Below are 206485 nucleotides of genomic sequence, written 5' to 3' on the forward strand. Positions count from 1 at the left end.
CCCCCTAACGGGTTTAGGTAGATGCTTTTTTATGAATTAGTGGTATTTGGGCTGCTGATCGTCATTTTTGCCTTTGCTGCCTTCAATCACTTGGAAAGGATAGCTTTTACGTTTGTTCGTGGATGTTTGTGTGCGCTTGCCAGCATTCACTTTTTCCATAGTCCGAACAGACGGTTTTATTTTTATTTTGTTACGCTGCCCTTGCTTGCGAAAGCGGTTAGGAAGATATCTGTAGAGAAGCAGTACTACCACGAATACGAGAACAGGTATCATCAAGTTCCGAAGTAGGCTGCCTCTGGAGAAGAGCAGATCAGTCAAAACGCCAGCTAGAGCAAGTATGATGATAATCCAAAAGAACCAAGGCCGCTTTTTCATCTCATTCTCATCCTTTCAGTGGATCAAGAACTCCGTTTCTAACAGGTTCATCTGTTATTGAAGCCTTCGCCTTTTCCATTTCAGCGTCCAATTCAAGCATGCGTTTAAAAGAAGCAATAGATACTTCAACCTGATCATCTTTAGGTTCCTTCGTAGTTAGAAGCTGTAACCAAAGTCCAGGGTAACCTAAGTAACGAAGCACAGGAACTTCACGAAGAGCGTTTGTCCCTTTGAGAAATTCAAACGAAAGTGCAATAACGACAGGAAGTAAGTATAAACGTTGTACAATTCGATCAACCATATTATCCCAGGAAATAAAAGAATAAATAATAACACCAAGAATAATGGTAAGCATCATAAAGCTACTTCCGCAGCGATAATGAAGTCGGCTATGCTTCTGAACATTGGCTACTGTAAGTTCTTCGCCAGCTTCATAACAGGTGATAACCTTATGTTCCGCCCCATGGTACTGGAACAATCGTTTGATAACAGGTGTTTTAGAAATTGCCCATAAATAAAGAAGGAGCAATAAAAGTTTAATGACACCTTCAATTATATTATGCAGAGTGTGACTCTCGAACATATTACCAAATAAGAATTTTTCAATAAATACAGGTACTAATGTTAGGACGACCTTGCCAAAAACAAAAGAGAGTACGCCGACGGCGGCTACGCCAAGCATCATGGTCAGACTCATGCCTGACTCTTCTTTTTTCTTTTGCTTCTCACGTTCTTCTGGTTCTACCTCATCATCTGCATATGCCTCGGCTGAGTAATTCAAATGCTTCGAGCCTTTAGCGCTGGAATCTATAATACTGACAATGCCGCGCAGTAAAGGGATTTTACGCAGTTTGCGAACCCAAGTCTTATCCTCACGAGGCACTTCTAAGAATGTAATTTCCTGATTTTTGCGCCGCACTGCTGTGACATTTACGTGTTTACCACCGAACATCACGCCTTCGATTACGGCTTGACCACCATAAATAGCCTTATTAGATTGTTGGGACAACCACTTCACCTTCCCTGATTGTTAATGTAATAATCCCATTGTATCTAATTTTAGGACTAATATCTAGAATGAAAGAGATACAGGTTTTTTCTCTGTATCTCTTTCATTCGGGAATGGAGCACATTAAAGGGAAATAACCTAAATTCTGTTCATTCTAGAATGAAAGGATTTAAGAAGAGAAACTTAAATTCTCTTCATTCAGGAATGAAAGAATTTAAGCATAGATAACCTTAAATTCTGTTCATGCAATATGGTTTAGCCCTGCATGAAATGAACATACTAAGACAAGCCAAATTTGTAAGTAATACATCATTTCAGGGGGCAAAAGTAATGGGACGAAGTCAGAGTCAGCATCAAAACAACGGGCACCGCACAAACCCATGGGGCTATGCACTTGAACTAGGGATATTTGCTGGCATCATATGGGGGGCAATTCACTGGGTCTTTTACTCGTTACACTTCACTGTCATTGTTCCGGGATTTTTAGGAGAGCCTTATTTTAAGCATGCATTTTTGAAAAGCGGTCTAGGTCAGTTCGTAGGCTGGTTGTTTTTTATAGTCCTATCGATTATTGCTTCATATATGTACATTTTTTTATTTCGCAAAATGAAAGGCCCTTGGCCAGGCATAGCATATGGAATTGTTTGGTGGATTCTTATCTTCGTTGCAATTGGTCCCTATGTGCATATGGTTAAGCCTATAAATAAACTGACATGGGATACGCTTGTTAGCGAATTTTGTATTTTTCTACTTTGGGGTCTGTTCATTGGCTATACGATCGCCGTTGAATACACCGATGAACGGAAGCGCGAACCCCAACATGCGGGAGGCTGAGCGGAAAAAACTTCTCAAGGAGACGTCCCCTATGTTAAAATAGCAGATGGTTATTTGACGATAAGGGTGGGAATACCATTTTGAGAACCATTTGGGTGATCAACGGACCAAACTTAAATTTACTCGGCCTTCGGGAGCCGGGAATATACGGCTCTCAAAGCTTGAAATCCATTGAAGAAGCTTTGCTTCTGAAAGCGGAAGCTTTGGGTGTGTCCATCACATGTTATCAGTCTAATCATGAAGGGTATATCATTGACCGCATTCATGAGGCAGTAGGGAATGCTGATGGAATTATTTTGAATCCAGGCGCATTGACCCATTACAGCTACGCTGTTCGAGATGCCATCAGTTCGGTACGCATTCCTACAGTTGAAGTGCATTTGTCCAACATTCATGCCAGAGAAGCTTTTCGGCATACCTCAGTTATAGCCCCTGTGGCCATTGGCCAGATTGCAGGTTTCGGAGAAGTCAGCTATGAACTAGGTCTGATGGCTTTACTGCGTCATTTGGAGAGTCAGGGCAACTGACTCCTCAGAACGGCAGTGGAAGTTGTGTTAGAGAGGAGAACAGACGATGAGCAACAAACGTGTATTGAAGCTTCGCGAAGCAATGCAGAACAAAAGTGTTAAAGCTTTGTTTGTAACAAGCAGTATCAATCGTCGTTATTTAACGGGTTTTACTGGTTCCTCAGGCTACGTCTTGATCACGATGGATGCAGCCTATCTATTAACGGATTTCCGTTACATGACGCAAGCGCCACAGCAGGCACAAGGATTTACTGTTGTAGAGCATGGGCAGAGAGTTACAGATACCATTAAAGAATTACTATCTTCATCTAACATTACGGAGCTAGCTTTTGAACAAGAGGATGTCTCATTCTCAGCGTATACAACGTTTGCGCAGCAATTGAAACCAGTTGAGCTTCTTCCGGTAGCTGGCTTGGTAGAGCAACTTCGTATGTTCAAGGATGAAGAAGAATTAAAGGTTATGCAGCGTGCCGCTGATTTGGCTGATGAAACGTTCCAGCATATCTTGGGTTTTGTGAAGAAAGGTATGACTGAGCGGGAAGTAGATCTAGAGATGGAGTTCTTCATGCGTCGTAAAGGAGCTACTTCATCGTCCTTTGATACCATTGTTGCATCGGGTGAACGTTCTTCCATGCCTCATGGTGTGGCGAGTGAACGAGTGATTCAGGGGAATGAACTGATTACGTTTGATTTCGGAGCTCTTCTGGATGGATACTGCTCGGACTTAACTCGCACGATTGCTCTTGGTCAGCCAGATCCAAAGTTGAAAGAAATATACGACATCGTACTTGAAGCTCAGCTTCATACGTTGGAACATATTAAACCAGGTATGACCGGACGAGAAGCTGACGCGCTTGCTCGGGATATTATTACGAAATATGGCTATGGTGAGCACTTCGGTCACAGCACAGGACATGGCCTTGGCATGGAAGTTCATGAGATGCCAAGATTGTCCAAGCTAAGTGATGATGTTCTGAAGCCAGGCATGGTCGTAACTGTAGAACCAGGTATTTATTTACCAGGTCTTGGCGGCGTTCGTATTGAAGACGATATTGTAATCACGGATACGGGCATTGCAATCTTGACGCATTCGTCGAAAGATTTCACCGTATTACCGGTCTGATTAACGCAATATATATATTTTTAATTACTTAGGAGGCATTTTTGTGATTTCAGTAAATGATTTTAAAACAGGTTTGACCGTTGAGGTAGAGGGCGATATTTTTACAGTAATCGATTTCCAACACGTTAAACCGGGTAAAGGTGCAGCGTTCGTTCGCTCGAAGCTGAAAAACTTGCGCAACGGTAACACAGTTGAACGTACTTTCCGTGCTGGTGAAACGATTGGCCGTGCGATTATCGAGAACCGTGCTGTACAGTATCTGTATTCGAGTGCACAAGAATACACATTCATGGATAATGAAACGTATGACCAATTCGAATTGAGCGCTAAGCAATTGGAATGGGAATTGAACTTCCTGAAAGAAAACATGAACGTGAACATCATCAGCTACAAAGGTGAAATCCTAGGAATCAACCTGCCTACGAGCGTTGAGCTAAAAGTTATTGAAACTGAGCCAGGCATTAAAGGTAACACGGCTACAGGCGCGACGAAGAATGCAAAAGTTGAAACAGGTCTGAATGTTCAGGTTCCATTGTTCATCAACGAAGATGATTCGCTTCTAATTGATACTCGCGAAGGTAAATACATCTCCCGCGCATAGTTTTGTCATGTGTTTAGTAGTATTTCTAGTTCGTCCAGAAACCCCTTTCTTTTGTGGAAGGGGTTTTTTGTTTATTTTCTAACATAATATTGAATATATAGGCTTGAAAAAACTTTAACTGTCCGTTACACTTTCGTAATATACTCATTTAAAGCGTGAAAATCAGACAGATGTATAAAGAGTGGGGAGTGAATCGAAGTTGTCACTGTACGTCATGAAATTCGGGGGCAGTTCCGTAGGTGATACGGAGCGAATGAAACGCGTCGCTAGACGCATCGTTGAAAAGCAAGACGAAGGACATCAATGTGTAGTTGTTGTCTCTGCTATGGGGGATACGACAGACGATTTGATCGATCAGGCTAAACTTCTAAATCCGGAGCCGCCTGCACGGGAAATGGATATGCTTATGACTACTGGAGAGCAGATATCGATGGCTCTATTGTCGATGGCTATTCATCAGCTGGGCCGTAGTTGCACTTCTTTTACAGGCTGGCAGGCGGGTTTCCGTACGGAATCGGTCCATGGTAAAGCGAGAATCACCGATATCTTACCGAAGCGAGTGATTCAAGCACTGAATAACAATCAAATTGTCGTTGTTGCAGGCTTCCAAGGTATGACCGATGATGGGGAGATTACGACGTTTGGTCGCGGAGGTTCCGATACCACTGCTGTAGCCCTTGCGGCGGCAATTAAAGCAGATGTATGTGAAATTTATACAGATGTTGATGGTATTTATTCCACAGATCCTCGCATTGTCAAATGTGCACGCAAGCTAGAAGAGATTTCTTACGACGAAATGCTGGAGCTAGCTAACTTGGGCGCAGCGGTACTTCATCCACGTGCGGTAGAGTATGCGAAGCACCACAAGGTTCGACTAGTTGTACGCTCTAGCTTTAACTATAACGAAGGCACAGTTGTGAAGGAGGAAACGAGCATGGAACAGGGAGTCGTTGTTAGTGGAATTGCATATGACAAGAACGTAGCAAGAATTAGTATTTTGGGAGTTGCAGATATTCCCGGCGTATTGGCCGATGTTTTTGGTGCTTTAGCAAAAGCAGGAATTAACGTTGATATCATTGTTCAAAGTGGAGTTCAGAACGGCGAAGCGGACTTCTCGTTTACCGTCTCTCTCTCAGAGAGTGAACATGCTTTGAAGGTTATAGAGAATCTTCGTGACCATGTTCCATACCGTGAAGTGAACTCCGAGCATAATCTGGTAAAAGTATCCATCGTTGGCGCTGGCATGATCAGTCACCCAGGCGTAGCCGCTCAGATGTTTGATGTAATCTCGAAGCAAGGCGTCAGCATTAAGATGGTTAGCACATCAGAAATCAAGACGTCCTGCGTAATCGAGGGTGGTAACCTAGAGCAAGTAGTGAAGGCACTGCACACGGCTTATAACCTAGATACCGATGCTCAAGTATTTGTCGGTGGACCACAAGACCGCCGCTAGAAATAGCTATCGATGATGGCGAACTGGCATAGAGCGTGAATAAGAGTTTTAAATCAAGAGACCCGAAGCGAATGTAGCTTCAGGTCTCTTTTTTTGCGTCTAAGAAATCTTGTAAAACATCTCTAAAAGAGAGATTGCTGCATATATATATGAACGTATGATTCTAATTGCTGAGGAGGTTCATTCTATTGGACAAGTTCGTCGCCAGTATGGCATCACTACGAGTCATTTCGGGAAGCATAGAGATCGCCGCGGCTTTGTATATGTTGAAATTGGCTCAAGTGGATAAAGCGCTAGCGGTCAATTCATTACTAGCTTTTGTAGGTCCGACAGTTCTGATATTGACTACGACCATTGGTCTGATTGGCATCGCTGATAAGTTGTCGTGGGGAAAGATAGCCTGGATATTCTTTGGAGTTTCCTGCCTCTTAATTGGTATTTTGAAAAAATGATAGATTCCATCGTCATAAAAATGAAGTACAAGCATACACATGAAGTAAGAAAACTGTTAATAGTTTTTGAAGACTAGTAAACACATGTGAAGAAATTGCTGGATATTGAATGGACATGGAGGTGGGCCTCCGATGAACTTGAGTTGGCTCGAATGGTTACCGGAAACGATTAAGAGTTTGCTTCTGCAAATATCGCCTGACATTCTCATTCAAATGGAAGAAGTTCGCATTCGAGAAGGAAGGCCGCTTGAAATTAATGGGCCAGAGGGGCATCGGTTCGTTACTCTGCAGGGGACGCTTACCTTGGATGCGAAGACAGCTTATTTTCCAAAAAGGGATGACAGTCGTAGGATGCTAGATCTGATAAGCAATCACTCCCTGTACACAATGGAAGAAGAACTACGCAAGGGTTTTGTAACTGTGCCCGGTGGACATCGAGTTGGACTTGCTGGTCGCACCGTCCTTAGTGGAGGACATGTGGAATTGATTCGAGACATTAGCGGATTCAACATGCGGATCGCAAGGGAAATAAGAGGTGTAGCCGATCCTATACTTCCATACCTCATAGATCTGAGAGCTAGAAGGATAAGGCATACGTTGATCCTTTCTCCTCCTCAACACGGGAAGACGACGCTTATGCGCGATCTGGCTAGGCAGATCAGCAGTGGTGGTTATGGACAATCTGAAATGTCACTTCAAGGGATAAAGGTTGGGATCGTGGATGAACGTTCGGAAATTGCGGGGAGTTTGCGTGGTGTTCCAAGTTTTGATGTCGGACCTCGAACCGATGTGATGGATGCTTGTCCCAAAGCTGAAGGCATGATGATGATGATCCGTTCCATGTCACCTGAAGTTCTAATGGTCGATGAAATTGGCAGGATGGAGGACGCGAATGCAGTCACAGAAGGTTTGCATGCAGGTATTACGGTGATTGCGACGGCGCATGGAGCTGGAACAGACGAGCTTAAACAACGGCCAGCACTCGCATTACTCTTGGAGAATCAAATGTTCGAGCGATATGTGGTGTTAAATCGCACGAGTCAGGGACTTGGCTTCCGTATACTAGACCAACAGCAACGAACTTTGCAGCTAAGAGATACGCAAGGTCGCGTTCAAGGAGGCGGTTCGCTTGTTTAAGATGATTGGAATCATATTGATTCTGCTCTCCGGTACGCTAGCTGGTTTTCATAAGGCAAGGCAGTTTGCGGCAAGACCTAGACAGATTAGGGAAATGATACTTGCCTTGCAGCGTCTAGAGACAGAAATCACGTATGGCCTTACACCGCTTCCAGATGCTATGGCGAAGATGGCAGAGCAGGCTAAAGAACCGCTTCGTACGGTATGGAGTAGTGCATCGAGATGGATGAGCCCACTCATGAGATTGAGCGCACAGGAAAGCATCCAGCGCGCTCTGAACGACAACTGGAAACGAACTGCAATGAGATCGTCAGAGAAGGAAATATTGCACCAGCTGAGCTATACGCTCGGAACAAGCGACCGTCAGGATCAGATCAAGCATATTGCCCTAGCGGCCCAGCAGCTGAAGCATGAAGAAGCCTCTGCACGAGAGGATCAAATCAAATATGAAAAAATAAGCAAAAGTCTGGGGCTCTTGATCGGAGCATTGATCGTCATTTTGATCTTTTAGCGAGGTGCCAAGGAATGAACATAGATGTCAACGCAATCTTTCAAATTGCGGGAATCGGGATCATCATAGCCATGATTCATACGGTGCTCAAGCAGATGGGGAAAGAGGATATGGCTCATTGGGTGACGGTCATCGGCTTTGTCGTGGTACTGTTCATGGTCGTCCGGCTGCTTGACACCCTGTTGCAAGAAATAAAAACGATCTTTTTATTCCAGTAGAGGTTTCTGCTATGGAAATTATACAAGTGGTAGGTTTAGGTCTTATCTCAACCATTCTGATATTAATCATCAAAGAACAGAAGCCAATGTTTGCGTTCTTACTGACTGCTTGCACAGGAATATTAATTTTCATGTTTCTTATGGGCCGAATTGGTGCAGTGTTCATCGAGCTTGAGCGCATGGCTGAATCAGCAGGTGTGAAGATGATTTACCTCAAGACGATTCTTAAAATTATCGGAATCGCTTATATCGCAGAATTCGGAGCACAGATCGTCAGGGACGCCGGTCAGGAGAGCGTTGCTACTAAGATTGAACTGGCAGGCAAGGTGCTTATTATGGTACTGGCCATTCCAATTATTGGAATCATTATTGAAACCGTCCTGAAGCTGCTGCCGGCCTGAGAAAGTAGGGATGACCATGTTGGGACAACAACAAATGATCCAATCGAAACATCTCTTTATTTTCCTAGTTATGTTTCTCATTGTTGGGTGCAGTCGTGTATTTGCAGCTTCGCCAGCAGATGAATGGGTCAAGCAACAGGTGCAGGAACTACCTAAGGGACAAGTGGAGAACTATTGGGATCAACTGATGAAGGATTATGGGGGATTCTTCCCCGATCAAAAGACACCTACGTTCGTGGATATGCTCATTCCAGGTGGAGACGGCTTCAGTATTAAGAATGTATTCTCCGCATTGATGAAGTTCATGTGGCATGAAGTGCTATACAACGGCAAGCTTCTGGTTACAATCGTCATGCTGAGCATCATGAGTATGATTCTTGAAACACTACAATCAGCATTTGAACGAAAATCGGTCAGTAAAATTGCCTACTCTCTCTGTTACATGGTCATTATCGTGCTTGCCATAAACAGCTTTAATGTAGCGATTGGTTACGCAAAGGAAGCGATTGATCGCATGATCGATTTCATGATGGCGATGATGCCACTACTATTCGCTTTACTGGCTTCAATGGGTAATATCGTTACTGTTTCCGTAACCCATCCACTGATTGTCTTCATGATTAACACGGTGGGTACACTGATTTACACCATTGTATTTCCACTACTCTTTTTCTCCGCGATTTTACATCTTGTTAGCTCACTCTCAGATAAGTACAAATTAACGCAACTAGCCAATCTGCTTCGCAACATCAGTGTAGGATTTCTTGGAGCACTGCTTACCGTATTTCTTGGTGTGATCTCAGTACAAGGTATTACAAGCTCTGTTACCGACGGTGTTACGATTCGTGCAGCTAAATACGTCTCAGGGAGTTTTATTCCAGTCGTCGGTAAAATGTTCGCAGATGCCACAGATACGGTAATTTCAGCTTCGCTACTAGTCAAAAATTCAATAGGTCTTGCGGGCGTAATCATTATTCTCTTCTTATGTGCCTTCCCAGCACTCAAAATATTGACTCTTGCCCTTATCTACAATGTGGCTGCTGCAGTCATGCAGCCACTTGGGGAATCACCTATCACGACATGTCTTGAGACGATTGGTAAGAGCATGATCTATGTGTTCGCAGCACTCGCAGCGGTAGGCTTAATGTTCTTCCTAGCCATTACGATCATGCTGACGGCGGGCAATGTGACCGTCATGATGAGGTGAAGAAAAGGAGGCGATAATTCATGACATGGCTAAGCGGATGGCTGCGCGAAGTGATCATGATTGTGATTTTGGCATCCTTTATTGATTTACTTCTCCCAAGTCGTTCAATGGAACGCTACGTAAAGCTAGTCATGAGCCTACTCATCCTGCTCACGCTCCTTGGTCCACTCATCAAGCTTCTAACCGATTCACCAGCTTCTCAACTGAGTGCAGCGATCAGTAAACAGGATCAGGAATCGATCTGGACTGCAAAAGGAGCGAAAGGGAATCTCAATCAGATTTTGGTTGAGGCAAGCAAAATCAAACTTCAACAGCAGGCGCAGACATTAAAGTTTGCAGGTGAAGAGGTAGCGCAGCGAATGAAAGAACAGATCCAACAGCAAACCGGTCAGAAGGTGGAGGAGGTAAAAGTTGCTCTAAGTCTTCAACCCGTTAATCAGACTTCCTCCGATCAAGAAAGTCCAGTTATATCTGCGGTTATCGTTATTTTACCAGGAGCTCAAGCCTCTGGTTCAACTGGAAATCAACAGCAAGGATTAGGTCAATCCATTGCTATTGAAGCTATACAGCCAGTTCAGGTGGATGTACAAGTACAACCTGAAGAAGGTAGCTCGGTCGCGGCATCAACATCGCAGCCTGACAATTCACAATCTCAATCTGAAGCAGCTCAAACGGAAGGAACAGACATAGTAGAGAAGAGTAATACCATCCGAGACATGCTTGTCACCATGTGGGATCTGAAGCCGGAAAGCGTTACGGTTCAGAGAAAGGCCGAATGAAGTGCGAACGCTGAACAGAAGGTGGAGGTGAGAATATGGGGAAATGGTTTAAAAAGCTGGAGCAGTGGCTCGGCGGGGGAGCAGGTGGAACGCAAAAAATACATACATTTCGCTGGCTCATTATTGTGGGGCTGGTAGGGGTTGCCATCGTGCTATTCAATTCCTTCGTCAATGTAAAGAAAATAAATAACGAAAATATAGGCAGGGAGCCGCCAGCCGGGGCGCAAACCCAAGAGACCTTTCAGAATACGGCAACACAGGGAAGTGCTTTTGAGAGTATTGAAGAGGCTTCTGAGAGCAAGATGAAAGACATTTTGGAGAAAATAGTGGGCGTAGGAACGGTAGATATCATGGTCACGGTGGATTCCACAGATGAAATTATTTATCAGCGTAATGTGAAGGACTCTCAGCAACAGACGGATGAGAATGACGCAAATGGGGGAAAACGCCATTCCACACAATATACGAGGGATGGAGAAGTTGTCACTTATGAACAATCCGGCGCACAGACTCCGATTATCACCAAGAGAGTCAAGCCGCAGATCAGGGGTGTACTGATTGTAGCGAAAGGAGCAGAAAATGAAGTGGTCCACAAGCTGATTGTGGATGCGGTAGAAAAAGGACTTAATGTTCCAAGTTACCGAATTTCTGTCGTGCCTCGTAAGCAGGGGTGAAGCCGCATGTTCCATATTCATCTAATATTGAGGAGGATTTAAATAATGAATAACAAGAGACAAACGATTTGGTTGGTATCTATGCTCAGTTTAATGGTGATTTTGTCGGCATATTATTTATTTACGGAAGATACTGGTCCATACAAAACACCTATTGCAGACAGTACGCAGGTAGATGCTAAGAACAAGACAGTCAAGGAAACAACAGTATCAAAAACAGATGAAGGCGTTGTTGTTACTGAAGTTGTAACGGATGGTAAAGTGAATGAAACACCAACAACAGACACAGCAGCAAAGGATACTACCACTAAAACTGCAACGGATGACACGGCAAAAATAACAGACAAAACAACTGACAAAACTACGGATAAAACGACAGTATCTACGGATAAGAAAAGCACGACGGATTCGGCGAAAACGACGACTGGCAGCACGGCAAAGAAAGATACTCCAAAGTCGGATACGGAAGTATTGAAAGAAGTGGCGCTGCAAACAACTTCAGGTAGTACATTAATTGATTCCTACTTAATGCAGCGTTCGCAGGAAAATGTGAAGAAAAATAGTGATCTAATGGCAAAAATGAATGATATGACTAGCAACTCAGAAGCTCAAGCCAAGGCTTCAGAAGAGCTGACTGCGCTTGAGGATAAAGAGTCGAAAATTCAAGGGATTGAGCAGGAATTGGAACAAAAGTATTCTTTCCCTAGCGCATTTGTAAAAGAAGAAGCAGATAAGTACAAAGTGCTTGTACTCAGTAATAAAATGGATGTGAAGCAGGCGGTAAGTATTGTTCAACTCGTTATGAAAGAGCTCGAAGTTGGTCAAGATAAAGTTAGCGTACAGTTCGTAGCTCAATAAGAAATATTGAAAACAATGGGAAAATAGAAAGAGTCCGGAAATTCCCGGGCTCTTTCTATTTATAGAGTTTGTGATATAATACATATCGGTATGTGCATGAATGTCCGAAGCAATAGCTTCCCCTTATAGCTGAAGGAGTGAATAGTGAATGTTCAAGTTAAACGAAATTAAAGAATTAATTAAATTGGTCGATCAGACCTCTGTACATGAACTGGATATTGAAATTGAAGGCACAAAGTTGTCTATACGTAAGCCAGGTAAGACGGAAGTTATCAATTTCCAGCCAACCTTGCCACAAACACTGATGCAAGCTCCTCAGGGCCAAGTTGTACAACAATATAACCAGGCACCGGTTGCTAGCGAACCTGAAGTGGATCTTGCCGCGTCCTCACTACATAAAATTGTTTCCCCGATGGTTGGTACATTCTACAGAGCATCTTCACCAGATAAGGCACCTTTTATTAGTGTGGGTGACAGAGTAGATGAGAAATCTACAGTCTGCATTATTGAAGCTATGAAACTAATGAATGAACTTGAAGCAGAAATCAAAGGGGAAATTGTTGAAGTCCTCGCCGAAAACGGGCAACTGGTAGAATTCGGGCAGCCTCTATTTCTGGTGAAAGCAGACTAAGGCCAGTACGAATGAGGAGGTAACTTGCATGAAATTTCATAAAATACTTATAGCAAACCGCGGTGAAATTGCCGTACGCATTATTCGTGCTTGTCGTGAACTCGGTATTTCAACCGTTGCCGTTTATTCGGAAGCTGATAAAGAGTCACTTCATGTACGTTTGGCAGATGAGGCCTATTGCATAGGTCCGGTTTTATCTAAAGATAGCTACTTAAATATTACTAATATTATGAGTGTAGCCTCTCTAACAGACTGTGATGCTATTCACCCTGGATACGGTTTTCTAGCGGAGAATGCTGATTTTGCAGAGATTTGTGAATCTTGCAATATTACGTTTATCGGTCCTTCCGCAGATGCGATTACGAAGATGGGGGATAAAGCGGTAGCCAAGCAGACGATGATGGCTGCAGGGGTACCCGTTATTCCTGGCTCTGAAGGATTAATTGAGGACTTGGATGCTGCCATAATGATCGGCCGTGATATCGGATATCCGCTCATTATTAAAGCAACAGCTGGCGGTGGAGGTAAAGGAATTCGTATTGCTGACGATGAGCCTTCACTGATAAAGCAGATTACTGCGGCCCAGCAGGAAGCTCAGAAAGCTTTTGGTAATGCTGGCGTATACCTGGAGAAATATCTCACAGGTATGAAGCATGTCGAAATTCAGATCATTGCAGATAAACATGGTCATGCGGTCCATTTAGGAGAGCGAGATTGTTCTGTGCAACGTCGTAGACAGAAGCTGGTAGAAGAAGCTCCTTGTTCGATTCTCTCTGAAGAAATCCGTAGTCGCATGGGTGAGGCTGCTGTACGTGCTGCACTAGCGGTTAATTATTCCGGTGCAGGCACGCTTGAATTTCTGCTCGGAACAGATGGACAATTTTACTTTATGGAAATGAATACTCGGATTCAAGTTGAACATCCAGTCACTGAAATGGTAACAGGTATTGACCTGATTAAAGAAATGATATCTGTAGCAGAAGGTAATGAGCTGTCCTTTACTCAAGATGAAGTTGTGATTAACGGTTGGTCTATGGAATGCCGTGTGAATGCGGAAGATCCTGCTCGTAATTTCATGCCTTCTCCTGGTAAAATCCAGTTTTATCTGCCTCCAGGAGGACCTGGTGTTCGTGTAGATAGTGCAGCTTATCAGGGTTATAGCATCCCTCCTTATTATGATTCTATGATTGCCAAACTGATTGTCTGGGCACCAACACGTCAGGAAGCGATCGCGAAAATGAAGCGGGCATTGTCTGAATTTGCTGTGGAAGGTATTCAAACTACTATTCCTTTCCATCAGAAACTTATGGACCATCCGACCTTTAATAAAGGTGATTTTGATATTAAATTCTTAGAAGAGAATGAAATTTAGAATCGCTACAAGAACGTTTGTCATCATGCCCACGAGATGGTATAGTATGAATGATTCATTGCGTTCGCCTGATCCGTCTACAACGAATATCTATAATATCCGAAAGGTGTGTTGAGGGCATAATGAGCACATTACCGAGTGACATTGAACGTACGGAAATTGGCGAGATTCAAATTGCTCCAGAAGTTATTGAAGTCATTGCAGGTTTGGCAACCGTTGAGGTAAGCGGAGTTGCTGGAATGAGCGGTGGTTTTGCAGGTGGTATTGCTGAACTTCTGGGACGTAAGAATCTTTCCAAAGGTGTTAAAGTTGAGGTTGGACAGCGAGAAGCGGCTGTCGATGTTTCAGTTATCGTTGAATACGGCTTCCGTTTGCCAGAAGTGGCCTCGGAAATTCAGCGCAATGTGAAACGTTCAATAGAAAATATGACCGGTCTGAACGTCGTTGAAGTTAACGTACATATTCATGATGTACATTTCAAGACAACTGAGCGGGTTGATGATGTTGAATTCAGCCACCGGGTGAAATAATTCGATAAAGCTAAACCCCCGATAGAACTATCGAGGGTTTACTCTAATTAAGGAGCTGTGCTGTTCGTGGCCAAGATACTGGACAGACTTTTGCTGTTTATATACAGCTTGAGTATTGGTGTAATTTGTGTATTTGCCATCCTCCTCTTGAGTGGTGTGGTTCCTGATCCGCTTAGCGGTTTCAATCCAGAGATTGTCCTAATCACAGCGATTGTCGTCTCTGTGGTGTTATTCCTACTAAGTATACGATTCTTTTATATTTCAATTCGCCGTGATCGTTCTCATGTTCCTTCGATTGATCAGCGGACAGAATACGGAGATATTCAAATTTCCGTTGAAACAATTGAGAATCTATGTCTTAAAGCAGCCTCTAAGGTGCGAGGAGTTAAAGATCTGAAAGCACGGATTCGTGTAGGTCAATCGGGTCTGGAAATTATGATCCGAGCAGTAGTCGATGGAGATGTATCTATTCCTACGTTAACCGCTGAAGTTCAGAAGCAGGTTCATGACTATTTGCAGGACACGACAGGGATACCAGTGGCTAATGTAGCAGTCTATATCGCTAATGTTGCCCAGTCGCCTAGTTTTAAGAGTAGAGTGGAATAGAGGTGAATTTCCCGATGCTTTGGAAGGAAATATGGGAGAGTCACAGAGGCCGAGTTGTCGGCATCGCGGGTGGAATTCTATACGGAATTATATATTTAATGTTTGGATTTTGGGATATGTTGTTCTTTGCACTGGTTGTGTTCATAGGATATACCGCTGGCAGAAGGAAGGACCAGAATGAGGGTCCTTTCTTCCGCTGGAAGGTAATGGGACAGTGGCTTTCTGAGCGCTGGCGCCTTTTCAAATGATCACCGTGATATGCTTTCTCCGGAAAAGAACCACTGCTTCAACACGCCTTTTTTCCCGGAGGCAGCATATCACGGTTTTTTTGTGGTACAAACCATGTTTATGAATCATTTAATCCATAATAATAATAAGAGAAAACCAAGATAGGTTCAGGAGGAACATAATGAAAAGACGGTTAGCAAGAGAAATTGTAGTACAAAGCCTCTATCAAATGGAAATGAATCAGGTAACTAGCGAAGAAGCGGTGGCTATGTTGCTGTCTGAAGCTGGTGAAGAGAATGATACCGAGCGTGTAATTACCGACGAGCCACAGCTTACAAGCTATGTTTTGGAACTAGTGGATGGAACTTGGAGTCATAAAGTAGCGATTGATGATCTTCTAGCTCAATATCTTAAAGGATGGCAAATGAGCCGCCTGTCAAAAGTTGACCGAGAAGTGCTGCGATTAGCTGCTTATGAAATGCTCTATCGTGAGGATGTTCCCGCTAAAGTTGTTATTAACGAAGCGATTGAATTGTCTAAGCATTTCGGCACGGATGAATCAGGTAAATTCGTCAATGGTGTATTAGGAAATATGATTCGTGAATTGGAAAAGTTAAGATCAAAAAAGTAATAGAATAGTTACTTCTTTCATTATCATTCAAATTAGGGGAGAGATCATAACATGACAGCATCTATTATTAGCGGTAAAAAAGTATCTGACGAAATTCGTGGCAGTATTAGCGATGAAGTGAAAGAACTTGTAAGCAAAAACGTTGTGCCTGGGTTAGCGGTAGTATTAGTGGGTGAAGACGCTGCCTCTCAAGTCTACGTCCGCAATAAAGAAAAAGCCTGCCATGATCTCGGCTTCTATTCTGAAGTACATCGTTTACCTGCTGAGACATCTGAGCAACAACTATTAGCATTGGTAGATACATTGAATCAACAGGATACCATTGATGGGATCTTGGTGCAGTTGCCGCTACCTTCTCATATTAATGAAAAATCAGTTATTAATGCGATTTCTGTTCATAAAGATGTGGATGGTTTTCATCCAGTAAATGTGGGTAATCTGGTTATTGGTGATGATAGTCTTCTACCTTGTACACCAGCAGGTGTGATCGAGTTAATTAAACGCGCTGGCGTTGAGTTATCTGGCAAGCATGCTGTGGTCATTGGTCGTAGCAATATTGTAGGAAAACCGGTCTCACTGCTTTTACAACGGGAGAACGCAACAGTAACGATGTGCCATTCACGGACATCTAACATGGCAGAACTTGCAAGGCAAGCTGATGTGCTCGTTGTTGCCATCGGACGTGCTAATTTTATTGATTCAAGTTATGTTAAGCCTGGTGCTGTTGTCATTGACGTAGGTATGAACCGTTTAGAGAATGGGAAATTAGCAGGTGACGTTGATTTCGAGAGCGTTAAAGAGGTTTCAGGTCCAATTACACCAGTTCCTGGTGGCGTTGGTCCCATGACCATTACAATGCTTATGAAGAACACATTAACAGCCGCTAAACGCAATCACGGGCTGGTATAAGGATAAATTGAGATGAAACCGCAGAATATTTATTCGATTAAGGATCTGAGCCGGTATATCCGGATGAAACTGGATTCGGATAATGTACTCTCCGATGTATGGATTCGTGGTGAAATCTCCAATTTCACACACCATTCCAGTGGACATATGTATTTCACGTTAAAAGATGAAGCCAGTCGTATTAAGGCAATTATGTTTGCCTCTCACAATCAGAGGCTTCCCTTTGTGCCTAAAGAAGGCGCTAAAGTGATTGCTAGAGGTAATGTAACGGTCTATGAGCGAGATGGTCAATATCAATTTTACGCTACACAAATGCAGCCAGATGGCATTGGTAGTCTTTACCTTGCATACGAGCAGCTGAAGAAAAAGCTTGACGATGAAGGCTTGTTCTCGGCGGATCGGAAGCGGCGTATCCCTGCTTTTCCTCAAACGATTGGTGTGATTACTTCACCAACCGGTGCAGCGGTACGTGATATCATCATCACGCTTGAGCGTAGGTATCCTCAAGCCCGAGTCATTCTCCATCCAGTCCTTGTACAAGGAGCTGGAGCAGCTCCCGCTATTGTGCGTGCTATAAACAATATGAACCGGATGGAAGAAGCTGACATACTTATTGTCGGTCGAGGTGGAGGGTCGCTTGAAGAGCTGTGGGCATTTAATGAAGAGTCAGTGGCAAGAGCCATACGATCTTCTGAGATTCCTGTTATTTCGGCTGTCGGTCATGAGACCGACTTTACGATTGCGGATTTTGCCGCTGATCTACGTGCGGCGACTCCAACTGCAGCTGCGGAGCTTGCTGTTCCCAATACTGCTGAATTAAAGGGCCAAATCAGGCAACAACAAAGGTTGCTACGGCAGTCATTACAACAACGCGTCCTAAGAAGCAGGCAGCGTTTGTCAGCTTTACAGCGTTCTTCCGTGCTAGTTCATCCGCGCCGCTATATGCTGCAACATGCGGAGCGACTAGATATGCTGAGGCAGCGTCTTACTGGCACGTTGCAGAATCGCTCGAAGCTGCAACGTGAACGTCAGGCACGTATCCATCATGCTTTGATGAGATATAATCCTAAGGAGCAGATGATATCGGCGAGACAACGGACAGAAGTGAATAGAAAACAGCTCCTTCAGTCGATGCAAGCTATTATTAAAGATAATCAGTCTCGTATGAGAACCAGTATACGTCAGCTGGACGCACTGAGCCCACTCAAAGTAATGTCCCGTGGCTACAGCTTGGTTTATGATGAGCAGCAGGATCGTTTAATTAAATCACTTGGGGATGTACAGCTTGGTGATCAGATTCAAATAAAAGTAAGTGACGGGCAAATATCCGCCCAAGTATGGGCTAAGAAGGAGGATGCACAGAATCATGGCGAAGGATAAAGAACTTAATTTTGAAGATGCAATGATTCAGCTTGAGGACATTGTAGGTGAGCTCGAGCATGGAGATGTTCCTCTTGAAAAAGCGATCGAATTATTTCAATCAGGCATGAAACTTTCTCAACTGTGCAGCCAAAAGCTTGAACAAGTGGAACGTCGGATCGAAATGATCGTAGAAGAAGATGGAGAGTTACGTAAGAAGCCTTTTGGTAACCAATTGGATTTGGACGGGAGTGACCTCGCTTGAGTAATCGGCTCCCCTTTCCGAAGTATATGTCACTAATGTCTGATCAAGTGACAAGTCATTTGGCAGATTTGATGCCTTCGGAATGGCTAGTACCTACTTCGCTATCTGAATCTATGAATTATTCACTAATGGCGGGCGGGAAGAGGCTACGTCCATTACTTGTATTGTCCGCATGCGAATCACTGGGCGGTAATCAAGAGGCAGCTCTTGAAGCCGCATGCGCTGTTGAGATGGTACATACGTATTCGCTGATCCATGATGATTTACCAGCTATGGATAATGATGACTATCGTCGCGGAAAGCTGACGAATCATAAAGTTTATGGAGAAGCGACTGCAATTCTTGCAGGGGATGCTCTTTTGACCCATGCCTTTTATAACATTTCACAAATGCATCGTAAGTATGGGGTGAATGCAGAATCAGTGCTTTCGATCATTGAGGAATTATCCGAAATGGCGGGACCTCGCGGTATGGTTGGTGGGCAGATTGCTGATATGGAGGGAGAGCAGGGTTTAACAGACTTAGCTCATCTCCAATATATCCATATTCACAAAACTAGTGATCTTATTGTCTTCTCACTTCTCGCGGGGGGACGTATTGCTGGTGCGAACGAGTACCAGCTTCAAGCTTTACGTACATTTGGCCTTAAAATTGGGCTTGCTTTTCAAATTCAAGATGACATCTTAGATCTGATTGGTGATGAAAATAAACTTGGTAAGAAAACACAGAGTGATGTGGAACAACAAAAAGTGACTTACCCTTATTTTATCGGACTAGATGCCTCCCGTACTGAAGTGGAGAAGTTAACTCGTGAAGGTAAGGAAGCCTTGCTGAGTGCAGATTTGAATGATCCTAGCCGATTATTAGAAATTGCAGATTATTTACTAAACAGGGACCATTAGTAAGCGTTCTTAGGAAAGCTAAATGATTTGTGATATAATGGCGAAAAGAATCGAAGCATATAATAGATAAATGATGATTCATAAATAATAAATTGAAGGAAAGCGGGGAGATTGACGTGCTGCTTCCACAAATTAAACAGCCAGGACAATTGAAATCACTATCGGTTGAAGAACTCTCTTCTGTGGCGGCCGAAATCCGCCAATTCTTGATTGAGAAACTATCTGTTACTGGTGGGCATCTTGCATCAAACTTGGGAGTAGTTGAACTCACGCTAGCCATGCATTACTGCTATAACAGCCCAGAAGATAAATTTATATTTGACGTAGGTCACCAAGCATATGTTCATAAAATACTTACTGGCCGAATGGATCGGTTCGATTCATTACGTAAAGCTAACGGTCTGTGTGGTTTTGTGAAGCGCAATGAAAGCGATCATGATGTTTGGGAAGCTGGACATAGTAGTACTTCGTTATCGGCAGCAATGGGCATGGCTTTGGCTCGCGATTTGAAGGGTGAGCATAACAAAGTTATTGCATGATTGGCGATGGAGCTCTAACAGGCGGAATGGCTTTTGAAGCATTAAATCATATCGGTCATGAACAGAAAGACCTAATGGTCATTCTTAACGATAATGAAATGTCCATTGCACCTAATGTAGGAGCTATGCATAATTACTTAAGCAAAATCCGCTCAGATCGGTACTATTTACGTGCCAAAGACGAAGTGGAAATGCTATTGAAGAAAATTCCAGCTATCGGAGGCAAGCTTGCGAAGACCGCGGAGCGCGTAAAAGATAGTTTGAAATACATGATGGTACCAGGTGTGTTATTCGAGGAACTTGGTCTGACTTATCTGGGGCCTGTAGATGGCCATGATATGCACAAGCTGATCGAAACCTTTAAACAGGCCGACAACGTTCGTGGACCTGTATTTGTCCATGTATTAACTACTAAAGGTAAAGGCTATAAGCCTGCAGAAGCAGATTCTTATAAATGGCATGGCATTTCTCCATATAAAATTGAATCGGGTCAAGTTTTAAAATCGGTCGGTAATCCAATGTACACAGATGTGTTTGCTAAAACCCTAATTGAACTTGGTGAACAGGATAAGCGACTTGTTGCAGTTACGCCTGCTATGCCAAGTGGTTCTGGTTTAATTCCTTTCAGCGAGCGATTTCCTGACCGGATGATTGATGTAGGTATTGCTGAGCAACATGCTGCAACCATGTGTGCAGCACTAGCTATGGAAGGGATGAAGCCGGTATTTGCGGTATATTCCACTTTTATGCAGCGCGCTTATGATCAAATTGTGCATGATATTTGCAGACATAATGCGAATGTTATGTTTGCGATTGACCGGGCTGGATTTGTTGGTGCTGATGGCGAAACCCATCAGGGTGTATTTGATGTAGCGTTTATGCGTCATATCCCGAATATGGTGATGATGATGCCGAAGGACGAGAATGAGCTAAGACACATGATGAAAACAGCGTTAGAGTATAACGATGGTCCTATTGCTTACCGTTATCCAAGGGTTAACGGTCTTGGAGTTACGCTTGACGAGACATTGATACCTATACCAATTGGTAAATGGGAGACAGTTCGTGAAGGTGAAGGCTATGCTGTACTCGCGGCTGGACCTATGGTTCAGGTTGCACTTGAAGCAGCTGAAATCCTTAAGCGTGAAGGCGTGCAGCTTCGTGTTATTAATGCGAGATTCTTTAAACCATTGGATCATGAAATGCTGCTCGAACTCGCGAATAGCCATACGAATATGATCGTATTGGAAGAAGCGAGCGAAGCAGGAAGCTTGGGTTCTGCAATATTGGAATTTTATGCGGAGAATCGCATTTTTGATACTAGGGTGTCGCTCATGGGGGTTCCAGATCGATTTATCGAGCACGGAAGTGTGAAGGAACAACGTGAAGAGACAGGATTAACAGCTGAAGCAGTATGTACGGAGATGAAGCAGTTCATGTCCAACCATCCATATGGCATTGGCAAAACAGGATTCTCATCCTAAATGTTAAGGCAGATCAGGAGATCACAATGAATGTACCGAAAGAACGGATTGACATCTTGCTTGTAGAGCAAGGATTTTACGATAGCCGTGAAAAGGCAAAGGCTTCCATTATGGCTGGGCTTGTGTATGCCGCTGGAGACCGTATCGAGAAAGCAGGAATGAAAATTCCGCGCGATTCTGAACTCAAAGTGAAGGGTTCGATTCACCCTTATGTCAGCAGAGGCGGCTTGAAGCTGGAGAAGGCATTAAAAACCTTTGGCATCCAGATGACGGATCGAACCATGCTTGACATTGGGTCTTCTACTGGAGGATTTACGGATTGCGCACTTCAGAATGGCGCATCATACGTTTATGCGATTGATGTTGGTTATAACCAGCTTGATTGGTCGCTGCGTAATGATGAGCGTGTGAATGTGATGGAAAGAACAAATTTTCGTTATATGACACCGGATGATTTGAAGGGACCTACACCTAATTTTGCAAGTATTGACGTTTCGTTTATTTCTCTTCGAATTATTTTGCCACCACTTAAGGCTTTGCTTCAGAGACCTGCAGATATCGCCGCACTTATCAAGCCACAATTTGAGGCTGGGCGAGAGAAGGTTGGTAAGTCAGGCGTGGTGCGTGATCCGGCTGTTCATAAGGAAGTCTTACAGCATGTGCTGTCTTTTGCTCAAGAGCAGGGATTTCAATTGCAGGACTTAACTTTTTCCCCAATTACGGGCGGCGAAGGTAATATTGAATTTCTTGTCCATTGGCGGTTAATGCCGGAGAATGATGTGATGGAAGACACAACGGATACAACAAAAGATTCTGAATCATTAGAATCCATAATCAAAGAGGTAGTTAATCAGGCTACTCAGACCTTTACAGGAAACTCATCTAAGTGATGAGTTTCTTTTAATTCAGAACTGACTGTGTATAAATGAACCATTTCATCGTTTATATTTGATGAGAACGTTTGTTTGGATTATAATGGTGTTAAAAAAAGGATTTTTTTCATGATCTCTCGAATAGGTTCACGAGAGGTGATGGGAATGAAGGGACATTCTGACGAGCTTCTTATGCTCTTGATCGGGTTGCTCATTGTTGTATTGATTGTTTTCAAACTTAAAAGCTGGATGTTTAATACACAATCGCGGTTACCTAAGAGTGTACCTTTGAATGATTGGATTCCCGAGCATCCGGCATTGGATCTACTGGAAAAAGTCGGGTATGAGGTAATGGGTGGTCGAATTAAAATCCCTTTGTATTTTGAAGTTAACCAGCAGCAGGAATATCACAGCCGGTTATTTATTGATTATGTAGTTAAAGATCGTAAAGATATATACTACTTGGTGAAAATATCCCGTAAACGGCTTCCGATGGATTGGACGGGTAGTGGAATCAGAGATCAGCTGCTTCCTTATTTTTTGCTTTATCCAGAGTGTGGTGGTCTAATTTATATAGATATGGAATTAGGTAAGAACGGAATACGACGCATCCATTTTGATTGGGATGAAGAGGAATGGATTGGATATGATGATTAAATATACATGTAATTACAGGAGGCCTTTATGAAAGGACAACGACATATTAAAATCAGAGAAATAATCACACATGGAGAAATTGAAACGCAGGATGACTTGGTGGAAGCGTTAAGACAAGCAGGCTTTCAAGTAACCCAGGCTACCGTGTCACGTGATATTAAAGAACTGTTACTGATTAAGGTACCTATGGATGATGGGAGATATAAATATTCACTTCCTACAGAACAACGCTATAATCCAATCCAGAAATTAAAACGTGCGCTTATTGATAACTTTGTTCACATTGATTACACCAATAATTTGGTTGTCATGAAATGCTTACCAGGGACAGCCAATGCAGTTGCGGTCTTGCTTGATAACATGGAATGGAATCAGATTATGGGTACGATTTGCGGCGATGACACGATTCTAATGATTTGCAGAACCAATGAGGATAGCGAAAGCTTAGTCAAGCAAGTCATGGCATTCATTTCGTAATACCTAATCTAAGCATTGAATTTAGGCGGAGGTGGGCTATTCTGTGTTACAAACATTAAGTATCCGGAATTTAGCGGTTGTTGAAAGCGTAGATGTACACTTTTACCCTGGCTTTCATGTTCTTACTGGTGAGACGGGTGCGGGTAAATCGATTATTATAGATGCTCTTGGTTTGGTCGCTGGGGGTAGGGGATCTGCTGATTTGATTCGTTATGGCTGTGATAAAGCGGAGATTGAGGCTCTTTTCGAGCTTCAATTAAGCCATCCTGTTTGGGCTGCCCTTGAAAATATAGGCGTTTCAGCGAATGATGAAGAGCATTTGGTCATTAGAAGAGAACTAACCGCACAAGGGAAAAGTACTTCCCGAATTAACGGTCAGCTCGTTAATTTGAGCATGTTGCGTGAGATTGGTGACTTGCTGGTGAACATACATGGACAACATGAACACCAAAGCCTTTTGCGCCCAGATCGACATTTGCATCTACTCGATACATACGGTGAAGCCGTGATTGGTCCGATCAAGAAGGCTTATCAAGAGCAATACAGTGCTTTTGTGAAGGTGGAGAAAGAACTAAGGGAGTTGCAGGATTCCAGTAAAAAAGCTTATCAAATGCTCGATTTATACCGTTTTCAATTAGAAGAAATTTCAGCAGCATCATTAAAATCGGGTGAGGATGAATGGCTTTCGGAAGAAAGGGTCAAGCTATCCCATAGTGAGAAAATGATGGATTCTGTGTCAGATTCATACGATATACTATACGGCAACCAGGGGCTAGGAGCTGTAAGCTCAGCCGTTTCACGTCTCCAAGATGTCGTCAAGTATGATGAAAAAGGCTTAAAGCCTGTGCTCGAACAGTTACAGTCTGCTTATTATCAGCTTGAAGATGCAGCATTTCAGCTAAGGGATTATAGAGACCAAGTGGAGTTCAATCCTGAGCGGCTTCAAGAAGTAGAAGAACGTCTAGATCTCATTGCGACACTGCGCCGTAAATATGGTGAGAGTGTGGATCAGATCATGTCTTATTACGATAGTATTCTTAAAGAAAGTAGTGTCCTCGAAAATAAAGATGAGCGTCTTGAACAGCTTTTACAGCAACGGGATGGTATGTTGCAGGGATTATCGGTAGCTGCGATCGCGCTAAGTGAAGTTAGAAAGAAATGTGCTGGAGATTTAGCTTCACAGGTGGAAAGTGAACTGAAGGATCTCCATATGGAACGTACGTCGCTTGAGGTTCGTCTGGAGCTGCTTGAGGATGCCAGAGGCTTCGAAATTGGTGGACATAAGGTGAGGCTCACGAAGCAGGGTATGGATAATGCTGAGTTTATGATATCGCCGAATCCAGGTGAGCCGTTGCGGCCGCTTAGTAAGATTGCTTCTGGTGGCGAATTGTCCAGAATGATGCTAGCCATCAAAAGTATTTTTGCACGGCATGATCGGATTCCTGTACTTATCTTTGATGAAGTGGATACAGGTGTGAGTGGTAGAGCTGCGCAATCTATAGCTGAGAAACTCTATAAATTGTCTTCAAGCTGTCAAGTGTTCTCCATCACTCATTTACCGCAGGTTGCATGTATGGCAGACCATCAGTATTTAATTGAGAAGAACATTGAAGAGGGACGTACCATGACTCGCGTAGAGTCGTTAAATCATCAAGGCCGCACGGAAGAATTGGCTCGAATGTTAGGCGGGGTTGAAATCACCGATAAAACCCTCCATCATGCCCAAGATATGCTGAAGTTGGCTGAAGAGCGAAAGGCTGTCAAATCCGCGCCAGCGTAATGATTGACAGTTATAAAAGGCTGGGGGCAAGGTAATCTTATAGGTACGCAATTGGCGACCACCTTTCGTCAAGCGAAACACAAAGGGAGCGTGACAGCCATTGAACTCCAGCCTCAGGAATAAAATGCTCGCTTTTACTACGGTCTTTTTATTATGTTTCCTTGGTACTACCGTCCCTGTCCAGAGTTATGCTGCTTTACCTAATGAACTTCGTCTGTTCTCAGGTGAAACAAACAAGTTGGAGCTTGCGATGCCTGTATATGCTCAAGCGTCTGTTGATCGGCCGGATGTATTGCAACTAAATCATAATTCAGCACAAACCACTTCTCATGTCTCTCCAGCTCATCCTCTTCAACTGCACCCCCGGCAAAGTGGTGTAGCGAAAGTGACATTGAAATTATTCGGTGCGATCCCGATTAAAACAGTGCAAATCCAAGTTGTACCCGGACTTAAGGTTATTCCAGGCGGACAGACTATTGGTGTTAAAGTTAAATCAGCCGGAATATTAGTTGTAGGACATCACTTGGTGAACATTAATCAACAAACACGAATATCTCCTGGGGAAAATGCTGGAATTCAATTGGGCGACTTAATGACCCATATGAATGCTGTCCCATTGCAAGATGTGAGCAAGGTGGCTCAGATTGTTGAAGAAGCAGGTAAAGGAAAGCAAAATTTAGAAATTACGTTTAAACGCGGCGACAAAGTGATGACTACCAAGTTATCACCTGCATACGACGCTGAGGATCGTGTTTGGAGGCTTGGTTTGTATATACGTGATTCTGCAGCAGGGGTCGGCACATTGACCTTCTACGCACCAGACCAAGGCGTATATGGAGCATTAGGACATGTGATCACAGATATGAACACGCAAACGCCCATAGTTGTGGGAAGCGGAGAAGTTCTGCAATCGAACGTTACTTCAATATCTAAAAGTTCTGAGGGCGAACCAGGTGAGAAAAGAGCAAGCTTCATAAGAGAAAGTAAAATCTTAGGAAATATTGAGCGCAATACTCATTTCGGTATATTTGGGAAAATGAACAAGAATCCGGATCACAGCTTGTATAGTGAAGGAATACCTGTTGCTTTTGCCAGTGAAGTGAAGGAAGGACCTGCTGAAATTTTGACCGTTGTCGATGGGCAGCAGGTTGAGCGCTTTAAAGTCAATATCGTTCATGTAGCTAAACAAGATGAACCCGCTACCAAAGGATTAGTTATTCGCATAACCGACCCCAAACTGATCGAGAAAACTGGGGGGATTGTACAAGGGATGAGCGGAAGCCCCATTGTTCAGAACGGCAAGTTAATCGGGGCTGTAACTCATGTGTTTGTAAACGATCCTAAATCAGGGTATGGATGTTTTATCGAATGGATGCTTCAAGATTCAGGCGTTATGCCGCAAGCGAACAGGGAACAACAAAATCTTAAGGCTAGTTAAACGCCTTAAGATTTTTTGTCGTATTTAAACGAATAAAAACGAACGATGTATAAAATAAATAATTATAAATCAATATTACAAAAAAATAAACAAAAATAATTTTCGACAGAAGGAATTCAAAGTCCGATGTCGAAAACTATTCTTTGCACAAATAAAATGAAAATTAACGAAGAGATTCTAAGGAGGAAGTAGCCAGTGCAAAAAATTGAGGTTTTGTTGGCAGACGATAATCGGGAATTTACGAACTTACTCGCAGAATACATTACAGACCAAGAAGATATGGTGGTAACAGGAATCGCCTATAATGGCGAGGAAGTGCTTAATATGATTAATGAATCCCGGAAAGCTCCCGATGTGCTGATATTAGATATCATCATGCCTCATTTGGATGGCCTTGGTGTTCTAGAGCGACTGCGTGAAATGAATTTATCTCCGCAGCCCAAAATCATTATGCTGACCGCTTTTGGTCAGGAGAATATCACCCAAAGAGCGGTGCAGCTCGGGGCTTCTTATTATATTCTTAAGCCATTTGATATGGAGGTTCTCGCGAGCAGAATTCGTCAATTGGTTGGTCAGCAAAGCGTGACTACAGGCTCTTCATCTTTCTCCTTTAGTAAATCAAATGTAGTCCCAATGGCAAAAGGTAAAAATTTAGATGCAAATATCACGTCCATCATACATGAAATTGGTGTACCCGCACATATTAAAGGATACCAGTACTTAAGAGAAGCCATTACAATGGTGTATAACAATATCGAAATCCTGGGAGCGATTACCAAAACGCTTTATCCAGCAATCGCTGAAAAATTCAAAACTACGCCTTCCCGCGTGGAACGCGCCATCCGCCATGCCATAGAAGTAGCATGGACTCGTGGTAACATCGACAGCATCAGCCATTTGTTTGGCTATACAATAAACATCAGCAAATCTAAGCCCACGAACTCTGAGTTCATAGCGATGGTTGCTGACAAGCTTAGAATTGAGCATAAGGTTTCGTAAACCGCCTAGTGACGGGGAATTTTTACGATAGGTTGAAGGCTTGTTCGCAATAACTTATTAATGATTCTCCTTATCGCTTCGATAAACTAAAGCGTTACCATTACGATATATTTAAACTTGTATACATCATGCCAAGAATACCGCACTTTATTGGATTTATCATAAATCCAATAAAGTGCGGTATTTTTTGTTATGCTTTGTAAAAATTATTTTCCTAAGTTTGTATACATATCATCAAAAGTTTTCGTTATGCAAGTGTGGAAAGGAGCGGACAATGAACAATGATGAATTCATTAAACAATTAATGCAGAGGGGAAAAATAATTAAGCATTATTTAGTTCGAATCGGGGCAAACCCAGCAGATGCAGAAGAAATTGTACAAGATACCTTGTTGAAAGGGCTGTCTAATATTGATTCGATTGAACCGGCGAAATTCATGGCTTGGCTGTTTAAGGTGGCAACGAATAAATATTATGATCTTTACAGGAAAGAAGTTAAACGAGGAAAGAGCGTGCCCATTGATTTAGTATCGATTATAGATGACCATTCACCTGAAAGTAGCTATTTACAAAGGGAAAAGAGTCAAGAGGTGCGTGGATTGCTAAATCAGATCCCACTTAAGTACAAGCAGGTACTCATCCTTAAATACGAAATGGGTCTGACCTATGATGAAATCGGCAGATTGATGAATTTAAAATCAGAACGGATAAAAACGGATTTATACCGAGCGAGAAATCTATTTAAAAAAATATATGAGGGAGATCCGAATGATGAACAATGAGTTTTCTGATGCACTTGGTGAAGATAACGAGAAACAGTTTCATAAACTGCTACAAAAGACTAGAAGAAAAACGATTTTGCGGAATATTATCATTTCTGTCCTATGTACATTTGTCATCTTAATCGGATTAATGATTGTGAATCGGTTGCTGCTTTCGCGTAGTTTTGATGAAGCTCATTCCGATATTTCTTATTATAAGCAGATTAGTGATCCGAACGTCAGTCTAGGTGAATTTCAATCACTTGATGGTTTTGGGAGTGGAACAGCAGAGTATAAGACCTATAAAGTCATTGAAGGAATCCCTCTTCCATGGGCGGAAATGAAGATTCATTATAATGTTCTGAGTCAGTTTTCGCAGTTTGATGGGGGATATTCTCCTATTAGCATTGTTGATCCCGATATGGTTAAGCAAGGAATGAACTTCACCAGATCCTATAATGTGCTTAATGGGCAGAGAGAATTGTTATTTTATCACCCTGAAGTCAAGTATACTAAGATGATGAATGAGCTAAGTGAATTAAGTAAAATGAATGCGGAAAAAAGAGTGGAGATGGCAATCTCATTCGATAAGGGCTATACCCTAGAGGAAATCCGCAACATGCTTCCTTCCGGTATTCATGCCAGATGGTACTGGGTAGATACGTATACACCTCAATACATTACATTTTTAGGTGAGACCATGCTTCCTATTTCGAACAACAACGTATTTGGATATGCTGCTTATATCGATAACGAAGAATATTTTGAAAATAACGAGGAAAAGTTCATCACATATGTAAAGGATGGGTTAGCCCTAAAAGGTAATTATCATTGGCAATATCAACAGATTTTCGATAAATTAAGAGGCAATAAAACAGAGCCAACCAAGGATCAGGTGCATAACATAGGTGTTGTAGTTACAGGTAGTGCAAAGACATTAAATGCTTTGCAAAATAAGAGCTATGTCCGCGGAGCTGTGTTGGGCGCTATAGTTGATAAGTATTAAAATTAACATGTTAACCAGTAAACCGTTTTGGTTTATTGGTTTTTTATATTAATTACATATTTATGAGACGAATAGGAGTAGAATGAAAGCGAATACCAACTATTTTTGATACAAATCCCCTCTCTTCGTATATTTGTATATAATTCAATTTATGGGTAATCATGTGCGAATAACTTCGCTTATCAATAGGTTACAATTTTTTGGCTGGATATGATCTTAGAAAAAATTTAGTATAAAGATATTACCATTACGGTAAATAAGAAGTAGGGCTTAAATGAGGAAGGAGTATCGCGTTGTTATCGAAAAAATGGGTTATCGTTTCTGTTGCTGCAGTGGTACTATCCGGAACGTCAATCATGGCTTTTGCTAAAGCCAATCCTATAAAAGTAATGTTAAATGGAACAGAATTTGTTACGGAGATAGCTCCTCAGAAAATGAATGATCAAATCATGCTGTCTGTGCAGGATCTAGCTCATATATTTGGTAAGCGTGTAAGTTTTGATAATAAACAAAACGCTGTACATGTAAATAACAAATCACAAATGCTTGTAGCGGAAACTGAAGATCATACGGTTCAGATCACAGGTGATCAGGGAGAAATGGGAATTGTGGAACATTTGGAGCTGAAAACGCCTGAATTCAGCCGTGCGATTCCTGGAATCAATGTTGATAATCCTACGTACGCGCCTGTTATTATTTCCGCAGATGTTGATGGAGATGGACAGAAGGAATGGATCATTATTCTCACAACCGGATACGGAACCGGCGTTTACGAGTCTAAAGTGTTTGTTGTTAATGCAATAACAGGGAAAGAAATACCTGTCGAAGATGCGAAAACATTATTTTTAAAACAATTCAATGGTCAATTTTCGGAAAAGGGTGCCTCACTGAATATTAGTGACAAGGATTTTGTCATTCCTCCTACTAAAATACAAACAGACGCAAGCAATCGATTCACCCATCCAAGCGTAGGCAGCATCATACAATATGACGTTGAAGGAGACCTTCTGAAGGCGACAACTGCTGTGCAGCTCTCTCCAACTGAGTTTGTGGGTGATGTAACTATTGAATATTCATTTAAAAATGGAGTTTTACAAGGTAATACCGTTGATTTTACGTTATATCCTGAATATAAGTCCTGAAGGGAAAGATTATGAAGACATCGAAGATACATACATTATTTCTGCTATTGCTATTAGCGCATCATTATTAACAGGATGTAACATGGGTACCTCGGAGGACACAAAGCCAGTTGTAACAAATAACCGAGACTTGCGAGTGATATTTTTAGATGTAGGACAAGGTGCGTCACAGCTCATTATAACTCCTTCTGGGAAAACAATGCTGATCGATGCAGGGAACAATGACAAAGAGCAAACGATGATTAATTATTTACATTCGTACGGAGTCAGTAGACTTGATGTTGTTATCGGCAGTCATCCAGATGCTGATCATATCGGTGGCTTGGATCGTGTCATTAAAGAGCTTCCTATTGGGAAAATATATATGCCTAAGATTATGTCTAGTACCAAGACATTTGAATCCGTTCTGGACGCAGTAGCGAGTAAAAATTTGAAGGTTAAGACAGCGGTAACGGATATAGACATTGATTTGGATAATCAAGTTAAGGTGCAACTGCTTGCACCTGTTAAGACTTACGATGATACGAATAATATGTGCGCGGTTGTGAAAATTACGTATAAAAATACATCATTCTTATTGACAGCTGACGCAGAGTCCAAAAGTGAACAAGATATGATAACTTCACATGGCTCCGATCTTAAATCGGATGTGATGCTAGTCGGGCATCATGGTTCTAAGTCTTCAACAACTGCTCGTTTCTTAAATGCTGTGAAACCCAAGATCGCTGTGATTCAAGTAGGAGAGAACAAATATGGACATCCAACTAAACCAGTCTTAAGTCGGTTGAATAAGCAGGGAATAGAAGTATATCGAAATGATTTGAATGGCACCGTGGAAATTGATTCCGATGGGTCTACATTAAATGTTCAAAAGGAAAGGTGATCTATATATGAAGGGAATTGTGGAAGGTTTTGAAGGTTCATTTTGCAGAATAGAAATCCAGGGCGATGTTAAAGACGTTCCCAGAGAACAGGTAGAGGGTCATGTGAGAGCGGGGGATGTCGTAGAATTTAGACAAGGTAAATGGACAGCTAACCCTAAGCTTACTCAGGAGCGAACGGATACGATAAAGAAGAAAATGGATAATGTTTGGGAATAAACAAACCAAATAAAAACTCTCCTACGCATGTTGGAGAGTTTTTGTTTCTTCTATTTAGAGTCATAACATTATTCTACAATTAATTGACCAACCATATTTTCATGACCAGCCCCGCACATTACTGAACAGTTGAAGTCATACGTTCCAGCTTTATCAGCTGTGAATTCAGCAGTACCGTCTTTTTTAAGATCCACGTTAAAGTCGGGAATAGCAAGACCGTGAGCGCCTTCTGTATTTTTAAGCGTTAGTTTTACTTTATCGCCTTTTTTCACTTTAATTTCTTTTGGAGTAAATTCGAAGCTCTTCGCATTTACTGTGATTTCTTGTGTTCCACTACCACTACCTGAAGCGGAATTATCTGTCGCAGTATCTTTGGAATCGCTGCTACCACAAGCTGATAATACAGTCGCTGAAAGTGCTGCAACGGCAATTAAAGAAAATACTTTATTCATTCTATGGTGCCTCCCCTTTTTGTGTAAGCATTGTATTCTTATGAACATGCAGTTCATAATTAACCTCTGTTTAACCTTTTTGAATCACAAGAACTAATGATTATTATGACCAGGCTCAAAATAAGATATACTAATGCCGAAAATTAGCATTCATTTGTGTGCTATGCGATCCGTTTTTCTTATGATCATATTAATCCAATTCATATCCAAGCCATAATAAAAAGCTCTTCATATATGAAGGGCTTATTGTGACATTTTATTTTTTTGTTGGTGAGCTGTTATACAACTTTATGTGGAGGTACGAAGCAGCATCTGCATCGAGGTTCGTAATCATCTGAATCACCGATAAGTATAATGGAGCCGAGTGGAGCGGGCTTACCGTTCACGATCCTTTGAGTAAATATGGCATCAGGACTTCCACATACAGCGCAGAATGCGGTGAGTTGCTGGATATCATCTGCCATCGTAAGTAGTCCACCGATATACCCAAATTCTTTACCTCGGTAATCCAAATTTAGTCCATCGACAATGACATGCTTGCCACAATAGGCGAGTTCATCTACGATACCAAGAATGGGGCGGTTAAAGAATTGTACTTCATCAAAGGCAACGACATCTGCATCTTTTGTTTCCAGAATCATCCTTTCTACCAATTCATCGGTTAGATGTTTCGGGATAGAGATAGCGGGAAGTCGATATCCAATGCGGCTTACAATCTCATCTTTAGCGTACCGCTGATCCTCAGCCGGTTTATAGGCAATTACTTTTTTTCTACCATACTGCATTAGCTTCTGACACCGACGGATGAGCTCGCCCGATTTTTCACTAAACATGGGTCCGGTTATGACGGTTATGCGACCTTTATTCACTAGTGTAACCCCTTTCCAACATGAAACCTTATGCTGTATAAACCATGTGCGCTGACCCCTAATGACAACTCACGTAAAAATGCGGCCTTTATAGATTAACACATCGGATGTGAAGAGGCTATACTTGAAAACACGTTGGATATATGCGTTTAGGCGTGGTAAGGTAAAAAGGAAGGTTCAGCTTAGAACGGAGGGAATTAGACCATGATTGAACAAATAGCAGAGTATGAGCAGCGAATAGCTTATTATGAGAAGAAACTGAAAGCTTTGGCGCAGGACCAAGCTGTGAACGAGGATGTCATTACATTTATACGCGATATGCTAGACGATGTGCAGAAATGTCATCAGCAAAATGTAACGCTGCGTAAATTGGTATTGAAATCATCCGCTCAGCAAAACAAAATGTCCACAAAACTACGTGATGCTCTATACGAATAGGTTTTTTTATGTTGCACCAAATCCAGGGCTCCGCTATATGCTATAGAAGGCTCACTTCTGTTGAAAAGCGGGTGATGTTATAAGCACGCCTAAGAAAAAGTCAAAACGTAAAAAACAGCCTTCAGTCTATAAAAAGTCAGTACGGAATGCCGGGGTACCGGCGCGTCTTAGCCCACCACAAATCGCGGTAACTGCCGGGCTATTATCCGGATTTTTTGACGTGGAAACGATTTTGTTTAATCGCGATAACGAATTTAAAGTGATTCTTACAAGCCGGGTACTTACACAGTTACCAATACTAAGTAATCCTGAATTTAATACTCAGGATGAAGATGCGGTTGATTTTTTAGCAACCACGTTTGTGCCAAAGACATTATAAACCCCCCGGCTTCATAAGCATCGGGGGGTTATATTGTCGTTAAAGATTATGAGGATTGAAGGGGTGGTTTTGGTTTGCGCTTCTCTTTAAAGCGAGGTCCCACATAATTTTTTTTGCGATCGCGGAATAGAATCCAACCCCCAAGAAAACTCATTCCGATTAGAAATAGTACGAGCCCTTCACTGAAGTGGAGCCATTCAAATTTAGGTGAGACAATACTTGTGTCTCCGTGAGCTGAGATATATGCAAATACAGCGTCTTTGATCATTAGAAATCCGGTCATAGCGAGTAATCCGAATACGACCAGAATAATAATGGCTATAAAGCGGGAAATTAAAAGTTTCATATCTTTACCTCTCTGTCCGATCATTTTTAATCCTAATTATCATACCTTCTTCTCAGGTCGATGTCCATGTCTATCCAAATGGCTTAGACTTTGTAAAGGTGGAAAAAGAGAGTACAATGAAAAGGAATGACTAGGTGCAAGCATGATCACTCATAATCAAAATGAAGGATTAAAACGATATCTAAACGAATTTTTTTGTGGGGGTTTAACATGACAATTACATGTGACGTTGCCGTTCTCGGCGGAGGTACCGGAGGTTATGTCGCGGCAATTCGCGCGGCGCAGCTTGGTAAGCAGGTCGTTATTATTGAATCAGACAAGCTAGGTGGAACTTGTTTACACCGTGGCTGTATTCCAAGTAAGTCTTTACTTCGCAGCGCTGAAGTATACGCTGAGATTAAAGAAAGCGAAAGCTATGGTATCGAGACTGCAGGAGCCAAAGTTGTTTTCCCAAAGGTGCAAGCTCGTAAATCGGCCATTGTTGAGCAGCTACACGGTGGCGTTCAATACCTGATGGGTAAGAATAAAATTCAGGTTATTCATGGCAGAGGCCGTGTAATTGGTCCTTCGATTTTTTCACCTAAGAGCGGTGCTGTTGCAGTAGAACTGGCTGATGGTGAAATGGAGACGATTATTCCAACGAATCTAATCATTGCTACGGGATCTCGTCCTCGGATTTTATCTGGACTTGAGCCTGATGGAATGTATATTCTGAGCAGCGATGAAGCGCTCCTTATGGAGGAATTGCCTAAATCGATCATTATTGTAGGCGGCGGCGTTATCGGTGTTGAATGGGCTTCGATGCTGAATGATTTTGGGGTTGAAGTTACAGTGGTTGAGACTGCATCACATATTCTTTCTGCTGAAGATGAGGATGTAGCGCGTGAACTCAGTCAGTTGCTGAAGCGTCGTGGGGTTCGCATCATTACGGGATGTGAATTAATAACAGATACATACCAAGTTCAAGATCAGCAGGTTCATATCGAAGTTAAGAACGGTGAACAACATGAACAACTCGTAGCTGACAAGATCCTAGTATCTATTGGTCGTCAAGCCAATGTAGAGAATATCGGTCTTGAGAATACGGATGTCCGGGTCGAGCGCGGCGTTATTGCTGTTAATCCTTTCATGCAAACAGGTGAAGCACATATCTATGCAATTGGAGATGTCATCGGCGGTTTACAATTGGCACATGCAGCGAGTCATGAAGGTATTATGGCCGTTAATCATTTGGCCGAAGAGAAAGTGCATCTATATAAGAAGCATTTAGTACCTCGCTGTGTGTACACGCGTCCTGAGGTAGCTAGTGTGGGCTATACGGAACAAGAAGCCAAGGCGCAGGGTTTTAATATTAAAGTTGGGAAGTTCCCTTTTCAAGCCATAGGTAAGGCATTGGTACAAGGGAATAAAGAAGGCTTTGTAAAAGTTATTGCGGATGCTTCCACAAATGATATATTAGGCGTGCATATGATCGGCGTTCATGTTACCGATTTAATCAGTGAAGCTGCGCTAGCACAGGTGCTCGATGCAACTCCTTGGGAAGTAAGTCAGAATATTTACCCACATCCGACGCTATCTGAAATACTTGGCGAAGCAATGCTTGCTGTAGATGGTAAATCGATTGGTATGTGATCCTAAAATTAATATAAGAATTTAGCATATGGTCTTTTCTTTTTGGATGAAAAGAGATTATAATAGGGTTAAGCCAAGTCTTAGTACCTGGTTTTAAGATCAGATCAGGATCAAGACTTAATAGCTCTATAAATAAGGAGGCACCTCCATGAACGACAAAGGTACTGTGAATGCAGTGAACAACCATGAACCTCTCGGACTCAGTGACGGACAGGTAATTGATATGTATAGATGTATGCTTCAGGCGCGTAAGTTCGATGAGCGTAACTTACTTCTCCAGCGAGCAGGAAAGATCAATTTCCATGTGTCCGGAGTTGGGCAGGAAGCAGCACAGGTTGCTGCAGCTTTTGCTTTAGACCGACAGAAGGATTATTTTCTTCCATACTATCGTGATTATGGACTCGTCCTTGCCGCAGGTATGACACTACGTGAGCTTATGCTATCTGCATTTGCGAAGGCAGAAGATCCGAATAGTGGCGGGCGGCAAATGCCAGGTCATTTTGGAAGTAAACGGCTTCGTATTGTGACAGGATCAAGTCCCGTAACGACTCAAGTGCCCCATGCTGTTGGTGTAGCTTTGGCAGCGAAGATGAGAAAACAGGAGCTTGTTACCTTTGTAACGTTTGGGGAAGGTTCCAGTAACCAAGGTGATTTCCATGAAGGCTGCAATTTTGCAGGCGTTCATAAACTTCCTGTTATTTTAATGTGTGAGAATAATCAATATGCGATATCGGTTCCGATTCATAAGCAGTTGAGCGGAAGGGTCTCTGATCGAGCTCTAGGCTATGGATTTCCGGGAATACGAGTGGATGGCAATGACGTTCTTGAAGTATATCGTGTGGTTAAAGAAGCACGTGAACGGGCAATTCGTGGTGAAGGACCAACCTTGATTGAAGCGATGATGTATCGTTTGTCGCCTCATTCCACTTCGGATAATGATTTAGCTTATCGTACTCAAGATGAAGTTGATGAGAATTGGAAAAAAGACGGCGTAGCCCGTTTTAAACAATATTTAATTGACCTTGGTATTTGGGACGAAGCGAAAGATGTCGATCTTATTGCTCAGCTCAATTTAGAAATTAAAGAAGCAATCGAGTATGCGGACAATGCACCGTTCCCTAAACCAGAAGATACACTTCTGCACGTATACGCGGATCGTGAAGAGGAGGCAAACTGATGGCAGTTATGGAATACATCGACGCAATCCGTCTAGCCATGAAGGAAGAGATGGAGAAGGATGAGAATGTGTTTATACTGGGCGAGGATGTCGGAGTAAAGGGTGGCGTGTTTACAACGACAAAAGGTTTGCAGGCTCAGTTTGGAGAAGATCGGGTGATGGATACTCCACTTGCAGAGTCAGCTATTGCTGGTGTAGCGATTGGGGCAGCGATGGTAGGGATGAAACCTATTGCTGAGATGCAGTATTGTGATTTCATGCTGCCAGCAACAAACCAAATCATTAGCGAAGCCGCAAAAATTCGTTATCGTTCGAACAATGATTGGAACTGTCCGATTGTAGTCCGTGCACCGATTGGTGGCGGAGTTTTTGGAGGGTTGTATCATTCCCAGTGTGCGGAGTCCATATTCTTTGGTACCCCGGGCCTCAAAATCGTTGCACCTTTTACGGCATACGATGCTAAAGGTCTGCTGAAAGCTGCTATTCATGACCCAGACCCAGTCCTTTATTTTGAGAATAAAAAATGCTATAAGATGATAAAAGGCGATGTGCCTTTGGATGATTATACGGTTCCAATTGGTGAGGCCAATATGCTGCGTGAAGGTTCAGACATTACGGTTATTGGATATAGTATGCCGCTTCACTTTTGTTTACAGGCTGCTGAAGAGCTGGAGGCAGAAGAGGGCATCACTGCAAGAATTTTAGATTTACGCACACTGCAGCCGCTTGATAAGAATGCCATTATCGAATCGGTTCGTCATACAGGTAAAGTGTTGATCGTTCATGAAGATAACAAAACGGGTGGTGTAGGTGCAGAGGTATCTGCAATTATATCTGAAGAATGCTTGTTTGAACTGGATGCACCGATTATGCGTTTGTGCAGTCCGGACGTTCCAGCAATGCCAATCAGCCCAACGATGGAAAAGTTCTATATGCTGACTAAAGATAAAGTGAAAGAAGCCATGCGCCAATTGGCCATCTACTAGGGCAAATTTAGGAGTGAGAATATGTCAGGAAATCAAACGTTAAACGACGTGGTCATGCCGCAACTGGCAGAATCGCTAGTCTCTGCGACTATTGCCAAGTGGCTTAAGCAACCAGGAGATACAATTGAGCAATATGAACCCATTTGTGAGGTCATTACTGATAAAGTGAACGCGGAAATCCCGTCCACGATTGAAGGTGTAATGGCAGAGCTTATCGCTGAAGAAGGTCAGAAGGTTGATGTGGGACAAATTATTTGCCGAATTGCGGTAACCACAGCAGCAACAAGCCCATCTACTACAGAGGTAAATACTTCTGGGAATGTCCAAAGGGTAGTTGAAAGTGCAAGCGCTAATGCTTCGGTTGGCGATACGTCCATGAGAAATCGCTACTCACCAGCTGTACAAACGCTTGCGGCGGAGCATAATGTGAACTTGCAAGCCGTACAAGGTACTGGTATGGGCGGCCGAATTACACGTAAAGATGTGCTCGCGTATGTTGAGAACGCAGCCTCCTCTCGTTCTGAAGTGAATAACACAGTACAGAGTGGGAAAGAATCACAGTCGCCATTTCAAGGGTTACCGCATGCTAATCCAGCGGTATCACCAGAACAGTATATTCAGGCTAGCCCTGCAGCCACACGAAATCAGTCTGGACTTCACATGACAGAAACGCCTAAAATTCCTACCGTCGAGGTAGAAGATTCACATGGTCGCTCTGAAACTCTAATTGATGTGACCCCTCTTCGTAATGCAATTGCTACCAACATGCGACAAAGTGTGTCGGAAATTCCACATGCTTGGACAACTATTGAAGTGGACGTTACGAATCTAGTTTTGCTGCGTAATAAGCTTAAGGATGAATTCAAACGCCGCGAGGGTTATAATCTAACGTATCTGGCATTCCTGTTGAAGGCTGTAGTCAATGCCATCAAGGATTATCCCATTATGAATTCGGTCTGGGCGGTTAACAAAATCATTGTGAAGCGAGATATCAATATCTCACTCGCTGTAGGTACGGAAGATTCAGTAATGACTCCGGTCATTAAACAAGCAGATCAGAAGAATATTGCTGGTTTAGCTCGCGAAATTGAAGAGCTTGCTTCCAAAACACGTCAGGGCAAGTTGAAGCTGGATGATATGCAGGGAGGAACGTTTACCGTCAATAACACGGGGTCGTTCGGTTCAATACTGTCGTATCCAATCATTAACTATCCACAAGCAGCCATCCTTACATTTGAATCGATTGTGAAACGTCCAGTAGTCATTAATGATATGATCGCAGTACGCTCAATGGCTAACATTTGTTTGTCGCTTGACCATCGAATTTTGGATGGAGTCATTTGCGGACGCTTCTTACAACGGGTAAAAGAAAATGTAGAAGGTTACACATTAGATACTAAGGTTTACTAAATCTAATAAGGTTTAGAGCTTTTTCATCATGGGAAGGGCGTGATCTTGACGATGAGTAATACACTACAGGTAAGTTATACCCCAATGATGAATTATGGCGCGGCTTGGGATCTACAAAAATCTATTGTGAGTGGTATTGACCTTGGAGAGCAGCAGGAAACCCTGCTGCTTTTGCAGCATCCACCTACCTATACGATCGGTTCCCAGCGCCACCCTGAGCATCTTCTGCTTAGCAAAGAGCAGTTAAAGCAGCAGGGCATAGAATTGTTTGAAATTGATCGAGGTGGTGACATTACGTATCATGGCCCTGGTCAGCTCGTGGGTTATCCACTGCTTGTCCTTGCAGGTAAGGAAGGTCTAGATTTACATGGTTACCTTCGCAACCTGGAGCAAGTCATTATTAACTACTTAGCTACATACGGTATTGAAGCGAGCCGTAAACCTGAATACACTGGAGTATGGGTTGGGAATCTTAAAATTTGCGCCATTGGCGTTAAGTTTAATAAATGCCGGAACCGTAGAGGTTTTGTAACAAGCCATGGCTTTGCTTTTAACATTAAGGCAGGTATTCAAGAACAGGGATTCCAAGGAATTATTCCTTGCGGTATTCAGGAATTTGGGGTTACTTCGCTTGAAGACTGTACAGGTAAGGTGTTTGACGTTGGACTGGTTGCAGAGGAGATCATATCATTCTTTTCGAATGTTTTTCATTTTGATGAAGTCGTTAAAGCCCGCAGTTATTCCGCTTAAAATCAGCGGAATATGAGCGGCTCAACAACAGCAAAGATAATTGATCCAACCATGGCGAATAACATGAGATAAACAACGAGACGAAACCATTTTTTATTTTGCATAGTATAAGTAGCTCCTTTAAATTGAAATTTAATCTTTACGACACAACGTAAAGTTATACGGAAATGGGGACTACCCTTACATTGTAACGTAACCTTGAAGGAGAGGGAAGTCCAATGATTAATCAAGAACGTTTAATCCGGGAATTCATGGAATTGGTACAAGTGGATAGCGAAACAGGACATGAGGAGGAAATCGCTGTAGTCCTGAAGAAGAAGTTTACGGATTTGGGGCTACATGTGGTTGAAGACGACTCGCAGGCTAAAACAGGACACGGAGCAGGGAATCTGATCGTGACCTGGAAAGCGGATGAAGGTGTTACTGCACCTAAGCTATTCTTTACGTGTCATATGGATACGGTGACACCGGGTAAGGGAATCAAGCCTAGTCTAGGTGAGGATGGTTATATCCGTAGCGATGGTACCACGATCTTGGGCTCGGATGATAAAGCAGGGCTGTCTGTTCTTCTAGAAACCATTCGTGTGGTTCAGGAACAGCATGTACCACACGGACAAATTCAGTTTATTATTACGGTTGGTGAAGAGTCGGGACTGTTGGGTGCGCGCTCTATGGATCCTTCGTATATGGATGCTGATTTTGGATACGCGCTTGATTCTAATGGCGAGATCGGTGCAATCGCTGTGGCTGCACCAACTCAAGCGAAAGTAACGATGAAAATCTTCGGTAAATCAGCACATGCTGGCGTGAACCCCGAGGATGGAATTAGTGCCATTCAGGTCGCATCTAAAGCTGTGTCTCGCATGAAACTAGGAAGATTAGATAAAGAAACAACTGCTAATATCGGTAAATTCTCGGGTGGCGGAGCTACTAATATTGTGTGTGACTTTGTGCAGTTAGATGCTGAGGCACGTAGTATCGTACAAGAGAAGGTCGACCAGCAAATAGCTCATATGCGTGAATCACTTGAAGTTACTGCACGTGAATGCAATGCACAATGTGAATTCCGCAGTGAGATTGTATATCCTGCATTTAACTTTAATGAGCATGATGATGTCGTGCAACTTGCTCAGCGTGCCATAAGTAACATAGGTTTACCTAGCCGAATTTTTCATTCTGGTGGGGGTAGCGATGCTAATATTTTCAATGGCATGGGCATTCCAACATTGAATTTAGCACTTGGTTATGAAGATATCCATACCACACAAGAGAAAATCAAAGCTGCGGATATGGTAAAAGCTTCCGAAATGGTCATCAGTATCATTAAAGAAACGACAAACTCTTAATTATTAAAGAAAATAGGCTGCTCTGGCAACGTGACGAAGCGTTGGCGGAGTAGCCTATTTATGATGTTAATGAAAGAGTGCAGGTACTGGGGTGGATAAGTTTCTTTTCTGCGCTGGTGTCCACTCGGTATGCCAATTCGCTGATTGTAAAATTTCAAAGGCGCGCGTCATATTAGTCAAATGTTGTTCGATCTCAAAGAAATCGTCACTGCCAATGATCTGATGTTCTTGCTTAGCTGTAAGGGATGCAATCGTTTGCTGTAAGTGACAGGAAGCTGCAGCAAAGGCGGGAGGGGGTATGGGTGGGCTCTGTGGTAAATATACTCTCGAAAATGGAGGCGGCTGTCTGATAATCTCCAAAGTCATAATGAATTTCTGCAGCGATGAAACAAAGATCTAGTGAGATTTGGTTTCTATCATATAGCGGAAGCTCCTGCATTTCTTCGAGCATTGATGAAGCCATATCACGATATCCATGCTGATATAATGTGTAAATCAATTCATTCTTCTCATGATTGGTAGGCAAATTCATCATTGCGATCGCTTCTTCGACCTTACCGAGAGCAATGGATGTCTTAGCTGTCTCCAGCGCCTCAAAGCACGATAATAGTGGAACATCTTGTCCCCTATTTATGCACCACGAACAAACATATAAAGCCTCTGATGCCATAATACGTTGCTGACCCATTTTGAGTAATAAATGTTGAGATTCCGTTGAGTACTGTTTAAGCAAAGATAATGCTTCATTACATTCACCTGTCTGAATTAGACACGATACGTAAGGCATTAAATGTTCAACCCAAACATCTCTGGAAAGGGTCAGAGACTTATAAATAAGTAAAGCTTCGTTGTAAGCCCCAAGCACCCAGAGCGAATGAGCAGTAAGTAGTTTATGTGTTATGTTATCGCTTACACTTTGTAAAGTGTACGAAATATCAGCATCGCACATGCCTGAATCATGCATCATTGCACCCCATTCCACCATAGACTCAAGTACGTATTTACCAAGCTTAAGGCACTGTAGGAAAGATTCCTCAGCTTGCTGGATATGGCCTTCCAATCGCATCATTTTTCCATATTCTAACCAACCATGGGGTTCATCAAATATATCTCGATAGGATGCATCATGAGCTTGATCACGAGTATAATGCAGTGCTTTTTCGAGGTATAAGGCAGCCTCTTTGATCTGTCCTCTGGAACGATACCACAACCCTAGCTTATAATGTAGAGAAGGCGAATTGGGCTGGGACTTTAGCATTAAAACTAAATGATCTTTATCCATTATTGAACCCTCCGTTATATATAACAATTTTGGCGGCTCTTTGTTATGAGAAGAAATGAAATATATTAAAATTTAATTGTGTACAATATAAAAGGACTATAGTCATGGGTTTTCCCATGCTTACATGTAGTTGAACGAAGATCATGCTGAAATAGATCACTTTTGATCTATAATGAAGAAATGCTTACTGCGGAGTACGATAGTTATTTAATATTTGCTGGATAGGTGTATGTGGCCCCCATTCCTTTTGCCACTGGGCTAACATAATTTTGATCTGCCAAGCTTGTCCTACCATATGAAACGAGTTTGAGTTTCGATAGCTCTTCATTCTTTATCCTTCTTTCCTCTATGTGAAGTTTGTTATAATTACACCATATGTGTCAGCTTGTACAATCATGCGTACTTTTAAATAAGAGGAGGATATACAGTGGGAAATAATTCAAAACTAAATGAAGTTACACTTTCGACGGAGTCTATTTTTAAAGGGAGAGTTATCTCGCTACAAATTGATACGGTTCAACTTCCTGATGGAAATCAAGCAACTCGAGAGATCATTAGGCATCCAGGGGCAGTAGCTGTTTTGGCTATACATGGTGATAAGATGCTGGTAGTGGATCAGTATCGTCAGGCCATGGGCCGTTGTGAACTGGAAATTCCGGCAGGAAAGCTGGAATCAGGTGAGGATCCTTTGGAAGCTGCGAAGCGTGAATTAAAAGAAGAGACTGGCTATAGCTGCAATAATATTAAGCTTCTACATTCGTTCTATACATCGCCTGGATTTGCAGATGAATTCATACATTTGTACTTCACAGATGATCTAGAGAGCGGCGAAATGGCGTTAGATGAAGATGAATTTTTGGAAATGTCTGAAATTACTCTGGAAGAAGCTCAGGGCTATATACAGGAAGGTCGTATCTGTGATGCCAAAACAGTGATGGCTGTCTATGCTTGGCAGCTGTATTCACTTACAGGTAAGTTAGGACAATGACGCATCTGTTAAATGATTATTATGCAGATCTTCATATTCATATTGGGCGGACAAATGATGGGCATGCAGTGAAAATTAGTGGAAGTAAAAATTTAACCTTCGCAAATATTGCTAAAGAAGCAGCACTGCGCAAAGGTATTGGACTAATAGGTATTATTGATTGTCATTCCCCAGTCGTGCAGAAGGATATTGAAGAGTGCCTACAATCAGGTGAAATGTATGAAGTGGAAGGTGGGGGGATTGCGTATCTCGATACAACCATTCTGCTAGGAAGTGAAATTGAAATTTATGAGCAAGGAAAAGGAGCAGCCCATGTCCTAGCATTCTTTCCAAATCTTACGATCATACGTGGATTTACAGAATGGATGAGTCGGCATATGAAAAATGTCAATCTTAGTTCGCAGCGTATTTATGTGAGTGCACGTATTTTACAGGAGGAAGTGTATAGCCGGGGTGGAATCATCATTCCTGCACACGTATTTACACCTCACAAAGGTATTTACGGTAATGTAACGCCTTGTATGGCTGATGTGTTCGATCTTAATCTAATTAGTGGGATAGAACTTGGGCTGAGTGCAGATTCTGAAATGGCCGGTTTAATCTCAGAGCTTGATTCATATACATTTCTCACGAATTCCGATGCCCATTCTCTTGGTAAAATCGGTCGAGAGTATAATCTATTGAGGCTTGCTTCTCCTTCATTTGAAGAATTGAAGCTTGCATTGTCTAGAACAGATGGACGGGGTGTTATTGCTAACTTCGGATTAAATCCAAGACTAGGTAAATATCACCGTACCTATTGTGTAAGTTGTAAGCAAATCATTCATGTTGATGCGCACAGTGCAGATGTATGTCCATTTTGCGGGAGTACGAAGCGGGTACAAGGAGTGTGGGATCGTATTCTTCAAATTGCAGACCGTGATCTGTCCGTAATGCCAGAATATCGGCCACCCTATAACTACCAAATACCTTTAGAGTTTATTCCTGGACTCGGAAAGGTGAAGATGCAATCGCTTTTAGACCATTTCGGAACCGAAATGTCAATTCTTCATCGCGTATGTGAAGAGGATTTAGCCAAGGTCGTAGGGCTAGAACTGGCACAGCACATTGTAGAGGCTCGCCAAGGAACTCTCCATCTTACTTCTGGCGGTGGGGGGACTTATGGCAAAGTTACAGCTTTAGCCAAGCTGGACAAGTCATAGTTTACAGCTCGTCTTCATAAAGTAGAGGTATGTGACAGAAAAGGAGAATCTATTCATGAAATCCTTCCGCCATACCTTGAAAGAACAGACGATTCTTTATATTTTTGTAGCAGTACTATTTTTGGTTGGTGTCATATTCGGTGCATTAATGGTGAATGCATTATCTTTAGAGCAGCAGCAGGATCTGGAGAGTTATTTGGGTAATTTTTTCACAACGGTGAACCAGAATCAGCTTGGCGGTGAAATGCCAGCAGCTGTTTCGTATTGGAGCATCGCAGGGCTACATCTGAAATGGGTGGGTCTCATCTGGATTTTGGGACTGTCGATTATTGGCCTTCCAGGTATTCTTGTACTCGATTTTCTAAAAGGTGTTCTTATCGGATTTACCGTGGGCTATCTGGTCGGACAGTTTTCTTGGAAAGGTCTCTTGTTTGCTTTGGTAACGGTAGCGCCTCCTAATTTGCTTATCATTCCAGTACTGATGGTTAGCAGTGTGGCCGCTATTGCCTTCTCACTTCATTTCATTAAAAATAGAGTTACGATGCAACGTCATGTCCCTTTTATGCGTCCATTCGCATCGTATGTCGGCTTGAGTCTATTGATGGCTGTGCTTATGTTAGGCATTTCTTCCTTCGAAACTTGGGTCACACCTGCCATGATGCGATGGGTTACACCAATGCTTCTTAACACTTCTGCGCTCTCTGGTCTATAGCAAATTCGTTTGACTTTGCTGACGTAATCCCCCTATAATGAGAGAAGTGATTACACTCGATGCAGTAATTTTTCCTATGGGGAGGGAGAAAATGGAAGCGCGGATCGATAAAATCAAACATCAATTGCAATCCCAGGGCTATAAGCTGACACCCCAGCGGGAAGCTACCCTCAGAGTGTTACTTGAGAATGAAGAAGATCATCTGAGTGCGGAAGATGTGTTTATGCTCGTAAAAGAGAAGGCTCCAGAAATCGGTCTGGCTACCGTATACCGTACCCTGGAGTTGCTGAGTGAGCTGCATGTCGTAGAAAAGATTAATTTCGGCGATGGTGTTGCCCGTTATGATTTACGGACAGATACAGCTAAGCATCATCATCATCATTTAATATGTGTGAGATGCGGGAGTATGGACGAAATCCGTGAGGATTGGCTGGGGCCGCTTGAGGAACGTCTGGAGCGCGAATTTAATTTTACGGTATCAGATCACCGTTTGGACTTTCACGGGATATGTTATCGTTGTAAGGCCAAGGAAGAAGAGAACAACAAAGCTAGCAATGATAATGATAAGTAAAACGATATGACTCATTATGATTGTTAATGATAGGTCTGGGAAGATCAAGCTCTCACCGGCAGTAGTATAGCTGGTGAGAGCTTTTTTGCCATTCAGCTTGGTTTTATGTGAACATATCTTTGGACAAACGTTCATAAACTAGGGATAGAGATCATAAGGGGGGAGGAGCAGCGGTGATTATATCCTTACGAAGATGGGTGTCGTTTGTGAGATTTATGATTATTTTCGCAGCATTGACCTATATGTTCTATCATGTTTTTGATTTGTTTGGTGAGTGGGTTACTCCTGTTGACCATTACCGGATTCCAGAAGGACATGCGGTGAAAGTATTTCAAGCGGGAGATGGTATAAAAAGTGGAGAAATGCTCGGAGACCGACTTCGGTTTTATTTTTGGTATGGAGAATAAAGTCGAAGGCAGGAAGGAAATTGCTGATTGTTGTCGAATAATATATTAGAACTAACGTTCCGTATCACAAAAGTTTCTTCTACCTGAAAGCGTGACGACAGTTCTAATTTATCTCAAAGGAGCATTTTTACCCATGATGCAGCATGTACAGCCTTTCATCCGCTACATGGGTGAAGAAAAAGGCCTAACTCCCAACACCCTGGAATCCTACGAACGAGATATCATCCAATTTATGGAGTATTGCGCACAGCGAGGTATTCATAAGGTAGATCAAATAAAACGGATACACATATCAACTTATATGGGACATCTGAAACAAAATCACTTTGCGGCTTCGACCATCACTAGAAAGATGGTATCGCTTCGTTCCTTTTTTCATTATTTGATGAAAGAATCCCATATCCAGCAGGATCCTACCATGAATCTAGAAACCCCTAAGGTTGAGAAGAAAATACCTAAAGTGTTGACAGTTGAGGAAGTAGAACGATTGCTAGAATCACCGGATTCCAGTTCTCCACAAGGAATGCGTGATAAGGCCATGCTTGAATTACTTTATGCAACTGGCATGAAGGTATCCGAGCTTATGTCTTTGAATGTTGGGGATGTCCATACGGATCTTAGGTTCTTGCGGTGTACAAGCAGTTCCGGCAAGGAACGGATTTTGCCGATCAGTCATGTTTCCGCTGATTATATGGGACAATATTTAAGCGAGATGCGTGGGAAGCTAAGTAAAGATGCTACGGAACAAGGAATGTTTCTCAATACGCATGGAACTCGTTTAACTCGGCAGGGTTTTTGGAAAATCATAAAGAAATATGCGAAGGAATCAGGCATCGAAGGTGACATTACTCCGCATACATTACGTCATTCTTTTGCAACCCATTTGCTAGATAATGGGGCTGATTTAAGATCTGTCCAAGAAATGCTGGGACATGCAGATATTGCAACGACTCAAATGTACAGTTCGATAGCCAAAAAAACGATGAAAGATGTGTACGAGAATCATCACCCCCGTGCAGGGAAGTCATCTGTTCATTCCACACCTAAATAAATCATGTCATACGCTAAGCTGCTCTTTCAGGTCAGAAATGATCTGTAGTGCGGCTTTTTTGTTTATTTTCAGCAAAATAATTAAGTTTTCTCTCGTGCAAAAAAATGGAATATTTTTCTGCGTTCCTGACGACAATGGATGAAAGTAACCATTTTAAACATGACCATAGGTCAGGAGGGGACTTATTTTGAAAAAAAAACTATTGGCAACTTGGGTTGCCGTATGTATCTTTGCTTCTATTATGCCCACAACGGGATACGCTGAAGAGAAGCAGAAGGCTGTACAACCAGCCGCGGTGGGCCTTGCTACAAATGCTCGATCTGCTATTTTAATGGATGCGGATACGGGCACCGTCATTTTTGAGAAGAACAGTCATGACCAACTGCCGCCAGCGAGCATAACGAAAGTTATGACGATGCTGCTCACGATGGAAGCACTAGATACGGGCAAGCTAAAGCTTACCGATCTTGTAAGGACGAGTGAATATGCAGCCTCTATGGGCGGATCGCAAATTTTTCTTGAGCCTGGCGAAGAGATGCCTGTGGATGAAATGCTGAAGGGTATTGCCATGGCTTCAGGTAATGACGCTTCGGTTGCTATGGCAGAGAAAATTGCTGGTTCAGAAGAAGCCTTCGTACAAATGATGAATGATAGAGCGAAGGAATTAGGTCTCAAAGACACTCATTTTTCAAACTGTAATGGACTGCCAACCACAAATCATTATTCTTCTGCACATGATATTGCTGTTATTAGCCGGGAATTGTTGAAGCATAATGAAATTACCAAGTATACCGGTTCCTATCAAGATTATTTACGAAAAGATTCAAAGAAGCCATTTTGGCTGGTTAACACGAATAAGCTTGTTCGTTTCTATACTGGAGCGGATGGACTGAAAACAGGTTACACTTCGGAAGCAAAATTCTGCTTGACTGCTACAGCTAAAAAAGACGGTCTACGTGCAATTGCAGTTGTTATGGGTGAGCCGAATACGAAGACAAGGAACGAGGAAGTTTCCAAGATGTTCGATTATTTATTCTCTCAATTCTCGTTACATACCATTTTTAAATCGGGTGATGTGATGGGTACTGTGGACGTGAATAAAGGAAAAATGAAGAAACTAACACTTACCGCAGGACAGACTTACAGTATTTTAACAAAGAAAAATACGAAAAATCAGGACATTCGTCATGAACTCCAAATTCCGAAAGAAATTAAGGCTCCCATCGAGTCAGGGCAATATGTTGGTAAGCTAGTTGTCTATCAGGGAGATCAGAAGCTCAAGGAATTTGAACTGAAATCACCTGAGCAGGTGGGTAAAGCCGGATGGTGGATGTTGTTTAAACGGACGATGTCTAAATTATTTCTTGTAGATTGATAGCAGTTTTCTTCTAGTTTTGTCGTGATGCAGGATTCTTCTTTCAGTATGTAGAAATCCAAGTTCATGACAGGGAGGAGAGTGAGCAAACGTGAATCTGCAGGTCGAAATGGAACAGCACCGCAAAACACTGATTATTCGTCTGAGTGGAGAACTCGATCATCATACTGCTGATATGGTTCGTATGAGACTGGATGAAGCGATTCAGCGTGGTCAGGTGGAACATCTGATTCTGAGTCTGAAAGGTTTGCAGTTTATGGACAGTTCTGGCCTTGGAGTCATCCTAGGAAGATACAAGCTGATTAAGAGCAAGGGCGGCAAAATGGTAGTGTGTGAGGTTAATCCTACAGTATACCGTCTACTCGATATGTCAGGCTTGTTTAAAATTATGCAGATATACGATAACGAGGGTCACGCACTCTCGGGGCTGGAGGTTGTGTCATGAGTGGAGATAAGGGCAATGACCGTAATTTCATGACGCTGCAGTTCGCCGCTAAATCCGAGAATGAATCGTTCGCCCGGGTGACGGTCGCTGCATTCATATCACAGCTTGATCCGACTATGGATGAACTTAGCGACCTGAAGACGGTCATTTCGGAAGCAGTCACGAACAGTGTTATTCATGGCTATGATTGTAATTCGGAAGGAATCGTAACGATCACGGCTGAGATTATTGGTGATACCGTTACGTTGACTGTGGAGGATCGTGGCCATGGTATCGAAGACTTGGAGCTAGCTAAGCAACCTCTGTATACCTCCAAACCGGAGCTTGAACGTTCAGGAATGGGATTTACGATTATGGAAAATTTCATGGATGAATTCGAAGTTTCCAGTGAGCAGGGATCAGGCACATCAATCAGGATGAAGAAGAGGATTGAATCTAAGAAAGCTTTATATAATTAGGGGTTGGGCCTATGGATGCCGATGTGAAAAAAGCTTCGCAGACTTATTTGGATGATGCTGAAGTCAAACGTCTCATCGCACTCAGCCAGAGCGGGGATATGCAGTCACGAGACCGACTCGTGAACTCAAACATCCGTCTCGTCTGGTCGGTGGTACAGCGCTTTATGAATCGCGGATACGAGCCGGAGGATTTATTCCAGATCGGATGTATCGGACTGCTTAAATCCGTCGACAAATTCGATCTGAGCTACGACGTTAAATTTTCTACGTATGCCGTCCCTATGATTATCGGGGAAATTCAGCGTTTTTTACGAGATGACGGTACGCTGAAGGTTAGCCGCTCCTTAAAAGAAATGGCTAACAAAGTTCGAAAGAAGAAGGACGAGCTATCGAAACATCTGGACCGCCTCCCGACGATCAAAGAAGTGGCGGAAGGGCTTGGTGTAACGCCGGAGGAAGTGGTGTTTGCTCAAGAGGCGAATAAGCCGCCAACCTCTATTCATGAGACGGTTTTTGAGAATGATGGCGATCCAATCACATTGATGGATCAGATTGCAGATGAATCTCAGGATCGTTGGTTTGACAAACTCGCATTAAATGAGGCTATTGATGGCTTATCAGAGCGGGAGAAACTGATTGTTTATCTGAGATATTATCGTGATCAGACACAGTCAGAAGTCGCCGGCAGACTTGGTATTTCTCAAGTGCAAGTGTCACGACTGGAGAAGAAAATATTACAGCTAATCCGTGATCAGATTGCCCAATAAAAAGGAACCATTCTTCTTAAAGAAGAATGGTTCCTTTTTTTGGAGTAATTGCTTATGGGTTCTTTTCAGACTAAAATCCGCCTTTTGTAGTGATACTATCATTATCTAAATTGCGAGAGGAGTGATCCGGATGTCTCAACCTGCTCCGACAGTATATTTGCAGCTCCGGAGCCGAGTCCCGATTACGCAGGGGAGGGTCGTTACGTTAGGCCATGTCGCCCGCATCATAAGTGAACCGGAGTGGGAAGTGGCGCTTCGTAATCTGGAGCTTGTTCACCCACATAAATGGGACGGAAACCTGTTGCTAATTGATATGATGCAAATCATTCCGAAGATTCACACTCTTATTCCCGATGCCCATATTCAACCTCTTGGACAGCAGCATGTGTTAGTCGAGGTCATTAAAAAACAGAAAAAGCCTTCTATGCTGTTATTTATTCTGGTATGGCTTCTCCTTTTTTTCGGTTCTGCACTAACGATTATGAATTTCCATGCGGATGTAAATATGCAGGAGGTACAAATTCGCACCGTGGAAATGATTACAGGACAAAGGGATGAACATCCGTATTTATTTCAGACTGCATATTCGTTTGGAATCGGGTTTGGGATGGTTATTTTCTTTAACCATTTGTTCAAGAAAAAATGGAATGAAGAGCCCACTCCGCTTGAAGTGGAAATGTATCTGTATCAAGAAAATATCGACCAGTATGTGGTGGCAGAAGAATATAAGCGGATGAAGATGAACCATCGTCCGGGAGATGATGACTGATGATCGTAATCGGATGGTCAGTACAAATACTACTTGGTATCGCTGGCGGTATTGCAGTTGGTGGTGGTGTGATTGCTCTGTTCATCGTGCTGGATTTGGTGCCAAGATTGGCACAACTTACGCATTCCTATGACAAGGTTCACTGGTATGAAGGAGCTATGATTACAGGATCACTGTTAGGTACCGTATTTGATTTTTGGAATTGGAAAATGTCTTTGGGAACCCTCACAAGTGGAATGATCGGAATGTTTAACGGTATTTTCGTCGGTTTGCTTGCGGCTGCTTTAACAGAGGTGCTCAATGTTCTTCCTATTTTGGCTAAAAGACTACGAATGACCCATTTATTATTAGGTCTTCTCATGGCGATGGTTACTGGCAAAGTGGCGGGTTCCCTCTACGACTGGTTTGTATATCGGAAATGAGATTTGAAGTGAACATGCGGAGGTGTTACATCAATGAAGGAAGACAATAATCAGATCGACAACGTAGAGGATACATCCGAGCTCGCGATGATGATGCAGTATGAGAATAAGGAACAGGATTCGCAGAATGATCAAGAAGGGGAGGACCGAGTACAGAAAAGTCAGAGTGAGAATGAGAGTCAAGGTGAGAATAGAGAGCAGAATCAAACTCACAATCAAAGTTCTGAACAGAATGCACAGAGCCCTGAGGAGAAGCAAAAAGAGCAGGAGTTACAAAAAAAACGTGAGCAGGAAAAGTCGGATACCGTTGAGGAGTCCGTAATCTATTGGCAGAAAAGCGATGATGTATCGGATAGTCTGGAGCAGACAAAGGCCACACTCAGGGAAGTCATGGGACTGGATTCTTCATTTGATATTGTGTTTCGGGAAATGACTCTTGCGAGCCAAGACACCGGTCTGCTCTTCATCAATGGTTTCGCCAAAGATAATATTATGATCGAAATTCTGAAGCGTCTTACGTATTTGCAAGCTGATCAACTGTCTTCAGATGCGGTAAAATCTTTTTTCGAATGCTATATCCCGCATATTCAAGTTGAAACGACAAGCAAGCTTAGTGTTGTCGTAAACAAAGTATTAATGGGTATGAGTGCATTGTTTATTGAAGGTGAGCACACCGTTATTGTAATGGATACACGTACGTTTCCAGTACGTAGTCCAGAAGAACCGAGTATTGAAAGGGTCGTACGTGGTGCGAGAGATGGATTTACGGAGACGCTACTTTCAAACGTTACACTTGTCCGCAGACGCTTACGTGATCCAGGTCTGAAGACAGAGATGATACAAGTTGGCCGCCGGACACGTACGGATGTCTGTATTGCTTATATTGATGATATCATTGATAAGGTTCAAGTGGACTCGATTCGAGAGAAAATCAAAGAACTGGATATTGAGGGACTGCCGCTTGCTGACAAACAACTAGAGGAAGCCATTATCAATAAGGGGTGGCATCCCTATCCGCTTGTAAGGTATTCTGAACGTCCTGATGTGGTTTCTTCCCATATTCTCGAAGGACGAGTGGTCGTGTTTGTTGATACTTCACCAAGCGTAATGATTATGCCGACTACCTTCTTTGATTTATGTCAGCATGCGGAAGAAAATCGGCAAACGCCTTTTATGGGAACCTATTTGCGATGGGTACGATTTCTAGGTATTTTCGCTTCCATGTTTCTATTGCCGCTCTGGATGCTGATGGTTATTCATCCTGAGCTGAAACCGGCATTTCTGGATTTTATAGGTCCTCAAGATAATGGCAAGCTACCCTTCATCGTGCAGTTTATGTTGGTGGAGATCGGTGTGGATTTACTACGCTTAGCTGCCGTTCACACGCCTACACCACTCGCATCCGCCATGGGGCTAATTGCTGCTGTATTGGTCGGCGATATTGCCGTCAAATCAGGGTTATTTGTCAACGAGGTTGTTCTATATATGGCAGTTGCTGCGATTGGCATGTTTGCTACGCCAAGTTATGAACTGGGACTTGCAAATCGAATTGTACGAATATTTCTATTAATTGCGGTTGCCGCATTCCAGGTCAAGGGGTTTGTCATTGGTACGACATTTCTCATTCTGTTGTTGACTCTTCACCGCTCGTATAATTCTTCATATTTATGGCCTTTTATACCGTTTAATGCAAAGGCACTTGCGGAAGTTGTTTTTCGATTTCCTCTTCTGGAATCGCCAAAACGCCCATCTTTTAATAAAACAAGAGATAATACACGTATGCGACCTAAGCAGGATGATCCGCAGCAATCGTAGAAAAATACAAATGTTCTGCAAAAAAATCCATTCTAACTCTTCCGTTGTCTGATATACTGATGTAAAAGTTGGTTAGGTATATTTACACTTTCTACGGAAAATGAAGGGATGCTGAATATGTTTCTACATGGTACCAGTCAAATTAATGCAAGCGGACATCTAGAAATTGGTGGATGTGATGTAACGGATCTAAAAGCGAAGTTCGGAACTCCGCTTTATATCGTTGATGAGGAATTAGTTCGTAAACGCTGTCGTCAGTATGTCGAAGCCTTTAAGGCATCGGGACTTCGCTTTCAAGTGGCCTATGCAAGTAAAGCCTTTTGCGTTATGGCGATGTGCCGGATTGCAGAAGAAGAGGATATGTCTCTTGATGTCGTATCGGACGGAGAGCTTTACACAGCTCTGCAAGCAGGATTTCCAGTTAAACGGATTCACTTTCACGGAAACAATAAGACGATCGAAGAGATGGAAATGGCGATTGACGCCGGTATTGGCTGTTTTGTTGTAGACAACTTGGTCGAGCTTCACGTTCTTGATGGTGTAGCTGCAAGTAAAAATGCGACAGTTAATATCTTGCTTCGCGTGACTCCAGGTGTTGAAGCTCATACACATGAATATATCTCGACGGGTCAGACCGATTCTAAATTCGGTTTTGATATCGGCAATGGATCTGCATTTGAAGCAGTGAAGCTGGCTATTAGTTTGAGTAATCTGAATGTGCTTGGTTTACATTCCCATATTGGTTCGCAAATTTTTGAAGTGAATGGTTTTGAAATGGCCGTTCAGCGGGTAGCAGAGTTTGCGATACGCGTCAAAGAAGAGTTGAACTATAGATTCCAAGTCGTGAATCTAGGTGGCGGCTTTGGTATTCGTTACGTGGATGGGGATACTCCATTAGAGGTCTCCCATTACGTTAAAGCGATTACTGATGCAGTTAAGACTCATTTTGCAGCATGGGGTGAAGAATTACCTGAAATTTGGGTCGAGCCGGGACGTAGCATCGTAGGTGATGCGGGAACGACACTGTACACAGTTGGTACAAGCAAAGATATTCCTGGTGTGCGTAAATACGTAGCAGTTGATGGTGGAATGACAGACAACCCACGTCCTGCGCTTTATGAATCGAAGTATGAAGCTGTACTTGCTAATCGTGCGAAAGATGCAATTGAAGAGACAGTATCCATTGCTGGTAAGTGCTGTGAAAGCGGAGATATGCTTATTTGGGATCTGGAGCTTCCTAAAGTACAGAATGGTGATTTATTGGCGGTTTCCTGCACTGGAGCGTACAATTACTCCATGGCAAGTAACTATAATCGTATTCGCCGTCCGGCGGTCGTCTTCGTTCAACAAGGCGAGAGCGATTTAGTCGTACGTAGAGAAAGTTTACAGAACATTGTGGGCAATGATCTGGTACCAGAGCGGATCAGCAAGCAAACTATATTGAAGTAAACCGTGGGGCAGTAAGTGTGAATTGGTAAGCTTTAAAAGCAGAAGGGTCCATTCTGTGTTGGGGAATGCGGAATGGGCTCTTTTTGCTGTGAGCTAAAATTGAACGAACAATTGCAAAAGAGATACTAAATAAGATACAATCGGGAAGCGACGATAATTTCTGGACAGGACATGTTAGAGTGCTGTCTCAAGTTGACAAAATATCAAATAGGAAGTGAAACGATATGAAAAAAGGTACAATTGAACTTGAAAATGGTGGCGTGGTTGAAATTGAATTTCTTCCAGAAGAAGCACCTAACACAGTAGCTAACTTTGAAAAATTAGCAAATAGTGGTTTTTACAATGGTCTTTCATTTCACCGTGTAATACCGGGATTCGTAGCTCAGGGTGGTTGTCCGACAGGAACAGGTACTGGTGGACCTGGTTACCAGATCGATTGTGAAACATCTACAAATACGACTAAACATGCTAAAGGCGTTCTGTCTATGGCACATGCTGGACGGAATACTGGAGGAAGTCAATTCTTTATCGTTTATGCTCCACAACCTCACTTGGATGGAGTTCATACTGTTTTCGGTAAAGTGACCAAAGGAATGGAATTAATTGATGCTGTAAAACAAGGGGACCGAATGAAAGAAGTCAAAGTTTGGGACGCTGAATAATATTTGAATTGAAGCCCTTAAGGATATTTCCTTAAGGGCTTCTTATTTTTTGAAAAGTTAACTGTAGCCAAGAACAAGAAGGCTTGTTCACAAACATTAGATCATGGTTGTTTGCCTCTGAACTATTGCTTATTGAAGACGTCTTTCGATTTCCTCAGCAATTTTCATTCCATGAAATCGCCCATCTTCTATATAAACACGGTTAGTAGTGCCTCCAGTTACAACACCTGCAAGAAAGACGTTCTCAATGTTTGTTTCATACGTTTCTGGATTAAAGGTAGGTACTAGAGTAGAGGAGTCAATTTCAATCCCAATGCTTTGAAGCATGGTTGTATCGGGTTGATAACCAATTAGTGAAAATACATAGTCATTTGGAATTGTGACTAACCCTTCCGATGTATGAACAGAAACGGTCGTATTCGTTATCGCCTCAACACTGGAACTCGGATAAAACTTAATCTTTTCCTTTTCGATGAAATTTCGTATATCTAAAAGTAAAGAGGGTTTAATGCCCTTGTAAACCGTGTCTCCACGATGGACAAGGGTTACGCGTGCTCCGTTGCGATAAAGGTCAATCGCTGCTTCGACAGCAGAGTTTTTGCCTCCTACGACGGTTACATCTTGTCCATGAAAGGAATGGCCCTCTTTGTAATAATGCATGACCTTGGACATGTTTTCTCCATCAACACCGATTCTTTTCGGGTGATCGAAGATTCCTGTAGCAATAACAATCATACGTGCTTGATAGGGGATTGTTGTTCCTGTGCGATCTACGGCGTGCACCGTAATGGAATCTGTATCTTTTGAGATACGATTAACCTGTTGAAAGCATTTAATGTTTATTGCTTGTCGTTCAGTAACAAGACGATAGTATTTTAATAGCTCCGTTCTTGTAGGCCTTACCTCTTGCGATAGGAAGGGGATATTACCAATTTCTAAACGATCTGAAGTGCTATAAAAGCGCATATCTAATGGACAATTTACAATTGAATTCACAATCGCTTCTTTCTCAATAATGACATAACTCATCCCTTTTTCTTGAAGGGCAAGGCCGGTGGCTAAACCGCAAGGTCCTCCACCTATAATGACAACATCATACATATGAATTTAATCTCCTTCATCTAGGTTGTTATTTAACTAGCTGCTGATTGTTACCACAAAATACTATTAATTGTACAATAATTTCTCTCATATATAAAATGAATTATTAAAATAAAGTTTCATTATAATCAAAATTTTGAAAATAAACTAAATATAGTAGGAAATAGATTAGGGGATTACTATGTAAGATACATAAAAAAACGTATCGTTCAATTGAACGATACGTTGGGGGGTTTTAATATTCTTGTCCATGATTAAGCGGCGTAATACCTGGATTAACTCCTGCATGGCCTGGTAAGGATATATTACTGAAAATAATAATTCCTAAAACGACTACTAATGCCAGCGCTTTCTTCATTCATAATCACTCCTTTACATATTCTTTTAAGAACAAGTGAATACTCTTCCAACTGTGAGTCTGATGCGTATTCTTTGAGGACTTCAAACAAAGAAACTGACTTTTTGAAATAATTGTCATTATTTAGCATATCAGAATCCACCAAATTTTGTAAAGCATTATCTATGGCTTCTATATAATTTTCATTTAAATAATGATATAAAGCTAAGCTAAACCTGAAAGACAGGTATTTTGACGCAACGACTTGCTCACGATAATAAATACTGTCATGTATGTAATGAATCAGCATGTCTATCTCTTGATCTATGTTATATGAATGCATAATGGCAGATTCAATTAGTGTGATAAGCCTGATAATACTTGATCGGGATTCTCCTTAATGAATTCAACATATTCTAATGTTTTTTCCCTATTCCCCATTAAAATTTCAATGGTTAGAGAATTTGCTTTAGAAAATAACTTGAAGTCAGCGATAATCGTAGCCGATTCCTCTGTTGAATCATAAAGCCAACTAAGGTCCGAATAATAGGATATACATTCTTTCGCTTCTAGGTATTGACTCAACTTCTGAAATGCGATTCCCTTCATGAGATAACTGTATCCGAAATAATATGATATATGTCTTTTCTTTTTTGTCTGTATCGTATTTTTATCTGTATGAATGATTTCTGTAGCGGAATCCAAAAGGGAGGTTGAAAGTGAGATTACCTTATCCCAATTTTCAAAAGTACTTGCCATTTTAATGAAATTAACTATAGTATCGATCTCTACTACTTCTGATGTATTGTCATTAATAACCAAAGGTAAAACCTCCTTTATATAACAATAATTTACAAATATTATTATATAGATAAAATTTACATACGGTCAATAAAAACTTTTATCAAGATTGATATATCGCTGGAATGCCAATGAAGAAGTAATAGTTTGATGCATTATGAATGCAATATCACACTATATTCAGCGAATAATCGCGAAGAATGGGAGCTTTTTTTGCCTCCATTTATCACAATTTGTAACAATACAACTACCTTTGACGCCCTAAAGGAACTTAGTTCTTAGCTGGGGAATAGTTCTCTAAATCAAGCTCATTAAAGCTGTTGAAGAGATGGGGGAACGTATGAGAAAAAAATGGCGAATGTCTACTATTTTAAGACTTTTTTTCATCTTAATTGTCATTATTCCGATGCTCTTAATCTGTTCTATCATTCTAAACATTTATAAGAACGATATTCTTCAGCAAAATACGAAGCGCTCCTTGCAAACAGTGCAAGCGCTTTCTTATTCCGTGAGTCAGGAAATTGGACGATTATCAGGTTTATTCGCATCAATAGGGCTGGATGAGGATGTGAGAAATACGGTCTATGACATTTATAAATTGAATGGGTTTGAGAGGCAAATGGCTACCTATAAGCTGAAAGTATTAATCGAGAAATATACGGCTTCTGTATCGGGGCGTGTGCTGTCTGTTAATTTCTACTTTGAGAACGGCTCTTCTTACTCTTATATGAAAAATCTAATGCATAAAGGAACGGATATTCAAAATGAAGATTGGTATCAAGCGGCTCTGAAAAAGCCAAACTTTATACATTTTATTGGCATGAAGCCCAATTCACTTTATGGGAATTACAATCCCTATATGATGGTCGCGGCTCTAGCGCCTGACTACTCCAGTCCTTCCTCTCAGCTTGAAATGATACTATTTACGTTTGAAAGCAGTGCATTCGATCATATTTTGCAGTCACGGGATAACACGGAATCTACCATTTACATCGCCGATGATGGAGGAGAAATTATTTCGTCGAATACGATTTTGAAAAGAGGCAGTAAGCTAAACTTGTCGCATCTGGCTGATGTATTTACACATGATCAGGGTTCTTATGTAGACGATACGGACGGCAATAAAACGCTGATATCGTATGCCAAAGTAGACGTAGCAAATCCCAACTGGATTGTGATGCTGAAGATTCCTTATACCAATTTAATGGCTAACTATATGAACGTCAATTCCTTTGTATGGGTTCTTGCTATTCTAATTATTTTAGCTTTTATTCTGATTTCCTTCTACTTCGTGTCTAATATGACTAAGCCGATCCTTGAGCTTCTCCGGCAGATGGTTCGGGTCACGCACGGTGATTTGAATGCTAAAATCAATGTTTCCGGCAGTCTTGAAATGGCAAGTCTCGGCCACTCATTTAACCAAATGACAGAAAGGATCAGGGAACTGATCGATCAACATGAACAACAAGAGTTGAAGAAGCGAAAGGCAGAATTCGCCGCGTTGCAATCGCAAATTAATCCCCATTTTCTCATTAATACACTGAATTCTATTAAATTTATGGCTCTGATCAGCAAAGCGGACAATATTCGCAATATGACGCACGCACTGACGAAGCTGATCTCTTCTTCATTTAACCGCGGAGGGTTGGTTACGACGATTTCTGAAGAGGTTGATCACTTGAAGCATTATTTGTACATCATGGAGATCCGTTATGGGAAGTCAGTCACTACGCAGTGGGATATCGCTCCAGAGACAGAAGGATTGTATTTACTGAAGCTGCTACTTCAGCCGATTTTGGAGAATAGCTTTATTCATGGTCTGAAGGATATCAATTATCAAGGCTTCATCCAAATTTCTATTGTACTCGATGAGGAGGATTTACTCATTACGATCGCTGATAATGGCGTGGGCATGCAGCAGGAGGACCAAACTCATTGGGATGAGGATACACAAAGACATATGTTTAGTGGGATGGGAAATATGAATGTTCATGAACGGATACAGTTGTACTACGGTACTAATTATGGAATTTATTATAAAACCAACATATTTCGTGGGACGACTGCACTTATCCGGCTACCACAAATCCGAGTGGTTGACGAGAAGCTATCTTGAGTGTATTAGGAAGTGTTATGGATCATTACCATTGATATGGGGGCGTAGCTATGAAACAGAAAAAATGGTTGAACTTACTGTTTGCAGCTTGCTTACTTGCATCTATTTGTATTGGCATCAGTGGATTGCTGAGCCATATGGCATTGAAAACAAGAGTGGCTCTTCAGCCTGACGATAAATTAGCCAAGCAACAGCAGCCTATCAAAATCAAATTTGGCATGTGGGAAACCAAAATGGACATTTTGTTCTGGACCAGCAAAGTAAAGGAATATTCAAAAATCAGACCCAATGTAACGATAGAAGTGGAGACAATTCCAGATAACAGTGGTCAGTATCTGAAAGTGCGACTTGCAGCTAATGATCTACCAGATGTATTTTATCTAAAGCCTTCTCATTTATCTTCTTATCAGGATGCACTACTGCCTCTCAATAAACTGGAAGCTTCTAAAACGAATCGCTTTCCGGCTGTAATCAAGGGGAATATTTATGGACTACCGCTGGTATCCTTCTCAGAGTATGTATTTTACCATCCAAGCATCTTTCATGAACTGAACCTTCAAATTCCTCAAACCCTCGATGAATTCGTGGATGTTCTAGAGAAAATAAAGGACAACGATAAGTACATTCCAATCGCCATTGGTGCGAAAGAGGACTGGACCTTTTATCCATTTATTGAGTTTGGTCCGCCTATTATCTCGCATGATCCAAATTATCTTACGAGTTTATCCTATATCCCGCAGCCGTTTGGTAAGGACACATCCTTCGAAACAGCCGCAAAGCTTCTGAAAAGGATTTCTGAGCATAGATTAGCAGGCTTTGACGCTTTGAGTATTGGGGCTGATGAAGCCAAACAGCTATTTCAATCCAATAAAGCCGCCATGATTGCTCTAGGGCAATGGTATTATCAGGATTATATTTCAAATGTCAAAAATGATGATGATCTGGATGCGTTCCCATTGCCCTGGAGATCGGATATAAGGCAGCCTCTGGAGGCTCTAACGATGCCTGACCAGTTCATGGCTCTTAACAAGAATTCTAAGCATGTAGACGAAGCAAAGGCTTTTCTGGAATGGATATTCAGTCCGAAAATTTATCAAGAATATATCAATTATTCGGGAAATTCCTCGACCATGGTAAACATACCGTCTGATCAGCCTTTTTTTAACCGAGTTAAAAGTAAGCATCCTTTTAATCCTTTTCTGTACTTTGGTATAAACGAACGATTCGAAATGGTGAAGAATAATTCGCTGTTTAACGAGAAAAAAGCTGCACAGGATATTTTTGCAGGAGCTTCCGTGGAGGATATTCAAAGAATGCTAAATTACAATTGGAGCGAGGCTATTCGAATGATGCAAAAATAACGAAGCAGGGGGAGTAAATTTGAGCAAATACAAAGCGTTTATTGTTGATGATGAACCGCTGGCACGAATGGCTCTGCGCGAGTATATATCTCTGACCTCAAGCGAAATCGAAATTATTGGAGAGGCAGGAGATGGGGAGGAGGCTTTAAAGCTGCTGAAAGAACGGCAGGATGTGGATATTGTATTGGCTGATATCCAGATGCCACGCATGAATGGTGTGCAATTGCTCCATGCCATAGGGGGGGCGACATGGTCCAAACAGCCTTTGACCATTATGTTAAGTGCCTACGGAGACTATGAATATGTAAGGGAATCCTTTGTACTTGGTGCCTTTGATTACATGTTGAAGGCAAATCTAGATGAATCGTATATCGCTCCTGTTCTGCAAAAAACGATGGATGAGTTAGACAAACGCCAGAGTGATTCCTCCTCATCACAAGATGCTGATGAAGATGCGGATATTTGCTCTTTATTGCATCGTTTGTCTACCGAAGATTCAACAGTGCTTCTACATGGTGGAGATGAGAGCATAGAGCAGGACTTGGTTCGTCTGCGGAAACGAATGGGGGAGAAGAATCAGGTGGCGGCTGTGATCCGGCTGTCAGATGCCGTTCAATTTGACCATATTCACCGTATGATCATTCAAACGGTTCAGTCGGTAGCAAACAAGGATAACCCAGAGGCGATATGTTATGTATCGCGCTCAGATGAGCGCCAGTATAATGTATTCTTCACTTTTCCAGGACAGAGGAGCAGTCTGGTAGTAAGAAGACTGAATCACAGCATGCTGACAGATATCAAAATCAGACTAAAACAGTTTCTTAATCTCAATTTATCTATCGGGATTAGCGATACAGCAGACGGATTGCAGGAATGGAATCGTTTGTTTAAACAGGCGGAGCGATTGTCCGTGCTCAGCTTTTATCAAGGATATGATCGGCTGTTTTATCCAGAATCCGAGACCAAGCCTAGCATTACCGAAGAAAGTTGGAAGGGATACTGGCTTCCTGTGAAAACAGAGCTTCTTCAATCCCTGAAAGATGCAGATGCTTTGTTATGGAAACAGCTCTACCAGCGCTGCTGCGAATTGCTATCGAAGAGGTTCCCTTCTGTGCCTAGACATATAGGATCAGAGCTCAGTGATTTAATCTGGACTGCAAGCTCATTCGTTTACCAGAAGGGAATATCGATGGAGGAGATTAACGACTCCTTTCCACATCCTATGGAACAGGTCCGAAAGCTCGATACTTGGGAAGACACAGTGAAGTGGTGCGAAAAGTATTTGGAATTCCTACATGAAAAGCTACACCCGAAGACAGAACATGTTGGGAGTTGGCTCAGTCCGATTGTGGTCAAAGCAAAGTCGATACTGGATAAGCATTACTGCGAGGACATCCACTTGTCTGTCATCAGCCAGAGTGTTGGTGTTAGCGAAAGTTATTTAAGCAAGCAATTTTCCAAGGAGGTCGGAATTAATTTTATCCAGTACTTAACCAACCTTCGGATTGAAAAGGCCAAGAGGGCTCTAGAGAACGGGAAGAAAATATACGAGGTCTCTGAAATGGTCGGGTATGTGAATCCAGAGCATTTCAGCAGAATTTTTAAAAAAATAACGGGTGTTAGCCCAAATGTATATCGTAGGGACAGTGAATAATTTAATTCAAAAATGATCATCTTCACTTCAAAATAGATCATGGTTCCGGCCTTAAGAATTTATATGATAGGAGGTACAGACATACATGTTGCCACGACGGATTGTGATACTAAAGGAGGGATAAATAACGGGATAGTTAATCGGCATTCTGACCATGAAATGATCCACAGAAGGACAACACTATGAAAAAGAGGGGAATGGTTCCTAAATGCTGCGTAAATCGTTGATCATAGCACTATTCTGCACACTTTGTTCTTCTACTTGGCTCGCTTCAGCACATGCAGAGACTGCTTCAGATTTTAAAATGAAAGCGTCTTCAGAGGAGTCGTCCGACTCTACATTCACGATTACACTCAAAGGCAGCGGTATTAAAGACCTTTATGCATACGAATTAAAATTCAAGCTAGACCCGAGTGAGCTAGAGGTGGTCAAGGCAGAAACGAAGATCAAGGGGTACTCAGTTTCACCTATCTCAAAAAACGGCGAAATAACGATCGCTCATACCAAAATAGGTAATGTGGACGGGGAGAAGGGTGATCTAGATATCGCTACCATAACCTTCAAGGCTAAAAAAGCAGGCTCTTCCAAAATCGAATGGACGTCGATGAAGATGCTAGACAAGAACCTGAAGGATCAGGTGATCACGCCTGGCCAAACGACATCGTTCATGAAAATATTCAAGGATATCGCAGGACACTGGGCCAAGGATGACATCATGCAGATGGTTGATAAGAAGATCGTAGAGGGATTAGACAGTGACCGATTCTCACCAAATAGCAATGTTACCCGGGCTCAGTTCGCGGCATTGATTACAAGAGCGCTTGATCTAAAAGAGGGAAATGGTAAGAATCCCTTCGCAGATGTGAAGTCCGGTGCTTGGTATGAGGATACTGTAAAGAGAGCTTACTCAGCCGGAATTATTAGTGGTATTAACAGTAATAAGTTTGCACCAGACCAAAGCATTACACGTGAAGAAATGACCACCATGCTTATGCGCGCGAAAGCCACCGCTCAAGGCGTCAAGGCCGATGATCTTCAGGGAGGCTCTTCTATAACTTTTAAGGATTCCAGCAAAATCAGCACATGGGCACAAAAATCAGTGGGCTTTGCCATTTCTAGCGGGTTGATGAAAGGCAGAACGGCAACGACGTTTGCTCCTAAAGAGCATGCCACAAGAGCGGAATCGGCGGTTGTGGTTAAACGGCTGCTGTCGGCAGGGAAGTAGCAACCAAAAGGGATATCCCGAACAATAGGACATGATTCGTTAGCCGAGGGGATGATGTACGTGAGGAAAAAACGATTATCGCTGGTTATAATTCTAGCAGCGCTCATTAGTTTGCAACTTTGTTTGTCTGCAGGCAATACATTTGCGGCAGGGGACAGCGATATTTATTTTAAGGATTACAATGACGGGAACGTCAGTGGATGGACGGCCGCGAAGGGTACGACCGCCTTTACAGCTGACAGCGGTGCTGTAAAAGCAGTAACCCAAGGGGCGGTTATTCTGGCAGATATGGAATCACCTCAGGTTGCAAATGGGGATTATGAGGTGAAGCTAAAGTTTAATCAGGTTCCGACGCGATTTGGGCTTGTCTTCCGGTATATCGATAAGGATAATTACAACGTCATTCAATTCGACACAAATAGCTGGGGATGGGATGCCCTGAAGAATGGGGTGGAGACCTACGGCAATATCCAGTCGACCCCGCCTACACTGGTCGCTGGGAAACAGTATGCGTTTAAGCTGCATTATGAAAAAGATAGTGTTCAGCTTTTAATTGATAACACGAGCGTATTTACGACTAGCTTACCCGGGATATCGACGAGTGCTGGCCGATCGGGCTGCGCAGCTGGTATGACAACAAGACCATAGCCATTGATGATGTGAAGCTGACAAAGGTCAATGTGCTGAATCCCGATCCGAAGCCCATTACAATAACGGATACGCTAACATCCAGTAAAATGAAGGCCGAAATTGACAGGGAGTTTCCACGGGTGAAGAAGTACATATGGAATGGCAACAACGCGGAAATAAATGGTCAGGTAAATGGAATTAATGAACTCAAAATCAACGGCAAATCTTACTATCCTACGGCGCTCTCGTATACCAAAAAGGAAGCAACCGCTGATAAGGGAGAAACTGCCGTATATAACCTTCTGATTCCTGGGATTGACGTTAAGTTGGTTGCGGAAATGGAACTGAAGGATAATGTCCTGCAGTTTAAGGTAACCGATCTTCAGGAGAATGGTACGGAAAAAGTGAAAACAATCGAGTTTCCGAATCATGATCTCGTATCCGTGCTGGCTACTGAGACTAAGGCTCAAGAAACAGCTGCCTCAATTACAGGTGACTGGGTTGCAGTGAAAGAAGAGTACAAAGACTTGAAGACGGATACAACCGATGTGAGCGGAAGCCGAACTATGGCATTCCTGAACTCGGACCGTCTTGCGGCTAGTGTGGTTACGAATGTGGTCAACGGCTATGACAAGGTAAGAGTCAAGATAGGCACAGACACTGTATTGAACACGAAGAAGGCCTCTTTATCTGGTGGGGCTTGGACCTACCGTGGAAGTATGGTTCTTGCCCCAGAGCCCCTTCCTTGGGCAAAGGTTGTCATTACTCCAGATGCTAATGGGGATAACATCGTCGACTGGCAGGATGCTGCTATCGTATATCGTAATATTGCTGAAGCGCCTTATGGCAGCAGCATGATTCGCGACAATATTTCCTATATCAGCATGAATATAGGATCTACAACCACTTCTCCTTTCCTGCGTGCATTTGACAACGCCAAGAAAATCTCCAATTTGACGGATGGTTTTGGTCAGTTGATCCTTTACAAAGGGTATCAGGCAGAAGGCATGATGATTCCCATCCAGACTATGGTGGTCATATTGGCATTCGCAAGGTGGTAAGGAAGACTTTAATTATGTGCTGAGTGAAGGAAAGAAATATAACATCCACGGTGGTGTACACATCAATGCAACCGAATATATTCTGGATGCTTTTGAAACGAAGATGGAGAACTTAACGCAGCCGCTGTCTAAAGGGTGGGGCTGGATTGATCAAGCTTATTATGTGAACAAGACGAAGGACGTTGAGTCGGGTGAACTGAAACGCCGCCTAGATATGCTAAAGGCTGATACAGGGGATAATCTCTCATTTGTCTATGTGGATGTCTATTCGGGAGCGGATTACAACGCCAAAAAATTATCCGAATACATCAATGGAAATGGCTGGATGCTGGGAACAGAATATGCTGGACCGATTTTTGAGCAGGCTGCTTGGGTACACTGGGGTACCGATCCAGGTTATCCAAATCAGGGCAATGATAGTAAAATCACACGCTTCATACGTAACCAGTACGTGGACGGCTTCTTAAGTACTCCACTTTTGAAAGGTAACAAGCAGGTCGGAGTGGGATATTGGCAGAATAGCGCAAACTTTACTAGCTATAAGAGCACGACCGCCGCGTTCTTCAATCAGAACCTACCGACAAAGTATATGCAGTATTTCCCTATTATGAAAATGACTAATGATCGAATTGATTTCGGTAGCAATGTGGCTGTAGAACGTGGTCAGGACGGTAAAATTCATTTAAGTAAGGATGGCAATGATATTGCGATCATGACGGACAGCAGCGAAATTAGTGACAGTAAGGTGTTTATTCCATGGGATCCCGTAAAGGAAGACAAAATCTATCACTGGAATCCGGCTGGTGGTTCATCCACATGGACGCTTCCTACTTCTTGGGGAAAGGTAACGAAGGCAGAGCTGTATAAGCTGACAGATCTTGGCCGCGAACGTGTCGGCAGCGTCGAAATTACCGCAGGCAAAGTTACACTAACTGCTGAAAAAGGTGTGGGTTATGTGCTCTATAAATCCACTCCGCAGCCTAGTCCGGAAATGGTATGGGGAGAGGGGAGTCCGGTGAAGGACCCTGGCTTTGACAGTCAGAAATTCGGAAGCTGGCAGAAGTCCTCTACTTCAAGTAATACCGATCATATTCAATATGTGAAAAATAGCAATGCTGATGACCAGCTTCAGGTTAAGGGGCCTGCGGATGCAACCATCCAGCAGGTGATGACAGGTCTGACGCCGGGCAAAACGTATTCGGCCTCCGTATGGGTCAAGGTGGATGGCAAGCGCAAAGTTGAGATCGGCGTGAAACAAGGTGAGAATGTCGTGAGCAATGATTTGGATAATACCGATCTTAAGTTTTTAGCACAGCAGCATAAATACGTTAACGAAATATTCCAGAGAATCAAAGTGAACTTTGATGCTACAAGTGATAAAGCAACGCTGTATTTCAAAGTGGATGGCGGCAGTGCCATCGTTACCTTTGATGATGCAAGAGTATGGAAGAATCCAAATAAGACTGAGCAAGGCAAATCGGTGCTGTATGAGGATTTTGAGAATGTGGATGAAGGTTGGGGACCATTCGTGTACTCGAAGCTGGGACCCGTACGTACACATTTAGCGGAAAAAGGCAGCAATCAAATCCAAAACTCTGTGCTGGATGGATCGTGGTCACTCAAAACGAATGAGGACGGAACCGGAGAATGGCTGCGTACGTTACCGCATACGCTGCGTCTGAAGGAAGATAACCGTTATCATCTGACATTGGATTACAATTCGGATGAGCTTGATATGTACACCATAGCAGTAAGAGTGAATGACAATGGTACGGTTCGGGATCTCGTTTCCGAGAATCTCAAGGAAGGACGCAACAAGCTAGATCTGACCTTTGCAACAGAGGGCGCGAAGGATGCTTATCTAGCGATTATCAAGAACAAGGTCAATAATCAAAAAGATTTGACCGGTACGTTGGTACTTGATGATATACGCGTCAATGATGAAGGATCAATCGCTCCTGAGAATGGGGTTAAAGTAACCAAAATTACGTTAACACCGCAGGATATTGAGCTGAACAAAGGGCAAAGCACACAGATTAGTGCTCGCGTAGAGCCGACTAACGCATTTGAACGGACACTAGTGTGGTCCTCTGACAAACCGGATGTCGTATCTGTCGATCAGACGGGTAAAATCACAGCCCGTTTAGGTGGAACTGCATTGATTACCGCAACTGCTAAGGATGGAAGCCTAGTCAGTGCGTCCGTTTCGGTGAAGGTATATGAGCCGAATACACTCATTCCGCAATCCCAGATGAAAGCTTCAGCATCGAGCTTCCAGCCCGGTGATGATCCGGCAAACGTACTTGACGGTGATCCAGAGACGATTTGGCATAGCGTATGGAGTCCGCCTCATCTGCCGGAGTCAATTACGCTCAATCTTGGAGGCACATATAACGTTAACCAGCTAAACTACACGCCAAGATCTGGGGCAGGTAATGGAACGATTACCGGTTACAATCTGTATGCAAGTAACGATGGAGTCGAATTTACGAAAATCGCAGGTGGAACATGGGTACGCGATGACAAAATCAAGAGCGTCAGGTTTACTGCGGTTCAGGCAACGCATCTGAAGCTTGAAGTGGTGGCTGGCGTCGGAACTTTCGCTTCCGCAGCCGAGCTCCAAGTGTATCAGGTGCAGGCAGGTCCACAGGAAGTGAAGGTGACCGGCGTTGCCATCGATAAGACGGTCGTTGCTCTGAAGGTAGGAGAAACGGCTGAGCTCACAGCAACGATTCTCCCTGACAATGCAACGAATACAAACGTAACATGGACCAGTAGTGATGACAAAATTGCTTCCGTTAATGTTAAGGCGGGTCGCGCGGTTATTACAGCTAAGGCATTAGGTAGTGCCGAGATTACGGTAACGACGGATGATGGAAATTTCACAGATGTGAGCCGTGTTACCGTCAGTAAAGCCGATGGAAATAAGGATGAAGCCACAATGGTCTCAGCCCCAGACCAAGTAAAGAGTGGAGCAGAATTCCAGGCGCAGTTTGGACTTCTGAATATCCAGCACAGTATTTACGCACAAGATGTAGAGCTTACTTTTGAAGCAGCCGTGATGGATTTCGTATCTGCGAAATCGCTGATTCCAGGAGTAAATATTCTTGAAACGATACGCTCGGCTGGTAAGGTTCGTTTCATTATTGCAAGTGAAGGTGCAGATCATGCGGTAACAGGTAATGCAGACCTGCTTGAGCTGACCTTTAAAGCGAAGGATACAACAACACCTATAAGTGGAACGATCTCAGTTAGTAAGGCGATGATATCCGATGAACAAGGCACGGAATATACTCCAGCCTCTTCTCAAGCCATGGTTGAAGTTGGCGGCAATATTACAAATGTCGGTGACGTAAACGGCGATGGCAAAGTCAGCATCGGCGATTTAGCAATCATCGCGGCTCACTACGGTAAGAACACGTCTAGTCCAGACTGGCAGCAAGCCAAGAAAGCGGATGTGAATGGTGATGGCGTAATCGGTCTTGAGGATTTGGTTCTCGTTGCCAAAAAGATTGTAGAGTAAATCGAAGGAAGGCGGGGTACATGGTGTCCATTCATTTGGCTGGGCCATGTACCCTTGTTTTATATTGGAAGAAGCCATCGTTGCAGTGAGCTACGGAAAAAACCTCATCAGATAGTGATTGGGCTCAGCTCAAGCGAGCGGACGTGAATTATAATGGAAAATTGATCTTTCCGATCTTGTAGGATAGTTGGCAAATCTGAGATTTCTGGGGGCATCAATGGTGACGGTAAGGATACCTCAAGTCCAGATTGGCAGCAGGCGAAACGGGCGGATGTAAATGGTGATGGCAGAATTGACATCGCAGATCTGGCTATAGTGGCGAAAAAAATTACGGAATAACAAAGGACTCGGAGTAACCCCAAATCTAATGAAGAGGTGAACGGTAATGATGACAATACGTTTAGAGAAAAAATGGACGGCACTATTTATGGCTTTGCTGCTGGCAGCTTGGATTTGCATTTCTGCCTCACAAGTTCATGCGGATACATCGGATGAGGGCGCGGGGGCTCAGCCCTCTGAGCAAAGTCAGATCGAGCCCAAGGCATCAGCAGCTGCAGATGCCGGACAACAATCCGTTACGCTGAAAGCAAGCGTTACGCAGGTTAAACCGGGTGAGACTTTTACAGTCAAATATGGCTTTGCAGGCATTGTTAGTAATGTTTACGCTCAAGACATCACTATTGAGTATGATCCTGCGGTGCTGGAAGTCGTGGCTGACTCCATCAAATCTCTGAAGGACGGCGTTACTATAGTCAATGATCCGGCCACACAAACTGCTGGTAAGCTGCGTGTGATCCTAGCGAGTATGGGCGCCGATCACCCGGTAACAGGAACTGGCGATATTCTGGAGATCGGGTTCAAGGCAGCTAGCGTGTCTAAGACGACCGACAGCGCTGTAAGCATTACGCAGGTGACCCTAAGTAATGCGCAGGGAGAGGAATTTAATCTCAGTGGTACATCAGTCAAGATAAAAGTTACAACGGGTACAACTGCATCCGGCGATGTGAACGGCGACGGTAAGGTTAGTATCGGGGATTTGGCGATGATCGCGGCGAAGTATGGCTTGACCTCGGCCAGTTCGAACTGGAACGAAGTGAAGCATTTGGATCTTGATGGTAACGGAGCTATTGATATAGCTGACATGTCTATCGTAGCCAAGAAAATTATCGAACAGCCTTAAATAGAATTGAGGGGGTAGCAGGAGCCTACCCCTTTCTTTGTAATCAGCGAGCCGTCTTAAATATGCAGATACCAACGGGGATGGCAAAGTGGATATTGCCGATCTAGCCGCAATTGCTAGAAAAAATTTAGAGTAATTGGAGGAGTTCCATTGATGCGAAAAGGTTGGTGTGGCAAGGGGTTCAGCTTGTTCCTCGCAGCCATCTTCATGTTAACCGGGTTTACAATTCCTGTATCTGCACAGAAAACGGATGGTAGTGAGGTTCCACAGCTAAAAATCATTTCCCCGGAAGCAAGCGGAACAAAAGACAGCGGTGAAAGGAAGATCAATTTTAATCGAGACTGGCGATTTCAGCGGGAGACTAGCGGTAGCATTTCTGGAGCGCAGGCTCCAGATTTTGATGATCATGCTTGGCGGCAATTAAGCGTGCCTCATGACTGGAGCATTGAGCTTGATTTTAACGCAAACTCACCTGCAACACATGAAGGCGGATTTTTGGATGGAGGAACGGGTTGGTATCGTAAAACCTTCACTTTACCCGCTTCTATGGCTGGGAAGCGACTGTCCATTGATTTTGACGGCGTGTATATGAACAGTACTACCTATTTGAATGGTCAGGTTCTTGGAACATACCCATATGGGTATACCTCTTTTTCTTATGATATCTCCGATAAGGTTTACACCGACGGGAGAGAGAACGTGCTTGCTGTTAAGGTAAACAACACCCTGCCAAGCAGCCGCTGGTATTCTGGAAGTGGGATCTACAGGGATGTATACCTGACCGTAACGAACCCAGTCCATGTGGCAAGATACGGCACCTTTGTAACGACACCTGATTTGGAAAAGGCATATGCAAGCGGCAGAGCAGACGTCAAGATTATTACCAAAGTTTCAAATAATTCGACGACCCCCTCTGAAGTGAGTGTGAAATCTTCGATCGTCGATGCAAGCGGGAATCAAGTTGCGACGGTGGAATCGAAAAAGGTCATGGCTGAGGCGGGCAAGGTTACGTCTATAGAAGACAAAACGGCGATCAACCATCCTACTCTTTGGAGTACCACGAATCCCTACATGTATAAGGTCATCACTGAAGTGATTGCTGGCGGTAAAACAGTGGACACGTATGAAACAACCTTCGGTGCTCGATATTTCAAGATGGATGCAAACGAAGGGTTTTCCTTGAACGGTCAATATATGAAGCTCCATGGCGTGTCAATGCACCATGATCTGGGAGCTCTCGGAGCAGCAACGAATGCGCGTGCTGTAGAGCGGCAAATGCAGATCATGAAGGATATGGGCGTCAATGCCATCCGCACCACACATAATCCCCCATCGCCGGAGCTGCTGGAAGCCTGCAATAAGCTGGGGCTGCTTGTGATCGAGGAGGCTTTTGATGCCTGGAATCAAAGTAAAAAAACATATGACTACGCACGCTTTTTCTCCGTTTGGTCAGACCGATTTGCCTCGACATGGGCAGAACATGACATTAAGGAAATGGTAGACAGGGATAAAAATGAACCATCCATTATCATGTGGTCACTCGGAAACGAGATTTATGACAGCTCCAGTGCTGGCGGCGCAGCGACAGCCCGCAAGCTGGTGGAATGGGTGAAGCAGGTGGATACAACAAGACCTACAACCATCGGTCAAAACAGTGCAAACTCAAGACCATTGAACAGCAATATTAAAAATGTGCTCGATGCCGTGGATGTGGTTGGTCTGAACTATGCAGAAAATAATTACACGTATTTTCACGAGCAGTATCCAAACTGGATTATGTACGGTTCGGAGACATCTTCAGCCACAAGGTCCAGAGGCGTATATACCCATCCGAACAGTGATAAAAAAATGGGAACCTATTCAGATTTACAGCAATCCTCTTATGATAATGATTCAGTAAGCTGGGGAAGAACAGCGGAAGATGCTTGGAAGCAAGAACGAGATTTGAAGCATATTGCGGGGCAGTTTATATGGACTGGATTTGATTACATCGGGGAGCCGACACCTTATTACAACACCTTTCCGTCGAAAAGCTCTTATTTCGGTGCGGTCGATACAGCTGGATTTCCGAAGGATATTTTCTACTACTATCAGAGCCAGTGGACCAAAGAACCGATGGTGCACCTGCTGCCGCATTGGAACTGGAAGGACGGAGAATCGGTTCGTGTCCTTACTTATACCAATGCCAAAAAGGTGGAGTTGATCTTAAACGGAACTTCTCTTGGCGAGAGAAGCTATGAGAATAAAACAACCACATGGGGGGCTCCTTACAAAGAAACCTCCGCAGGAAAGACATACTTGGAATGGTCGGTTCCGTTCAAAGCCGGAACGCTCGAAGCGGTAGCCAAGGATGAACAGGGAAAAGTGATTGCAAGGGATAAAGTCGTCTCAGCCGGAGCTCCGTCAGCCATCCGATTAACTGCGGATAGACAGGTCATAAAGGCCGATGGTTCGGACCTATCCTTCATTACTGCAGATGTCGTAGATAGCCAAGGAAATATTGTGCCAACAGCAGATAATCAGCTGCAGTTTAACATCTCCGGTAATGGCTCGTTGGCAGGTGTTGATAACGGGAATGCGGCTAGTGCGGAACGTTACAAAGACAATAAACGAAAGGCATTCAGTGGTAAAGCATTGGCGATCTTACAATCAACGGAGCAGTCCGGTGAGATTATGCTCAATGTAACTGCTGCGGGACTCCGCGGATCTTCTGTCAAGGTGTTCACTGTGCCTGCATCAACTGGAGGAGAAAAAACGGTTGCTGGCTATGAAGCGGTGAATGTAATAACGGGAATGAAAGAAGCACCGGTGCTACCTCAGAACGTGAAGGTTTATTACAGTGACGGATCATCCGCTTCTAAGCCAGTGAGTTGGGATTCTGTGGATCCTTCGCTCTACGCCAAAATCAATAAATTTACGGTAGAGGGTGTGGTAGAGGGAGTAACGGGAAAGGCTGTCGCTAACGTGACAGTAAAGGGAATTATGGGAGTCAAAACGATCGCGGTAACGACCAAGGTGGGTACCTTACCGCTGCTACCTTCCCAAGTAAGCTTGATATTCAGTGATGATTCGATGGCCAGTGTTCATGTGACATGGGATACGGTTACCCCAAATCAAATTGCCCAAGAAGGCAGTTTTACGGTGGAAGGACGTGTCACCGAAACGTCGATGCGAGCAAAAGCAATCGTTAGGGTGACAAATGAAAACCGTAGAGTCAATATCATGCTCCGTGAGAATGGCTCCCTCTTTCCGCAGCTAGAGGCGACGTATACAGGTGTCGGTGACAACCTGAACCATATTAATGATGGGATCAAAAGCTATACTGAAAATCCGAAAAACCGCTGGACCAATTGGACTGGATCACCACGCGATCAAGGAGATTCGATTACTGCTAATTTTGGTAAAGCGTATACGATCGATAATCTAGATCTGTTCGTGTTTACTGATTTTGGAACAGCAGTGCCTAGCAAGGTAACGGTACAGTATTGGAATGGCACGACATGGCTGATGTCCAACATGTGAAAGAGCCTTCTCCTTACGTTGTGCAGAAAAACTCGATCCGATTTGATCCGGTGACGACAGACAAACTGAAGTTCCATATGAAAGCGTCAGAAGCTGGTAAATTCTCTGCCTTGACCGAGGTTGAGAGCTATGCGGATCAAATTGCGATGGGTTCCACGGCTAATCTTGCAAGCATTACGATTGGCGGTAAAGTATTAACTGGCTTCGACCCGGCCAAACATGACTATGAACTGACATTGCCTTATGGTAGCCAAATGCCTGTCATAGAGGCAGCAGGTGCTGATCATGCGGCAGTTACCGTTGTACCCGCTTTCTCGATTCCGGGTACGGCTAAGATCTATGTCACTTCGGAAGATAGTTTAGTAAGCGAATCGTATGTTATCAGCATCCATATGGAAAATGCAAAACTAGTTTCAGCAGAGATTGAAGCAGCGAAAACGGATCTGGTTGAGGACGATGTCATCGATTTGAAAGTGACAGGAATACTTGAAAATGGCAGGAAAACAGATTTAAACAGTTCGAATCCAGTCTATACCTTTGACAAAAATAAGATCAAGATCGAAAACAATAAGCTATATGCATTCCATGAGGGGCAAACAAAGGTCACTGCCGAGGTGACATATAACGGAAACAAAGTGACGACAAAGGAAGCCATCTTCAATATAACCCCCAATACATCAGAGAAGATCATTGAAAGTCTAGACCCCGTAAGTATAATTACGGGTTTGGGGGCAGCCCCAGTTCTTCCCGAAACATTGGTGGCTCATTTTAAAACAGGACTTTCAAAGCCTATAGCCGTGGTGTGGGATAGGGTTGCGCCAGAGAAGTACAGTACATTGGGATCTTTTGAAGTATCAGGCAACGTTGTAGGGACTAACCTGAAGGCGAAAGCAAGAATTACGGTCAAGGGGTTAGTCGCCGTAGAGAATGTAACTATGGCCGTACTCGTCAAACAAAAACCTGCTCTTCCACAAACGATAAATGTCTATTACAGTGATGGCACGGAAGATCGTAAAAATGTAACTTGGCAAGAGATTCCTTCCGGAAACCTAGATCAAAAGAGGACGTTTGAGCTGGAAGGCATTGTCGAAGGGACGCTGCTCAAAGCAAAAGCGAGTATAAGGGTTACAGAAACCGTAGGGGATGAACAAAATATCGCTTTGGCTAAGAATGGCTATGACCATCCAAAAGCAGAGGCTTCCTTTACCAATCTTGGTCCTGCGTCACTGGATCGCCTTGAGTCGATAAACGATGGTGTGATTTCTTATACGGATGCGCCACAGAATCGCTGGACGAATTGGCAACGGACGCCGCGAGCTGGAGATTGGGTCTCCATTACGTTTGGAGACTTCAAACCTGTTGAATATGATGTCGACAACATGGAAATCCACTGGTTTGGGGATTATGGTACATCGTATCCAGCCAGCTTCAAAATCCAATATAAGTCGGGCGACAACTGGGTTGACGTGAAGAAGTTAATGAGCGATCCATCCACAACTACCTTGCAAAAGGCTAATAAATATACCTTCGATAGGGTGAAAACCTCCGCACTCAGGGTAGATATGACTGCACAAACAGGTATGGCACTCGGTATTACCGAGATTAAAGTATTCTCGAAACGTCCTGCTTCTTTCAGTGAGCCGAAGGTTACAGACATTAAGCTTGGAGATCAGAGCATTATCGACAGCTTTGCAATCAAAGAAGGAAACTATGAATATACCGCCGAGATTGCCAGCCTCGCAGAAATTCCAAAAGTTACGGCACAAGGATCGGATAATACAGCAATAACGATCATGCAGGCAGTCACTGCACCTGCGGATGCCAAAGTCATGGCCAAATCGGAGGATGGTAAGAAGATGGTTGTCTATACCATCCATTTCACTCTGAAAGACGATGGGACACCACAAAAGATCACGGCACTGCTGACAGGTCCGCAAAGGGTTCTTCCAGAGGAAACCTTCAAGGTTGATTTAGGATTAAAGCATGTTAGCGGCTCCGTCCAGGCTCAGGATATATCCATTCATTTTGATAAGGATAAATTTGAATTTGTTCAAGCTGAATCGACGGAGGATCATATCCAGATCGTAGAGACTGATGCCGGCACACCGGGACAGATACGCTTAATTGCTGTCAGCACTGGAGTTGAGCATGCAATCCAAAAGGATGGCTCGTTCCTTGCACTGACGTTCCGGGCCAAGGGACCAGCTCAGACAAACTTGGGACAGATTGAAACGGCACGGGTGTCCTTGGGTGATCCGCAAGGAAATGAAACAGAAGCTACATCTTCTTCTATACAGATCGAAATATCCAAAGTAATTAATCCTCCAAGCAGTGTAGACCTAAATGAAGATGGCAAAATCAGCATTGGTGACCTAGCAATCGCAGCTGCTCATTATGGTAAAGACACATCGAGTCCGGATTGGAATCAGGCGAAGCAGGCTGATGTAAATGGGGATGGGAAAGTTGATATTTCGGACCTTGCTGCCATTGCCAAGAAAATACTTGAATAAGTTTTCCTAAATTAAAGGAATCACATAAGGCGCCTGTTCCTTTCCTTAATAGGAAACAGTGACAGGCTCCATCTTTCTTATTTCAATACGGGAGGAGAATATTCTTCTCATAATCCTCATTAAATAGATAGACATAATCAAATTTGAGAAGTTCAGCGATATAACCTAGTTAAGAGGTTGGGCTGAAAGGGGAGGCATATGGATGAAGAAAGTGATAAGCTGCATGACTGTAGTATTTTTACTCATGAGTATATTTTCATTTTCAGCAAATGCAGATTTATCATCTAGTGAGGTTGTTCAACCTCAAGTTAACACAGGAGACGGTCAGTACGAGGTGTATCCTTTACCCCAGAAAGCGGTCTATTCGGGCACACGTTTTACCATTACCAACCAGGTTAATCTCGTCATAGAGCAGCAAATCGATATCCCTACAAAAAACTTCCTCTACAAAATCCTTAAATCTAAGTCCATCACCTATACGGAATCGACCTCAGTCATACCTAATAAGACAAATATTATATTGGGCATCAAAAATTCAAGTGGTGCTGGCAATGCATACTTTAATAGTAAAATCGCCTACGACGCATCCATTTTTAACGGTAAACAGGATCCCTATGTTCTGATGATTGATAAATCGCTAGAGGCAAATGGATCTATCGCTATACTAGGTAAGGACACAGATAGTGTTTACTACGGACTGGCTACACTTAACATGATATTCGGACAAATACAAGGGAAGGAGATCCGGTCGGTCAAATTCGAGGATTATGCAGACTCAAAGTGGAGGGGGTTTATTGAAGGTTTTTATGGCTTTCCATGGTCTAATGAGGAGCGGATCAGTTTAATGCGTTTTGGCGGGGAATTAAAAATGAATTCCTATATATTTGGGCCTAAGGATGATCCTTATCATAATGCGTCATGGAGAACGCCGTACCCTACCAATGAATTGGCTAAAATTCAAGAGTTGGTTGCAGCTGGATCTGAATCGAAAACGAAATTTATTTGGGCGATTCATCCCGGTAATATCAATTGGAACGATTATAACAATGAACTCCAAAAGTTACTCGCAAAGTTTGAACAATTGTATGGTATAGGGGTCAGACAATTCGGACTATTTTTGGATGATATCAGCACCTCCCAATCCTTAATCGATAAGGATAAGCATGCTAAGCTTGTCACTGACGTGGCAAACTGGAACGCTTCCAAAGCAGGTGTGAAACCTCTCATTTATTGTCCACCGTTCTACAATCAAGCATGGACTGGCTCAAGCGGTAAGCCTTATCTACAAGCCCTCCGCAATGTGCCAACGAATGTTGAAATCATGTGGACGGGCAAGGATGTCATCGGCAGTGTGAACGAAGCAGATAACCAATGGGTGAAGAATGAAATTGGTAGGGATCCGTATATCTGGTTTAATTATCCGGTTAATGGATACAAGAAAAATCGGCTTTTGCTTGGCAAAGTACCAATGCTTGAGCCAGGAACACATAATTTTTCGGGTATTGTCTCAAACCCACTCGAGCAGGCGGAGCTCTCTAAAGTAGCTTTGTTCGGTGTGGCCGATTACACATGGAATGCAGATGATTTCAACTCGGATCAGAGTTGGCTAGATTCATTCAAACATATTGCACCTGAGGCAGCGGATGAATATCGAATAATTGCCACCCACATGAGTGATCCATCGCCGAACGGACGTGGTGTCCAGTTTGGTGAATCCGAAAATTTGAAGGAGCGGTTGGAAGCCTTTTTAAGTGCTAATGCGAGCGGTTCAACTACAGATGCACAAGGCACCGAGTTAATTACGGAGTTTGACTCTATATTAAATGCCATTCAAAGCTTTAAGGCTAAAATTCAAAATGCAAACTTACTGAATGAAATTGATCCATGGATCAAGAGTCTAAATGAAGTTGTGAAATCGGATAAGTTCGCGGTAAAGTCGGTTATGGCGCTGAAAAATGGAAATACGAGCACAGCTTGGGAGGCACTTGCGCAAGCAACCACTGCAATGTCCGAGTCCAAGAAATTCACAAGAGCCGTCATTAACGCCGAGCCTGAGGTTGTTGAGGCTGGTGCAAAGCGTCTAGTTCCATTTGCGAACGAATTAATCCAGAAGCTGGATGCAAAGATTTATTCCTCATTAGATCCGAGTAATACCGTTTCCGTTCCGATAAGTTCATACGGATCACTTCCTGCGTTGAGTAAGATGCTTGATGGTGATCCGAATACGAATGTTTATATTCAAACGAAGCAGGTCAATGGTGACTGGTATGGAATAGACTTCGGCAGGCCGATCGTTATGAACGATATCGATATTATTCAAGGCCGAACGGATGCTGATTTTGATATTTTTCAAAGAGGAATACTCGAAGTTTCCTTGGACGGTCAACAATGGAATGCAATCGGTGCAGAACGATCTGGATATCATATCAACGTCAATGGGCTTAATATCAATGCAAGGTATGTAAGATACCGTTTAACTCATGCAGGCATACCCGGTGGAAAACCTGATTTGTGGACTGCAATAAGAGAATTTTCGGTGAATAGAAACGATGGGAAGACGGCAGTGTATACGAACGTTCCGGGGCTTGCCAGTACGAATGTACAAAGCACGAATGTATCTGCTCAGTTAGCTAATCTCAGCGGTATCACGCTACAGCCAGCACAATATATAGGGATTCAATTAACATCAATCGAAAAGATCTCAAGTATTGAGCTTCAAAGCTCAAGTAATGTTGCCGTACTCGAACTTTCTGAAAATGGGGTGGAATGGAAGCCGGCTAGCCTGGGGGAACCTCGTATCCTGCTGCTTATGTCAGACTGGTCAATAAAGGAAATCAACCCATTACATTTAATCTAACCAAGCTGCAGATACAAGTTCAAAAGTTTGTTGATCCGGTAGTGACGCATAATTATGAGGGTGTGTACGAAGGTAGCATAGCTGCGGTATTTGATGGGAAACTGGACGGAAAGGTATGGCTTAAAGGAAGGCAGACTCCAGGTAGATATCTTCAGGTCGATATGGGCGGAATCATAGATGTTCAAAATGCGGCCGTTGTCATGAATGATGGAGAAGGAGACTATTTTCGTCAGGGGGAATTACAGCTCTCGCTGGATGGGGTAACCTGGGAACCGATTCATACCTTTAGTAATCCGGGGAACCGAGATATTAATTTCCCGATTCATGAAGCTCCATACCGTATCATGCGAGTACAAGTGGATCACAAACTTGCTAGATATATCAGACTATATACGACCGTAGACAATGCCGGCTGGTTAGCGTTAAATGAAATTATGGTCAATGAAGGAATCGAAAAAGCGAACACTGACAGTTCCGTTCTTTCTGCGATACCGGCAGGAATTAAGGGTAATGGAGCTGATGCAGCGGCAGATCGAAAACTTTCGACCTTTTATACACCTCAAGGAAATGCACAGACTGGATGGCTCAACTATAAGTTATTTAGAAACACCAAAGTGGGGCAAATCATTATATTACAAAGCGGTACAGCAAATTCAGGTGCCAACGTTTCTGTTCGGGATGAACAGGGATGGCATCAAGCAGGCCAACTAACATCATCATACAATGTTATCAACACGTCAGCTTACCAGCATGTATTTGAAGTAAAGATCGAGTGGAGTGGGGGCGTAAAACCAGCTATTCATGAAATTATTCCTGTTCCAAGGGGGGATGAAGGAGAAGAGGTTAACCCAACCGGGAAGCTTACCACGGAATTAACAGCACCTGTCGTAGTTGCTGCAGGCGATGTATTCAATGTCCAATTTGGACTTAAGGGCGTGGTTAAATCCGTGTATGCTCAAGATATTACGATACATTATGATCCTGAAGTCATGAAGTTTGAATCTACTACATCTCTGCTGGAGGGCGTCAATCTGCTTGAGGTCAGTACAGACACTCCGGGAAAGATCCGGTTAATTATTGCCAGCGAGGGACCCAGCCATTCGATTGTGGGAGATCAAAGGCTTCTTGAGCTTCGATTTCTTGCCCCAGCTTTAACGCAAATGAAAGAGGGTTCGATTAAAGTAGCCAATACAGTTCTGGGTGATGAAATGGGTGCCGAAAGCAAAGCCGAGGCGACTTCGGTTCAGGTTCAGGTCACTGCGGGTTCTGGCGAACCAACTACGGGTGATGTGAATGAAGACGGCAAAGTGAGTATTGGAGATTTAGGTATTATTGCAGCTCACTATGGATTGGATTCAACCAGCCCGGATTGGTCACAGATCAAGCGCGCGGATGTGAACGGAGACGGTAAAATTGATCTCTTGGATCTCGCCGCTGTTGCTAGAAAAATTTCTGGATAATTAAATTTTAGAGAAGGAGTAGTACGGTTCCCGTACTACTCCTTTTTTTAGTACATAGTATTCACAAAATCAGTACAAAAAGTATCAACTCTACTTCAAAATAGATCATTTGGAGGCGCTTCCACGAACTGTATAATGAGGCTTACGAGAGCATCAGACAGAAAAAATAGTTTCACAGTGAGCCAAAAAAATGAATGAAACCGTTAGGGGGATCGCAAGCAATGAATATGAAACTCAGAAAAAAAGCAACAGGAGGTATGGCACTGTTACTGGTGTTAATGTCACTCGCAGGATGCGGAGGTGGAGCGAAGGAGACAACAACGCAGCCAACTCCTGAGACGAAATCAACAGCTCAGACCGATACAGATAAACCGAAAGAAGAAACAAAGGATACGCAGGGTTCAGATCCGAAAGTCACAGGAGATTTTGAAATCCAGTATTTCGTAGGCGGTTATGGTGATTCGTGGTGGAAAGAAATGCTTGGAGAATTCCAGAAGAAATATCCGGATGTGAAGATTAAGGAATCAGCGGGCTCGCAGATCAATGATCAGATGAAGCCACGCTGGATTCAAGGTAATCCGCCGGATTTGGTTTATATCGATGGTGCCGGGTCAAATGAAACACAGATGGTCAAGGACGATCAGCTTATGGATATTTCGGAATGGGTGAAACAGGCGAAAAATGTGGACGGTGAAGCACTCACAGCTCCTTTGATTGCTCCTCCGCAAGACTATGGCGGTGGCAAGAACTATACGATTCCACTCGTGTTCGGCTCGTGGGGAACCTTCTACGATGAAAGTCTCTTTAAAGAAAAAGGCTGGGATGTGCCGAAGGATTGGGACAGCTTCCTCGCTGTAAGTGAAAAGATCAAGGCAGCAGGCATCAATCCGTATATTCATACTGGAAAATATCCTTACTATATCGTCGGTGGATTGCTGAATTCTGGATTTGTGTCCGAAAACGGAGATAACCCGCAAATTCTGAAAGACCAAGAAGCGAACAAGGAAGGCTCATTCAAAAATGATGCCGTTGCTAAAACGCTCAAAAAAGTGGTAGAAATGCGGGATAAAGGCTTCTTCGATAATGCCTCCTTCGGTATAACTCATACGGATTCCCAAATGTTGTTCCTACAACATAAGGATGCAATGATTCCGAATGGTCTGTGGGTAGAAAACGAAATGAAAAAGGATGTCCCGCAGGGCTTTAAATTTGGCTTTATTCCTTCTGTTATGCAAAAGCCGGGTGGCAAGGTCGTTGCCATTCCTTATACCAGTAATATCGCCATCGCCAAAAAAGCAAAAAATCCTGACGCAGCAAAAGCTTTCATCGAATTTATTTTTACGAAAAAAGAAGCTGTACGTTGGGCTGAATTGACTGGCGCTCTAATGAATGTGAAAGCCGATCTCGATTCTTCAGGCGCGAGCGATGTTGTTAAAACGGCTATGAAATATTTCAACGACCCCGCCACGATTGTGGCACCTGTATTTAAACTTAATGCGGATTTAGAGCAGACTGAGAATGATGCCACTATCGCGCTGTTGCAAAAAACAATTACACCAGAAGAGTGGATGGACCGGATGGAAAAAGCGGCTGCTAAATCAAGGTAACATTCATCTATCTGAACAATCAGAGGGCCATGTGCACCTCTGATTGTTCTTTAAAATCATAGGGAAGGGCGTAAGGCCATGATCAAGCTGAACAATAAGCCCAAAGCCGGATACGCCGCTAGACGGAGGTTGTTCATCGCCGGTTTTTTGCTGCCGACATTCATTTTATTTAGTATTTTTACGATTTATCCTCTTCTGCGTGGGTTGTATCTAAGTTTTTTTGACTGGTCCGGTGGATCGGAAACGATGAATTTCATCGGCTTTGGTAATTATAAGGATCTATTGGACGATGAGGTTATTCCGGGAGCCATCAAAAATGATTATTTCCTCGTGTTCTGGAAGGTCATACTCATCATGTTATTTGCAACCTTCTTCGCTGTGTCACTGACCCGTTTGAAGCTAAAAGAATACGGCTTATATCGTGTCATCTTTTTCTTTCCGAATATTATCTCCGTTTCCGTTATCGGAGTGCTGTGGAGCTTCATTTATAACCCCCATCTTGGATTTTTGAATTCTTTTCTGTCTTTGTTCACCCAAAAATCTGTGGATACTAACTGGCTTGGCGATTCGCATCTAGCCATGTGGTCACTGCTTCCTCCAAGTGTATGGGCAGGAATCGGTTTTTACATGCTGCTCATTATCGCTTCCATTCTAGGAATACCTTCCTCACTCTACGAAGCTGCAAGTATGGATGGAGCCGGGCAGTGGAAGCAGTTTACGAAGATCACCTTGCCGCTGATTTGGGAACAGTTCAAAACATCAATTATCCATATCGTGATTACAACCCTTAATGGCTCGTTCATCATCGTGAAGCTGATGACCGATGGAGGTCCGGACAATCATACTCAGGTGCTTGGATATTATTTGTATCAGATGGGCTTTAAGCAATTTCATTTAAGCTATGGCGCAACGATTGGGGTCCTTATCTTGATCCTTTCGATCATTACGACGCTAATTCTGCAACGGCTTTTGCGCCGGGATACCATTGAAATGTAGAGGTGGAATATATGAATAAAGCTGCACGACCTAAGCCGGCGGGGCTGTGGATTTCCAAAACAGTTGTGCGAGTTTTACTGCTGCTATGGACGCTAATTGTCCTGTATCCGGTATTTTGGACGTTTATTACTTCTTTGAAAAATAACCAGCAGGTCATGCTGGGCAAACCATGGGATTTTCCTTCTGTGATGCACTTTGAGAACTATGCTAATGTATGGAGTCGTGCCCATTTTGGAAGCTATTTTATGAACTCGATTCTCGTTACCGCCGGCAGTACGATTCTGTCTTTGGCATTGGCTTCAACGACAGCATACATATTGGCGCGATACTCCTTTAAAGGTAGAGGTGTTCTATATTTTATCTATATCGCCTCCATGATGATCCCGACGACACTTGGCCTCATTCCACTTTTTTTCCTGCTGAACGATATGCACCTTTCCAATTCACTCCTAGGGTTGACGCTCGTATACTCAGTCGGAACCATCGGGATTTTACCTTTGGGCATATTCTTCTTAGTTGGATTTTATAAAACATTGCCAAAAGAACTGGAGGAAGCAGCAACCATAGATGGCAGCTCATTATCTGGAATATTTCTGAGGATTATGCTTCCACTTTCATCCCCTGGAATGATTACTGTAGGAATTATGAATGCGCTGACCGTCTGGAATGAATACATTATGGCTACCGTGCTGATCAATGATCCAATGAAATACACGATTCCGGTTGGTATCGCAGTGATGCAGGGGGAGATGCAGTATAGAACCGAATGGGGACCTTTATTTGCGGGACTGTCAATATCCATGATTCCGGTCATCGTGATGTATGTGATTTATCAACGGCAAATTACGGGTGGACTCACAGCGGGAGCGTTAAAGGGGTAGAAGTAAAATTTGATCCTTTAAGGAATGATTGCTGTAGCGGCTCTGACGGCACTTGGCAGTTTGCATATTAGTGCAATAATCGTCTTGCGATATATAAATGAGGAGGTATGATTCCTATGTCCAAGAGGCTGATTGGTTTATTAATCACCATTTTTCTAATGGTCGGATTATTTTCAAATCACTCAAATCTGGCAAGCGCCGCTCCCGTATCTGGAGATGTTCAGACTGCTGCAGCTAGCGGCAATTATGAGATTTATCCGCTACCCCAAAACCAAAGTTATCAAGGAGTCGATTTCACACTGACTGGGCAAGTCAATGTAGTATTTGAAGCAGGTATCGATGAAGCTACGCGCAACTTGCTCCGTACAATCATAGGCTCCAAGTCCATTCAAATGTCTGAAACCGTGGCAGTTGTAGCAAATAAAACGAATATCATTGTTGGGATTAAAGGATCTAATAAATATGTAGATGGCTATTTTAAAAGTCATATCACCTACTCATCTACGCTATTTAATGAGAAGGATGCCTATGTGTTGGACATAAGTAAAGCCAATGAAGCGAGTGGAACCATTGCCCTCCTGGGGAAAGACACGGATGCGTCTTTCTATGGGCTGGAATCGCTCAGTCAAATTTTTGATCAAATCTCAGGTAAAACGCTTCATAGCGTGAAGTTCGAGGACTACTCAGATACGAAGTGGAGAGGGTTTATTGAAGGTTTTTATGGATTTCCCTGGTCGCATGAAGACCGTAAAAGTTTGATGCGGTTTGGTGGTAAATTTAAAATGAATACGTATATTTTCGCTCCGAAAAATGATCAGTATCACAACTCAGCTTGGAGAACGCTGTATCCGCCAGCCGAGCTGGCGAAAATCAAGGAGCTTGTTGCTGTCGGGAATGAAACAAAAAACAGGTTTGTATGGGCGATTCATCCCGGATTTAATATGATTAACTGGAATACCTATGATACGGAGCTACAAACCCTTCTGGCCAAACTAGATCAGTTGTATGGAGTTGGGGTAAGGCAGTATGGACTTTTCATGGATGATATCAACACTTCACAGTCTCTCACGGATAAGGATAAGCATGTGAAGCTAATAACCGATGTCGCGAATTGGGCTGCGGCCAAAGGGGATGTGAAACCGCTCATTTATTGTCCTCCATTCTATAATCAGAGCTGGACAGGGGATAGCGGAAAGCCTTATTTACAGGCCCTTAGTAATGTACCTTCAAACGTGGAGATCATGTGGACGGGTAAAGGGGTGGTAGGATCTGTGAACACAACGGATGTGCAGTGGGTGAAGAATCTCCATGGCAGAGATCCCCTGATGTGGCTAAACTGGCCGGTGAATGATTATAAGGACTCGAGGCTGATGCTGGGTAAAGGGGAAGTTCTGGCACCAGGAACACATAATATTTCAGGGGTCGTGTCAAACCCGATGGGCTGGGCTGAACTGTCCAAAATTGCGCTTTTTGCGGTAGCTGATTACACGTGGAATATAGATGACTTCAATCAGGACAATAGCTGGTTGAACTCGTTCAAATATGTAGCCCCTGAGGCAGCAACTGAACTCAATACGATTGCCTATCACCTAAGTGACCCATCGCCAAGTGGTCATGGGTTAGTTGTAGGCGAATCCGAGAATATCCGTCCTGATCTGGAGGATTTTCTGAGTAAGTATGCTGGTGGTCAACCGCTGCAAGGGAGCGGAAATAAGCTCATAGCGGATTTTGATCAGATTCTAAGCGCAATTGATTCATTTAAACTTAAAAGTCAGAACACAAAATTGCTGCAAGAAATTAATCCTTGGCTTAACAGCTTGAAGGACATTACAGCATCGGGTCAAGCAGCTGTCCGCTCAGCCATGTTCGTGCAGAACGGCAACATGGATTCGGCCTGGAAAGAGCTTTCCAAAGCTTCCGCAAATCTCGCAGAGTCCAAAACCTTTACAATCAAGAAGCTCAACTATCCAGATGTGACAGTGGAAGCGGGTGCTAAGCGACTCGTTCCCTTCGCCGAACAGTTGATTAATAAGTTGGATGCGAAAATATATACTTCGATTGCCCCCGACTTTGTTATACCTGTCCCCATGACTTCTTATGGCACTCCATCTGATATCGGTCGCATGATAGATGGGGATATCTCAACATATATGTACGTTCAGACGATTCAAAAAAACGGCGACTGGTATGGTCTTGATCTTGGCAAACAAGTGAAAATCCATGATATCACCATTACTCAAGGAAGAACGGATACGGATCAAGATATTTTCCAGAAGGGAATTGTTGAAACCTCTGCAAATGGAGTAGACTGGAAACCCATTGGTGAAGAACGGTCAGGTTTCAAGATTACCGTGAATGGACTCAATTCTGAAGCAAGATATATTCGGTACCGCTTGACGCATGCCGGAATTCCAGGAGGAAAACCAGATTTGTGGACGGCCGTTAGGGAATTTACGGTGAATGCAAATCAGGGGAAAGCGGGCATATATACTAACGTGCATGAACTACAAAGTCAGTCTATAACAGCTACAGAAACCTCGGCAGAGCTTAGCGGACTCACAAAAATCAGCTTGAAGCCATCACAATACGTGGGAATAAGGCTGAAATCGATCGAGCAAATCGAACAAATGACGGTCGATCCCGTAGATTCTAAATTAACGTTTGAATCTTCTTCTAATGGAAGAGAGTGGGAATTAGTTCGCTCTGGAGGACCTTTCAGTAATGCAGCCTATATCCGATTAATCAATAAAAGTAATGAAAATATTTCTTTGAATCTTAACCGCCTATATGTCAAATTAAATACATTCTCACAACCTGTAGTTAGCCATAATTATGCGAGTGTTTACTCTGGGGCAGCTGGAAATGTATATGACGGCAAGCTAGATACCAAAACCTGGTTCGGCGAAGTGCAGACCAAAGGGAAATATGTCCAGATTGACTTGGGCGGGCTCGTGAGTGTCAAGAATGTTTCCGTTGTCATTGGAGATGGGGAAGGAGATTATTTACGGAAGGGTGATCTACAGCTATCTCGTGACGGTCAAACCTGGGAAACCATTCATTCTTTCAGCAATCCTAGTGACCGCACGCTTAATTTCCCAGATCATGAAGTGCCATATCGCTATAAAAGAGTTGTGCTTGATAACAGTAAGCAGGCGCGTTATGTTCGGTTGATTTCCACGGAAACGAATAATGCGTGGCTTGCTTTAAATGAAATTATTGTTAATGAAGGAATGGAAAAACCAGGAATTAAAAATGCTGCTATTGAGTCTCAGCCATCTGGGAAAAGCGGTTCCGAGGCCTCAATGGCGATTGACCATAAATTGTCTACGTTCTTTATGCCATCAGGTGAGGCTAAACCAGGTGTTCTAAACTACAAGCTCTCTGAAGGTTCCAAACTGAAGAAGCTAATAATTTTGCAAGGTCCTTCATCTCTTTCGAATGCGACTGTTTCTGTACGAGATGAGAATGGCTGGCATGAAGCAGGAAATCTTTCTCAATCCTACAATGAGGTAGACACTTCAGCCTTTGCTCACATACTGGATCTGAAACTGCAATGGAATGGGAACATTCTTCCGCGTATTCATGAGATCATTCCTGTAGCCTCAGAGGATAACGGAGAAGGGGATCCACCGAGTGGAGTGGGTGAGAATAGTACCTCTCTTACAGGAGCTTCTACTGTAAAAAGCGGTCAGGAATTCACATTGAATTTTGACGTTAAGAATATTCAGAAAAGCGTATATGCTATGGACCTTAAATTGACATATGATGCTAGTTTAATGGAGTTCATGTCCGTATCTTCAACTAAAGAAGGTTTTAAGGTGCTAGAGAAGAAGGATACTCCTGGAGACATCCGAATCGTCGCTGTAAGCTCGGGGTCTGAGTATGCTGTGACGGGGGATATGAAGCTGCTTGAGCTGGTGTTTAAAGCCAAGAACGTGGAGCAGACCTCGGAAGGGAGCGTTAAGGTAACCAAATCCCTCTTGGGAGACGCGGATGGCAAAGAAAAGGAAGCAACCACCTCTTCTTATAAATTCAAAGTGACCGTTTCTGATCCGGATCCAGGAATTTCCGGTGATATTAACAAGGACGGTAAAGTATCCATAGGGGACCTCGCGATCATTGCCGCGAATTACGGCAAGAACACGCAAAGCTCCGACTGGCTACAAGCTAAGAAAGCGGATGTGAATGGGGATGGCGTTATCGATTTGAATGATTTGGCATTTGTAGCCAGAAAAATCGTTGGATAACTTGTTGTGATATGGGTGTAAGCTTGACGAATCCGCCGAAATCATGCTTATTTAATGTAGTGCCTTTACACAGGGCACTACATTTTTTTAATATAGAAGTAGCGTACAAGCTTAATAGTTTGAACATTTATGGACGGAGGATAGACCTGTGGATACTGTACTATATAAGCTGGAATCGTTTGAGGGTCCGCTAGATTTACTACTCCACCTCATCGATAAGGCGGAAATCAACATCCAGGATATTCCCGTCAGCGACATTACCGATCAATATATGGAATATTTGCATAGCATGCAGGAACTTGAGCTGGATATTACCAGCGAATTTTTGGTTATGGCTGCTACACTGCTGTCTATTAAAAGCAAGCTTCTACTTCCCAAACCCCCTGTTTTCGAAATGGATGAATTCGATTTCTATGAAGATGAAGATTTCGACCCGAGGCTGAATTGGTACAAAAGCTGATTGAATATCGCAAATATAAAGGAATTGCAAAGCATCTACAGGAGAAAGAAATGGAGCGGAGCCTGATCTACTCCAAAGAACCGGAAGATTTGACCCCTTGGGTTCACGTTGTCATGGACAACCCGGTAAAAGGTTTACATGCGGCGGATCTATTAGCCGCGTTTCAAAAGGCAATCCGTAAAGCGACAAAGCGGACTTCTTATGCTCGAATTCAGCGTGATGAAATTTCTGTGAAAGATCGTATCCGCGAAGTGCTTACGGCATTGGAAAGAAATGGACCTGGAAGCAAGCTATTATTCTCACGTTTATTGCACGAGGACATGATACGTCATGAAATTGTAGTTACGTTTCTAGCCATTTTGGAACTCATGAAAATGAAGCAGATTTTATGTTATCAAGAGAAATTATTCGATGATATTGTCATGGAATGGACAGGAGGAGAACCACTTCATGGAATTTCCGAAGTTGAAATCAATTATTGAGGGTTTATTATTCCTTGCAGGCGATGAGGGTCTTACAGTTAAGCAAATCGCAGAAATCGTGGAAGAACGTACAGATACAGTTACGGATGCTTTAAAAAAATTACGTGAGGAAGCGAAGCGTAATCATCGCGGAATTCAAATTGTGCAGATAGCGGGCTGCTATCAGCTTGCAACACTTCCGGATCATGCACCATATTTTGAAAGGCTGGCCTATTCGCCAACGCGAACTTCTTTATCGCAAGCTGCGCTTGAGACATTAGCGATTGTGGCTTACCGACAACCGATTACAAGGGTAGAAATTGAAGAGATTCGTGGAGTTAAATCCGAACGAGCGATTCAAACGCTTGTACATAAGGATCTAATCGAAGAAACTGCCAGAGCGGAAGCGATTGGGAGACCTATTTTATACGGTACAACAAAGGCATTTTTAGATTATTTTGGTCTGCCAGGTATTAAAGATCTTCCAGAACCGTCCCTTTTTGAGAACACGGATAACTTGGAAGAAGAAACACAGTTATTATTTGAAAAGCTGGATGGTCAACAGCTTACTTTTGACGATGTGCCATCATAATTGAGCTTATAAACATGTTACAGTACCTATTCATACTAAACCGGTTCTCCTTAGAGATGCCGGTTTTTTATTATGTTATTTTGCTGAAAGATGGTAAACCTCCGAATTTTTTCTAGTATGGAATGCCATACTATGGAAACAGCATGTATTTCAGGAATAGTTTGGGGGTTATTGTGTGTGGATTGCACTGGGTATCATCTTTTTTCTATTCATACTGTTGATGTTGATACTCGTATCCCGTATCCATTTCTCGGTATGGTTTAGTAAACATAATAAGGATGAGCAGGCGGTGTTGGATGTCAAAATACTGTATGGCATAATCAAAATCCATTACGAAATCCCTGTCCTCGTGTTCGAGAACATGAAAAAGGGAGTTATGATCAAGCTCGAGAAAAGAAGCTCGCTGAAACAGGGGAAACAGAGTTCCGATCAGACGAATGTGAATAAACAAAAGGTAGATCATGTGATGCATGAATTTAGGACGATGCTTCGGGCGACAGCTTCTTTAAAGCAATGGGTTAAACAAACGATGTCCCATATTAATATTAATAAGTTGGACTGGTCAACAAATTTCTCGGTAGGCAACGCTGCTCATACGGCGGTCGCGACAGGAGTCTTATGGGGAATCAAGACCACATTGATCGGGTGGCTAACGTTCCATGTTCGGATGAGGAAGCATCCGCAGGTCTTTGTCGTACCTGTATTTAAAGATGAAATGCAGTTTGGCACTGAAATAACATGTGTTGGACAAATTTCATTAGGTTATGTGATATATGCCATGCTGGTGCTCGTTTACCGGATCATGAAAGTAAAAGGAGGTCTTAAGCAATTTATAGGAATTTACCGCAGATATAAGCAGAATAAAGTTGTGTAAGTTCGATGATGTTTTTAAGGATACTCAATTTCCATTGTGGGCAAGATACTGTTGTAGAAATGATATTGACAATAGGAGGAAATTTCATGTCAGAACATCCGATCCAAGGCTTAATGCAAACCGCGATGGAGAACATCAAAGTTATGGTTGATGTTAATACCATTGTTGGCGATCCTGTACAGACACCGGACGGAAGTGTCATTCTTCCCATCAGTAAAGTGGGATTTGGGTTTGCGGCAGGAGGCAGTGACTTTCATGTCGAGGACAATCACAAAAATGCAACATCTACAAATGGCCAATCTTCAAACGAAGGAAAGCCGATGGCTTTTGGTGGCGGTAGCGGTGGAGGTGTGTCTATTACACCAATTGCCTTTCTAGTCGTTGGTAAAGAAGGTGTGCATATCGTACCGCTGGATAATCAGACTCATTTGTTAGAGAAGATTATTGATTCAGCACCTTCTCTGATTGATAAAGTTCAATCCATGTTTCCGTCTAAAGATAAGGATAAGGATAGCTATAAAGGGAAAGTATCTGATCCTGTTCATCAATCCATTCACGATACTTCTAACCCGTCATATTCTTGATCTGCACTTTATCCCTTCCGAGGCAGACGGAAGGGATTTTTCTATGTCTGTACATGCTTGTCTTTGAAGAGAATACTAATGCTGCTAAGCGCATATACTTGTACAAGATTTCCAGATTTCGGAGGGAACCACTCATGTTCATATTAAACAAAAGAATGCTTTCCTGGATAGCAACATTCACTGTTGTTACGCTGGTATGGTCGTCTATAGCAATGCATACGACAGCTATGGCAACACAAGCAAGGCCGTATTTGTCGACCCATGCACAGGCGTCAGCGCTGATGGATGTTACATCGGGGCGTTTATTGTATTCAAGCCACGGAGATGATGAACTGCGGATTGCAAGTTTGACTAAAATCATGACGGCAATCGTAGCGATTGAAAGAGGAGATTTAAACAAGCCTGTTAAAGTAGGGAAAAATGCTTTTGCTAAGGAAGGTTCATCGCTCTTTCTCAAGCTGGGAGAAGAAATGAGTCTGGAAAATATGCTGTATGGTCTTATGCTACGTTCGGGAAATGATGCTGCCACAGCGATTGCGGAGCAAGTAGGGGGTTCGGAGGAAGGCTTTGTTTATCTAATGAACGAGAAAGCTCGCGAATTAAATTTAAATCATTCTCATTTCGCTAACCCTCATGGTCTTGATGCCGAAGGGCATTACTCATCTGCAAATGATTTGGCCAAGCTTACAGCGTATGCGATGCATAACCCGTTGTTTAAGACAATCGTGAAGACACCTATGAAAAAAGCTCCTAATCCCAATGAAGCATGGGATTACAAATGGGATAACAAAAATAAAATGCTTCGATTATATGACGGCGCGGATGGTGTTAAAACGGGTTATACCAAAAAAGCATTTCGCTGTTTGGTAAGTTCTGCAACACATAATGGACAGCAACTAGTAGCCGTAACCATTAATGACGGAGATGATTGGAATGATCATGGTAAAATGCTCGACTATGGTTTTGCCTATTATCCGCTTAAAGATGTTGTCGAGCGTGGACAAACCGTAAACGGACATAATTTGGTCATCGGCCAAACCATTCAATATCCATTTGCAGAGGGTGAAGAAGAACAACTCACAAAGAAGCTAGAGCTGTACCCAGTGAGCAGTGATTCACCAGATTTGCGGTTTGGTCTGAGAGGACAGCTTAATATTATACTTGGCGATAAAAATATTGGAACCGTACCTGTATATGAGAAAGGCAGTTTCATCCCAAATGGTGAAGAGAAAAGAAATGAAACTGAGCGGACTACCCTTGCACAGCTTGGCCCTACCTCTTGGGCTCAGTCTTTCATTCAAGTTTTTAAAATGCTCTTCTATACGGGAAGATAGAGGAGCAAGGTCAAGGGGAAGAGGTGGAATCAAATGATTAACATAATTTGGCTGGCGCTTATCGTCATTGGATTTGGATTTGCAGCGGCTCAGGGGAATATAGAACTTGTAACATCTGCCGCCTTTGATGGAGCTAAGACTGGAGTTACTGTAAGCTTTGGGCTCATAAGCGTCCTGGTATTCTGGCTCGGAATGATGAAACTTGCAGAGGAATCGGGCATGCTGAAAAGTATTGCTCGTCTCTTAAGCCCTATTGTGAAATTTTTATTCCCAGATGTACCTACAAATCATCCTGCAATGGGATATATCCTATCCAATATGAGTGCAAACTTGCTTGGACTTGGCAATGCAGCCACTCCAATGGGAATTAAAGCAATGCAGGAATTGCAGGAATTAAATCCTGATAAAAGCTCTGCTAGCCCAGCCATGTGTACGCTACTCGCCTTAAATACAGCAAGCATAACTCTGATTCCAACAACTTTAATAGCAATTCGTATGAATTATAATTCCGCAAGTGCTACGGAAATCGTTGGACCCACTTTATTAGCAACTGCCGTGGCTACGCTTGCTGCAGTCATGGCAGATCGCTGGTACAGGAGAAGGTTTATTAAACAATCACAGTCTTATCCAGTCCCCCCGCCTGCTCCAGCTGCCAAACCAGATTTGAAAGGGTGAGCAAGGCATGGTCGCACTAATTAATCTTATATCTGCTTGGGCAATCCCAGTCCTTATAGCATTTATTCCTTTGTTCGCTTTCTCCAAGAAAGTTCCTGTATATGAGTCTTTTGTAGATGGAGCTAAGGAAGGTTTCAACACTGCGGTTCAAATCATCCCCAGCCTTGTAGATGATGGTAGCGATTAGTGTTTTCCGTGCTTCGGGTGCACTTGATTTTTTTGTAGGCTGGACAGGTCCTTTCTTACATCAATTAGGAGTCCCAAGTGAGGTATTACCGTTAGGATTACTACGTCCTTTAACAGGAACAGGGTCATTGGCCTTCGCAACAGATTTAATCTCCGTGTATGGGCCAGATTCGATGATCGGCCGCATGGCTTCAACTATTCAGGGGAGTACGGACACCACTTTATATGTGTTAACTGTGTACTTAGGTGCTATTGGTATAAGAAATGGCAGATATGCGCTTAAGGTCGGGTTGTTCTCGGATGCTGTGGGTTTTGTAGCAGCAATAACGGTATGTCTATTGTTCTTCGGATAAGATAAGCAGGAACTTAAATATAAAGATCCCATATACTGTATCATTTCAGATTACAGCATACGGGGGGAGATTTATGAATTTTGAAGGATTTATTATACATCATTCCGCTTGCCCGTCCATTAATGGAACGGGCTATGATTTTTGGATTCATAAAGATGGTTCTGTAACATCGGCCCCACTGCTGACAGACCCCACTCATATTCACCTTTGCCTCGATGGAAATTTCAACCGAGCCTACGATCAACTTGGAGCTGAAGAAAAACTTCAACTTTTTAACGCAAGTAAACTCGTCATGGAGCTTTCGAATCAGTACAATATTTCCCCATTATTTCTAAATCCTCACAATGATGATTGCCCAGGAATATTTTTTCCTTGGAATGAACTTGTGATTTATCCGGTTGATGGGTATCATTAGTTTGAGGTGACCTATCGAACATGGAAAGATTACAAAAAATTATTGCGCAGGCAGGTATCGCTTCGCGCCGCAAGTGCGAGGAATTGATCCTAGCTGGCAAGGTTGAAGTTAACGGGGAAATCGTGACTACCCTGGGAAGTAAAGCGGACCCCGACGTAGATATCATCATGGTAAATGGCAGAGCGATCAAAAACGAGAAGAAGATCTATGTCATGTTTAACAAGCCAAAGGGTGTTATCACGAGTGCTTCTGATCCGGAAGGACGTAAGGTAGTAACGGATTATTTAAAAGGTATCAAAGAACGCGTATATCCAGTTGGACGACTGGACTATGATACAGAGGGATTGCTTCTGTTGACAAATGATGGTGAATTTGCAAATATGCTGACGCACCCAAGTCACCATGTGCCAAAAACGTATTTGGCAACGGTGGAAGGTGTGCCGCACGGTACTGATCTGGACAAGCTCAAAGCAGGTATACAGCTAGAGGATGGTTTGACTTCACCGGCTGGAGTGGAGTACAAGGATATCGATACAGTCAAGAAAGAGGCTGTAATTAGTATTACTATCCACGAAGGACGTAATAGACAGGTTCGACGGATGTTTGAGGCTATATCTCATCCCGTAATCCGGTTGAAACGTATTTCATTTGGTGATCTCTTACTTCAAAATTTAAAACGGGGTCTATATCGTCATTTGACCAAGGAAGAAATACAGAGTTTGATGAACTTGGCTAAATCAGGGAAAAATGCTAAAAAATAGCTGTGAAGGACACATAATTTTCAAATCCAGCCTCTGCTTTTATGACAATATTTCGCTATAATTGTTCATAGGATGTTCAAACCCTGCGATTAAAATTATGATAATTGTCATTGAAAGGGAGCCATTGGCATGGGTAAATCTAGAAAAAAAGTACAAATTATTGTTTTGCTCGTCCTGATTGCATTGGGCGCGTATGCTATAGTTACTCAGGTATTTGGCTCTGACGGCAAACCCAAAGTAGGAAGCACTGCGCCTGATTTTGATCTACTCGGTCTAGACGGTAAAGCGCATACTTTGAAGGAATATGAAGGCAAGGCTATGGTTATTAACTTCTGGGGAACGTGGTGTAAACCATGTGTGAAGGAAATGCCAGCTTTGCAGTCACAATGGGAGAAATGGAAGGATAAAGGTGTAGTTATTCTGGGCATTAATGCTGGGGAAGATGAGATGGCTGTTAGCAACTTTGCGAAACAAGTTAACGTTAATTTTCCAATTGTACTTGATACGGAAAAAAGTGCAGTATCCAGCTATGGAATATCACCATTACCAACCACATTCTTTGTATTTCCTAATGGTAAAGTCAAAGATATTCATACAGGCCAGCTAGACTTAGCCACCCTCGACAAACAAATTGAAGAGTTGGTGAACTCACAATGATTCAGGAAGTACTTGCCTTTAAGAATACGAAATGTGAATGCGGACATCAAAACCCTGTAGGCACGGTGCTATGTGAAGCTTGCGGTAGGCCGCTGGAAGCGGAAGATCGGGAGTCGAATGAAGTATTGGAAATGCGCTATGACGGGATGGCTCGTCGCTCCCAGCGCGCAAATCCGAACATCATCGACAAGGTGTGGAACTTTTTTTCATCGGTTAAAATTGCGGTGTACATGATTATTTTGACGTTAATCGGATCGATGTTAGGTACCATCTTCCCACAAGAGGACACGTTTTTAAATATTGATGCATCCACGTATTACGAGAATACTTACGGTACCGCTGGAATGATCTACTACAAGCTTGGCTTATCGCATACGTACAACTCTTGGTGGTTTGTGGGCTTGCTCGTTATGATTGGAGCTTCATTAGTGATCTGTAGTCTCGACCGGGTTCTTCCCTTGTACAAAGCTTTGAGTAAACAAAAAATTCGTAAGCACTTACAGTTTCTTAAGCGTCAGCGGGTTGTATATCAAACGCCGATCGAAGAGGATGCAGAGGCTTGGGTCAAGCGGATTGCTGTCCCTATTAAGAAAAAGGGTTATCGTGTACATACAGAAGGTAGCGCGCTACTTGCGGAGAAATATCGTTTTAGTAGATGGGGCCCATACATCATTCATATCGGTCTGATTATTTTCTTGCTGGCAGTATTAGCCCGTGGCTTACCAGGACTTCATATGGACCAGCATATTCCTTTTCCTGAAGGAGAGATCAAGCATATCCCTAATACATCTTATTACTTGAAGAACGATAAGTTTAAGGTGGAATTCTACACAGAAGAAGATATGCCGACAGAATTTAAAGGAAAGAATAAGGTGCTTCCTAAACTATTCGAGACAAAAGCAACCTTATACGTATGTACGGATAATTGTAACGACCCAACGAAGCAGCCTGTCCTGAAGGAAGTGGACCAACATAATATTCAGGTTAACGATCCTCTAGATTATAAGGGACTTAAGGCATATCAATTTGATTATGATTTAACTCCTATTCTGCGTTCCGTGAAACCATCTCTTGTGGATAAGAAAACGGGTACAGATTACGGGAATTTCAAACTGGATATGAAGAACCCACAACGTTCATACAAGGTGGGAGCGTACACCTTGGATCTTAAAGAGAAATATATGGACTTCGGCTAGATGAGAACGGAAATCCTGTGACCAAAACTCCGAATCCAAATGCACCTGCTTTTCTCTTCCTTATTAAAGGACCGGATTTGCCGGCCGCTGGTGTGCAATATTTATATTTTCCAAAAGAAATTGATAAACAGCGCTTTCAGCAGGATGCTATCAACACAAAGTTATTCGGTGGCAATAATCCACTAGAACTTGATGTGAAAGGTATGGAGAACGTGGACTTTGCCATGTCAACATCCTATCTCAATATCCGAGTGGACAAAGCAATGCCTTTTGTGTGGCTGGGAGCGAGTATTGTCATGCTCGGACTGGTGCTTGGATTCTATTGGCAGCATCGGCGGATCTGGCTTCGTATCGACGAAGGTCAACTCACCCTGGGTGCGCATACCAACAAAAACTGGTTTGGTATCCGTCGTGAGATTGCATCTGCACTAAAGAAAATGGATCTGGAAGTAGACGAAAAGTCATTGGATAACGGAGGGAACCGCGGATGAGTGGTTTGTTAAATTTCAGTAGTAACATGTTTGTAGTCGCATTCTTTTTATATTGTGCGGCGTTCATACTTTTTGCTGTTGCACTGATGGGACGCAGATGGAGCAATCGTGATCCTAAAGCCCATACGAAAAAATGGGGAAATATCGCTTTTGCAGGTTCATCACTAGGACTTGCATTCCAGCTTACATTCTTCTTTACACGCTGGGCAGGTGGGGGGCATATCCCTGTTAGTAACATGTATGAATTCATGTCTTTCTTGTCGATGATGGTTATGGTGGCCTTTACGGTGGTGTATCTCATTTACAAGAAAACATTACTTGGTCTATTTGCAGTACCCATTACGATCATTATTATGGCTTATGCAGCTGTGTTTCCTCAAGAAGTTCAGCCATTAATTCCTTCATTGCAATCGTATTGGTTGAAAATTCACGTGACATTGGCGGCGACTGGTGAATCTTTCTTTGCTATCGCATTTGCTGCTGGTTTTATGTACCTGCTTAGAACTGTTAATTTCAATAGCCAAGAGAAAAAGGACAAGAGTCAACAACGCTGGGTAGAGGTAGTCTTCTTTGCTATAATTCTTGTTATATCCTTTATTGTTACTGTGTTCGCCTTCAGATCCGCTGGTTATGAGTCTGAGTTTACACAGACCAAAGTTACAGTGGTTAATGGAGCTGAACAGTCAGTTACACAAAAAGTTAGTTATAAGCTTCCTCCAATTGTTGCACCATATAACAGTTCCATTGTAAGTTATCAATCGTTTATCGGAATGGATAAGCCATTATTTGATGCTCCATCCTGGATGAATGGAGTTAACGCTGGACGTAAATTAAATACGATAATCTGGTCATTGATTAGCGGACTGATTCTATACGGAATTCTCCGTCTGATTGTACGGAAACCGCTTGGTCGTGCGACTAATCCGCTTTTGGATGGAATTGATCCGGATGATCTGGATGAAATTAGTTATCGTGCCATCGCCATTGGTTTCCCGATCTTTACGCTAGGAGCATTGCTATTTGCAATGATCTGGGCACAGATTGCTTGGGGTAATTTCTGGGGTTGGGATCCTAAAGAGGTATGGCGCTTATTACTTGGTTATTCTACAGTGCTTATCTCCACTTAAGATTGTCACGTGGATGGCAAGGACGTCAGTCCTCTTGGATGTCGGTTATCGGCTTCTTGGTTGTTATGTTCACCCTCGTCGGGGTTAACCTAGTTATTGCAGGCCTTCACTCATATGCTGGTGTGGAATAAGATTTAACAATAAATATGAAGGTATGTAATCCGTTTCACATTTGATATTGAATGTTGAAACGGATTTTCGTTATACTTATGTTTTAAGATTGTTTTAGCAGAAATTTTCGGATTGATAATAAAGGAGTTGCTATCTATGTCAGAGCATGTCAAACGTATATTGGTAGTGGACGATGAAGAGCGTATCCGCCGACTACTTAAAATGTATTTGGAGAAAGAAGGATATGAAGTAGACGAAGCAGAGGACGGAGAGAGTGCACTTCGTAAGGCATCTAACGAGGACTATGGCTTAGTGTTACTGGACTTAATGCTTCCGGGAATGGACGGTATTGAGGTATGTACCCGCCTAAGACAACTGAAATCAACTCCAGTTCTAATGCTTACTGCTAAAGGGGAAGAAATAAATCGCGTTCAAGGATTCGAAGTTGGGGCAGATGATTATGTGGTCAAGCCATTTAGTCCGCGTGAAGTGATTTACCGGGTCAAAGCCATTCTGCGTCGTTCTTCAGCGACAGCCTATTTATCGAAGGAAAGCAATTCAAGCAACAATATTGTATTTCCACATGTGATTATTGAACATGATGCTCACCGTGTTACTGCAAGTGGTCAGGAAGTTAGTCTAACGCCCAAAGAGTATGAGCTGCTGCATTATCTTGCAGTTTCACCAGATAAGGTATTCTCAAGAGAAGAGCTGCTTAAGGACGTTTGGAATTACGAATTTTTCGGAGATTTACGTACAGTAGATACCCATGTGAAGCGATTGAGAGAGAAGTTGAATAAAGTGTCACCGGAATCGGCTGCTATGATTACAACCGTTTGGGGAGTCGGATATAAGTTAGAGGTGCCAAAGTAACGTGAACTTTTGGACATCCCTTGTTGGTAAGTTGTGGATAACGATTATATGCCTGGTGGCAAGTATTCTAATTGTCTTAGGACTGTTTCTGCTTCCATACATTGATACAAATTTCTCGAATTCCGGAGATATCAAACGCTTATTTACGTACACATCTGTTCTTGGTTTTTCGTTAACTACCTTTTTTGCATTATTTCTGCTCACTAAAATCACACAGCCTATGCAAAAGATGATTGAGGCAACAGATGCAATCCGCAAAGGAGAGTATAGTACACGTCTTTCCATCGTCACCAGTGATGAAATTGGTAAACTTGCCAGCACGTTTAATCATATGGCTACGGAGCTGGAAGATAATATTCGTAATTTAAATCAAGAGAAAGAGCATTTGGCAAGTGTTCTACGAAGTATGAGCGATGCAGTAATCACGATTGATAACTCAGGCAGCGTCATTCTCACAAATCCTCCTGGCAAGGAACTAATGTTACTGTGGGGGAATATGAATTGGGATTTGGAGAATGGTCTTTTTACTGAAGAGGATTATTCATCTCAATTACCTAAACCACTTAGGGATCTATTTCAAGCAACTTTAGATGGTGGTGGGGGAGATGAAAGTTCCCAGATTCATGTGAAGCAAGGAATTTGGTCCGTTCATATGGCTCCTCTTTATTCTGATAACCATATCCGTGGGGCAGTTGCTGTGCTGCGGGATGTGACGGAAGAAGTTAGATTAGAGAAGATGCGACAGGATTTTGTGGCTAATGTATCGCATGAAATTCGTACGCCTCTGTCGATGATGCAGGGCTATAGTGAAGCTTTACTTGATGGTATGGCGACATCGCAGGAAGAAAGTCAGGAACTGATCCAAGTTATCCATGATGAATCGCTACGAATGGGACGCTTAGTTAACGATCTACTTGATCTGGCAAGAATGGAAGCGGGTCATACCGATACAATTGCTAAGAACCGTCTTGATTTGAATGAACTGCTTGAGAGAGTGTATCGTAAGTTTCTTGTGAGATCCAAAGAAGGTGCGATTGAACTGATCTATGAACGTAAATCCACTGACCTTATATTGGATGAAGCAGACGAGGACAAGCTTGAGCAGGTACTAACAAATCTGCTTGATAATGCATTTCGGCATACTTCGGAAGGCAAGCGGATTACAATTTCGGCAGATCGAATTGAGAATGATCGGGATCATCATCCTGTCCTGCAAATTATGATTAAGGATGAAGGTGCAGGTATTCCTGAGGAAGATTTACCATTTATCTTTGAACGTTTCTATAAAGCTGATAAGGCAAGGCTGCGAGGAGAGACGATGGGTACAGGACTTGGGCTTGCCATTGTTAAAAATATTGTGGACTCGCATCAAGGTACCATTCAAGTTACGAGTCAGTTAGGTGAAGGAACCGTATTTATGATCCGTTTGCCTGTCGAAAATCGGAAATAATAGTAGAAGACCAAGAAACACCTCCTGAGGAGGTGTTTTTTTGTTGAACAAAAGCGATAAATCTTGTTCTACGTGGAACACCTCATGAAAAGTTTTCATCATACCATTCAGAAACAGCAGAATGGCTTCTAAGCGTGGTTAAATGAGTAAATGAAATATGGTTACTTCCATTCGTTTGTAAGGAGAGAGGACGAGCCACAGCGTGTTTCAAGTATACTAGGTTAAATGGGGGTTTGTATAATAACAATCAATACATAAAGACAGCCTGGTTATGGAAGGACCCATAGTCAGGCTGTCTAGTTTGTAGTTTAATTTAATTGTTGCTGTAGATTAAGTCAGTACAATTTCTTCAGCATTATTCAGTTCAGGAAGCGCAATGAGTTGTGCAAGAACATCTTTATGAACAGCTTTATCTACAGTCAAAATCATGATCGCTGAACCTCCGATGATTTTACGTCCCACCTGCATCGACGCAATGTTGACGTCATTTTGACCAAGTAATGTACCTACATATCCAATAATACCTGGTTTGTCATTATGAGAAATCAGGATTATGTGGCCCTCTGGAGCGATATCGACTGGGAATTTATCCAGTTGAACGATCCGATCGCCATAACCGTTCAACAGTGTACCTGCGACTAGGCGCTCTTCATGATCCTGTGTCTTAAGCGTAACTGTAAGAAGGTTCGTAAACCCCTTGCTCTTCGAAGCTTGGGTTACCACAACATTGATATCTCTTTGCTTAGCCAGATGCATACAGTTAACGATGTTAACCTCACTGCCCAAGTGATGGACAAGTACACCTTTTACAATATATCGAGTTAGAGGGAGAGTATCGACATCAGACAAATCACCCGCATAGTCAACATGTATTTCACTAATCGCTTGATTCGTTACTTGAGCTGCAAAACTACCTAATCTCTCACCGAGGGAGAAGTAAGGTTGAAGCTTATTCATTACCGTAGGAGCAACAGGAGGCATGTTCACGGCATTTTTGAAAGGTTCGTTCCGTAGAATATGCAGCACTTCTTCAGACACATCAATCGCAACGTTCTCTTGAGCTTCGATCGTAGAAGCACCGAGGTGAGGTGTCACAATGATTTTAGGATGGCTGAGGAATGGGTGATCCTGTTCAGGTGGCTCGGATTCAAATACGTCAAAGGCAGCTCCAGCTACAATACCTTGATCTACAGCTTCAACGAGTGCCATTTCGTCAATAACACCACCACGAGCACAGTTAACGATGCGCATACCTTTCTTCATCACTTCAAACTGAGGACCTGAAATCATATGATGAGTCTCGGGAGTAAGTGGAGTATGAACCGTCATAAAGTCTGCATTCCGGATAATTGTATCCACAGTTGCGAGTTTAACTTCCATTTTCTCAGCGCGTTCTTGGGTAAGGAATGGATCATAGGCTAGAATATTCATGCCAAAAGCCTTGGCGCGTTTCGCAACTTCACTGCCGATTCTACCCATACCGAGCACGCCGAGTGTTTTGTTACGAAGTTCAACACCTAGGAATGATTTACGATCCCAAGTGCCACCAATCGTTTTGGCATATGCTTGTGGAATATGACGTGCAAGAGCCATCATCATAGCGAAGGTGTGTTCACATGTAGTAATGGTGTTTCCATCAGGAGCATTAATTACAATAATTCCCTGTTTGGTTGCAGCTTCTAGGTCGATATTGTCTACGCCAACACCTGCGCGTCCAACAACTTTGAGCTTTGTGCCTGCGGCCATGATTCTCTCTGTAACACGGGTTTGGCTACGAACGAGCAGTGCATCGTAATCTCCAATAATCGCAATAAGTTCATCCTCAGTAAGTCCTGTCTTTTTCTCTACTGTCACGTCGCTCGCATCAACCAGTTGCTGTATACCGAGATCACTGATCGGGTCCGATACTAATACTTTAAACATGGTTTCTCTCCTCCTTAGGTATCTATAACGCTTATAGTAAGGAATATGGTCAATGAGACTACATTCCGTAAAGCCAAGGTTGATATCGTTGATATCGTTGAAGTCATTCATTCAGTCTCAAAGCAACGCGGTGCTGTATCAAAGGGGACATATGCAGATGTTTCATCTTTCATCTCATAAGTTAATATTTGATAAAAGTATATAACAAAAAAACTCTCAATCCGCATACTACTTCCGTAGTAAGGGACGAGAGTTATCGTGGTACCACCCTAATTCACTGCTAAATTCCTTCAGCAGCCTCTGAGGTCAATAAAGACCATAATTGATAACGGATACTATCCGATTGCACCTACTTCGAATTTTCAATGCAATATCTCAGGAACGCTAAAGACAGGCTTTATTGTCACCGGTTTACACCAACCACCGGCTCTCTGTAGACAAGTTAAGTGTCTTCTTTCCTTCATCGGCTTAACGCATTAATTTTCCATAATGTATCATGCTGTTGTGAGGAGTGTCAATAGTAAAAGTTTATTGCTTCTGAGCCTTCTTGAATGTTTTCGTAATTTTCGCTATGATTTTAATACTGAGTTGGCATGTCTTTTTAAAATAGAATGAATAGAATTGCATACATTTTGTTGTTGTAGTTCTTTTTTATTTCCTTAAGTTTACAATTTTTGAGCTTCTTTCTTCAGTTGTAATTCGTGATAAGGCAAAAATACGTTATTATAGATAATAGCCATAATTTATTGCATGTAGGATTCATAGAAATATCGTGTGGTTCATTAAGGTAAACAGTAGTTATACAGAAACTATAGACAGGCAGGCCTTATTTATGAAAAAATTCAAAATTCGTTTACCTAAGATTAAGCAGGCGGCACCTGAACAACTAACGGAGCGTCTGTTACTGGTGAATCTTTACATCACCCAAGGCCTTACTTTGTTTATCGGTTTATTGTGGATCTTATTTCAGAAGAGAAATCCATTTGGCCTTTTTTTAACGCATAACGGTGCAAATTTTTTACTCTGGGGATTGGGTCTGGCAGCTGTTATGTTTTTAATAGATTTTGTCGTATCAAAGGTAACACCTGATGAAGTGATGGATGATGGAGGAATCAATAATTTACTGTTCCAGAATCGTCCGATCTGGCATATATTTCTGATTGCGGCCATGGTTGCCGTCTGTGAAGAGCTACTTTTCAGAGGAGCAATACAGCAATCCTTCGGTCCCTACTGGACAAGTATTTTGTTTACCGCTATTCATGTCAGATATTTGAAACATTGGATTCCAACGGGCTGGGTATTTTTGAGCAGCTATGGTCTAGGATACATATACATCCATTCAGGTACATTGCTTGCACCTATATTCTGTCATTTTGTGATTGACTTTGTATCTGGATTAGTCATCCGTTTTCGGAGGGAAGCATGAGTAACGAATTAAGTCGAGTAAAAACGTATCAAAAGAAACGAAAAAAAACCGTTGATCATAAAAGCCAGCAGGATAAACATCAAAAGCGAACCAAAGTGGTTTCTGCAACAAATCGCACATCTGCGAGTAAGACACTCAGACGTGGTGAAGTATTAGAATCTGGACGTGCGGTAGCGGTACGAACAGAATTGAAGCGTACGAAATCAGTCGTAGGTGAAGATGGGCGGATTACACGTAGGAGAGCATCACAATATCAGCAAAAAGATACAACAGAGGATACCCCGGCAAGGAGAGATACCTATTCCTCCAGAAAAATTAGAATCAGTAAATATTTTACGAATACACTTATTTTTCTATTTGTTATGCTAACTGCATTTTTAGTTTACTGGGGAATAAAGGGAGCTCCTCCTTTAGAGGAACTATGGTAGGGGGGAACGCCGCTGATGTGGATGGTTATAATATTAATAGCTGGATGTATGCTGCTTTGTTGGATGTCGTATGAAGCAAGAATGCATCAGGTTAATAAACGCGAAATCAAGCTTGAGAATTTACCTTCTGCTTTTGACGGAAGCCGTATCTTCTTTATTTCAGATATACATCGTAGAGAGCTATCTGCTGAGAAGCTACAAGAATGGAAAGGTTTAGTGGATTGGGTCATCGTTGGCGGTGATATCATGGAACGAAATGTGCCACTTCGTAGAGTTGATGATAATATTGGGGTACTAAGTAGTCTAGCACCCGTCTATGCTGTTTATGGTAATCATGATTATAAAGCAGATCCAGTGGGGTTAGAGCATATACTTAATCATCATGGCGTAACACTCTTGAAGGATGAGAACGTAAATTTGGAGCTGGGTGGAGAACATATTTGTCTAACAGGCGTCGATTATCCTCACCTTAAACGCAACGATTATAACCCCTTGCCCCCAATTCAGGAAGACGTCAAGGATGTATGCCGAATTGTGTTGGTTCACGATCCCATGTGGATCACCTGCTACCCAGAGTTACCTGCTGAATTAATCTTGGCAGGACATACGCATGGTGGCCAAATTACGATGCCGTTCTTCGGACCCATCCGTTTGAATGGCTTTTACCGCAAATATGCTTCCGGTATGTTCTCATGGAATCAGCCGAAGGCAAATGTACAGCATCCACAAATGTTAATTAGTCGAGGATTCGGGACAAGAAGGATTCCTTTCAGGTTATGTTGCCCGGCAGAAATGCATGTATTAACATTGAAATCCAGGTAAGAACCACTAACATACGAATAGGCTGCCCTAGATTAGGTTTCATCTACCTGGATCTGGGACAGCCCTTTTTTCGTTATGTTTTAGTTGTTTCGTTATAAGTATTTTATCTCATTTCAAGTTCAATACTTCGCGGATCGACGAACGAATAACCTTTACCTTCTAGCTTGGTTAGGAGTGTATCCAATGCTTCTACCGTCCAAGGAAGTTCATGCATAAGAATGTTACTTCCCGCATGTAGCTGATCTAGAACATTACTAATCACCTTATTGGGATTGTCAGTTCCTTTGGATTTCAATGTCCAGTCTAAAGAACCGTTTGACCAGGTCATGTACAGAAGTCCATTTTCCTTAGCAATCTTTTTACCAACATCTCCGCCTTCTCCAAACGGAGGTCGGAAGAATACAGGTGTTTCACCGATCGTATCTTTCACAATATTTTGTACATCCTCAATTTGTTTCTTAACTTTAGCTTCGGGCTCTTTTCTTAAAGAAATATGATCCCAACTATGATTGCCGATGATTTGATCACGATCATGAATGAGCTTGAGCAAATCAGGATTTTCTTTAACACGATATCCGTTTACGAAAAAAATTGCTTTGGCATGATGCTTGTCCAACGTATCAATGAGGCTGTTGATCATTTCTGCCTTTTTAGGACCATCATCAAAAGTTAAGAGGACAACTTTTTTCGCTGTACCTTCGTCATTTGGAACAATGTTGTAAACCTTATTCATATGGTATTTCTTCTCAATTACAGCGTCCTTTGTTGATTCCTCTGTTGGTGGATCCTGTTGTGGAGGCTCCGTAGTTTCGTTGGTTGCTGTCGTTTGATCTGCTGGTTTATCCTTTGAAGGTTCAGCTGTAGAAGGCTTAGTAACATTTGTACTATTGCTTTCAGACGCATTTTTCTCCGAATCATTATTTTTACCGCATGCGCTTAGTAATAAAGCACTGGCAAGAAGGAGCACAGTTGCCTTTTTAATCATGGTGTCATCTCACTTTCATTTTTATTGTATGCATGTTTTTACAACATTCCGCGAAAACTAGGTTTGATTTTATCACATAAGGAGGGAACAAATGTGAATACTTCGTCATTTTTAAGCGGGGTGTTGATTGGAGCAGCAGCTACGACTATTTTAGCCAAGAAAAAGGGCTCGCTTCTCTCATCCGTCATGGGATCGAATGGAAACATATCTTCCCTAGGGTTGAACTCGGGCAGTGGAAGTCATTCAAGTGACAGTAATTACACGGGTGGATCTTCTAGTCAAAACCATTCCACAGCTACAGGACACGGAGGGCAGGCTTATTCTAAAGAAACGAGCCTGAACCAAGTGAAGGATTTCATTCGTAACAACCCAGAAGTGAAGCAAGAAGTAGATATGATTTTGAAAGAAACCAATACGGTCATACCGGGTTTGTAAACAAAAAAGATCTTGTTAGAATCATTTACAGTGCGGTTTTTGCACTGTAAATGATTCTTTTTTTGTCTATTTTACTACGTGCAATTATTTTTATATAATGATAACATACTTACATAGAACCATTTTCAGCACATATTATGGGGGATATCATAATTTGTTATATCTCATTGCTTGCAGAGGAGGATCCTGTCATGAAAATAGAACGTTTAAGCCAAGATAAGATACGGATTTTCCTCACGTTTGACGATTTGAGCGAGCGCGGCATACAGAAGGACGATATGTGGCAAGAAATTCCGAAGGTACATGAGCTATTCACCGAAATGATGGATCAAGCCTATAACGAACTCGGTTTCGACGCAACTGGACCACTCGCCGTGGAAGTGTTCGCACTGCCCGCTCAAGGTATGGTCGTCATTGTGACCCGTGGAAAATACGATCATCAGCAATACAGTCATTTAACTGAGGATGAACTCCCGGAAGAAGTATATGAAATGGAAGTTACGCTCGAAGAGAGCGACACCATCGTCTATGCTTTTAGTGATATTGAAGTTTTAATTGAGGCGGCACATGTGCTTCGTGTTCATATTACCGAAGCCGGCAAGCTATATCATTACAAAGATAAATGGGTGCTTTATTTAGAACCGGATGATTTGGATTCCAGCAAGCATTCATCGTTGATAGCAGTTCTAGCCGAATTTGGTATTTCAACCTCATATACACAGGCGGTTCTAGATGAATATGGTAAAGTTATCATTGAAGAGAACGCTGTGAAAGTCCTGTGTACGCATTTCAAACGTCATGATTCATAAGGGTTTGCTGATGTATCCCATGAAGAATTCTTCATGGGATACAATTGATTTGATAACAAAATGATAAAAGATGCGACATCGTTAGGTAGAAGCAGGTGAGCCTGCAGAAAGTGAGGTAGGAATCGGTGCTAGTGTTTTCGATAATTGCGTCAGCATTGGCGCCGGGACTTGCCCTTTTAACCTATTTTTATTTAAAGGATCGATATGAACAGGAACCACTGATGATGGTCATTAAAGTGTTCTTACTCGGATTTTTAATCGTTATTCCTGTGCTGATCTTCCAGCGGGGCCTTGATATTGGGCTGGGTGAGAACCCGTATATTCAGTCATTTGTAATAGCATCATTCGTGGAAGAATTCTTGAAATGGTTCGTATTATATCACATGATATACAATCATACGGAATTTGATGAACCTTATGATGGCATCGTGTATGCAGTTGCTATTTCACTCGGTTTTGCAACCATAGAGAATGTCATGTATGCCTGGTACAGTCATGCATCGATTGGTATTATGTTTATTAGGGCGTTATTGCCTGTGTCAGGCCATGCCATGTTTGGTGTAATTATGGGCTATTATATGGGACGTGCGCGCTTCTCGACAGGGATAAAGGCCAAAAGGTATTTGGTCTATTCATTAGTTTTACCGTGGTTCTGGCATGGGGTTTACGATTTCATTCTAAGTACGATGACGCAATATTGGATTTGGTTCATCGTACCTCTGATGACATTCCTATGGTATGGGGGAATGGGGAAGGTATACCGGGCCAATAACCGCTCGCCGTTTCGTTTTATTAAGAGAGAAGAAAAGATTAATACGTAACAGATTTGGACACACTTGATCCTATTAATCGTGATATGCCGGATGCGGAAATATCACAAGGATTGGGGTGTCTTTTTTGCGTGTCAAAGTGAAAATTGTATGTAGATTATGCGGTGAACGTTTTATTTTACGAGGAAGTAAAGAGAGAGACCGAATAGAAACAGGTTTCAAGCAGTGTCTATGCAATAACCGGAATTTATTTGATATTGAAGAAGATCCGTTTTAAGAACAAGCTTGATAACTTCGTGCATAAGACTTCCTTATTCTAGTCAAACTAATCGCAGATTGGCTTGATGAAAGGAGACTTCTAATACGATGTATAAGCGCTTAACGGCTGTATTATTTCCTATCGCTGCCCTTATGTTGATCGGAGCCTTGGTTTGGGGTTACCAAGAAAATCAGGAGAAGAACGCGATACTGATCAAGGCTGAGAATCAGTACCAGCGTGCATTTCATGATCTTTCCTATCATGTGGAGCAATTACACGGTGAAATTGGAAATACGCTCGCAGTAAATTCGGCTTCTAATGCAATGCACCGTAAAGGGCTTGTAAATGTGTGGAGACTCACAAGTGAAGCGCAGAATGAAATTAATCAACTACCGCTAACCCTTCTTCCTTTTAATAAGGCTGAAGACTTCTTATCTCGGATATCCAACTTCTCATATCAAGCGTCGATGCGGAATCTGGACAAAGAACCTTTGACCAAGGAGGAAATGAAAAATTTAAAGACCCTGTATACAAACTCTGCGGACATCTCTAAGATGCTTCAAGGTGTTCAAAGTAAAGTCATTGGTAAAAATCTTCGGTGGATGGACGTTGAAACGGCTATGGCGACCGACGAGAACATGGAAGATAACACGATTATTGATGGATTTAAAACGGTAGATAAAAAGGTTGGGGAATACCCTGAACTCAATTGGGGACCTAGTGTAGCTAGCATATACGATAAACGTTCGGTTAAGATGCTAGGTGGGAACCCTGTTTCCTCAGACGTTATTAAGCAAAAGGCAGCTAAGTTTGCGGATGCAGGTTCCCATGCTTCTATCCAAGTTACTGAGAACGGAAAAGGCACTGAATGGGCTTCGTATACTGCAAATGTGAAAGCTCCAAACCTAAAGGCACCTCTATCCATGGATTTTACACGCAAGGGTGGCCGTTTGATCAGTTTTACAGACCATCGTGAAATTGGGCAGAAAAAGGTAAACATGGATCAAGCCATGATTCAAGCGGATCAATTCCTTAAGAATAAAGGATATCCTGATATGACTGCTGTAACGGCAGATCAATATGAGAACATGGGGAATTTCACATACGTTCGTAAACAAGATGGAGTATATATTTATCCTGACAAAATGACAGTCCGTGTGGGGCTTGATGATGGAAATGTTACAGGCTTTCAGGCTAGTGATTTCATTTACGAAGAATCTAAGAAACATACGATAACCAAGCCCAAACTTACATTAAGCGAGGTGCGCCGGAAGCTAAATCCGGAATTTAAAGAGACATATAATCGGCTGGCACTGATTGAAGATGACCTATCACAAGAATCGCTGTGCTATGAATTTGGCGGAAATATCAATGGATCGAAATACCGAATTTATTTGAGTACGGAAGATGGTACTGAGAAAGCCGTCGAAGAAATCAGGACATCAGGTAAATAAAAGCTTTTAATAAGAGGCCACTGCAACAGGATGGCTTCTTTTTTTTGCGTAAAAAACCGCTTCCGCGGGATCAAAGACATGTTATAATTAGGAAGTATTATTACATTATAAGTCGGCGGTGAACCAGTTTGTATCCAAAAATAAGCGATCAGTTATTTATGAGTATTGATTCAGGGGATGAGAAGGCAGCAGGAATAGAATACAAGTCAAGAGTAGCTGATTTGGTTGAAGATTCTATGCTGATTGAAATACCGCTTCAAGAAGGTACGGGTACCACGAAAAGGTTATATGTTGGGGATGAGCTATCGGTTTATTTTATATCAGAAGGTGGAACTAAAAATTACTTTAATACATACGTGCTTGGTTTCAAAGAAGATGTAATACGCATGGTGCGCATACGCAAGCCTGATGCAGATATGATTACAACAGTACAGCGACGGAGTTTCTTTCGTGTGAATGCTGAACTTGAATTAGCTGTGAAAACAGAGAGTATGACTCGTTTTGTAGCCCGTACCGATGATGTTGGCGGTGGGGGTTTATCCTTTTTTTGCGATGCTAATTATGCCGTTAAAGAAGGAGAAGCCCTTTCGTGTTGGATACTTGTACCCTACAAAAATGGGAATCTTGAGCATGTGCCCTTTAAGGGAGAGGTGGTACGTGTTAATAAGGTCGAGAATGGTCGTTTACATAGTATGGTCAAGTTTACATCCATTTCAGATATGGAACGCCAGAAATTGATACGTTATTGTTTTGAGCGTCAGATGGATTTTCGCAATCGCTAATATGCCATTCCATTATGGTATAAATATGTAGAACCCGGAGACACTAAGTGGAAAATTTCGGGAGTGGTATTTTATGAAGGAAGAGGAACGAATTCGCGAGTATGTTCTTTTGTTTAATCGCCTGTGTCATCAGGCAGGTTACATTGTCAAAATCATACTTACAGGACTGATCGTAGCGTTGCTGCTTTTCCAGATAGCCCTCCATATTGACGAGCTACGACCGTTCATTTCATCTGTAGATCGAATGGAAGGAGATACGGTGAATGCACGGAATGTAAGGGATTGGAAGGAGTGAAAACGCTAATCCTTTTTGCATCACTGATTCTTGTGTGGTATAATTTTCACGTCGCAGGCAATGCCTGCTTTTTTCTTGAGGCTTATGTTTGAGGGAGGAATGCCCCTTTGGCTAGGCAGGGGACAGAGAACACATTGAAAATTAATATTGCAATCGATGGACCCGCAGGGGCAGGTAAAAGTACGATAGCCCGGTTCGTGGCGAAAGAATTATCGTACATTTACGTGGACACTGGAGCCATGTATAGGGCAGTCACCTGGTTTATGCTGAAGCATCAAATTGAACCGGAATTTTCGGAAAAAGTGCTTCAACAATACCCAAAATATGGTGATTGAATTAATACCTGGTGAACAGGGTCAGAAAGTTTTGGTCAATGGTGAGGATGTTACATCCTTTATCCGCTCCCAGGAAGTTAGCGGAATGGTTTCCCGATATGCGCAAATCGAGGGGCTGCGAACCCATTTAGTTGGACTGCAGCGGCAAATGGCTTTGCGCAAGGGCGTTGTCATGGATGGACGCGATATCGGTACCACAGTACTACCAGATGCCGAAGTGAAAATTTTTATGACGGCAACTGTCGAAGAAAGGGCTCTCCGCCGCTTTAAGGAACTGCGTGATCAGGAAGGGCTGACACTTGAACAGCTTGAGAAAGACATCGCGGAGCGTGACCGTCTGGATGAAGGACGGGAAATTTCACCACTGCGTTGTGCTGATGATGCTATTATTGTGGATACCACACATATGGATATCACTCAAGTTGTAAATACAATTGTTAGTTATTGCATAACACACAGGATGGGGAGAACCACTAATGATTTATGTTTTTTGTAGGGCTGTACTGCGTTTTATTTTTGCCATATTGTATCGTCTTGAAACGGTTGGCAAGGAACATGTTCCACAAGAAGGCGGGGTGCTACTCTGCTCGAATCACATCAGTTTGCTTGATCCTATAACGGTTGGTATTCCTGTTAACCGTAAAGTCAATTATATGGCGAAGGAAGAACTGTTTCGTGTTCCGGGATTTGGATGGCTTATTACTCAGCTAGGAGCATTTCCTGTGAAACGTGGTGGCGTCAGCAAAGAGTCAATTCGGACATCCCTTACCATTTTGCGTAATGGCGGAATGATGGGTATATTTCCGGAGGGAACGCGTAATTCAAGCGAAGGTACTGCCAAGAAGGGCGCCGCTAGCTTTGCGCTTCGCAGTAATGCTGTAGTCATTCCAGCAGCCATCATAGGAAATTATAAGTTTATGCGTAAAGTAAAAGTTATTTATGGTGCACCTGTGGATTTATCAGCCTTTCTAGATGGTGGATCTGCAGAACTAGAACTTGCAACTGAAACAATCATGTCCCGGATTAATGAAATGAAGCAAACGGGGAAACCGACCTTGAACTAAAGAGGATCGTGCATGAAGGTCGACGCTTTTAGGTACCATACTAATACAATTTATGTATGTGTGTTTTGAACTCTGCATCAGCAGGTTTGAATAAATGGGGTTTTGAATTGAGGAGGGTATTGACATGTCGGAAGAAACAAAGAATCAAGAAACAGCAGAAGTAGTAAGCCAAGAGGAAATGGACCAATTCGTATCCTTGAAAAAAGGGGACACAGTGAAAGGTTCGATCGTCAAACTGGAGGATAACCAAGCTTATGTAAGCATTGGATATAAATATGACGGTGTGATTCCGATTCGCGAATTGTCTTCAGTACAATTGGACAACGCTTCGGATGCAGTAGAAGTGGGCCAAGAAGTAGAATGCAAAGTCGTTAGCATCGACGATGAGAAAGAAAAACTGGTTCTTTCTAAACGTGCTATTGATGGAGAAAATGCTTGGGAAGAGCTTGAAAAACACTTCGCAGACCAGGACATTATCGAAATTACAGTATCAGACGTTGTTAAAGGCGGTTTGGTAGCTGACGTAGGCGTACGCGGATTTATCCCTGCTTCTATGGTTGAACGTCATTTCGTTGAAGATTTCAGCGATTACAAAGGACGTACACTTCGCGTTAAAGTAAAAGAACTAGATCGCGAGAACAACAAAGTCATTCTTTCTCAGAAAGACGTTCTTGAGCAAGAGTTCGAAGTTAACAAATCTAAAGTAATGGCTGACCTTACTGAAGGTCAAGTTATTGAAGGAACAGTACAACGTTTGACTCAATTCGGCGCATTTGTAGATGTTGGCGGCGTTGACGGTCTAGTACACGTTTCTGAAATGGCTTGGAGTCATGTTGATAAACCATCTGACGTTGTATCTGAAGGCGATCAGGTTAAAGTGAAGGTACTGAAAGTGGATCCGGAAAAAGGTAAAATCAGCCTTAGCATCAAAGCTGCTCAACCAGGACCATGGGATAGTGCAGCAGAGAAGTTTAAAATTGGTGATGTGGTAACGGGTGAAGTTAGACGTCTTGTTGCTTTCGGCGCATTCGTAGAGCTAGCACCAGGAGTTGAAGGGTTGGTTCATATCTCCCAAATCTCCCACAAACATATCGGAACTCCGCAAGAAGTGTTAAGTGAGGGACAACAAGTTCAAGTTAAGATTCTTGACCTGAACTCTTCTGACAAACGTGTCAGCCTTAGCATTAAGGAAACTGAAGAAGCTCCAGCAGGTAGCACTTCTAATAACTCTAGACCAGAAAGATCATCTTCTAAGAGCCACAAAGATGATTTGAAGGACAATCCTAACGTGTCCCTCAGCAATGAAGGTCTTAGCTTTACACTTGCAGAGCGCTTCGGTGATAAACTCAGCAAATTTAAGTGATACAGGATCTTAAATCCACAATCGGTGAACCCTCAACCGGGTTTGCCGATTGTTTTTTTATGAAGAGAGAATGAACATACTAAATATGAGTATAATCATGAAGTAATTCATTTGGATGCGTTTCCTATGAAACGTTAGCCAAGATGAACGTTTTTTGCTATGATGATTATCGTAAGAATTGACAGGAGGAGAGAATTATGGCAAGACCCGTAGTTGCTATCGTGGGTAGGCCTAACGTAGGGAAATCAACGATTTTCAACCGTTTAATTGGAGATCGGCTCGCTATAGTGGAAGATAAGCCGGGTATTACCCGTGACCGAATTTATAGTGTATCAGAATGGAATGGTAAGCCATTTAGCATCATCGACACAGGAGGAATTGAAATTGATGGCGATGATGAAATTTTAAAGTCTATTCGTATGCAGGCTGAACTCGCTATTGAAGAAGCTGACGTTATTGTGTTTATGTGTGACGCAAAGAGTGGTTTAACGCAGTCGGATGAGGAAGTCGCTCAAATGCTCTACCGATCTGGTAAGCCTGTTATTCTGTCTGTTAATAAGGTAGATAACATGAAACGTGTGGATGATATTTATGAATTTTACAGTCTTGGATTTGGAGACCCGATTGGTATTTCGGGGAGCCACGGTACAGGTATTGGCGACTTGCTTGATGCAATTGTTAATAACTTACCGGAGCTCACCGATGATCAATATGATGAAGATGTCATTCGTGTGGCGCTAATTGGTCGTCCTAATGTAGGAAAATCTTCGCTTGTAAATGCCATTTTAGGGGAAGAACGCGTTATCGTTAGTGATATTGCAGGGACAACCCGAGATGCAATTGATACTCCATTTGAACGTGATGGACAACGTTATGTCCTGATTGATACAGCAGGTATGCGTAAACGCGGTAAAGTATATGAAACTACAGAGAAGTATAGTGTTATGCGTGCAATGCGTGCTATAGAACGTGCAGATGTTGTCCTTATCGTTATTAATGGTGAAGAAGGAATCATTGATCAAGATAAACACATTGCAGGTTATGCCTATGAAGCAGGTAAAGCTTCTCTATTTGTTGTAAACAAATGGGATGTTGTGGAGAAGCATGACAAGACAATGCAAGAATTTGAAAAGAAAATTCGTGATCACTTCTTGTTCATGACTTATGCACCTGTAATGTTCTTATCCGCTAAAACGAAGCAGCGCTTACATAAGCTACTGCCCGTCGTACAGCATGTTGCTGAGCAGCATACCCTTCGCGTGCAAACACATCTACTCAATGATGTCGTATCGGACGCAGTTGCTATTAACCCACCTCCAACGGACAAAGGACGTAGATTGCGTATTAACTATGTCACTCAAGTAGCGGTCAAACCACCTACGATTGTGGTATTCGTGAACGATCCAGAGTTAATGCACTTCTCGTATGAGCGCTATTTAGAGAATAAAATCCGTGCGGCATTTGATTTTGAAGGGACACCAATACGGATCTTCACACGCCGAAAGTCTGATGAAAGTTAGGGGAGAATAGATTGGCTCTATCAATTATTGCTATCATCCTGAGTTATCTACTTGGGTCTATAAGCTTTAGTGTGGTCCTCGCGAAATTGCTGAAGGGTATTGATATCCGTCAGCATGGTAGCGGTAATGCCGGAGCAACGAACACGCTTCGTATTCTCGGCAAAGGGCCTGCCATTCTTGTTTTGATTTTGGATGTTCTTAAAGGAGTAGCGGCAATAGGACTAGGGAAATGGTTAGGTGGAGATAACGAATGGATACCAGCTTTATGTGGTATCAGTGCTATTATAGGCCATAACTGGCCGCTCTACTTCCATTTTAGAGGAGGTAAGGGAATCGCGACTACAATTGGAGTCATGGTTACCATGAGCTTTCTCCCTGCCTTATATGCAGGTATTGTGGCTATTCTACTTATCGTATTAACCCGATATGTATCACTGGGCTCGCTTGTTTTTGTAGCTCTGACGCCCGTTTTCCTCGCGATTCTAGGTAATACTGGGCCTATTTTTTGGACCAGTCTGATTATTTGTCTATTCGCTTTTTGGAGACATCGAAGCAATATAACAAAAATTGTCCAAGGTCGAGAGAATAAGATCGGATCCGGAGGACCCAAAGGGGGAAAAGGTATTGTCAAGTAAAGTGGCTGTACTGGTGGCTGGAAGTTGGGGCACGGCGTTAGCAAGTGTGCTGGCATCTAACCACCCCAATGTTGTCATATGGAGTCGGAATGAAGAACAGGTACAGGAAATTAACCTTAAGCATATGAACAGTCGTTATCTGCCTAAGGTTAAATTACCAGAAAGTTTAAAGGCAACTTCGAATTTAGAAGAAGCTGTTAAAGACGCCATGGCAGTTGTTATTGTGGCTCCTTCTGCGGCTATGCGCGAAGTTGCACATGCAATTAAGCCTTACTGGCATAAAGATATGTTGATCATCCATGCAACGAAAGGTTTTGAAACGGAAACCTTGAAACGGATGTCGTCTGTTATTGCAGAAGAATTAGGCTGTAATGAAGGCGATATGGTTGTATTATCTGGACCAAGTCATGCAGAAGAGGTCGTACGGCGTTGTCCAACGACAGTAGTTGTAGCATCACTTAATGATAATGCAGCTGCTGCAGCTCAAAAACTGTTCATAAATGCGGATTTCCGTGTCTATACAAATCGTGATATGGTTGGTGTTGAATTAGCAGGCGCTCTTAAGAATATTATAGCTCTTGGAGCAGGGATGTCTGACGGACTTGGATTCGGTGACAATGCTAAGGCAGCACTGCTAACTCGCGGTCTAGCTGAAATTACTCGGATCGGTGTTGAGATGGGAGCAAATCCGCTTACCTTCTCAGGTCTAGCTGGAATTGGAGATCTTGTAGTTACAGCTACAAGCCGTCACAGTCGTAACTGGCGAGCTGGATCAATGCTCGGAGAGGGTATGAAACTTGAGGAAGTACTCAGCTCAATGGGTATGGTGGTCGAAGGAATAAGGACAACTAAAGCTGCCTTTTCAATAGCGCAGAAATACAATGTGCAAATGCCTATCGCGGATCAACTTTACCATGTTCTCTTTGAAAACATGAACCCACGTACCGCAGTGGAAGCACTAATGGGCCGTTTGCCTAAGACCGAAATGGAAACGATGACGCTTGAAACTTGGGAACAATGGCATAGCTAAGCTTATTCACCTTTTCCGGTAAAACCTCATATATTGATGGTGAGGAATGCTGGAGGAGGGGAGAAAATTTGAGCAAAAACATTTCCAAGGATGCACTGAATGCCATAAATAAAAAGACGGGCAAACACATCACGGAAGGTGCTGTTAAAAAGCTTGCGAGTACGGTCAAACCGTCAACGATGCAAAGTGAGACCCAGCTCCGACAGCTGATTAAGCAGGTTTCATCGATGGCTAATGTGCCTGTAAGCGAAGACACGATCCAGGATATTGTGAATGCCGTCAAAAAAAGCGGAATGAACTCACAAAACATGGAATCGTTAATGAAAATGATGATGATGAAGAAATAGAGTTGAATTCACTTCAAAATAAAAGAGCAAAAAGTCTGTGGAGCCATGAGCTGCAAGGACTTATGCTCTCTTTTTTACGAATATGGACAAGTTTCGTGGTATAATGGTTTGCATATATATAGCCCTAATAAGAATGGAGAGTTTGATCCTATGGATCCGATGACTAAAATGTGGGTATCCCTTGTGGCAATGCTAATCTTGGGATGTTCCGTATTTTTAATTACGTTCGCACGCACCAAAACAAAGGGAGTCATAAGAATAGCATTATCTTTAATTGCCTTTTTGTTTATGGTTGTTGGCTTTCTAGGCGGCGTACTTTCATTAACATAAGTAAGGAAAGGTGAGTATATCCATGGAATCATCATTGCATCTTATGGGACGAACTATCGAGAAAACGGTGGAACCCGAACTGGGTCAAACCATTCTTCAGCATGCTGTGAAACATCAGGTTGATTGGCAGCATCTTTGTACTAGGGGTACCTGCGCGCGTTGCCGTTGTATCGTGCTGGAGGGTGCCGAACACCTTGAGGAACCTACAAAGGCAGAACACAGACGCCTTGACCCAGAAGAATTCGACGAGGGTTTCCGTTTAGGCTGTCAAACGGTCGTTAAGAGTCTTGGTAAGATTGTTGTCCGCAATAAAACGTACTTTTAAATAAATACACCCTGAAACGGAAGATTGGAGTGTGTACCATGCAGATCTCTCCCGAACTACAACATGCCCTGCAGGACGCCTCCCGAATGCTGAGTGGGGCTGGGAACGAATGGCTATTAGGTGGAAGCTGTGGCTTACTACTGCAGCATGTTCATTTGGATCAATCACCGAACGATATCGATATATATGCGGATCGGGATTCAGTCCTTGCATTTCATGAAGCGTTGGTTGACTGTTGTGTGGATGGCCCCTTATATAGTGAAACTGCACAATACCGCTCTCTTTTAAGCCATTATCAGTTAAATGCTTACCAGATGGAGCTTGTTGGTGGATTTAGTGTCCGTACTGAAGGTTCGCTGTATGAAGTTGAAATACGGCGGCTACTTTACCCTGCTGCAGTTGAAATTCAATTGGGGTCTCATAAATTACTACTGATGCCTCTTGCTCATGAATTGCTATTTAATGTACTGCGTAGCCGAGCCGATCGATATGAAGCTATTGCGACGGAGATGCGTAAGGAATTAAATACACATTTACCCCTAATGGTTCAGCTTATTGAATCCAACAGATTGTCGAATGATCTGATTGCTGAGTTGTCTAGATTATTGGAGTCTCCTGCTTTGTTAAAGTATTGTGGAGTAATTGAAGGCAATGCGAGTGCCTGGTCTGAGGGTGAAGCTAATGGATTATGACATTGAATTCAGACCGTCTGGTAAAAAAGTAAAGGTTCGAGCAGGTCTACCAGTTCTAGATGCTGCGCGGAGAGCAGGCGTACCCATTCCTACCCGTTGTGGTGGCAAAATGGGTTGTCTCATGTGTAAGGTCGAAGCGCAGGGTGAGGATGGGAAGAAGCTGTCAGCACCGAAGGAAGCCGAGCTTCGAAAGCTCGGTTCACTTGCAAATCAAGGGATACGACTCGCTTGTCAAGCGAAGGTCGAAGGATCAGTTACGGTTACTGTACCTGAAGACCGCTTAAAGGCAGCCATTCGTAAACAGCTGGAAGCAGCCAAGAACTGCGACAACGATGATACACTATGGTAAGTCGATGCTAATATAAAGGATGATGTTTGTTGATGAACACCACCGCTTTTTCGAAGAGGTCTAGACGTATAAAAAAAGCAACTGCGACGATGATGATGTTTGGCATCCTTATACTTACGACAACTGGATGTTTATATTCTGGTGATAAGAAAACGGAAACAAGAGTTTCATACCGTGAAAGTGTGAAGCGTATTCAATCGGCTGTCGATGATTTTCAGAAGGATCAGGGTATTCTTCCAATTGTGAATCCTGAAGAGTCCACACCTCGTTATGAGAAGTTTCGTGTAGATTTGAATCAACTTCAGAAAAAGGGTTTTATTGATGAAATACCTAAGACTGCTTTTGAAAAAGGCGGGAGCGCATATTTTGTAATTCAAAATGAAGAGAAGGACCCCACGATCAAGGTTATGGATCTTGTGACTGTACAAAAGGTTAATGACGTTCAACGCGCAGTAGATAAATATAAAACATCTCATTCAGGTAAGCTACCAGTGGGTGATGAAGTATATCCGGGACTACATAGGATTGATCTGAAAGAAGCAGGGGCTGACATTGATCTGAAAAGCGTATATTCCGGCCAGAATATGGAATTTATCGTAGATTCAGCAGGAGTGGTATACGCTGATTATGCATTTGATATTATGCAGTTGATTGATAAAGAGGGAGATAAACCTTCCACAAATGAAGATTTGCGAGAATATCTTGTGAAAGCTTCTGACTATGTACCTGTCAAATCCTTGCCTTATGAATGGGTGAACGACGCCCCTGTAGCTAAGCAGCCATAGTAGTTCTGTTGTTTCAATATAGTAAGAACATGATGATCCATCCCTTGGGATGGATCATTTTTTTTGTTTGACAGTAATTCTTTAGGGCATACATATCTCTGCCGCGATTCGCATATATCTGAGAGGGATGGCAAGAGGGAGATTTTCAGTGAGATTGTAGTTTATATGATTTCCTGCAAAATACCCGTCATATTGTTTTTGATAGGTACATAATATGATACTAGTCCAAATGCCTGAACGAGTAACGCCGCTTTGCCGTTTCCATTCTTGATGACCCGGCGGCGGAGTACTAATGACAATGTATGGTTGCACATCCGTTGCAACAGCTCGAGGCTTCTGATGGAACACGAAGCGGATGCTCTTAAAGCATTTTTCCTTCGGAATAAATGAGGAGGGGATCTCTTTTGGAAAAAGTGGACATTTTCAAGGATATTGCCGAACGAACAGGTGGAGATATCTACCTGGGTGTCGTAGGCGCAGTCCGCACAGGCAAATCAACATTCATCAAGCGATTTATGGAAACAATTGTACTGCCGAATATTACAAATGAAGCCGACCGGGTCAGAGCGGTTGATGAGCTTCCGCAGAGTGCAGCAGGTAAAACAATCATGACAACAGAGCCTAAATTCGTCCCTAATAGCGCTGTTCAGATCAAAGTGGCTGAGGGACTGGATGTGAACGTACGTCTCGTAGATTGTGTAGGTTATGCAGTAGAAGGTGCCAAAGGTTATGAGGATGAGAACGGCCCACGGATGATTTCAACGCCATGGTTTGAGGAACCGATTCCATTTCAAGAAGCCGCTGAGATTGGGACGAGAAAAGTTATTCAAGAACATTCCACGTTAGGTGTAGTTGTGACAACGGATGGTTCGATATCTGAAATCGCTCGCGGTTCCTATATCGAGGCTGAAGAAAGAGTTATTGCCGAATTGAAGGAAGTAGGGAAACCTTTCGTATTGGTCATCAACTCCACACGTCCTAAAAGCGAAGAGACACAACAACTACGCAACGAGCTTGCAGAAAAGTATGATATCCCTGTCATGACTCTAAGTGCAGCTACAATGACTGAAGATGATGTCACGGGTGTACTTCGTGAAGTGTTGTATGAATTCCCTGTACATGAAGTGAATGTGAATTTACCAAGCTGGGTCATGGTGCTTAATGAGAATCACTGGCTACGCAGCAACTATGAAAACTCTGTACGTGACACGGTAAAAGATATTCGCCGTTTACGCGACGTGGACCGGGTTGTAGATCAGTTCATGGATTATGAATTCATTAATCGAGCTGCGCTCAGTGGTATGAATATGGGTCAGGGTGTAGCGGAAATTGATCTATTTGCTCCGGATGAGCTGTATGATCAAATTTTGATGGAAGTCGTGGGTGTGGAAATCCGTGGTAAAGATCATCTGCTACAGCTGATGCAGGAATTCTCTCATGCTAAAAGAGAATATGATCGTTTCGCAGAAGCGCTTGAAATGGTCAAGACGACGGGTTACGGCATTGCAGCTCCATCTCTTGCAGAGATGACTCTGGATGAGCCAGAACTCATCAGGCAAGGTTCTCGCTTCGGAGTTAGATTGAAGGCAACAGCTCCTTCTATCCATATGATTCGTGTGGATGTGGAGTCGGAGTTCTCTCCAATCATCGGTACCGAGAAGCAGAGTGAAGAATTGGTTCGTTATCTGATTCAGGATTTCGAGAACGACCCGATCAAGATCTGGGATTCAGACATCTTCGGCCGCTCCTTACACTCCATTGTGCGTGAAGGTATTCAAGGTAAAATTGCAATGATGCCGGATAATGCGAGGTATAAGCTTCAAGAAACGCTGGGCCGTATCATTAATGAAGGTTCAGGGGGACTTATTGCTATCATTCTTTAAGAGATAATTGAGAAGAACCGTAACCAGGACGCGTCCTGGTTACGGTTCTTTTGTTTCCGAAAGATCAGTACAAAGGCGTGGAAACAAAAATAAGTTGTTCATGCACAATAGTTAATAAAAATACAAATAATTAAAAACATATTTACATACTGGGGATTAGGCCTTATATTAATAATTAATATTTTATTCACTTAATGTTTTAAAGGGGAGATGGAGTAGTGCGGGCAACATACAAAAAGAGAAATTGGCTTGTCATGACAATGGTTGTAATTATGGCACTAATGGTAAGCGCATGTGGACATCAGAAAGCACCAGCTGCGCAGGGGAATGCGCAAGCTGCAACGGATGCGAAGCCACTTGCAGGTAAACGGGTTGCATTAATTATGGAGTTTAATACAGGAACTTTCTCTCAGCAGTACACTCAAGGTGTAACGGAAGAAGTAGAGAAATTTGGTGGCACGCTAACTAAATTCGTTGCGGATAACGATAAGGCGAAGATGGCTTCGTTACTTGATTCAGCAATTACTCAGAAATTCGACCTAATCTTAACAGATCACGGCGATGCACTATTGGAGCCAGGGATTAATAAGGCCATTGCACAGAATATTCCGGTTGTCGTTTTTGATGCTGATGTTAACGTAGCAGGCGCGACAGTTCTATCGCAAGATGATCAGAAAATGGCTGAACTTACGTTAGAACAAATGAAGAAGGATATGGGTGCTAAAGGTAACATTGTTAAGGTGTGGGTAGCAGGTTTTGCTCCGATGGAGCGTCGTCAAATTTCCTATCAAAAATTTTTGAAAGATAATCCAGATATTAAGGAAGTTGCTGCATTTGGAACCGCACAGAATCCAGCATTATCCACACAGACTCAAATGGAAGCGATTCTAAAGCAATATCCAAAAGGTCAAATTTCAGCGGTATGGACTGCATGGGATGAATTCGCCAAAGGAGCTGCTCGGGCTATTCAACAAGCTGGACGTACAGAAATTAAAGTGTATGGAATTGACATGAGTGATGAGGATTTGCAAATGATCCAAGATCCAGCCAATCCTTGGGTAGCATCGGCTGCTGTTGATCCGAAGGACATTGGCCGAGTACAAGTAAGATATGGTTATCAGAAGCTTCATGGAGATAAACCGGATGATCATGTTGTTCTTAATCCAGTATATGTATCCAGAGATGAGCTTCCAAAAGAGCAAATTTCTACGGATCAGCTGTCTCAATATGTAAAAGGCTGGGGTGAAAGCGAACAGGGTCTTCAAGATTGGATGAAGGATTACACGAAGTAATGATGGGGTAGTCATGTTCAATTAGAATGTCTTAGGGTCAAATTCTAGCTGGGGGTCGCATCAGATGCGACCCTCTTTACTCGCAAGGGGAGGAAGCGGAGAAATGTCATCATCTTTTAGGCTGGAAATGAAGTCTATTACTAAACAGTTTGCCGGGATTCCAGCTTTGCAGGGTGTGGATTTCTCTGTAAATGGAGGTCAGATCCATGCTCTTCTCGGCGCAAATGGAGCTGGAAAAAGCACGCTGATGAAGATACTATCAGGTGCCTATTATCCAGATGAGGGCGAGATTCTAGCTCAAGGTAAATTGCTGGAACTTACGTCACCAGCTGCCTCCAAGCAAGGTGGTATTCACTGTGTTTATCAAGAGGTTGACTCGGCGCTTGTTCCGCAACTAAACGTGGTGGAGAATGTGATGCTCGATAGCTTATCTGCGAAAAATTCAAGGATATGGTTAAACCCTACCCGCATGGAAGAAAAAGTAAAATCTATTCTGAATCGGCTTAATGTAAACATTGATATTCAGTCTAAAGTGAGTGACCTGAGCCTCGCTGAGAAGCAAATGGTACTCATTGCACGTACGTTAGCACAGGATGCAAAAGTCATCATTTTTGATGAGCCAACGGCTCCTCTTAGCGAGAGTGAAAGTCGTTCTTTCTTCCGTATCCTGCATGGACTTCGCGATTCCGGCGTCGCATGTATTTTCATAACGCATCGGCTGCCGGAGGTATTGGAGCATTGTGACTGTGTTACAGTGATGCGAGATGGTAGAAAAGTCCACACTGGAGATACCCGAGAAACAAATGCAGAGCAGCTAATCGAACAGATGCTAGGCAAAACGTTTGAAGAAGAGTTTCCGAAGGTGGATGCTGAGATTGGTGAAGTGATTTTCGAAGCTTCTAATATCCGTAGAGGCCATCAATTACGCGGTGTAGATATCAAAGTTAGAAGTGGGGAAATTGTCGCCGTTGTTGGTCTTGTTGGAGCGGGAAAGACCGAACTTGCCCGTATTCTAAGTGGCGCCGATCGAATGGATTCGGGTGCAATATCGATGAAGGGGAAGTCTTTGAAACTTAAACAACCCGCAGATGCAGTGGCAGCTGGGATTGTATTGGTTCCAGAGGAACGGCGTAAACAAGGTATTTTCATACAGGATTCCGTTGAGCATAATTTGAGCTTGCCAGTGCTGGATTTAGTTAGCCGGATGGGATTTGTAGCAGCAAGAAGAGAGAAGGAGCGCGCAAATCGTTTGGTAGATGCACTTGGTATTAAAGCAGCTTCAGGCAAACAAGCTCTTCAATATTTAAGTGGTGGTAACCAACAGAAGGTAGCTATTGGCAAATGGCTTGAGAGCAGCAGTGACGTATTCATTTTTGATGAACCTACCAAAGGGGTAGACATTGGTGCAAAAAGTGATATTTTTCGTATTATCGGAGATTTAGCTGCTCAGGGCAAAGGTATACTATATTTCACTTGCGAACTAGCTGAGGGCTTAGGCATTGGTGACCGTATTGCAGTAATGAGCGATGGTCAAATTACGAAAGAATTTAAGCGTGGAGAAGCCGATCAGGCGCAGCTCCTTTATTATGCCAGCGGCGGCACGGAGGTTACAACTTATGAAGGATAAAGCATTGCATTTTGCATTTAGATATGGAGCTATCATTGTAATTATAGGTGTCATCACGTTTTTCTCGGTTCGTCTTCCATACTTTTTTTCTCTGAATAATTTTGCTGACATTTTAGGATCAATCACGATCGTTACGTTTGTAGCTATAGGTGTGACACTTTCATTAATTGTCGATGGATTTGATTTATCTGTTGGTTCAACCGTTTCGCTAACCACAATAGGTGCTGCCTCACTGATGATTTGGTACGAGCAGCCGCTATATATCGTGATTTTGGTTCCTTTGATTATTGGGGCAGTCATTGGACTTCTTAATGCATTTTTGATCGTGAAATTACGAATTCCTGACTTACTTGCCACGCTCGCGATGATGTATATCGTAGGCGGGATCCATAAGACGTACACGCAGGGATATAACATTTATAATCACATGGCATTTCAGGACGGAACAAAAGCACCTGGTGAAATGACTAAATCCTTCTTGCAACTTGGACAAGGAAAATGGCTTGGGATTCCGATTTCTGTGATCTTGCTACTGATTGCTGTTGCTGTTGTTCATATATTTCTCACACGGACCAAATATGGTCGTCAAATGTATGTTACAGGTGGCAATGTAGAGGCTGCTCGATTGTCTGGAATCAAGGTGAATAAGGTAAGAACGCTTGCTTATGTTGCTTCTGGCGTATTTGCGGCTATTGGTGGAATTCTATTTGCTTCTCGTGTCGGTTCGGGTCAAATTGATGCAGGTTCTCCGTTATTAATGGAATCGGTAGCTGCAGTTTTCGTTGGATTTTCCGTTTTTGGAGCGGGGAAACCGAATGTAATTGGCACGTTTATTGGCTCTGTTTTAATCGGGGTACTTGTGAATGGATTGACGATGATGAATTTGCAGTATTTTACACATGATATTGTAAAAGGTACGGTATTAGTGTTAGCATTAGCTGTTACTTTTTACGTTTTAAACCGTTCTAAGACCTAAACCTCTTGTAATTATACTTTGGCTGTATTACTATAAGTTTGTTCCGCGCCTCGCGGTTGATTCACATCAACTTGGCGATTCTATCTGTAAATCTAACAGATGAACGTATAATTAGCGGCAAAACGGAAAGAGTGTTTAATAATCTACTCATTCACTGGGAGGTGAAAACAAAATGAACAAATCTGAATTGATTTCCCAAGTAGCTGAATCGACTGAATTGTCCAAAAAGGATGCAACGAAAGCAGTTGACTCTGTATTCGAAGCAATCGCTCAAGCACTACAAAGCGGTGATAAAGTCCAGCTAGTTGGTTTCGGAAACTTTGAAGTGCGCGAACGTTCTGCACGCAAAGGCCGTAATCCACAAACAGGTGAAGAAATCGAAATTCCTTCGAGCAAGATCCCGGCATTCAAACCAGGTAAAGCTCTTAAAGACGGAATTAAATAAGATTTCTACATATTCCATAAGCACCAAAAAAAGACCGTGACGTTTGTTCACGGCCTTTTCTATTCTAACGATCTTTTTTTTTGCGTTTCTCGCGACTCTGTAGAATCCTGCTCTGACATGTTGGAATCTTGTTGTTCTGAATAAGCAATAAGAATAACGGGATTGCCTGTGGATTGGCTGAGTCGTTCTTCATATTCACGGACCATCGTTAGTTGATCCTCTTGAAGTTCCGCTGGTTCGTAACTCATTTTATAAATCACTCCTTTGTCTGTACTTAGACTTTAGTATGGCCCAAGGGTTCTAAATTCATATAAGGTATAGCTTCCAGCAGAAAGGATAAAACCGACATGGAAATGACAAATAACAATGATTATATCGTGATCAAGGCTAAAGAAAACGGTGTTCAGGTGTTCGGGCTTACACGTGGTCAGGATACGAAGTTCCACCATACGGAAAAATTGGATAAAGGTGAAATACTGGTTGTTCAGTTCACAGACCACACATCTGCTATGAAAATCCGAGGTAAGGCTCAAGTACAGACGAAGCACGGAATCGTAGATACGGATAATTAAAAAGCAGGCATAGCCTGCTTTTTTTAATTGTACAATGAGGTATGGAGCATTTCCTGAAGGACACACTAAGGGTACCTTATTTCGAAGGAGGACTGTACGATGAAACGATTCATCTTTCCTAGCGTTACGATGCTCGTTACACTCGGGGCGGCAATGCTGCTGCCGCAGTTCTATGTTGTCCATACCTCTGCTGCTCAGCAGCAAAGCGTTGTGTCCACATTCAACCCATATTCCCAATTGATGTTGAGTAATGATAATATCGTCGATTCCCTTGCCAATCTTCCACTGACATTGCAGATTGGAAGTGTGGAATGGGAGAATTCGATTCTAACCATAGATCTGAAAGTAATAACCCCTGAGACAACGATTCCTGAAATTTATAATAACTTAGCTGAGTTTGTTAATTTCTGTTTCCAAAGAACGAGCAATGTTGATCAACTCATGTTGAGACTTGTTGCAGAAGATAAGTGGCTTGGTACTAAACATTTGCTGCTGGCAGCTAATATACACCGCGAAGATTGGAGTGCAGATCTAAATCAACAACTTGATAATACCGGTGAAGAATCACTCTCTGAAATAGTGAAGCAGCGTTTTCATGTGACGGAAACAAAACTTTGGCGGAATCAATTCACTCAGCCATAAAACGGTTAAAATATACGGTATCAACTCGTGCGTAGGGAAATAACATGTGATATAATAAATAATATTGTGAACAAAAGTTCTTGGTAAACTTAAACAAATATTGAGACACAGACAAAAGTGAGAACGTTATAGGCTCGGAGGCTGACGATGAAACCGTACCGTATACCCCAATTAGCAGACAAATATGTCAATTATGACATGATCCAAAATCACACGCAGCTACCTTCATTTCCAGATGCTCGTGTCCAGTTATTATACATTTTTCTTAATCAGGGAAGCCGCTCCCCTCAATTAAATAGCGAGTTGTTTTCACTCGTTACAGCTCTAGTCCAAATTGGTATTGATACGCATGATACGATTGATACCGTTCAGGGCAAGCAAGGTGAAGGGTTAATGCGATCCCGTCAATTAAAGGTACTTGCAGGCGATTATTTCAGTAGCCGATTTTACCAGCTCTTGTCCCAGCAGGGTGAGATTGAAGTGGTCTCTGGACTTAGCAAAGCCATTTGCGACGTTAATGTCATGAAAATGGACTTGTATGCCAAGATGAAGAGCCAGTCACTGTCAGCAGAAGAATATTTGCGACAAACGGTGCAGCTGAATATGCAGCTGTTTCTTTCATTTACACCCATGTTGGAAGAGGCGTTAGTTACATCTTGGGAGAAACTACTGCACGACTTCTGTGAATGTGAAGCTGTGGTTCGTGAGATGAGTCGCAGTACAGACACAGAAACGTATGTATATAGCTTTTCTTACTGGCACATCTTGGATGTTGCTTCTGAAGAAGATAAGAGAGCTCTACGTGATAACAAAGTAGACATCAAAGAATGGAAGAAGCTATTGCTGAAATATAAGGCAAGCGAACAACTAGCAGAACAATTGCGGAAATCTATAAGTAGTGTTCAGGGGATTATCAAGGAACTCAAAGCGGATGGCAGATTCCGTGAGATCGGACAAGTTCTTGAGCCTTTTCTTCATCAACAGCATGCTTCTAGTTCTGCAGTAGGAGAGGGGTAGAGAGATCCGAATGAATACCAACACAACGGAGCAGAAGGCGCCAACGAAAGATCAGTATGATCATGTGCAAGATGTTTTTCAGAGTATTGCTCCCAAATACGATGTGATGAATGACATTTTGAGCTTTCGTAGGCACAAGGCTTGGCGTAAATTTGCAATGAAACGTATGAACATGAACGTGGGCGATACAGGTATCGATTTATGTTGTGGTACATGCGATTGGACACTAAGTATGGCAGAGGCAAGTCAAACAGGTGCAATGGTAGGACTTGATTTCAGTTCTAACATGCTTCAGGTGGGGCGAACAAAAATTGAAGCTAAGCATAAGGAGAAGCAGATTACGCTTGTACAAGGAGATGCAATGAGCCTTCCTTTCGAGGATAATAGCTTTGATTATGCGACAATTGGCTTCGGATTACGAAATGTACCTGATCTTGTACAAGTACTGCAAGAAATGAAAAGGGTAGTAAAGCCAGGTGGAATGGTTGTATGTCTGGAACTTTCCAAGCCGACATGGCAACCTTTTAAAGGACTTTATTATTTTTATTTTAAGAATATCTTACCTAACCTTGGTAAATTATTCGCTAAGCGTTATGAGCAGTATAAATGGTTGCCAGATTCGCTTGCTCTCTTTCCTGGAAGAGATGAGCTTGCAGAAGTGTTTCGTTCCATTCAACTGCAACATGTCGAGGCCTTTCCCCTAACTGGTGGTATTGCGGCATTACATATTGGGATCAAGGAGAATCAGAATGTTTAAGAAAATTGGCATCTTTCTTGAGATGATCAAGATAGAACATACATTATTTGCTTTACCTTTCGCTTTTATGGGAGCAATCCTAGGATCCGTTGTGGGTAACGGACATTTACCCACTTGGGCACAAATTGGCTGGATATTGATGGCGATGTTTGGAGCACGTAGTGCGGCTTTCGGTTTGAATCGGATGATTGATCAGGTTATTGATAAGAAGAATCCGCGTACAGCAGGTCGAGCCATTCCGGCAGGACTACTCAAGAATATGGAAGTTATTTTGTTCACAATCATTTCATTCCTATTGTTATTCTGGGCTGCCTTTGAACTGTCGCCACTTGCAGTTAAATTATTACCGGTTGCTGTATTTATGCTCGTCATTTATTCGTATACTAAAAGATTTACTTGGCTGTGTCATCTTGTTCTTGGGCTTACAATAGGACTTGCGCCTTTGGGTGGTTGGGTAGCTGTAACCAATGATATTAACTGGATTGCTCTTGTATTTTACATAGCCATATCATTTTGGACAGCTGGTTTTGATATTATTTATGCCATTCAAGACATGGATTTTGATAAAAAAGAAGGATTATACTCGATTCCTTCCCGTTTTGGTATGAATGCTTCTTTACAAATCGCTCGTTATTTTCACGTTGTGACCGCTATTGGATTTGTTATTCTGTTCTTTGCAACTCAGCTAAGCTGGTGGTATTTAGCAGGTATGATCATATCCTATGCTATTTTGTTCTATGAGCATTACATCTTGTCACCTAAAGATATGAGCAAGCTACAGACATCGTTCTTTACCATGAACAGCGTCCTAAGTATGGTATTGTTCGTCTTTACTTTAATAGATTTGGTGGTGCAGTTCTATTGATACAACCAGCGGACAAGAAGCTGAACTGGATTGTAGGAATCACCGGTGCCAGTGGATCCGTGTATGGAGTTCGGCTTATTGAGGTTCTATTGCAAAAGGGCTTCAATGTACATGTGGTTGTCTCCAATGCAGGCTGGCGTGTCCTTCATGAAGAGTTAGGCTGGAATATCACACGTCGTGAACAGGCTCTAAGTGAAAAATTTTCTGATACAGCAGGGTCCTTAATTTATCATCCTGTAGCAGACATAGGTGCCACAATTGCCAGTGGTTCTTTTCAAGTCGAAGGAATGGTCATCGCACCTTGCTCTATGGGAACGCTATCGGGCGTCGCTCATGGCTCCTCAGATAATTTGATGACAAGAGCCGCAGACGTTATGTTGAAGGAAGGTAGGCCGCTGGTGCTGGTGCCACGTGAAACGCCACTTCATGCCATCCATCTTGAGAATATGCTGAAACTGGCGAGACTTGGTGTGAAGATTATTCCGGCCATGCCAGCTTTTTATTTTCATCCACAGCGAATTGAGGATTTGATTGATTTTCAGGTGGGTAAACTATTAGATAGTTTACGAATTGATCATGAACTCTTCACCCGGTGGCAAGGCGGAGCTGCGGCAGCTGTGAAACTACAGCCAGATCTATAAACAATGAGTGACTATGTAATGCTTCACCAGATTATGATATCCTTAAAATAAGAAAAGAACAGCAGGGGGAAAACACCAACTCTTTTTCGCTATGATCATGAGACGGATTTCATAAAGCATGAAATGAACATGGCAGTGGAGTGAGAATATACGGATACGGGTGAAAGAATGAAGAGATTAGACATTTTCGGATTGTTAAAAAAAGATATGGCACATATTGAGCAGGAATTGTTCCGCAGTATTGAAGGAGACCATGAGCTGCTTAATGAGACGTCGATGCACTTACTCAAAGCCGGTGGTAAACGCCTGCGTCCTGTTTTCGTTTTGATGGGTGGAAAGTTTGGACATTATGATCTAGAAAAGCTTAAACATGTAGCAGTTCCGCTCGAACTAATACATATGGCTTCGCTTGTTCACGATGACGTTATTGATGATGCGGATACTCGCCGTGGACAATTAACGGTTAAATCTCGCTGGGATAATCGGATTGCCATGTACACAGGGGATTATATCTATGCCCGTGCGCTGCAGCTTGCTACAGAGCTTCCGAATCCGCAGATTCATCAAATTTTATCCAAAGCCATGGTCGAAATGTCCATTGGCGAAATGGAACAAATACGAGACTTTTTCAATATTGAACAAAGTGTACGCAGATATTTGCTACGGATTCGCCGCAAAACAGCACTACTGATTGCTATCAGTTGTCAGCTCGGTGCTGTGGCAGCGGAGGCAGATCGTAAAGTGGGTCAGCTTCTTTATCGGTACGGCTATAATGTCGGTATGGCATTTCAGATTCAGGATGACCTTCTGGATCTTTGTGGTACAGAGAAGCAGATTGGTAAGCCACCTGGAAGTGATATGCGTCAAGGTAATATAACCTTGCCTGTTATTTATGCGCTGCAGGATGAGAAGGTACGTGTGCCGTTGATTCAGGAGATCAAGCGAATTCACGAACTAAATGGAGAATGCGATGTGTCGGCAGCTGTTAATATGATTAAAGCTAGCCGAGGGATCTCACAAGCGGAAAACCTTGGTTCACGTTATATCCAAAAAGCGCTTTATGCCCTGAATGAACTGCCAGATAACCGTACAAAGAAGAATTTAAAAGATATCGCTCATTTTGTTACTAAACGGTCTTATTAACTCAGAGGGAGTGAATTTACGTGGAAAGAACTTTTATAATGATAAAGCCTGATGGAGTACAGCGTGGACTCATTGGTAAAATTATCACACGTCTTGAAGACAAAGGGTTCACAATGGTAGCTGGCAAACTGCTTCAAGTGACTGATGAACAGGCGCAGAGGCACTATGCAGAGCATGAAGGTAAAGTTTTCTATGATAATCTAGTTCGATTTATCACGTCGAGTCCTGTATTTGCTATGGTTTGGGAAGGAGATGACGTTATCGCCCTTTCACGGATACTAATGGGTAAAACGGAAGTTAAAGATGCACAGCCCGGAACGATTCGAGGCGATTATGCTTCTCACACCCCACATAATTTAATCCATGGTTCGGATTCACCGGAGAGCAGTGCTCGTGAAATTGCTAATTATTTTGACGAGTCCGAGCTAGTGAATTACGAAAAAAGTATTACGCCGTGGATGTAAGGTACTTGCCGTCCAATCCCTCTGAGCAGCCGCTAAGCAAGCCAGCAGCTGATCTTGATCCTGATTATTTGGGGTTCATTAGCAATATTAAGCAGAACACGGGGATTGATTTGGCGGAATATAAAGAAGCACAGATGAAGAGGCGCCTAACGACGCTTCGTACGAAGAATGGCTATGATAGCTTTACTTCTTTTTATCATGCCATGATGAAGGATAAAAATTTATTTCATGAATTTCTAGATCGAATGACGATAAATGTTTCTGAATTTTGGCGTAATCCTAACCGGTGGGAAGTTCTACGAGATATTATACTGCCTGAGTTAATCGATGGAGGTAGACGGCGTCTGAACGTATGGAGTGCGGCGTGTTCTACGGGGGAAGAACCATATACGTTAGCATGATTTTGGATGGTAAAGGTATTCTTGGGGATACAACCTTGACGGCAACGGACATAGACGATGGAGCTATAGCCAAAGCCAAGCAAGGTATTTACCTTGAGCGTTCGCTTAAGGATGTACCGCCAGAGGTAGCCGCACGTTATTTTACAAAGGATGGCCAGACCTACATATGTAGTGAACGTCTCAAAAAAAGCGTTCAATTCAAGAAGCAAAACTTACTGCTTGATAAGTTTGATCAGGGTCATGATCTGGTTGTTTGCCGGAATGTGATGATTTATTTTACAGAAGAAGCTAAGCACAAACTTTATCATAAATTCGCCGCTAGTCTGCGTCCCGGTGGCTATCTTTTCGTCGGGAGTACAGAGCAGATTTTCTCACCAGGCCAATATGGACTGGAGTCGACGGAGACCTTTTTCTACCGAAAAATAAACGCATAGATCTCTATCCAGGTATATTAATCTTTCCACTTTGCGATACTATAACTAATTCGTTACAGCCAACAAGTGGAGGTCCTACTTACAATGGATAAGAGAAAGGTCATTGCTGCTTATCAACGCGGAATGATTACGATCCAAGAATGTGGTCAAATTTTAGGTATTGAAAATGTTCAGTTGAGTCTCTTGATACATGATTCATTAGAGAGTCAAAAAAATGAGGAATTTAAAAAAGAACCTGTAAAAGGGTAACTTTATAGCCCTTCTAACTAAGCGCCGTCCACTATTATTAGAGGACTGGCGCTTTTTGGTGAGGTCATGCCATTCTTGTCAAAGTCGGGGAGCTATACTATAATGAGCAAAGATATCTTCGGATTTTAGCCAATTACAGTTTAACAGTTTAAAGGGGGAACGTAATAATGAGTATACGTTATTTGACTGCAGGGGAAACGCACGGACCCCAGCTAACGACAATTATTGAAGGTTTGCCAAGCAACTTGACGCTTGACTTTGATGCTATTAATTTTCAGCTTCAACGGCGCCAGAAGGGCCATGGCCGTGGACGACGCATGTTGATTGAGAAAGATACAGCCCGTATCGTTGGGGGTGTACGGCATGGGTATACGACGGGAGCACCCGTAGCTATTGTTGTAGAGAACAAAGATTGGGCTAGTTGGAGTAGTATTATGAATGTTGAACCGATCGAAGGATCGGATGAAGAGAAGCGTAGAGTACATCGGCCCCGTCCGGGACATGCCGATTTGAATGGCGGTCTGAAGTATAACTTGAAGGATTTGCGTAATGTACTTGAACGTTCAAGCGCAAGAGAAACGGCAGTACGTGTTGCTTGTGGCTCGATTGCTCGCCAACTGCTTGAATCCTTTGGCGTGAAGATTGGTGGTCAGGTCATCCGCATTGGTGATATTGAAGCTCCTGCTAATCAATTATCGGTCGATGAACTTATCGAGCGGACAGAAGCGTCGACAGTTCGGGTTGTAGATCCTGAAACGGAACAGAAGATGGAGGCATACATTGATCAGATCAAGAAGGAAGGCGATTCAATCGGAGGCATTGTCGAATGTGTCGTTGAAGGACTTCCTGTAGGTCTAGGTAGCTATGTTCAGTATGATCGTAAGCTTGATGCTCGAATTGCCCAAGCTGTAATGTCTATTAATGCATTTAAGGGTGTAGAGATTGGTATCGGTTTTGAAGCTGGAATATTACGGGGTTCTGAGGTGCATGATGAAATTATGCACGAAGACGGCCGTGGTTACTACCGTGCAAGCAACCGCTTAGGTGGTTTTGAAGGCGGAATGACTAACGGAATGCCTGTTGTTGTTCGTGGAGTTATGAAACCAATTCCGACATTATATAAGCCTCTACAAAGTGTGGATATTGATACGAAGGAACCTTTTACAGCTCAGGTTGAGCGTTCAGATGCCTGCGCAGTGCCAGCTGCTAGTGTCGTTATGGAGCATGTCGTTGCTTGGGAAATCGCTAAGGCCTTTCTTGAGAAATTCGGTGGAGACTCCATGGAAGAAGTAAGAGCAAACTACGATAATTACTTATCCCAGTTGGAGAACTATTGATCATGAGAACCGTACAGGTAGAGCTGGGAGAACGATCGTACCCTATTTATATAGATTCTGGTCTACTGGGTCAGGCAGGTACATACCTCGAGCAGCATGGATTGACGAAGAAAAGTCCACTTCTGATTGTAACGGATGACCATGTTGCTCCACACTATTTAGGGAAACTTGAAGCACAGCTTCAGGATCATGGTTATACCACAGTTAGTGCAATTGTCAAATCAGGAGAAGCTTCTAAATCTTTATCCGTATTTGAAGATGTCATGACCGTCGCTATTAAAGGCGGTCTTGACCGCAGCTCAGCTGTGCTTGCCCTCGGTGGAGGCGTGGTTGGAGATTTAGCTGGTTTTGTGGCTGCTTCCTATATGCGCGGAATCAAATTCGTGCAAATCCCGACGACGATTCTGGCTCATGACAGCAGTGTAGGCGGGAAAGTTGCAATAAACCACCCACTTGCTAAAAATATGATCGGTGCTTTTCATCAGCCTGAATTTGTATTATATGATCTAGAGACATTGCAGAGTTTACCTCCGCGTGATGTATCCGCAGGACTCTCAGAAATGATTAAACATGGACTCATTCAAGATGCAGACTTTGCTAAGTGGTGTAAGGAACATGCACAGCAGTTGTTAGCCCTTGACGCAGAAACGTTAGGGTATGGGCTAGAACGAGGTTGTTCGATTAAAGCTCATGTTGTTTCTCAGGACGAACGTGAAGGCGGACTAAGAGCGATTCTGAACTTGGGACATACGATTGGTCATGCTATTGAAGCAGTTGCTGGATATGGGGAATTTCTGCATGGGGAAGCGATTTCCGTCGGAATGGCGGGATCTGCATTATTAGCAGTTAAAATGGGCCGAGATGCTTCTGTATATGAGGAAACGATGGCTTTACTACAGGCATTTCATTTGCCTACTACGCTTCCTGCATATTTAAATGTTGATGAAATTATGGCCGCTATGATGCATGATAAGAAATTTAAAGAAGGTTTTATGGTTTTTATCATTCCTGACGCCATTGGTGCAGTTAGTATCGTGAGCGATATTCCTGAACAAGATGTACGTGATGTTTTGGAACAGCTTAGAGACGGAGGGGAAGCAATTGTATAATCGCGGAATACGTGGAGCAACTACAGTAACTCAAAACGATGAACAGGAAATTTTACAGGAAACCATTGTATTAATTCGTGAAATTGTTGCTCGTAATGAAATTGAGCCTGAAGATATTTGTAGTGTGTGGATTACAATGACACATGATTTAGATGCAACCTTTCCAGCCAGAGCTATCCGCCAGATTGATGGATGGGATCTTGTTCCATTGATGTGCGCTGTAGAAGTACCGGTGAAGGGGAGTCTGATGAAATGTATTCGCCTTATGGTTCAGGTAAATACGACGAAGAATCAGAATGAAATCAAGCATGTGTACCTGAACGAAGCGAAGAAACTGCGACCAGATCTTGCATCTTCGTAATCTGTAAAATTTTTTCACCTCAGAATAGTTGTCAGGACTAGTTGAGTGCTGTATAGTGAGAATTAGTTGAGTAGAGTTTAGTTTAGATGAGTTGAGTATAGTCGAGCAGAGTCCATAGCAATTTGGTAATTCGGATAGCAGGTGCGTTCCTGACCGGATCATTTGTATTCTTTATTTAAGCCTACCCTGAGTCTGTTGAACAGACTTTGGATCTTGATGAGGAATGATGAATAATCCCCTAAGCAGGCTACGTCACGGTCCGGACTCTTTCCATATACTACAATCACGAACCTCTACTAATTAGTAGAGGTTTTTTTGTTTGCCATTATAAAATATTTGTAAGTTATTTGGAGGAGGAATACCCAATGTTGAGTCCCAGTGTTGAACAAGTCATAACATTATCCAGTGAATATAATCTCATCCCCGTCGTAAAACGTCTGCTTGCAGATATGGAGACACCCATTCGGATTTTCCAGCGGTTTGCTGAGAGAGATCGTGCTTTTTTATTGGAGAGTGTAGAAGGTGGAAGCCAGTGGGCACGGTATTCTTTTATTGGAACTGATCCCTTCATGATGATTTCCGGAAAAAAGGGTGAAATGACGCTTGAACGCTCAGGCATTAAAGAAGACATGACTGGAAAGCCAGTAGAAGAGTTAAAGGCGCTTCTTCGTTCATATCGCAGCCCTATGATGGATGAAATGCCACCTTTCACAGGGGGTGCCATCGGTTTCTTCGGATACGATTTGCTTCAGTACTATGAGAAACTACCATCCCATCAGTTGGATGATTTAAATATGGATGATATTCGCTTCATGTTTTGCGATACAATTATTGTTTTTGATCATGTGAAGCAGCAGATATTGCTTGTAGGCAACGTACATGTAAAAGATGGAGATCGTGATCGAGACATTCGTCAAAGCTATGCACAAGTGAATAGTCGTCTTGAAGAAATAGCATCTCAGCTACATGAGCAGGGACCGCGTGAGAACGTTAACGGGCGGAGTATCCCGGTTGACGTTGAACTTGGTGATATTAAGTCCAATATGACCAAAGAACAGTATATGGATAATGTGGTCCAGGCTCAGGAGTACATTCGTTCAGGTGATATTTTTCAAGTGGTATTGTCCCAACGTTTTCATATTGAAACTGAAGTTTCGCCACTACATGTATACCGTGTTCTACGTACGCTTAACCCTTCTCCCTATATGTATTATTTAAAAATGGATGAAGAAATCATAGTAGGAACATCACCGGAGGCGCTCGTTAAAGTTGACGGCAAAAGGGTAGAAACACGCCCTATCGCTGGAACAAGACCGCGTGGAGCAACCGAATCTGAAGATAGATTGCTCGCAGAAGAGTTGCTTTCGGATGAGAAGGAGAGAGCAGAGCATCTAATGTTAGTTGATTTAGGCAGAAATGACCTGGGCCGTGTATCTGAATTCGGTTCGGTCAAATGCGATACCTTTATGGAAGTGGAGAAATACTCACATGTCATGCATATGGTTTCGAATGTATCGGGGACGCTGCGCAAGGATAAAGATTTCTTCGATGCTTTCCTTTCTTGTCTTCCAGCGGGTACAGTCTCGGGAGCACCTAAACTAAGAGCGATGGAAATTATCGCGGAACTGGAGCGGGAAGCACGCGGAGCTTATGCTGGAGCCATCGGCTATCTCGGATTTAATTCAAATATGGATTCCTGCATTACCATCCGCACTATTATTTTCCGTAAAGGAAAAGCCTATGTTCAGGCAGGTGCTGGTATTGTATGGGATTCAATTCCGGAGAAGGAATACGAAGAAACGGTAAATAAGGCTAAGGCACTGTTGAAGTCGATTCGGACAGCTGAAGCCATGTTTCCGCCAGTAATTCATGATACGGAAGTAACAAATCAAGATTATTTCTTTGAATATACGCCTTAACCAACAAATTGAAGGAGGAGAGCCGAATATGAGAGCAGATCAACCGATTCAATCGATTATATCAAATTTGATTAGTGGGGAGCATCTAACACGTGAAGTTGCGCGTGAAACGATGCAAGCCATTATGCAGGGAGAGGTAAGTCCTGCACAGATTGGTGCATTGCTGACAGCACTTCGCATCAAAGGGGAAACAGTATCCGAAATAACCGGGTTTGCAGAAGCAATGAGAAGTGCTGGTAGCCACGTACTTACTGATAATGCAAGGCTGTTAGATACTTGTGGTACAGGTGGATCAGGGATTCATAAATTTAATATCTCTACCGTATCCGCCATTATTTCATCCTCTGTATCTGTTCGCGTTGCTAAACATGGAAATCGTTCTGCATCTGGACGCGCTGGAAGTGCGGATGTACTTGAAGCACTTGGCGTTAATATACATTTGAGTAGTGAACAAGCTAAGCAGTGTCTCGATGAAATTGGAATTTGCTTCTTATTCGCGCAAATTTATCACCCTTCGATGAAATATGCAGCAGCTCCGAGGAAAGAGCTGGGAGTGAGAACGGTATTTAATATGTTAGGTCCATTGACCAATCCTGCTGGAGCGGATCGCCAATTACTTGGCATCTATGATCGAGACAAGACAGAAACCATTGCACAAGTGTTAAACGAACTTGGATCTAAGCGAGCGTTAGTTGTTAATAGTCACGATGGACTTGACGAAATAAGCATTTCAGCGCCTACGCAAATTTCTGAGCTTCGACATGGAGAAGTCAGAACGTATGATATTCATCCGCATGATCTTGGTCTGGATATTCATCCGCTTGAGTCCGTTCTAGGTGGGGACGCTGCACAGAATGCGTCTATTATTGAGTCGGTTCTACAGGGTGAGCGTAGTTCTTATCGAGATGTTGTATTGGCGAATGCTGGAGCCTGCATTTACGTATCAGGACTCGCTAACAGCATAGCAGATGGTGTACAATCGGCTGCAATGGCAATCGACAATGGTAACGCGTATAGCAAGCTACAACAACTGATTCAGCGGACAGGAGAGCTAAACTATGTATCTTGAACAAATTGTAGAAACGAAGCGGGAAGAGGTAGCTAATCTATTAGAACGTCTTTCACTTGAAGAAGCAGAACGTAAAGTTGCGGAAATGCCCTCTACACTGGGCTTTGCAAGAGCATTATCAAAAGGTGAACGTAACCGTGGCATGGGTTTAATTGCTGAGGTGAAGAAGGCATCACCATCCAAGGGTTTAATCCGATCCGACTTCAATCCCGTAGAAATAGCAATGAGCTATGAAAGCGCTGGGGCTGATTGTCTATCGGTTCTTACGGATATGAAGTATTTTCAAGGAAGCGCAGCTTACTTACAGGAAGTACGTGCTGCCGTGAACATACCACTTCTTCGTAAAGATTTTATTATCGATGAACGTCAAATTTGGGAAGCACGCCTTCTAGGAGCGGATGCTGTACTACTGATCGCGGCTATACTTAAACCACAGCAGGTACGTGATTATGTGAAGATCGCGGCGTCGATTGGACTTGATTCGCTAATTGAGGTTCATAGTCAGCAAGAACTCGAAGCTATATTGAATCTGGATATAGGTGAGGGTGAGGGGACGTTAATCGGCATTAACAATCGAAATTTGCATACATTTGAAACTTCACTTGAGACGACCTTTGAACTAGTAAAACTGATTCCTCCTGCTTTTACCGTAATAAGTGAGAGCGGAATATCTTCCAAAGATGACATGGTGTATCTACAACAATCTGGAGCACATGGAGTACTTATTGGTGAGTATTTTATGCGACAAAAGGACATTTCACTTGCGGTAAATGATCTTATGGAAATGACTCGTATTTCAGGAGAAGAGAAGTAATATGCACGATATTAAGAGAGGAACAAAGGTAAAAATTTGTGGACTTCAGGACGTTGAAGTGCTAAAATCAATGATACACTTACCCGTGAATGATATCGGATTTGTATTTGCAAATAGCCGTCGTCAAATTAGCCCAGTGAAAGCATCGGAGCTTCTAGGACAGCTTCAAGAGTGGGATGGGATCGAAAAGCCACGCAGTGTAGGTGTTTTCGTTAATCCAGATTTGGAGCAGTTAGAGACAGTAATGTCTGTTGCTCAACTAGATGTAATTCAGCTTCATGGGCAAGAGTCACCAGCTTTTTGTAAGGCAGTCAAGGAGCGATTTCAAACGTCTATTTACAAAGTGATGTCTGTTAGAACAGATTGCGCACAAGATGAGCAATCTATGAATCTTGAAGATTATGCAGATGTTATTGACTCGTTGCTTCTAGATACGCATGATCCACAGTACGGTGGTGGGTCAGGAACTACATTTGCATGGGATCGTATTCCCTTTTATCGTGAATGGACCGCGCGGCATGGTATAGAACTTATTGTGGCTGGTGGCTTACATGCTGACAATGTGGAGCAATTAATTAAGGATTATAAACCGGATGGCGTTGATATATCGAGCGGCGTAGAAACTGATGGTGTGAAAGATATAGATAAAATCGTAGCTTTTGTAGAAAGGGTGAAGCAAGCATGACTCAACTACCAGATCAGAATGGACGTTTTGGCGTATTTGGAGGTCGATTTGTACCGGAGACTCTGATGAACGCTTTAATTCATCTTGAGGAATCTTATCAACATTTTTCCGAAGATGAAACTTTTCAGCAAGAAATAGATTATTTACTTAAACAGTATTCAGGACGTGAAACACCTTTATATTATGCAGAGCGATTGAGCAATCATCTAGGCGACGCTAAAATTTACTTAAAGCGCGAGGATCTGAACCATACGGGAGCTCATAAAATCAACAACGCAATTGCACAGGGTGTTCTCGCAAAGAGAATGGGCAAGAAGAAAGTTATAGCTGAGACAGGAGCAGGCCAGCATGGAGTGGCTACCGCAACCGTTGCTGCCTTACTCGGTATGGAATGTAAAGTCTTTATGGGTGAAGAGGATACAAAGCGTCAAGCATTGAACGTATTCCGCATGCAGCTTCTCGGTGCTGAAGTCATCCCTGTATTGTCAGGTTCGCGAACGTTGAAAGATGCAGGCAATGAGGCACTGCGTTATTGGGTTAGTAACGTGGAAGATACCTTTTATATTCTTGGTTCCGCAGTTGGACCTCACCCTTACCCAATGATGGTGCGCAACTTCCAGCGTATCATTGGTGACGAGACTCGCCGACAGATTCTGGAGGCAGAGGGACGTTTGCCTGATCATGTCATTGCAGCTATTGGTGGTGGAAGTAATGCGATCGGAATGTTCTACCCTTTTATTGAGGACAAGGATGTTGCATTAATTGGTGTTGAAGCTGCTGGCAAAGGTGTTGAGACGGCGTTTCATGCTGCTACAATGAGTAAAGGTACACAAGGAGTATTTCAGGGTTCCATGAGTCTCTTGCTTCAAGATGTGCATGGTCAAGTGCAAGAGGCACATTCAATTTCAGCAGGACTCGATTATCCGGGGGTAGGCCCAGAGCATGCTTATTTAAATGACATCAGTCGGGCTCAATACGTTCCTGTTACAGATCAGGAGGCGCTTGATGCGTTAAAGTTACTTTGTCGTACTGAGGGGATTATACCTGCCCTTGAATCGGCACATGCACTTGCTCATGTCATCAAAATGGCACCAAAGCTCACCAAAGAAGATCTTGTCGTGATCTGTCTATCTGGACGTGGTGATAAGGATGTAGAATCCATCATGACGTACACAGGAGGGAAGAAGCTATGAATCTGATGGATCAGACATTTACTAGATTGAAAAGCAACGATCAAACGGCTCTTATTCCTTTCTTAACGATAGGTGATCCGGATATAGAAACTACAGTTGATATTATTGTGGAGCTTGAAGCAGCTGGTGCTGATATCGTTGAGCTTGGTGTTCCATACTCCGATCCGCTTGCAGATGGTCCAGTTATTCAACGAGCATCGCAGCGCGCTCTTAAACACAAAGTGAATATACGTACCTGTATGGAAACAGCAGTTAAGGCAAGATCAGCAGGCGTAAAGCTGCCTTTTATTCTATTTACGTACTATAATCCTGTTCTGCAATTCGGACTCGATCAATTCTTCGCTGAATTAAATGCACATGAAATCAGTGGCTTGATTATACCTGATTTGCCTATTGAAGAGTCTGCTGATATTTACCGCATGGCCGAAACGGCAGGCATTCACCTCGTGCCGTTAGTGGCACCTACGTCTGATGAACGCATTGCTTCGATCGCGTCTAGTGCTAAGGGCTTTGTATACTGTGTTTCCTCTTTGGGCGTCACTGGAGAGCGTGCAAGCTTCTTTGAAGGTATCGAAGATTTTATTCAAAAGGTTAAGACCTATACCGACCTCCCTGTTGCGATTGGCTTTGGGATATCAAGTGGAGAACAAGCGGCAAGATTTGCTCGCATTTGTGATGGTGTTGTTGTGGGTAGTGCAATAGTACGTCAAATTGAAGAGACTATTCCCTTGCTACAGGATGCAGAACGCCGGCAGGAGGGTCTCTTGCAAATTCGGAATTTTGTGTCACAATTTAAATCAGAATAAATAATTTTGAAAGGGAGGGATCTCATGAAACCGAAATCCCATATTGTTGATCTACCTGTATATTTACCGGGCAAACCAATTGAAGATGTGAAGCGGGAGCTCGGATTAAAGGAAGTAATCAAGCTCGCTTCTAATGAAAATCCTTTTGGAGCATCACCTCTTGTCAAAGAAGCGATTATCAAAGAAATTGATAATATTAGCCTATATCCAGATGGTGGCGCGGTCGAGCTAACAAAGGATCTTGCACAATATTTAGGTGTGCAACCGAACCAAATTATTTTTGGTTGTGGTTCAGACGAAATTATCGCCTTGATTACTCGCGCATTTTTCGTGACGGGCGATGAGACGATTATGGCAGACACGACGTTCTCCGTGTACAAGAGTAATGCGGATATTGAAGGAGCTGTAACCATAGAAGTTCCGTTAAAAGAAGGCAAGCATGATCTTGAAGCTATGTTATCGAGTGTATCCGAGCGGACTAAAGTCATATGGGTTTGTAATCCTAACAACCCTACAGGAACGATTGTTAGCAAGGATGAATTGATTGCTTTCTTGGATCAAGTTCCTGCTGAAGTGATGGTCGTACTGGATGAAGCATACTTTGAGTATGTTACGGATCATACTTATCCTGATAGCACAAAATTGTTGTCTAAATATGCTAACCTAGTAGTGCTTCGCACGTTCTCCAAAATCTATGGACTAGCATCATTACGGATTGGTTACGGAGTAGGTCAACCTGAAGTCATTAAACTGATTAATCAAGTACGCGAACCATTTAATACTTCACGTGTAGCTCAAGCGGCTGCAAAGGTTGCATTAGCTGATCAAGCATATGTAGAAAGTTGTCGTAAATCGAATGCAGAAGGTATTATTCAGTTGCAAGCTGAGTTTGACCGTCTGGGTCTGACTTACTTCCCAGCACATGGTAATTTCATTATGGTGAAGGTGAATAGACCTGGAGCAGAGGTATTCGAAGCTCTACTTCGCAAAGGTGTGATCATCCGTACGGGTCAAGCCAAATACCCAGAATATATTCGTGTGACCGTCGGATCACAGGACCAAAATAAAGCATTTATTCATGCACTAGAGCAGGTTCTTAGTGAAGAAAAGACTCCAGTGCAATAATGCAAACAATGAAGTGAGGTAACATGACTACAAAAATTGCTATTTTCGGCGTAGGACTTATTGGCGGGTCACTAGCGCTTTGTTTTAAAGGTAAGCCTGATATAACCGTGGTGGGCCATGCCCACCGCGCTAGTTCCGCGGATAAATATATAAGTCGTGGCGTGGTTGATTCCGCGACATTATCTTTGGAGGAAGCGGCACTTGATGCCGACTTTATTTTTTTATGTGTTCCCGTGGGTATGTTGGAGGATTATCTATCTCGGTTAAGCCAACTTCCTTTGAAAAAAGGGTGCATCATAACCGATGTGGGCAGCACCAAGGCGAGTATTTGTGCTGCGGCTGAATCGTACCACTTCCATGATGCATATTTCATTGGAGGGCATCCTATGGCCGGCTCTGAACGTTCTGGTGTTGAAGCTGCTTCGCCACTTCTATTTGAGAATGCGTACTATGTCTTAACACCGTCAGCAGCTGTTCCAGAACATGTATATGTTCAATTGGAACAGCTACTTACTTACACTCGTGCTCAAATTGTAAAGGTCGATGCAGAGCATCACGACGAGATCGTTGGAGCTATAAGTCACTTACCACATATTATTGCGGTGGCATTGGTTAATCAGGTGCGTGATTATAATGAATCAGATTCATTATACCGCAGGCTTGCTGCGGGTGGATTCCGCGACATTACAAGAATTGCATCCAGTGATCCCGTGATTTGGCGCGACATTCTATTAAATAACCGCCAAGTGATGCTGCGGATGCTAAAAGACTGGAATAAAGGGATTTCTGCTTTTGTACAAATGCTTGAAGAAGCTAATGGGGATGCCATAATGGAGGAATTCTCCAAAGCCAATGACTTCCGCAGTGAACTTCCTGAGCGTCGTAAAGGTATGATCACGCCTCTGCTGGATTTGTATATTGATGTACCGGATCATCCCGGTATTATCGGTAAAATTGCGACGGAGCTTGGGACGAACCATATTAACCTTAGTAACATGCAAATTATCGAAAGCCGCGAGGATGTGCCAGGAATTTTACGACTGTCTTTCCGAGAAGAAGAGGATCTGGAGAGAGCTAAACAACTGCTGCAAACACTCCATTATAATGTAACACAGTGATCATTTTTGAAACGCTTACAACGTTGATTTAAAAAGGATGTTGACAAAATGAAAACGTATACATATAATGAAAGTACAGTATGGTTTCTCTCCACTCCTATCCAAATACTTTCCTCCCCAGCGTGGGGGGAGCGGTCGCTAATATAGCGGCCTTTTTTTTATGTCTATAACAAATAGCCCACCGCCGAGGTCGGGTTATTTGTTTGCTCTATTAGAATAATGTATAATCTTCCAAAAGAGATTGATAGAATTTCACCTAAGATAGAATTGACACTGTTTATAAAACGAGTTGTTTCGCTATAGTTCTAGTCAAAGTGAGAAGGTATGCAGGGTTGAACTGACTAGCAAACGTTAATATGTTACAATGATTTAAGATAGTTTTATAGAAAACTTGGGAAATTTGCCAAATACATATTTTTAACGGATAAACGGTTTAATTGAAAAAGTGTTCTTTTTTTAAAAGAGACCGCAACTTTTTACATCCGATTCGGTACTAATGTACAACTGAATCGAACGGGTGCCGTTTTTGCACGGGCGAGGAGGTAACATGGAAATGACGGATTCTCAATTGATAAGGGACATCAAAGAGGGCAACACAGAGCTCTTTTCTGAATTAATGCGCCGTTATCAGAGGAAAATTTTGACATTTGTATATCATATGCTCAAAAGCTCTCATATGGAGCTGCTAGCAGAGGATCTGTGTTCTGAAACGTTTTATAAGGCATTCAGAGGTCTAAATTCGTTTCGAGAGGTGGATGCTTCTTTCTCCACCTGGTTATACACGATTGCACGAAATACGGTTCTAAGCGAGCTTAGGAAGCAGCGAACAGCTCATGTTCCTTTGGAGGAAAGCGGATACATCCCCCTTGCTTCTTCAGATATTGCACCAGAGCAAGCCATGCTACGTAACGAGAAAGTGGGCAAGGTGCGCGAGGCTATCAATAAACTTCCAGAGAAACAGCGTTCTGCTTTGATACTACGTGAGTACGATCAACTGGATTATCAGGAAATTGCCGATATATTGGGACAAAGCGTAAGCTCAGTCAAATCGCTATTATTCCGTGCACGCTCAAGTGTTAAAGTACAACTAGAACCTTATTTTTATGAACATATCTATGAACATTATGAAGGGATGAAAAGCAAATGAATTGCGACGAGGCTCAGGAACTGTTCGGGCTCGCGACGGATATGCCTTTGCATGATCTGAAACGACGTCTTTTTGAACAGCATATGGCCACTTGCAGGGATTGTGCGGCTGAATTCGAAGTATGGAAAGAAAGCCATCATCTAATTATAAAATTACAGGCAGAATTTACAGAATTTCAGGCTGAAGCAATTAATCGCAATGTCATGGATCGCATTTATCGCGAATCTCCATGGCTTATTCCTGACCAAGGACAGCCCTTTGCTGTTTCGGGATCAACCCGGAAACGCTTTTCTTTATGGATTGCCGGATTTGTGATGGTGTTTTTGTGCAGTTTTCTATATTTTACGATTTTCTATCAACATGAAGGTAATGAAACTGCTAGCTCTTCGATATCAACCGGTATTATACCTACGGGAATTGCTAACAGTTCTTCACTCATATCAGAACCGTATACTTATGATATGCCTTCACCGCATAATGGGGGCATTATGGACCCGCTTGTGATTAGCATGAGTCCTTCGCATCCGCAGTATTGGATGATATTATCTATACTTGGAGTAGGAATGGCGTTATTCTCTTTAAGCAGAGTTAGTAAGATTAGGCGATAGCATCAAATACATACAGCGAAGAGGGTGTAAACAATCATGAGGATCGGCTTAATTCGTCACGGGCAAACGGATTGGAATGTAATTGGAAGAATACAGGGCCAAAGTGACATTCCGCTTAACAATGAAGGTAGAAGACAAGCTGAACTGCTAGCGAATAGACTTCTTCAAGAAAAGGATTCATGGGATTTTGTAGTCAGTAGTGGTTTATCACGAGCTCAAGAGACGGGCAATATTATTGCTTCTAAACTTGGGATTCCATTATATGATCCAGACATACGTCTGAATGAACGAGCATTTGGGCAAGTGGAGGGTCTTACTGCAACTGAACGGGAACAAAAGTGGGGCCAGAATTGGGAGCAACATGATTTGGGTCAAGAGAAGGATGAAGATATTCAAGTTCGTGGTCTTCAGTTCATGGAGGACATGTGGATGAAATATCCTGATAAGAACATGCTTGTAATTAGTCATGGTGGATTTCTAGCACAGCTCTTTAGACGTCTCTATCAAGACAAATATACAGAGCGGATTGGGAATTTGTCACTTACGATACTTGAGAAAAAAGATATAGACTGGGTTCCACAATTGTTTAACTGCACACGCCATTTATTGGAGAATAAGTAATAACTCGATATGATCGGGTTATTTTTTTTGCCTTGTCCGAATAAAAATTGTAATAATTCCCATAATGGTATTAAAACGGCGAGGCGATGTGACATGAATTTAGCGGATATGCTAACGTATGCGGATATCGGTCAGCTGACAACCATTGCAAGCCATTATGCATGCCAGTGCAAGCGGAATTCAAAGCACGACCTGATCCAAAGTATACTGGTCACCTTGAACCGCAGGGAATTTATCGAGCAACAAGTAAACTCCATTTCAGTAGCTGATTTACGTTTTCTCAATGCCATTTTGTTTGATAAACGAGGATTATTCAGTCTAGAGGACATCATAGCAGTCGTTAAACAAACGTCATTCGATGATGACAACATTGAGTTACGAATCGAAAGTAAGAGTAAAGAAACACCAAGAGAAGCTATTGCACGTTACAAACGAAGTGGTTGGTTATTTAACGGGATGACGTCTAGTACCAAATATCTGTTCCAGATGCCGAATGATTTAAAAGAGCGTTTCCGAATTGAGCTAGGGGCTGCACTGTCTCGGCAAATATGCAGAACAGGTGAGCCTCCCGTATATCGTGAGGAACAGGGTTTATGTGCTGAAGACTTGTTGTTGTTCTTGCGCTACATTAAACAACAGTCTATAGAATTAAATCAGGAATTCATCATGTATAGACGGACTCAGCAGCAGATTATGGACATGTTCCATGTGCAAGAATCTCTTGTTGTAAAAGGTGGTTTTCGTTTTGGCTATGGCAGAATGTATAGTGCGTACCCAGACCGATTGGCCTTGCTTTACGATTACGCATATCAACAAGGATATATTGATGAGAATGGGAACATGCTTACTTTAACAGCACTTGGTCTAGAAGTAGCTGAAACTGGGAAAAAGGAAAATATGCTACATATGTTCCGCTTTTGGCTAAAGCTGTATAAGGGTGCAATACCGAATCTTTCATCGTTAGTGTATTGGACAAGCGAGTGTTGCAGAGATTGGGTTACGGTTTCTTCTCTACATGATTCACTTCGATATCTGATTAAACCCTATTACTATGACACAGCAGAATCCATTCTGAATCAGCGCGTACTGGGAATGATGATGCATTTAGGTTTAATCAGGATTGGCGAAAGCCCTCTCCATGGTAAGGTCATACGAATGACAACATGGGGAATGAAGCTTGCGGATAAGAGCTCTTATCTAGAGAATGGTTTGCTTGCTCCACTCATTGACAAGGGATAGATGTGTTGTTACAATCACTCCCAAAGTAAGGAGTGAAGTGGGATGTTAATCAAATATTACGAGCAAATGCCTCGTATTCATTCTTCAGTCTACATGGCTGAAGGTGCCAAAATTATAGGTGACGTTCAAGTAGGAGAAGAGTCAAGTATATGGTTTAACGCCGTTCTCAGAGGAGATATGGCGCCCATTCTGATTGGTAACCGTTGCAATATTCAAGATGGACCGTTGGTCACGTTAATACGGATCAGCCGCTCATTCTCGCTGATGAAGTATCGGTTGGACACGCTGCTATTATCCACGGATGTACGATAGGCAAAGGTACATTAATTGGTATGGGGGCGATCGTACTGAACGGTGCAGACATTGGTGAATATGCTTTAGTAGGAGCAGGTTCTATCGTTACTGAGAACAAAAAGATACCACCCTATACACTTTCTCTTGGTTCACCTGCCAGAGTAGTTCGAGAGCTAACTGAGGAAGATTTACAGAGAATGACCCGGACTATGGAAGGATACGTTGAGAAGGGGAGAGCGTATAGGATGTTTTAAACAAAGCTTCGGAGGTGCATCCTATGGATAAAATGAAAGTTACGTATGAAGTCATGTTGGGGCTGGCGGCTGAAATGGTATGGATGAAGCGTTGCGTAATCACCGGGGCGAAGAACTTTATCGTGAAATTGACAGGGCGCTTGCTTCAGGAGACGAGGCGGCTTTTCTTAATCTAACGGATGAACTGAAATTACTCTATAGAATGAATTAGTAATAGAACCGATATCGGCTCCGTGTGAAATTAAAAAAGAAATGCAGCTTAAATCTGCATTTCTTTTTTTTTACTTAAAAAAAGGCATATAATGAAATATAATGGTGAAAAATGATGGAAAGGGTGAAATCATGAAATTCAGTGAAGTAGAGGAAACAACTTGGGATGAACTCTCCCCATATTTTGACACCTGTCTTATACCTTATACGGGTTTAACTGGAAATGAAACTCCGATTCAAGCAACAAAGGCGCTGGAGCGATTGCGTGATTTTATGGATCTGGTGGAAATCCCATTTAAGGGAAGAGTGATTACATACCCAGCATTTCAATATGGACTTGGAGAAGATTATTCATTATTAAATGAAGTATGTCATCATGTCAAAACTACAGGCTTTCGTTATGTGATTATAATGACGGCGGATGCTAACGTGGATGGAGAAAAACTGAACAACTGCAACTTACTACTATCTCTTCAAAGTATGAAGGAAGAGGGACAAGCCATTTCAGCAGCAGTTATTAAAGAAAAAATACAGAATTTATGGAGTGAGTAGGATTAAAATGCAAATGTGACAGAAAATCAACAATTTAATTGGTGAATTCTTCAAGAGTTCCATAAAATGATATGTAAATTCTTGACGGTCTTATAAGGCTCATATATTATTATTATGTCCTAGTAAGTCGTGTGATAATAATCATTGAAGTACTAAAAGAATTGGTTGACAAAGGGGGTTGAAGACATTATGAGCAACCAAAATGATCATCATGAACCATCGGAAAAGCCACCCGGTCGTAAAGAAATGTCCCGTCGACAATTTCTTACTTATACTTTGGGCGGTGCCACTGCTTACATGGCTGCCGGTGCAGTATTACCAATGGTGCGTTTTGCGGTAGATCCTATTCTACACAGAAAAGGTGAAGGCGAATTCATAAAAGTGGTCGAAGAGAGCAAAATTACCGATCAACCACAAGAGTTCACTTTTGAATTACCGCAGCAGGATGGATGGTATGCAAGTACAGCAACATTAATCGCTTGGATTCGTAAGGATGAAAAAGGGAAGATTTATGCTTTGTCCCCAATCTGTAAACATCTAGGGTGTACAGTAGGATGGAACAATGATAAGAATTTCCCGGATGAATACCACTGCCCATGTCACGGGGCGCGTTACACCAAACTCGGCAAGAACTTGGCTGTAGCACCTAAACCACTGGACACTTATAAGATTAAGAGTGATAAAGGCTGGGTTTATTTAGGCGGTATAGAGCCAAATACTGAAGTGAAATAGGAGGCGTAGATTCGGATGTTTAAGAATGTCTACAACTGGATTGATGAACGTCTTGATGTCACGCCGATATGGAGAGACGTTGCTGACCATGAAGTCCCGGAACATGTTAACCCGGCGCATCACTTTTCTGCGTTTGTATACTGTTTCGGCGGATTGACGTTTTTTATCACAGTCATCCAAATTCTGTCGGGAATGTTCCTGACAATGTATTATGTACCAGACATCATTAACGCATATGCAAGTGTAGAGTATTTGCAAACGCAAATTGCGTTTGGTCAGATTGTTCGCGGTATGCATCACTGGGGAGCCAGCTTGGTTATTGTAATGATGTTCCTACATACGATGCGTGTGTTCTTCACAGGGTCTTACAAAGCTCCTCGTGAAATGAACTGGGTTGTCGGTATGTTGTTGTTCTTCGTTATGTTGGGCTTAGGTCTGACAGGCTATTTGCTTCCTTGGGACAACAAAGCTTACTTTGCAACAAAAGTTACATTGGAAATTGCAAACTCTGTTCCGGTATTGGGACCCATCATTAAAGAGTTCCTGCAAGGCGGTACAATTGTAGGTGCGGAAACGCTTACTCGTTTCTTTGCACTTCACGTCTTTTTCCTCCCGGCCGTATTGCTTGTTCTGATGGTTGGACACTTTATCATGATCCGCAGACAAGGAATTTCCGGACCACTATAATAAGAAGGGAGGAATATCGATGGCACACGGGAATAATTCAAAAGAAAAAGTAGTATTTGTAGGCGATTCACGTGTACGTAAAGGAAACGGTTTCATTACACCGCCAGACTATACGTCATATCCAGGTAAATCGGAAGCGTTTATCCCTAACTTTTTGTTGAAAGAATGGATGGTTGGCGTTGTTGTTCTGGTCGGATTTTTGGCACTTACCATTGCCGAGCCAGCTCCGCTTGGTTTCCCTGCGAATCCGAGTGCGTCTGTTATTCCAATGCCTGACTGGTACTTCTTGTTCCTGTATCAATATTTGAAACTTCCATATGCATCAGGTAGTTATATTGTACTCGGAACACTAGGTGTGAGTGGTGTAGCCTTCGGATCTCTACTATTGGCACCTTTCCTGGATACAGGAAGTGAGCGCCGTTTCTACCGTAGACCGATTGCATCATCATTAATGATTCTGTCTTTGATTGCTACGATTTACTTAACAAATAGCGCATGGACACATTATAAGGCTGAGATGGCTGAAACAGGCCAAATCTCTGAAGATATTCAACGTGAAGAGAAAGCTGCTGAGAACAAAGCTAAAGGTCTTCCGACCTCAAGTGCCACAAAGACAAAAGAAATTGCGATTGTGGACAAGGAAGATCCAGCAATGGAATCCTTTAAGAAAGCAGGATGTATTTCATGTCATGCTGCTGATATGAAGGGTGCTGGCGGACCGTCCCTACGTGGTGTAGGCGACAAACATGATAAAGCAGCCATTGCTAAGATCATTAAAGAAGGCTATGAAGGTAAAATGCCTCCCCAATATGACAATGCCATTGCGGCTGGTCTAACGGATAAGGACATTGATCATCTGGCTGAGTGGCTTAGTAAGCAAAAAGCTGAAAAATAATGGATCTTCACACACAACCTGATCGTAACTTGCGATCAGGTTTTTTTAAATGAAATCATTGAACAGGGGGATCAAGGTGTCTATATCCTATTTATGGAGCCGCTCTTTATTAATGAACCGATATTTTCTATGGCTATTGTTTGTGTGTAACCTATTGGGCACAGTTTACGGATATATTTGGTACGCACAACAGATGGTGTATACCATGGATCATAATCCGTTCTGGCAAGTTATATTTGTACCAGATAGCCCCACAGCAAGTTTATTCTTTACAATTGCAGTTTTGTTCTTGTTATACCCACCTAAGAGTCTGCTAGGTATAGGTTTCCGGCATTTAGTAGAGGCTCTAGCCGTAGTGACTTCTGTCAAATATGGCATTTGGGCGGTGAGCATTATATTTGCGAGCGTTGCCCAGGGAAGCGAAATGGTATGGCAAGATTGGATGCTTGTTGCTTCACATACAGCCATGGCTGTGGAAGCATTGATTTATGTTCGTTTCTTCAAATTCGGAGGTTCAGTGATTATTGCAGCGGCTGCCTGGACTTTTTTAAATGATACGGTTGATTATACATATGGCATATTTCCTTGGTTGCCCCAGCAGTTAAATGATGATGTGTCGAGTATTCAATTTTTCACGTTTGGACTCACGCTCTTTAGTGCATTGATTACATGGCTAGCGCTGAAGCAAGCTAAACGTTACTAAGATAAAACGATGTTCTATAGACATCCCTTCTACCATACATTTACGGTAGGAGGGATGTCCTATGTTACGAATTAAATTAACCTGGCAGTGGGCGATGGTGTTGTTAATCCTGCTCGGGAGCCTATATTATGGTTCATCATCTGCATGGGCATATCAAGCAGATGATGAACCATTACAGATGAATCCTGTAGGTAGTCCTCTAGTACAAGCGGAGCGACTTGATACGGCATCGGAAACGTTGTATCAGCATGTGCTCGAAGGAAATATAAATCTTGTTCAACAAGATATTCGCGAAGTGGCACAGATTTTTGAGTCATCTTCTCTTCAGGGCCTAACGACTGTAGAGGGAATTCATGCGATTGCGGAGAGTATTGTTGAGATGAAAGAAGCGACGGTCCAGGCTCGTATCCAAGAAGAGCAGTGGTTAACGGCATCGGCTAAACTTCGGATGGCAGCAGATAGTTTAAGTCACCCACGGCAACCCGTTTGGCTCCAATATTATAAGGTTATTCGTGAGGACTTGAACAATATGAATGTTGCAGTCGTTGCAAAGGATAAACAGGGGCTTAAAAATGGATATGAAAGTCTTCGTCGTCATTATGAAGTGATTAGACCCGCAGTTATTATTCAACGTAAAAATGGAGAAATCGCCATTATTGATTCATGGGTTTCATATGCGGGTGGAATTATTTCCTCTACTTCAACGGCTTCAATGGATATGAGTGGACTTATTTCACAAGGGGAAGAACAATTCAACGGATTATTCGGCAAAAAGAAGGATGAGCCTGCTTTAGCATCATTGGATTCGGTCAATACGCCTTGGCCATGGGTGGTCTGGTCTGGATCTTTCATTCTGATCATTCTCGCTTATGCAGGGTACAGGAAATATAGAGGAGAGCAAAACACGTTTCAAAGCGTTGAACCTAAGCCTAAATTTTGAGGCATTTTATCAGTAAAAAAGCACGCCAGCATCATCTGGCGTGCTTTTGTTTTTTTAATTATATAAGCATTTACTCTTCACGAAATCCTTCACCATGCACATCATGCACATCGTTAATTATGACAAAGGCTCTAGGATCGACAGATTTGACGATTTCGTTCAAACGTCGGATTTCTTGACGTGCTACAACACAGTAAGCCATGTGTTTGGCCTGCTTAGAATAAGCTCCAATAGCAGGGATTAGAGTAACGCCACGTTCCATCTCGATTGTGATTTGATCAGCAATTTCAGGAGCATGGTCGCTGATAATGGTAAATGCCTTGGCAGCATATGCACCTTCTTGAATGAAATCAATAACTTTGGACGAAATAAAGACGGCTACCAGCGTATATAGGATTTTTTCCCTCGGTATAAAGAAAAGGGATGCGACGATAATGATGATATCAATAGCTAGAATAACCTGTCCCATACTAAAGCCAAATTTACGGTTGAAAATGCGTGCCACGATATCAGAACCGCCTGTCGTTCCGCCGAAACGGAATACTATGCCCAAACCCGCACCAAGCGTAACTCCGGCGTACAAGGATGCTAAAATGAAATCCCTTTCGGTTTGAAAAGGTGTAATCCATTGATACGAAATCATTTTCTCAATCAGCCAGAGGAAGAAAGTTAAAGATGCTATTCCGACTCCGGTATATACCATCTGCTTACCGCCAAGAATTTTCCATCCGATTAAAAACAGAGGAATATTCAGCAGTAGAGTGGATAATGCAGGTGGGATGCTGAAAGCGTAATTAAGGAGCACAGTAACACCCGTGACGCCGCCCTCCATCAGTTGATTGGGAATGATAAAATAAAGTAACCCAAATGCATAGATAGCTGCTCCCAGTATAATGGGGAAGACAGTTTTGAACACTTTAAAAAACCCTGATGATTTCATGAAATACCTCACAATAACTAAAGTAGCAAATTGCTATTTCTTCGCTCCATCCATAGTATACCTTTTTCCCTAGAGATTAAAAAATATTTGTTTTCAATAACGCTTTACGATAACATATGAAGTAAAACATTCGTCATAACAGCTATGACGTATGAATTTAATTTGAAATTGGGTGATCTAAGGTGGAAAAGTCTTTGGCCGAAATGCAGCGTGAAGTAGACCTTTACATCTCCCAGTTTAAAGAAGGTTACTTCAGTCCTTTAGCGATGCTAGCTCGAATGTCAGAAGAAGTGGGAGAACTCGCTCGCGAAGTGAATCATGAATTTGGGGAGAAGCCCAAAAAGCCTTCAGAAGCTGATAATTCTATTGAGCTTGAACTAGGAGATATATTGTTTATAACACTTTGTTTTGCCAATTCACTGAATATTGATCTGACGAAGGCTCATGATCAAGTGATGCATAAATTTAATACACGTGATAAAGATCGCTGGACGAAATTGAACACCGATTAGGCCATTCATACATATGCTGTACCAAAACCCGAGGAGTATGGGGGGATGGTACATGAAAAAAGAACCTTTGGTTCAACAGGCTTATCACTGTATTTTACAAAATGACTTCGAAGGGGCACTGCACTGGTTTGAAGCAGCTGTAGCGGAGAATCCGGAAGATGCGGATATTCATTATCGCTGTTCCGTCACATATGCACGTAGTAACCGGTTGGAGCAGGCCATGCAGCATGCATTACAAGCTTCTACCCTTGCTCCTGAGAAACCGGAGTATAGGTTGTACTATAACCATTTAAGAGCCATGCGTCTCGTTCAAGATGCCCGAAGAATCATTGATACACTTACTGCTGCACCTGCGAGTGAGTTATACCGGGCAGTATCTATTCTTAAAGAGGCTAACCAGCTTGACCCTCTTTATGGGGATGCATATATATGGCTTGCTTTGGCTTACAGCCAATTAAATGAACATGCACGTGCCTTTTCAACCTTAAAAGAAGTGATCGCTCTGCAGCCTAATGATCATGCTTTGCAGGAAACATTCGAACAACTCAAAATTAGACTAAATACGTATTTGCATGACTCATCAGACTAGTTGAAGGAAGCGAGGGACTGCATAATGACAGAACCAATTAAAGTGGCTGTGGCGGGAGCCGGAGGCCGTATGGGTAAGGAAGTAATAAAGCTTGTATTAGAAGACGAAAGCTTAGAACTAGTTGCTGCGATCGGTCGCTCAGACGAAGGGACCGATGCAGCTGATCTTGTTAATTTGCCATCCTCAGGTATAACGGTTGTGACGGATCTAGAACTAGCTTTGGTTGAATCGAAGCCAGATGTATTGGTTGATTTTACTACGCCTAAATTTGCTTATTCCAATACAGCATTAGCTATTTCACTTGGAGTTCGTCCGGTCGTAGGAACGACTGGATTTACAACAGAGCAAATAGAAGATCTGGACAAGCAGTGTAAGGCAAAAGGGATTGGTGGATTAATTGCTCCGAATTTCTCCATTGGCGCTATTCTGATGATGAAGTTTGCTGCTCAGGCTGCTAAGTATTTTCCTCATCTTGAAATCATGGAGTTTCATGGGGATCAGAAGCTGGATGCCCCGTCTGGAACAGCTATTAAGACAGCGGAAATGATCGCTCAGAACCGAGAAGAAATTCGTCAAGGTAACCCGAAGGAAGAGGAAACGATTGATGGTGCACGCGGTGGTTATTATAATGGCTTCCGTATTCATAGCGTTCGTTTACCAGGGGTGTTTGCTCAGCAAGAGGTCATGTTTGGAGGTTTTGGTCAAACGCTGAAAATCCGTCATGATTCATATGAACGCGCAGGGTATATGCCTGGTGTGAAACTTGGAATTGAGAAAGTTATGCAATACGCAGGAATGATTTATGGTTTTGACCATTTTATTGAATAATTTACATTGACCCACATAGCCATCACAAGAGAGGTTGGAGAAATATGTTGAAAATTGCATTTATCGCACATGATCGTAAAAAAGATGAGATGGTCAATTTTGTAACAGCTTATGAACATGTATTCGAAGGTCATAAATTGTATTCAACAGGCACAACGGGACAACGGATTATGGAAGGTACAGCTCTGAGAATCCATCGTTTCATGTCCGGACCTCTGGGCGGAGATCAACAAATCGGCGCACTAGTGGCGCAGAATGAAATGGATTTAATCATTTTCCTCCGCGACCCTCTAATGGCACAACCGCATGAACCAGATATTAATGCCTTACTTCGTCTATGTGATGTTCAGGGAATTCCACTTGCTACAAATATTGCAACAGCTGAAATTTTGGTGAAGGCGCTAGAACGCGGTGATTTCGCTTGGCGTGAGCTTGTCCATAAGTACAAGCCAGGTGAAGAAGTGTGAGTGGTCAGTTAGATATCCTCGTCTTCGGAGCTCATGCAGATGATGCAGAGATCGGAATGGCGGGAACGATCCTTAAACATGTAGAGGCAGGGTATCGTGTTGGGATATGCGACTTAACCTTTGCAGAGATGTCCTCTAATGGCACTGTTGAAAGACGTCAAGAAGAAGCACGCGCGGCAGCAGATGTGTTAGGTCTGACGATGCGCAGTAACTTAGGCCTAACGGATCGTGGATTATTTATTACATCAGAACATATCGAAGCGATTACAACTGAGATTCGACTACATGCACCGAAAATCGTGTTTGCTCCTTTCTGGGAGGACAGGCACCCCGATCATGTTGCTTGCAGCAAGCTTGTGGAAGAGGCTGTATTCAATGCGAAGCTTCGCCGTTACATGCCAGAGTTGCCTCCGGTTCAGGTGGATCAGCTTTATTTTTATTACATTAATGATATGGGTAAAGCGGATTTGATAGTTGATGTGACTGAACAATATAGCCGTAAGGAAGAATCCCTACTCTGCTATCGTTCACAGTTCGAAACTTCACTTCAAGAAGATGCTGTGTCGACTCCTTTAAATCAAGGGTACATTGAACGTGTACGTTCACGGGATCGACTAACGGGCCAACGCAGACTCGTCACGTTTGCAGAAGGTTTTGCGGTTAAATCACCGTATTTGCTCCATACATTTAGTACAGGTTCCACAATATAAGTCAGGACGGAAATCAGGAGAAATTTCTCCTGATATTCATGTTTCTGGCTATTTGATTCTTGTGGCCAATTGGGCAAGTAGGCGAATGATTTTATTAAGGAGGGACCAAGTTGAGCCAGTCACTTAAAATAGGTATTACCTGCTATCCGTCACTAGGCGGATCGGGTGTCGTTGCGACCGAACTCGGAAAGCTGCTTGCCGAGAAAGGTCATCAGGTTCATTTTATAGCACACAGTATTCCATTCCGTCTTGGTGGAACTTTTCATAAAAATATATTTTATCATGAGGTCGAGGTTAGTGATTATTACGTCTTCCGCTATCCACCCTATGATATGTCACTTGCAACAAAAATGGCTCAAGTAGCTAAGATGCAGCAATTAGACATCCTTCATGTTCACTATGCGGTGCCACATGCAGTCTGTGCATTTTTGGCTAAGCAAATGGTTGGCGAGAAGCTGAAGGTCGTTACAACGCTTCACGGAACCGATATTACGGTATTGGCGCAAGATGAGTCACTTAAGGACTTAATTCGTCTTGCTATTAATGAAAGTGATGCAGTAACGGCTGTTTCTAATGATTTGATTCGTGAAACTAGAGATGTCCTGGATATTACACGTGATATTGATTTAACCTATAATTTTGTAGATAAACGGATTTATTATCCGCGAGATACATCTTCTCTACGAGATGACTATGCAAAGCCGCATGAAAAAATATTAATGCATATATCCAATTTCCGGCCCGTAAAAAGTAGGGGATGTGGTTGACGTATTTGCAAAAGTGAATGAGAAGATGCCTTCGAAGCTATTGTTTGTTGGCGAAGGACCAGAACTTCCAAAGATACAATGTAAAATCAATGAGCTTGGACTTGAAGACAAAGTTTATTTCCTTGGTAAGCAAGATGAAATTGCCCAGGTCATTTCGTTAGCCGATGTCTTATTGCTCCCTTCTGAAAAAGAGAGTTTTGGACTTGTTGCGTTAGAAGCAATGGCATGTGGAGTACCTACAGTTGGCTCTCAAGCGGGTGGCATACCGGAACTCGTTGTCCATGGTGAAACGGGATTCCTTACTCCAATTGGAGATACATCGCAAATGGCGGAGTACGCGATCCGTTTACTTTCGGATGCAGAATTAACAGAACGTTTTCGTGAAGCATGCCTGCGTAGAGCATGTAAAGACTTCGCAGATGGTCTTATTACGAAGAAGTATGAGCAAATTTATTATCGTGTACTTGGTCGTGAAGTGCCGGAGCTAAGTCCTCTGATTGGCTAAGTACTTATATGCGTTGTTCCCCTTACTAGGGATAGGTAAAGTAATGGCTCTGGATGCGGGAGGTAAATGAAGTGGGAAGTTGGATACAGGCGGATGCCGAAATGGTTGCTGAGGGCGAACAAGTGCTACGCATACTTCTTGATAACGGCTATGAAGCCTATTGGGTAGGTGGCTGTGTTCGTGACGCTTTAATGGGCCGTCCCGTAAATGATTTAGATATTACAACCTCAGCTTTACCAGAAGAGGTTATATCTTTGTTTGAGAGAACTGTCCCCACGGGCATGGAACATGGGACGGTAACCGTATTAAGGGGAAAATTTAGTTATGAAGTAACCACCTATCGGGTCGAAGGCGCTTATGAGAATCATCGGCGTCCGGCCGAGGTGAGCTTCGTTCGCAAGTTGTCTGAGGATTTGCTAAGACGTGACTTTACGATGAATGCGATAGCTAGGTCACTTCGGGGTGAACTGGTAGATCCTTACGGTGGTGCAGTCGATATTGAACATGGAATTATACGTTGTGTAGGCGAGGCCAAACTCCGATTTCATGAAGATGCACTGCGGATGCTGAGATGCATCCGCTTTGCTGCTGTCTTTGATTATTCAATTGCATATAACACATGGAAGGGACTGCGTAGGGAACGTAACGGCATCAGCTATATCGCTGTGGAACGGATACGTACCGAGATGGAGAAATTAATGGCAAGTTCGCATCCTGTAAAAGGACTTGCGCTTCTCGAACGAAGTGGAATGATGCAATTCGCTCGCATTCCTTTTACATACCATCCAGATCATGCGGTCATTTCTCTTCTTGATCATGTGCCCGATAGTGAAACGGCTGTTCGCTGGGTCATACTTTTCAATGCATGCGGAATATCAGGTGCAGAAGCGGCAAGGATTCTGAAACAGTGGACCTTCTCTAATGAGAGAATTCAAGAGATCACGTCTATTCTTTATATAGATAATGAAGTTATACATTGCATGAATTCTATTTCAAATGAACAGATGAAAATCAAGTGGATTCAACTTACGATTCAATATGGAAAAGTTGCAGCAAAGCGATGGCTTTTCCTGCGCAACATACTTAATATGGGGCCTACGGAACTAACTCTTGCTGCGTCATGTTGGCTTAAGGATATGACCGTGTACAGTTTAAATGAGTTAAATATTACAGGCACTGAGGTCATCACGGTAGCTGAGCGTAAAAGTGGACCTTGGGTTGGAGATACACTCAAGCATTTGCTGTTAAAGGTGGCATCAGGCGATTTAGATAATGATCGAACAGCACTAATTGAAGAAGTGAAGCGGGTGATATCAGATGAAAAAAGGTGAAACCCTGTTACATATATTTAGTCAGCATCCCGAAACCTTTGTATCAGGCGAGGAAATTAGCCGGAGCTTATCCATAAGCCGCACAGCGGTCTGGAAACAGATCAATAAATTGCGCGAAGCGGGATATGAATTTGAGGCTGTACCTCATAAAGGTTACCGTATGGTAAGTAAGCCGGACGCGATTCAGCCGGTTGCTTTAATACAGGCGCTGGGCACTTCCATGATGGGTAGTCGCTTAAAGGTGCTTGGGAGTACGACCTCAACGCAAGATGAGGCTAGAGCATTAGCTGAAGATGGTGCTCCTGAAGGTACGCTCGTCATTGCTGAAGAGCAGACTGGAGGCAAAGGGAGATTGGGGCGTAAATGGTTTTCACCAGCTGGTAAAGGTGTCTGGATGAGCCTTATTCTTCGTCCTAACCAACCCTTGCAGGATACGCCTCAACTGACTTTGCTAGCTGGCGTAGCGGTTTGCAGAGCTGTTCGTAAGATGACTGGACTTGATGCAGGCATTAAATGGCCCAATGATTTACTTGTTGATCGTCGGAAGATTTGTGGGATTCTTCTTGAATCTGCGGCTGAAGAAGAGCATGTAAGATACTGCATCGTCGGGATTGGGATTAGTGTCAATCTAGATGAAACAGACTATCCACCGGAACTACAAGGTGTCGCTACCTCGTTGAAGATCGCGAGTGGGACCACTGTAGACCGTACTCAACTGATCGCAGCCGTGATGGTGGAGTTTGAAACTCTATATGAACTTTATTGTAGTCAAGGTTTCCAGCCGATTGCTTCGTTATGGGAAGCTTTATCTGTAACACTGGGAGAGTCGGTTACCATCAAAAATATTTACGGAGATGAAGTGCACGGAGTAGCAGCAGGAATTAGTGCTGCTGGTGCACTGTTAGTCGATATGGGCGATGGCAGGCAAGTTCCTGTATTTTCCGGTGATGTCGAACTTAAACGGTGAAGTATTGAAAGAAATTTGTTATAATGATATGTAAGAGGCGGTATCGATTGCTCGAACTGCACTCTTGCAATATCAGTCTAATTTTATGGACGTAGTAATTTGCATTGAAACTGATTGCAGTTACGTTGGATTCTGCTCTGAGCCGAGAGGACCGAGACAGAAGGGACGATCGCAAACGATCCTTTTTGGCCTTTCGGACCTTTTTAGTGACAAACTATGAAGGTTTTTTTGTTTGGATTTTTATTCCGAGACGTGAAAGGGGAAATTGAAACATGGCTAACAAACATGCATTATCTATTGTCAAAATGAAAAAAATGAAACAAGAAGGTGTCCCGCTCAGTATGGTGACTGCCTATGATTATTCATCAGCTCAACTGGTTGAGGAAGCTGGCATTGACATGATATTAGTTGGTGACTCTCTGGGGAATGTGGTACAGGGTGAGCATACGACTTTGCCAGTGACCATTGAAGATATGGTTTATCATACGAGAGCTGTAGTTAGGGGAGCAGGTAACACATTTATTGTGACGGACATGCCTTTTATGACATACCACGGTAGTATAGATGAAACGCTTCGCAACGTAAGAAGAATTATGCAAGAGGGTCATGCCCATGCCATTAAAATGGAGGGTGGACGTGAGATCTGTGAGACGGTTAAGAAGATTGTGCAGGCGGGAGTTCCTGTAATTGGTCATATTGGACTCACACCTCAGTCTGTGAATCAGATTGGTGGATATCTCATTCAAGGTAAAGATGAACAAGATGCACAGAGATTGCTTGAAGATGCTAAGGCATTGGAGCAAGCAGGTGCTTTTGGAATTGTTCTAGAGCTTGTAACGGAAGAAGTAGCTCGATTTATTTCCGAGCAGATTAGCATTCCAACGATTGGTATTGGAGCTGGACGGTACTGTGATGGACAGGTACTTGTATTTCATGATTTGTTCCAATATGCCTCTCCATACCGCAGCAAACGTTTCGTGAAAACTTATGGCGATGTAGGGACCATGATCCGTGAAGGGGTTAGTCAGTATGTTAAAGAAGTGAAAGATCGCTCTTTTCCAGCTGAAAACCATGTATTCACAGCAGAAGACCATGTAGTCGAAAGCTATATGGTAAATCAAAGGAGAAGGTGCACTCTTCATGAAAGTAGTCAGAACGATTACTGAACTTCGCAGCGAATTGAAAGACTTGAAATCTGAACGTGGTGTGGATGGGAAGATCGGACTTGTGCCTACTATGGGATTTCTTCATCAAGGTCATGCTAGTCTAATGCGAAAAGCCAAGGATCTTAGTCAAATCGTGGTCATCAGTATTTTTGTGAATCCGATTCAATTTGGTCCGGGTGAAGATTTCGAAACCTATCCGCGTAATGAGGCTCAAGATTTGGAACTTGCTGAAAAAGAGGGTGTGGACCTCGTCTTCATCCCTACTGTAGAAGAGATGTACCCAGTTCCAACGAAAACGATTATTCACGTGTCTGCTGTTACAGAGCGTTTATGCGGAGCGTCACGCCCGGGTCATTTTGACGGGGTAACAACGGTTGTGAGTAAGCTGTTTAATATTGTTCAGCCCGATATGGCTTTCTTTGGTATGAAGGATGCGCAGCAGGTAGCGGTTCTTCAACAAATGGTCAATGATCTCAATATAAATGTAGATATTGTTCCTTGCCCTATTATTCGGGAGCAGGACGGGTTAGCTCTGAGTTCTCGTAACGTGTACTTAAGTGCCGAGGACCGTGCACAGGCTTTAGTGCTCTCACGTTCTCTGCAAGCGGCTAAGCAAGCTCTAGAAAGCGGAGAAGCGAGGACTGCTCAAGAAGTGCGAGATGTACTTGTAAGCATTATTAATCAATCTTCACATGCGGTCATTGATTACACGGAAGTATTATCTTTTCCAACGCTTGAGCCATACGAGGATCATGAGGATTTATCAGAACGTAATCATGCAACCTTGATTGCATTAGCCGTGAAATTCGGTAAAACGCGTCTCATTGATAATGTACTGATTGAATCCAAGGAGGAATGTTCCCATGTTTAGAACGATGATGAAATCCAAAATTCACCGGGCAACGGTGACAGAAGCCAATTTAAACTATGTAGGTAGTATTACCATTGATGAAGATTTGATGGAAGCTTCAGATTTACTCGAGAATGAGAAGGTGCAAATTGTTGACAACAACAATGGAGCACGTCTTGAAACGTATGTTATTCCGGGACCACGTGGTAGTGGGGTAATTTGCCTGAATGGTGCAGCAGCTCGGATGGTTCAGCCTGGAGATACTGTAATTATCATTTCTTACGCTATGATGTCCAGTGAAGAGCTTATCCATCACAAACCTAGGGTTGTTTTCGTTGATGAGAACAATAAGCCTGTTAATACAATGAATCATGAGGTACATGCAACGATTTTATAATCGTTTAGTAAAGGATACAATCAATGGCAGGTCCATCAAGGGATTAAAAGCACCACTTCTACAGAAAATGAATGCAGGTAACCGCACTGAATTTATTTTTGTTTAAGGGTGGGATGCATCCATGTTTCAACATGTATTCGCGGAAATGAACGACATGTTAGAGGAAATCGTGAAGCATTACCCAACAGCTCATGATGTACAGAAGCAACATTTGATTCAAAAGTGGAATTTACTCAAAAAAATGAGTGATGACATGATTGAAGAATGGCTTTCTTTTGAAGAAAAGATGGGTACATTCCGTGAACATACGGCATTACCGCCTGTCTTTCCACTTGGCGAAATTCCCGAAATGGAGATGGATCTCTTCATTCGAGGCCAGGGTTATTTTAAGCTTCTGATGTACCGTCAAGCAATTCAGCAATTTTCCCATTTAATTATGGCGGTTCCCGGCAGTATGCTTGCACGAATGTATATTGCAATGGCACATCTTCATTTGGAGGAGACAAGTGAAGCGTTAATGCATTTTGAGTTCATACTCCCGCATGCTAGGCATTATAAGCTTAAGGCGATGATTTACAATGCTCTTGGATGTATCGAGGCTAAACGTGGGGATGCAGGAGGAAAAGCCCAGCAATATTTCACCCTTGCACTTCAGCATGATCCAACTCTGCCTGACCCCCTCGTGAATTTACAAGTGTGCCAGCAGAAGAGTGGTCAGCTTCAGTATGGCAGTCAGTTGATTTCACTGATGTAAAGGATCATCAAAAGACGATGCAGCAGCGCATTATGCGTTCGCATGCATCTCTTTTTTTGTAGAGCGTTAATTTTCAAATGGTACATCTTCTGGTATGCTGTTTAAGAGACTGGAATGAAAGGATTTTATAAGCTATGAAATTTGCCGTACTGGACTTTGAAACAACAGGCAACCAGTCCGCCGATGAAATTATTCAAGTAGGACTTGCATTATAGAAGAAGACTTAACCATTTCACGTGTTTATGGTTCTTATGTTAATCCCGGAATCGATATTCCGCCTTTTATAACAGGTTTAACGGGTATTTCAAATCAGGATGTCGCTGATGCGCCTTCCTTAGAAGATATGATGATGGAACTAGTGCCCATGCTTGATGATGTGGTGCTTGTTGGACATAATGTAGCGTTTGATTTTAATTTCTTACAGAATGCCTTGGATCGATGCGGATATTTGCCTTTTGCGGGACGAATTTTGGATACGCTGGATTTCTTGAAAATCTGTTTTCCTTCACTAACTACGTATCAGTTAGGTATGGTTACTTCCCATTTCGGCATTATACATGATCGACCTCATCATGCTGACAGTGATGCACTTGCTACAGCTCATGTACTATTGAAGTGTTTGGACGAACTTAGCACCTTGCCGCTCATTACCCTGCAGCGTTTAAGTGAACTCTTCGCTGCTGAAGATAGTGATCTAGGCTGGTTCTTTGATGGGTTATGTCAAGAGAAGGAAAAAGAGCCGGTTCAGGATTTGGAAAGTTTCCATTTCTATCGTCAGCTCGCACTTGCTGTAGAAGACTGGACTGAAATGACTCCACCTCGTGATGATGAGGATGAGAATCCTCTGAAGCAGGTCGACTTTAAGCAATATATGGAAGACATTGAGAAACGTTTGCGGGATATTATGCCTCATTATGAGGCGCGTGAATCACAAAACATTATGTTTGATGAAGTTATTAATGCGTTGTCCAATGACAAGCATTTATTGATTGAAGCTGGAACGGGAACTGGGAAATCTCTTGGATACCTCATTCCTTCTATTTATCAAAGTGTGAAACAAGAACAGAAAGTTATGGTAAGTACACATACGATTAACTTACAGGAACAGCTTCGTGAACGCGATGTTCCGCTGTTGACACAAGTGATTCCTTTTCCTTTTAAGGCTGCAATTTTCAAGGGTAGACAGCATTATTTGTGTTTGAGAAAATTTGAACATAAAATAAACAGAAGAGATTTCATGAATCCTAAAGATGATACGATCATTTCTGCTCAAATGATGGTCTGGCTCGCACAAACCGAAAGCGGAGATGATGAGGAGCTGAATCTTGGTGGACGGGGAGGAGACTATTGGGAGACGGTAAGTAGTGACTCGGATTCCTGTCTTGGACGCTCCTGTCCTTGGTTTCGCAAGTGTTTCTATCACAGAGCTAAACATGAAGCGGGCATAGCTGATGTGGTCGTTACAAACCATTCTAAGCTGTTTACTGACGTGAAGGCAGGACATCAATTGTTACCTCCTTATGAGCGGCTAGTTATTGATGAAGCACATCATTTAGAGGATGTTGCAGGTAAGCATCTGGGCATGCATATGAAATATTTCACAGTTGTTCATACGCTTACTCGTCTGTACAAAGATAGTCGTAATGGACAGCTCCCAGCTATGCGTCAACAGCTTCAATCGTCCGCCTATGAGCAGGCAGGGCAATGGGTCTCCGTTATTGATCGACTAAGCGAGCATTTGGTGGAAGTCAAAGAGAACTGGGATAAGCTAAGTGAATTACTATTCTCAATTATTCCCGAACGCAGCGATGCAAATTCAGCTGATTCAGGACAATACGTCCTTAGACTGAAGCCAAGTGCAAGACCTAAAGAGTGGGATGCGCTCGCAGCATTAGAGAATAATCTGTATGTTACGATTAGTGAAATCGTCCGCAAGGGCGAGAGAATGCTGAACGAATTTAAAGAAGAACAAGATGATTATGGTGCAGATAGTCTGATTACGGATATTGGCGGCTTATTTAAAGATTTGGCGACAGAAAGGGATAACCTTCGTTTCTTTATAACGCTGAATGATGAGACAGTTGTGTACTGGATGGAGGCTAGCGGTCATTACCGCAGTAAGTCTCTGCAACTATATGCTGTGCCAGTGGATGTTAGCAAACAATTGAAAGATCTCTTTTTCGATAAAAAGAAAAGTGTTATTCTGACTTCTGCCACCTTATCTGTGGATAAGTCATTCCAGTATATGATTGATAATCTGGGTTTACAGGAGGACGCAGATCATGGCCGGTTAGTCACGGTTCAGCTTCCTTCACCATTTAATTACAGGGATCAAGCTCTGCTAGTCATTCCAAGGGATTTTCCAAGTGTAAAAGGAAGCATAGGCGATGCGCTATTCGTCGATACGCTTGTTCGCTCGCTTGCCGATGCTGCAGTTGCTACACATGGACGAATGATGGTCCTATTCACTTCTTACCGCATGCTGCGTCAGGTGCATGAACCACTGAAGAACGCATTAGCAGCTAGCGATATAGCAGTATTAGGTCAAGGTGTAGATAGTGGTAGTCGAAGCAAGCTGATACGCAGATTTCAGGATAGCAGCGCTTCTGTGCTTCTAGGAACGAGTAGTTTCTGGGAAGGCGTGGATATTCCAGGCGAAGCATTAACTTGTCTTGCCATTGTGCGTCTACCATTCCAACCTCCGAGTCATCCTATGGTAGAGGCGAAGAGTGAATTACTGCAAAGACAGAAGAAGAATCCATTTATGAAGCTTTCTGTGCCTCAGGCTGTTATTCGCTTCAAGCAAGGCTTTGGTCGTCTCGTACGAACAGCACAAGACCGAGGAATTGTTATTGTATACGATACTCGGGTTATTGAATCATACTATGGTAAATATTTTTTATACTCCCTACCTGGTCCCAAAATGGAGCATATGCAGACAGATCAGATGATTCCTCGTATTTCTGAGTGGCTGCATGAGGATAAGCAACGTAAATCAGTAGAGAACTAAAGATTTGTAGTATAAGTTATTTATTAGGGGGAGCACGCATGAAATCGGAGAAAATATCCGAAGCTGTCGTTCGTAGACTGCCAATCTATTTAAGATATCTAAACGAGCTGAACAAGCGGGAAGTGGCTACGGTTTCTTCCCATGAGCTTGGACAGAAGCTTGATTTGAATCCAGCTCAAATTCGTAAAGATTTGGCGTATTTCGGTGATTTTGGCCGTAAAGGGATTGGATATGACGTATCCTATTTAATAGAAAAAATCCGTCAAATCCTCAATTTAGATCAGCAAATCAATGCGGTACTGGTTGGAGCAGGTAATCTAGGAATGGCCTTATCCAATTATAATTTTTATTTGAAGGAAAACATGAAAATTGTAGCTGTTTTCGATTCTAAACCTGTAAAAGTCGGCACACATATTAACACGCTTACTGTTCAGCCCATGGAGGAGCTAAGCGAGACGATACAGGCTAATAAAATACGTATTGGTATTATTACGGTGCCTGATTTTGAAGCTCAGAATGTAGCAGATATGCTAATTTCATCTGGGATTGAAGCCATATTAAATTTTGCACCTACGATATTGAAAGCTCCATCTCATATTCGTATTCATGCTGCGGATTTTACAACAGATTTACTCAGTTTGGCTTATTATCTGGAAGATGGAAAGGATGAGATCATTGATGACGGACAAGTTAAATAATTTGAGCCAAACGAGCCCAAATTCAAACAAATGGATGATTAAGAACGGTGCTTTTTCAGTACAAGATGGGGACAAAGCCGTTATTCGTGGTTATATGGTTATAGAAGATGACCTGATTAGCTATATAGGAGAAGAAGCTCCAGCGAATGTAGAGGGTATTCCCGTTATAGACGGAACGCATTTATTCTTTATGCCAGGCTTAGTGAATACTCATGGTCATGCTGCAATGTCGCTTTTAAGAGGCTATGGAGATGACCTTGCTCTTCAAGTTTGGTTGCAAGAAAAAATGTGGCCTATGGAAGCTAAATTTACCTCATCAGATGTGTATTGGGGCACGTCACTATCTGTTGTTGAAATGTTAAAAGGTGGAACGACCACGTTCTTAGATATGTATGATCATATGGATCAGGTAGGAAAAGTAGTTGAACAATCCGGTATGCGTGCATCTTTGATGCGGGGAGCAATTGGGTTATGTTCAGAGGAACTTCAGAAGCACAAACTGGCTGAAGCTATCGCTTTTGCGAAGGATTGGAATGGAAAAGCAGATGGAAGAATTACGACCATGCTTTCTCCACATGCACCTTACACATGTCCGCCTGCGTTTTTTGAGAAATTTGTACAGGCTGCTCATGATTTAGACTTACCTATGCATACACATATGTCAGAAACTAAAGCTGAAGTGGAACAGAATGTACAAGATTACGGTCTGCGTCCAGTTGCTCATCTCGAGAAGATGGGAATGTTTACGCGTCCTTCCCTCGTTGCACATGGTGTTCATTTGAATGATGAAGAAATTGATATTCTTGCGTCTCACCACGTAGGAGTCTCTCATAATCCAGGCAGTAACTTGAAGCTTGCTAGTGGAGTCGCGCGGGTCATTGAACTTATGAGAGCGGGAGTTAAAGTATCCCTTGGTACGGATGGAGCAGCTAGCAACAATAATTTGGATATGTTTGAAGAAATGCGACTTGCGGCCTTAATACATAAAGGAGTGTCCGGTGATCCAACGGCAGTTCCTGCTGCTGAAGCATTAAGAATGGGCACGATTTATGGTGCAGAATCGTTATTCCTCGACCGTGTTGGTGTGCTTGCACCTGGTATGAAGGCAGATATGATTGCACTCAATACAGATCAGGCTCATTTCCTACCTCATTCTGATCTAATTTCTCATGCTGTATACTCCGCATCTGCCAAAGATGTAGAGCATGTATGGGTAGATGGTAAACAAATCGTCAAGCATGGCGCTTGCCTGACTTTAGATGAAGAGCGGATCCGTCGGGAAGCACAAGCTGCTTTTGAAGGTCTACTCTCCCGATAGGGAGGATTGCCGCAGAAAGGAAGTTCAGGTTGAAGAAGATCAAATTGAAATGGATTCTTATAAGTTGTCTGGCACTCATCTTAATTGTGTTTGGAATATATCGTTACTATGCTTATGTTATGCATGATCAGTGGGACGAGAGAAACTTGGCGATGATTGAAGCTAAGAAATCTACTGATTTGGTCAGCGTGTCCAACACGCAAAAGTCAGTATGGGATGAGAACAATATATATTGGGTCCTTGAAGGAAAAAATAAAGCAAAACAAGATGTTATGGTGTGGGTGAACTTTACGAGGACTGGTAAAGTGAAGAAAGGACCCAATGTAGTTCACAGTGAACTTATGACTAATGGTATTTCTAAAGAAAAAATGGAGGCGCAGATCAAGACCCTGATTCCAGGGGTTGAGGACATGAGACTCCTGCCAGGCGCTTATGATGGTGAATACGCATGGCAACTATTTTACAAAGTTAAAGATCATTATTACTATCGGTTTTTCCGTTTCAGTGACGGGAAGGAACTTGGAACTGTTTTCACTTTACCTAATCGATAATAATCAATACAACAACCCAAAGAACCCCATGTCTACCATGGGGTTCTTTGGGTTAAATGTGTATAAAATTTTAAATAAATTCACACATTGGATTCGATTCTATATATACAATATGATATACTTTGAATTGTACAAAAGAGATATATTCATTGCATGATAGAAATATACGATATAAAGCAATAAAAACGTGTAAGTGAAGCTAAAGCTTCGTTCTTAACACGATTCTATGGTTATTTCTGTATGTTTTTTTGAGTTTTGTAATTTAAATAAAAGGAGGGCGATTGCGTGAAACTGCGTGCAATCCCTATTGTATTAACCGTTGTCGTCTCAGCTTCCGTGCTTTTTGGTGGCTGGTTTGTGTATCGACAGGTAGCCGAACAAAGTCCACTTCAACAAATCGCAAAAGATTATAAAGGTGTAAACAATGCTCAATTTGATATTAACCGCAATTTGGTAAGTTTGAAACTTGATTTAAAACCGGATGCAAATTTACCTGGACTTATAGATCAAATAAACAAAAAAGGGAAGTCCATTATAGGAACGCGACCACTGAAACTTGATTTCGTTGATCATTCTTCGGATAAGCTGAACCAGTTCTGGGATCAAGCGATGTTCCCTGTTGCAGAAGCTATGGAAAGTAAAACATATACACAAATCCCGACAAAGCTAATGGAAATGGCTAAAACCTTGGGCATTGAAACACAAGCTGAGATGGATATCAACAATGTATATATTAGATTAAGTGATGGCAAAGCTAGTAAGTTTCTCGTGTTGCCTCGTGATCCTGCAAAAATGGGAGTGTGGGAATAATGCCCAGATGGCTTAAAGAAGTTTTAATCGGTTTCATTCCTGTATTATTCGTGTTCCTTATTTTTATTGGATTTAATGTAGTACCACTACTCATTGCTGCGGTTATGGTGGGAGCATTGCTGCTTCTAACGAATATGCGTGGAGGCCTTGCCGTTGGAGCAGGAGCAGAGCGTAAACGTAAGAAAAGTGGACCCCAAAAGCTTACCTTTGAACAGATTGGTGGACAAGATAATGCCAAGCAGGAACTGCGTGAGGCGCTAGATTTTCTTATTCGTTATGAAGAAATTCAGAAGCTAGGCATACGGCCAATGAAAGGGATTTTGCTAACAGGACCTCCGGGAACAGGTAAGACACTAATGGCCAAAGCTGCAGCTCATTATACAGATTCTGTTTTTGTTGCTTCATCAGGTAGTGAGTTTGTAGAGATGTATGTCGGGGTTGGTGCCAGCCGGGTACGTGAATTATTCAGAGATGCACGTAATCGTGCAGCTAAAGAAAATAAGAATAGTGCTATTATTTTCATAGATGAAATTGATGTTATTGGTGGTAAACGTGAAGGTGGTCAACAGCGGGAATACGATCAAACGCTTAATCAATTGTTGACTGAAATGGATGGGATTTATTCTTCCGAGAGTCCTCGAATATTGCTGATTGCAGCAACAAACCGTAAGGAAATGTTGGATAGTGCGCTAACGCGTCCAGGGCGCTTTGATCGTCATATTGAAGTGGATCTTCCTGATAAAAAAGGACGTAAGCATATTCTTGAGCTACATGGTAAGAATAAGCCACTGAGTAGTACTGTGAATTTAGATAAGATTGCTGAGGAATCCTACGGGTTTTCTGGTGCTCAACTCGAAAGTGTAATGAATGAGGCAGCGATTTATACGATGCGTGAAGATCTGAAAGAAATTGAACAACGCCATTTATCGATGTCGATTGATAAAGTCATGATGGGTGAGCGCACCGACCGTGAATCTTCGGAAGAAGAGAAGAAGCGGGTTGCTATTCATGAGCTTGGTCACGCTATTATGGCAGAAGTTGTACGTCCGAACAGTGTAAGTCAAGTGGCGCTAAGCCACGCGGTAAGGCACTCGGATATGTGAGACATAATCCGCAGCAGGAGCAGTATTTATATACGAAATCTTTCTTAGAAGATCAGATCATGATTGCGCTTGGTGGTGCAGCGGCTGAGGAAATTTATTATGGTGGACGCAGTACAGGTTCTAGTAATGACTTTGAACAAGCACTGAACATTGTGAAGACCATGATGCGTTCAGGTCTTACTTCATTAGGTATTGTGAACATAGATATGGTTACGACAGAAGAGCTAATGAAAGAGAACAATATAATTCTTGAAGAGTTAATGCGGCGTACAAGAAGCTTACTAGAAGATCGTCGGACAATTTTCGACAAATCCCTCAATATTCTACTAGAAGAAGAAACATTATCTGGAGATCAATTCAGATGTCTATTTTGTGAAAACTCTCTATTACCAGCATAAAGTGTGATGCTGGTTATTTTTTTTACTTTTTTACCATGCTAAGTTATTATAGGGCTTGGAGACCATAAAAATCTGTTTTTCGACAAAACAGCTTAGAATTGTAAAGTAGATATAGCATGGAAGGGTGGAGCACAAATATGTACTTCAAAAAGATTGGTGTTATTGGTGGAGGAACGATGGGACAGGGTATTGCTGAAATGTTAGCTGCAAGGTCCCTAGATGTATTACTAGTTGAAAAAACACCGGAAATATTAGATTATTCTTATGGATTAATTGAAGGAAGTTTAGATAAACAACTAGAGAAATGGGCAATTACAAAGGCAGAGAAGAAGCTAATTTTAGGTAAAATTCATAAAGTCACTCATTTTGCTGAGCTTAGCAGCTGTGACATGGTTATTGAAACGATTTCGGAAGATCTAGAAGCGAAAAAGAAAGTATTGGCACAGCTTGATCAAGTATGTCCCAATAACATTATTCTCGCCAGCAACACATCTACACTTAGTTTAACTGAGCTTGCAAGCTCAACCATGTATCCCGAACGTGTCATTGGAATGCACTTTATACATCCCGTTAGTAAAGTAAATCTGGTGGAAATTATTCGTGGTTTAAAAACATCAGAAAGTACGTTTACTGAAACCAAACGTTTTGTAGAAGAAGTCGTCGAGAAAAAAGGTGTCATGGTCTATGAGTCACCTGGTTTTGTTTCCACGCGGATGATCTGTCTAATGATTAATGAAGCACTTCACATCTTGCAAGAAGGTGTGGCTTCGGCTGAAGATATCGATGATGCTATGCGAATTGGCTACCAGTTTCAGTATGGACCGCTTGAAATGGCTGACCGTTTCGGTTTAGATTCCGTTCTAGCGGCGCTTGAAGGTATGTTCCGCGAATATGGAGAACTTAAATACCGTCCTTCAACCGTTTTGAAGAAGATGGTACGTGCAGGACATCTGGGTGTGAAAACAGCTGAAGGCTTCTTCAAGTATGACAAGGATGGTGACAGAGTATGAAAATTCTAGTGATTAATGCAGGCAGCTCCTCGCTGAAATATCAACTTTATGACATGACAAATGAATCTGTTTTAGCTAAGGGACTTGTGGAGCGAATCGGTATGGATTCTTCTATCGTTACTCATAAACCTACTGGACTTCCAGATGTCGTTGAGGTTAGCGAAATTCTTGAACATACAACGGCAATTCGTAAAGTATTAGGATTGTTAACACATGCAGAGCATGGCGTTATTGCATCTATCGATGAAATTCAAGCTGTAGGCCATCGCGTAGTACACGGTGGAGAATATTTTAAAGAATCTGCATTGGTCGACTCCAATGTGAAATCTAAAATCCGTCAATTGTTTGATTTGGCGCCTCTACATAATCCGGCTTCCATGATGGGGATTAAAGCGACAGAAGCGAACATGCCGGGTGTACCACAGGTTGTGGTATTTGATACTGCCTTCCATCAAACCATGCCTGAGAAAGCTTATTTGTATCCAATTCCAAGAGTGATATACAACAAATATAAAGTAAGACGCTATGGAGCGCATGGCACATCTCATGAATATGTAAGTAAGGTCGCTGCTGAATTTTTGGGTAAATCAACTAAAGATTTGAAAATTATTACTTGTCATATTGGTAATGGTGCTAGTGTTACAGCTATTCATGAAGGATGTTCCATCGATACATCCATGGGACTCACACCGCTTGAAGGATTGATGATGGGGACACGTAGTGGTGACTTAGATCCAGCGATTGTTCCTTACGTAATGAACAAGGAAGATCTTACAGTGAATGAAGTTAACTCTATGCTTAATAAGCATAGTGGGTTACTGGCCATTTCCGGTGTTAGCAGTGATATGAGAGAAATTACCGAGGGTATGCAGAACGGCGATGCAACTCAACCTTAGCTTTCGAAATGTATGAATATCGCTTACGCAAATACATCGCTTCGTATGTTGCAACCATGAACGGAGTCGATGTAATCGTATTTACAGCAGGTGTCGGAGAGAATTCGGTTGTTTTACGTGAAAAAGTATGCGAAAATTTGACTTATCTAGGTGTGGAATTGGACAAGTCGTTAAACGAAATTCGTTCTGGCGAATCACGCCGGATATCATCCGCTAATTCTAAGGTCGAAGTGCTAGTCATTCCGACGAATGAAGAATTAGTCATTGCCCGCGACACGAACCGCATTGTGCAGTCTTTTGCATAGGCGAAGCTAGGGTAGACTAGATCAGCAAGTATAAGGGAGAGATAGACATGAGTACCAAAAGTGTGATTCGTGATGTGAACCAGCATGTAGGGGAGACCGTCCGAATCGGCAGTTGGATCAACAACAAGCGTTCAAGTGGTAAAATTCAATTTTTGCAATTACGTGATGGAACCGGATATATTCAAGGCGTTGTTGTGAAGAGTGAAGTATCGGAACAATTATGGGAAGATGCTAAGAGTCTAACCCAGGAAAGTTCATTGTATGTTACAGGTATTATCCGTGAAGAACCAAGAAGTGCTTCTGGTTATGAACTTAGTGTAACTGGAATTGAGATTATTCATATTACTGAAAATTATCCGATTACACCGAAAGAGCATGGTGTGGATTTCTTGATGGATCATCGCCACTTGTGGCTTCGTTCTTCAAAACAACGTGCGATTCTTGTCATTCGTGGTGAAATTATACGTGCAGTTCAGCAGTATTTTGATCAGAACGGATTTACACTTGTAGATCCACCTATCCTGACTCCAACATCGGCTGAGGGTACTACAAACTTGTTCCACACGAAATATTTTGAAGAAGATGCTTACTTAACCCAAAGTGGACAATTATACATGGAAGCAGCAGCAATGGCACTGGGCAAAGTATATTCCTTCGGTCCTACATTCCGCGCTGAGAAATCCAAAACACGTCGTCACTTAATTGAATTTTGGATGATCGAGCCTGAAATGGCATTTACAGATCATGAAGAAAGTTTGCGTGTACAAGAGGAATTCATAAGCTATGTTGTACAGTCGGTTGTTAAGAACTGTAAGACAGAACTTGAAGCAGTAGGACGGGATGTTTCCAAGCTGGAGCAGATTCAAGCACCATTCCCACGTATCACTTATGATGACGCGATTAAATTCCTTCAAGGTGAAGGATTCGATATTCCTTGGGGTGAGGATTTCGGTGCTCCACATGAAACGGCGATCGCTGAGAAATATGATAAGCCGGTTTTCATTACCCATTATCCAGTAGGTATCAAAGCTTTCTACATGAAGCCAGATCCTACGAATCCAGATGTTGTACTGTGTGCAGATATGATCGCACCAGAAGGCTACGGGGAAATTATTGGGGGCTCGCAGCGTATTGATGATCCTGCACTTCTGGAAGAACGCTTTAAAGAGCATGATCTTTCGCTTGAAACGTATCAATGGTATATGGATTTACGCAAATACGGAACAGTACCACACTCCGGATTTGGATTGGGTCTAGAACGCACTGTGGCTTGGATATGCGGCTTGGATCATGTACGTGAAACCATTCCATTCCCACGCACACTGTATCGACTGTACCCATAATAGACAAAGAGAGGTGAAGCTCATGGATAGTGCAGGCTGGAAGACTTGGGCCGAGGGAGCTTCATCCGGGATGGGAGCGGGCATGGCGGTTATCCCATATGTCCTGCTCCGTTATTACCGCAAGTTGAAGCTGAGCGATAGCGAAATGCTTTTACTGATTCATTTGATCGCTTTTAAACAGGTAGAGCAGAAAGACCTTCCAACCATGGAAGAGCTCGCTGAAGTGATGGGATCTACTGCACAGTCGGTTGCACATACATTACAGAAGCTGATGAAAGATGGCTTGATCAGTATTGACGAAGAGTGGGATGAAGTACGTGGTATCCAGAATGAGCGATATAACGTATCCGGTCTTTATGATAAACTGAGTCGCTGCCTGGTCGTGGAAGAGAAGAATCGCTCATTCACAAAAGGGAATCGATCAACAAGTGCTCGTCCTCAAGCTGATGAAGAGAATAGTAGTTCGAATATGTTTACGATTTTCGAGAAGGAATTCGGTCGTCCGCTATCTCCTATGGAATGTGAAACGATATCCAGCTGGATTGATCAAGATCGGTATCCTGGTGAGCTTATCCTTATGGCCTTGAAAGAAGCAGTATTTGCGGGCAAGATACATTTCCGCTATATTGACCGAATTCTACTGGAATGGAGCCGTAATCGGGTGAAAAATGTTAGTGATGCTAAGGCCTATACACAAAAATTCCGCAGCAGCGGAAGAGTATAATCAAAGGCTGCAGCGTGTCTTCCTTTGATAGGAAGGCACGCTTTTTATATGAATTGGGTTGGAACCCGGATGAAGGAGGATATGTATGAAGAACATTCTGATATTGGGGGGACCGCTTTTTTGGTAAGCGACTCGTGGAGCTTCTGTTAGAAGAGGGACATAAAGTCACGATTGCCACACGAGGCAACACCCCAGATTCGTTTGGAGAGCAAGTGGATCGTCTACAGATTGACCGCGAGAGCTACGATTCCTTAGCGGAAGTGACAAAGGATGGCAAGACATGGGATGTAGTATACGATAATATTTGTTATTCGCCCCAAGCTGCCCTGGATGCCTGCCAAATTTTCAAAGGTAAAGTAAAACGTTATATCCTTACTTCAACCTTATCTGTTTACGATGTTGGGTCACATCGAAATGAAGAGAAGGATGTAAATCCATATATTTATCCTTTAACCATGGGTGGACGAGATGATTTTCCTTACGGCGAGGGCAAAAGACTTGCTGAAGCTGCTATGTTCCAGAAAGCTAATTTTCCAGTCTGTGCTGTACGTTTCCCTATCGTTCTAGGAGAAGATGACTACACGGGGAGATTGGAATTCCACATCGAACATATCCAAAAAGGTATTCCTATGGGAATGCCAAACATTCATGCAAAAATGTCTCTTATTGATTCAGCGGAAGCGGCAGCTTTCCTAAGCTGGCTTAAGAATCAACGCGTAGAGGGTCCAATTAATGCATGTTCAGATGGAGATGTGCAGCTTTCAGAACTTATGACTTGGATCGAAAAAGAAACAGGTAAAAAAGCAGTGATTAAGAAGCAGACGGCTAAAGAGGATCAATCACCATTCGGTATTGAAGATTCTTGGTATATGGATACGAGTAAAGCATCTAGACTTGGATTTAAATTTAAGACTGTGCGTTCGTGGTTGCCTGATCTGATCCGTCATTACGCAAACCATTAGCATTTTGAATTTTTAACATAACATCAATCAAGAATACATGACTAGCAGGCTCATCTTAAGCGGATGGAGTCTGCTTTTTTTATGAATAGATCGGGACAATCTATAGATACGAAAATAATTTTAAGAAAATTTAAGAGAAATTGCAGGGGTCATACGTATTCATGTCGTCTATTGATGCGGGAAGGAGGAGAGGGTTATTGACGAGGACGTTTTGATCGATCAAATTCGCCAAGGGGAGCAAGCTGCATTCCGTATCATTGTGGAACGTTACGGACAGCATGTGTTCCACACGGCATATTCAGTTCTAAGGAATACAAAGGAAGCTGAAGATGCTGCCCAAGAAACATTCATACAAGTCTATAAATCCCTCCCCGAATATCGTTCCCAAGGGTTCAAGACATGGTTGACCCGTATTGCATTACATAAAGCGATAGATGCAAAGCGGAAGCTAAGTAGGCGAAGGGAAGACCAGGCGTTCGATGCTACAGTAATGGAGCAATGGCCGTCTGCGGAAGAAGATGTTGTTGTGCAGTTGATTCGGCAGGAGAAGCGAGAAACATTAGAGAGAAAACTTGCTCGCCTGCCGGAGCAGCACAGAGAAATTTTAACTTTATTTTATATTCAGGAGAAGTCCTATGAAGAAATAGCCACAGAGCAAGAAATTGCGGTGAAGACCGTTGAATCTAGACTGTATCGAGCACGGGGTTGGGTTCGGAACCATTGGAAGGAGGAAGAATGGACATGAGTGAAGACAAGCATATGAATAATTCCGAAAATAAAGTTACAATCCAAGAGTGGATATTGTATGTGCAAGGCGAATGTTCAGTAGTGCAGTCTGAAAGGCTAGAATGGATTCTTGAGCAAGATGAAAATGCTTTAGAACTATACATGCAAGCTTTAGAACAAGTGGAAGATCGGTTACCACCACTTACTGAACCTGATCATTTTGTGGACTCTGTTATGGTACATTTGCCGGTTATGGCGAGTGAAATTCTATTTTCTGAGAAAATAGTTGAGGCTAAGCGGCGTTGGTACGAACATAAACTGTTCCATTACGCGGTGGCTGCTTGTCTTACCCTCATATTCCTTTCTGCTGGATGGTTTGACAAACTATCTCCTGAATCATTGGAAAAATCGGATACGAGTAGGGGTTCGTACAGTCAGGAACTGGTCAGAGTAACGACAGACTGGATCGACCGCTTTAAACCATAAAATTCATTTTGATATAGAAAGGAAGTATGAATTTGCAGCCATATCGCAATAAAATGTTGGCATTTTTTCTCAACTTTATCCCGGGTCTCGGGCATTACTATATGGGGAGAAAAGCCCGGGGGATCGTGTACCCCATGTTCTTTTTTGGAGGAATCCTGTTAGGATTTATGCTTTATGTAGCTAGTGGTAGAGAGGAAGTTGTTATGCTGACCGCTGTATGCGCCTTAATCCTGGCAGGGTTCAGTATGATTGATTTAATTATTTATCTCATTAGGGTACCGGCACAGCAGTCACAAAGCATTTCAAATCAAGGCTGGTCTGGGCATTCGCAGCCTCCTTACGGTCCTTACAGCTATCCAGAGAGCATATCTAATCCCAATGTCCATTCATATGATCAATCAACAGGTGACCCAGGAACCTATAATGCAGATTACAATGCTAAACAAACGATGAACAATCATTTTAGCAATCCTGAGAGCGAACGATTTTTTACGATTCTACTTTCATTCATTCCAGGTCTCGGACATTTGCATATGGGACTTATGCAGCGTGGATTGTCTTTCTTGATCGCATTCTTCGGTTTAGGTACCGTTATGTTCTTTCTAACTGGACTTACGAGTCAATCGATCTTTATGTTATTCCTAGGTATTCTACCTATCATCTGGCTCTATTGCATGTTCGATGCTGTGCAGCTCATTCACCGTAAGCAAGCTGGAGAAGTTCTAATCGATCGTACGTTATTTGATGAAATGGAAGCGGGTCGTGAGGACGGTAAACGGAGTAAAGTAATGGCTACGTTGCTATCTGCATTCCCAGGTGCAGGACATATGTACCTCGGCTTACAAAAGAGAGGTCTGCAACTCATGGTCATTTTTCTAGGTAGCGTATATATCCTTGATCTACTTCACTTATCTTTGTTTCTGTTCTTAATTCCTGTGATTTGGTTCTTCTCGTTCTTTGACGGAATGCAGCAGACGAGCCGATATGGCCGTGAACCTTTGGTGGATCGTCCAATCATCGAAGGATTAATCAATCATCAGCGATGGCTTGGAGTAGGGCTGCTTATTCTTGGAATCTATTATGTATCAGTAAATCTAATTGTTCCCGTTCTAGATATTCGTTTTCCTGCCTTAAGAATTGATTACCGAGTCGAACGATATTTAAAAACGTTCCTAGTTTCCATTCTATTGATCTTTGGCGGTATAAAATTAATGACAGGCTCAAAATCCAGAACGAATGGGAAGGAGAAGCGTCATGGAAACTCATAATCCCGAAAGTGTACTGAAGCAAGAGGCAAATTATAGACCTTCCATGTCGCCAGATCCCTCCATTTCAAGTTCAACTCCTCCCAGACAATGGAGAGTAGGAACCTTGTCCATGGGTTGCTCCTTGCTACTCATTGGAGTTGTTACGCTGACATCCCAATGGCGGGGGGGCGATGTATTTGATATCGCGCTGAAATGGTGGCCAGCCATCTTTATCCTACTAGGTCTCGAAATGACAAGCTATAGCTTATTCTTCAACCGATCAGGGAAAATGAAGTTTGACATACTGAGTGTATTTTTTGTAGGCATTCTTACCGTCATGTGCATAGGGTTCGCCGCTCTAAGTTCGTTAGGAATTGTGCAGGAGATTCGTAAAATAGCTGGAGGTACCGAGCAAACGATTCGACTTCCGGATTGGACAGAAAACGTGCAGCCAACTACAAAGCGAATGATTATACAAGGAGACCATCCGTATGCTGTCAAAATAGACAAAACAAGTGGTAAGGAAATGCATCTGATGGCTAGCTATCGGACACGCAATGATGCAACTACTGTCGTACGAAATGCGGATGAGCTCATACAAGTTAAACAGGTCGGTGATACGATGTACATCATGTTTGCCGATCCGTCACAAGCTTCATTTTTTGAATCGACGAGTAATGCTCTTGATTTAACCGTTATTGTACCCCAGCAGCTAAAGGTTATCGTTCGCGACAACCAAGGTGCGGTATATGAGAACAATAATAGCCAGTAACGAAGTATCAGTAACGAAGTATCAGTAACGAAGTTATATAAAAATAGCCCTGCAGTGCCTTCACAAGGCGCTACGGGGCTATTTTTATTTAGAAGTATGGTCACCTTTACTATACATTCAATTCGAGTTGCTTTTATTCAGCAAAAGACTCCGATATAAGTATTCAAAAATGAATTCGAAAGCTTCAAGATGTTTTTTAGCTTCAAAAGCGTTCTTGCCCCAAGCATAAATACCGTGGTTTCGTAGCAGTATGCCGGGTACAGCGGGATCTAGAACATTCTCAACAAGTTCAGCAATGGATGGAATATGTGCGAAATTGGGAAGAATCGGTATAGAAATCTCAGCATTTTCATCCCAAATGTTAAAAGCTTTAATGAGTTCGATGCCTTGAGCAGGAACAGCTCCGTTCTCTCCGAACCATTCACTAATCAGATTATTAAAAATGGTATGCACGTGGAACACGGCACCGCATCCCGTTAGACGATAAATTTCACAATGAATTAGCGTTTCGGCACTTGGTTTAAGATCTGTGGTTTCTGCCGGAGCTCCGGATTGATCTACGAATAAGAAATCCTCAGCAGTATGGACTGATTTATCTTTACCACTCGCTGTGATGGCAAAATGGAATTGGTCAGCTGTGAAATCTCCTACGCGCATAGAAAGATTGCCACTTGTACCCGGAAACCAGTTGCGGTCAGCAAACTGCTGTTTGATATTCCGTAGTTCATGTAATACTTGCTGTTTATGTTCAAGTTTGATGCTGGTGAAGCTCATATTACAGCACTCCTTGTTGTAGTTTCTTTTGCATATCCGCAATGATTTCATGAAAATCATTAAAAGGAACATGTGAGACACCGAGTTCCTTACATTTATCAGTTAAACTTGAACGGGAATAAACGAGGTCAGCAATTTGTGCTCCTTCAAAATCCGTTATGCTATCGCCAATGAGAATACGCTCATATTGATCTTCATCATATTGCCGAATTACGGTCGTTTTGCACATCCCGCACCCCTTATCACACGGAGGCTGACAAGGATGAGGCCATACGATGCGTATTTGTTCTCCGCTGAAATCAGCACTGTTATAATAGATGTGATCTTTAGGTATGTCATAAGGTGCCAGAAGGGGATCAATGAAAAAGTCTATGCCTCCGCTAGTTACATTAAACTCAATTTGTTCCTGCTTTAGAAAAGTTAAAAACTCAGGAAATCCGTCGCGGATGCCCGCACGACTGAGCACAAAGCTAACGATGTCATCCTTCTGGTTAGAAGGTAGCAGTTCAAACATATCGCCAACACCTTCAATCAGGGTCGTTTCGCGTTTAACGATCTTTTCCATAATCGGTTCGTAGCCCTCTGGTTTAAAATGCTGCATGATTGCGACGATATTGTCTGATAATGTGATGGTTCCATCAAAATCGCAAAAGATGACGGGCTTCTTGCCGGATTTCATCGTTCTCCCCCCCAAGTATCGAGCGCCTTCTGAAGCTCAGGATGTCCAGCAGCGGCATAATCGGCTAGTGAAATTAATTTTTGCGCTGCTTCAATAGCTTGCACGAATGCTTTGCCCCCAGCTTCAGTCCCCATAGGGTGACCGTGTATACCACCACCAGCATTAATGACAACATCCGTTCCGAAATCGCGGATAATCATGGGTACTAGGCCCGGATGAATGCCCGCAGATGGCACAGGCATGCTTGTCCGCAATGGAAGCGTAGAAGACAATAGTTCATCACGGATAGCCATATTCTCTTCTTTAGGCATGGTCACAGAGCCGTAAGGCGAAGGGAAGAGAACGAGGTCCGCTCCAGCAAGGCGCATGAGCTGACCGAGTAATACGGAAGCCGAGATTCCATAATGAGGAGACGGATAAAATGCACCAGCGAGTGCTGGATGAGCTGCAATAGGCACGTTAATTGCTGAATCACTACTTAATTCATGTAGCACATCGTAACCATAGGACAGTACATTGAATAGAAGAGCATTAGCACCCGCATCGATGGCTCGTAAAGCCTGCTGCCTTAAAGCAGAGGTAGGTCCCGTCAAATTAGCGGCATAGAGCAGCTTCTTACCGGTCTCCTTCTCTGCGGCTTCGGCTGCTCGCATACAAACCTCAACACGTTTCTCAATAGGAGTTAGCGGGTTGTCGAACAAAATTTCATCATCTTTAATCAGGTCGACACCGCCAAGTGCTTGACGTGTAAACTGGTCACGTAGTTCATCCAAGTCAAGTCCTATTACAGACTTGAAGATACTCATGAGTAGTGGGCGATTATGTACACCTAAACGATCTCGAATGCCCTTGATACCGAATTTTGGACCTGGGAAGGCGGACAAATACTCATCTGAGAAGCCAAGATGGTTAAGCTTGATTCGGCCATCCATTGAAATTTTACCGAATACCGTTACGAGTAGAGCAGGAATATCTTTACTAAAGTTTACATCAGGATAAGCGATCGTAACATCCGCATATCGTTCGCCTGGCTGGACTCCTTCCGGCTCATGTACATAAACCTTAAGAACTTGTCCAAGATGCTTCTGCATGGATTCACGCTTCGCTTGTGGAAGCTCAGTCCAACTGCCGACAGTCATGCCGACAGCGATGGATTCGGCTTTCTTATGAAAGTCGGCCTTGTCATCATAAAGGCGGTAGGTAGCTGTACAACTGCTCATGAAATTCCCTCCTTTAACGCGGCTCCCATTTCACGGGAACGTTCAGCACAGCGGTTGACAGCTGCAATCACGGTCTCAAAGAAATCGCCTTGATCAAGCGTTTCTAGCGCTGCTTGTGTTGAACCGTTAGGGGATGTAACCTTGGCACGTAGCGCTGATGGTTCTTCACCCGTCTGTTGAACCATTCGAGCAGCACCGAGAATGGTCTGTACGGTCAATTCCTTACATTGTTGTGGAGTCAGGCCACCGCGAATGCCAGCCGCCATCATAGCTTCCATCATGTAGTAGATATAGGCAGGTCCACTTCCGGAAATACCCGTTAGAATCTCCAATTTATCCTCTTCGACAATCGTTACAGTACCTACAGCGCTAAATAGATTCATAACATTGTGACGTTGTTCCTCATTAATTTCCTTGGAAAATGAGGCTCCGGTGGCACCGAGTCCGATAGAACTCGACGTATTTGGCATTGTGCGAGCAACAGGTTGTTTGCGTCCAAGTAGATCCTGTATCGTACGAATGGTAAGTCCAGCGATGACGGAAATAATTAATTGATCCTCAGATAAGAGGGGACCGATCTCTCTTAATGCACTGGCAGCATCCTTTGGTTTCATGGCTAGAACAATAATCGGAGACTGTTTCAAAATCTCCAGCTTCGCCTCTGGATCATTGCTAGTGTTGATATTATAACGATGTTCTAATTCTTCAAGGCGGGCGTTGTTACTTCGGTTAATCATTGTAACATGTGTGGATTGTACGACAGCGCGTCCGATAAGGCCGCGTACGATAGCTTCCGCCATAGAACCGGCACCGTAGAAGGCGATTGGCTGTGAAATAAGGGTTTCTTGTTGACTCATGAGTGAATCCTCCTTGCCGTTAACGCCGGGAGTACCGGTATTATCCGCGTATTTGTCCATTTCCATGGATCATGTATTTCGTAGTTGATAATGAAGGTAGTCCCATAGGGCCACGGGCGTGTAGCTTCTGAGTACTAATACCAATTTCGGCACCGAAACCGAACTCAAATCCATCTGTAAAACGAGTCGATGCATTATGATATACAGCAGCAGCGTCTACTTCTTGCATAAACCGCTCCGCAAGCTCTTGATCGGATGTAATGATACATTCCGAATGACGTGTACCATATTGGCTAATATGCTGCATGGCATCCTCAAGCGAGGATACGATTTTGACATTCAGAATATAGTCATTATACTCTGTCGCGTAATCCTCATCCGTAGCAGGGATAGCCCAAGGAAGCAAACGCAGGGTCTCGGGGCATCCACGTAACTCAACACCTACATCGCGAAGCTGCACACCTAGTGCCTCTAAATGATGCTGTGCAAAATCTTGATGTACCAGTAAAGTTTCCATGCTATTACAAACGGATGGGCGCTGGGCTTTTGCATTGATCGCAATCGCGCTTGCCATATCCGGTTGAGCCGTCTGATCCAGATACGTATGACAGATTCCAGCACCGGTTTCAATAACAGGGACAGTGGAGTTCTCAACAACATTACGGATAAGTGAGCTGCCTCCCCTTGGAATGACGACATCCAGCAGACCGTTTAACTTAAGCATTTCGTCCACCGAAGACCGATTAGGATCTTCAATCAGCTGTAGTGCATCTGCCGGAATGGCTGAGGATGCAAGGGCAGCATGCATAAGCTCTACGATCTTACGGTTAGATGACAGGGCGGAGGAGCCACCTCTTAGTACGACGGCATTACCTGTCTTCAGACAGAGTCCAGCTGCATCAACAGTAACATTAGGACGGGCTTCATAGATGATGCCAATTACTCCAAGTGGTACGCGTATTTTCTCAATGTGAAGTCCGTTAGGGCGTTCGATTTGTTCTAACTTCTCTCCAATTGGATCGGGTAACCCAATGATTTGCTCAAGTGCAGACGCAATACCCTCAATACGTTGTGGATTCAAGGCAAGTCTGTCGAGTAGGGAAGGCGAAGTTCCTTGCTGCTTCCCACGTTCTAAATCCTCAGCATTAGCTGTGATAATTTCCTCTTGTCCTTGTCTTAGTGCATTTGCCATAAGCTGCAAGGCTTCATCCTTTTGCGTTGTACTCAGGCGATTAAGCACAGCTGCTGCGGCTTGCGCAAGCTCTGCTTTTGTTCTCACTTCACTCATCGGTATAGCCCCCTCATGAACAGTTTTATGAAACGGTTAACTCTATAATAATGTAATCCACTCGTCTCTGTGAATCACTTCAAGGCGATGGACACTGGATAGAATTTGAAAAACCTCGGTGCTGCTCTTGCCTAGAATTTGCTGAATCTGCTCTACATCATAATTGACAATGCCGCGACCAAGTATGACTCCACGAGCATTCACAACTTCAACAACATCACCAGCATGAAAATGACCTGCTACGTTTTTTACACCGACGGGGAGTAAGCTGTGTCCATTATGAACCATTGCCTTTTCTGCACCATCATCCACCTGAAGAGTCCCTAGAGGAGTAGACATGAATCCAAGCCACTGCTTTTTAACGGGTAACGAATTAAGATGTGTATCGAAATAAGTCCCGCGTCCCTGGCCATTTACAGCATGACTGAGATCACCTGGTTCAGATACTTTTCCTACGAAGACCGGGACCCCCCCGCGTGTCGCAATTTTGGCTGCATCAACTTTAGAGCGCATGCCTCCTGTACCTAAGGATGAACCCGCGCCACCGGCGATAGAGTAGATCTCTTCTGTAATATGTTCAATGTGATCAAAACGCACCGCATTCGGATGTTTGCGAGGATCACCTGAGTATAGACCATCCATATCTGTGAGTATAAGCAGATGCTCAGCCTTGACCATGTTTGCAACCATCGCTGAGAGTGTATCATTATCACCGAATTTAAGCTCGTCTACAGAAACAGTATCATTTTCGTTAAAAATAGGAACAGCGCCTTGATTGAGCAATTCTTCAATTGTCATTACGGCATTATTCATACGTTGACGACTTATAAAGTCAGTACGTGTGAGCAAAATTTGTGCATTGATAATCCCATGTCCGGCAAAAGCCTCTTGATAGGCTTGCATAAGCAATGCCTGTCCAACGGCCGCCGCGGCTTGCTTCTCGTGCAGAAGCTTAGGCCTGAAGGAATAACCAATGGCTCGGAATCCTGCGGCTACTGCTCCTGACGTCACAAGCAGAACTTCATATCCATCACGTTTCAGATTTGAAATTTCATTTGCGAAGAAAGAAATAGCGTCACGATTGAGGCCTCCTTCGACAGAAGTTAGCGAACTGCTTCCGATTTTGACTACGATTCTGGATGACATTTCATCACTTCCTGTTCATCAAATCTCATTATTTTACTCCATATTTACATATCCATATAGGTAATAAAAAAACTTCCATCCTTTATTGTAAAGGACGAAAGTTTAGCTTCCGCGGTACCACCTTCATTGATGATTAGATCATCCGGCTTAAGCCTTGTAACAGAAGGCACTGTCCTACATATAGCAGGCCGTTCAGGGGTAGGATTCGGAAAGGATTCGCGGTAAATTCTCTCAGCCCATGGAATTTACTCTCTAACTAGCGCGCATAGCCTATCGTACTGGTCCCATCAACACGTTTGAGGATTTCGACATATGGTTTGTAAGGAAAATTAGCTACCTTCACAATCCATGGATTTAAAATAGAATACCACGTAAAAGATACCTTTGCAAAAAAATTATCCAAATAGATTCAGCTTCCCAATTCGGTGTACAGCCTCTTGGAGACGCTCCTCAGAGGTTAAAAGTCCGACACGGACGTATCCTTCACCATACTGTCCAAATCCAATTCCCGGAGCAACTGCTACTTTAGCTTCGCTGAGTAGCAGATCTGCAAAGGAGGAAGAGGTATGGCCTTTAGGAACAGGCAGCCAACTAAAGAAGGAGCCGCTAGGTTTAATGGCATCCCAACCGATATCTTTGAGACCTGTAAACAAAGCTTCACGGCGAGAAGCATAGCGAGATACGAGCTTCTCAACACAGTCCTGTGGACTCGTGAGGGCAGTTGCTGCCGCGGCTTGAATGCCGCCAAACAAACTAACATATACATGGTCCTGAAGCGAATTGATGAGCTTAATAATTTCAGGGTTACCTAGGGCAAAGCCTACACGCCACCCGGCCATATTGTATGTTTTGGACAAGGTATAGAATTCGACGCCGACATCTTTGGCACCTGGTGTCTGTAGAAAGCTAACAGGACGCTGTCCATCAAACCCGATTGCGCCGTATGCGAAATCACTCGCGACAACTATATTATTTTGGGCGGCAAACTCGACCGTATCTTTATAGAAGGAAGGCGGAGCCGTAGCAGCGGTCGGATTATTCGGATAGTTCAGGAACATCAGCTTCGCCCGCTGCCGATCCACTTCTGAAATTCGGCTATAATCCGGAAGAAAACCATTATTTTGTGTTAGCGGCATAAATGACATTTCGGCACGAGCGAGTGCAACACCAGACCAATAATCTGGATATCCTGGATCAGGAACTAAGCAAAGGTCACCGGGATTAAGCAAAATTTGCGGTAGTTGCACGAGTCCTGTTTTACCACCAAAGAGGATCGCCACCTCATTTTCTGGATCAAGCTGAACACCATAGTCTTCTAAATAACGTTTCGCTATTGCTTCTTTCAAAAAAGTGAAACCCGTAAACGGCGAATATTTATGATAAAGAGGGTTTGCGGCCGCTTCGGCAAGTGAAGTTACAATATGGTTTGGAGTAGGTGTGTCTGGGTTTCCTTGTCCTAAATTAATGACGTCATGCCCAGCTGCAATTTCACGGTTGACCTTCTGCACGAGTGTGGCGAAGAACTGAGTAGGGAGCTGATTCATAATGTCAGCAGGATTAATCTGAAAATTAGATGTTAAAGATGATCGTTGATTATGTAATTCTGATGGTTTCATGATTGATCACTCCGGTCTTGACAAAAAATAGAATAGATTTAATTTATCATGATTTAACCGAGCTGTATAGGGGGAATAAGGGGTCTTGCCAGTTGGCGTTATGGGAGGATATGATGGTTTACAATTATAAATGATGTTACAAACAATAGAGTAATGATTTGGGAGGAAGATCCATGACTCATAATAAACAGTATCCATTAAACATTTCGTTAATTCAAGCAGATATAACGATTGGACAGCCAGAGCAAAATCAGAAGCATTTAGAGATTCTGATGACACAAGCAGTGCTTGCTGAGAAAAAGCCAGATGTGCTTATCCTGCCGGAAATGTGGAATACAGGCTACGCTTTGGAACAAATCCAGCAACTTGCTGATCCTAATGGACAGGTAAGCCAAGCGTGGTTGTCTGATTTTGCTGCGAAACATAGTGTTATGCTTATCGGTGGATCGGTTGCCGAGAAAGTTGGGGATCAGGTATACAATACGATGTACATTTTTGATCGTAATGGTGAAGCTGTAGGTAAATATTCCAAGCTACATTTGTTCCGTTTAATGGATGAAGATAAGCATCTAACCGCAGGCGAAGAACTGGTTACCTTCGAACTTGATTCTGACTTTCAGGCTGGAGTTTCGATATGCTATGATATCCGTTTTCCCGAACTAGCTCGCAGTTTAGCTTTAGGTGGGGCAAAGGTACTGATCGTGCCTGCACAATGGCCGCATCCTCGTCTTCATCATTGGCGTACACTTCTTATGGCAAGAGCGATCGAAAATCAAATGTACGTCATCGCATGCAACCGTGTTGGAACAAGTGGCAATTCCACATTCTTCGGGCATTCCATGATTATTGATCCATGGGGCGAAATTATCGCCGAAGGCACCGAGGCAGAAGAAATCGTCACTGGCGAGATTGTGCCTGAGCTAGTGGATGAGGTACGTAACCGTATTCCTGTGTTCGAGGACAGACGCCCAGATATTTATTCCGTGAAATAAGGCTTAGGGAAGTTAACAATACTAAGGAAATAAAATTGATGGATGAGTAATGCAGTGAGGTAGCTACCTCGTTGTGTTGCTCATTTTTTATCTCTAAAAATAGTACATCTAGGTTATTAAAATTTTGTTCATTGCTGAGGACGATATTATCAAGTACTGACTACTCAAGCTCCCATAATATGGTATTGTTATGCCAACCTTATATTTATTGAAGATTAAAATTGTATTAATAAAGAGAGGTGTTACGTTATGCCGATTAGAAAAATAAGAATCAAGCCAAAGCAGATTATATCGTGGGTCATGATTGTACTAATTGTAGCATTATTTTTGTTATATGCTTTTGTCGTTGTTAATGATAAACCCGGTGGATTATCAGATTGGCGAATGTCACGTGTTATCGGATTGAAAAGTACGATTCGTATTCCAATTGGTAAGACTCCAGATGAGGCTGTTCAAAAGTTTCGCATGTTCTCATCAATGGATGTTATTCATCGTGAGAGAGTGGATGGGGGCAGCATATTATTTATTAACAGATCCCCTCAAAAGGAGGGAAGTTATCTTCAAGTTGAATATGTAAGAGAAACATGGCTTGGATGGAAATGGGTTTGGGGTGGGGGATACGGAATCGGAAAAAGCGATTCTCCTCAAGCTAAGCCAGCGTTAAATTACATGAGTATGCCCGAAGTAGAAAATGTCTCTACTCCTTTTCCCATCGTATTTGGAGATATCTTGGATTCATCGATTAAGAACGTGACTGTTGAGAGCAAGAGTATAGGTAAACATAAAGCAAAATTGAGTGCAATAAATTCTGAGAAAAGAATTTGGTTCGTACTACTACCCTCTTTGGAATTCATTCCTTTTGTTATTAAAGGTTTTAACGAAAAGGGTGAGCTACTCGCATTTAAGACCATAACCGACCCAAGAGACATGGGTCTTATAGATCTAAGAAAATAATTCTTACGATTGGAACATTTCATTGAATGCAAGGATAATGTTTATTAGCATATGCTGTTAAAAAACTACTTCCTTTGCTCGCATAATCAGATATTTTATAGTAGAATAATGTCTCTGTAACACTAAATGATTATGAGGTGTATGAATGTCTATTAATTTCACCAAAGCGATTGTTAGCCAGCTACAACGGGAAATCGCTGAGCTAGAAAGCAAAAGCATGGACGAGAAGAATAAAAAAGATAAAGCTCTTTCTAAAATTAATCAATTGCAAAGAGATATGAAAATAAGCCAATCGCACAACGATTTAAGTAGTAAAATGACGAGGGTAAACAAGCTAGAAGAAGAGATTAAAAATAGTAATCGCCTACAAGCGGATCTTTCTAAGCAGTTAGTGACGAAAAAAGCTTTGCTTGAAAAGAATCTCTCTAAATAAACACACCAAAGAGTAAAATGTTAATCGTTCGAAAATAAGAAATGGATAGAGCCTCAGATGTTCTCTGAAGACTCTATCCATTTTTTCATTAATAATCCCCTATACATTTAATCCATCAATTCATTCATCGTTTTCTTGAATGTCTCAATGAAAGCTTCGGCGGCCTTGGATAAGTAACGTCCACGGCGGTACGCAACCACGAGCGTCCGACTCGGAACCGGATCTGCCAGTGGCAAATATACGGGAACGAATTCGCTACGGGGCGCCCGAGCAATGAAGCGGGGAACAAGTGTGATTCCCATGCCTGTTGCTACGAGGGACTGTACAGTCTCCATATTGTTGCTCTCAAAGACAACATGCGGATCAAATCCGGCCTGATGGCAAAGATCGAAGGTCATTTTGCGGAAACCTTGCCCCTTCTTGAGCACGATAAAAGATTCACCGCTTAGTTCGCTGATTTTGACCGGCATTGGATGGTCACTTTGTGCGCGAACAGCGAGTGGGTGATTTGCAGGTACAGCTAGATCAATCATTTCCTCGCCAATGGCCTCATACGTCAAGGAGGGCTCCATCAATGGTAGGGAGAGAAGACTTAAATCGGTCTTGCCAGCGGCAGTCAGCTTCTCTAGATTCATGGATGAATCCTCAAGCAGTGTAATTTCAATATCCGGATACTGACGTTTAAAGGAAGGCAGCACATGTGGAAGTAAATGCGCACCGGTAATCGGCATACTACCGATTACAACTTTGCCAGTGCGGAGCTCTGAAATGTCGGCCATTTCCTGACGCAATAGATCTACCGCATCCATAATCTTTTGGGCTTGCTCCATAAATTTCTCTCCAGCATGAGTCACTTCTACTGTACTCGTATTGCGCTGGAAGAGTAGCACACCTAGTTCTTTCTCAAGTTTGGAGAGCTGCTGGCTTAAGGAAGGCTGAGCAATGTGGAGTTTCTCGGCAGCTCGGGAGAAATTACGTTCGGCAGCAATTTGTAATGCGTATTGAAGTTGTCTTAATTCCATATCTTATCGATCCTCATCATCATAGTGTTAAGTATAGTATAGAAACATTAGAGGAAAATAGCTATGAACCGAGTAGATGAAGGCTCTCATGGAGATTAATTTAAATCTCTACCCACAAAGAAACAAAGATGAAGAGTACATAAAGTAAGATCGGAAGTAGCAGCGCAGTGACGCATAAAAACCATAACCAAGGCGTTCGTACTATTTCTTTAACTGCTTCTTTGAAAGATATGTAGGTCAAGGGTGATAAAGTCGATTTTCTATTTACATCACTTAGGTATGAAACAATGTGCTTTAGAGCCTTTTCTTTCTGAGTTTCATCAAAGCTGTCTAGCTTAAGCTGTAATTGTTGTTCTAATTGTTGAATATTTTTCAGACATATTCTCACCTCATAACTAATATACCATTATTTTACTATTAGGAGACTGCTAATACATAATAATGGAATGATAACAAATAACAAACGAATTACACCGTGACTGAAATAATTAAAATAAGGTACAATTATGTAATAACTACTTTTGGAGGAAACATAATGGAAACTGAAGAGGAACAAAAACAACAAGCCATACCAGCAGAAGATGAAGAAGGTAACTTCAAACTTTTATTTGCAGATAAGATCTTAGATGTGAAGTCTGAGGTTGAGGATGACCCAGATAGTGCTGCAATATTCTATTATGAAGATGGTAAAACATATCAATACATTCACAGTGAAAAAGCTATGGCACAATTCAATGAGTGGATGGAATCTGGAGAAGACGAATAATATATTAAAATTAGTCGCCGATAGGTGGCTTTTTTTATGTCTAGGCAGTAGCTTTCGTTCATAGTTATTTCCTATAAGTTTTATAGATATTATATCTTGGAACAATTAAGACGAAGATGTTATATTTATTTCATTCAAGAGATTACCGTAAATCTAGGATCTCTTCCAAGGAACGAAACCATAATTGGGGTGAAATTGATGAGTAAAAAGACGATGTTTGAGAAAATTTGGGATAATCACGTAATTCATCAAGAAGAGGGCAAGCCGAGCATTTTGTACATCGATTTGCATCTTGTACACGAAGTAACATCTCCACAGGCATTTGAAGGTCTACGACTGAGCGGTCGTAAAGTACGCCGCCCAGAATTAACTTTCGCTACCATGGATCATAACGTTCCAACAAAGGATCGTTTCAACATTAAAGATCCAATTTCGAAGCAACAAATTGATACACTATCGCAAAACTGCCGTGATTTCGGCGTTACTTTGTTCGATTTGAACACAGTTGACCAAGGTGTAGTACACGTTATGGGACCTGAGCTAGGTCTTACTCATCCGGGTAAAACGATTGTTTGTGGTGATAGCCACACCTCTACACACGGAGCATTCGGTGCACTAGCATTCGGTATTGGTACGAGCGAAGTTGAACACGTTATGGCAACGCAGTGTCTACAACAGAGCAAAGCGAAGACAATGGAAATTCGTTTTACTGGCAACCGTAAACCAGGCGTAACTGCGAAGGACTTAATCCTCGGCGTTATTGCTAAATATGGTACAGATTTTGCAACAGGTTACGTTATCGAGTATACAGGTGAAGCGATTCGTAAATTGACGATGGAAGAGCGTATGACTGTATGTAATATGTCCATCGAAGGTGGAGCAAGAGCGGGTATGATCGCACCAGATGAGACTACTTTTGAATATCTGCGTGGTCGTCAATACGTTCCACAGGGCAGCAACTATGACACTGCTGTGGAAACTTGGAAACAGCTCGTAACGGATGAAGGCGCTGTATATGATCTAGTTCTTGAGTTTGATGTGGAAACTTTGATTCCGCAAGTTACTTGGGGAACAAGTCCTGGTATGGGTACTGACATTACGTCTAGCGTACCGGTTCCAGCTGAACTTCCTACAGAGAACGAACGTAAAGCCGCTGAGAAGGCACTTGAGTACATGGGACTTACACCAGGTACGCCAATCACGCAAATTGATATAGATTATGTATTTATTGGTTCATGTACAAATGGTCGTATTGAAGACCTTCGTGCTGCTGCTGAGGTAGCAAGAGGACATAAAGTATCAGATAAAGTTACAGCAATCGTCGTTCCTGGTTCAGGACGTGTTAAGATTCAAGCGGAAGAAGAAGGACTCGATCTAATTTTCACTGCTGCAGGATTTGAATGGCGCGATGCGGGTTGCAGTATGTGCCTAGCGATGAACCCTGACGTGCTTGAACCAGGACAACGCTGTGCATCTACTTCTAATCGTAACTTCGAAGGCCGTCAAGGCCGTGGTGGACGTACGCATCTGGTTTCACCAGCTATGGCAGCAGCGGCAGCGATCAAAGGTCGTTTTGTAGATGTACGGAATTGGGATTTTATAACTGACGTGGTTAGCTAGGGAGGAGTTATTAATATGGAAGCATTCACTAAATTAACAGGTATTGTTGCACCCGTTGACCGGGTCAATGTAGATACCGACGCTATTATTCCTAAACAATTTTTGAAACGTATTGAACGTACAGGCTTTGGACAATTCCTATTCTTTGAATGGAGATTTGACGAGCAAGGGAATGTGAACGAGAATTTCGAGATGACCAAGCCACGTTACGAAGAAGCTTCAGTACTCGTTTCTAGAGCGAATTTCGGATGTGGTTCCTCACGTGAGCATGCGCCTTGGGCGATTATGGATTATGGTTTTAAATGTGTCATCGCTCCTTCTTTTGCAGATATTTTCTACAATAACTGCTTCAAGAATGGTATTCTTCCTATTAAATTGTCAGAAGAGCAAGTAGAAGATCTGTTCCAGCGTACTGCCGCTCATGAAGGATACCAACTGAATGTAGATTTGGAGAATAAGACATTGAACGATGATTACGGACTTCATATCGACTTCGATTTGGATGAACACCGTCGTCAATTCTTGCTACAAGGGCTAGATGATATTGGTCTGACACTCCAGCATGAGGATGAAATTTCTGCTTATGAACAAAAGCGTGCTGCGGCAGCTTTAGTGTAATAGCATATTATTTCTAGTGAAATAAATATCGAATTTTAAGAAGCTTTTATCTTCTTTTAAAGAGGATAGAAGCTTCTTTGCGTATTTAGGTAAAATAATGTAATTTCTCGGCAGGAAAACAACCGCCTTATAGCGAATATTTGTCGTATCCTACAGTTAATGATTTTTTTATATAGATTTCGTCGTATCGTCATGCAAATCACAAAAAATAAGATTTTGGCAGAGGTGGAAGATGAAGAAATTTGGATTTTTAATGTTTTTGTTGGTGTTTGTCGTAATGTTCTCGTCCCAGCATCAAGTTTCAGCAGCGGCTTCGGCTAAGAAGATTCCGATTATTCTGGATGGTAAGACGTTGAAGGTTACCGGAAAAGCGGAAGTTACAAATGTTAACAGCAGTGTGATGGTTCCTTTTCGCGTTGTGGGAGAGAATCTGGGATTTGATGTGAAATGGGATCAGAAGTCTCAGAAGGTTACATTGAAGAAGGCTGGCAAGACCATTGAACTTTCTGTTAATAAGACAACGGCTACTGTCGATGGGAAAAAGGTTACAATGCTCAATCCCCCTCTTATGAAAAATGAGAGTGTTATCGTTCCGATTCGCTTTGTGAGTGAACAAATGGGGATTCATGTCAGTTATGATGGCGTCAACAAAGCGGTTTATTTAACAACAACGGATGAGCAGACTCCTGTTCAAGATTCGGATACTAGTAAAGGAAATGGTAAAACTCCAATTGTTCCTGAACCGCCAACTAAGACTCCATCTACAACAGTTCCATCGATAACGCCTCCTCCGACAACAGGTAAGCCTTCTACACCGGATGGCAACTCGAGTGGTGGCAAGACACCAACATCAGGCTCAACGGAGCCAGGAGAAGTGATTGATCCTATTCCTGCTGCTAAGGGAGCGCAGGTGAGTGGAATTAGCTTTAGTGAGAATCGTCTAATGGTCGCAATTGATGGTGATCAAACGATCAAACCTAATGTTTTTAAGATGACAAATCCGGACCGTATAGTTGTCGATCTTCCAAAAACGGTCTTTTCAGAATTATTTACTAGTACTCAGTCTCTGAATGCTGGCAACCAAGGACAATTGAGCGTTACAGATTATCCAGACGTGTCTAATATTCGTTATTCTGTATTCAGCAATAATCCACCTACCGTTCGAATTGTAATGGATTTAAATGGTCCCAAAGCATACTCCGTATATAACGGGGATTCGGGTTCAGGACTTATCATTATAGATTTAAATACCTCTGATAATTCACCATCAGTGCCAGTGGGTAATAACGGTAAGAAAGTCGTTGTTATCGACGCTGGACATGGCAATCAAGATCCAGGGACTATCGGTGTTACTGGAAAGAAGGAGAAAGATTTTAATTTAGCTATGGCTCAGAAAGTTGGACAACTTCTATCGAATGAGTCAGGTATTGATGTGGTATTAACTCGGAGTGACGATACTTTCCTGAAGCTTGAGGAACGAGCCAAAATTGCTAATAGTCTGAATGCGGATGTGTTTATTTCTATTCATGCTAATAGCTCGACGTCTTCTGCTGCCAGTGGTAGCGAAACCTATTATCAGCGTGATGGAAGTAAAGCATTGGCTAGTGTTATGCATAAGTACTTGGTGAAATCGACAGGACTTAGTGACCGTAAAGTGCGCTATGGTAATTTTCATGTCATTCGTGAAACGAAAATGCCTGCAGTTCTGCTGGAAGTGGGTTACCTAAGTAATGGAAAAGATGAGTCTACCCTCTTTACTGAAAGTGTTCAAGACTCAGTCGCTCAAGGAATTGTGAGCGGAATCAAAGAATATTTGGGGATCAAGTAGGAATTCCTCAAGGAGGCAATAATATGAATAAAAAGATATGGTGTGCTGCACTGCTATCTATGGTCGTGGTTGTGGGTACAGGGTGTGGACAGAAACCTGATACGTCTGCCGAGCCTGCTCCAACAGAACAAGGTAGTACGTCAAATACACCAGATGATAGCACGAATACTGCAAATGCTGCAGGATCTGAACAACCTTCGAATACAGTGAATACTACTAATAATGGCACCACGACAACGACTGTTGAGACATCAACAACAGAAAAGAAGCAGAAGATTGATGTCTATTATACCGATCCACAGGAATTAGAACTCAAGAAGAGCCAGCAGGAAATCAAGTTCAGTGACGATATTCATAAATATAAAGAGGCATACAAAGCTTTACAGAACAGCCTTGACAAAGAGCTTATTCCATTGTGGAGCAAAATTGAGCTAAAATCATTAGACATTAAGAATGGAGCCCTAACAATGGATATCCATATGCCAGATGAAGCACGTCTTGGATCAGGTGGAGAGCAGTATGCTCTTGACGCTTTATCAAACACGATGTTTCAGTTTGATGAAGTTAAGTCTCTTGAATTGCTTGTAGATGGTAAGAAAGTGGAAAGTTTAATGGGCCATGTTGATCTGGAGCACCCAATGGTAAGAAGATAGGAATCAAAATTAATAGTTATAAGAAGAAGCTTCTTATTCCCAAGTGGAATGTAGAGGCTTTTTTATATTTATATTGGAAATAAATGCATTTTAATTTGCGTAAATGTATAAAAAACTATGTTTAAAGACCTTGATTTCACTCAAACTTTTGCATAAAGAGGAATATATTCGCAACTTTTAACGGGATTACACGTCTAAAGTATGTCTGGTAATGTCGAGGTAAATGCCGAGCCGAAACGTCAGGAGTAAATGAAAAAATAAAAATAGTAGGGGTGAACAATGAAGAGATTTAGTTTTATGTTGTTGTTTTTATTTGTCTTCATATTGGCGTTTCCTAGTAATGGACAGGCTGCGGCGGCGAGCACAAAGATAAATGTTGATGGTAATCTGCTTCAAATGCCAGCTCATGCAAATGTTGAAAATGTGAGCGGTAATATTATGATTCCATTTCGTGTCGTCGGTGAAAGTCTAGGGTTTGATGTCGCATGGGAGCAAAAGACGCGCACGGTAACTATACAGAAAGACAGTAAAGTTATTAAATTAGTTGTAAATCAAAAAACTGCTTATGTAGATGGAAACAAGATTTCGCTAGCAATTGCACCTATTCTTCGTACAGATACAGTGATTGTACCCGTTAGGTTTGTTAGTGAATCCATGGGAATGAGTGTCGGATGGGACAATCATTCCAAGACTGTTTTTATTAATACCCAGAATGGCGATGCTGGAAACGGCAATGGTGAAACTGGAACGACTCCAAATCCAGGTGCGGGTTCAGGAAGCAATAACGGATTAGCAGAATTAAGCGGATTGAGTTTCAGTGAAAATCGTTTGCTTCTAGCAACATCAGGAAATGTGAAAGTGAATACTTTCAAAATGGATGGCCCTAACCGCATTGTTATTGATTTGGCGAATACCAAATTCTCAGATACGTTTGGAAAGAGCTCTCCACTTGATGGAAACCTATCGGGATCTATTAAGGTGAGTGGGTATCCGGATGTTTCGAATGTAAGATATTCTTTGTATGACAATAATCCTTCTACAGTTAGAGTCGTTATAGACCTTAATTATGCTAAGAATTATAAATTGTACAATGAAAGTGGCATGTATATTATCGACTTAAACACATCAGACAGCGGTACTCCATCAACTCCAGTTGGAGGCGGTGGTAAGAAGATTGTAGTTATTGATGCTGGACATGGAGCTAAAGATCCAGGTACAAGTGGAGTTACGGGTAAGAAAGAGAAGGCGTTTAATCTAGCGGTAGCATTGAAAGTGGACAAGCTGCTTAAGCAGGAGTCAGGTATTGACGGCGTGTTAACACGAAGCGACGATACATTCCTAGAATTGAAAGATCGTGTCAAGATTGCTAGTGATCTTAAAGCTGATTTGTTCATCTCTATTCATGCGAACAGTGCTGGATCTTCTGTAGCCACAGGCACTGAAACCTATTATCAGCGCGAATCTAGTAAGGCGCTTGCGAAAGTAATGCATAAGTATCTGGTTCAGGCAACGGGTCTAACAGACCGCGGTGTGCGTTATGGTAATTTCCACGTTATTCGTGAAACTAAAATGCCAGCAGTATTACTTGAGGTCGGTTATCTAAGTAATAAGAACGATGAATCTGCATTATTCTCAGAGGCCCTGCAAAACAGGGTAGCACAAGGAATTGTTAAAGGTATAAAGGAATATCTTGGACTATAATCTATCAAACGTATGATTCGTAATTGATAGTTCACTTGTATGAAAGGTATATGTTACAAAGGAGGCGGCAGAGATGAATAGAAAGATATGGTGCGCAGGACTCTTAACACTAGTTATGATTATCGGAACTGGCTGTGGGGAGAAGGCTTTGTCTGGAACAGACAGCACACAGCAGCAGAATGCAGCCGGTCAGAATCAAGTCGATGATAAAGATCCTGTTACTGTAAAACCTAACACAGATAAAGAGACGGTAGCTAAACCAGATTCAGGTACTCAAACTAAGCCGGAATCTGAAAAAACACCGCCTAAAGATCCGGACAAGAGTTCGTCAATGAAGAAAGAAAAGATTGACGTTTACTACACCGATCCGCAAGAAATGGAACTAAAAAAATCTCAGAAAGAGATTAGTTTTCAAGACGAGCTGGGGAAATACAAAGAAGCGTATAAATCACTACAGTCTAGTAATTCGGCTGATTTAGTATCTTTATGGGCTAAAGTAGAGCTTAAAAGCTTGGTTTATAAGGATGGGGCAATGACGATGGATGTTCATTTGCCAGACGAAGCTAGACTTGGAGCAGGTGGAGAGCAATATGCTCTAGACGCTCTTAAAAATACAATGTTTCAGTTTAATGAAGTGAAATCGGTTGAGCTATTGGTAGATGGCGCTAAAGTTGAAAGCTTGATGGGCCATGTCGATTTAGATCATCCAATGACAAAAAACTGAAAAGTATAGGGGAAAAAGCAGGAGCTTAAAGCCTAGTTGTCGAACATGGTTTAACATGGATTTTGATGTAGTAGAGAGAGGGGAAAAAGAATGTCTTCCACACGTAACAATAATTCTTCAAAACAATCCCGAAAAATAGTTTCAGCCATGCTTGTCAGTATGATGGCTTTAAGCTCCGGCACAGCTGTTTTTGCCGACGGAGCGGTAACCACCGCTGCAACATCTGTTGCTTCATCTAGTCAATTTAGTGATGTTAAAAGCGGTTACTGGGCTGAGAAACATATTTATAAACTAGCGGCTCAAAGTATTCTACTCGGTAACAACGGTTTGTTTCGTCCTAATGATTATGTAACACAACAAGAAGCTGTAACCATGGCCATTCGGTTTGCTGGACTTGAGAATAAGTTAAGTACTAGCGGGGCAGTGGCATTACCGACAAATGTGAAAGTTAATAATTATTTCAAGCCATACGTTGCTTTAGCATTCCAACAAAATCTTCTAAACAAGCAATCAGAGATCGCTTCATTACCTGCAGGTTCAAAAGACTCATGGGGCGAGCATAAAGCAAGCCGTGAGTGGATTACAGAAGTGCTTGTGCGTGCAATTGGAAAAGAAGCTGAGGCTTCTTCCTCTGCTACTAAAGCTACGACGTTTGCAGACAACAGTAAAATTTCTGCATCCAAGCGTGGTTTTGTTAATGTAGCACTTGATATGGGTCTGACAAACGGTATGGATGGAAACCGTTTTGATCCACAAGGAACGGTTACACGGGCACAGCTCGCTACTTTCTTCAGCCGTGCTGAAGCGTTTAACAATGTTCACTACAATAATTCAGCAGAAGGCATTATTACAGGCATTACGGGTAATAAACTGGAACTCTATGTTGACGGCAACATTCGCAGCTATACAGTAGATGCTTCCACGGCTTACTATACGAGTTCATCAGAGAGTAAAATTGCTTTGGCTGATTTAAAGCCATTCACTAAAGTAATGGTGATCGGCAGTACTGCTAAGGTATCATATGTAGAGTTAACAGATTCCAAATTACAACTTGAAACAACCGAAGGTACATTCCAGAAGTTGTCTCCAGGTAATATTCTCTGGGTTGAAGCTAATAATACTTTCTTACAGTTTTCTTATGATGCTGGAACGACCTTCCTGGATCAGAATGGTGCCAAGATTGATGCAACTGCACTTGCAGTAGGCAGCAAGATTGCGATTCAGAAAGAAACGTTTAGCAGTGCTAAGAAGACCGTTATTGTTCAAGTGAAATCGGGAATAATTAATAAAACGGGTACAGGCACGTTACAAAGCGTGGATACAGCGACCAAATCGGTAGTTCTTAAGAACGCATCAGGTGCGCTAGAGAGTTATACGTGGGATGATAACTCAGTCATTCGCTATAAGAATCAAATTTTACTTCCATCCGAACTGAAGAACGGGTCTACTGTGAATTTTACAGTCAAGAATAATGTAATTCAGTCGATAGAAGTAACCCAAAGCGTTGAACGTACAGTTCGTGGTTCTTTATATGAAGTAGGTACTAACGGTTCTACGATTACGTACAAGCGTGATGGTGGACAATTGGAAGTAAAACTACTTGCAGATAAACCTGAAATTGTAATTAGCGGCATTGCTGTTCCGACACTTGCTGATCTTAATGCAGACGCAACGGCAGGAGATCAGGTTGAACTTACCTTGAATCCACAAGATCAAGTAAGTAAAATTCAGGTGCTTAATCGTCAAATGGAACAAATGCGCGGCGCAACCGTTGTCTCTTATGAGCCAAAGACTAAATTTCTAACGTTGCTTGATACGAATAAGAAGCCTTACGTCGTGACTTTAGATGATAAAACGAAGTTAATTTATAGCACCAATAACCCGACTTTAACGGGAATTGAATCGTTGCTTACAACGAATCGGAAAGTTAACGTCAGTTATCTAAGCAATCGGGCACTTTCATTAGAAGTTATTTATCAGTACGAAGGCAAAGTAACAGCAATTGATGTTGCTGCGAAGAAATTGACTCTTCTAACCGCTGAAGGACAATCTATGAATTTAACTTTCTCAAATCCAACGATTGATGTCTATGGTAAGAGTAATTCGGTTCTTTCAGATGTGAAGGTGGGTAATTCCATCGCTGCTGTGTTGAATGCAAATCAAGATTCAGTGCAAAGCATTCTTGTTAAATCTTCCATGCAGTTTGAACTTGTAGCGGTGGATACGGTGACTTCACGTGTTACACTGAAAAGTGATGGATCAACTTCACAGATTTACTTGGATAAAGCTGTGATCACAGGAGACAATGGACAAGTTATCCCATTAAATGAACTGCGCGCCGGTAATATCCTGAATGTTACTTTTAACGGTAGTACTCCTGCTTCTGCGCAAGTTGTGAAGTTAACGACAGGTCAAATCACGGCTGTTGATTCTTCCACATCTTCTCCAAGCATTACAGTCAAAAATTTCAGCGGCACAACGGAGACTTTTAAGCTAAATGGATCTCCTAAAATTGTGAATGCGAGTGGAAGTTCACTAAGTATTGGTAATCTGGCAGCAGGTAACCGTGTTGAAGTTAGGAAGGATGTTGACGGCAATGCTCTTGTAAAAGTGCTTGATACGGCATCAAAGTCCTACTGGAAATATGACAGTTATGCGAAGGAAATATTTGTGAAAGTTCAAAATGTCAATGAAATCAACCACTTCACGCTATCCCCTGGTGCTTATATACATCAAGGAGATACCATTTTGACCGTGCAATCCCTACAGGAAAATGATAATATTGTATTGTATTTCAATAACGGAACGGTTGTTGAAATTCAGAAACAATAGTATGCTTTGGGAATGGTCATGAGATACACCGTCTTGATGCGGGATCTTTCCCGTATCAAGACGTTTTTTTTGCAGGAGGTACCCATCATGAATGTTGCTACTGTTCGTTATATACTGGATTGTATCGGGGAGTTATTCCCTGACGCACATTGTGAGTTGAATCACAGTAATGCGTTTGAGCTTACGATCGCTGTACTTTTATCCGCTCAGTGTACGGATGAGACGGTGAATAAGGTAACGAAGGATTTATTTCAAAAGTATAGATCGCCCCAAGATTACGTGTCGGTTCCGCTTGAAGAATTAGAGCAGGATATCCGCCGTATTGGGCTTTACCGCAACAAGGCCAAGCACATCCATCATTTGTGCCTGCTGCTGATGGAACGGTATGGCGGTGAAGTGCCGAAGGAGCATGATCAGCTAATTCAGCTTCCTGGCGTGGGACGCAAAACAGCGAATGTAGTTGTTTCTAATGCTTTTGGAGTACCGGCAATTGCTGTGGATACTCATGTCGAGCGTGTTTCCAAAAGATTAGGGCTGGCAGGTTGGAAAGATTCGGTGCTGGAAGTGGAGAAAAAATTGATGAAGAAGGTTCCTCGAGATGAGTGGACTTTGACTCATCATCGTCTCATTTTTTTTGGAAGATACCACTGTAAGGCTCAGAATCCCAAATGCCAAGTTTGTCCACTGCTTGATGTGTGCCGTGAAGGAAAAAAACGTATGAAGACGTCCCTAATCAGACAAGATAAGAAGCATACAGGATAGGAAGAACAAAGATGGAGAAGGATGGGATGTTAATGAAGTGCATTTCGGTGTATACAGACAAATTTGAGTTATTTTCCGATATTTTCGAAGAAGTAATTAACTGCGAATTAGAAGAAAACGAAGAAAAAGAAGTAGATGGCATCACAGTTAGCCATTCTGGACAAGTTCCTGAGCACTACCTTGAGCGTATGTCCGTAAAACCAGAAGTTGTTGTAATGAAGGACAAGTCCCTTGGGCTAACCATTTTGCAACATGGTAAAGTGTTTGAAATTCTAGTTCCTGAGCTCGAAAGCGCATCAGTATAAGTTGGTGCTTTAGAGATTAGGCCTGATCATTCATAGACTGATCTCAATAAAACCGTTACTCACGGTTTTATTTTTTTTGCCCTTAGGTAAGGTAAGTGTTTTCCAACTCCACTTTGAATGCTACAATAAAACTTTGAGTGAACTCGATATTCTCATTTTTTTCATAAGCTTACTTAAGGGAGAGAAAGCAGCATGTCTAATGGCGTCAATGAGCCAGTTATAAATGAGGTACAAGATTCCTTACGTCCGCTTCACAATCAACTAGTAACGTGGGGAGATTCAAGATCTGCTAATCTGATCGGTGATTTGTTAGGTAAGGAAGCGGCGGGGGAAATGACCATTGCATTATGCGGACACTTCTCTGCAGGTAAGTCCAGTCTAATTAATTCCCTGTGTGGTAAAAAAGTGCTCCCTTCTGGACCCGTACCTACGAGCGCTAATGTTGTGTCTATTCGGAATGGTGAGCCGCGAGCGCTTATTTATCCTGCTGCCGCAAAACAATCAGCTAAAAGTCAGGAATCTGGTCAGGCGGATGTAACTAACGACCAGAAGAGCCTATCGCCAAAGGAAGTTTCTTTGGATGAATTATATACATATTGCACAAACGGTGGTGATTACGCTGCTGTTGAAGTGTGGGATCATGTACCGCTTCTTGGTTCTCATGGTGTACTTATGGATACTCCAGGTGTGGATTCAACAGATGATGGTCATCAGAAGGCTACTCACTCTGCGCTGCATCTTGCAGATGCTGTGCTGTATGTTATGGATTACAACCATGTTCAATCAGAGAATAATCTTGTATTTGCAAAGAGCTTATCCGATTGGGGTAAGCCGCTGTACTTGATCGTAAATCAGATCGATAAACATCGTGAACGTGAGCTTTCGTTTAGCAAATATCGTGAAGAGGTGGAAGCAGCTTTTAAACGATGGCAGGTAGATTATGAAAGTTTACTGTTCACATCTTTGAAAGTGAAGGATCATCCCTATAACCAGTGGGTATCATTAACAAAACTGATTACGGATTTAATTGATCAAAGAGAGCCCTTATTGACCTACAGTATTTCTTGCTCCGCTCATCATGTGGCTGAACAGTCATTAGAATCGTATCAGGCATCTCTACAGGACGAGAAGGCGGCATTGCTTGAAGAAATGGGAGGGGAAGAGCAGGCGGCAAAAGTTGAGGCAGAAACATCTCGCTTGCAGACCGAACTGTTACGGCTAGAACAACTCACGGCAACGGAACGTGACCTTATGCGCCGCGAAGTTGATTCTCTTCTAGATAATTCAAGTTTAACACCTGCTGATTTGCGGGAAATCGCTCGATTATTTCTAGAAAGCCGTAAACCTAAGTTTAAGATGGGTTTATTATTTTCAGGAAATAAGACGGAGCAGGAGAAGCAAGAACGTTTAGATCGTTTTGTTAAAGGGCTGCGGGAACAGGCTTCGGCTCAGATCGTTTGGCATCTTCAGCATTTGCTCCGTCGTTTTGGAGAGAAATATGGTGTTTGGAGCGAGTCTTTGCAGCACGAGCTAGAAGCAGCGACACCTGAGATTGGAGCAAAGCAAATTCTCGATTCCGTGCAGCCAGAGGCGATGTTGTCTGGCGAGTATGTGTTGAACTATTGCCGCCAGCTGTCGACAGAGCTTAAGGCAATGTATCGGCGTGCGGCGATTGATTTCGCCGAGCGTATACTGGTGGATGTTGCTGCATCCACCGCTGTTGAAGTGCAGCGCGTTCAGCAGGAGCTAAGCGAGCTGCATGAACAGTCTGCAGCGATCTCGCGCTATGCAGCATTGCAGCGCGGAATCGCTGAGCGCGCGGCAGCCACGCAGAAGCTGCTGCCGCCACGTCTTGAGCTCAGCCGCGGGGGCATTGCCCGCGGTGAGCG

Annotated in this window: 202 protein-coding genes, 14 pseudogenes and 1 other annotated feature; of the genes and pseudogenes, 192 read left to right on the top strand and 24 right to left on the bottom strand. The window is 42.6% G+C overall.

What is annotated here, in order from left to right; translation table 11 throughout:
- Window positions 1-36: 36 nt before the first annotated feature.
- Entirely contained in the window at window positions 37-375 is a 339-nt protein-coding gene (locus tag JCM16418_RS13590; protein WP_036649820.1) for an SA1362 family protein, read from the bottom strand.
- A gap of 7 nt (window positions 376-382) precedes the next feature.
- Entirely contained in the window at window positions 383-1327 is a 945-nt protein-coding gene (locus JCM16418_RS13595; protein WP_148298820.1) for a DUF1385 domain-containing protein, read from the bottom strand.
- A 387-nt stretch (window positions 1328-1714) separates the two neighbouring features.
- Here JCM16418_RS13595 and JCM16418_RS13600 point away from each other — a divergent pair, with 387 nt between their 5' ends.
- The 36 genes and pseudogenes from JCM16418_RS13600 (at window position 1715) to JCM16418_RS13775 (ending at window position 31846) form a co-directional block, all read left to right on the top strand.
- Window positions 1715-2218, top strand: coding sequence for a YqhR family membrane protein (locus JCM16418_RS13600; RefSeq protein WP_036649826.1), 504 nt, complete (start codon window positions 1715-1717; stop codon window positions 2216-2218).
- Between the two features lie 80 nt (window positions 2219-2298).
- Entirely contained in the window at window positions 2299-2745 is a 447-nt protein-coding gene (aroQ, locus tag JCM16418_RS13605) for a type II 3-dehydroquinate dehydratase (protein ID WP_036649828.1), read from the top strand.
- A gap of 46 nt (window positions 2746-2791) precedes the next feature.
- Window positions 2792-3868, top strand: a complete 1077-nt coding sequence (locus JCM16418_RS13610) for a M24 family metallopeptidase (RefSeq protein WP_036649831.1) — start codon at window positions 2792-2794, stop codon at window positions 3866-3868.
- Window positions 3869-3911: 43 nt separating this feature from the next.
- Complete coding sequence (efp, locus tag JCM16418_RS13615) at window positions 3912-4469, top strand: elongation factor P (RefSeq protein WP_036649835.1); 558 nt, start codon at window positions 3912-3914, stop codon at window positions 4467-4469.
- A gap of 199 nt (window positions 4470-4668) precedes the next feature.
- The gene (locus JCM16418_RS13620) at window positions 4669-5922 is read left to right on the top strand and encodes an aspartate kinase (RefSeq protein ID WP_036649837.1); all 1254 of its coding nucleotides are present in this window, start codon (window positions 4669-4671) and stop codon (window positions 5920-5922) included.
- 182 nt (window positions 5923-6104) lie between these two features.
- Window positions 6105-6374 (top strand): YqhV family protein, encoded by a 270-nt coding sequence (locus tag JCM16418_RS13625; RefSeq protein WP_373280719.1) that lies wholly within the window; start codon window positions 6105-6107, stop codon window positions 6372-6374.
- A gap of 132 nt (window positions 6375-6506) precedes the next feature.
- Window positions 6507-7511 carry a stage III sporulation protein AA gene (spoIIIAA, locus tag JCM16418_RS13630; RefSeq protein WP_036649840.1) on the top strand — a complete coding sequence of 335 codons (1005 nt, stop codon included), beginning with the start codon at window positions 6507-6509 and terminating at the stop codon, window positions 7509-7511.
- Window positions 7504-8022, top strand: a complete 519-nt coding sequence (spoIIIAB, locus tag JCM16418_RS13635; protein ID WP_036649842.1) for a stage III sporulation protein SpoIIIAB — start codon at window positions 7504-7506, stop codon at window positions 8020-8022. Before spoIIIAA ends, spoIIIAB begins: the two co-directional genes overlap by 8 nt.
- Window positions 8023-8036: 14 nt before the next feature.
- The gene (gene spoIIIAC / locus JCM16418_RS13640; protein ID WP_036649844.1) at window positions 8037-8240 is read left to right on the top strand and encodes a stage III sporulation protein AC; all 204 of its coding nucleotides are present in this window, start codon (window positions 8037-8039) and stop codon (window positions 8238-8240) included.
- An 11-nt stretch (window positions 8241-8251) separates the two neighbouring features.
- Window positions 8252-8641 (top strand): stage III sporulation protein AD, encoded by a 390-nt coding sequence (gene spoIIIAD, locus JCM16418_RS13645; protein WP_036649846.1) that lies wholly within the window; start codon window positions 8252-8254, stop codon window positions 8639-8641.
- Between the two features lie 16 nt (window positions 8642-8657).
- Window positions 8658-9848, top strand: a complete 1191-nt coding sequence (gene spoIIIAE / locus JCM16418_RS13650) for a stage III sporulation protein AE (RefSeq protein WP_036649849.1) — start codon at window positions 8658-8660, stop codon at window positions 9846-9848.
- Between the two features lie 20 nt (window positions 9849-9868).
- Window positions 9869-10627, top strand: a complete 759-nt coding sequence (gene spoIIIAF / locus JCM16418_RS23805; protein ID WP_052020286.1) for a stage III sporulation protein AF — start codon at window positions 9869-9871, stop codon at window positions 10625-10627.
- 35 nt (window positions 10628-10662) lie between these two features.
- Complete coding sequence (spoIIIAG, locus tag JCM16418_RS13660; RefSeq protein WP_036649853.1) at window positions 10663-11301, top strand: stage III sporulation protein AG; 639 nt, start codon at window positions 10663-10665, stop codon at window positions 11299-11301.
- 45 nt (window positions 11302-11346) lie between these two features.
- Window positions 11347-12159, top strand: a complete 813-nt coding sequence (locus JCM16418_RS13665; protein ID WP_036649857.1) for a SpoIIIAH-like family protein — start codon at window positions 11347-11349, stop codon at window positions 12157-12159.
- 148 nt (window positions 12160-12307) lie between these two features.
- On the top strand, window positions 12308-12790 hold the full coding sequence (gene accB, locus JCM16418_RS13670; protein ID WP_036649860.1) for an acetyl-CoA carboxylase biotin carboxyl carrier protein: 483 nt from the start codon (window positions 12308-12310) through the stop codon (window positions 12788-12790).
- A 28-nt stretch (window positions 12791-12818) separates the two neighbouring features.
- A complete protein-coding gene (gene accC / locus JCM16418_RS13675) occupies window positions 12819-14162 on the top strand; it encodes an acetyl-CoA carboxylase biotin carboxylase subunit (protein ID WP_036649863.1) in 1344 nt (447 codons plus the stop codon).
- A 122-nt stretch (window positions 14163-14284) separates the two neighbouring features.
- Window positions 14285-14692 carry an Asp23/Gls24 family envelope stress response protein gene (locus JCM16418_RS13680; protein ID WP_036649865.1) on the top strand — a complete coding sequence of 136 codons (408 nt, stop codon included), beginning with the start codon at window positions 14285-14287 and terminating at the stop codon, window positions 14690-14692.
- A 66-nt stretch (window positions 14693-14758) separates the two neighbouring features.
- Window positions 14759-15298, top strand: coding sequence for an alkaline shock response membrane anchor protein AmaP (gene amaP, locus JCM16418_RS13685; protein ID WP_036649868.1), 540 nt, complete (start codon window positions 14759-14761; stop codon window positions 15296-15298).
- Window positions 15299-15312: 14 nt separating this feature from the next.
- Window positions 15313-15546 (top strand): DUF2273 domain-containing protein, encoded by a 234-nt coding sequence (locus tag JCM16418_RS13690; protein ID WP_036649871.1) that lies wholly within the window; start codon window positions 15313-15315, stop codon window positions 15544-15546.
- 161 nt (window positions 15547-15707) lie between these two features.
- Window positions 15708-16157 (top strand): transcription antitermination factor NusB, encoded by a 450-nt coding sequence (gene nusB / locus JCM16418_RS13695; RefSeq protein ID WP_036649874.1) that lies wholly within the window; start codon window positions 15708-15710, stop codon window positions 16155-16157.
- 51 nt (window positions 16158-16208) lie between these two features.
- Window positions 16209-17066, top strand: a complete 858-nt coding sequence (gene folD / locus JCM16418_RS13700; protein WP_036649877.1) for a bifunctional methylenetetrahydrofolate dehydrogenase/methenyltetrahydrofolate cyclohydrolase FolD — start codon at window positions 16209-16211, stop codon at window positions 17064-17066.
- Between the two features lie 12 nt (window positions 17067-17078).
- Window positions 17079-18446 carry an exodeoxyribonuclease VII large subunit gene (xseA, locus tag JCM16418_RS13705; RefSeq protein WP_036649880.1) on the top strand — a complete coding sequence of 456 codons (1368 nt, stop codon included), beginning with the start codon at window positions 17079-17081 and terminating at the stop codon, window positions 18444-18446.
- The gene (gene xseB / locus JCM16418_RS13710; protein WP_036649882.1) at window positions 18433-18690 is read left to right on the top strand and encodes an exodeoxyribonuclease VII small subunit; all 258 of its coding nucleotides are present in this window, start codon (window positions 18433-18435) and stop codon (window positions 18688-18690) included. Before xseA ends, xseB begins: the two co-directional genes overlap by 14 nt.
- Before the next feature lie 26 nt (window positions 18691-18716).
- The gene (locus JCM16418_RS13715) at window positions 18717-19592 is read left to right on the top strand and encodes a polyprenyl synthetase family protein (RefSeq protein WP_172679234.1); all 876 of its coding nucleotides are present in this window, start codon (window positions 18717-18719) and stop codon (window positions 19590-19592) included.
- 116 nt (window positions 19593-19708) lie between these two features.
- Window positions 19709-21615, top strand: a pseudogene (dxs, locus tag JCM16418_RS13720) (1-deoxy-D-xylulose-5-phosphate synthase).
- 26 nt (window positions 21616-21641) lie between these two features.
- Entirely contained in the window at window positions 21642-22505 is an 864-nt protein-coding gene (locus JCM16418_RS13725; RefSeq protein ID WP_036649887.1) for a TlyA family RNA methyltransferase, read from the top strand.
- Window positions 22506-22652: 147 nt separating this feature from the next.
- Window positions 22653-23144, top strand: coding sequence for a hypothetical protein (locus JCM16418_RS13730; protein WP_036649889.1), 492 nt, complete (start codon window positions 22653-22655; stop codon window positions 23142-23144).
- A gap of 27 nt (window positions 23145-23171) precedes the next feature.
- Window positions 23172-23621 (top strand): transcriptional regulator AhrC/ArgR, encoded by a 450-nt coding sequence (gene ahrC, locus JCM16418_RS13735; protein ID WP_036649892.1) that lies wholly within the window; start codon window positions 23172-23174, stop codon window positions 23619-23621.
- A 43-nt stretch (window positions 23622-23664) separates the two neighbouring features.
- Window positions 23665-25401 (top strand): DNA repair protein RecN, encoded by a 1737-nt coding sequence (gene recN, locus JCM16418_RS13740; protein WP_036649894.1) that lies wholly within the window; start codon window positions 23665-23667, stop codon window positions 25399-25401.
- Window positions 25402-25501: 100 nt separating this feature from the next.
- Window positions 25502-26839 (top strand): SpoIVB peptidase, encoded by a 1338-nt coding sequence (gene spoIVB / locus JCM16418_RS13745; RefSeq protein WP_148298815.1) that lies wholly within the window; start codon window positions 25502-25504, stop codon window positions 26837-26839.
- Between the two features lie 195 nt (window positions 26840-27034).
- On the top strand, window positions 27035-27838 hold the full coding sequence (gene spo0A / locus JCM16418_RS13750; RefSeq protein ID WP_036649898.1) for a sporulation transcription factor Spo0A: 804 nt from the start codon (window positions 27035-27037) through the stop codon (window positions 27836-27838).
- Between the two features lie 274 nt (window positions 27839-28112).
- On the top strand, window positions 28113-28619 hold the full coding sequence (locus tag JCM16418_RS13755) for an RNA polymerase sigma factor (protein ID WP_036649900.1): 507 nt from the start codon (window positions 28113-28115) through the stop codon (window positions 28617-28619).
- Window positions 28606-29604, top strand: coding sequence for an anti sigma factor C-terminal domain-containing protein (locus tag JCM16418_RS13760; protein WP_158442433.1), 999 nt, complete (start codon window positions 28606-28608; stop codon window positions 29602-29604). The genes JCM16418_RS13755 and JCM16418_RS13760 overlap by 14 nt, the downstream gene beginning before the upstream one ends.
- Window positions 29605-29897: 293 nt before the next feature.
- Window positions 29898-30746, top strand: coding sequence for a stalk domain-containing protein (locus tag JCM16418_RS13765; protein WP_036649904.1), 849 nt, complete (start codon window positions 29898-29900; stop codon window positions 30744-30746).
- Window positions 30688-31629 carry a ComEC/Rec2 family competence protein gene (locus JCM16418_RS13770; protein WP_148298816.1) on the top strand — a complete coding sequence of 314 codons (942 nt, stop codon included), beginning with the start codon at window positions 30688-30690 and terminating at the stop codon, window positions 31627-31629. The genes JCM16418_RS13765 and JCM16418_RS13770 overlap by 59 nt, the downstream gene beginning before the upstream one ends.
- Before the next feature lie 7 nt (window positions 31630-31636).
- Window positions 31637-31846 (top strand): DUF3006 domain-containing protein, encoded by a 210-nt coding sequence (locus JCM16418_RS13775; RefSeq protein WP_036649907.1) that lies wholly within the window; start codon window positions 31637-31639, stop codon window positions 31844-31846.
- A 68-nt stretch (window positions 31847-31914) separates the two neighbouring features.
- Here JCM16418_RS13775 and JCM16418_RS13780 read toward each other — a convergent pair whose 3' ends face one another.
- Window positions 31915-32298: a cupredoxin domain-containing protein gene (locus JCM16418_RS13780; protein WP_036649910.1), complete on the bottom strand. Its 384-nt coding sequence runs from the start codon at window positions 32296-32298 to the stop codon at window positions 31915-31917.
- Between the two features lie 278 nt (window positions 32299-32576).
- Complete coding sequence (locus tag JCM16418_RS13785; RefSeq protein ID WP_036649911.1) at window positions 32577-33167, bottom strand: thymidine kinase; 591 nt, start codon at window positions 33165-33167, stop codon at window positions 32577-32579.
- Window positions 33168-33371: 204 nt separating this feature from the next.
- Between JCM16418_RS13785 and JCM16418_RS13790 the strand changes: the two genes are divergently transcribed.
- Together JCM16418_RS13790 and JCM16418_RS24980 are read left to right on the top strand one after the other, a co-directional pair.
- Window positions 33372-33605: a hypothetical protein gene (locus JCM16418_RS13790; protein ID WP_036649912.1), complete on the top strand. Its 234-nt coding sequence runs from the start codon at window positions 33372-33374 to the stop codon at window positions 33603-33605.
- A gap of 220 nt (window positions 33606-33825) precedes the next feature.
- The gene (locus JCM16418_RS24980) at window positions 33826-33984 is read left to right on the top strand and encodes a hypothetical protein (RefSeq protein WP_156327222.1); all 159 of its coding nucleotides are present in this window, start codon (window positions 33826-33828) and stop codon (window positions 33982-33984) included.
- Window positions 33985-34030: 46 nt separating this feature from the next.
- Here JCM16418_RS24980 and JCM16418_RS13795 read toward each other — a convergent pair whose 3' ends face one another.
- Window positions 34031-34330 carry a DUF2627 domain-containing protein gene (locus JCM16418_RS13795; RefSeq protein ID WP_036649913.1) on the bottom strand — a complete coding sequence of 100 codons (300 nt, stop codon included), beginning with the start codon at window positions 34328-34330 and terminating at the stop codon, window positions 34031-34033.
- Between the two features lie 210 nt (window positions 34331-34540).
- On the opposite strand from JCM16418_RS13795, the gene lpdA reads away from it, so the two are divergent.
- From lpdA to lipB, 5 genes are all read left to right on the top strand, one after another.
- Window positions 34541-35962, top strand: coding sequence for a dihydrolipoyl dehydrogenase (gene lpdA / locus JCM16418_RS13800; RefSeq protein WP_036649915.1), 1422 nt, complete (start codon window positions 34541-34543; stop codon window positions 35960-35962).
- 148 nt (window positions 35963-36110) lie between these two features.
- Complete coding sequence (locus tag JCM16418_RS13805; protein WP_036649917.1) at window positions 36111-37139, top strand: thiamine pyrophosphate-dependent dehydrogenase E1 component subunit alpha; 1029 nt, start codon at window positions 36111-36113, stop codon at window positions 37137-37139.
- Window positions 37139-38125 (top strand): alpha-ketoacid dehydrogenase subunit beta, encoded by a 987-nt coding sequence (locus JCM16418_RS13810; RefSeq protein ID WP_036649919.1) that lies wholly within the window; start codon window positions 37139-37141, stop codon window positions 38123-38125. Before JCM16418_RS13805 ends, JCM16418_RS13810 begins: the two co-directional genes overlap by 1 nt.
- A gap of 21 nt (window positions 38126-38146) precedes the next feature.
- The gene (locus JCM16418_RS13815; protein ID WP_036649921.1) at window positions 38147-39535 is read left to right on the top strand and encodes a dihydrolipoamide acetyltransferase family protein; all 1389 of its coding nucleotides are present in this window, start codon (window positions 38147-38149) and stop codon (window positions 39533-39535) included.
- Window positions 39536-39586: 51 nt separating this feature from the next.
- Window positions 39587-40285 (top strand): lipoyl(octanoyl) transferase LipB, encoded by a 699-nt coding sequence (gene lipB, locus JCM16418_RS13820; RefSeq protein ID WP_036650234.1) that lies wholly within the window; start codon window positions 39587-39589, stop codon window positions 40283-40285.
- A gap of 2 nt (window positions 40286-40287) precedes the next feature.
- Here lipB and prli42 read toward each other — a convergent pair whose 3' ends face one another.
- Complete coding sequence (prli42, locus tag JCM16418_RS24705; protein WP_148298817.1) at window positions 40288-40389, bottom strand: stressosome-associated protein Prli42; 102 nt, start codon at window positions 40387-40389, stop codon at window positions 40288-40290.
- A 114-nt stretch (window positions 40390-40503) separates the two neighbouring features.
- Between prli42 and JCM16418_RS13825 the strand changes: the two genes are divergently transcribed.
- Entirely contained in the window at window positions 40504-41631 is a 1128-nt protein-coding gene (locus JCM16418_RS13825; protein ID WP_036649923.1) for a tripeptidase T, read from the top strand.
- Window positions 41632-41863: 232 nt separating this feature from the next.
- On the opposite strand, the gene JCM16418_RS13830 is transcribed toward JCM16418_RS13825, so the two are convergent.
- Both JCM16418_RS13830 and mciZ read right to left on the bottom strand, forming a co-directional pair.
- On the bottom strand, window positions 41864-42913 hold the full coding sequence (locus JCM16418_RS13830) for a tetratricopeptide repeat protein (protein WP_036649925.1): 1050 nt from the start codon (window positions 42911-42913) through the stop codon (window positions 41864-41866).
- Window positions 42914-43097: 184 nt separating this feature from the next.
- A complete protein-coding gene (mciZ, locus tag JCM16418_RS24320) occupies window positions 43098-43241 on the bottom strand; it encodes a Z-ring formation inhibitor MciZ (RefSeq protein WP_081765443.1) in 144 nt (47 codons plus the stop codon).
- 99 nt (window positions 43242-43340) lie between these two features.
- Here mciZ and JCM16418_RS13835 point away from each other — a divergent pair, with 99 nt between their 5' ends.
- The 15 genes from JCM16418_RS13835 (at window position 43341) to JCM16418_RS13905 (ending at window position 56006) form a co-directional block, all read left to right on the top strand.
- Window positions 43341-43901, top strand: coding sequence for an NUDIX hydrolase (locus JCM16418_RS13835; RefSeq protein ID WP_036649927.1), 561 nt, complete (start codon window positions 43341-43343; stop codon window positions 43899-43901).
- Window positions 43898-45103 carry an endonuclease Q family protein gene (locus JCM16418_RS13840; RefSeq protein ID WP_036649929.1) on the top strand — a complete coding sequence of 402 codons (1206 nt, stop codon included), beginning with the start codon at window positions 43898-43900 and terminating at the stop codon, window positions 45101-45103. Before JCM16418_RS13835 ends, JCM16418_RS13840 begins: the two co-directional genes overlap by 4 nt.
- Before the next feature lie 55 nt (window positions 45104-45158).
- Window positions 45159-45815, top strand: coding sequence for a stage II sporulation protein M (gene spoIIM, locus JCM16418_RS13845; protein WP_036649931.1), 657 nt, complete (start codon window positions 45159-45161; stop codon window positions 45813-45815).
- 91 nt (window positions 45816-45906) lie between these two features.
- Entirely contained in the window at window positions 45907-46386 is a 480-nt protein-coding gene (gene fur, locus JCM16418_RS13850; protein ID WP_036649933.1) for a ferric iron uptake transcriptional regulator, read from the top strand.
- 173 nt (window positions 46387-46559) lie between these two features.
- Window positions 46560-46793 carry a DUF4227 family protein gene (locus JCM16418_RS13855; protein ID WP_036649936.1) on the top strand — a complete coding sequence of 78 codons (234 nt, stop codon included), beginning with the start codon at window positions 46560-46562 and terminating at the stop codon, window positions 46791-46793.
- Between the two features lie 133 nt (window positions 46794-46926).
- Window positions 46927-47844, top strand: coding sequence for a site-specific tyrosine recombinase XerD (gene xerD, locus JCM16418_RS13860; protein ID WP_036649940.1), 918 nt, complete (start codon window positions 46927-46929; stop codon window positions 47842-47844).
- A 187-nt stretch (window positions 47845-48031) separates the two neighbouring features.
- Entirely contained in the window at window positions 48032-49219 is a 1188-nt protein-coding gene (locus JCM16418_RS13865; protein WP_036649943.1) for a D-alanyl-D-alanine carboxypeptidase family protein, read from the top strand.
- Between the two features lie 91 nt (window positions 49220-49310).
- Window positions 49311-49664 (top strand): anti-sigma F factor antagonist, encoded by a 354-nt coding sequence (gene spoIIAA / locus JCM16418_RS13870; protein WP_036649945.1) that lies wholly within the window; start codon window positions 49311-49313, stop codon window positions 49662-49664.
- Entirely contained in the window at window positions 49661-50122 is a 462-nt protein-coding gene (spoIIAB, locus tag JCM16418_RS13875) for an anti-sigma F factor (protein ID WP_036649948.1), read from the top strand. The genes spoIIAA and spoIIAB overlap by 4 nt, the downstream gene beginning before the upstream one ends.
- Before the next feature lie 11 nt (window positions 50123-50133).
- Window positions 50134-50889 carry an RNA polymerase sporulation sigma factor SigF gene (sigF, locus tag JCM16418_RS13880; RefSeq protein WP_036649951.1) on the top strand — a complete coding sequence of 252 codons (756 nt, stop codon included), beginning with the start codon at window positions 50134-50136 and terminating at the stop codon, window positions 50887-50889.
- A gap of 130 nt (window positions 50890-51019) precedes the next feature.
- Entirely contained in the window at window positions 51020-51658 is a 639-nt protein-coding gene (locus JCM16418_RS13885) for a stage V sporulation protein AA (RefSeq protein WP_036649954.1), read from the top strand.
- Window positions 51658-52080 carry a stage V sporulation protein AB gene (locus tag JCM16418_RS13890; protein ID WP_036649956.1) on the top strand — a complete coding sequence of 141 codons (423 nt, stop codon included), beginning with the start codon at window positions 51658-51660 and terminating at the stop codon, window positions 52078-52080. Before JCM16418_RS13885 ends, JCM16418_RS13890 begins: the two co-directional genes overlap by 1 nt.
- 33 nt (window positions 52081-52113) lie before the next feature.
- Window positions 52114-53895 (top strand): spore germination protein, encoded by a 1782-nt coding sequence (locus tag JCM16418_RS13895; protein WP_242403845.1) that lies wholly within the window; start codon window positions 52114-52116, stop codon window positions 53893-53895.
- Between the two features lie 117 nt (window positions 53896-54012).
- Window positions 54013-55344, top strand: coding sequence for a diaminopimelate decarboxylase (gene lysA / locus JCM16418_RS13900; RefSeq protein ID WP_036649958.1), 1332 nt, complete (start codon window positions 54013-54015; stop codon window positions 55342-55344).
- Window positions 55345-55568: 224 nt separating this feature from the next.
- Entirely contained in the window at window positions 55569-56006 is a 438-nt protein-coding gene (locus JCM16418_RS13905) for a peptidylprolyl isomerase (protein ID WP_036649960.1), read from the top strand.
- A gap of 129 nt (window positions 56007-56135) precedes the next feature.
- Here the strand turns inward: JCM16418_RS13905 and JCM16418_RS13910 are convergent, their stop codons facing one another.
- The 3 genes from JCM16418_RS13910 to JCM16418_RS13920 form a co-directional block, all read right to left on the bottom strand.
- The gene (locus JCM16418_RS13910) at window positions 56136-57107 is read right to left on the bottom strand and encodes a YpdA family putative bacillithiol disulfide reductase (protein ID WP_036649961.1); all 972 of its coding nucleotides are present in this window, start codon (window positions 57105-57107) and stop codon (window positions 56136-56138) included.
- A gap of 235 nt (window positions 57108-57342) precedes the next feature.
- Window positions 57343-57465, bottom strand: a complete 123-nt coding sequence (locus tag JCM16418_RS26365) for a hypothetical protein (RefSeq protein WP_256203057.1) — start codon at window positions 57463-57465, stop codon at window positions 57343-57345.
- A gap of 336 nt (window positions 57466-57801) precedes the next feature.
- A complete protein-coding gene (locus JCM16418_RS13920; protein ID WP_036649965.1) occupies window positions 57802-58266 on the bottom strand; it encodes a hypothetical protein in 465 nt (154 codons plus the stop codon).
- A gap of 337 nt (window positions 58267-58603) precedes the next feature.
- Here JCM16418_RS13920 and JCM16418_RS13925 point away from each other — a divergent pair, with 337 nt between their 5' ends.
- The 32 genes and pseudogenes from JCM16418_RS13925 (at window position 58604) to JCM16418_RS14070 (ending at window position 101675) form a co-directional block, all read left to right on the top strand.
- On the top strand, window positions 58604-60361 hold the full coding sequence (locus tag JCM16418_RS13925) for a sensor histidine kinase (RefSeq protein ID WP_158442434.1): 1758 nt from the start codon (window positions 58604-58606) through the stop codon (window positions 60359-60361).
- 50 nt (window positions 60362-60411) lie between these two features.
- On the top strand, window positions 60412-61722 hold the full coding sequence (locus JCM16418_RS13930; RefSeq protein ID WP_036649971.1) for an ABC transporter substrate-binding protein: 1311 nt from the start codon (window positions 60412-60414) through the stop codon (window positions 61720-61722).
- 19 nt (window positions 61723-61741) lie between these two features.
- On the top strand, window positions 61742-63376 hold the full coding sequence (locus JCM16418_RS13935) for a response regulator transcription factor (RefSeq protein WP_036649973.1): 1635 nt from the start codon (window positions 61742-61744) through the stop codon (window positions 63374-63376).
- A 208-nt stretch (window positions 63377-63584) separates the two neighbouring features.
- Window positions 63585-64601, top strand: coding sequence for an S-layer homology domain-containing protein (locus JCM16418_RS13940; RefSeq protein ID WP_036649976.1), 1017 nt, complete (start codon window positions 63585-63587; stop codon window positions 64599-64601).
- Window positions 64602-64661: 60 nt separating this feature from the next.
- The gene (locus tag JCM16418_RS13945; RefSeq protein WP_036649979.1) at window positions 64662-65249 is read left to right on the top strand and encodes a hypothetical protein; all 588 of its coding nucleotides are present in this window, start codon (window positions 64662-64664) and stop codon (window positions 65247-65249) included.
- An 11-nt stretch (window positions 65250-65260) separates the two neighbouring features.
- Window positions 65261-66292: an endo-alpha-N-acetylgalactosaminidase family protein gene (locus JCM16418_RS26370; protein WP_036649982.1), complete on the top strand. Its 1032-nt coding sequence runs from the start codon at window positions 65261-65263 to the stop codon at window positions 66290-66292.
- Between the two features lie 16 nt (window positions 66293-66308).
- The gene (locus JCM16418_RS23810) at window positions 66309-69815 is read left to right on the top strand and encodes an endo-alpha-N-acetylgalactosaminidase family protein (RefSeq protein WP_052020290.1); all 3507 of its coding nucleotides are present in this window, start codon (window positions 66309-66311) and stop codon (window positions 69813-69815) included.
- 213 nt (window positions 69816-70028) lie between these two features.
- A complete protein-coding gene (locus JCM16418_RS26920; protein ID WP_373280720.1) occupies window positions 70029-70154 on the top strand; it encodes a dockerin type I domain-containing protein in 126 nt (41 codons plus the stop codon).
- A 46-nt stretch (window positions 70155-70200) separates the two neighbouring features.
- Window positions 70201-70995, top strand: coding sequence for a cohesin domain-containing protein (locus JCM16418_RS13960; protein ID WP_036649984.1), 795 nt, complete (start codon window positions 70201-70203; stop codon window positions 70993-70995).
- A 58-nt stretch (window positions 70996-71053) separates the two neighbouring features.
- Window positions 71054-71131, top strand: a pseudogene (locus tag JCM16418_RS26925) (hypothetical protein); the annotation flags it as partial.
- A gap of 17 nt (window positions 71132-71148) precedes the next feature.
- Entirely contained in the window at window positions 71149-74517 is a 3369-nt protein-coding gene (locus JCM16418_RS13965) for a glycoside hydrolase family 2 TIM barrel-domain containing protein (protein WP_052020292.1), read from the top strand.
- The gene (locus tag JCM16418_RS13970; protein WP_036649987.1) at window positions 74496-77027 is read left to right on the top strand and encodes an Ig-like domain-containing protein; all 2532 of its coding nucleotides are present in this window, start codon (window positions 74496-74498) and stop codon (window positions 77025-77027) included. The genes JCM16418_RS13965 and JCM16418_RS13970 overlap by 22 nt, the downstream gene beginning before the upstream one ends.
- A 202-nt stretch (window positions 77028-77229) precedes the next feature.
- Window positions 77230-79884 (top strand): glycoside hydrolase family 84 protein, encoded by a 2655-nt coding sequence (locus tag JCM16418_RS13975; RefSeq protein ID WP_036649990.1) that lies wholly within the window; start codon window positions 77230-77232, stop codon window positions 79882-79884.
- A 41-nt stretch (window positions 79885-79925) separates the two neighbouring features.
- On the top strand, window positions 79926-81344 hold the full coding sequence (locus tag JCM16418_RS13980; RefSeq protein ID WP_158442435.1) for a discoidin domain-containing protein: 1419 nt from the start codon (window positions 79926-79928) through the stop codon (window positions 81342-81344).
- A 227-nt stretch (window positions 81345-81571) separates the two neighbouring features.
- Window positions 81572-82951, top strand: coding sequence for an ABC transporter substrate-binding protein (locus JCM16418_RS13985; RefSeq protein ID WP_036650242.1), 1380 nt, complete (start codon window positions 81572-81574; stop codon window positions 82949-82951).
- A 78-nt stretch (window positions 82952-83029) separates the two neighbouring features.
- Window positions 83030-83947 (top strand): carbohydrate ABC transporter permease, encoded by a 918-nt coding sequence (locus JCM16418_RS13990; RefSeq protein ID WP_052020294.1) that lies wholly within the window; start codon window positions 83030-83032, stop codon window positions 83945-83947.
- Between the two features lie 11 nt (window positions 83948-83958).
- A complete protein-coding gene (locus tag JCM16418_RS13995; RefSeq protein ID WP_052020296.1) occupies window positions 83959-84828 on the top strand; it encodes a carbohydrate ABC transporter permease in 870 nt (289 codons plus the stop codon).
- Window positions 84829-84944: 116 nt separating this feature from the next.
- Window positions 84945-89075 (top strand): beta-N-acetylglucosaminidase domain-containing protein, encoded by a 4131-nt coding sequence (locus JCM16418_RS14000; RefSeq protein ID WP_036649996.1) that lies wholly within the window; start codon window positions 84945-84947, stop codon window positions 89073-89075.
- Between the two features lie 148 nt (window positions 89076-89223).
- Window positions 89224-90017: pseudogene (locus JCM16418_RS14005) on the top strand (segregation and condensation protein A).
- Window positions 89986-90588, top strand: coding sequence for an SMC-Scp complex subunit ScpB (gene scpB, locus JCM16418_RS14010; RefSeq protein WP_036649997.1), 603 nt, complete (start codon window positions 89986-89988; stop codon window positions 90586-90588). Before JCM16418_RS14005 ends, scpB begins: the two are co-directional and overlap by 32 nt.
- Window positions 90589-90763: 175 nt before the next feature.
- Window positions 90764-91462: a DUF2953 domain-containing protein gene (locus tag JCM16418_RS14015; RefSeq protein WP_036649999.1), complete on the top strand. Its 699-nt coding sequence runs from the start codon at window positions 90764-90766 to the stop codon at window positions 91460-91462.
- Between the two features lie 86 nt (window positions 91463-91548).
- Window positions 91549-92046 (top strand): GerW family sporulation protein, encoded by a 498-nt coding sequence (gene ytfJ / locus JCM16418_RS14020; RefSeq protein WP_036650001.1) that lies wholly within the window; start codon window positions 91549-91551, stop codon window positions 92044-92046.
- Window positions 92047-92258: 212 nt separating this feature from the next.
- Window positions 92259-93380, top strand: coding sequence for a D-alanyl-D-alanine carboxypeptidase family protein (locus tag JCM16418_RS14025; protein ID WP_242403852.1), 1122 nt, complete (start codon window positions 92259-92261; stop codon window positions 93378-93380).
- A gap of 33 nt (window positions 93381-93413) precedes the next feature.
- Entirely contained in the window at window positions 93414-94055 is a 642-nt protein-coding gene (locus JCM16418_RS14030) for a nucleoside recognition domain-containing protein (RefSeq protein WP_036650003.1), read from the top strand.
- A 7-nt stretch (window positions 94056-94062) separates the two neighbouring features.
- Window positions 94063-94594, top strand: a pseudogene (locus JCM16418_RS14035) (spore maturation protein).
- Between the two features lie 73 nt (window positions 94595-94667).
- Entirely contained in the window at window positions 94668-95009 is a 342-nt protein-coding gene (locus JCM16418_RS14040) for a hypothetical protein (protein ID WP_036650006.1), read from the top strand.
- A gap of 20 nt (window positions 95010-95029) precedes the next feature.
- Window positions 95030-95770, top strand: a complete 741-nt coding sequence (locus JCM16418_RS14045; protein WP_036650008.1) for a pseudouridine synthase — start codon at window positions 95030-95032, stop codon at window positions 95768-95770.
- A gap of 129 nt (window positions 95771-95899) precedes the next feature.
- Complete coding sequence (gene resA, locus JCM16418_RS14050; protein ID WP_036650010.1) at window positions 95900-96427, top strand: thiol-disulfide oxidoreductase ResA; 528 nt, start codon at window positions 95900-95902, stop codon at window positions 96425-96427.
- Window positions 96424-98114, top strand: a pseudogene (gene resB / locus JCM16418_RS14055) (cytochrome c biogenesis protein ResB). The gene resA and the pseudogene resB overlap by 4 nt, the downstream one beginning before the upstream one ends.
- Window positions 98111-99372 (top strand): annotated as a pseudogene (gene ccsA / locus JCM16418_RS14060) (cytochrome c biogenesis protein CcsA). Before resB ends, ccsA begins: the two co-directional pseudogenes overlap by 4 nt.
- Before the next feature lie 136 nt (window positions 99373-99508).
- Window positions 99509-100225: a response regulator transcription factor gene (locus JCM16418_RS14065; RefSeq protein ID WP_036650012.1), complete on the top strand. Its 717-nt coding sequence runs from the start codon at window positions 99509-99511 to the stop codon at window positions 100223-100225.
- 1 nt (window position 100226) lies between these two features.
- The gene (locus JCM16418_RS14070) at window positions 100227-101675 is read left to right on the top strand and encodes an ATP-binding protein (protein ID WP_036650014.1); all 1449 of its coding nucleotides are present in this window, start codon (window positions 100227-100229) and stop codon (window positions 101673-101675) included.
- A gap of 330 nt (window positions 101676-102005) precedes the next feature.
- Here JCM16418_RS14070 and serA read toward each other — a convergent pair whose 3' ends face one another.
- Complete coding sequence (gene serA / locus JCM16418_RS14075; RefSeq protein ID WP_036650016.1) at window positions 102006-103598, bottom strand: phosphoglycerate dehydrogenase; 1593 nt, start codon at window positions 103596-103598, stop codon at window positions 102006-102008.
- Between the two features lie 45 nt (window positions 103599-103643).
- Here serA and JCM16418_RS26375 point away from each other — a divergent pair, with 45 nt between their 5' ends.
- From JCM16418_RS26375 to JCM16418_RS14090, 4 genes are all read left to right on the top strand, one after another.
- Complete coding sequence (locus JCM16418_RS26375; RefSeq protein ID WP_256203058.1) at window positions 103644-103778, top strand: hypothetical protein; 135 nt, start codon at window positions 103644-103646, stop codon at window positions 103776-103778.
- Between the two features lie 59 nt (window positions 103779-103837).
- Window positions 103838-104071: a binding site (T-box leader), on the bottom strand.
- 359 nt (window positions 104072-104430) lie between these two features.
- Window positions 104431-105024, top strand: a complete 594-nt coding sequence (locus tag JCM16418_RS14080) for a CPBP family intramembrane glutamic endopeptidase (protein WP_036650018.1) — start codon at window positions 104431-104433, stop codon at window positions 105022-105024.
- On the top strand, window positions 105021-105452 hold the full coding sequence (locus JCM16418_RS14085) for a hypothetical protein (protein ID WP_036650021.1): 432 nt from the start codon (window positions 105021-105023) through the stop codon (window positions 105450-105452). Before JCM16418_RS14080 ends, JCM16418_RS14085 begins: the two co-directional genes overlap by 4 nt.
- Before the next feature lie 15 nt (window positions 105453-105467).
- Entirely contained in the window at window positions 105468-106274 is an 807-nt protein-coding gene (locus tag JCM16418_RS14090) for a metallophosphoesterase (RefSeq protein ID WP_052020298.1), read from the top strand.
- Between the two features lie 103 nt (window positions 106275-106377).
- On the opposite strand, the gene JCM16418_RS14095 is transcribed toward JCM16418_RS14090, so the two are convergent.
- Window positions 106378-107259: a polysaccharide deacetylase family protein gene (locus tag JCM16418_RS14095; RefSeq protein ID WP_036650026.1), complete on the bottom strand. Its 882-nt coding sequence runs from the start codon at window positions 107257-107259 to the stop codon at window positions 106378-106380.
- Window positions 107260-107352: 93 nt separating this feature from the next.
- On the opposite strand from JCM16418_RS14095, the gene JCM16418_RS14100 reads away from it, so the two are divergent.
- The 18 genes and pseudogenes from JCM16418_RS14100 (at window position 107353) to JCM16418_RS14185 (ending at window position 120838) form a co-directional block, all read left to right on the top strand.
- Window positions 107353-107694, top strand: coding sequence for a hypothetical protein (locus JCM16418_RS14100; protein WP_036650028.1), 342 nt, complete (start codon window positions 107353-107355; stop codon window positions 107692-107694).
- 191 nt (window positions 107695-107885) lie between these two features.
- Entirely contained in the window at window positions 107886-108503 is a 618-nt protein-coding gene (locus tag JCM16418_RS14105) for a genetic competence negative regulator (protein ID WP_036650032.1), read from the top strand.
- Window positions 108504-108628: 125 nt separating this feature from the next.
- On the top strand, window positions 108629-109324 hold the full coding sequence (gene prsW / locus JCM16418_RS14110; RefSeq protein ID WP_036650035.1) for a glutamic-type intramembrane protease PrsW: 696 nt from the start codon (window positions 108629-108631) through the stop codon (window positions 109322-109324).
- Window positions 109325-109639: 315 nt separating this feature from the next.
- A complete protein-coding gene (gene ypeB / locus JCM16418_RS14115) occupies window positions 109640-110986 on the top strand; it encodes a germination protein YpeB (protein WP_036650038.1) in 1347 nt (448 codons plus the stop codon).
- A gap of 128 nt (window positions 110987-111114) precedes the next feature.
- Window positions 111115-111768, top strand: coding sequence for a flagellar brake protein (locus JCM16418_RS14120; RefSeq protein ID WP_036650041.1), 654 nt, complete (start codon window positions 111115-111117; stop codon window positions 111766-111768).
- Between the two features lie 73 nt (window positions 111769-111841).
- Window positions 111842-112063, top strand: a complete 222-nt coding sequence (locus tag JCM16418_RS14125; protein WP_036650044.1) for a hypothetical protein — start codon at window positions 111842-111844, stop codon at window positions 112061-112063.
- 107 nt (window positions 112064-112170) lie between these two features.
- A pseudogene (gene cmk / locus JCM16418_RS14130) lies at window positions 112171-112894 on the top strand ((d)CMP kinase).
- Window positions 112875-113462 carry a lysophospholipid acyltransferase family protein gene (locus JCM16418_RS14135; protein WP_036650047.1) on the top strand — a complete coding sequence of 196 codons (588 nt, stop codon included), beginning with the start codon at window positions 112875-112877 and terminating at the stop codon, window positions 113460-113462. The pseudogene cmk and the gene JCM16418_RS14135 overlap by 20 nt, the downstream one beginning before the upstream one ends.
- Window positions 113463-113586: 124 nt before the next feature.
- Complete coding sequence (rpsA, locus tag JCM16418_RS14140; RefSeq protein WP_036650050.1) at window positions 113587-114825, top strand: 30S ribosomal protein S1; 1239 nt, start codon at window positions 113587-113589, stop codon at window positions 114823-114825.
- Window positions 114826-115022: 197 nt separating this feature from the next.
- The gene (der, locus tag JCM16418_RS14145; RefSeq protein WP_036650053.1) at window positions 115023-116345 is read left to right on the top strand and encodes a ribosome biogenesis GTPase Der; all 1323 of its coding nucleotides are present in this window, start codon (window positions 115023-115025) and stop codon (window positions 116343-116345) included.
- An 11-nt stretch (window positions 116346-116356) separates the two neighbouring features.
- The gene (gene plsY / locus JCM16418_RS14150; protein ID WP_036650055.1) at window positions 116357-116980 is read left to right on the top strand and encodes a glycerol-3-phosphate 1-O-acyltransferase PlsY; all 624 of its coding nucleotides are present in this window, start codon (window positions 116357-116359) and stop codon (window positions 116978-116980) included.
- Window positions 116970-118010 (top strand): NAD(P)H-dependent glycerol-3-phosphate dehydrogenase, encoded by a 1041-nt coding sequence (locus tag JCM16418_RS14155; protein WP_036650057.1) that lies wholly within the window; start codon window positions 116970-116972, stop codon window positions 118008-118010. Before plsY ends, JCM16418_RS14155 begins: the two co-directional genes overlap by 11 nt.
- 68 nt (window positions 118011-118078) lie before the next feature.
- Window positions 118079-118357 (top strand): stage VI sporulation protein F, encoded by a 279-nt coding sequence (locus JCM16418_RS14160; RefSeq protein WP_036650059.1) that lies wholly within the window; start codon window positions 118079-118081, stop codon window positions 118355-118357.
- A 159-nt stretch (window positions 118358-118516) separates the two neighbouring features.
- A complete protein-coding gene (locus tag JCM16418_RS14165) occupies window positions 118517-118687 on the top strand; it encodes a DUF2768 family protein (RefSeq protein WP_373280718.1) in 171 nt (56 codons plus the stop codon).
- A 22-nt stretch (window positions 118688-118709) separates the two neighbouring features.
- The gene (locus JCM16418_RS14170) at window positions 118710-119012 is read left to right on the top strand and encodes a 2Fe-2S iron-sulfur cluster-binding protein (protein WP_052020300.1); all 303 of its coding nucleotides are present in this window, start codon (window positions 118710-118712) and stop codon (window positions 119010-119012) included.
- A 38-nt stretch (window positions 119013-119050) separates the two neighbouring features.
- A complete protein-coding gene (locus tag JCM16418_RS14175; protein WP_174890026.1) occupies window positions 119051-119704 on the top strand; it encodes a hypothetical protein in 654 nt (217 codons plus the stop codon).
- On the top strand, window positions 119694-120053 hold the full coding sequence (locus JCM16418_RS14180) for a 2Fe-2S iron-sulfur cluster-binding protein (RefSeq protein ID WP_036650063.1): 360 nt from the start codon (window positions 119694-119696) through the stop codon (window positions 120051-120053). The genes JCM16418_RS14175 and JCM16418_RS14180 overlap by 11 nt, the downstream gene beginning before the upstream one ends.
- Window positions 120054-120085: 32 nt before the next feature.
- Entirely contained in the window at window positions 120086-120838 is a 753-nt protein-coding gene (locus JCM16418_RS14185) for a YphF family lipoprotein (RefSeq protein ID WP_036650066.1), read from the top strand.
- A gap of 161 nt (window positions 120839-120999) precedes the next feature.
- On the opposite strand, the gene JCM16418_RS24985 is transcribed toward JCM16418_RS14185, so the two are convergent.
- The gene (locus JCM16418_RS24985) at window positions 121000-121137 is read right to left on the bottom strand and encodes a hypothetical protein (protein WP_156327223.1); all 138 of its coding nucleotides are present in this window, start codon (window positions 121135-121137) and stop codon (window positions 121000-121002) included.
- A gap of 105 nt (window positions 121138-121242) precedes the next feature.
- On the opposite strand from JCM16418_RS24985, the gene spoIVA reads away from it, so the two are divergent.
- The 5 genes from spoIVA (at window position 121243) to hbs (ending at window position 127061) form a co-directional block, all read left to right on the top strand.
- A complete protein-coding gene (gene spoIVA, locus JCM16418_RS14195; protein WP_036650070.1) occupies window positions 121243-122721 on the top strand; it encodes a stage IV sporulation protein A in 1479 nt (492 codons plus the stop codon).
- Between the two features lie 254 nt (window positions 122722-122975).
- Window positions 122976-124013 carry a sugar ABC transporter substrate-binding protein gene (locus JCM16418_RS14200; RefSeq protein ID WP_036650257.1) on the top strand — a complete coding sequence of 346 codons (1038 nt, stop codon included), beginning with the start codon at window positions 122976-122978 and terminating at the stop codon, window positions 124011-124013.
- A gap of 103 nt (window positions 124014-124116) precedes the next feature.
- Window positions 124117-125640, top strand: a complete 1524-nt coding sequence (locus tag JCM16418_RS14205) for a sugar ABC transporter ATP-binding protein (RefSeq protein ID WP_036650072.1) — start codon at window positions 124117-124119, stop codon at window positions 125638-125640.
- A complete protein-coding gene (locus JCM16418_RS14210) occupies window positions 125630-126616 on the top strand; it encodes an ABC transporter permease (RefSeq protein WP_036650074.1) in 987 nt (328 codons plus the stop codon). The genes JCM16418_RS14205 and JCM16418_RS14210 overlap by 11 nt, the downstream gene beginning before the upstream one ends.
- A 172-nt stretch (window positions 126617-126788) precedes the next feature.
- Window positions 126789-127061 carry a non-specific DNA-binding protein Hbs gene (gene hbs, locus JCM16418_RS14215; protein ID WP_036650076.1) on the top strand — a complete coding sequence of 91 codons (273 nt, stop codon included), beginning with the start codon at window positions 126789-126791 and terminating at the stop codon, window positions 127059-127061.
- 59 nt (window positions 127062-127120) lie between these two features.
- Here hbs and JCM16418_RS14220 read toward each other — a convergent pair whose 3' ends face one another.
- Window positions 127121-127309 carry a hypothetical protein gene (locus JCM16418_RS14220; protein ID WP_036650078.1) on the bottom strand — a complete coding sequence of 63 codons (189 nt, stop codon included), beginning with the start codon at window positions 127307-127309 and terminating at the stop codon, window positions 127121-127123.
- Window positions 127310-127414: 105 nt separating this feature from the next.
- Between JCM16418_RS14220 and mtrB the strand changes: the two genes are divergently transcribed.
- The 33 genes and pseudogenes from mtrB (at window position 127415) to JCM16418_RS14380 (ending at window position 154664) form a co-directional block, all read left to right on the top strand.
- Window positions 127415-127633: a trp RNA-binding attenuation protein MtrB gene (gene mtrB / locus JCM16418_RS14225; protein WP_373280721.1), complete on the top strand. Its 219-nt coding sequence runs from the start codon at window positions 127415-127417 to the stop codon at window positions 127631-127633.
- Window positions 127634-127732: 99 nt separating this feature from the next.
- Window positions 127733-128275 carry a hypothetical protein gene (locus JCM16418_RS14230; protein ID WP_036650083.1) on the top strand — a complete coding sequence of 181 codons (543 nt, stop codon included), beginning with the start codon at window positions 127733-127735 and terminating at the stop codon, window positions 128273-128275.
- 147 nt (window positions 128276-128422) lie between these two features.
- Complete coding sequence (locus JCM16418_RS14235; protein WP_036650085.1) at window positions 128423-129292, top strand: heptaprenyl diphosphate synthase component 1; 870 nt, start codon at window positions 128423-128425, stop codon at window positions 129290-129292.
- Window positions 129293-129302: 10 nt separating this feature from the next.
- Window positions 129303-130049, top strand: a complete 747-nt coding sequence (locus tag JCM16418_RS14240) for a demethylmenaquinone methyltransferase (RefSeq protein WP_036650087.1) — start codon at window positions 129303-129305, stop codon at window positions 130047-130049.
- On the top strand, window positions 130042-130914 hold the full coding sequence (locus JCM16418_RS14245; protein ID WP_036650089.1) for a UbiA-like polyprenyltransferase: 873 nt from the start codon (window positions 130042-130044) through the stop codon (window positions 130912-130914). The genes JCM16418_RS14240 and JCM16418_RS14245 overlap by 8 nt, the downstream gene beginning before the upstream one ends.
- A complete protein-coding gene (locus JCM16418_RS14250; RefSeq protein WP_242403846.1) occupies window positions 130911-131555 on the top strand; it encodes a UbiX family flavin prenyltransferase in 645 nt (214 codons plus the stop codon). The genes JCM16418_RS14245 and JCM16418_RS14250 overlap by 4 nt, the downstream gene beginning before the upstream one ends.
- A 168-nt stretch (window positions 131556-131723) precedes the next feature.
- Window positions 131724-132698 (top strand): polyprenyl synthetase family protein, encoded by a 975-nt coding sequence (locus JCM16418_RS14255; RefSeq protein ID WP_036650092.1) that lies wholly within the window; start codon window positions 131724-131726, stop codon window positions 132696-132698.
- Window positions 132699-132718: 20 nt separating this feature from the next.
- Complete coding sequence (gene ndk, locus JCM16418_RS14260; protein ID WP_036650095.1) at window positions 132719-133162, top strand: nucleoside-diphosphate kinase; 444 nt, start codon at window positions 132719-132721, stop codon at window positions 133160-133162.
- A 5-nt stretch (window positions 133163-133167) separates the two neighbouring features.
- A pseudogene (locus JCM16418_RS14265) lies at window positions 133168-133997 on the top strand (CheR family methyltransferase).
- An 84-nt stretch (window positions 133998-134081) separates the two neighbouring features.
- A complete protein-coding gene (locus JCM16418_RS25310) occupies window positions 134082-134246 on the top strand; it encodes a hypothetical protein (protein ID WP_162832477.1) in 165 nt (54 codons plus the stop codon).
- Window positions 134247-134413: 167 nt separating this feature from the next.
- The gene (gene aroC, locus JCM16418_RS14270; protein WP_036650098.1) at window positions 134414-135583 is read left to right on the top strand and encodes a chorismate synthase; all 1170 of its coding nucleotides are present in this window, start codon (window positions 134414-134416) and stop codon (window positions 135581-135583) included.
- Between the two features lie 2 nt (window positions 135584-135585).
- Window positions 135586-136692, top strand: coding sequence for a 3-dehydroquinate synthase (gene aroB, locus JCM16418_RS14275; protein WP_036650100.1), 1107 nt, complete (start codon window positions 135586-135588; stop codon window positions 136690-136692).
- Window positions 136685-137053, top strand: a complete 369-nt coding sequence (aroH, locus tag JCM16418_RS14280; protein ID WP_036650102.1) for a chorismate mutase — start codon at window positions 136685-136687, stop codon at window positions 137051-137053. The genes aroB and aroH overlap by 8 nt, the downstream gene beginning before the upstream one ends.
- Before the next feature lie 365 nt (window positions 137054-137418).
- Window positions 137419-138972, top strand: a complete 1554-nt coding sequence (gene trpE, locus JCM16418_RS14285) for an anthranilate synthase component I (RefSeq protein ID WP_036650104.1) — start codon at window positions 137419-137421, stop codon at window positions 138970-138972.
- 28 nt (window positions 138973-139000) lie between these two features.
- A complete protein-coding gene (gene trpD / locus JCM16418_RS14290; RefSeq protein WP_036650106.1) occupies window positions 139001-140041 on the top strand; it encodes an anthranilate phosphoribosyltransferase in 1041 nt (346 codons plus the stop codon).
- Window positions 140031-140855 (top strand): indole-3-glycerol phosphate synthase TrpC, encoded by an 825-nt coding sequence (trpC, locus tag JCM16418_RS14295; protein ID WP_036650109.1) that lies wholly within the window; start codon window positions 140031-140033, stop codon window positions 140853-140855. The genes trpD and trpC overlap by 11 nt, the downstream gene beginning before the upstream one ends.
- Before the next feature lies 1 nt (window position 140856).
- The gene (locus JCM16418_RS14300) at window positions 140857-141540 is read left to right on the top strand and encodes a phosphoribosylanthranilate isomerase (protein WP_036650111.1); all 684 of its coding nucleotides are present in this window, start codon (window positions 140857-140859) and stop codon (window positions 141538-141540) included.
- Entirely contained in the window at window positions 141537-142733 is a 1197-nt protein-coding gene (trpB, locus tag JCM16418_RS14305; protein WP_036650114.1) for a tryptophan synthase subunit beta, read from the top strand. The genes JCM16418_RS14300 and trpB overlap by 4 nt, the downstream gene beginning before the upstream one ends.
- Window positions 142730-143539, top strand: coding sequence for a tryptophan synthase subunit alpha (gene trpA, locus JCM16418_RS14310; RefSeq protein ID WP_036650117.1), 810 nt, complete (start codon window positions 142730-142732; stop codon window positions 143537-143539). Before trpB ends, trpA begins: the two co-directional genes overlap by 4 nt.
- A gap of 24 nt (window positions 143540-143563) precedes the next feature.
- On the top strand, window positions 143564-144664 hold the full coding sequence (hisC, locus tag JCM16418_RS14315) for a histidinol-phosphate transaminase (protein WP_036650120.1): 1101 nt from the start codon (window positions 143564-143566) through the stop codon (window positions 144662-144664).
- Between the two features lie 23 nt (window positions 144665-144687).
- The gene (locus tag JCM16418_RS14320) at window positions 144688-145782 is read left to right on the top strand and encodes a prephenate dehydrogenase (RefSeq protein WP_036650122.1); all 1095 of its coding nucleotides are present in this window, start codon (window positions 144688-144690) and stop codon (window positions 145780-145782) included.
- 553 nt (window positions 145783-146335) lie between these two features.
- Window positions 146336-146929 (top strand): RNA polymerase sigma factor, encoded by a 594-nt coding sequence (locus tag JCM16418_RS14325; RefSeq protein ID WP_036650124.1) that lies wholly within the window; start codon window positions 146336-146338, stop codon window positions 146927-146929.
- The gene (locus tag JCM16418_RS14330; protein ID WP_036650127.1) at window positions 146926-147537 is read left to right on the top strand and encodes an anti-sigma factor family protein; all 612 of its coding nucleotides are present in this window, start codon (window positions 146926-146928) and stop codon (window positions 147535-147537) included. Before JCM16418_RS14325 ends, JCM16418_RS14330 begins: the two co-directional genes overlap by 4 nt.
- Before the next feature lie 36 nt (window positions 147538-147573).
- Window positions 147574-148158: a histidine phosphatase family protein gene (locus JCM16418_RS14335; protein WP_036650130.1), complete on the top strand. Its 585-nt coding sequence runs from the start codon at window positions 147574-147576 to the stop codon at window positions 148156-148158.
- A 93-nt stretch (window positions 148159-148251) separates the two neighbouring features.
- Window positions 148252-149397: a hypothetical protein gene (locus JCM16418_RS14340; protein ID WP_036650132.1), complete on the top strand. Its 1146-nt coding sequence runs from the start codon at window positions 148252-148254 to the stop codon at window positions 149395-149397.
- A gap of 42 nt (window positions 149398-149439) precedes the next feature.
- Window positions 149440-149945: pseudogene (locus JCM16418_RS14345) on the top strand (gamma carbonic anhydrase family protein).
- 23 nt (window positions 149946-149968) lie between these two features.
- Window positions 149969-150156, top strand: a pseudogene (locus JCM16418_RS14350) (IDEAL domain-containing protein).
- 131 nt (window positions 150157-150287) lie between these two features.
- Window positions 150288-150707: a DUF2487 family protein gene (locus JCM16418_RS14355; protein WP_036650263.1), complete on the top strand. Its 420-nt coding sequence runs from the start codon at window positions 150288-150290 to the stop codon at window positions 150705-150707.
- A 189-nt stretch (window positions 150708-150896) separates the two neighbouring features.
- The gene (locus tag JCM16418_RS14360) at window positions 150897-151439 is read left to right on the top strand and encodes a Rieske (2Fe-2S) protein (protein WP_172679232.1); all 543 of its coding nucleotides are present in this window, start codon (window positions 150897-150899) and stop codon (window positions 151437-151439) included.
- A 15-nt stretch (window positions 151440-151454) separates the two neighbouring features.
- Window positions 151455-152126 (top strand): menaquinol-cytochrome c reductase cytochrome b subunit, encoded by a 672-nt coding sequence (gene qcrB, locus JCM16418_RS14365; RefSeq protein WP_036650134.1) that lies wholly within the window; start codon window positions 151455-151457, stop codon window positions 152124-152126.
- A 19-nt stretch (window positions 152127-152145) separates the two neighbouring features.
- On the top strand, window positions 152146-153021 hold the full coding sequence (locus JCM16418_RS14370; RefSeq protein ID WP_036650137.1) for a menaquinol-cytochrome c reductase cytochrome b/c subunit: 876 nt from the start codon (window positions 152146-152148) through the stop codon (window positions 153019-153021).
- A gap of 76 nt (window positions 153022-153097) precedes the next feature.
- The gene (locus tag JCM16418_RS14375) at window positions 153098-153724 is read left to right on the top strand and encodes a DUF1405 domain-containing protein (protein ID WP_036650140.1); all 627 of its coding nucleotides are present in this window, start codon (window positions 153098-153100) and stop codon (window positions 153722-153724) included.
- A 61-nt stretch (window positions 153725-153785) separates the two neighbouring features.
- A complete protein-coding gene (locus JCM16418_RS14380) occupies window positions 153786-154664 on the top strand; it encodes a sporulation protein YpjB (protein WP_036650143.1) in 879 nt (292 codons plus the stop codon).
- A gap of 70 nt (window positions 154665-154734) precedes the next feature.
- Here the strand turns inward: JCM16418_RS14380 and JCM16418_RS14385 are convergent, their stop codons facing one another.
- On the bottom strand, window positions 154735-155604 hold the full coding sequence (locus JCM16418_RS14385; RefSeq protein WP_036650144.1) for a YitT family protein: 870 nt from the start codon (window positions 155602-155604) through the stop codon (window positions 154735-154737).
- A 182-nt stretch (window positions 155605-155786) separates the two neighbouring features.
- On the opposite strand from JCM16418_RS14385, the gene JCM16418_RS14390 reads away from it, so the two are divergent.
- The 27 genes and pseudogenes from JCM16418_RS14390 to JCM16418_RS14520 all read left to right on the top strand — a co-directional run bounded on the left by JCM16418_RS14390 (window position 155787) and on the right by JCM16418_RS14520 (window position 181806).
- The gene (locus JCM16418_RS14390) at window positions 155787-156116 is read left to right on the top strand and encodes a nucleotide pyrophosphohydrolase (RefSeq protein WP_036650147.1); all 330 of its coding nucleotides are present in this window, start codon (window positions 155787-155789) and stop codon (window positions 156114-156116) included.
- A gap of 52 nt (window positions 156117-156168) precedes the next feature.
- Complete coding sequence (locus JCM16418_RS14395) at window positions 156169-156705, top strand: tetratricopeptide repeat protein (RefSeq protein WP_036650151.1); 537 nt, start codon at window positions 156169-156171, stop codon at window positions 156703-156705.
- Window positions 156706-156729: 24 nt separating this feature from the next.
- Complete coding sequence (gene dapB / locus JCM16418_RS14400) at window positions 156730-157533, top strand: 4-hydroxy-tetrahydrodipicolinate reductase (protein ID WP_036650153.1); 804 nt, start codon at window positions 156730-156732, stop codon at window positions 157531-157533.
- A 44-nt stretch (window positions 157534-157577) separates the two neighbouring features.
- Complete coding sequence (gene mgsA, locus JCM16418_RS14405; protein WP_036650155.1) at window positions 157578-158000, top strand: methylglyoxal synthase; 423 nt, start codon at window positions 157578-157580, stop codon at window positions 157998-158000.
- Entirely contained in the window at window positions 157997-158710 is a 714-nt protein-coding gene (gene bshB1 / locus JCM16418_RS14410) for a bacillithiol biosynthesis deacetylase BshB1 (protein WP_036650158.1), read from the top strand. The genes mgsA and bshB1 overlap by 4 nt, the downstream gene beginning before the upstream one ends.
- Window positions 158711-158820: 110 nt before the next feature.
- Window positions 158821-159982: pseudogene (gene bshA / locus JCM16418_RS14415) on the top strand (N-acetyl-alpha-D-glucosaminyl L-malate synthase BshA).
- Window positions 159983-160053: 71 nt separating this feature from the next.
- Entirely contained in the window at window positions 160054-161313 is a 1260-nt protein-coding gene (locus JCM16418_RS14420; RefSeq protein ID WP_158442436.1) for a CCA tRNA nucleotidyltransferase, read from the top strand.
- Window positions 161300-162280 carry a biotin--[acetyl-CoA-carboxylase] ligase gene (locus tag JCM16418_RS14425; protein ID WP_036650163.1) on the top strand — a complete coding sequence of 327 codons (981 nt, stop codon included), beginning with the start codon at window positions 161300-161302 and terminating at the stop codon, window positions 162278-162280. The genes JCM16418_RS14420 and JCM16418_RS14425 overlap by 14 nt, the downstream gene beginning before the upstream one ends.
- 272 nt (window positions 162281-162552) lie before the next feature.
- A complete protein-coding gene (gene panB / locus JCM16418_RS14430; RefSeq protein WP_148298818.1) occupies window positions 162553-163446 on the top strand; it encodes a 3-methyl-2-oxobutanoate hydroxymethyltransferase in 894 nt (297 codons plus the stop codon).
- Window positions 163421-164317: a pantoate--beta-alanine ligase gene (gene panC / locus JCM16418_RS14435; protein ID WP_036650166.1), complete on the top strand. Its 897-nt coding sequence runs from the start codon at window positions 163421-163423 to the stop codon at window positions 164315-164317. The genes panB and panC overlap by 26 nt, the downstream gene beginning before the upstream one ends.
- On the top strand, window positions 164310-164693 hold the full coding sequence (panD, locus tag JCM16418_RS14440; RefSeq protein ID WP_036650168.1) for an aspartate 1-decarboxylase: 384 nt from the start codon (window positions 164310-164312) through the stop codon (window positions 164691-164693). Before panC ends, panD begins: the two co-directional genes overlap by 8 nt.
- A gap of 121 nt (window positions 164694-164814) precedes the next feature.
- Window positions 164815-165447, top strand: coding sequence for a tetratricopeptide repeat protein (locus JCM16418_RS14445; protein ID WP_036650170.1), 633 nt, complete (start codon window positions 164815-164817; stop codon window positions 165445-165447).
- A gap of 134 nt (window positions 165448-165581) precedes the next feature.
- Window positions 165582-168457: pseudogene (gene dinG, locus JCM16418_RS14450) on the top strand (ATP-dependent DNA helicase DinG).
- A gap of 38 nt (window positions 168458-168495) precedes the next feature.
- Window positions 168496-169155 (top strand): redox-sensing transcriptional repressor Rex, encoded by a 660-nt coding sequence (locus JCM16418_RS14455; RefSeq protein ID WP_036650172.1) that lies wholly within the window; start codon window positions 168496-168498, stop codon window positions 169153-169155.
- On the top strand, window positions 169136-170473 hold the full coding sequence (locus JCM16418_RS14460; RefSeq protein WP_052020302.1) for an amidohydrolase: 1338 nt from the start codon (window positions 169136-169138) through the stop codon (window positions 170471-170473). The genes JCM16418_RS14455 and JCM16418_RS14460 overlap by 20 nt, the downstream gene beginning before the upstream one ends.
- A gap of 29 nt (window positions 170474-170502) precedes the next feature.
- Window positions 170503-171024, top strand: a complete 522-nt coding sequence (locus JCM16418_RS14465) for a cell wall elongation regulator TseB-like domain-containing protein (RefSeq protein ID WP_036650174.1) — start codon at window positions 170503-170505, stop codon at window positions 171022-171024.
- Between the two features lie 285 nt (window positions 171025-171309).
- Window positions 171310-171834, top strand: coding sequence for a hypothetical protein (locus tag JCM16418_RS14470; protein ID WP_036650176.1), 525 nt, complete (start codon window positions 171310-171312; stop codon window positions 171832-171834).
- A pseudogene (locus tag JCM16418_RS14475) lies at window positions 171834-173335 on the top strand (AAA family ATPase). The gene JCM16418_RS14470 and the pseudogene JCM16418_RS14475 overlap by 1 nt, the downstream one beginning before the upstream one ends.
- Window positions 173336-173472: 137 nt before the next feature.
- On the top strand, window positions 173473-174345 hold the full coding sequence (locus tag JCM16418_RS14480; protein WP_036650177.1) for a 3-hydroxyacyl-CoA dehydrogenase family protein: 873 nt from the start codon (window positions 173473-173475) through the stop codon (window positions 174343-174345).
- Window positions 174342-175546 (top strand): annotated as a pseudogene (locus JCM16418_RS14485) (acetate kinase). Before JCM16418_RS14480 ends, JCM16418_RS14485 begins: the two are co-directional and overlap by 4 nt.
- Before the next feature lie 47 nt (window positions 175547-175593).
- Complete coding sequence (asnS, locus tag JCM16418_RS14490; protein ID WP_036650179.1) at window positions 175594-176889, top strand: asparagine--tRNA ligase; 1296 nt, start codon at window positions 175594-175596, stop codon at window positions 176887-176889.
- A gap of 22 nt (window positions 176890-176911) precedes the next feature.
- Window positions 176912-177613 (top strand): DnaD domain-containing protein, encoded by a 702-nt coding sequence (locus JCM16418_RS14495; RefSeq protein ID WP_036650181.1) that lies wholly within the window; start codon window positions 176912-176914, stop codon window positions 177611-177613.
- Between the two features lie 134 nt (window positions 177614-177747).
- Window positions 177748-178575 (top strand): Rossmann-fold NAD(P)-binding domain-containing protein, encoded by an 828-nt coding sequence (locus JCM16418_RS14500; protein ID WP_148298819.1) that lies wholly within the window; start codon window positions 177748-177750, stop codon window positions 178573-178575.
- A gap of 211 nt (window positions 178576-178786) precedes the next feature.
- On the top strand, window positions 178787-179320 hold the full coding sequence (locus tag JCM16418_RS14505) for an RNA polymerase sigma factor (RefSeq protein ID WP_081765446.1): 534 nt from the start codon (window positions 178787-178789) through the stop codon (window positions 179318-179320).
- Window positions 179317-179787, top strand: coding sequence for a hypothetical protein (locus JCM16418_RS14510; protein WP_052020304.1), 471 nt, complete (start codon window positions 179317-179319; stop codon window positions 179785-179787). Before JCM16418_RS14505 ends, JCM16418_RS14510 begins: the two co-directional genes overlap by 4 nt.
- Before the next feature lie 26 nt (window positions 179788-179813).
- Window positions 179814-181055 (top strand): DUF6677 family protein, encoded by a 1242-nt coding sequence (locus JCM16418_RS14515; protein WP_081765447.1) that lies wholly within the window; start codon window positions 179814-179816, stop codon window positions 181053-181055.
- On the top strand, window positions 181042-181806 hold the full coding sequence (locus JCM16418_RS14520) for a hypothetical protein (protein ID WP_052020306.1): 765 nt from the start codon (window positions 181042-181044) through the stop codon (window positions 181804-181806). The genes JCM16418_RS14515 and JCM16418_RS14520 overlap by 14 nt, the downstream gene beginning before the upstream one ends.
- A 117-nt stretch (window positions 181807-181923) precedes the next feature.
- On the opposite strand, the gene JCM16418_RS14525 is transcribed toward JCM16418_RS14520, so the two are convergent.
- From JCM16418_RS14525 to JCM16418_RS14555, 7 genes are all read right to left on the bottom strand, one after another.
- Entirely contained in the window at window positions 181924-182580 is a 657-nt protein-coding gene (locus JCM16418_RS14525; RefSeq protein WP_036650185.1) for a methylthioribulose 1-phosphate dehydratase, read from the bottom strand.
- Window position 182581: 1 nt separating this feature from the next.
- Entirely contained in the window at window positions 182582-183259 is a 678-nt protein-coding gene (locus JCM16418_RS14530) for a 2-hydroxy-3-keto-5-methylthiopentenyl-1-phosphate phosphatase (protein ID WP_036650187.1), read from the bottom strand.
- A complete protein-coding gene (locus JCM16418_RS14535) occupies window positions 183256-184479 on the bottom strand; it encodes a 2,3-diketo-5-methylthiopentyl-1-phosphate enolase (RefSeq protein WP_036650190.1) in 1224 nt (407 codons plus the stop codon). Before JCM16418_RS14535 ends, JCM16418_RS14530 begins: the two co-directional genes overlap by 4 nt.
- Window positions 184476-185336: a pyrroline-5-carboxylate reductase gene (gene proC / locus JCM16418_RS14540; RefSeq protein WP_036650193.1), complete on the bottom strand. Its 861-nt coding sequence runs from the start codon at window positions 185334-185336 to the stop codon at window positions 184476-184478. The genes JCM16418_RS14535 and proC overlap by 4 nt, the downstream gene beginning before the upstream one ends.
- A 40-nt stretch (window positions 185337-185376) precedes the next feature.
- Window positions 185377-186624, bottom strand: coding sequence for a glutamate-5-semialdehyde dehydrogenase (locus JCM16418_RS14545; RefSeq protein ID WP_036650195.1), 1248 nt, complete (start codon window positions 186622-186624; stop codon window positions 185377-185379).
- Between the two features lie 42 nt (window positions 186625-186666).
- Window positions 186667-187770 carry a glutamate 5-kinase gene (gene proB, locus JCM16418_RS14550; RefSeq protein ID WP_036650198.1) on the bottom strand — a complete coding sequence of 368 codons (1104 nt, stop codon included), beginning with the start codon at window positions 187768-187770 and terminating at the stop codon, window positions 186667-186669.
- Between the two features lie 395 nt (window positions 187771-188165).
- Entirely contained in the window at window positions 188166-189386 is a 1221-nt protein-coding gene (locus JCM16418_RS14555; protein ID WP_052020308.1) for a pyridoxal phosphate-dependent aminotransferase, read from the bottom strand.
- Between the two features lie 173 nt (window positions 189387-189559).
- On the opposite strand from JCM16418_RS14555, the gene JCM16418_RS14560 reads away from it, so the two are divergent.
- The 3 genes from JCM16418_RS14560 (at window position 189560) to JCM16418_RS14570 (ending at window position 191765) form a co-directional block, all read left to right on the top strand.
- Window positions 189560-190378: a carbon-nitrogen family hydrolase gene (locus JCM16418_RS14560; RefSeq protein WP_036650200.1), complete on the top strand. Its 819-nt coding sequence runs from the start codon at window positions 189560-189562 to the stop codon at window positions 190376-190378.
- Window positions 190379-190627: 249 nt separating this feature from the next.
- Complete coding sequence (locus JCM16418_RS14565) at window positions 190628-191332, top strand: hypothetical protein (protein WP_242403848.1); 705 nt, start codon at window positions 190628-190630, stop codon at window positions 191330-191332.
- 145 nt (window positions 191333-191477) lie between these two features.
- A complete protein-coding gene (locus JCM16418_RS14570; protein WP_036650203.1) occupies window positions 191478-191765 on the top strand; it encodes a hypothetical protein in 288 nt (95 codons plus the stop codon).
- 107 nt (window positions 191766-191872) lie between these two features.
- Here the strand turns inward: JCM16418_RS14570 and JCM16418_RS14575 are convergent, their stop codons facing one another.
- The gene (locus JCM16418_RS14575; RefSeq protein ID WP_036650206.1) at window positions 191873-192787 is read right to left on the bottom strand and encodes a LysR family transcriptional regulator; all 915 of its coding nucleotides are present in this window, start codon (window positions 192785-192787) and stop codon (window positions 191873-191875) included.
- Between the two features lie 535 nt (window positions 192788-193322).
- On the opposite strand from JCM16418_RS14575, the gene JCM16418_RS14580 reads away from it, so the two are divergent.
- The 11 genes from JCM16418_RS14580 to JCM16418_RS14630 form a co-directional block, all read left to right on the top strand.
- On the top strand, window positions 193323-193553 hold the full coding sequence (locus JCM16418_RS14580) for a hypothetical protein (RefSeq protein WP_036650209.1): 231 nt from the start codon (window positions 193323-193325) through the stop codon (window positions 193551-193553).
- A gap of 198 nt (window positions 193554-193751) precedes the next feature.
- Window positions 193752-195173 carry a 3-isopropylmalate dehydratase large subunit gene (gene leuC, locus JCM16418_RS14585; RefSeq protein WP_036650211.1) on the top strand — a complete coding sequence of 474 codons (1422 nt, stop codon included), beginning with the start codon at window positions 193752-193754 and terminating at the stop codon, window positions 195171-195173.
- A 15-nt stretch (window positions 195174-195188) separates the two neighbouring features.
- A complete protein-coding gene (gene leuD, locus JCM16418_RS14590) occupies window positions 195189-195791 on the top strand; it encodes a 3-isopropylmalate dehydratase small subunit (RefSeq protein WP_036650213.1) in 603 nt (200 codons plus the stop codon).
- Window positions 195792-196056: 265 nt separating this feature from the next.
- The gene (locus JCM16418_RS14595; protein ID WP_444543855.1) at window positions 196057-197619 is read left to right on the top strand and encodes an N-acetylmuramoyl-L-alanine amidase; all 1563 of its coding nucleotides are present in this window, start codon (window positions 196057-196059) and stop codon (window positions 197617-197619) included.
- A 23-nt stretch (window positions 197620-197642) separates the two neighbouring features.
- Window positions 197643-198272, top strand: a complete 630-nt coding sequence (locus tag JCM16418_RS14600; protein ID WP_036650216.1) for a GerMN domain-containing protein — start codon at window positions 197643-197645, stop codon at window positions 198270-198272.
- A 279-nt stretch (window positions 198273-198551) separates the two neighbouring features.
- A complete protein-coding gene (locus JCM16418_RS14605; protein ID WP_036650218.1) occupies window positions 198552-199973 on the top strand; it encodes an N-acetylmuramoyl-L-alanine amidase family protein in 1422 nt (473 codons plus the stop codon).
- 73 nt (window positions 199974-200046) lie between these two features.
- The gene (locus JCM16418_RS14610; protein ID WP_036650220.1) at window positions 200047-200697 is read left to right on the top strand and encodes a GerMN domain-containing protein; all 651 of its coding nucleotides are present in this window, start codon (window positions 200047-200049) and stop codon (window positions 200695-200697) included.
- A gap of 90 nt (window positions 200698-200787) precedes the next feature.
- Window positions 200788-203529, top strand: coding sequence for an S-layer homology domain-containing protein (locus JCM16418_RS14615; protein ID WP_036650222.1), 2742 nt, complete (start codon window positions 200788-200790; stop codon window positions 203527-203529).
- Window positions 203530-203616: 87 nt separating this feature from the next.
- A complete protein-coding gene (nth, locus tag JCM16418_RS14620; RefSeq protein WP_036650224.1) occupies window positions 203617-204291 on the top strand; it encodes an endonuclease III in 675 nt (224 codons plus the stop codon).
- A 32-nt stretch (window positions 204292-204323) separates the two neighbouring features.
- Complete coding sequence (locus JCM16418_RS14625; protein ID WP_036650286.1) at window positions 204324-204596, top strand: hypothetical protein; 273 nt, start codon at window positions 204324-204326, stop codon at window positions 204594-204596.
- Between the two features lie 192 nt (window positions 204597-204788).
- The coding region (locus tag JCM16418_RS14630; RefSeq protein ID WP_172679233.1) for a dynamin family protein at window positions 204789-206485 on the top strand (1697 nt) is incomplete at its 3' end.

Origin of the sequence: Paenibacillus pini JCM 16418, from assembly GCF_000576305.1 — a bacterium.
Classification (GTDB): domain Bacteria; phylum Bacillota; class Bacilli; order Paenibacillales; family Paenibacillaceae; genus Paenibacillus_AQ; species Paenibacillus_AQ pini.

What these genes read in the sequence shown, in the direction of transcription:
- JCM16418_RS13590 (WP_036649820.1), bottom strand. Translation starts at nt 375, where the DNA reads ATGAAAAAGCGGCCTTGGTTCTTTTGGATTATCATCATACTTGCTCTA.
- JCM16418_RS13595 (WP_148298820.1), bottom strand. Translation starts at nt 1,327, where the DNA reads ATGTTCGGTGGTAAACACGTAAATGTCACAGCAGTGCGGCGCAAAAAT.
- JCM16418_RS13600 (WP_036649826.1), top strand. Translation starts at nt 1,715, where the DNA reads ATGGGACGAAGTCAGAGTCAGCATCAAAACAACGGGCACCGCACAAAC.
- JCM16418_RS13610 (WP_036649831.1), top strand. Translation starts at nt 2,792, where the DNA reads ATGAGCAACAAACGTGTATTGAAGCTTCGCGAAGCAATGCAGAACAAA.
- spoIIIAA (WP_036649840.1), top strand. Translation starts at nt 6,507, where the DNA reads ATGAACTTGAGTTGGCTCGAATGGTTACCGGAAACGATTAAGAGTTTG.
- spoIIIAC (WP_036649844.1), top strand. Translation starts at nt 8,037, where the DNA reads ATGAACATAGATGTCAACGCAATCTTTCAAATTGCGGGAATCGGGATC.
- spoIIIAD (WP_036649846.1), top strand. Translation starts at nt 8,252, where the DNA reads ATGGAAATTATACAAGTGGTAGGTTTAGGTCTTATCTCAACCATTCTG.
- spoIIIAE (WP_036649849.1), top strand. Translation starts at nt 8,658, where the DNA reads ATGTTGGGACAACAACAAATGATCCAATCGAAACATCTCTTTATTTTC.
- spoIIIAF (WP_052020286.1), top strand. Translation starts at nt 9,869, where the DNA reads ATGACATGGCTAAGCGGATGGCTGCGCGAAGTGATCATGATTGTGATT.
- spoIIIAG (WP_036649853.1), top strand. Translation starts at nt 10,663, where the DNA reads ATGGGGAAATGGTTTAAAAAGCTGGAGCAGTGGCTCGGCGGGGGAGCA.
- JCM16418_RS13665 (WP_036649857.1), top strand. Translation starts at nt 11,347, where the DNA reads ATGAATAACAAGAGACAAACGATTTGGTTGGTATCTATGCTCAGTTTA.
- accB (WP_036649860.1), top strand. Translation starts at nt 12,308, where the DNA reads ATGTTCAAGTTAAACGAAATTAAAGAATTAATTAAATTGGTCGATCAG.
- accC (WP_036649863.1), top strand. Translation starts at nt 12,819, where the DNA reads ATGAAATTTCATAAAATACTTATAGCAAACCGCGGTGAAATTGCCGTA.
- JCM16418_RS13680 (WP_036649865.1), top strand. Translation starts at nt 14,285, where the DNA reads ATGAGCACATTACCGAGTGACATTGAACGTACGGAAATTGGCGAGATT.
- JCM16418_RS13690 (WP_036649871.1), top strand. Translation starts at nt 15,313, where the DNA reads ATGCTTTGGAAGGAAATATGGGAGAGTCACAGAGGCCGAGTTGTCGGC.
- nusB (WP_036649874.1), top strand. Translation starts at nt 15,708, where the DNA reads ATGAAAAGACGGTTAGCAAGAGAAATTGTAGTACAAAGCCTCTATCAA.
- folD (WP_036649877.1), top strand. Translation starts at nt 16,209, where the DNA reads ATGACAGCATCTATTATTAGCGGTAAAAAAGTATCTGACGAAATTCGT.
- xseA (WP_036649880.1), top strand. Translation starts at nt 17,079, where the DNA reads ATGAAACCGCAGAATATTTATTCGATTAAGGATCTGAGCCGGTATATC.
- xseB (WP_036649882.1), top strand. Translation starts at nt 18,433, where the DNA reads ATGGCGAAGGATAAAGAACTTAATTTTGAAGATGCAATGATTCAGCTT.
- JCM16418_RS13715 (WP_172679234.1), top strand. Translation starts at nt 18,717, where the DNA reads ATGTCACTAATGTCTGATCAAGTGACAAGTCATTTGGCAGATTTGATG.
- JCM16418_RS13725 (WP_036649887.1), top strand. Translation starts at nt 21,642, where the DNA reads ATGAATGTACCGAAAGAACGGATTGACATCTTGCTTGTAGAGCAAGGA.
- JCM16418_RS13730 (WP_036649889.1), top strand. Translation starts at nt 22,653, where the DNA reads ATGAAGGGACATTCTGACGAGCTTCTTATGCTCTTGATCGGGTTGCTC.
- ahrC (WP_036649892.1), top strand. Translation starts at nt 23,172, where the DNA reads ATGAAAGGACAACGACATATTAAAATCAGAGAAATAATCACACATGGA.
- JCM16418_RS13755 (WP_036649900.1), top strand. Translation starts at nt 28,113, where the DNA reads ATGAACAATGATGAATTCATTAAACAATTAATGCAGAGGGGAAAAATA.
- JCM16418_RS13760 (WP_158442433.1), top strand. Translation starts at nt 28,606, where the DNA reads ATGATGAACAATGAGTTTTCTGATGCACTTGGTGAAGATAACGAGAAA.
- JCM16418_RS13770 (WP_148298816.1), top strand. Translation starts at nt 30,688, where the DNA reads ATGGAGTTTTACAAGGTAATACCGTTGATTTTACGTTATATCCTGAAT.
- JCM16418_RS13775 (WP_036649907.1), top strand. Translation starts at nt 31,637, where the DNA reads ATGAAGGGAATTGTGGAAGGTTTTGAAGGTTCATTTTGCAGAATAGAA.
- JCM16418_RS13780 (WP_036649910.1), bottom strand. Translation starts at nt 32,298, where the DNA reads ATGAATAAAGTATTTTCTTTAATTGCCGTTGCAGCACTTTCAGCGACT.
- JCM16418_RS13790 (WP_036649912.1), top strand. Translation starts at nt 33,372, where the DNA reads ATGATTGAACAAATAGCAGAGTATGAGCAGCGAATAGCTTATTATGAG.
- JCM16418_RS13795 (WP_036649913.1), bottom strand. Translation starts at nt 34,330, where the DNA reads ATGAAACTTTTAATTTCCCGCTTTATAGCCATTATTATTCTGGTCGTA.
- lpdA (WP_036649915.1), top strand. Translation starts at nt 34,541, where the DNA reads ATGACAATTACATGTGACGTTGCCGTTCTCGGCGGAGGTACCGGAGGT.
- JCM16418_RS13805 (WP_036649917.1), top strand. Translation starts at nt 36,111, where the DNA reads ATGAACGACAAAGGTACTGTGAATGCAGTGAACAACCATGAACCTCTC.
- JCM16418_RS13810 (WP_036649919.1), top strand. Translation starts at nt 37,139, where the DNA reads ATGGCAGTTATGGAATACATCGACGCAATCCGTCTAGCCATGAAGGAA.
- JCM16418_RS13815 (WP_036649921.1), top strand. Translation starts at nt 38,147, where the DNA reads ATGTCAGGAAATCAAACGTTAAACGACGTGGTCATGCCGCAACTGGCA.
- lipB (WP_036650234.1), top strand. Translation starts at nt 39,587, where the DNA reads ATGAGTAATACACTACAGGTAAGTTATACCCCAATGATGAATTATGGC.
- prli42 (WP_148298817.1), bottom strand. Translation starts at nt 40,389, where the DNA reads ATGCAAAATAAAAAATGGTTTCGTCTCGTTGTTTATCTCATGTTATTC.
- JCM16418_RS13825 (WP_036649923.1), top strand. Translation starts at nt 40,504, where the DNA reads ATGATTAATCAAGAACGTTTAATCCGGGAATTCATGGAATTGGTACAA.
- JCM16418_RS13830 (WP_036649925.1), bottom strand. Translation starts at nt 42,913, where the DNA reads ATGGATAAAGATCATTTAGTTTTAATGCTAAAGTCCCAGCCCAATTCG.
- mciZ (WP_081765443.1), bottom strand. Translation starts at nt 43,241, where the DNA reads ATGAAGAGCTATCGAAACTCAAACTCGTTTCATATGGTAGGACAAGCT.
- JCM16418_RS13840 (WP_036649929.1), top strand. Translation starts at nt 43,898, where the DNA reads ATGACGCATCTGTTAAATGATTATTATGCAGATCTTCATATTCATATT.
- spoIIM (WP_036649931.1), top strand. Translation starts at nt 45,159, where the DNA reads ATGAAATCCTTCCGCCATACCTTGAAAGAACAGACGATTCTTTATATT.
- fur (WP_036649933.1), top strand. Translation starts at nt 45,907, where the DNA reads ATGGAAGCGCGGATCGATAAAATCAAACATCAATTGCAATCCCAGGGC.
- xerD (WP_036649940.1), top strand. Translation starts at nt 46,927, where the DNA reads ATGATGCAGCATGTACAGCCTTTCATCCGCTACATGGGTGAAGAAAAA.
- spoIIAB (WP_036649948.1), top strand. Translation starts at nt 49,661, where the DNA reads ATGAGTGGAGATAAGGGCAATGACCGTAATTTCATGACGCTGCAGTTC.
- sigF (WP_036649951.1), top strand. Translation starts at nt 50,134, where the DNA reads ATGGATGCCGATGTGAAAAAAGCTTCGCAGACTTATTTGGATGATGCT.
- JCM16418_RS13885 (WP_036649954.1), top strand. Translation starts at nt 51,020, where the DNA reads ATGTCTCAACCTGCTCCGACAGTATATTTGCAGCTCCGGAGCCGAGTC.
- JCM16418_RS13890 (WP_036649956.1), top strand. Translation starts at nt 51,658, where the DNA reads ATGATCGTAATCGGATGGTCAGTACAAATACTACTTGGTATCGCTGGC.
- JCM16418_RS13895 (WP_242403845.1), top strand. Translation starts at nt 52,114, where the DNA reads ATGAAGGAAGACAATAATCAGATCGACAACGTAGAGGATACATCCGAG.
- lysA (WP_036649958.1), top strand. Translation starts at nt 54,013, where the DNA reads ATGTTTCTACATGGTACCAGTCAAATTAATGCAAGCGGACATCTAGAA.
- JCM16418_RS13905 (WP_036649960.1), top strand. Translation starts at nt 55,569, where the DNA reads ATGAAAAAAGGTACAATTGAACTTGAAAATGGTGGCGTGGTTGAAATT.
- JCM16418_RS13910 (WP_036649961.1), bottom strand. Translation starts at nt 57,107, where the DNA reads ATGTATGATGTTGTCATTATAGGTGGAGGACCTTGCGGTTTAGCCACC.
- JCM16418_RS26365 (WP_256203057.1), bottom strand. Translation starts at nt 57,465, where the DNA reads ATGAAGAAAGCGCTGGCATTAGTAGTCGTTTTAGGAATTATTATTTTC.
- JCM16418_RS13925 (WP_158442434.1), top strand. Translation starts at nt 58,604, where the DNA reads ATGTCTACTATTTTAAGACTTTTTTTCATCTTAATTGTCATTATTCCG.
- JCM16418_RS13930 (WP_036649971.1), top strand. Translation starts at nt 60,412, where the DNA reads ATGAAACAGAAAAAATGGTTGAACTTACTGTTTGCAGCTTGCTTACTT.
- JCM16418_RS13940 (WP_036649976.1), top strand. Translation starts at nt 63,585, where the DNA reads ATGCTGCGTAAATCGTTGATCATAGCACTATTCTGCACACTTTGTTCT.
- JCM16418_RS13960 (WP_036649984.1), top strand. Translation starts at nt 70,201, where the DNA reads ATGATGACAATACGTTTAGAGAAAAAATGGACGGCACTATTTATGGCT.
- JCM16418_RS13965 (WP_052020292.1), top strand. Translation starts at nt 71,149, where the DNA reads ATGCGAAAAGGTTGGTGTGGCAAGGGGTTCAGCTTGTTCCTCGCAGCC.
- JCM16418_RS13970 (WP_036649987.1), top strand. Translation starts at nt 74,496, where the DNA reads ATGGCTGATGTCCAACATGTGAAAGAGCCTTCTCCTTACGTTGTGCAG.
- JCM16418_RS13975 (WP_036649990.1), top strand. Translation starts at nt 77,230, where the DNA reads ATGAAGAAAGTGATAAGCTGCATGACTGTAGTATTTTTACTCATGAGT.
- JCM16418_RS13985 (WP_036650242.1), top strand. Translation starts at nt 81,572, where the DNA reads ATGAAACTCAGAAAAAAAGCAACAGGAGGTATGGCACTGTTACTGGTG.
- JCM16418_RS13990 (WP_052020294.1), top strand. Translation starts at nt 83,030, where the DNA reads ATGATCAAGCTGAACAATAAGCCCAAAGCCGGATACGCCGCTAGACGG.
- JCM16418_RS13995 (WP_052020296.1), top strand. Translation starts at nt 83,959, where the DNA reads ATGAATAAAGCTGCACGACCTAAGCCGGCGGGGCTGTGGATTTCCAAA.
- JCM16418_RS14000 (WP_036649996.1), top strand. Translation starts at nt 84,945, where the DNA reads ATGTCCAAGAGGCTGATTGGTTTATTAATCACCATTTTTCTAATGGTC.
- scpB (WP_036649997.1), top strand. Translation starts at nt 89,986, where the DNA reads ATGGAATTTCCGAAGTTGAAATCAATTATTGAGGGTTTATTATTCCTT.
- ytfJ (WP_036650001.1), top strand. Translation starts at nt 91,549, where the DNA reads ATGTCAGAACATCCGATCCAAGGCTTAATGCAAACCGCGATGGAGAAC.
- JCM16418_RS14025 (WP_242403852.1), top strand. Translation starts at nt 92,259, where the DNA reads ATGCATACGACAGCTATGGCAACACAAGCAAGGCCGTATTTGTCGACC.
- JCM16418_RS14030 (WP_036650003.1), top strand. Translation starts at nt 93,414, where the DNA reads ATGATTAACATAATTTGGCTGGCGCTTATCGTCATTGGATTTGGATTT.
- JCM16418_RS14040 (WP_036650006.1), top strand. Translation starts at nt 94,668, where the DNA reads ATGAATTTTGAAGGATTTATTATACATCATTCCGCTTGCCCGTCCATT.
- JCM16418_RS14045 (WP_036650008.1), top strand. Translation starts at nt 95,030, where the DNA reads ATGGAAAGATTACAAAAAATTATTGCGCAGGCAGGTATCGCTTCGCGC.
- resA (WP_036650010.1), top strand. Translation starts at nt 95,900, where the DNA reads ATGGGTAAATCTAGAAAAAAAGTACAAATTATTGTTTTGCTCGTCCTG.
- JCM16418_RS14065 (WP_036650012.1), top strand. Translation starts at nt 99,509, where the DNA reads ATGTCAGAGCATGTCAAACGTATATTGGTAGTGGACGATGAAGAGCGT.
- serA (WP_036650016.1), bottom strand. Translation starts at nt 103,598, where the DNA reads ATGTTTAAAGTATTAGTATCGGACCCGATCAGTGATCTCGGTATACAG.
- JCM16418_RS26375 (WP_256203058.1), top strand. Translation starts at nt 103,644, where the DNA reads ATGGTCAATGAGACTACATTCCGTAAAGCCAAGGTTGATATCGTTGAT.
- JCM16418_RS14080 (WP_036650018.1), top strand. Translation starts at nt 104,431, where the DNA reads ATGAAAAAATTCAAAATTCGTTTACCTAAGATTAAGCAGGCGGCACCT.
- JCM16418_RS14085 (WP_036650021.1), top strand. Translation starts at nt 105,021, where the DNA reads ATGAGTAACGAATTAAGTCGAGTAAAAACGTATCAAAAGAAACGAAAA.
- JCM16418_RS14090 (WP_052020298.1), top strand. Translation starts at nt 105,468, where the DNA reads ATGTGGATGGTTATAATATTAATAGCTGGATGTATGCTGCTTTGTTGG.
- JCM16418_RS14095 (WP_036650026.1), bottom strand. Translation starts at nt 107,259, where the DNA reads ATGATTAAAAAGGCAACTGTGCTCCTTCTTGCCAGTGCTTTATTACTA.
- JCM16418_RS14105 (WP_036650032.1), top strand. Translation starts at nt 107,886, where the DNA reads ATGAAAATAGAACGTTTAAGCCAAGATAAGATACGGATTTTCCTCACG.
- ypeB (WP_036650038.1), top strand. Translation starts at nt 109,640, where the DNA reads ATGTATAAGCGCTTAACGGCTGTATTATTTCCTATCGCTGCCCTTATG.
- JCM16418_RS14125 (WP_036650044.1), top strand. Translation starts at nt 111,842, where the DNA reads ATGAAGGAAGAGGAACGAATTCGCGAGTATGTTCTTTTGTTTAATCGC.
- JCM16418_RS14135 (WP_036650047.1), top strand. Translation starts at nt 112,875, where the DNA reads ATGATTTATGTTTTTTGTAGGGCTGTACTGCGTTTTATTTTTGCCATA.
- rpsA (WP_036650050.1), top strand. Translation starts at nt 113,587, where the DNA reads ATGTCGGAAGAAACAAAGAATCAAGAAACAGCAGAAGTAGTAAGCCAA.
- der (WP_036650053.1), top strand. Translation starts at nt 115,023, where the DNA reads ATGGCAAGACCCGTAGTTGCTATCGTGGGTAGGCCTAACGTAGGGAAA.
- JCM16418_RS14165 (WP_373280718.1), top strand. Translation starts at nt 118,517, where the DNA reads ATGACTAAAATGTGGGTATCCCTTGTGGCAATGCTAATCTTGGGATGT.
- JCM16418_RS14170 (WP_052020300.1), top strand. Translation starts at nt 118,710, where the DNA reads ATGGAATCATCATTGCATCTTATGGGACGAACTATCGAGAAAACGGTG.
- JCM16418_RS14175 (WP_174890026.1), top strand. Translation starts at nt 119,051, where the DNA reads ATGCAGATCTCTCCCGAACTACAACATGCCCTGCAGGACGCCTCCCGA.
- JCM16418_RS14180 (WP_036650063.1), top strand. Translation starts at nt 119,694, where the DNA reads ATGGATTATGACATTGAATTCAGACCGTCTGGTAAAAAAGTAAAGGTT.
- JCM16418_RS14185 (WP_036650066.1), top strand. Translation starts at nt 120,086, where the DNA reads ATGAACACCACCGCTTTTTCGAAGAGGTCTAGACGTATAAAAAAAGCA.
- JCM16418_RS14200 (WP_036650257.1), top strand. Translation starts at nt 122,976, where the DNA reads ATGACAATGGTTGTAATTATGGCACTAATGGTAAGCGCATGTGGACAT.
- JCM16418_RS14205 (WP_036650072.1), top strand. Translation starts at nt 124,117, where the DNA reads ATGTCATCATCTTTTAGGCTGGAAATGAAGTCTATTACTAAACAGTTT.
- JCM16418_RS14210 (WP_036650074.1), top strand. Translation starts at nt 125,630, where the DNA reads ATGAAGGATAAAGCATTGCATTTTGCATTTAGATATGGAGCTATCATT.
- hbs (WP_036650076.1), top strand. Translation starts at nt 126,789, where the DNA reads ATGAACAAATCTGAATTGATTTCCCAAGTAGCTGAATCGACTGAATTG.
- JCM16418_RS14220 (WP_036650078.1), bottom strand. Translation starts at nt 127,309, where the DNA reads ATGAGTTACGAACCAGCGGAACTTCAAGAGGATCAACTAACGATGGTC.
- mtrB (WP_373280721.1), top strand. Translation starts at nt 127,415, where the DNA reads ATGACAAATAACAATGATTATATCGTGATCAAGGCTAAAGAAAACGGT.
- JCM16418_RS14230 (WP_036650083.1), top strand. Translation starts at nt 127,733, where the DNA reads ATGAAACGATTCATCTTTCCTAGCGTTACGATGCTCGTTACACTCGGG.
- JCM16418_RS14235 (WP_036650085.1), top strand. Translation starts at nt 128,423, where the DNA reads ATGAAACCGTACCGTATACCCCAATTAGCAGACAAATATGTCAATTAT.
- JCM16418_RS14240 (WP_036650087.1), top strand. Translation starts at nt 129,303, where the DNA reads ATGAATACCAACACAACGGAGCAGAAGGCGCCAACGAAAGATCAGTAT.
- JCM16418_RS14245 (WP_036650089.1), top strand. Translation starts at nt 130,042, where the DNA reads ATGTTTAAGAAAATTGGCATCTTTCTTGAGATGATCAAGATAGAACAT.
- JCM16418_RS14255 (WP_036650092.1), top strand. Translation starts at nt 131,724, where the DNA reads ATGAAGAGATTAGACATTTTCGGATTGTTAAAAAAAGATATGGCACAT.
- JCM16418_RS25310 (WP_162832477.1), top strand. Translation starts at nt 134,082, where the DNA reads ATGGATAAGAGAAAGGTCATTGCTGCTTATCAACGCGGAATGATTACG.
- aroC (WP_036650098.1), top strand. Translation starts at nt 134,414, where the DNA reads ATGAGTATACGTTATTTGACTGCAGGGGAAACGCACGGACCCCAGCTA.
- aroB (WP_036650100.1), top strand. Translation starts at nt 135,586, where the DNA reads ATGAGAACCGTACAGGTAGAGCTGGGAGAACGATCGTACCCTATTTAT.
- trpE (WP_036650104.1), top strand. Translation starts at nt 137,419, where the DNA reads ATGTTGAGTCCCAGTGTTGAACAAGTCATAACATTATCCAGTGAATAT.
- trpD (WP_036650106.1), top strand. Translation starts at nt 139,001, where the DNA reads ATGAGAGCAGATCAACCGATTCAATCGATTATATCAAATTTGATTAGT.
- trpC (WP_036650109.1), top strand. Translation starts at nt 140,031, where the DNA reads ATGTATCTTGAACAAATTGTAGAAACGAAGCGGGAAGAGGTAGCTAAT.
- JCM16418_RS14300 (WP_036650111.1), top strand. Translation starts at nt 140,857, where the DNA reads ATGCACGATATTAAGAGAGGAACAAAGGTAAAAATTTGTGGACTTCAG.
- trpB (WP_036650114.1), top strand. Translation starts at nt 141,537, where the DNA reads ATGACTCAACTACCAGATCAGAATGGACGTTTTGGCGTATTTGGAGGT.
- trpA (WP_036650117.1), top strand. Translation starts at nt 142,730, where the DNA reads ATGAATCTGATGGATCAGACATTTACTAGATTGAAAAGCAACGATCAA.
- hisC (WP_036650120.1), top strand. Translation starts at nt 143,564, where the DNA reads ATGAAACCGAAATCCCATATTGTTGATCTACCTGTATATTTACCGGGC.
- JCM16418_RS14320 (WP_036650122.1), top strand. Translation starts at nt 144,688, where the DNA reads ATGACTACAAAAATTGCTATTTTCGGCGTAGGACTTATTGGCGGGTCA.
- JCM16418_RS14325 (WP_036650124.1), top strand. Translation starts at nt 146,336, where the DNA reads ATGACGGATTCTCAATTGATAAGGGACATCAAAGAGGGCAACACAGAG.
- JCM16418_RS14330 (WP_036650127.1), top strand. Translation starts at nt 146,926, where the DNA reads ATGAATTGCGACGAGGCTCAGGAACTGTTCGGGCTCGCGACGGATATG.
- JCM16418_RS14335 (WP_036650130.1), top strand. Translation starts at nt 147,574, where the DNA reads ATGAGGATCGGCTTAATTCGTCACGGGCAAACGGATTGGAATGTAATT.
- JCM16418_RS14340 (WP_036650132.1), top strand. Translation starts at nt 148,252, where the DNA reads ATGAATTTAGCGGATATGCTAACGTATGCGGATATCGGTCAGCTGACA.
- JCM16418_RS14355 (WP_036650263.1), top strand. Translation starts at nt 150,288, where the DNA reads ATGAAATTCAGTGAAGTAGAGGAAACAACTTGGGATGAACTCTCCCCA.
- JCM16418_RS14360 (WP_172679232.1), top strand. Translation starts at nt 150,897, where the DNA reads ATGAGCAACCAAAATGATCATCATGAACCATCGGAAAAGCCACCCGGT.
- qcrB (WP_036650134.1), top strand. Translation starts at nt 151,455, where the DNA reads ATGTTTAAGAATGTCTACAACTGGATTGATGAACGTCTTGATGTCACG.
- JCM16418_RS14370 (WP_036650137.1), top strand. Translation starts at nt 152,146, where the DNA reads ATGGCACACGGGAATAATTCAAAAGAAAAAGTAGTATTTGTAGGCGAT.
- JCM16418_RS14380 (WP_036650143.1), top strand. Translation starts at nt 153,786, where the DNA reads ATGTTACGAATTAAATTAACCTGGCAGTGGGCGATGGTGTTGTTAATC.
- JCM16418_RS14385 (WP_036650144.1), bottom strand. Translation starts at nt 155,604, where the DNA reads ATGAAATCATCAGGGTTTTTTAAAGTGTTCAAAACTGTCTTCCCCATT.
- JCM16418_RS14395 (WP_036650151.1), top strand. Translation starts at nt 156,169, where the DNA reads ATGAAAAAAGAACCTTTGGTTCAACAGGCTTATCACTGTATTTTACAA.
- dapB (WP_036650153.1), top strand. Translation starts at nt 156,730, where the DNA reads ATGACAGAACCAATTAAAGTGGCTGTGGCGGGAGCCGGAGGCCGTATG.
- mgsA (WP_036650155.1), top strand. Translation starts at nt 157,578, where the DNA reads ATGTTGAAAATTGCATTTATCGCACATGATCGTAAAAAAGATGAGATG.
- JCM16418_RS14425 (WP_036650163.1), top strand. Translation starts at nt 161,300, where the DNA reads ATGAAAAAAGGTGAAACCCTGTTACATATATTTAGTCAGCATCCCGAA.
- panB (WP_148298818.1), top strand. Translation starts at nt 162,553, where the DNA reads ATGGCTAACAAACATGCATTATCTATTGTCAAAATGAAAAAAATGAAA.
- panC (WP_036650166.1), top strand. Translation starts at nt 163,421, where the DNA reads ATGAAAGTAGTCAGAACGATTACTGAACTTCGCAGCGAATTGAAAGAC.
- panD (WP_036650168.1), top strand. Translation starts at nt 164,310, where the DNA reads ATGTTTAGAACGATGATGAAATCCAAAATTCACCGGGCAACGGTGACA.
- JCM16418_RS14445 (WP_036650170.1), top strand. Translation starts at nt 164,815, where the DNA reads ATGTTTCAACATGTATTCGCGGAAATGAACGACATGTTAGAGGAAATC.
- JCM16418_RS14455 (WP_036650172.1), top strand. Translation starts at nt 168,496, where the DNA reads ATGAAATCGGAGAAAATATCCGAAGCTGTCGTTCGTAGACTGCCAATC.
- JCM16418_RS14460 (WP_052020302.1), top strand. Translation starts at nt 169,136, where the DNA reads ATGACGGACAAGTTAAATAATTTGAGCCAAACGAGCCCAAATTCAAAC.
- JCM16418_RS14480 (WP_036650177.1), top strand. Translation starts at nt 173,473, where the DNA reads ATGTACTTCAAAAAGATTGGTGTTATTGGTGGAGGAACGATGGGACAG.
- asnS (WP_036650179.1), top strand. Translation starts at nt 175,594, where the DNA reads ATGAGTACCAAAAGTGTGATTCGTGATGTGAACCAGCATGTAGGGGAG.
- JCM16418_RS14495 (WP_036650181.1), top strand. Translation starts at nt 176,912, where the DNA reads ATGGATAGTGCAGGCTGGAAGACTTGGGCCGAGGGAGCTTCATCCGGG.
- JCM16418_RS14510 (WP_052020304.1), top strand. Translation starts at nt 179,317, where the DNA reads ATGAGTGAAGACAAGCATATGAATAATTCCGAAAATAAAGTTACAATC.
- JCM16418_RS14515 (WP_081765447.1), top strand. Translation starts at nt 179,814, where the DNA reads ATGAATTTGCAGCCATATCGCAATAAAATGTTGGCATTTTTTCTCAAC.
- JCM16418_RS14520 (WP_052020306.1), top strand. Translation starts at nt 181,042, where the DNA reads ATGGAAACTCATAATCCCGAAAGTGTACTGAAGCAAGAGGCAAATTAT.
- JCM16418_RS14525 (WP_036650185.1), bottom strand. Translation starts at nt 182,580, where the DNA reads ATGAGCTTCACCAGCATCAAACTTGAACATAAACAGCAAGTATTACAT.
- JCM16418_RS14530 (WP_036650187.1), bottom strand. Translation starts at nt 183,259, where the DNA reads ATGAAATCCGGCAAGAAGCCCGTCATCTTTTGCGATTTTGATGGAACC.
- JCM16418_RS14535 (WP_036650190.1), bottom strand. Translation starts at nt 184,479, where the DNA reads ATGAGCAGTTGTACAGCTACCTACCGCCTTTATGATGACAAGGCCGAC.
- proC (WP_036650193.1), bottom strand. Translation starts at nt 185,336, where the DNA reads ATGAGTCAACAAGAAACCCTTATTTCACAGCCAATCGCCTTCTACGGT.
- JCM16418_RS14545 (WP_036650195.1), bottom strand. Translation starts at nt 186,624, where the DNA reads ATGAGTGAAGTGAGAACAAAAGCAGAGCTTGCGCAAGCCGCAGCAGCT.
- proB (WP_036650198.1), bottom strand. Translation starts at nt 187,770, where the DNA reads ATGTCATCCAGAATCGTAGTCAAAATCGGAAGCAGTTCGCTAACTTCT.
- JCM16418_RS14555 (WP_052020308.1), bottom strand. Translation starts at nt 189,386, where the DNA reads ATGAAACCATCAGAATTACATAATCAACGATCATCTTTAACATCTAAT.
- JCM16418_RS14560 (WP_036650200.1), top strand. Translation starts at nt 189,560, where the DNA reads ATGACTCATAATAAACAGTATCCATTAAACATTTCGTTAATTCAAGCA.
- JCM16418_RS14565 (WP_242403848.1), top strand. Translation starts at nt 190,628, where the DNA reads ATGCCGATTAGAAAAATAAGAATCAAGCCAAAGCAGATTATATCGTGG.
- JCM16418_RS14570 (WP_036650203.1), top strand. Translation starts at nt 191,478, where the DNA reads ATGTCTATTAATTTCACCAAAGCGATTGTTAGCCAGCTACAACGGGAA.
- JCM16418_RS14575 (WP_036650206.1), bottom strand. Translation starts at nt 192,787, where the DNA reads ATGGAATTAAGACAACTTCAATACGCATTACAAATTGCTGCCGAACGT.
- JCM16418_RS14580 (WP_036650209.1), top strand. Translation starts at nt 193,323, where the DNA reads ATGGAAACTGAAGAGGAACAAAAACAACAAGCCATACCAGCAGAAGAT.
- leuC (WP_036650211.1), top strand. Translation starts at nt 193,752, where the DNA reads ATGAGTAAAAAGACGATGTTTGAGAAAATTTGGGATAATCACGTAATT.
- leuD (WP_036650213.1), top strand. Translation starts at nt 195,189, where the DNA reads ATGGAAGCATTCACTAAATTAACAGGTATTGTTGCACCCGTTGACCGG.
- JCM16418_RS14600 (WP_036650216.1), top strand. Translation starts at nt 197,643, where the DNA reads ATGAATAAAAAGATATGGTGTGCTGCACTGCTATCTATGGTCGTGGTT.
- JCM16418_RS14605 (WP_036650218.1), top strand. Translation starts at nt 198,552, where the DNA reads ATGAAGAGATTTAGTTTTATGTTGTTGTTTTTATTTGTCTTCATATTG.
- JCM16418_RS14610 (WP_036650220.1), top strand. Translation starts at nt 200,047, where the DNA reads ATGAATAGAAAGATATGGTGCGCAGGACTCTTAACACTAGTTATGATT.
- JCM16418_RS14615 (WP_036650222.1), top strand. Translation starts at nt 200,788, where the DNA reads ATGTCTTCCACACGTAACAATAATTCTTCAAAACAATCCCGAAAAATA.
- nth (WP_036650224.1), top strand. Translation starts at nt 203,617, where the DNA reads ATGAATGTTGCTACTGTTCGTTATATACTGGATTGTATCGGGGAGTTA.
- JCM16418_RS14625 (WP_036650286.1), top strand. Translation starts at nt 204,324, where the DNA reads ATGAAGTGCATTTCGGTGTATACAGACAAATTTGAGTTATTTTCCGAT.